Raw genomic sequence first — 228,510 nt, 5'->3', positions numbered from 1 at the left:
GCTCTCGGCGAACGACTTGATCACGAACCCGGAGGCCAGCGTTTGCCACACCCTGACCTTGCGGAGCATGAAGTGCCCGACGCCCTTAAGGGATACGTACTGCATGCTTGCCGCCTCCGCGGTGGCGCGGCGGGAAAACGCCAGTGACTGCTTGGGGCTGGTCATGTGGTCAGTGGTTCCGTGCACGATCAGCACCTTCCTTCCGGCCACCGGGGCGGACGGGGTTTCCGGGCTCAGCCACGGCGCAAGGGCCACCACGGCCTCCACCTGGGGGTGGTCGGCGGCGCAGACGGCGGTCAGGCCGCCCATCGAGTGGCCCAGCAGGAAGATCGGGACGCCGGGGTGGCGTTCTTCGATCTGCCGGAGCGCCCACCGTGCGTCCTGCAGCGGGGTCATGTCAGGGCCGTTCCAGCCGCGGACGCTGTTGCGCAGCGACCAGACTGCCAGCCCGTGCTTCCTGCCGGCACGGTGCAGGTTACGGGCGAACGGGACCATCCTGGCCGGGCTCAGGTGCCGGGCCTCCACCGGGTCGCGGCTGTGGGCCCTGCCCCCGTGCAGGACCAGGACAACGCCCTTGGTGGCGCCGGATGCCTCAAGGATGCTCAGTGCTGGCTGGTGCAGGGAAGCTGCACGAGCCTGTCCGGCCTGTTCTCCGCCGCTGTTCCCCGTCCCGCGGGTATCGGTTCCATGTGTCCCACCGTTATCCATGCTGGTTCCTCCCCATCCGATGGTCCATTTATAAACCCTATGGCGCCGCACGTAGAGTACAAGCCATGAGGTTGTACTGCTGATGGGCGCCGGTCACTCCCACACTTCCGGGAGCCATTCGGAGCCGAACCCCCAAGCGATGGCTGCCCGCAGCAAGGCGAACCGCATCCTGGCGGCGGTCCTCATCCCGTTGGCGCTGCTCACCCTGGCCGGGATGGCCGCGCTGTGGCCCTCCGGCAGCAAGGAAGGAATCACGCTCGCCAACCCGTACTCCACCGCTCCCGGCGTGACATTCGATACGGGAACCATCCAAAGCGTGGTCACCGGGAACTGCATGCAGGGGACAAGCCCGCAGGGCAGCGGACAGCAAGGAACCGGCCAGCAAACCCCACCCGGCCAGCAAGCCGGCCAGCAGGGAACGGGCCAGGATTCCGGCGGGCAGGCTCCCCGGCAGGGCTCGGACTGCACATTCGCCTTCACGGAGCCGGACAAGGGCGGAAGCCCGGTCAAGGTGGTCATCAACCCGGATGTGGCCTCCTCGCACGGGGTCAAGCCAGGGGACCAGATCCGGTACCTGAACCTCTCAAGCGCCCAGGGGGCCGCCGGGGCACAGGGCTCGCCGGCCTACATCTTCGTGGACTTCGTCCGCACCCTGCCGATTGTCCTGCTCGCCGTGCTCTACGCCGCAGTGGTCATCGCCGTCGCCCGGTGGCGCGGGCTGCGCGCCCTGATCGGACTCGTCGGTGCCTACTTCGTCCTGGCCAATTTCCTCCTCCCGGGCCTGGTGGAGGGCAAACCACCCCTGCTGCTGACCCTCGTGGGCTCCACCGTGATCATGATCGGGGTCCTCTATTTCGCCCACGGATTCTCGGCGAGGACGTCCACGGCATTGTTGGGCACCATCTTCGGCCTGGGCATCACGTCGCTCTTGGCCGCCTGGGCCACCGACGCCGCCAACCTCGCCGGCGTCGGCAGCCACGACGCCGCCACCCTGGTGAACACCTCGGCAAACATCTCCATCTCCGGCGTGATCCTGTGCGGGCTCATCATTTCGGGCCTGGGCGTCCTGAACGACGTCACCATCACCCAGTCCTCGGCCGTGTGGGAGCTCTACGAGCTGGCACCGGCCAGCAGCGCCAGGAAGCTGTTCACCTCCGCCATGCGGATCGGCCGCGACCACATCGCCTCCACCGTCTACACCATCGCCTTCGCCTACGCGGGGGCCGCGCTTCCCATCCTGATCATCGTGATGCTTTACGACCGGCCCCTGATGGATACGCTCACCAGTTCGGAACTGTCCGAAGAAGTCATCCGCACGCTGGTGGGCTCCATCGGCCTGGTCCTGGCCATCCCGGTCACTACCCTGATCGCCGTGCTCGTGGTCAAGGCCACCGGCATCAAGGCAGCGGACGGCCGCGCCGGGGGCGTACAGCACGACGACGGCCACGTCCACGCCGAGGACGTGGCGGACACCGGGGCGCTCGCCGCAGCCGCGCTGGGGGAACGCAGCCGGCGAGCCGGCGTCGAACCCGTGCCCGAACCCACCACCCGCCGGGGCCGGCGGGCAGAGCGCGGCTGACCGGAACCCCGGCAACCCGGCAAACCGCCCCGTAGGGCGCGGGACCCCCCTCAAACCTCCCTCCGGCACGGCCGGAAACCCCCGATTTGCCCGGCTTTGCAACAATGGACAGGTGACTGTTGCAGCAACCCCTCCTGCCCCCAAGCTGGAACTCCCGCCCCTGAAGCTGGGACCCATCACCGTTGACACCCCGGTGATCCTGGCGCCCATGGCCGGCATCACCAACTCCGCCTTCCGCAGGCTCTGCCGTGAATACGGCGGCGGCATGTACGTGGCGGAGATGGTCACGTCCCGCGCGCTGGTGGAGCGGACCCCTGAATCGCTGCGCATCATTTCGCACGACGACGACGAGAAGGTCCGTTCGGTCCAGCTGTACGGCGTGGATCCGGGCACGGTCGGCGCCGCCGTGCGGATGCTGGTGGAGGAAGACCGGGCGGACCACATCGACCTCAACTTCGGCTGCCCGGTCCCCAAGGTCACCCGCCGCGGCGGCGGGTCCGCCCTGCCGTGGAAGACCGACCTCTTCACCGCGATCGTGCAGACCGCCGTCAAAGAAGCCTCCAAAGGCAACATCCCGTTGACCATCAAGATGCGCAAGGGCATCGATGATGACCACCTGACGTACCTCGACGCCGGCCGCATCGCCCGCGACTCCGGCGTGGCCGCCGTCGCGCTGCACGGCCGCACGGCCGCCCAGTTCTACTCCGGCAAGGCGGACTGGTCCGCCATCGCCCGGCTCCGCGAAGCCCTGCCGGACATCCCGGTGCTGGGCAACGGCGATATCTGGTCAGCAGAGGACGCCGTCCGGATGGTCCGCGAAACCGGCGTGGACGGCGTGGTGGTGGGCCGCGGCTGCCAGGGGCGCCCGTGGCTTTTCGGGGACCTGCAGGCAGCGTTCGAAGGCAGCGACGTCCGGCACCGGCCCAACCTGCGCCAGGTGGCGGAGGGCGTCTACCGGCACGCGGAACTGATGGTGGAGACCTTCGGTGACGAAGGCAAGGCGCTCCGTGAAATCCGCAAGCACATCGCCTGGTACTTCAAGGGCTACGTGGTGGGGGGCGAGCTGCGCACCCGGCTGGCCCTGGTGACCAGCCTGGAGGTGCTGCGGGACACCCTCGCGGAGCTTGACCTGGACTCGCCGTACCCCGGGGTGGATGCAGAGGGCCCGCGCGGCCGCGCCGGCTCCCCGAAACGGCCTGCCTTGCCCAAGGACTGGCTCGAGTCCCGCGCCCTGAACGAGCACCAGTCCCGGGACATCGCCGCTGCCGAACTGGATGTTTCCGGTGGCTGAGGCCCCCTTGAGTACCCCGGTCGCCGAAACCCCGGCGCCCGGCACCCCCACCGCGGCCCTCGCGTTGCCCGGCTACGACCTGCACGATTCCGCCCGCTGGGTGGAGGAGCCGCCCAAGAACACGTACCGTTCCGACTTCGAGCGGGACCGCGCCCGGGTGCTGCACTCCTCGGCGCTGCGCCGGCTGGGCGCCAAAACCCAGGTGGTGGCCCCGGATACGGACGACTTCGTCCGCACCCGGCTCACGCACAGCCTGGAGGTGGCGCAGGTGGGCCGCGAGCTGGGCAGGGCCCTTGGCTGCGACCCCGATGTGGTGGACACGGCCTGCCTGAGCCACGACCTCGGCCACCCGCCGTTCGGACACAACGGCGAATCGGCCCTGAACGAGGTGGCGCACGCGATCGGCGGGTTCGAGGGCAACGCCCAGACGCTCCGCCTGCTCACCCGGCTCGAGCCGAAGGTGCTCACGGCTGACGGCCATCCGGCCGGACTGAACCTCACCCGCGCGAGCCTCGACGCGGCGTCGAAATACCCGTGGTCTGCCTTGGACGCCCCGGTGATCCACGGCCAACGGACCAGTAAGTTCGGCGCCTACGAGGACGATCTGCCCATCTTCAGCTGGATCCGCGAAGGTGCCCCGGAGCGACGGTCGTGCCTGGAAGCCCAGGTAATGGACCTTGCGGACGACATCTCCTACTCGGTGCACGACGTGGAGGACGCGATCGTTGCCGGCCATTTCCAGCTGCGCTGGCTGGACAACCCGGACCACCGCGCCCGTGTAGTGGGGTACGCCAAGCAGTGGTACCTGCCGCACAACGATCCCGCCGCGATCGACGCCGCCCTGGCCCGGCTTGAGGCCACGGACGTGTGGGTGCGCGAGGCGGACGGCAGCCGCAAGTCGATGGGGGCCCTGAAGAACATGACCAGCCAGTTGATCGGCAGGTTCTGCCAGAGCGCCCTGGAAACCACCCGCGCCGTCTACGGGCCGGAAAACCTGACCCGATACAGCGCCGAACTCATGGTGCCGGATGAGACGGTCATGGAGATCGCGGTCATGAAGGGCCTCGCCACCACGTTCGTGATGACCACCGAACACCGGCAGCCCATCTACGAACGCCAGCGCGAAGTGCTCCACGCCCTGGTCACAGCCCTCAGCGCCACGGGGGACCGGCACCTGGAACCGATGTTCGCCGCGGACTGGCGGGATGCGGCCGACGACGGGGCACGGCTCAGGGTGGTCATCGACCAGGTGGCGTCCCTCACGGACGGCTCGGCGCTGGCCATGTACGAGCGCCTGGTGGGGAGCCTGCCTTCGCTCTGGTAGCCGTGACGGCCTTGGTGGACCCTGGGAACTCCCGCCCGATCAACAGCTTGCTCAAAGAGTTTCCACAGGAATGAGGGGCAAGATAGGGGAAAAGGCAGGCCGTTAAGAGCACCGGGAGCAGGTCATGAGTACTCGCAGCAGGGGCAAGCGCCTCGCCACCGGGATTACCGTGGCGGTGGGCGTGGGCAGCGTCGCAGTTGCCGGCGTCAGCGCGGCCGCCGTGTACGCCGCCACGCCTTCCGTGATCGCCAGGACCACACCCGCAACCAGCACCGGCACCCAGGGCAGTACGCCGAAATCGGGCGGGTCCACCAGTTCCGGCAGCGACGGCTCCGGAAGCCGGCAGGACGGCACGCGCCGTTCCAAGAGCTACGGCAGCACCACGCCGGTCCAACCCGGCAACGGCAGCAAGGTCCACGGCAGGTCCTCGGGGTCCTGACATGAACGCTCCTGACACGCTCGGTTCCGGCATGAACGGTTCCGGCATGGCCGGCAGCTCGACGGCGGAACGCGGGACGGCGGCGCAATCCAGCTGGACGGTCTGGGAGCTTGAGGCTTTCGTCACCGTCACCGACGCCGGTTTCCTGGCGGACGCGGAAGAGATCGTCCGCTACGTGGTGGCCGCCGTCGACGCCGCCTGCAGCCGTTTCCGCAGCGACTCGGAACTCATGAGCCTCCAGCCCTGGATGGCGCAGGGCGTCATGGTCAGCCCGATGTTCCGGCTGCTCCTGCAGCGGGCCCTGGACGCCGCGGCGATGACCGGCGGCGACGTCGACCCCACCCTCGGAGCGGACCTCGCCGCCCTGGGCCACGGCCCGAAGGGGAACGGCACGGCAGGGCTCCGCAGCGTGCCGGTGCAGGCACTGGCGAACGCACCGGTGCGAACTCCCGCACCGCCGTCGGCTGCAACCCCGGAAAATCCGGTGCCGCGGGCACCCGGCTGGACCAGGCTGGGCCTGGACTCCATGACCTTGACCGTGCCGGCCGAACTCCGGCTGGACCTGGGCGCCACAGCCAAGGCGGTGGCGGCGGACCTCGCTGCCGCCGAAGTGCACCAGCGGCTGGGCTGCGGGGTCCTGGTGGGGCTGGGGGGAGACCTGGCCAGCGCAGGACAGGCGCCGCAGGTGGACGGCAAACCCGGCCAGTGGCAGATCCTGGTGCAGGACCTTCCCGCCGACCCCGCCCAACACATCTCCCTGGCGCCCGGATACGCCCTGGCCACGTCCAGCACCCAAAAGCGCCGCTGGAAGCACCAGGGAGCCGACGTCCACCACATCCTTGACCCGCGCTTCGGGCTCCCGGCCGAGCCCGTCTGGCGTTCTGTGACAGTTGCCGCGCCAACGTGCCTGGAAGCCAACGCCTACAGCACGGCCGCCATTGTCCGCGGTCACGCAGCCGTGGACTGGTTCCGCGCAGAAGACACCGCGGCCCGGCTCGTGGACAGCCGCGGCCGGATTGTCACCACCGGCGGCTGGCCGGCTGAAAGCCCCGGCCCCGCCGGCAGCGGTTCCACCCCAGCGGACGCGCACAACCAGGCAGCCGGCCCCGGCGCCGCAGGGGGTGCCCGCCATGGATGAGGCAATGTGGGCCTTCGGCCGGGTCAGCGGCTTCATCTCCTTGGCGCTGTTCACCGCTTCCGTGCTGCTGGGAATCCTCAACAGGTCCGGCCGCCCGTTGATGGTGGTGCCGCGGTTCTCCATCAGCCTCCTGCACCGGAACATCGCCCTGCTCGCTGCCGTCTTCCTGGGGCTCCACGTGGGCTCCCTGCTGCTGGACTCCTTTGCCAAGCTGAACCCGGTGGATATCGTGGTGCCGTTCCTGGGCTCCTTCCAACCGTTCTGGCAGGGCCTTGGGACGGTGGCCCTGGACCTGGTCCTGGCCGTGGTGGTGACGGGGTTGCTGCGGCACAGGATCGGGCAGCGGGCCTTCAAGGCAGTCCATTGGCTCAGCTATGGCGTCTGGCCGGTGGCCATGGCGCACGCCCTCGGAAACGGCACCGATGCCTCCAGCGGCTGGTTCCTGCTGCTTGCCGCGGCATCCGCAGTGGCCGTGGCCGCAGCGATGCTGTGGCGGCTGTCCCCGACATTTCTTGAAACCTCGACTGCCAGGCAAGGAAACCTCCCGTGAGCCAAGCCCGAGACACCTGCCAGCCGGCGCCTCCGGCCGCGGCACGGCAGGAACCGCGCCTCCTCGCGGCCGGCCCGGACGCCGGCTGGGACCAGCACCTGGACACTTTCGGGCCCCTGGACGCGGACGTCGCCGCACCAGGGTTGCTTGACGCACTTGCAGCGTCGGGGCTGACCGGCCGGGGCGGGGCCGCGTTCGAAACGTGGCGCAAGGTGACCGCGACGGCGGAGTCGGGCCGGAAGGGGCTGTTTCCGTCCCGTCCGGTGCTGATCGCCAACGGCGCCGAGGGCGAACCACTGAGCTTCAAGGACCGGACCCTCCTCACCCATGCACCGCACCTGGTCATCGACGGGCTGCTAACCCTGGCATCAGCCCTGGGCGGGGCAAGCATGTACGTGTACGCGCCGGCAGCCGGACTTCCCCGCGTCCGGCAGGCCCTCGCCGGGCGTCCCGGCACCAAACGGGTCCGCGTCGTGGAAGCACCCGAAACGTTCATCTCCGGCGAGTCGAGCGCCGTCGTCAACATGATTGCCACCGGAACGGCGGTGCCCCTTGACCAACGCCGGCGTCTCAGCGAGTCCGGCCTGAATGGCCGCCCCACGCTGGTGGTGAACGTCGAAACCCTGGCGCAGGTTGCCCTGATCGCCCGCTACGGGGCGCACTGGTTCCGCGAAGCGGGGACAGCGGCGGATCCGGGGACGCGGCTGGTGTCCGTCTCCGGGCCCGCCCCGGTCAGGGACGTGGTGCTGGAGGTGCCGGGCGGGGTGGAGCTGTCCGCAGTCCTCAAGGAAGCGGGGATGGATCCGGCTCCCTTGTCCGCCGTCCTGGTGGGCGGCTATCACGGCCGCTGGGTACGGCCCGCTGCCCATGTGCTCTCACCGGTGGGGCCGGTGGCCGGGACGGCGCGGCCCGGGGCAGGCGTGATCCATGCGCTTGATCCGAACTCCTGCGGCATCCAGGCGACCGCCCGGATCCTCACCTACCTCGCCAACGAATCCGCCAGGCAATGCGGACCCTGCATGTTCGGCCTGCCGGCCATGGCGTCCGTCCTCAACCGGATCGCGGGAGGGGAACGCAATCCCCGCCTCGCCTCCGAACTTGACCGCCTGGGGAGGCTGGTCTCCGGACGCGGGGCGTGCCGCCATCCGGAGGGCACCACCGGGCTGGTCAGCAGCGCCCTTGAGGTCTTCGCGGCGGACTTCCGTGCCCACCTCGCCGGCTACTGCGCGGCCCCGGGAGGGGTGGCGGCATGACCACCATCCTTCACATCGACTGGACCAGCTGTGACGGCCGCGGCCTCTGTACGGAACTGCTTCCCGGCGTGCTGGACCGGGATGACTGGGGCTACCCGGTGGCGCGCGGGAAGGCGGGCCGCGACCGGACGGATGTTCCGCTGCGGGACGCGGACCGGGAAGCCGCGCAGGAGGCTGTGTTCCTCTGCCCCAAGCTGGCCCTGAGCCTCCAGGAACGGACGGGGCCCGCACGCGAAAGCCGGAAGCCTGGCCGGTGACACTAAGATTGCTGTGTGGCTGGGCTGATTAAACGTGAAGATATCGACGAAGTACGCCAGCGCACGGACATCAAGGAAGTTGTTGACGGCTACGTCACGCTCAAAGGCGCCGGGCTGGGAACCTTCAAGGGTCTGTGCCCCTTCCACGACGAGCGCTCGCCGTCCTTCACCGTCCGCCCCCAGGTAGGCCGGTACCACTGCTTTGGCTGCGGCGAGGACGGAGACGTCATCGCCTTCGTCCAAAAGCAGGACCACAGCTCCTTCCACGAAGCGGTGGAAAAGCTTGCCGCCCGGATCGGCTACGAGCTGCGCTACGAGGACGGTGGAACCGGGCCCAACCGGGAAGAAGTGGGGCGGCGGCAGCGGCTGCTGGACGCCCACAAGATCGCCGACGAGTTCTTCCGCGCCCAGCTGCTCACGCCCGGTGCCGCCGAGGCCCGGAACTTCCTGCACGGCAGGGGCTTCGACCGGGCCGCAGCCGAACACTTCGGCTGCGGATACGCCCCCCAGGGCTGGGACGCGCTCCTGAAGCACCTCCGGGGCCGCGGCTTCACCGACGCCGAGCTGAAGCTCACCGGCATGTTCTCAGAGGGCAACCGCGGAATCTACGACCGCTTCCGGGGCCGCCTCATCTGGCCCATCAAGGACATCGCCGGCGACACCATCGGCTTCGGGGCCCGCAAGCTCTACGAGGACGACCAAGGCCCCAAATACCTCAACACCCCCGAAACCACGCTCTACAAGAAGTCCCAGGTCCTGTACGGAATCGACCTCGCCAAGCGCAGCATCGCCAAGGACCGCCAACTGGTGGTGGTGGAGGGCTACACCGACGTGATGGCCTGCCACTTGGCCGGAATAACGACGGCGGTGGCCACCTGTGGCACGGCGTTCGGCACCGAGCACATCAAGATCGCCCGCCGGCTGTTGTCCGACGACGGCACCGGGGGAGAAGTGGTGTTCACCTTCGACGGGGACGCCGCCGGTCAGAAAGCGGCCCTGCGGGCCTTCGAGGAAGACCAGCGCTTCACGGCCCAGACCTACGTGGCCGTGGAACCCACCGGGGCCGATCCCTGCGACCTGCGCCTGAGCCGCGGCGACGAAGCCGTGCACGCCCTCATCCAGTCCCGCCGGCCGCTGTTTGAATTCGCCATCCGCACCACGTTGAAGCAGTTCAACCTGGACACCGTGGAGGGCCGGGTACAGGGCCTGAAAGCCTCCGTGCCCGTGGTGGCCGCCATCCGGGACGCCTCCACCCGGACGGGCTACTGCCAGGCGCTGACCGGCTGGCTGGGCATGCCGGACCCCAACGAGGTGCTTCGCCTGGTTACGGCGGCCGTGAAACGGGGGGACACGGCACGTCCGGCCGCCCCGGGCCAGCAGCAGGCCGGCAACCCCGCCCAGCCGGGTGCCGCCCGGCCCGGCGGCCCCGGCGTTGCTGCCGGGCCGTCGTCGGGCGCTGTCCCTTCTTTCCACCGACCGGACCCGCGGGATCCCGTGGCCTCGATGGAACGCCAGGCCCTGGAGGTGGCGCTCCAGCAGCCGGCGTTGCTGGCCGGCGCCGTCTGGGACCGCTTCGCTGCCGCCCGGTTCGCCACGCCCGCCTTCCAGGCCGTCCACGACGCCATGCGCGCCAGCGGCCCGGGGCAGGCGGCCGGTGATCCGGTGCGCTGGGTGGAACACGTGATGCATGAAGTTCCGGAACCCCTCCGGCCGCTGGTCTCGGAGCTGGCCGTGGTGCCGCTGCCAGCCCATACGGAGGAAGCCGTGCTGAAGTACTGCCGCGACATCCTGTCCCGCCTGTTCGAACTGCAGATCACCCGGGTCAAGGCAGAGAAGATGGGGCAGCTGCAGCGGCTCGATCCCGCTGCGGATCCGGAAACCTACCAGCGGCTCAACCGCGAACTGATGATGCTGGAAATGGAACGCCGGGCCCTGCGCGCCGAGGCGTAGCGGCACTCAGGCGGGTGGCCGGGCCGGGCAGCGTCCCGATTTCGTTTCCGCCGCAGGTGTTTGCTAGGCTAATACCCGCTTCATTCCTCCTTAGCTCAATTGGCAGAGCATTCGACTGTTAATCGAAGGGTTGCTGGTTCAAGTCCAGCAGGAGGAGCGCCCAGTCCCCGTTCCGGCCTCCGGAACGGGGACTTTTCTTTGCCGGAGGGGCTGTTTGGGCCCGGAAAACCGCCGATTTCCCTTGGGCCGGAATCCTTTGCTAATGTCATACCTGCTTCATTCCTCCTTAGCTCAATTGGCAGAGCATTCGACTGTTAATCGAAGGGTTGCTGGTTCAAGTCCAGCAGGAGGAGCGCAACGGAAAATCCCTGTTCCTCCAGCTGGAGGAACAGGGATTTTTTCTTTCCGCGGGCACAGGTTTAACGCAGTCACAGGTTTAGACGAAGTCCATTTCCACCTGCAGGAATCTTTCGGCCTCCGCGATCGCCGCGTTGAAGGCCTCGTTTTCCGTAGGCGACCTCCGGGGCTGGCGCGGGTTCCATTCGTGCGGTGCCGAGTGGATGCGGACAAAGCCGGCATCCGGCGGGGCGTAGAAAATCCCGAACCGCTGCACCGGCCACTCCGGCGAGGTCTCAGGAGCCACCAGCAGGGCCGCGTTGAAGGCGGGATTGAACCACTGGGCGATGGGACGGCGGCGGTCCTCGGTGAACAGCCCCGCGGCGTAGAGCGCCGCTGACTGCTGCCCGGCCTGGGCACACAGACGCTCCCACCACAGTGGCAGGATCCGGGCGTCGCACCGTTGCCATGTGGCCGGAAGTGGCGGTTGGTTCTGCCAGTTGGGCACGGCAACATTTTATCGCGCGAAGGCGCAGTAAGGCAGGGAGCCGCGGCCCCCGCCAGGCCCGCCAGTCAGCGCCGTTTCCGGGAACCCGGGTTGATCCGGTACAGCAGCGCGGCGCCGGCCAGCGTCCCCAGGATGATGCCCCAGGCCGGGTTGCCCAGGGCCCGGCCGGCAAAATAGCCGACGACGGCGCCAAGCACGGCTCCCAGGAAGAGTCCCCGTCCGTTGCGGTGCGGTTTCCGGCTCATCGGGCGCCTTTACTGGTCGACTTTTAGTGGATCGACGGGACCGTGCGCGGGCGGACAACCAGCCACAGGGCCGCGATAGCCAGCAGGATGCACGCGGCCTGGACCGAACCCATGGGTGCCGCGCTGGTAATGCCGAGCCAGCCCACCACGGGGGAGATCAGTCCGGCCATGAGGAACGTGGCCGCACCCAGCAGTGACGCCGCCGTCCCCGCCTGGGCCGCATGGCCGGCAAGTGCCAGCACCTGGACGCAGGGGAACATGAAACCCGTACCCATGATGTAGAACCACAGCGGGATCATCACCCCCCAAAGCCCCAGGCCCACGCGGTCGAACACGACAATCAGCAGGGCCATCAGGAACATCCAGGCCGTGGCGCAGGCCAGGATCCACTGCGGCGGGACAATCCGGATCAGGCGCGAACTGGTTTGCACGCCGGCCACGATGCCCAGGGAGTTGATGCCAAAGAGCAGCCCGTACTGCTGGGCGGAGAACCCGAACACGTCCTGGAACAGGAAGGGCGACGCCGACAAGTAGGTGAAGAGGCCGCCAAAATTGAACCCGGCCACCATGAGCAGTCCCACGAAGATCCGGTCGCTGAAGAGTGCTTTGTACCGCTGCCGGGCCGTCATGCCGCTTTGGCCCCGTTTCTCCGGCGGAAGCGTCTCGCGCACCAGGAGCAGCGCGGCAACGATGACCAGGGTTCCGTAACTGGCCAGGAACACGAAGATCCCGGGCCAGGGCATCACCAGCAGCAGCTGGGAGCCGATCACGGGTGCCAGGATGGGCGCCAGGCCGTTGACCAGGGCCATCCGGGAGAACATCCGCACCATGGCGTACCCGGAGAAAAGGTCACGCACCATGGCCATGGCCACCACGCCGCCTCCGGCGGCGCCGACCCCCATCAGCACCCGGAAAATCCCCAGTGTGGTGATGTCCGCGGACAGGGCCGCACCCACGGATGCGGCGATATGCAGGGCGGTGGCAAGGATCAGGGGAATCCTGCGGCCAAACTTGTCGCTGAAGGGCCCCACCACCAGCTGCCCGAACGCAAAGCCCACGGTGGTTCCGGCCAGGGTCAGCTGCACCTGTGCTTCTGTCACGCCGAGGCTTGCCTCCAGCGCCGGAAAGGCCGGCAGGTAAAGGTCGATCGTAAATGGACCCAAGGCAGTCAGGGCGCCCAGGAGGAGGATGTACAGCAGCTTCCGGCGGCGGGTCAGCAGGTCGCCTGGATTGGGGGCATTGGTCACGGTCACCAATCCTAGGCCCGGCCGGTTAGGATTTGCAGCGTTGTAGGCCGCGCCGCCCGGCAAGCCCCGGAGTTCGCCCTGAACCTGAATGATAGTTTGGGTGGCGTGGACTGTGCGGCTGCACATTTCCACAGCACAACGGATGCATTATCGACCCAGACGACCAGTAAGGCGGAACCGATGAGTGGACGTCACAGCGGGCGCACCAGTCCCGGATTGCGCATCACCGCGCTGCCCGGGACGGCAAGACTCCTTTTCCGGTTGGCCCCCCGCCAGCTCAACGACGAGATCGCCTTCGCCAAGATCGAACTCAAGCGCAAGGGCATCCAGGTGGGGGTGGCGGCAGCCTTCTTCGCCATCGCCCTGGTCTTCGTGGCGTTCCTGGTGGTGGGCCTGATTGTCGCCGCCATCATGGGCCTGGCCACCATCATGCCCGCCTGGCTGGCAGCGCTCCTGGTGTCCGCCGCCTTCCTGGTCATCGCCCTGGTTGGCGGCCTGGTGGGCCTTGCCAGGTTCAAGAAAGCCATGCCGCTGATGCCGGAAGAAACTATCCGCGGCATCAAGTACGATCTCGGCGTCGCCCGCGAAGGATCCGCCTTCAACCCCGCCGTCCTGGATCCGGACAGCCCGGAAGCAAAGGCCGCGAAGGCTGCCAAGGCCGAGGCCGCCGCCAAGGCGAAGGCTGGGAAGGAAGCCAAGGCCGCCCAGCACGACCAGGAGTTCCCGCACGCTTCCGAACCGGAGCTGGTGCGCCGGCTCAGCCAGCGCCGCCACCACCTCACCGAGGTCCGGGATGAACTCGGCACGGAGTTGGACTTCAAGACGCAGGCCCGGTACCTGCTGGCCGCCGCCCGGGTCAAAGCCCGGGAGGGCCAGGTGCTCGCCGCCCGCGGCGCGGACGCGGCAGGACAGCGGTTTGCGGAAGTGGCAGAATCCGCGGACCTGGCCCGGCGCTGGAGGCCGCTGGCCGCCCTCGCAGCTGCCGGCGCCGTCCTGGTGGTCCTGCTCCGGAGGCTTCTCCGCTCCAACCAGGCCTGAACAGGCCTGTAACGCACAACCGAAAGACCGCGCTGCGGCGCACCAGCAAGGAGAGGGGGACGGGTGAGGTTCATTGGTGCAGGCGCCCGCCCCGGCCACCCCCTGGTGGACCACGACCGCATGTTCACCATCCCCAACCTGCTCACTGTGGTGCGGTTCATGGGCGTTCCGCTCTTCATCTGGCTTGTCCTGGCCCAAAGGGAGTACGGAGCCGGGGTGATCGTCCTGGTGGTCATGGCCGGAACGGACTGGATTGACGGGTACATTGCCCGCCGTTTTGACCAAGCCTCCAAGCTCGGCCGAGTCCTCGATCCCATTGCGGACCGGCTGGCACTGCTTGCCGTGGCTGTCACCCTGGTGATCGCCGGCGTCGTGCACTGGCTCTACCTCGCCGCACTGGTGGTCCCGGACGCGATCCTGCTGGTCCTGACGCTTTTCCTCTTCCACGGCCATCCCGACCTCCCGGTCAGCGTCGTGGGCAAGGTCAGGACCGGGCTCCTCCTCCTGGGAACGCCGCTGCTGCTCCTGTCCCGCCTGGACACCGGTTTCGCCGGTCAACTCCTGGCCGCCGCCTGGGTGGTGCTGGGCCTGGGCCTGGTGGGCCACTGGATTGCCGCCTACAACTATTTTTGGGCCATGCTGCGCAAAGGCCGTGAAGTGGAGCAACACAACGGCGGTAACGGCTGATGGTGTGGATCGCCGTCGCCCTGGCGGTCCTTGGCGCCTTCTGCCTGGCCCTCGGTGCCCAACGGCAGGGGAGCGCCGTCAAGGCCGATACCGGCGGCCTCGCGCTGAGCTCCAACGGTTTCCTCCGCCTGCTGCGCAACCCCCGCTGGGTGTTCGGGCTCCTGTTGTTGTGCCTGGGCATGGCCATGAACGCCGTCGCCCTGGTGTCAGCCCCGCTGACCGTGGTGCAGCCCATTGGCGCCATTGCCCTGGTGATCACCACGGTGGTCAATGCCCGGGACCAGGACCTCACCATCAACCGTGCCACGGCGGTTTCCATAGCGGCCTGCGTCACGGGATCGGCGCTCTTTGTCCTCCTTGCGGTCAACGTCACCCAGGAAAGCCACCACGTCAGCCTCGCAGACGAGCTGACCATCGTGCTGCTGCTTGCCCTCGCGGTGGGCTTGTTCGGCACGCTGGCGGTAACGTTCAAGCACCGCATGAACGCCTTCGTCTACATCCTTGGCGCCGGTATCCTGTTCGGCTTCGTGGCGGTCCTGACCCGGATCATCGGCAAGCACCTGCTGGACCCCAACGGGCTGTTCCTGCTGAACGTGCAGTGGTACTCGGTGGTGGCCATCATCGCTGCCGGCGGCCTGGGCTCCTGGTTTGTCCAGAGCGCGTACTCCACCGGCCCTCCGGACCTGGTGATTGCCGGACTTACGGTGGTCGACCCCATGGTTGGCATAGCCATCGGCATCATCATCCTGGGCGAACTCCGCCCCGACGTCCACGCGGTCATGGCCATCGCGATGGGAACGGCGGCGTGCCTTGCTATCGTTGGGGTTATCGCCCTCTCCCGGCACCACCCGGAGGTCACCAAGCGCAAGAAGGACGCGCGGAAGGCCGCCGGCAAAACGACCCAATAGCCCATTCCCGCACATCCCAAGCAATCCCGCGAGGCCGTGAGCCAACTGCGCCGGCGGCCAACCGTGCAGTCAGTTCCACGCTGCCCGCACCGTGACCATCAGGAGTACTCCACATGACCACGCCAGCCGACCAGCGCCCCCTGACCATCCTGATCGCGGCGGACACCTATCCGCCGGACGTCAACGGCGCGGCCCAGTTCGGATACCGGCTGGCCAAGGGAATGACTGCCCGGGGACACAACGTCCATGTCCTGGCCTCCCGCGACAGCAAGGGAAAGAGCTTCACCGAATTCCACGGCGAAGCAACCGTGCACCGGCTCCGCTCGCACAAGGCGTTCACCCACGAGACCTTCCGCCTCTGCTTCCCCTGGGAAATCAAGGGGGAAATCAGCATGCTCTTCGACCGGGTCAAGCCGGACGTGGTGCACATCCAAAGCCACTACATGATCGGCGAGCACGTCCTCTATGAGGCCGTGAAACGCGGCATCCGGGTAGTGGCCACCAACCACTTCATGCCGGAGAACCTCAACCCGTTCCTGCCGTTCCCGCAGTGGCTGAAGGACATCATCGGGCGTGTCTCCTGGAAAGACATGGGCAAGGTCATGGGCCAGGCGGACGTCGTCACCACGCCCACGCCGCTGGCCGCCAAGGCCATGCACGAGCACGCGTTCCTGCGGAAGGTCCTGCCGCTGTCCAATGGCATCGACTCCGCCGCCTACGAGCTGCAGCCCGGTGAACACATCGAACCGCATGCCAACCCCACTGTGCTCTTTGCCGGGCGCCTCGCCGAGGAAAAACACGTTGACGTGCTCATCGAAGCAATCGGCAAGACGCCGGCGGAACTGAATGTCCACCTGGAGATCGTGGGCGGCGGCGAAGTGCGGACCGCCCTCGAGGACCTGGTGCGGCGGCTGGGCCTTGGCGGCAGAGTGAAGTTCCTGGGGCTTGCCAGCGACGACGAACTCCGCAGGGCCTACATCGCGGCCGACCTCTTCTGCATGCCCGGAACCGCCGAACTGCAGTCGCTGGTGACCCTCGAGGCGATGTCCGCCTCCACACCTGTGGTCCTGGCCGACGCCATGGCCCTGCCGCACCTGGTGCGCGATGGCGAGAACGGCTACCTCTTCACGCCCAACGACAGTGACGACCTCGCCAAGAAGATCACCCAGGTCCTGGAACTGCCCGAGGACGAACGGCGCGCCATGGGCCGGGCCAGCCGGCAGATGGTGGAGCCCCACAGCATCCAGGGCACGCTGCAGACCTTCGAGGACCTCTACCGCGGCGCCACGTACGAGGACAAAGTGGTCTGAACCCTTTCCCGGGTTTGCTAGAGTGTTTTTGCCCTGCCGGAGCGTCGCGTTTGCGCCCGCTCCCAGGGGCCGCTGGGGGCTATAGCTCAGCTGGTTAGAGCGCGGGACTCATAATCCTAAGGTCCTCGGTTCAAGTCCGAGTAGCCCTACCGCCGTGGAAAAGCCGCGGCCGACAATCCTTGTCGGCCGCGGCCTTCTTGGTTAACGGGGCACCCTCAGGTATGTTACTGACCAGTAACATACCTGCCGGCCACCGCGGCCTGGCTGCCACTGATCACCAAAGAAGGTACTGATGCCCACCTCGGCAGTTGATCCCCACGAGCTTCCCTACGCCGACGGCGACTTCTTCGCCTTCGAGCAACTCCTCTCCGACAAGGAACGGGACCGGCTGGCCGAAGTCCGGGACTTCCTGGCACGCGAGGTCCGTCCGATCGCCGTGGACTGCTGGAACCGCGGGGAGTTTCCGATGGACCTGGTGCCCAAGCTCGCCACCGTGGACCTGGTCAGCCCCGTCCGGCGGCAGGGCTACTCCAACCTGTTCGCCGGCTTGCTGCACGCCGAAGCCACGCGGGCCGACGCCTCCATCGCCACGTTCCTGGGCGTGCATGACGGGCTGTTCACCGGTTCCATCGAATTGCTGGCATCCCGGGAGCAGCAGGACGAGTGGCTGCCCGACATTTACGCACTGAAGAAGATCGGGGCCTTCGGCCTGACTGAACCGCTGGGCGGCAGCGACGTCGCCGGCGGGACGCGCACCACGGCACGCAAGGACGGCGGCCACTGGATCCTCAATGGCGCCAAGCGGTGGATCGGCAACGCCACCTTCTCTGACTGGGTGGTGGTGTACGCCCGCGACGAGGCGGACAACCAGGTCAAGGGCTTCATGGTGGACACCGCGCTGGCTGGCTTCAGTGCGACAAAAATCGAGAACAAGATATCCCTCCGAACTGTCCAGAACGCCGACATCGTCCTGGATAACGTGGCGGTACCGGAGCACTTCAAACTCGCGAACGCCAACAGCTTTCGCGACGTCAACAAAGTCCTGAAGGTTACCCGCCTGGCCGTCGCCTGGCAGGCCGTGGGACTCCAGCTGGCGGCGTTCGACGTGGCCCGCCGCTATGCGGTGGAGCGTCAGCAGTTCGGCCGTCCGCTGGCCTCCTTCCAGCTCATCCAGGACCAGCTGGTGCGGATCCTCGGCAACGCGGTCAGCTCCATGGGCATGATGGTCCGCTTGTCGCAGCTGGAGGACGCCGGCGTGGCGAAGGATGAGCAATCCGCGCTGGCCAAGGCCTTCACCACGGCCCGCATGCGGGACAGCGTGGCCCTGGGCCGCGGAATCCTTGGCGGCAACGGGATCGTGACCGACTTCGAGATGGCCAAGATCTTCGCCGACGCCGAGGCCATCTACTCCTACGAGGGCACGGCCGAGATCAACAGCTTGGTGACGGGCCGCGCTGTCACGGGTATCTCAGCCATCGTGTGATCCGCTGCCTGCTAGGGTCCTCCGGCCGGCGGGAGCAGGATGGACGGGCGCAGGTCCAGGACGAACTGCAGCGGATTGACGTACTCTTCCCCGTCCCTGACGCCCCAGTGCAGGCATTGTGAAGCAGGGCAATGTCCAGGCAGCGCCGTGCCGATCACCTCGCCGGCGCCCACCGCAGCCCCCACTGCCAGTGTGCTTTCCACCGGTTCGAAACTGCTCCGCAGGCCGTCCCCGTGGTCGATGGTGATTACGGGCCGGTCCACCACGACGCCCACGAAACTTACCGTTCCCGGCGCGGGGGAGAGGACTCCGGTGCCGCCCGCCGTGAACCCCAGGTCCACGCCGCGGTGCCCGCTGAGCCAGGGTTTTGGCGGCGGATCGAAGCTCCGGAGCACGGGCGGCCGGGGAGCCAGCGGCCAGCGCCAGGAAGGCCTGGCACCTGCCTCGGCAGCCGTCGTCGTGCTTCCCTGTTGGTGTACTCCCGGGATGCCGGCGTCTGAGGCGACGGCCGGAACGGACCTGCCCGGCGGAGGCTGCCCGGCCGAAGCCAGGGACGCCGGCAGGAGCAGGAGGGCGGCCAGCAGGACTGGTGGTTTCATGCGACCAGCATGCCCGGGGGTAAGACATGCCGGCAGGGCACGAAACGGCTATGTGGATAAGCTGCCCGGGGTGCCTGGACTGTCCGGCGCGCAGGGGCGCCTGTAGTACACTTGATGGAGCAGTTTGCTGCGCCCTCAACGCTTCCCGTCCCAGTGGTTCACCTCCGCGGTGTATGCCCCTGTCCGGGTTGTGTCGGCACATCTCATTCAGGAGTGTGGGGGAGCAGCGGCTGACTACGCGCATCCAGCCCTCCGGGAGCCAACGCCACGGCGTTGCCCATGGAGGTCCGGGGTTCCTGCGGTCAGGGCTTTGGCCCTGATGGGAAAACCGGAGGATGCCAGGAGCACGGCCCGTCCGGGCCACGCTGACCAACCGTCAACTATTGGCAGGGTAAGAAACCCCAGGGGTTTCTCATGAATGACCTGCCGGAAAATAAGGAGCGTCGGAATGCCCGTCGTAACCATGCGCCAGCTGCTTGACAGCGGCGTCCACTTTGGACACCAGACCCGCCGTTGGAACCCGAAGATGAAGCGATTCATCTTCACCGAGCGCAACGGCATCTACATCATCGACCTGCAGCAGTCGCTGTCCTACATCGACCGCGCTTACGAGTTCGTCAAGGCCACTGTTGCCCACGGCGGCACCGTGCTGTTCGTCGGCACCAAGAAGCAGGCCCAGGAAGCGATCGCAGAGCAGGCAACCCGCGTGGGCCAGCCCTACGTGAACCAGCGGTGGCTCGGCGGTATGCTGACCAACTTCCAGACCGTCGCCAAGCGCATCCAGCGCATGAAGGAACTCGAAGAGATCGACTTCGACGACGTCGCCGGTTCCGCATACACCAAGAAGGAGCTGCTGCTCCTCAAGCGTGAACTGACCAAGCTCGAGTCCAACCTCGGCGGTATCCGCAACCTGACCAAGGCTCCGTCCGTGCTCTGGGTTGTCGACACTAAGAAGGAACACCTCGCCGTTGACGAGGCCAAGAAGCTGAACATCCCGGTTGTTGCCATCCTGGACACCAACTGCGATCCCGACGAAGTCGACTTCCCGATCCCGGGCAACGACGACGCCATCCGCTCCGTGAACCTCCTGACCCGCGTTGTCGCCGACGCCGTCGCCGAGGGCCTCATCGCCCGCAACAACCGCGGCACCGGCACCACCGAAGCTCCGGAAGAGCCCCTGGCCGAATGGGAGCGCGAGCTCCTCGAAGGCAACAAGGCAGAAGCCGCTGCTGCTCCGGCCGAGAACGCCGAGGCTCCGGCCGCAGAAGCACCCGCTGCTGAGGCTCCGGCCGAAGAAGCTCCCGCTGCTGCTGAGGCTCCCGCTGCTGAGGCTCCCGCCGAAGACGCCAAGTAAGACACGTCAACCCGGATTCTCCGCGCTGTCAGCAGCCGGAGCTGCTGACAGGATGGCAGCCCACACCCGTGGGCTGCCGTCCTGTCGGTCCGTACACCACCAAACATTTCTAGACAGAGGGGTTCACATGGCGAACTACACTGCCGCGGACATCAAGGCCCTGCGCGAGCGCACCGGCGCCGGCATGATGGACGTCAAGAAGGCTCTTGACGAAGCCAACGGTGACGCCGAGAAGGCCATCGAGATCATCCGCATCAAGGGCCTGAAGGGCGCTACCAAGCGTGAAGGCCGCTCCACCGCCGAGGGCCTGGTGGCCGCAAAGGTCAGCAACGGCGTCGGCGTCATGATCGAGGTCAACTGCGAGACCGACTTCGTTGCCAAGGCTGACAAGTTCATCCAGCTGGCCGACAAGGTCCTGGCCGTCGCTGTCGAGTCCGGCGCTGCCGACCTCGAAACCCTGCTCGCCACCGACGTCGACGGCAAGCCGCTGTCCGAGGTCGTCGTCGAAGAGGGCGCCATCCTGGGCGAGAAGGTCGTGGTCCGCCGCATCTCCCGCATCGAGGGTGCAACGGTCGACGCTTACCTGCACAAGACCTCCAAGGACCTCCCGGCCCAGGTCGGCGTGCTGTTCGCCGTTGACGGTGAAGGCGAAGCCGCAGCCACCGCTGCCCACGACGTCGCCGTCCACATCGCAGCAATGGCTCCGAACTACCTCACCCGTGAGGACGTTCCCGCCGATCTCGTTGAGTCCGAGCGCCGCATCGCCGAGGAGACCGCCAAGGCTGAAGGCAAGCCCGAGGCAGCCCTCACCAAGATCGTCGAAGGCCGCGTGACGGGCTTCTACAAGGGCGAGGTCCTGGTAGACCAGGCATTCGCCAAGGACGCCAAGAAGTCCGTGGCACAGATCCTCGAAGAGGCCGGTGTCAAGGGAACTGCGTTCACGCGTTTCCGCGTCGGCTCCTAGTCGAAACTGCAAGGGGTGGCCACTTCGGTGGCCGCCCCTTTTGCATGCGCCCAATCCGCTGGAATCGCAGCGGCAAGCGCGGCCGGTTCCGAGCAGTGGACCCGGCAGGATACCCTTTTTTCAGAATCACCAACGGGAAGGCATCATGGAAGCCGTCAACACTGACATGCATTCAGAGAAGAGCAAGCGGCGGGTCCTCCTGAAGCTCTCCGGCGAGGTCTTCGGCGGCGGGAAACTGGGTGTCGACCCCGAGACCGTCCGCGACGTCGCCAAGCAGATCGCAGCGGCCGTTCCGCAGGTTGAAGTGGCCATCGTGGTGGGTGGCGGCAACTTCTTCCGCGGCGCCGAACTGTCCCAGAGCGGCATGGACCGCTCGCGCGCCGACTACATGGGCATGCTGGGAACCGTCATGAACTGCCTCGCCCTGCAGGACTTCCTGGAGCAGGCAGGAGTGGAAACCCGCGTCCAGAGCGCCATCACCATGGGCCAGGTGGCCGAGGCCTACATTCCGCGCCGCGCCATCCGCCACATGGAAAAGGGGCGTGTGGTCATCTTCGGAGCCGGCGCCGGCCTGCCCTACTTCTCCACGGACACCGTGGCCGCCCAACGCGCCCTGGAAGTCCACGCCGACGTCGTCCTGATGGCCAAGAGCGGGGTTGACGCCGTCTACACGGCAGACCCCAAGAAGGACCCCACCGCCGAGCGCCTGGAAACCCTCAGCTACGACGATGCGCTGCGCCGCGACATCCGGGTCATGGACCAGACAGCCATGACCATGTGCAAGGACAACGATCTGTCGATGGTGGTCTTCGGCATGGAGGGTGAAGGCAACGTCACCCGCGCCATCCTTGGCGAAAAGCTGGGCACGCTGGTCAGCGCCTAGCTCCGGCTAGGATGATTTCAGGACAGTTCCGTCCCCGCCCGCGACGGCGGGGATGGAAACAGCAACAAAGAACCACGTGAGTGCAACCGGCGCCACCGGACTGCACCAGAACCGTCAGGAGAGACCGTGATCGAAGAAACCTTGCTCGAAGCCGAAGAAAAGATGGACAAGGCCGTAGAGGTAGCCAAGGAAGACTTCGCTTCCATCCGCACCGGCCGCGCCAACCCCGGCCTCTACAACAAGGTCCTGGTGGAGTACTACGGCTCGCCCACACCGCTGCAGCAGCTGGCCTCGTTCGCCATCCCGGACGCCCGCACCATCCTGATCACCCCGTTCGACAAGACCGCCCTGCGGGACATCGAACGCGCCTTGAGCGACTCCGAGGTTGGCGCCAATCCGTCCAATGACGGCAACGTCATCCGGATCACCATTCCTGAACTGACCAAGGAACGCCGCAAGGAATACGTCAAGATCGTCAAGACCAAGGGCGAGGACGCGAAGGTCTCCATCCGCAACATCCGCCGCAAGGCCAAGGAAACCCTGGACCGCCTGGTCAAGGACGGCGAAGCCGGCGAGGACGAAGGCAGCCGGGCCGAGAAGGAACTGGACGGCCTCACCAAGGCCCACGTGGACGGCATTGACGAGCTGCTCAAGCGCAAGGAAGCAGAGCTGCTCGAAGTCTGATGGGCCAGGCAGATCAGGCCCCCGCTTCACGGGCCCGCACACGGGGGAAGCAGCCCAGGAGCAACCCGACGCCGAAGGCCGGGCGGAACCTGCCCGCCGCCGTCATGGTGGGCCTGGCCATGTTGCTGGGCGTCCTGGGCGGCCTGCTGTTCCTCCCGCTGGCATTCGTAGCCATCGTGACGGCCTTCGCCGTCTTCGGTGTCTGGGAAATCTACCGGGCGCTGGAGGCCAACGGGACCAGGATGCCCATCGTGCCGGTGATGACCGGCACCGTGGCTCTTCCGTTCGCGGCTTACTTCGGTGGCATTGAGAGCCAACTGTTCGCCCTGCTGCTCAGCGCCGTGGCCGTCCTGCTGTGGCGTTCGATCGAAAGCGCCGCGGGATCGGCCAACAGCATTTTCGCCGGCGTTTTCACGTTGGGCTGGGTTCCGTTCTTCATCAGCTTCGCGACACTGCCGCTGCACGCTGCCGGGACCATACCGCTGGGGCTGTGGCCAGGCGGCCTTGCGCCCATCGGCGCCTGGGAGATTGCGGTCATGCTGCTGCTGGTGGTCTCCAACGACACCTTCGGCTACCTGGTGGGAGCCTCCATCGGGAAGCACCCCATGGCGCCGAAGATAAGCCCCAAGAAGTCCTGGGAGGGCTTTGCCGGGTCGGCGGCCGGCGCCATGCTGATCGGCGTCCTGGCTGCCATCTTCGTACTGGACAAGCCGTGGTGGGTAGGTGTGGTCCTCGCGGTGGGAACCGTGGCCGCCTCCACCGCCGGGGACCTGGCCGAGTCCATGGTCAAGCGTGAACTCGGGGTCAAGGACATGAGCAGCATCCTGCCCGGCCACGGCGGAGTGATGGACAGGCTGGACTCCATCGTTTTCGCCTCACCCGTGGCCTTCATCCTGTACGGACTCGTGGCCGGCGCCTGAGCGAAGCCCGTGGCACGGGGCCGCGAAGGAACCGCCCCCGCCCGTGCCCACATGACACACAACAGGTCCGGACGGTTTCACCCTCTCCGGCACCTTAAACTGGTGCGGAAGCACTCCGGCTGAAGAAGCATTGAAGGAATCGAAGTGGCATTGGACATTCATCGGCAGATCCCTGCGTCCTTTGAGCGCGTGCAGCGCAGTGAGTACGGCTACAACGCCAAGCAGGTGGACCAGTTCCTGCAGCGGGCGCGGGTCTCGCTGGAAACCCCCGAAACCGCCGGGGACCCCGTCAACAGCTCCGACGTCAGGTCCGTGTCCTTCGACCCCGTCAAGGGCGGCTACTCCGCCGCTGTGGTGGACGCCGCACTGGACCGGCTTGAGGACGCTTTCGCCCGCCGCGAGCGGGATGAGCTGATTGCGGCCCGCGGCGAGGAAGCCTGGCTGCGCGAAATCGGAAGCCTCTCCGGCATCCTCAGGGGACGGCTGCACCGGCCGGACGGTGAGCGGTTCCGCCGGCCAACCAAGAAGAAGGCCCGCAGCTACAACACGGCCGACGTCGACCGGTTGTGCCGCGAACTCGTCGCCTACCTGGAGCAGGACAAACCCCTGAGCGTGGACAGCGTCCGGCGCGCGGTTTTCCGTCCGGCCGTGGGCCACGACGGTTACGAGGAATCCCAGGTGGACGCCTTCCTGGACCGCGTGGTCGAGCTGATGGCGGCCATCGACTGAACCGTCAGGTGCAGCGGGCCGGTCAATCCCCTTCCGGCGGGGTGGGGGAGAGCGGCCTGAACCGCCGCCACGCCGTCGTCATGAAAATCATGCTGCTCCCGGCCACGTGGCTGAAGGTGCCCCGGTTGCCGAAGAAATAGTACGTCTGGACGGACCCGGCCTCGTCGTCGTGGCAGGACGCCAACAAGTACGGGGCCACGCCGGGGTCAAGGTCAACGTACGCGGCCCGCAGCCGGTTCATGGCTGTGACGTACATGAGGTCCTCATGGGCCACGTTCATGACCCGCAGTTGGGTCAGCAGGCCAATCGCGGTATCGATGAACAGGACCACCACGGCCAGCAGCACAAAGGCGTCCGAGAACCCCGTCGCCTGGCCCACCAGGGCAACACTGACCACGCTCGCGGAGGTGAAGGTCAGGAACATGCTGATCCGCGTCAGCACCTCGCTTTGGGCAGTGCTCCGCGACGCCAGCAGGCCCCAGTGCTCGGTGGCCAGCAGTTGCGCCCGCACGGACGCGGGGACTGCGCCTTGCCGGCGGGCCGGGCCGCCGTCCTCGATGGACATGGCGTTATTGTCCTCCCGATCACCGTCCGGTTGCCAGCGGCCGTTCCGGGGTGTGGAGGCGCGTCATGGTCCGCGGCATCGTGGCGGGAACACGGTTGGCCGTGGCCCGGGAAACCAGGACCATGACGGCGAAGGCCGTGGGCACGCTCCAGGCCGCAGGCTGGGCGAGCCACGCCGGCGTCTGCCCCGAACCGGCCAGCGCCAGCGAGCCGGCGATCATCGCCCCGCCACACAGCACCCCGCCCGTCACCATGCCCGCGATGGCTCCGGTGTCCGTCAGCCCCCGCCACCAGATGCCCAGCAGCAGCACGGGGCAGACCGTCGAGGCGGTGAACGCGAACACCAGTCCCACGCTTCCGGCCAGGGCAAGGGAATCGGTCATGAAGGCAAAGCCCAGCGGAACGACGGCGGACACGACGGCGGCGAGCCGGAACCCCCGCACGCTTCCACCCAGGACGTCCTGGCTGATGACGCCGGCCAGGGAGACCACCAGGCCGGAGGTTGTGGAGAGGAACGCAGCGAAGGCCCCGGCCACCACCAGGGCGGAGAGCAGGCTGCCGGCCGTACCGCCAACGAATTCGCCGGGCAGCCGCAGGACCATGGCGTCCGGCTGGCCCGAACGGGCCAGGTCCGGGGCGAACATCCGCGCCACCAGGCCATACGCGGTGGGGAACAGGTAGAACACCGACAACAGCCCCAGGACGATCAGCGTGGTACGCCTGGCCGTGTGCCCGTCCGGATTGGTGTAGAAACGCACCAGCACATGCGGCAGTCCCAGCGTGCCGAAGAGCAATGCCACCAGCAGGGAAATGTTTTGGTACGGGCCGGCGGGGGGCGCCCCCGTGGGGTTGGCGGCGGCCGGGGCCAGCGGTTCCGTCCCGTGCCCGGCCAGCACGAAGACGATGAACAGGAAGGGCACGGCAAGGGCCGTCAGCTTGAGCCAGTACTGGAACGCCTGGACGAACGTGATGGACCGCATGCCGCCGGCCACCACGGTGAGGCATACCACCACCACGACAGCCACCGAGCCCACCCAGGACGGCAGGCCCGTGGTGATGCGGATAGTCAGCGCCGCGCCATGGAGCTGGGGCACGATGTACAGCCAGCCGACCATCACCACCACCAGGCTGGTGACCCTGCGGACGGTCCGTGACGCCAGCCTGGACTCGGTGAAGTCCGGGATGGTGTAGGCCCCGGACCGGCGCAGCGGCGCGGCGACAAAGAGCAGCAGCATCAGGTAACCGGCGGTATAGCCCACCGGGAACCATAAGGCGTCCGTCCCGGACAGCAGGATGAGTCCGGCCACGCCAAGGAAGCTGGCGGCGGACAGGTATTCGCCGCCGATCGCCGACGCGTTCCACCAGGGCCGGACCGTCCGGGAGGCGACGTAGAAATCTCCGGTGGTGCGCGAGATCCGCAGCCCGTAGAACCCGATGATGGCCGTGGCGAGGGACACCACCGTGACCGCTGCGATGGCGACGCCGGCGTTCACTGCTGCCCCACCCGGCCGTCCTGTGCAGCCGTGCTCACTGTTCGCCGGCCAGGTCGCGGTAGCGCGCTTCGTTGCGGGCCGCCGTCCTGACGTACAGCCAGGCGCTCAACCCGATCACCGGGTAGATCCCAATGCCCAGCAGGAGCCAGTCGAAGGGGATGCCGGCGATCCGGGTGTCGGCCAGGCCGGGAACTGCAACGAGGACCAGCGGAAACGCGGCCAGGATCAGCAGGAAACCGCCGGCCACCACCAAGGCCAGCCGCAGCTGCGACCTGATCAGCGACCGGACGAAAACCTGGCCCACTTCGGAATCCTGGGCGGCTTCGCGTGATTCCAGCGGCCGGGGTCCGCCCCGCCCCGGGTTGCCGGGGGAAGCGTGCGGGGCAGTGACCCGGACCCTGGTCATGCGTGCGGCCTGATCCGGGTGGCTTCGAGCTTCTCGCGCACGAGCGGCAGGTGGCGCCGGCTGATGGGCAGCCCCGCCCCGGCGACGGTCACCCGGGGAGCGTCGGCAGCCAGCTTCATCGAGGACACGTGCTTCAGCGCCACCAGGTAGGAACGGTGTGTCCGGATGAAACCGGCCTCCGCCCACTGCTGTTCAAGGTCGGCCAGCGGAACCCGGATGAGGTAGCTGGCGTCGGCGGTGTGCAGGCGGGCATAGTCGCCCTGCGCCTGCACGTACGTGACGTCGTCGCGCCGGATCATCCTGGTGGTCCCGCCCTGGTCCACCGTGATCATCTCCGGCGCGCTGCCGCCGTCGCGCAGTTCGCTGATCCGCCCTACGGAGCGGGCCAGGCGCTCGGTGCGGACGGGTTTGAGCAGGTAGTCGACGGCGGCCAGTTCAAACGCGGCCAGGGCGTGGTCCTCGTCGGCGGTGACGAAGACAACTGCCGGCGGATTGCTGCTCCGGGCAATGAAACCGGCGATGTCCAGGCCGGACACGGCGGGCATGTGGATGTCCAGAAAGACGGCATCGATGCCGCCGCCGGCCAGGGCTGCCAGGGCTTCCGCGCCGGACGTTGCCCGCAGCACCTTGCCGATGCGCTCATCCCTGCCGAGCAGGAAGGCCAGTTCCTCAACGGCGGGCAACTCATCGTCAACGACGAGGACGTTAATCATGCTCCTAGGGTACTTCCAGCGGCGGGAGCCGCCTCACGCATCGTGGCCGGGCTGGGACTTCGGCACCCGCATGGTGATCAGTGTTCCCTCACCGGGCGCCGTTTCCACCACCAGCCCGTGGTCGTTGCCATACACCTGCCGGAGCCGGGCGTCCACGTTCCGCAGCCCCACATGGTCCCCGTCGGTATGGCCCGCCAGTACGGACTTGAGCTGTTCGGGATCCATCCCCACGCCGTCGTCTTCGATGGTGACCTCGGCGAAGGCCCCGGCGTCCTCGGCAGTGATGCTGATGTGTCCGGGTCCCTCCTTGGCCTCAAGCCCGTGCCGGACGGCATTTTCCACCAGCGGCTGGAGGCTCAGGAAGGGGATGACTGTGCTGAGGACCTCGGGAGCAATGCGCAGGCTGACCTGGACACGTTCGCCGAACCGGGCCCGCTCCAGCAGCAGGTATCGGTCGATGCAGCGGAGCTCCTCGGCAAGGGTGGTGAAGTCGCCGTGCCGGCGGAAGGAGTACCGGGTAAAGTCCGCGAACTCCACCACCAGCTCCCTGGCCCGCTCCGGGTCCGTGTTGATGAACGATGCGATGGCGTTGAGCGAGTTGTAGATGAAGTGCGGGCTGATCTGGGCGCGCAGTGCCCGCACTTCCGCCTCCATCAGCAACGTGCGGGACGCGTCCAGTTCCGCCAGTTCCACCTGTACCGCCACCCAGTCGGCCACTTCCCCGGTGGCCCGGACCAGGCCCGCGCCGGCCGCCGGCGCGAACGCCGCCACCGCACCCACCACCCGGGTGCCGGCCCGCACCGGGGCGATGACGCCGGCAAGGTGGCCGCCGGTTCCCTCCGCGCCTGGCGGGAGCACGGCGGCCCGGCCTGATTCCAGTACCCCTGCGGCGAGGTCCATCAGCCGCGGCCTGATGTCCTCGGCTCCGCCGTCCCATGCCAGGACGCCTGATGTGTCGGTGATGGCCAGGGCGTCGCAGCCCAGCAGGGAGCGGAGCTGGCGGCTGGCTTTCGCCGCGCCTGCCGGGTTCAGCCCACGGCGCAGATGCTGGCCGGCCTGGGAGGCGGCGTGCAGCGTCTGGTAGGTGGCGCGCTCGGCGTCGGTGCCCAGCTCCCGGAAGGAACGGAGCACCTTCAGGCCCACGCCGACGACGACGGCAATGGCCATGGCGATCACCGCCACCGCCGCGGCGGTCAGGAGGGGGGAGTCCGGCATGGTGCCCAGCGTAGCGGCGGGTGCCGTTTGCCGCAGCATCGCAGCCGTTGAGCGACCCCGCGCGGTGAAGTTCTGGAATGGGGGCCGGACAGGCCGCAGAGTGATTGCAGTCACATCCGCGGTTTCCCTGGCAGGGTCCACGGCAGTCTTCCTGCCGCAGGCCCTGCCGCCCGGTGTGTACCGCACGACTCAATGAGGAGGAACGATGGGTTACGAGGCCCACACTCCGGACGCAGCGGCGTCCGTGGACTTTGAAGAAGTCCAGTCGACCGGGCAGTTCCAGGAACTGCGCAAGCGTCACCGCAGCTTTGTCTTCCCCATGGCAGTGGCGTTCCTGCTGTGGTACTTCGCCTACGTCCTGCTAGCCGACTACGCGGTGGACTTCATGTCCACCAAGCTCTGGGGCAACATCAACGTCGGCCTGGTCCTCGGCCTGCTCCAGTTCGTCTCCACCTTCGCCATCACCGGCTGGTACGTGCACTACTCCAACCGGAAGCTGGACCCGATCGCCACCGAAATCAGGAACGAGATCGAGGGGCACGAATTCGACAAGGACGGACACCGAGTGGGCGGAGCCAACAAATGATCGCGATCCCAGCTGCGGTGGACGTTGCCGCCCTCAAGGACACCACCCTCTTGAACATGGGCATCTTCGGCCTGTTCGTGGCCGTGACCATGGTGATCGTGTTCCGGGCCAGCCGCAACAACAAGACCGCCGCCGACTACTACGCCGCGGGCCGGTCGTTCACCGGCTCGCAAAACGGCACCGCCATCGCGGGCGACTACCTGTCCGCTGCATCCTTCCTGGGGATCACCGGCGCCATCGCCATCAACGGCTATGACGGATTCATGTACTCCATCGGCTTCCTGGTGGCGTGGCTCGTGGCGCTGCTCCTGGTGGCCGAACTGCTGCGCAATACCGGCAAATTCACCATGGCGGACGTCCTGTCCTTCCGGCTGAAACAGCGCCCGGTCCGGATCGCCGCGGCCATCTCCACGCTTGCCGTCTGCTTCTTCTACCTGCTGGCCCAAATGGCCGGTGCGGGAAGCCTGATTTCCCTCCTGCTGGGCATCAGCGACTGGGGCGGACAGGCGCTGGTGATTATCGTCGTCGGTGCCCTCATGATCATGTACGTCCTGATCGGCGGCATGAAAGGCACCACCTGGGTCCAGATCATCAAGGCCATGCTGTTGATCGCCGGCGCCGCAGTCATGACGCTGTGGGTCCTGGCCATCTACGGCTTCAACCTCTCCGCCCTCCTGGGCGGCGCAGTGGAGACCGCCAACAACCCTGCCGTCCTGAACCCCGGCCTGCAGTACGGCAAGACGGAAACCTCCAAGCTGGACTTCATGTCCCTGGGCCTGGCTTTGGTCCTGGGCACGGCAGCCCTGCCGCACGTGCTGATGCGCTTCTACACCGTGCCCACGGCCAAGGAAGCACGGAAATCCGTGGTCTGGTCCATTTGGCTGATCGGGCTGTTCTACCTCTTCACCCTGGTGCTCGGCTACGGTGCCGCAGCCCTGGTGGGCGCGGACACCATCAAGAGCGCCCCGGGCGGCGTCAACGCGGCCGCCCCGCTGCTGGCGTTCCACCTGGGCGGCCCGTTGCTCCTCGGCTTCATCTCCGCGGTCGCGTTCGCCACCATCCTGGCCGTGGTTGCCGGGTTGACCATCACGGCCGCCGCTTCCTTTGCGCACGACATCTACGCCAATGTCATCGCCAAGGGCAAGGCCGACGCCGCCACGGAAGTCCGGGTGGCCCGGCGCACCGTGGTGGTGATCGGCATCCTCGCCATCCTGGGCGGTATCTTCGCCAATGGCCAGAACGTGGCCTTCCTGGTGGCGCTGGCCTTCGCCGTCGCCGCCTCGGCCAACCTCCCCACCATCATCTACTCGCTGTTCTGGCGAAAGTTCACCACCCAGGGCGCCGTGTGGAGCATGTACGGCGGCCTGGCCTCGGCGATCCTGCTCATTGTCTTCTCCCCGGTGGTTTCCGGTGCCAAGACCTCGATGATCCCGGGCGCCAACTTCGCCCTCTTCCCGCTCAGCAACCCGGGCATTGTCTCCATCCCGCTGGCGTTCCTGCTGGGCTGGCTGGGCACCACGCTGGACAAGCGGCGGGAGGACCCGGCCAAGCAGGCCGAAATGGAAGTCCGCTCGCTGACGGGCATCGGGGCCGAGAAAGCAGTGGACCACTAACCGCCGCGCCGACCGGAAACCGGACGAGCCTCCATGCCGCTGGGTGCGGTGTGGAGGCTCGTCGGGTTGTCGGATTGTTGGTCGAACGGCCGCGGTTGGCGTTCCCATCGGGGCTTCAGCGTTGGTGGTGGCCGCCGGGGGCCAGGTTCCCGTGCTCACCGTGGGGGACGGCGTACTGGCCGGCCGTCGACGCGGCGAGTCCCGGCGTCGCTATTCCTGCCACCAGGAGGGCCCCGGCGAAGGCTCCCAGCAGCAGCTGCCCGGGCCGGACTGATGCTGCCGTGACGCGGCCTCCCTGCCGGCCACTTTCCCTGCGTGACTCGGCCCGCCGGAGCCAGCCGAACGACGCAAGGATCATCAGCGTGAGCAGCAAAGCCGAGAGTTGCGTCAGGTTGAGGCTGGATGTCCGCGGGACGGCGAATGCCACGGCGGCCAGGTGGACCGCGGCGGCGCCGGCCAGGGCACATCCTGCCCACCGGCCGCCGGCCGGCCGGTCCTTGGCCAGGAACACGATGGCTCCAGCCAGCAGCGCGGTGCCCCAGAGCCCGGCCGCAGCGCCGGCGAGGAGCTCAACCGGTTGCGGGGGCCGGGTTGCTGCCGCGAAGATGCTGGATGCAATGGCCAGGTTGACCGATCCTGCACCGAATCCCGCAAATCCGGCAACAAGCCGCACCGTAGGAATCGCGTGGGACGCCGGCCCGTCGGCAGCGGGCGCGGGACCCGTCATGCCGGATGCCGCCATGACTATGCCCGGGCTGCGGCCGGTGACTTGTCCAGGGACAGGCCCACGCCCAGGAGCAGGACGGCGCTGGCGAGGTGCAGGACGTTGTCGGCACCGTTCAGGGCGATGATGTTCAGCGCGGAGTCCAGCAGGAACAGTCCCACGATGCCCACCAGGAGATAGACGGCGCCCACGGTGGCGTTGAGCGTACGCGCAGTGTCCGTCCCCCGCAGTCCGGCGAACAGCAGCGCGGCGCCAATGGCCAGGTGGATGACGTTATGCAGGGGGTTGACCTCGAAGATGATCAGGTTCGCACCCTCGGTGGCGACGAATCCTACGCCGGACGTGACGGCGAAGCCCAGGAGGCCCACCAGCAGGTAGACGGCTCCGAAAATGGTGGCGACGAGGCGGTTGGGTGAGTTGCGCATGGTCCGATTCCTTCCTGAAGTGCGGGGACTGTTCCCCGAACGCAGGGTCCCCGGGCGGGACCCTCGGAAGCAGTTCGCATCATCCCGGGAGAAGGATGGGTGAAAAGATCAGCACCCTTTTCATTTTCCGGCCCTCCACGGGGCCGCGCGGGCCGGCGGGTCAGGCAGCGGGCCGCAGCTTGATGTTGGTCATTTTGAGGTCGTTGGCTCCCTCGAAGCGGTAGGCGAGGTCGACCTTCTTGCCGGAACAGCTGATCTGGCCCGCCACATCGGCTGATTTCATGCCGTTCTCGGTGGCCACCTTGAGTTCGGTGTAGGCGGGCGTGCACGAGTCATCCAGTTCCAGGCTTTTCACGCCGGAGATGAACGCCTCCTTGGAAAGCTGCTCCTTGAGCAAGGGGTCAAGGTAGTCGTCGTACGCGGTGGATACTTCCCCGGCGATCACCTTCTTGGTGAAGTCGTCGGCGAGGCCCCTGGCCTGGTTGGTGGCGCTGTTCACCACGTTCACCAGGATCACGACGCCGAGGATCACCAGCAGCAGCACCCCGCCGATGCTGCCAAGGACGATCCCCGGCTTCCGCCGGCTCTGCACCCGCGGTCGTTCTCCGGGCAGGCCGAACGGGGCCGGCTGCCCAGGCATCGGGGGCAGCTCCTGCGGCGCCGGGTCCGCGTGGCCGTGCCGGTACGAATCCTGGGGACTGCTCAAGGGGGGAGCCTTTCGGGGACGGGCGTGGTGGCACCGGCGGACTGCCCGGGCCTTCCCGGCCCGGCACATAACTGGAACCAGCCTATAACCCTGCCCGCCGGCGTCGTGCCTCCCGTGGCGCTGTTACCCGCCCTCCGAGCCCCGTTCCAGCAGCGGTTGCACCCGGAAAGGGATCAGTTCGCCCATGGCCAGTGCCGTGTCTGCCCGCTCCACGCCGTCGCACGCCAGGATCTTTCCGTTGATCCGGAACAGGTCCTCGGCGTCCCTGGCCACCACGCGCAGCAGCAGGTCCGCCGATCCCGTGAGCCCGTACCCCTCCAATATCTCGGGGATTGCCGCCATCTCATCGGCCAGCCGCCCGAGTTTCTGCTGCTGGACGTGCACGGAGATGAAGGCCATCAGCGGATACCCCAGCGCCACCGGATTGATGCGCCGTTCAAAGGACAGGAAGACGTGCTTCTTCTCGAGCTGGGCCATCCGCGCCTGGACGGTGTTCCGGGACAGGCCGAGCTTTTGCGCCAGTGCCACCACGGTGCGGCGCGGGTCCTGCGACAGTGCCGACAGCAGGCGGGTGTCAGTGCCATCCAAAGCTTGCATAATGCGCAACGCTAGCACGGTGTAAGCGCGCCAGACAGGGCATTATGCTCAGAAACTGCCGTGGTGGTTGTACCCCCTGAGCATTGTGAGTAGGGTCACAGTATCTGGGGCAATGGCGCCCGGAAGGCCGGTGGTGGCTGGTGCCAAAAGCCCGAAAACCACAGGTCAACGACGTACGAAGGTTGCGGCAATCGTGTCTACAGACGAAACGGGCCATGGCGGTGCAATAACCCCCGAAAACGCAGGGGCCTCCACCGCGGCCGGGCAGGAATTTCTCCAGTTGATCACCCCGGCGGGCGAGCGCATCAGCCACCCGGAGTTCGATTCTTGGGTCAGGGACATCACTGACGAGCAGTTGTGTTCCCTGTTCGAGGACATGACCGTCATCCGCCGGATCGACGTGGAGGCCACCGCCCTGCAAAGGCAGGGGGAACTGGCGCTCTGGCCGCCGCTGCTGGGGCAGGAAGCGGCCCAGATCGGTTCGGGACGGGCCATGCGGGCGGACGACTTTGTCTTCTCCAGTTACCGCGAGAACGGTGTGGCGTACTGCCGCGGCGTGGACCTGACGGACCTTCTCCGGGTCTGGCGCGGCAACGCCTCCGGCGGTTGGGACCCGTACGGCATCAACATGGCCACGCCGCAGATCATCATTGGCGCCCAAACCCTCCATGCCACCGGATATGCCATGGGGATCCAGAACGACGGCGCCGATGCCGTGGCCGTTACCTACTTCGGCGACGGCGCCACCAGCGAAGGCGACGTCAACGAGGCCATGGTGTTCGCCGCCAGTTTCCAGGCCCCTGTGGTGTTCTTCTGCACGAACAACCATTGGGCCATCTCGGAGCCCGTAGGGCTCCAGTCGCACATCCACCTCGCGGAGCGGGCCACCGGCTTCGGCATCCCCAGCCTGCGGGTGGACGGAAACGACGTCCTGGCCGTCATGGCCGCCACCCGGCTCGCGTTGGACCGGGCCCGGCGCGGCGGCGGCCCCACGTTCATTGAGGCCGTCACCTACCGGATGGGACCGCACACCACCGCCGATGATCCCACCCGTTACCGGGACGCCAACGAACTGGAGGACTGGGCCGCGAAGGACCCCATCTCCAGGCTGGCATCGCTCCTGGACCGGAAGGGACTCCTGACCGCGGAGTTGCAGCAGCAGGTCCAGGACAAGGCCGATTCCGTTGCGGCGGAAATGCGCCGGGGCTGCACCACCATGCCGGACCCCGAGCCGATGGACGTCTTCAAGCACGTCTACAGCACTCCCAACTCCTGGCTGGAACGCCAGCAGGACCACTACGCCCGCTACCTGGCTTCATTCGGCGACCCCGCAGGAGCAGTTTCAGAGGAAGGTGCACGCTGATGACCCAGTTGACCTTTGCCCGCGCCATCAACGCCGGCCTGCGGAAGTCGCTGGAAAACGACTCCAAGGTGGTCCTCCTCGGCGAGGACATCGGCGCCCTCGGCGGGGTGTTCCGGGTAACGGACGGCCTGCAGAAAGACTTCGGCACGCACCGGGTGGTGGACACGCCGCTGGCGGAATCCGCCATCGTGGGGACCGCCGTCGGCCTGGCCTACCGCGGCTACCGCCCGGTGCTGGAGATCCAGTTCGACGGATTCATCTATCCGGCGTTCGACCAGATCGTCAGCCAGGTGGCGAAGCTGCATTACCGCACCCGCGGCGCCGTGAAGATGCCCATCACCATCAGGGTCCCCTTCGGTGGCGGGATCGGCTCGCCGGAGCACCACTCCGAGTCCCCGGAAGCGTACTTCACGCACACCTCCGGGCTGCGCGTGGTGGCGGTTTCCAACCCCCAGGACGCCTACACCGTGATCCAGCAGGCCATTTCCTGCGACGATCCCGTCCTGTATTTCGAACCCAAGCGCCGCTACCACGACAAAGGCGAGGTGGATGAGTCGGCTGCCCTTGCGTCCGCCCTGCCCATGGACAAGGCCCGCGTGCTGACCGAGGGCACCGATGCCACCCTGGTGGCCTACGGCCCCTTGGTCAAGACCGCGCTGGATGCCGCCGCGGCCGCAGCGGACGAGGGAATCTCCCTCGAAGTCATCGACCTGCGCTCGCTGGCCCCGGTGGACTACGACGCCGTGGTGGCCTCCGTGCGGAAGACCGGGCGCCTGGTGGTCACGCACGAGGCCGGACAATCCGGCGGCCTGGGAGCGGAGGTGGCGGCCAGCATCACCGAGCGGTGCTTTTACCACCTCGAGGCTGCTCCGGTCCGGGTCACCGGGTTCGACATTCCGTACCCGTACTCCAAGCTGGAAATGCACCACCTGCCCGGCCTGGACCGTATCCTCGACGGCGTGGACCGTGCCCTGGGCCGCCCGAATTCCCTGAGCGGGCTGGAAGGATGAGCGCCACCATGATCAAGGAATTCCGTCTCCCGGACCTGGGTGAAGGGCTCACAGAGTCCGAAATCCTCAGCTGGAAAGTGGAGGTGGGGGACACCGTCAGCCTGAACCAGGTCATTGCCGAGGTAGAGACAGCCAAAGCCGTGGTGGAGCTTCCCTCCCCGTTTGCCGGGGTCATCAAGGAGCTCCACGAGCAGCCCGGGTCAGTGGTTGAGGTGGGGAAGCCCATCGTCTCGTTTGAGGTGCCGGACGACGCCGGGGCGGAACCTTCGGGCCCGGCCGGCGCGTTGCCGGCGGGGCCGGGGGAGCGCGGGGTGGAAACGCAGAAACGGGAACCGAACCTGGTGGGCTACGGCGCCGTCGTCGAAGGGTCCGGCCGGCCAACGCGCCGGCCACGGAACTTCGCCGCCCCGGTGGTTGAGCCGGTCGAAACCAGGCCTGCAGAAACCAGAACCCCGGTGGTTGAGCCCGTCGAAACCAGGCCTGTCGAAATCAGGCCTGTTGAATCAGCGCCTGCCGAGTCCGCGCCTGCAGGGCGGCCACGTTCAACGCCGCCGGTCCGCAAGTTGGCCAAGGATCTCAGCCTGGACCTCACCCAGGTACCGGGGAGCGGCCCCGGCGGGCTGATTACGCGCGAGGACGTGCTCGGATTTGCCCGGCACCACGACGAACCGGCCGCGGCGAAGCATGGAGCGCCGGCGGTGTCCGGAACGCGGCAGGGGGAGCGGGAGACCAGGACTCCCATCAAGGGTGTCCGCAAATACACCGCAGCCGCGATGGTGCAGAGTGCCTTCACCGCGCCGCACGCCACCGAATTCCTCACCGTGGATGTCACGCCAAGCCTTGAACTGCTGGCAAGGCTCAAGAACAGCAGGGAGTTCGCCGGGCTCAAGCTCACCCCGCTGACGCTCGCAGCCAAGGCAGTGCTCGTCGCCCTGCGCAGGAACCCGGCGCTGAACTCCCACTGGGATGAGGAACACCAGGAAATCGTCACCTACAACTACGTGAACCTGGGCATCGCGGCGGCCACGCCCCGTGGCCTCACCGTTCCCAACATCAAAGATGCGGACACCATGCCGCTTCCGCAACTGGCCCAGGCTTTAACTGCGCTCGCCGAAACTGCGCGCGCCGGCAAGACCACCCCTGCCGAGCTGTCCGGCGGCACCATTTCGATCACCAACATCGGCGTTTTCGGCATTGACGCCGGTACCCCCATCCTCAACCCGGGCGAGGCGGCCATCCTGGGGCTGGGCGCAGTCCGGACCCTGCCGTGGGAGTACCGGGGTGAGGTGGCCTTGCGCCAGGTGATCACGCTGAGCCTGTCCTTCGACCACCGCCTGGTGGACGGCGAGCAAGGCTCCCGGTTCCTTGCCGACGTCGGCGCCATCCTGGCCGAGCCGGGAATGGTGTTGACCATGGTCTAACCGGGGGACTGGACGCCCCCTGTGCTGTCCACCAGCAGGGCAGCCAATGCCATGCGCTCCAGCAGGGGGCGGGCGACGCCCGCCCCGATCCGCCTGCCGTGGCTGCGGACGGAGTGCGGCGTGGAGTTGATGAGGCCAAAGGTCGCGTGGGCCCGCATCCGGAGTTCAGCGGACTCTGTGCCGGGATGGACCTTGGCGAGGACGTCCACCCATAACTCCACGTAGCTGCGCTGCAGGGTGCGTACTGCGGACTGGTCCTGTTCGGAGAGGTTGCTGAGGTCCCGGTCCTGGACGCGGATCACGTCGGGCTTGCCGAGCGCAAAGTCCACCTGGAATTCCACCAACTGCTGCAGTGCGGCTGCCGGATCGGCGGTGCTTTCCACCACCTGGCGTCCACCGTCCAGCAGCTCCTGGCTCACGGTCACCAGGAGGTCGGCGAGGACTGCCTGCTTGCCCGGGAAGTGGCGGTAAACCGCGGGGCCGCTCACACCCGCAGCCGCGCCCAGGTCTTCGAGCGATACCCGGTTGAACCCGTTAAGCGCGAAGAGTGACGCCGCCGCTGTCAGCAGTGCCTGCCGCCGGTTCTCCTTGGCCTTGCCTCGCTGGGTGGTGGGAGCCGGCTGCGGCATGGCTGGCTGCGTTGCATTGTTGGGGTGTGTTCCCGTGCTGGGCACTTTTCCTCCTCGGACCGACGCAGATTCTACCAAGACCGCCATGTGTTGGACATCACAGTTAATCGAGACTAACCTGAATTTCAGTTATTAGTCACTAACCGAGTTGGCATGCAGCCGCCCGGTCCAGACAGGAACGGATCGTCAATGGAGACCCTGGCCAGCCGGCTCGACCCCGCAAGCGAGTCCTTCCGCGCCAACCGGGAAGCGCAACTGGCGCTCGCCGGAGACCTGCGGAAAAGGCTGGCAGATGCCGCGCTGGGCGGACCGCAGAAATCGCGGGACCGGCACGTGGCCCGGGGGAAACTCCTGCCGCGGGACAGGATTGACCAGTTGCTCGATGACGGCAGCCCGTTCCTGGAGATCGCGCCCCTGGCCGCCAACGGGATGTACGGCGACGAAGCGCCAGGCGCCGGCGTCATTGCCGGGATCGGGCTGGTGCACGGACGGCAGGTCCTGGTGATTTCCAACGACGCCACCGTCAAGGGCGGCACCTACTACCCCATGACGGTGAAGAAGCACCTGCGCGCCCAGGAGATTGCGCTGGAAAACCGGCTGCCCTGCATCTACCTGGTGGATTCGGGCGGGGCATTCCTCCCCAAGCAGGATGAGGTCTTCCCGGACAAGGACCACTTCGGCCGCATCTTCTACAACCAGGCCCGGCTCTCCGCCGCCAAAATCCCGCAGATCGCGGCCGTCATGGGGTCCTGCACCGCCGGCGGCGCCTACGTCCCCGCCATGAGCGACGAAACGGTGATCGTCCGGAACCAGGGCACCATATTCCTGGGCGGCCCCCCTCTGGTGAAGGCCGCGATCGGGGAGATCGTGACCGCCGAGGAACTCGGCGGCGGTGAGGTTCACGCCCGGATTTCCGGGGTGACCGACCACCTGGCCGAAAACGATGAGCATGCACTGCAGATCATCAGGGACATAGTTGCCACGCTGCCGCCGCCGGCCGCGCCGGCCTGGCAGGTGGAACCCGTCGTCGAACCTGCCGCCGACCCGGACGGGCTCTACGGTGCCGTGCCCACGGACGTCAACGCCCCCTACGACGTCCACGAGGTGATCGCCCGGCTGGTGGACGGCAGCAGGTTCCACGAGTTCAAAAGGGAGTACGGCACCACCCTCGTCACGGGATTCGCCCGGATCTGCGGACACCCTGTCGGAATCGTGGCCAACGACGGCGTGCTGTTCAGCGAATCATCGCTCAAGGGCGCCCATTTCATTGAGCTCTGCGACCAGCGCGGCATCCCGTTGCTGTTCCTGCAGAACATCTCCGGCTTCATGGTGGGCAAGGACGCCGAACAAGGCGGCATCGCCAAGAACGGCGCCAAGATGGTGACCGCCGTCGCCACCGCCCGCGTTCCCAAGCTGACCGTGGTGATCGGCGGCTCCTTCGGTGCCGGCAACTATTCGATGTGCGGCCGCGCCTACTCGCCGCGGTTCCTGTGGATGTGGCCTGCGGCGCGGATCTCGGTCATGGGCGGCAACCAGGCCGCCAGCGTCCTGGCCACCGTGAAGCGCGACCAGTACGAGGCGGCCGGCGAACAATGGCCGGCCGACGACGAAGAGGCTTTCAAGGCACCCATCCGCCGCCAGTACGAGGACCAGGGCAGCCCTTACTACTCCACGGCCAGGCTCTGGGATGACGCCGTGATCGACCCCGCAGACACCCGCACCGTCCTGGGACTGGCGCTCGACGTCGTCTCCCGCACCCCCTTGCCGGAGACCTCCTTCGGCCTCTTCCGGATGTGAGCCAGCAATGAGTATGCAAACCCGAACAGAACCAGCCCCCGGCGGCACCTCCACTCCGCGCCTGTTCGGCACGGTCCTGGTGGCCAACCGCGGTGAAATCGCCTGCCGCATCATCCGCAGCCTGCGCCACCTGGGAATCCGGTCGGTGGCCGTCTACAGCGATGCCGACGCCGGTGCCCGCCACGTGCGCGAAGCTGACGCGGCCGTGCGCATCGGCCCGGCACCCGCCGTCGAAAGCTACCTGAGCGCGGACGCGATCATCGATGCGTGCCGGCAGTCCGGGGCCGAAGCGGTCCACCCCGGCTACGGTTTCCTGAGCGAGAACGTGGACTTCGCCAGGGCCCTGGAAAAAGCCGGCATCACCTTCATCGGCCCCGGCGTGGAGGCGCTGAACGTCATGGGGGACAAGATCCGGGCCAAGAACCATGTGGCCGGCTACGGCGTGCCCGTGGTGCCCGGCATTGCCAGGCCCGGCATGACGGACAGTGAACTGGTGGAGGCCGCCGGCGGGGTCGGCTTTCCGCTCCTGATCAAGCCCTCCGCCGGCGGTGGCGGCAAGGGGATGCAGGCCGTGGAAAGGCCGGAGGACCTTCCCGCTGCCCTGGCAACGGCGCGGCGCGTAGCCGCGGCAGCGTTCGGTGACGACACCCTGTTCCTGGAACGCCTGGTGACCACGCCGCGGCACATCGAAGTGCAGGTGCTGGCCGACGGCCACGGCAACGTCATCCACCTCGGCGAGCGCGAATGCTCGCTGCAGCGGCGGCACCAGAAAGTCATCGAGGAAGCACCGTCGCCCCTGCTGGAAGGCCTTCCGGACGGGGCGGCCATCCGCGCACGGATCGGGGAAGCCGCCTGCAACGCCGCCCGCAGCGTTAACTACCAGGGTGCAGGAACGGTGGAATTCCTGGTGTCCGACGACGCGCCTGACGAGTTCTTCTTCATGGAGATGAACACTCGGCTGCAGGTGGAGCACCCGGTGACGGAGATGGTCACCGGCACAGACCTGGTGGAATGGCAGGTACGGATCGCCGCCGGTGCCGAACTGACGCTCCGGCAGGCCGACGTCGAACTCTCCGGCCACGCCGTGGAGGCACGCGTCTACGCCGAGGTGCCGGAGAAGAACTTCCTCCCGTCCACCGGAACCGTGCTGGTGCTGGATGAACTGCCGTCACCAACCGAAGGCCGGGTCCGGGTGGATTCCTCCCTGCTGGAGGGGCTGGAGCTCCCGGCCCACTACGACCCCATGATTTCCAAGGTGATTGCCTGGGGCGCGGACCGTGCGGCCGCGCTGGAAACCCTGGACGGTGCCCTGGCCGGCTACACCGCATTGGGAATCGACACGAACGTGGAGTACCTCCGGCTCCTCCTGAACGACCCCGACGTCCGGGCGGGGCACCTCGATACCGGCCTGATCGAACGCAAGCTGCCGGGCATGGAATTCCGGAAGGTCGGGGACGCGGACCTGGTGGCCGCTGCGCTGTACGCCGCCACCGTCGAGGACCGGGACAGCCCCGGACCGGTGGGCGGCCCGTGGAACAGCAGGAGCGGCTGGCGGCTTGGAACCCCGGCGCCGCGTCGGATCAGCCTCGGAACGGCCGACGACGGCGTGGCATCCGTGGCGGTAACCGGCAGGCCCGCAGGGGGCGCCGCCGTCACGGCAGCCGTTGACGGGGGCCCGCAGCGCAGTGCCGGCCTGTCCCTCCAGAACTCGCGGCGCGCCGTCATCAGGCTCGGCGACGAAACCCGCAGCTACGCCGTGGGCGTGGCCCCCGGCCAGCGCACCCGGATCTTCCTGGGCAGTGATGGCTGGTCCTGCCGGTTTGAGGTCCTCACCCGCGAGGCAAGGCTGGACCGGGTGCTGGCCGCCATGGAGCGCGAGGAAGGCTCAGCCGACCCCGAGGTGCGCTCACCGATGCCCGGAACCGTGGTTGCCGTCCCGGTCTCTGACGGGGACACCGTAAAGGCCGGGGAGGTCCTGGTGTCCGTGGAAGCCATGAAGATGGAACACCACCTCGTTGCCCCGCTGGCCGGGACCGTGCACCTCGGTGCCCGCACCGGTGACCTGGTGAAGGCAGACCAGGTCCTGGCCACCATCCACCCCCACCCTGCGGACGCAGAACCAGCGTCCGCAGAATCAGACACAGCCACCATCCAAGGCGAAGGAGCCTGACCATGACCGGATTCGAACTCAGCGACGAATACCAGGACCTCAGCGACACCGTCCGCGACTTCGCGGACAACGTGGTGGCCCCGGTCTCCGCCAAACACGATGAAGAACACAGCTTCCCGTATGAAGTGGTGAAGCAGATGGCCGAAATGGGCCTGTTCGGCCTGCCGTTCCCGGAGGAATTCGGCGGCATGGGCGGGGACTACTTCGCGCTCGCCCTGGCCCTGGAACAGCTCGGCCGGGTGGACCAGTCGGTGGCCATCACGCTGGAGGCCGGCGTTTCCCTGGGCGCCATGCCGGTGTACCGCTTCGGAACCGATGCCCAGAAGCAGGAGTGGCTGCCCATGCTGGCGTCCGGCCAGGCGCTCGCGGGCTTTGGACTCACCGAACCCGAAGCCGGCTCCGATGCCGGCGGCACCAAGACCTCCGCCCGGCGCGAGGATGGCCACTGGGTGATCAACGGCAATAAAGAGTTCATCACCAACTCCGGAACCGACATCACCCGGCTGGTCACCGTCACCGCCGTCACCGGCCGGAAGGAAGCCGCGGACGGCAGCGTCCGGAAGGAGATCTCCACCATCCTGGTGCCCACCGACACGCCGGGCTTCAAGGCCGAAAAGCCGTACAACAAGGTGGGCTGGAACGCCTCGGACACCCACCCGCTGACCCTCAAGGACGTCCGCGTCCCGGAGGAAAACCTCCTCGGCGCGGAGGGGCGCGGGTACGCGAATTTCCTGTCCATCCTGGACGAAGGCCGGATCGCCATCGCCGCGCTGGCTACCGGTGCCGCCCAGGGCTGCGTGGACCTGTCGGTCAAGTATGCCCAAGAACGCAGGGCGTTCGGGAGCGAAATCGGCAAGTACCAGGCCATCTCCTTCAAGATCGCACGGATGGAAGCCCGGGCCCATACTGCCCGCCTGGCCTACTACGATGCGGCCGCCAGGATGCTTGCCGGCAAGCCGTTCAAGACCCAGGCGGCCATCGCTAAGATGGTCGCAGGCGAGGCGGCCATGGACAACGCGCGGGATGCCACCCAGGTATTCGGCGGCTATGGCTTCATCAACGAGTTCACCGTGGCGCGCCACTACCGCGACTCCAAGATCCTTGAAGTGGGGGAGGGCACCACGGAAGTCCAGCTGATGCTGATCGCCCGCGAACTGGGACTGTAAGCGCCTGCGCCAGCAGCACCGAACGCAGCCGGCCTGAGAGGATCACTGATGATTGACAAGGTTGTAGCCAGCGCCGACGCCGCCGTGGCCGACATCCCGGACGGGGCGTCCCTGGCGGTGGGCGGGTTCGGGCTCTGCGGGATCCCGGTGGCCCTGATCGACGCCCTGCACCGCGCCGGCACCTCCGGCCTGGAAACGGTCAGCAATAACTGCGGCGTGGATGATTGGGGCCTGGGCATCCTGCTCCGCGACGGCCGCATCCGCCGCACCATCAGCTCCTACGTGGGGGAAAACAAGGAGTTCGCCCGCCAGTACCTTGCTGGTGAGCTGGAGGTGGTGCTGACCCCGCAGGGCACCCTGGCCGAGAAGCTGCGGGCCGGGGGCGCCGGCATCCCGGCCTTCTATACCAAGGCGGGGGTGGGGACGCAGGTGTCCGACGGCGGCCTGCCGCAGAAGTACGACGCCAACGGCGGCATCGCTATCGCGTCCGCGGCCAAGGAAGTGCGCTCCTTTGGGGGAGTGGACTATGTCCTGGAAGAGTCCCTCACTCCTGACTTCGGGCTGGTGCACGCCTGGAAGGGCGACCGGCATGGCAACCTGGTCTTCCATGCCACGGCCATGAACTTCAACCCGCTGTGCGCCATGGCCGGACGCATCACCATCGCCGAGGTGGAGGAACTCGTCGAACCTGGCGAACTGGACCCCGAACACATCCACACCCCCGGGATTTTCGTCCAGCGGGTGGTCCTGGCGGCCGGCGGGGAAAAGCGCATCGAAAAGCGGACGGTGGCCCTGGCGGCGCCGCCGGCGGGCGGAAGAACACTTGGCAGCGACCAGCAGGCAGGAGCATGACCATGGATCCCAACAGCCCTGAGGCGCCCCGCCCGGAAGCCGTCCGGCCGGAATACCGGCGTGCCGGGGAGCACCAGCCCGGTCGCGGCGATTTGGCCGCCGCTGCAGGAAGCAAAGGCTGGACGCGGAACGAACTGGCCGCCCGGGTGGCCCGGGAGCTCCGCAACGGCCAGTACGTCAACCTGGGTATCGGGATGCCCACCCTGATTCCCAACTACATCCCGGCCGGGGTGGAAGTGGTGCTGCACTCTGAAAACGGGATATTGGGTGTTGGCCCCTACCCGGCAGAGGACGCGGTGGATCCGGACCTGATCAACGCGGGCAAGGAGACCGTGACAGTCAACAGGGGAGCGGCGTTCTTCGACTCGGCAACATCCTTCGGCATGATCCGCGGCGGCCACGTGGACCTCGCCGTCCTGGGCGCGATGGAGGTCGCCGCCAACGGAGACCTCGCCAACTGGATGGTCCCGGGAAAGATGGTCAAGGGAATGGGCGGCGCCATGGACCTGGTGTTTGGCGCCAAACGGGTGATTGTGATGATGGAGCACGTGGACCGCAACGGCAATCCCAAGATCGTCCGGGAGTGCTCGCTCCCGTTGACCGGCAAGGGATGCGTGGACCGGATCATCACCGACCTCGCCGTGATCGACGTCGTCCGGGACGGCGGCCCGTCCCGGCTGGTCCTGCGCGAACTGGCCCCCAACGTCTCCGTAGAGGACGTGGTGGCCGCCACTGGCGCGGAGCTGTACGAGGAAGACCAGGAACTCACCGTATGACCGGCAACAACCCCACGGACACGGTCCCGGCAGGCTCAACGGCAGGAGGTGGCGACGGCGGCCGGCGAGTCATCGAGCAGCGCGGGCTCTACTTCGACGAACTGGAGGAAGGCGTGCTGTATGCCCACCGGCCCGGACGCACCGTGACGGAAACCGACAACGTCCTCTTCACCACCCTCACCATGAACACGCAGGCGCTGCACCTGGATGCGGCCTGGAGCGCGGGGCAGCCCTTTGGCCAGCGGCTGATGAACTCCATGTTCACCCTCGCCACCATGGTGGGCCAGTCCGTCACCCAGTTGACCCAAGGGACCATCATCGCCCAGCTCGGCCTGACCGACGTCACCTTCCCGCACCCGCTCTACCACGGGGACACGCTCTACACCGAGACGGTGATCACCGGCAAGCGGCTTTCGGCCTCACGGCCGGGGCAGGGCATCGTTACCATGGAGCACACCGGACGCAACCAGGACGGAGACGTAGTGGCACGAGCCACGAGGAGCTGCCTGATGTGGACCCGGGACGCACACCAGGACCAGCCCGGCGCACAGGGGAGAATGCCCGTATGACATTTTCGATGGGCCCCTCCCTGCTCTTTTGCCCCGCCGACCGCCCGGAGCGTTACCTGAAAGCAGCAGCGCGGGCAGATGCCGTGATCCTGGACCTTGAGGACGCCGTGGCGCCGCCGGACAAGCAACGGGCGCGCGGTGCAATCCTTGCCCAGGTGGGCGCAGCCGGCGACGACCCCGAACTGGACCCCAGCCGGACCATCGTCAGGGTCAACCCGGTCACCACGGAGGACTTCGCAAAGGACCTGCACTGCCTGGCGCACACGCCATACCGCACCGTCATGCTGGCCAAGGCGGAATCGGCTGAACAGCTCAAGGCGCTGGAGGGCTACCAGGTCATCGCGCTGTGCGAAACAGCCCTGGGCGTGCTGAACGCCCCCGCCATCGCCGCCGCCCCCAACGTGGTAGCCCTGATGTGGGGGGCCGAGGACCTCCTGGCCACGTTGGGCGGCACCTCCAGCAGGAAGGACGACGGCGGCTACCGGGCCGTGGCGCTGCACGCCCGCTCCTCGGTGCTCCTGGCCGCCAGGGCATTCGGCAAGGAAGCCATCGACGCCGTCTACACCAACATCCCCGACCTCGACGGGCTGGCCGACGAAACCGCGGACGCCGTGGCCTCCGGTTTCGGCTCCAAGGCGTGCATCCATCCCGGCCAGGCCGCCGTCGTCCGCAAGGCCTACGCGCCCTCCGAGGAGGAGGTGGCCGCGGCGCACGAGCTGCTGGACGCCGCCACGGCGGCCGGCAGCGGGGTTTTCCAGCACCACGGAAAGATGATTGACGGGCCAATCCTCAAGCACGCCCAAGGCATCCTGCGCCGTGCGGGCAGGGACGCCTAGCTGCCCTTCCGCCCCGACGGCCGGCGCAGCGACGTGGGCGGGATGGGCTCGTAGAGCAGGGTCCGCACCCAGCGGTTCCCGGTCTCCCGGAACTCTTTCCGGCTGGCGAAGCGGTAGTGGAAACTGCGCACGCGCACCAGCCGCGGAGCGGCGCCGTCGAACGGGTCATGCCGCAGCAGCCTCAGCACCTGCCGGTCCGCCGAGAGCAGCTTGCCCAGGAAGGCGTAGAACCATTCCTCGTGCACGCTCCGCAGCGGCAGGAACCACATGAGCCAGTCCAGCCGCAGATGGTAGGGGGCCCACTGCCGTGGAATCCGCCGAATATCCCCGGGTTTGCCCTTAAAGCCGTACTCGCGCCAGTCGGAGGCGTCACCGGGGTTCCCGTCCAGGGTGCCTTCCACCACGATCTCGACGCGTTGCCTGGTGACCGTACCGAATGCGCCATAGGCGTTGACCAGCTGCCACCGGTTGAAGCTGGCATTCATCAGCTGCCGGCGGGAGAAGAGATTCCGCAGCGGCCAGTAGCTCAGGACCAGCAGCAGGAGGGACGCCGCCAGCGTTATGGCCAGCCACCACAGGGGAGTGTCCCGTGCGGCACCCGCGTGCCAGTCCGCCGGGACGGCCGGTATCACGGCATGGGCCACGGGATCGCTGACCGCGGCAAACGCCAGCACGATCGCCATCCAGTTCAGCCACGCAAAGTTGCCGCTCGCCACCAGCCACAGCTGGGTGGCGACAACGACGGCCGCCGCCACCCCAGCCACCGGCTGCGGCGCGAACAGCAGGAACGGCACCACCAGCTGGGCGATGTGATTACCCACCACCTCGATCCGGTGCAGCGGCTTCGGCAACAGGTGTGCCTGCCGGCTGAGCGGCCCGGGCATGGGCTGTGTCTCGTGGTGGTAGTACAACGCAGTCAGGTCCCGCCACTCGCGGCCGCCGCGGATCTTGATCATCCCGGCCCCGAATTCCAACCGGAACACCAGCCACACCACCAGGATGAGGATGATGCGTGGCGGCTCCGTCTGGTCCGACCCCAGGAAAGCCACGGTGAAACCGGCTTCCAGCAGCAGCATCTCCCAGCCGAACCCGTAGAACGTCTGCCCCACGTTCACGATTGACATGTACAGCAGCCACAGGGCAAGGAACGCCAGCAACGGAACCCATGGCGGGCCCGCCTGCGGGACCCCGGCCGCGAGCAGCGCCGACACCGCCAGGCCCACGGCACAAACACCCCGCAGCAGCCGGTCCGAGTACCGCCAACGGAACAGGGTGGGCCGGGACAACCGGGAAAACGCGGCCAGGAAATCCGGCACCGGAAGGAGTCCGCGCTCGCCGAGCAACGCCGGAAACTGGTTCAGCGTGGACAGGAACGCAACGAAATATAGTGCTGCGACGCCCCGTTGCAGCACCTGCCGCGCAAATTCATACTCCGGCGCGTCGAACCAGGTGAGCCACTCCACGGATTCCACGTTACGCCCGGCCGTCCGGCGGTCAAGGCGCAGCAGGGCAGGCGGCGTGCGGGATACTTAACGGATGCAGCCACGCAGAATCGTCCTCCTCGGATCCACCGGTTCCATCGGCACCCAGGCGATCGACGTCGTCGACGGCGCCCCGCACCTGTTCGAAGTGGTGGCGCTCAGTGCCGGCGGCGGCAACCTGGAACTGTTGGCCCGCCAGGCGGTCCATACCGGCGCTGCAGCGGTGGGCATCGCCACCGGGGACCCCGGCCGGCTGGAATCGCTGATCCGGGAAGCAGCCGCCGCCGCGGGCCGCCCCGGGTACCGTCCGGAGATCGTGGCCGGACCTGACGCCTCAGCCCGGATCGCCGCCGTGGAGGCGGACGTGGTGCTGAACGGCATCACCGGTTCCATTGGCCTGGCGCCAACGCTTGCGGCACTTCGCTCCGGGGCCACCCTGGCCCTGGCCAACAAGGAATCACTGATCGTTGGCGGCAGCCTGGTCAAGGCGGCGGCCAGGGACGGCCAGATTGTGCCCGTGGACTCGGAACACTCGGCGATTGCCCAGTGCCTGCGCTCAGGTACGGCAGCGGAGGTGGACCGGCTCATCCTGACCGCCTCCGGGGGTCCGTTCCGCGGCAAGAGCCGGGAGCAACTGCACTCCGTCACGCCCCGGCAGGCACTGGCGCACCCCACATGGGACATGGGGGTCATGGTCACCACCAACTCGGCCACGCTGGTCAACAAGGGCCTGGAAGTCATCGAGGCCCACCTGTTGTTCGACATTCCGCTGGACCGGATCGACGTGGTAGTGCACCCGCAATCCATCGTCCACTCCATGGTCCAGTTCGTTGACGGCTCCACCATCGCCCAAGCCTCCCCGCCGGACATGCGGCTTCCCATTGCCCTGGGCCTTGGCTGGCCAGCCCGGGTGCCCAAGGCCGCGCCGGCCTGCGACTGGACCCAGGCCGCCACATGGACCTTTGAACCCCTGGACGTGGGTGCCTTCCCGGCCGTGGCCCTCGCCAAGGACGCCGCCAAGCAGGGCGGCACCTTCCCTGCCGTCTTCAACGCGGCCAATGAAGAGGCCGTCACGGCGTTCCACGCGGGCCGGATCCGGTTCACCGACATCGTCGATACCGTGGACAGGGTGCTCAGCGAACATTCAGGTTCCTCCGGGCTGACGGTGGAGTCGGTGCTGGATGCTGAAAGCTGGGCACGCGCCCGCGCCCACGAACGTTTAGCAGTCAGCAGTCTCTAGGAAGCAGCAGCACCTCCATGACCCCTGTCCTACTTTTCATCCTCGGCGTCGTCTTCGTGGCCGTCGGCATCGCCGTGTCCATTGCCCTCCACGAGGTGGGCCACCTGGTGCCGGCCAAGCTCTTCAAAGTGCGTGTCACCAAGTACATGATCGGCTTCGGCCCCACCCTCTGGTCACGCCGCAAGGGTGAAACCGAATATGGCGTGAAGGCCGTTCCGCTGGGCGGCTACGTCTCGATGATCGGCATGTACCCACCCAACAAGGAGGACGGCTCGGTCCGGCCCTCCAGTACCGGCATGTTCCAGACGCTGGCTACGGAAGCCCGGTCCATGGCCCACGAAGAGGTAGGCCCCGCCGACCACAACCGGGTCTTCTACCGGCTGCCGGTCTGGAAAAAAGTGATCGTGATGCTGGGCGGGCCGGCCATGAACATGATCCTCGGGGTGCTGCTGACGGCCGTTCTGCTGATGGGATTTGGTGTTGCCACCGCCACCACCACCATCTCCGACGTCTCCAAATGCCAGGTGGCCGCGGGGCAAACCGTCGACCCGGACTCTGCCGACTGCCAGCTGACCCCCGCCGCCGCGGCGGGGCTGAAACCCAATGACACCATCACCTCCTTCGACGGCAAGGCCGTCACCAGCTGGGACCAGCTGACGGAGTGGATCCGCGCCTCGGCCGGCAAGGAAGTGGCCATCACGGTGCAGCGGGACGGCACTGCCGTGTCCACCACAGTCACGCCGGTCCTGTCATCCCGGCCGGTGATCGGCGCCGACGGACGCCAGGCCACCGATGCCGCCGGCACCCTCCGGTACCAGGACGTCGGATTCCTTGGCATCGGCGCGCAAACGGCGCTGGTGCCCCAGCCGGCGTCGTCCGTCCTGCCCATGGCCGGAGAGAACATCCGGCAGGTGGCCGGCGTCGTGTTCAACCTCCCCGCCCGTGTGGTGGGCGTGGCCAAGGCCGCCTTCAGCGAAGAACCGCGGGACCCCAACGGCCCCATCAGCGTGGTGGGCGTGGGCAGGGTGGCCGGCGAGGTGGCCGCCATGGAAGCTGTTCCGCTGCAGTCCCGCCTTGCCACCCTTGTCGGCCTGCTGGCGGGCCTGAACTTCGCCCTGGCGGTGTTCAACCTCATCCCGCTGCTGCCCCTTGACGGCGGCCACGTGGCCGGAGCCCTGTACGAAGGCGCACGCCGCACCGTCGCCAGGCTGCGCGGACGGCCGGACCCGGGAGCCTTCGACATCGCCAAACTGCTGCCCGTGACCTACGTGGTGGCGGCTTTGTTGATGGGCATGAGCGCCCTGTTGATCTACGCGGACATCGTGAAACCCGTCAACCTCTTCTGATAATCAGCCGCTTTAGGCTGACTTCAATAAATCAGTCAGATTTGATTGATTATCATGAATCAACCATCTATGGTTGAGCTATGTTTGTGATGACCATCGACCAGCGCGGCAGCACCGGCGACCTGGACCGGGTCCCGGGGTTCATTGAGCAGATCGCGCGCCTCGAACCTGCGGGGGCTGACAGGCCGGTCTTTGAGCGCTCGGTCGGCGACGAAGTCCAGGGGGTGGTTCGGGGCGCTGACGCCGTGGTGGACATCGCCCTGTTCGCGCTGCGCGAAGGGCGCTGGTACGTCGGCATCGGCGTCGGAACCGTGTCCCTGCCGGCAGGCGCCAGCCCGCGGGAAGGCGCCGGATCCGCGTTTGTTGCCGCCCGCAAGGCCGTTGAACGTGCCAAGGCTGCCGGTTCCCAGGTGCCGTTGTCAGTGGTGGCCGGCATCATGGCAGGGGAGGCAGGCGGGAGTGTCCCTGCCGGGGAAGGGGAGCGGACATGCGCCAACGCGGAAGCGGTGCTGAGGCTGCTGGGCCGCCTGGTCCAGGAGCGGACGGACGCCCAGTGGCGGGTGATTGATGCACTGCGGCACCTTGATGCCGGCGCGGACGGGGCAGGGCGGCACGGTCCGGCCCGGCACGGCAGCCAGAAACAGGTGGCCAGGGAACTCGGAATTTCGGAGCAGTCCGTGAGCCGCACCGTGCTTCGCTCCGGGTGGCAGGAAGAATGGGCAGCACGGCCGGCTGCGTCCATGCTGCTTGATGTCGCCCAGGCGCGGGTGGTTCCGGCCGAAGAAACAGTCATCGGCAATGGAGGAGACAAGTGACCGCACTGTGGGTGGCCGTTGCCCTGGTGGTGGCAGGCTTCGCGGGATGGCCGGTCACGGCCCTGGTCTTCAAGCTTGCCAGGACCATTGATGACAAAGCCGACGCCGCCAGAACGGCAGGGGAAGCCCGTCCCGCTGCCCAGGACCCGTCCGCAGACGTCACCGTGGACGAGCCATCCCCGTCTCTCGGCGGCCAGGACGCCGCCCCGGACGCGGACGCGCTCCGTGGAGCGGCGGGAACGGCGGGAGGCCAGGCAGTTGACGGTGAGTTGACGGCGCATACCGGCCCGCCGTCGTCGGACGGCACTGCCGCCGAAGCCTCAGCACCCAGCCAGCGCATCCTGCGCGGCGGCGCCATCATTGGCGTGCTGGAACGGCTGGGGGTGTGCCTTGCCATCCTGGCCGGCCAGCCGGTCGCGATCGCCTACATCGTCGCCATCAAGGGCCTTGGCAGGTTCGCCGAACTCAAAGAAACCCCGGTGGCCGCGGAGCGCTTCATCATCGGAACCCTCACCTCCATGCTTTGGGCGGCCGGGACCGCCGCCGCCGTCAAGGTCCTCTTCCTGCAGTAAACGGGCATCGGGCTCCGTGCCGGGATGGTCCGGATGGGTGCGAAGGCAGGCATGGCGATAGGGTAGCCGTATGACAGTTTTTGCCGTTGAGTACGTTTACGCCGCCAACTCCACCGAAACCCGCAACGAGGTCCGGCCCGCGCACCGGGAATGGACCGGCGGCCTGGCAGAGGACGGCGTCATCGTCGCCAGCGGCCCCTACGGCGACGGTGCCGGCGCCCTCTTGATCGTCACGGCCGCAGACGAAGCAGCCCTGAACTCGATCCTCAAGCAGGACCCGTTTGCCGCAGCCGGCGTCGTCGCCGGAACCCGTATCACCGAATGGTCACCGGTCACCGGCATGCTCGCCGGGCTCGCCGCGTAGCCGCCTCCCTACCCTTTCAACTCAAGGAGTCCACGTGACCTCGGTCAGCCTGGGAATGCCGTCAGCACCGCCGCCCGTCCTTGCGCCCCGCCGCAAGACGCGCCAGATCAAAGTCGGCTCGGTAGGCGTAGGATCTGATTTCCCCATCAGCGTGCAGTCCATGACCACCACGCCCACCACGGACATCAATGCCACCCTCCAGCAGATTGCCGAACTGACGGCGTCCGGCTGCGACATCGTGCGCGTCGCCTGCCCGTCCGCCGACGATGCCGAGGCGCTGCCCATCATCGCCCGCAAGTCCCAGATCCCGGTGATCGCGGACATCCACTTCCAGCCCAAGTACGTGTTCGCGGCCATTGAAGCCGGGTGCGCGGCAGTTCGCGTGAATCCCGGCAACATCCGGAAGTTTGATGACCAGATCAAGGAAATCGCGGCCGCGGCGAAGGACCACGGCACCTCGATCCGCATCGGCGTCAACGCCGGCTCCCTGGAACCGGGCATCCTCAAGAAGTACGGCAAGGCCACTCCCGAAGCCCTGGTCGAGTCCGCTGTCTGGGAAGCGTCCCTCTTCGAGGAGCACGGCTTCCACGACTTCAAAATCTCGGTCAAGCACAACGACCCCGTGGTCATGGTGGCCGCCTACGAAATGCTCGCCGAAAAGGGTGACTGGCCGCTGCACCTCGGCGTCACCGAGGCCGGCCCCGCATTCCAGGGAACCATCAAGTCCGCCACCGCGTTCGGGGCGCTCCTGTCCCGCGGGATCGGTGACACCATCCGCGTGTCCCTCTCTGCCCCGCCGGTGGAGGAGATCAAGGTAGGCAACCAGATCCTCCAGTCCCTGAACCTTCGCCCCCGCAAGCTGGAAATCGTCTCCTGCCCCTCCTGCGGCCGGGCCCAGGTGGACGTCTACACCCTGGCCGAACAGGTCACCGCAGGGTTGGAAGGAATGGAGATCCCGCTGCGTGTCGCCGTCATGGGCTGCGTCGTGAACGGTCCGGGCGAGGCCCGCGAGGCCGATCTCGGCGTTGCCTCCGGAAACGGCAAGGGCCAGATCTTTGTGAAGGGCGAGGTCATCAAGACTGTCCCTGAGAGCGCAATTGTTGAGACACTGATCGAAGAGGCCATGCGTATCGCGGAAGAGATGGGGGAGGCCGATGGCGAAGATGCTGTCAAGGGTAGCGCCCGTGGTTAGCGTCTCGTAGGGACGTTCCAGACCCTGCGGGTATTTCCGTCCGTACGCTTGACGGCCAGGACACCGCCTCGCTGAGCCTTCTGGCGCAGCAGGATCCCGTGACCAACGTGTTCATCCTGGCGCATTTGCGCGCCACGGGCACCGCGGCCCCCACCGCCGGCGGGGCCGGCGTTATCGGCGTCTTCGACAACGGCGTCCTGACCGGCGCCTGCTGGGCCGGGGCCAACCTGGTCCCGGTCCAGCTGGACCCCGCACTGGCGCCCCTCGTGGCAGAGGCCGCGAACAGCTCCGGCCGCCGGTATGCGTCGGCCTTCGGCCCCGCCGAGGCCGTCCTTGCACTCAATACAGAACTCGCCCAGCGGGGGCACCGTGCCCATGAAGTCCGGGCAGACCAGCCGCTGATGGTCATCCAGGATCCGCCCCGCGTCCAACCCCACCCCGGCCTGGCCCAGGGCAACCTCGCCGACTTTGACCGCATCCTTCCCGCCTGCGCCGCCATGTTCGAGGAAGAGGTGGGGTACTCGCCCTACCTGGGCGGCAGGGAGTTCTACAGCCGCAGGGTGGAAGGCCTCATCCGGCAGGGCCACTCCCTGGTCCACCTCAACGAGGCCCACGAAGTGGTATTCAAGGCCGAGTTGGGGGCCGTGACCGCGGACGTCACCCAGGTCCAAGGTGTGTGGATGAATCCCCGGTACCGCGGCCGGGGCCTGAGCTCCGGCTACATGTCGGCAGTGGTGGAAAAAGCGCAGAAGATCGCGCCGGTGACAAGCCTGTACGTCAACGGTTTCAACACCAAGGCCAGGTCCACCTACGAACGTGTCGGCTTCCGGCAGGTGGGCACGTTCGCTACAGTTCTTTTCTAGCGGCGTCCGCCGGAGGTGAACTGAAAATTGGGGGAAAAATGAAGAAGTCCGTGCTGGGAATATTCGGGGCTTCTGCCCTTCTGGCCATTGCGGTATCCGGATGCGGCGGACCGGCATCCCCGCAGGCAGCAGATTCCTCCACGGCAGCGCCCGCGGCGTCCCAAACGACGGCGCCCCCGACCCCCACGGCAACGCCCACACCCACGGCCAAGGCCTATACAGCCGAACAGCTGGCAGCCATCGTGGCACAGGTCAGGGATGCGGCGGACCGGAGGCTGACCGTCCTGCCCACAGGCGACATCGCCACCACGCTGGAGCAAACCAAAACCATGCTCGCCTCCATCGATGTCAAGCCTGCTGAGTGCAAGGAACTCGCTGCCGCCAGCACCGTGCCGTCCGTTGACGGCGCCGCCATGGCGATAGGCATGAGCACCGATACCGGCACCGGGGCAGCCACGGCACTGTCACTGATAGCGGGCCTGGACCAGAGCTTCCTCGCCAAGGTCGCGGACTCGTCGGAGCAGCTGGCGAAGTGCTCGTCCATGACCATGACTGCCTCGGGAATGGAGATTGCGGTCACCGTGAAAGCCGTGCCGGGGGTCAGTTCGGTTCCCGGCGCCGTCGCGTACCGCACGGACAGCTCGCTGCCGGACGGCCGCACGCAGTCCACGGTCACGGCCCAGGTGGTCCACCAGGGCGTGGTGCTCACCTCGGTCGCGTCCGGCGGCGCGAGCGAGGCCGACGCCGTCCAGCGGGCGGGTGCGCTCCTCGACGCGGCTGCCGCCCTGGTCAAATAGGGCCGGTCAGGTAGCGCTGCACGGTCGGCGCGACCAGCCGCACAACGTCCTCCGGTGGCGCTGACGCCAGCGGTTCCAGCCGCACCACATAGCGGACCATCATCAAACCCACGATCTGGGTTGCCACGAGGTTTCCGCGCAGCGCCACCTCCTCGGGCGGCCCGGGAACCGACGCCGTGATCCTGCTGATCACCCGGCGTGCCACCGCCTCCCGCAGCAGCGACGTTTTGGCTGTGGATCCGATGGTTCCCCGCAGGAAGGCCAGGAGGCCGGCCTGGGCAGGGCTTTCCCAGAGCCGGAGCACTGTCCGGACGATCAATTCCGCCCGCTGGTCAGGGTTTGATTCCGCCATGCCGGCCAGGACCTGCTCCGGATCGGCAGGCAGTTCCACGCTAAGCGCGAAAAGTTCGTCCTTGCCGTTGAAGAAGTGGTGGATCATTGCCGGATCCACTCCCGCGGTGCGGGCCACCTGGCGAAGGCTGGTCCCGTCGAAGCCGTGCTCGGCGAAGAGCCTCCGGGCGGCCTCGAGGATGTGGTCCCGGGACGCGGTGGCACCGCCACGGCGTCCGCGGCGGCCGGCGGACCCCACCGGGCGGGCTGCAGGAGTCCCCGGTCCGGGGAGGGTCACGCCGTCCGCCGGCGGAGGGTGAGCGCGGCGAGCACCAGGACGCCGAGCGCGATGGCGGCCATGGCCGCGGCGTCCTGCCACAACCGGTCGGTGGCGTCCGCATGGGCAGCAACCTCCTGGAGGGCGTCCACGGAATAGGTCAGGGGAAGCACGTTGGAGATTGCCTCCAGGACATCATTCATCCGGTCGCGGGCAACGAAAAGGCCGCACAGCAGGATCTGCGGCACCACCACCACCGGCATGAACTGGACTGCCTGGAATTCGGTCCTGGCGAATGCCGAACAGAACAAGCCGAGCGCTACGCCCAGGACGGCGTTGATCACCGCGATCAACACCACGAAGCCCGGAGCACCGGCGATGTCCAGGCCAAAAATCCAATAGGCCACCGCCGTGGCCACCAGCGACTGCAGGGCTGCCATCAGGGAGAAGGCCACGCCGTACCCGAACAGCAGGTCGGCCTTGTGTACCGGCGTGGTGAGCAGCCGTTCCAGCGTCCCGGACGTCCGTTCCCGCAGCATGGTGATGGAGGTGACCAGGAACATCACCACGAACGGAAAGATGGCCAGCATCATCAGTCCCACGCGGTCGAACGTCCGGGGAGCACCTGGCGGCAGCGTCTCGTTCTCGTAGAGGAAGTACACCGCCGTGAGCAGCAGCGCCGGCACCACCAGGATCATGGCGATGCTGCGGTGGTCGTGGCGGAGCTGGCTGAGCACCCGGCGGGTGGTGGCAAGCATCATCAGGGCGTCCATCAGAGCACCCTCCCGTCCGGCCCGGCGGCTTCCACGCCGGCAGGGTCAACCCCTGTCCCGGCGTGGTCGGCGTCCCGGATGATGGCCAGGAAGGCCTGTTCCAGGTTGCTGCTGTGCCCCCTCCTGCTGAGCTCGCCGGGCGTGAGCTGCGCGAGGAGCCGGCCCTCCCGCAACAGCAGCAGCGTGTCGCAGCGGCTGGCCTCCTCCATGACGTGGCTGGAGACCAGGAGCGTCGTTCCGGCCCGTGCCATCGCCCGGAATCGTTCCCAAAGATCGGCCCGGAGGACAGGATCCAGGCCGACCGTGGGCTCGTCCAACACCAACAGGCGGGGGTGCGCCACCAGGGCGCAGGCCAGGGAAACGCGGTTGACCTGGCCGCCGGACAGGTCGGCGGTTTTGCGGCGTGCCAATGCTTCGAGGCCGACGGCGGCAATTGCCTCGGCCACGTCGGCTTTCCGTTTCCGGTGCATGGCACCGAAGTAGCGGACGTTCGCCTCGACGGTCAGGTCCGGGTAGACACTGGGGGACTGGGTGACGTAACCAACCTGCCGCCGCAGCGCGGAACTTCCAGCGGGCATGCCCAGGACCTCGACCGTCCCGCCGGCGATGCGCTGAACCCCCACGATGGTGCGCATCAGGGTGGTCTTGCCGCTTCCGGAGGGTCCCAGCAGGCCGGTGATGCGTCCGGTGGGAATGCTGAAGTCCACTCCAAGCAGTACGGGACGCCGGCCCAGTTTCACGGTCAGTGCTGAGGCCACGATGGCCGCGGCGTCCTGGCCGCGGGCCGGTGCCAATGGTGCTGCCGAGTGGGACATGCCGCCTCCATCGCTGCCTCAGGCCTGGCCGGGCGGGTCAGCCCGGAGAATTCATCACCTGGTGAATTAAATGTAGGCCTGGGCGGAAGAACGGACAAGGGCATCCCGCGATGTGAAAACACTTGTCAAACGTGTGCACCATCACATAGGTTCAATCTAGCTGCGCTGGAAGTGGGGTGGGCGGTCTCACCAGTCCTCACCAGTACTAAGGCGATAACGGCGTTGGGCCACGCCCGGATGCGATGACCAGCCTCACTGGGGGGCCAGGGGCTTTGTATTTTCCGGGCGTGGCCCTACTGTTTCCGGCGCGGCGGGATGCCGTGCCCGGCCGCCGTGCCCGGCCAGTCCGTACTGCAGGTTGTGTGCCGGTAGATTAGTATCCAGACGAATTGTCCGGCACTGCTGACCCAGCACCTCCCCAGAAACGGATACCACCCGTGGTCCTACGACTCTCCCAGCTTTTCCTGCGCACGCTGCGCGAAGACCCCGTCGACGCCGAGGTTGCCAGCCACAAACTGTTGGTCCGCGCCGGCTACATCCGCCGCGCGGCTCCCGGAATCTACACGTGGCTTCCGCTGGGGCTGAGCGTCCTGCGTAAGGTCGAGGAGATCATCCGCCAGGAAATGGCTGCCATCGGCGCCCAGGAAGTGCACTTCCCGGCACTGCTCCCGCGCGAGCCGTACGAGGCCACCAACCGGTGGACCGAATACGGTGAGGGCCTGTTCCGGCTCCAGGACCGCAAGGGTGCCGATTACCTGCTGGCCCCCACGCACGAGGAAATGTTCACGCTCCTGGTCAAGGACCTGTACTCCTCCTACAAGGACCTGCCGCTCAGCCTGTACCAGATCCAGAACAAGTACCGTGACGAGGCACGCCCGCGGGCAGGCCTCCTGCGCGGCCGCGAGTTCATCATGAAGGACTCCTACTCTTTCGACGTCGACGACGCCGGCCTGGATGCCAGCTACGCGGCCCACCGCGGTGCCTACCTGAAGATCTTTGAACGCCTGGGGCTGGAGGTCGTTCCGGTGGCAGCCACCGCCGGGGCCATGGGCGGCTCCAAGAGCGAGGAATTCCTGTTCCCGACAGAGATCGGCGAGGATACCTTCGTCCGCTCCGCCGGCGGCTATGCAGCCAACGTTGAGGCCGTCACCACCGTGGTCCCCGACGAGATCGACTTCAGCAACGCCCCGGCCGCCAAGGTCCTGGACACCCCGGATACTCCCACCATCGAGACCCTGGTTGCCGCTTCGAACCAGATTGCCCCGCGGTCAGAGGCCGACGGGGGCGCCTGGACCGCCGCCGACACGCTCAAGAACGTCGTCCTCGCCGTCACCCTGCCCACCGGTGAGCGGCAGCTGGTGGTCATCGGAGTTCCCGGCGACCGCGCCGTGGACCTCAAGCGCGTGGAAGCCAACATCGGCGCGTTCCTGCCGATCGCCGGCGAAATCGGCCTTGAGCAGGCCGGTGAGGAAGATCTCAAGAAACAGCCGCTGATCGTCAAGGGCTACCTGGGCCCCGGCCTTTCCCTGGACCAGCCGCTCCTTGGCGCCGGGAGCGCAACGAAGATGCTCTACCTGGTGGACCCGCGGGTGGTAAGCGGAACGGCGTGGATCACCGGCGCCAACCAGGCAGGCAAGCACGTCTTCGGCCTGGTGGCCGGCCGCGATTTCACCTGGGACGGCGTCATCGAGTGCACCGAAGTCCGCGCCGGCGACCCCTCACCTGACGGTTCCGGCCCCTTGGAGACCGCCCGCGGCATCGAGATGGGCCACATCTTCCAGCTCGGCCGCAAGTACGCCGAAGCCCTGGACCTCAAGGTCCTGGACCAGAACGGCAAGCAGGTGGTGGTCACCATGGGCTCCTACGGCGTCGGCGTGACGCGGGCCGTTGCCGCGCTGGCCGAAGCCAACCACGATGACCGCGGCCTGGTCTGGCCCCGCACGGTGGCTCCGGCCGACGTCCACGTCGTGGCTGTGGGCCGCGGGGACGAGATCTTCCAGGCAGCGGAAAAGCTCTCTGCTGAACTCGAAGAGGCCGGCTTGTCCGTCATCTACGATGACCGCCCCAAGGTCTCTCCCGGCGTGAAGTTCGGCGACGCCGAGCTCGTGGGCGTACCCACCATCCTGGCCGTGGGCCGCGGACTGGTGGACGGCGTGGTGGAGATCAAGGACCGCCGCAGCGGCGAAGCCGAGAACGTTGCAGTGGACAAGGCCGTCGACTACGTGGTCAACGCCGTCCGCAACCAGTGATCTCCGGCTTCGAATCGATCCAGCTCACCACCATCATCCTGATCGTGGTGGCTGGGTTCGCAGCCGGCTGGGTCGACGCGGTTGTGGGCGGGGGAGGCCTCATCCAGCTTCCTGCGCTCCTCCTGGTTCCCGGCATCGCGCCCGTGCAGGCCCTGGCTACCAACAAGATGGGCTCCATCTTCGGAACCGCCACCAGTGCCGCCACGTACTACCGGCGGGTGGGGCCGGACCTCCGGACCGCCGTCCCCATGGCCGTCATAGCCCTGGCAGGCAGTTTCGGCGGCGCCAGCCTGGCCGCCTCCCTGCCGGCGGGGGTCTTCAAGCCGATCATCGTGGTGGCGCTGGTCGCCGTCGCGCTCTTCACCGCGCTGAAGCCCAATGTGGGTGAGCTGACGGCGCTGCGGCATGACGGCCGCAAGCACTACGTCGTCGCCTGCCTCATCGGTGCCGTGATCGGCTTCTACGACGGACTCATCGGCCCCGGGACAGGATCCTTCCTGGTGATCGCCCTGGTGTCCGCCATGGGCTACGCCTTCCTCGAAGCCAGCGCCAAAGCCAAGATCGTGAACATGGCCACCAACGCCGGTGCACTGCTGTTCTTCCTGCCGCACGGGTCCATCCTGTGGGGCATTGGCCTGCTGCTCGGGGCAGCCAACATGGCCGGCGGCTACCTGGGCGCCCGCACCGCCGTGAACCAGGGAAGCAAGTTCGTCCGTGTGGTCTTCCTGGTGGTTGTTGGCGCGCTGATCGTCAAGCTCGGCTACGACGTCTGGCAGGACAACTTCGGCTGATCCCTCCCCGGAACGGGCCCTCGTCGCCTGGACCCGCCGGGCGTAGCATGCACGTATGGCACCCGGCGACGACGAGTATGCACCGGCACTGGCGGCGGCGGCGAGGCATTCGCAGGCCTGGCTGGCCAGCCTTCTCGACCGCCCGGTGGGACCCAGCCTGCACGCGTCCGAGCTCGCGGCAGCGTTTGGCGGCCCGCTGCCGGCAGCGGGCATGCCTGCCGCAGACGTCATCGACCTGCTTGCCACCGCGGCCGAACCCGGGCTCATGGCCATGCCCGCCGGCCGGTTCTTCGGCTGGGTGATCGGCGGTACCCTTCCCGCTGCCCTTGCCTCGGACTGGCTGGTCAGCGCTTGGGACCAGAATGCAGGCCTGCGCTACGCCACCCCGGCAACGGCTGCCATTGAGGAAGCCGCCGGCGCCTGGCTGCTGGACTTGCTGGGGTTGCCGGCCGCCGCCGACGTCGGGTTCGTCACCGGCGCCACCATGGCAAACTTCACCGGAATGGCTGCCGCGCGCTGGCGGTTGCTTTCCGACGAGGGCTGGGATCTGGACCGGGACGGCCTGTCCGGTGCGCCCCGGATCCGTTGCTTTGTGGGCAGGGAGCGGCACGACACCGTGGACCTTGGCCTGCGGTACCTCGGGCTGGGACAGCCGACGGCGGTCGACGCCGACGGGCAGGGCCGTCTGGTTCCCGCCGCGCTGGATGCCGCCCTCGCCGCCGGCACCGGACCCGCCCTGGTGTGCCTGCAAGCGGGCAACCTGCACTCCGGCGCCTTTGACCCCTTCGCCGAGGCCATCGCCGTCGCACGCAGGCGCGGGGCCTGGGTACACGTCGACGGCGCGTTCGGATTATGGGCGGCCGCCGCGCCGGAACTGCGGCACCTCACTGCAGGCTTCGAAGAAGCAGACTCGTGGGGCACCGACGCCCACAAGACCCTGAACGTGCCCTACGACTGCGGCATCGCGATCGTCCGGGACGCCGCGGCGCTCCGGTCCGCCATGGGCCTGCACGCCAGCTATCTCGTGCACGATGCCGAAGGGCCGGGGGACCCGTTCGAGAAAGTTCCCGAACTGTCGCGGCGCGCACGCGGAGTCCCGGTCTGGGCGGCGCTGAAAAGCCTGGGCCGCGACGGTGTGGCAGCCCAGGTGGCCGGGCTCGCGGCTGCCGCCGCCGCGATTGCCGGAGGCCTGGCTGCGCTGGATGGCGTGGAGGTCCTCAACGACGTCGGCTACACCCAGGTGTGCATTGCGTTCGGCGACGACGACACCACCCGTGCGGTGACCGCCCGCATCATCGAGGACGGAAAAGTATGGATGTCCGGTTCGCACTGGCAGGACCGCGAGATCCTCCGGGTCTCCGTGAGCAACTGGCATACCGCCGGAGCCGACGTCGCCACCGCCGTGGAAGCTGTCCGCTCAGCCCTGGCCGCCGTGCGGAATTCCTGAGCGTTCACGGCCCGCCTGAGCCTGCCTGACTGCCCGCACCTATCCACTCTGGCCGGGCTCCGGCAGGTCATGGGGATGCGGCAGGCCGTCCAGCGTGGTGCCGGCCAGGGTGCTGGCCACCCACAGCGACCGGGCCAGGTCACCGTGGTGCCCATGCGCGGCATACCACAATGCGTTCTCCACTTCCCTGGCGATACCCCATTGCCTGGCAACGTCAGGGTCGAGGCTGGCGGCCCTGCTGAAGTCGTGGCAGCGCCGCAGCAGGCCGCCACCGGCGTCGTTCGCCGGCAGGTCCGTCAGGCGGTTCCACAGCAAGGGGGCGACGGCGAACTCGGGCTCGCCGATCATTGGCTGCGGATCGATGGCTGCGTATCCATCCAGCGGGTGTGGTCCGTCCGGCGTCGCGGTCCCCGGACGGGCCAGGACATTGAGGAAATGCAGGTCCGTGTGGACCAGCAGGTCCCGGGCGGACCGGCGGCCCACTGCGCCGCGGGTCTGGCACACCTCAAGGGCTGCCTCCAGCAGCCAGCGGGGAAAAGGCCGGCCCAGTTGCTCCCAGTCCGCGGGAAAGTCGTCGCTCCACTGCTCGGCACGCGCAGCGATGTGGCCGAACTCCTGCCACTCGGCGCGTGGGTCCGGGGAAAGTCCCAACTGCCGGACCAGGCCGCCCCACACCGGGACGGCGTCGTCCATTGACAGGGCAGCCAACGACCTGCCGGCGTCTAGGCGTTCCAGGAGCATGGCACATGACCCGGCATCCGAGGCCAGCAGGGCCACGGCCCCCTGGCCGCCCCACAGGGCCAGCGCATGGCGCTCAACCCTGGCCTCGTCGTGGGGGAAGGCGATCTTGAGGGCCGCCGGGGACCCGTCGTCCTGCAGCACCGGGACTACCACACCGCCGTGCCCGTTCCAGGGGAGACTGCCTGGTGCCAGGTCAACGTCGAGCCGCCACTGCTCCAGGCGTTCCTGCAGCAAACGCGGTAAGCCGGCAATCCAGGCCCGGCCTGCACTGGTGCGTGCGTAGCGCGCCGCAAGGTCCGGAGGAATGGGTACTGCCGCTGCCTTGACCACCGGATCAGACAACCCCCGAGGCGCCGAGCAGGTTGCCAATCAGGAAGGTTGCCGCCAGTGCCAGTGCACCGCCCACCACTACCCTGACGGCCGCCTTGGTTCTTGAGCCGCCACCAATCCAGGCACCCAAGGCTCCCGTCAACGCCAAGGCCACCAAGACCGACACGAAGGTCAGCGGGATACGGATCTCCGGCGGCGGCAGGAGGATGGCCAGCATGGGCAGGATGGCGCCGATCGTAAAGGCGAGCGCCGATGCGAACGCCGCGTGCCAGGGACTGACGATGTCCGTTTCGTCGATGTTCAGTTCGGCGGACAAGTGCGCGGCCAGGACGTCATGCGCCGTGAGTTCCTCGGCCACCTTGGCCGCTGTTTCCGGGGCCAGGCCCTTGGCCTGGTAAATGGCGGTCAACTCCGCCAGTTCCGCGTCCGGTTCTTCCGCCAGTTCCCGGCGTTCCTTCTCGATGAGGGCCCGCTGGCTGTCGCTTTGGCTGCTGACGGAAACGTACTCGCCCAACGCCATCGACACCGCACCGCCCACCACTCCGGCGACGCCCGCCGTGAGGATGGGGCCCGATTCGGCGGTGGCCCCGGCCACGCCCACCACGATCGCCGCCACGGAGACGATGCCATCGTTGGCCCCCAGCACGCCGGCACGCAGCCAGTTCAGCCGGTGGGCAATATCGTTGCCGTGGGGTTCAGTTTCAAGATGGCGGTGCAGTTCCGGGGTTTCCGGATTGATTCCCGGGGAATCGGCAGGTTCGTCCGCGTTCATGCCTTCAGCAAACCACCCCGGATGCTCCGGTGCCACCCTTCCACCACGGTTCATTGCGGGCCTGTGCCCTGGAATTCAAAGGGGGGTGGGGCGGTTGGCGTTCAGGACGCTGCGGGCGACGCCGTGACAGCGCCGCCGGCACGAAGCGCCGGCAGTTGCCCCACGTCCAGGTTGAGGCCTGGAACAGGTCCCGGGTCCACGCCCCACCGCGCGGCCCGGGCGGCCGCGGACTGCAGTGCTGACAGCGCCCATGCCCGGTCCTGGCCCTGGGATAATGCCACGACATCGCCGTAGGGCGCCAGGGTTGATGCTTCGATCCGGCCCAACCCCGCCGCCGGTGCGGCCAGGAAGCCGCCATCAAGGATGTACCCCGGCTGTTGCGGCACGGACGCGCCGCAGGCAACCCGAAGGCGCGCTTCCGCGGACGCGGTGAGGCCCTTGTGCTGACCCAGGAAATCCGACGCCGGGCCCGCCTCCGCCGGAACGAGGCGGGGGAGGGCCGCCTGGTAGGCGTAGACGGCCTGCTGCTCAGCGGCAGTTACCGCGGCCAGTGCCTGGCGGATGTCTGCAGGAGCGCCGGGCTCGGTGGCCTCCGGCGCGGCCGCCACGGCCGACGGCGCCACGCAAGGGGACGCGCTGGAGTCAGCCCCGGACACGTCCCCGTCAGGTCCTGCTGCCGTGCCTTGCGGCGCCGGCACCCCGGCGGCCGCAGCGAGCCTCCCGGCGGCGAGCAGTTGTGCGATGCCGGTGCCGGCGAGAAGCCGTGCCATGCCGCCGTCGGCCGCTTCTGCGTCCTTGACGCGGGCAACTCCGCTGGCAGCGAGCGCCTGGACCAACTCTGCCGCGCCCCTGGCAGGCCTCGTCGGTGCCGGCGACGGGGAAGCTGACCCCTGCGCAGCAGGTGCGGGGGCGGGGGACTGGAGTGCCTTGGCCTGGATGGTCAGCAACGTCACAACACCATCCACCGTGGTGGAATCCACTGCACCGTTGACGGCCAGGCCCTGTCCCGCAGCCCGCAGGTCCAGGGCGTCACTGAAGGCCGCCGACCTGGCCCGCTCCGAAAAGGATGGCGGGGACGGGGCGGGTTTATCCGCGGGAATCAGGGCGAAACCGAGGCTCAGGACAACCAGCGCCGCCAGCGCGAAGACGGCATAACGGAGCGGGCGCAGGCGCGGGCGGCTGTCGTGGCGGCGGTCTTTCACAACAGACCATGGTGTCACGCTGCGGGGGAACCCCGGTGCACCGCTGGGCCGGTAAAATAGCTACGCTAGTAAACACCACATCATCTATAGGGAGGGCGGCCGGCATCGTGAGCAATGCAGAAGCCACGGCTTCACCAGACCACGCGGGTACGGGAAGCGGATCCGCACCGGCCCACAACCCCGAAGCCGCCCGGCTCCGGGCTCTCTTGGAGCCCGCCATCCAGGCCAACCGGCTCTACCTTGAGGACGTGGTCATCAACATCGCCGGTTCGCACCGGGTGGTCAACGTCGTGGTGGACCTGCCGCAGGAGGAGACGGGCGGCGTCAGCCTGGACGTCATTGCCGATATCTCCAAGGTGCTCTCCGATGTCCTGGACAGCGACCCCAACGCAGATACCCGCCCGTATGACCTTGAGGTGTCCTCGCCCGGGGTCGGGCGTCCACTGACCGAACCCCGTCACTGGCACCGCGCCCGCGGCCGGATGGTCAAGGTCAACGTGCTCCAGGGTGAGAACGTCACCGGGCGCATCCAGTCGGTGGACGACGGCGGAGTGACCCTCGTGCCCGAGGTCGCCGTCAAGAAGGGCATGAAGCCCCGGCAGGGCGACCCCGTAAAGCTTCCTTTCGACAGGATCCGCAATGGAAAAGTCGAGATCGAATTCAGCCACCTCCCCGAGGATGGTCTGGAACCTGAACACAATGGACCTTCCGAGGAGGCCTGATGGATATTGACATGAGCGCACTGAGACTTTTGGAGCGTGAGCGTGAAATCCCGCTGGACCTCCTGATCCCCACCATCGAGCAAGCGCTCCTGGTGGCCTACCACAAGTCGCCCGGCGCCTTCGAAAAAGCGCGTGCCGAGCTGGACCGCAAGAGCGGCCACGTGACCATCTGGGCTGTCGAGATTGACGACGACGGCGCTCCAATCGGCGAATTCGAGCACACCCCCGAAGGGTTTGGCCGCATCGCTGCCAGCACCGCGCGCCAGATCATCCTCCAGCGGCTCCGCGACGTCGAGGATGACAACGTCCTGGGCGAATTCAAGGGCCGCGAAGGCGAACTGGTGTCCGGCACCATCCAGCAGGGCAACAACCCGCACATGATCCAGGTCAACCTCGGATCGCTGGAGGCGCTGCTGCCGCCGCCCGAGCAGGTTCCCGGGGAAAAGTACATCCACGGCAACCGCCTGCGCGCCCTGGTCATCGATGTCCACCGCGGCAACAAGGGGCCCTCGGTTACGCTGTCCCGCTCGCACCCGGGCCTCGTCCGGAAGCTCTTCGAACTCGAAGTGCCTGAAATTGCCGATCACTCCGTGGAAATCGTCGCACTGGCACGCGAAGCCGGACACCGCACCAAGATCGCCGTGAAGGCGAACACTCCCGGGATCAACGCAAAGGGCGCCTGCATCGGGGAAATGGGCTCGCGGGTCCGTGCGGTCATGACCGAGCTCAACGACGAAAAGATCGACATCGTCGATTTCAGCGAGAACCCGGCGACCTTCATCGCCAGCGCCCTCTCGCCGTCGCGTGTGAATTCGGTCACTATCACCGATGAAGCAACCCGGTCCGCCCGGGTGGTGGTTCCCGACTACCAGCTGTCCCTGGCCATCGGCAAGGAAGGCCAGAACGCCCGCCTGGCGGCGAAGCTGACCGGCTGGCGCATCGACATCGTCTCCGACGCCGCGGCGCCCCGCGATAAATGAGGTTCAGGGCCGGGTGGTTGCCGTACCCGGGCAGCCGCCCGGTTTCGGGCAGAACGGCCCAAAGGGGCTAGAATAGATAAGACCGCGCCTAACGGCCGGCAGCCGTGTGCCCTGTGTATGCCAATTTTCCGGACTCCGGAGGTGGTTATGCCAGGGCCAGCAGAATGAACGTCAGGACGATGACCGTGGCAGAAGTGCTTTCCACCGGGAGTCAGCCCGAACGTACCTGCATCGGATGCCGGAAGAAGGGCTTGCGGTCGCAGTTGCTCCGGCTCGTCGCCGAAGGCAGCGGATCATCCGCTGTCCTGGTGGATGAACGACGCCGGATGGCTGGCCGGGGTGCTTGGCTGCACCCCAGCCAATCGTGCCTGGCTCTGGCGATCAAACGGCGAGCATTCGGACGCGCCCTTCCGGGCGCAACCGGTACCGCCGCAGTTGAACACCGGATCACGTCAGGTCCGAACGTTGACGTCGCCGCGGCGGCTGCAACACCAACCGTCCAACCTGAAAGCGGGTCAGAAAACTGATGGAAACCCGATGAGTTCCCAGCGATGAGTGCGTAACGATGACAACTTTGTTGCGCTCTGCAATGGGCCTTTCAGCTGCGTTCGCGGCGGAGGCCCGCAGTAAGAAGTAGACGGTTCGTGCCTGGCTCGGTGCGGACCGAGACAGGAGAAATGTGGCCAAGGTCCGCGTACATGAGCTCGCCAAAGAGCTCGGTATAACTTCCAAAGATGCAGTGACAAAACTGCAGGAACTGGGCGAATTCGTTCGCTCCGCCTCATCCACCATTGAGGCCCCCGTTGTGCGCAAACTGCGCAACGCCTTCCCCGACGCCGCCGCCAAGTCAGCGGCCCCTGCCGCGACGACCGCTGCCGCCCCCAAGGCCGCCGCGCCCGCAGCAGGATCACGTCCTTCAGCACCACCTCCGGGCCCGGCTGCGCCCAAGGCTCCGGCCCCTGCGGCACAAGCACCGGCTGCACCTGCCCAGGCCGCCCCGGCGGCTCCCGCAGCTGCAACTCCGGCGCCTGCCGCTCCCGCGGCTCCGTCCTCGGGTGCCAAGCCCGGCGCCCGCCCTGCCCCCAAGGCAGAGACCCCGGCTCCTTCCGCCCGTCCGGGCGGTTCCACGCCGGGTGGGTCCGGTCCCCGTCCCGGCGGTCCCCGTCCGGGCAACAACCCCTTCGCCACCTCACAGGGCATGCCCCGTGGCCGTGGCGGAGACGGTGAGCGTCCTCCGCGTCCGGGCAACAACCCGTTCGCCACGTCCCAGGGGATGCCCCGTCCCGGCGGCGGCCGCGACGGCGACCGTCCCGGTGGTCCCCGTCCCGCAGCCGGCGCTGGTGGACCCCGTCCCGGTGGGCCGCGTCCCGCAGCCGGCGCCGGTGGACCCCGTCCCGCGGCAGGCGCAGGCGGACCCCGTCCGGGCGCACCCCGCCCCGGCGGTCCCCGCCCCACTCCCGGAATGATGCCCAACCGCACCGAACGTCCCGCACCCGCTGGTGCAGGCCGTCCGGGTGGCGGCGGCCGCGGTCCGGGCCGTCCGGGTGGCGCTCCAGGCACCGGTGGTCCCGGCGCAGGTGGCGGCGCCCCGGCCGGCGGTGGCTTCGGCAAGGGTGGCCGCGGTCGCGGTGGCACCCAGGGTGCCTTCGGCAAGGGCGGTGCAGGCCGAGGCAAGCAGCGCAAGTCGAAGCGTGCCAAGCGCCAGGAACTCGAGCAGATGAGTGCCCCGTCGCTGGGTGGCGTGAGCGTACCCCGCGGCGACGGCAACACTGTGATCCGGCTCCGCCGCGGCTCGTCCATCACGGACTTTGCCGACAAGATCGAGGCAAACCCCGCGGCACTGGTGACCGTCCTCTTCCACCTTGGCGAAATGGCTACCGCCACGCAGTCGCTGGATGAAGAGACGTTCGCACTGCTGGGTGAGGAGCTTGGCTACAAGCTCCAGGTCGTCTCCCCGGAGGACGAAGAGCGCGAGCTGCTCTCCACCTTCGACATCGACTTCGACGCCGAGCTGGAAGCCGAAGGCGACGAGGAACTCGAGGCACGTCCTCCGGTTGTCACCGTCATGGGTCACGTTGACCACGGTAAGACGCGGCTGCTCGATGCCATCCGCAAGTCCGACGTCATGGCGGGCGAGCACGGCGGCATCACGCAGCACATCGGTGCATACCAGGTCACGCACAACCACGAAGGCGAAGACCGGAAGATCACCTTCATCGATACTCCGGGCCACGAGGCGTTCACCGCCATGCGTGCCCGTGGTGCGAAGGTCACCGACATTGCCATCCTGGTGGTCGCAGCGGACGACGGCGTGATGCCGCAGACCGTTGAAGCCCTCAACCACGCCCAGGCGGCCAACGTGCCGATCGTCGTGGCAGTGAACAAGATCGACAAGGAAGGCGCCAACCCGGAAAAGGTCCGCGGCCAGCTGACCGAGTACGGCCTGGTTCCCGAAGAATACGGTGGCGACACCATGTTCGTGGAAGTTTCTGCCCGCCAGAACCTCCACATCGACGAGCTGCTTGAGGCGGTCCTGCTGACCGCGGACGCTGCCCTGGACATGCGCGCCAACCCGAACAAGGACGCCCGCGGTATCGCAATCGAAGCCAACCTGGACAAGGGCCGCGGTGCGGTTGCCACCGTCCTGGTCCAGTCCGGCACCCTGCGCGTCGGCGACACTATCGTGGCAGGTACGGCCCACGGCCGCGTCCGTGCGATGTTCGACGACGACGGCAGCGCCCTGACCGAGGCCGGCCCGTCCCGCCCCGTGCAGGTGCTGGGTCTGTCCAACGTGCCGCGCGCCGGCGACACCTTCTTCGTGACCGCTGACGAGCGCACTGCCCGCCAGATCGCCGAGAAGCGTGAAGCCGCCGACCGCAACGCCGCCCTGGCCAAGCGCCGCAAGCGCATCAGCCTGGAAGACTTCGACCAGGCCGTCGCCGAAGGCAAGATCGACACCCTTAACCTCATCCTCAAGGGTGACGTATCCGGTGCCGTGGAAGCCCTCGAAGACGCATTGCTCAAGATCGACGTCGGCGAAGGCGTGCAGCTGCGCGTCATCCACCGCGGTGTGGGTGCCATCACCCAGAACGACGTCAACCTGGCAACGGTCGACTCCGCCGTCATCATCGGCTTCAACGTCAAGCCCGCCGAGCGTGTTGCCGAACTGGCAGACCGCGAAGGCGTGGACATGCGCTTCTACTCCGTCATCTACGCAGCAATTGATGACATCGAAGCAGCCCTCAAGGGCATGCTCAAGCCGGAGTACGAGGAAGTCCAGCTTGGCACCGCCGAGGTCCGCGAAGTGTTCCGTTCCTCCAAGTTCGGAAACATCGCCGGCTCGATCGTCCGCTCCGGTGTTATCCGGCGCAACGCCAAAGCACGCGTCTCCCGCGACGGCAAGATCATCGGTGACAACCTCACCGTTGAGACGCTCAAGCGCTTCAAGGACGATGCAACCGAGGTCCGCACGGACTTCGAGTGTGGTATCGGTCTTGGCTCGTACAACGACATCACCGAAGGCGACATCATCGAGACCTTCGAGATGCGCGAGAAGCCGCGCGTCTAGTCTGGTTCCGAACCAGTGGCGGGGAGCCTCCGAGTTTTGGGGGCGCCCCGCCCCTACGCTGGGCGGCAAAGGATCTTGCGATCCTTTGCCGCCCAGCTCCGGTAGGCCCGATGCCACTCCCGGGCGCCCCCAAAACTCTCCGGCATCGTCGTTGGCCCGCCTTTAGTGCGCGGCAGATAACTAAACGTGCGCTGGCAGCCTTCGCGTCGCCGTCGTACCCCTCTTTTTCTTTCTTCGTATAGGAGTTGTTCATGGCTGATCCGGCACGTGCTGCTAAGTTGGCGCAGCGGATTAAGGTTGTTGTTGCTGAGGCTCTGGGCCGGAAGGCCAAGGATCCCCGGCTTGAGGGCATTACTGTTACCGATGCCCGGGTGACCAATGATCTGCAGCACGCCACCGTTTACTACACCGTCTTCGGCGACGAGACTGTCCAGGCTGATGCCGCCAAAGGGCTCGAAAAGGCCAAGGGTGTTCTTCGGCAGGAAGTTGGCCGGAACATCACCGTCCGCCTGACCCCCACCCTTGAGTTCGTGGCCGACCAGATTCCGGTGAACGCTTCCAACCTCGAGGAACTGCTGCGGGAGGCCCGCAAGCGTGACGCCGAGGTGGCAGCACTTGCTGCCAACGCCCGGCACGCCGGCGACGCCGACCCCTACAAGTCAGACGCGTCCGACGACGTCGATATCGACGAAGACGACTTCGACGAAGAGGACACCGACCTCAGCGACGACGGAGACGTCGAGGAGGACAGCAACAAGTAGAACGCACACAGGGCCCGGGAGTTGATCCCGGGCCCTGCTGTTTTAACCCAGCAGTGCTGCATCCCCTAGTGCAAGTCAGCCTTGATGACCTTTCCGGACGGCGGCTGCGAGGGATCCCCGAGCGCGTCCGTCGTGGCGTAGAGCGTATGGCCGCTGATGTCGACGTCGGCTGGCATGTTCACCGCCAGGAACCGGGAACGGCTGCCCTCACACGTGAACTTCAGGATCTCGCCGCCGAACAGCGAGGCGACAAACACGTCACCGTTGCCGGCCACTGCGAGGCCCGTGGGACTGAGAATGTGGTCCGCCCAGAGGTCGGTGTCACCGTTCCACGGGTTGATTTTGAAAACCGCACCGCGGGCACCCAGTTCGGGACCTTCCGGTCCGCCGGGCAGGGACGTCACGTACAGCATCCCGTCCGGGCCGATCCCCACGTCAGTAGGCACGGGCTCGAACGCGTACTTATGCCCCACCACGCAGTCCGGAACCGTCTTGGTGGTCCCCTGCATGTCCACCGGGACCGTCAAGCCCGCCGGAATGGTGGCCGGACGTGGCGGCAGGACAGCGATCGTATCGATGTCACCATTCTTCAGATTGACCTTGAGGACGGCGTTCATGCCGGCGTCGGCCACATAGGCGGCGTCATCCTTCACCGCCAGGGCGTAAGGGTGGGAGTCCACAAGGCCCTTGTACCTGGCCGGCGGGAAAGCAGGCCAACCGGCAAGGCACTGATCGCTGACGTCTTTGCCAAACCCGTAGTGCTGGGACCCGTCCGGGTTGTGGCGCCGCTCGTAGTCGGCAAAGTCGGCGATGGTGTCCACGTCGCCCCTGGAGTCGATGGACTTGAGGTATCCGTGCAGTGCAGCGGGGTCTCCCTGGCCGGCGCCCACACTTTCCAGGTAATAGGTGGTGCTGCCGCGGGTGTCGGCGCCGGCCACCTCCCAGCCTTTGGGCGTCTGCGTGGCCAGGTCCTCGGTGGAGCCGTCCCGGTTGATGCGGGTGAGTTTTCCGGCAAAGTCCTGGGACACCAGGACCGATTTACCGGTCCCCGCCGAGACGTGCAGCGGTGAGACGAGTCCATCCGCAAGGACATCGTAGTCCGGTGTGCGTGAGGATGCGGAGGCGGGGGCAGCGGACGCCACGGCAGCGGCGGTGGCCGCGATACAGGCTAAGAATGCGAGTCGTTTCTTCATTGGGTTCTCCGGGTGCGATGCCCTTGACGGGCTGGATAGGAAAGCCTCGGCAGAGGCAAATTGTTTCCCCCGCGCGCAAGCGTAGGCTCCTACCAGCGGGTAGTCGCTGGGGGAATCTCCCCTTCTTTGCCCCCTTTTCATCCCCCTGCCGGGCCCCGGTGGCTAGGATCGTGCTATGACCTCTGCAGACCACGAAACCAGCCTCTCCACATACCTCCAGCAGGCAGTGGACCTGGCCACGCAGAACGTCGCACTTGGCGGCGGGCCGTTCGCAGCTGTGGTGGTCACCGCTGACGGGCACGTCCACGCCGGTGTCAACCGCGTCACCCGGGACAACGATCCCACTGCCCACGCGGAGGTGGTGGCCATCCGCGCAGCGGCCTCAGCAACGGCCAACTTCGACCTCACCGGAGCGGTACTCTACGCAAGCTGCGAGCCGTGCCCCATGTGCCTGGCCTCAGCTTTATGGGCCAGGATCGGCCACGTGTACTTTGCCGCGGACCGGCACGGGGCTGCGGCTGCAGGCTTCGATGATGCCCTCTTCTACGAGTACTTCAACGGCGCCAGGCCGGACCTGATGCCGGTCACCCGGGGTGACGTCCCGACGTCGGACCTCCCCTTCCAGGCGTGGGGCGCCTTTGCCGGCAGGAAGGACTACTAGCCATGGAACCTGCGCTCATCGCCTGCCCCGCCTGCGGAAAGACCAACCGGGTGCCCGCCCGGGCATCCGGGCATCCGCGCTGCGGCAACTGCAAAGCGGACCTTCCGTGGATCGTGTCCGCGGGCGACGGAGATTTCGCCGCCGTCGCCGAGCAATCGGCCGTTCCGGTGCTGGTGGACTTCTGGGCCGCATGGTGCGGCCCCTGCCGGATGGTCAGCCCGGTCCTGGACAAGCTGGCCCGGGAACGGCCCGGAAAGATCAAACTGGTCAAGGTGGATGTGGACACGTCGCCCGGCTTGTCGCGGCGTTTCGACATCCAGGCCATTCCCACGCTGATGGTGATCGTTGACGGCAAGATCGCGGCGCGCCAGGCCGGAGCGGCGCCGGCGGACGCCCTGCGTTCCTGGCTGGACCGGGCACTCGCCGGCGCCGGCAACTGATCTCCGCCGCCAGGTCCTGCGCCCGCAGCTACCGCAAACGCCCGCAGCTACCGCAAGGCGGAGGGAAGCCGCGACACCCCGTCAACGAGCTCCTGTTTCCGGCCGCACAACGCGATCCGCACCCAGCCTTCACCAATGGAGCCGAAGGCCGTCCCCGGAGCCAGCGCCACCCCGGAGTCCGCCAGGAAACCGTGCACCCAGGCACGCACATCGCCGCCGGTCACGTGGGACATGTCAGCCCACAGGTAGAACGCACCCTGCGCCGGGAGGAACCGGATCCCCTTGGCTGCCAGGACCGCCGAGGCGGCGTCCCGGTTCTCCCGGTAGTGCTGGTGGGCGTGCCGGACGTAGTCCTGCGGCCCGGTCAGGGCTGCGAGCGCCGTGTACTGCGGGGCTGAAGCCACGCAGGAAACGATCGACTCCATGACGTTGTCCATTTTCTGTTTGAGGCCCGGCGGGCAGATGAGTGCGCCAATCCTCAGCCCCGTGAGGCCGTACGTCTTGGACAGTGTCAGGGAGGTGAACACGCGCGCCCCTCCCGGGGCGCCGTCGTCGAACCGTGCCGGGCTCACGTGCGGCACATCGTACGTGAACGCCTCGTAGCACTCGTCGGAGATGACCCAGAGGTCGTGCCGGCGGGCCAGGTCCATCAGGTCCCGCACCAGGTCTTCGCCCAGCACGGCGCCCAGCGGGTTGGAAGGGGAGTTCAGCACCAGCACCCGGGTGCGGCTGGTGATGAGTGCCTCGACGTCGGCCACCCGCGGCTGGAAGTCATGGTCCGGGTGCAGCGGGTACTCCACGGGCACGGCATTGAGCAGCCGGCTGGTCATGGCGAAGGTGGGGTAGCCCGGGTTGGGGATCAGGATTTCGTCGCCGGGGGAGAGCAGCAGGCTCATGGCGAAGTGCAGGCCCTGCTGCGCGCCGGCCACCACATAGACGCGGTCCGCTCCGACGTCCACTCCCTGCTCCTGGCGGAACCTGGCAGCGAACGCCTCACGCAGGGCCGGGATCCCGGCGTTCGGCGTGTAGTTGGTCTCGTCCCTGTCCAAGCAGGCAATGCCGGCGTCCAGGACGTGGCGGGGGAGCGGAAAGCCTGGCTCTCCGATGCTTAGCACCAGGGCGCCCGGGGTGCGCCAGGCGGCCTCGGTGATCTCGCGGATCTGGTTGACGGGCACGTCGCGGACATGGGCGGCAAGCTCGGGCATGCCAGCCATCCTAGCCTCCCGGCCGGCTGCCGCTTGGCGTGCGGCAGCCCCAACCTGCGCCGATATACTGGGAGGCGTGCTTTCTGGACTGGTGATAGTGGACAAGCCGCAGGGATGGACCAGCCATGATGTGGTTGGCCGGATGCGGCGCCTCGCAGGTACCCGGAAAGTGGGGCACGCAGGAACCCTGGATCCCATGGCCACCGGCGTGCTGGTCCTTGGCATCAACAAAGCCACCCGGCTGCTGACCTACATCGTGGGCACCTCCAAGACCTACACGGCCACCATCCGCTTGGGGCAGTCGACCGTAACGGACGACGCCGAGGGCGAGGTCACCGCCACGGCCGGCACGTCCGGCGTGGGTGAGCAGGCAATTTACGAGGGCGTCGCAGCCCTCACCGGCGGGATCGAGCAGGTGCCCAGCAGCGTCAGCGCGATCAAGGTCAACGGCGAACGCGCCTACGCACGGGTGCGCTCCGGCGAGGACGTCAAGCTCGCGGCGCGGCCCGTCACCATCCACCGGTTCGAGGTCCATGCGCTCCGGCGGGATCCGGAGGCGGATGTGATTGACCTCGATGTCACCGTTGAATGCTCCTCCGGCACGTACATCCGGGCCCTCGCCCGGGACCTCGGCAACGCCCTCGGCGTCGGCGGGCACCTCACCGCCCTCCGCAGGACCCAGGTGGGCCCCTACACCCTTGACCAGGCGCGCACCCTCGAAGAACTCGCCGAAGAACTCAACATCCTGGAAATGTCGCAGGCCGCCCGGGCCCTCATGCCCAACCGTGAGCTGAGCCCTGAGGAAACCACAGAGATTTCCTTCGGCCGGCGCATCGCGGCCGGGGCGGCCCCCGGCAGTCCCGGCACCGCCACGGTGGAGCACCCGGCCGCTGCCTTCGCCCCCGACGGCTCCCTGGTGGCTTTGCTCGCCGACGCCGGCAGCTACGCTAAACCGGTGCTGGTCTTTGCGCCCGGTAACGGCACCGCCGCGGAGGCATAAGCGTGGACGCATATTTTTGGATCATCCTGGTCGTCGGCCTGGTGTCCACGGTGGCCTGCCTGGGTGCGGGAATCCTCAAGAAGGCGCCGAACGACGTCACCATTCTTTCCGTTGCCGCCGTTGAAGTGGCCCTCGTGGTCTACCTGGTGGGCTCAATCGTGCGGGTCATCGCCGGCGAACACATCGCGGGCGAAGGCTGGGAATTCTGGGGCTACATGGCCACCGCCATGCTCCTGCCCCCGGCAGCGGTTTACTGGTCCATCCTGGAACGGACCCGATGGAGCAACTTTGTCCTGGCCGCCGTCGGCGTCACCGCATTGGTGATGGCCGCACGAATGAACCAGATCTGGTACTGAAGTGGAAGAAGCATCAAAATGAAAGACCAGCAGGCCAGTCCGGCCGCCAACGCACCCGCCCGCAACACCCGCAACACCGGGCCCGGCAGGTTGCTGATCGCGGTCTACGGGGTTTTCGCCATCTCCGCCACCGCACGCGCCGGCTACCAGATCCTCACCAAATTCTCTGAGGCCCCGCTGGCATACCTGCTCTCGGCCTTCGCTGCCCTGGTGTACGTGGTGGCCACGGTTTCCCTGGCCAAGGCAGGCACCACCTGGTTCAGGGTCTCCGTCGCGGCGGTACTGGTGGAACTGGCCGGTGTCCTGGTGGTGGGGACCTTGAGTGTCCTGGACTCCGTGCAGTTCCCGCATGAGACCGTCTGGTCCCTGTTTGGACGGGGCTACGGCTTCATCCCCCTGCTGCTGCCCATCCTTGGTCTGGTGTGGCTGTACCGCCGCCGCCCGTCGCAGGCCAAAGCGGCGCAGTGAATCCGGGTAACCTTGAAGAGTTCCGCGGCCGGCATGGCTCCGGAACACCGATTTTGCAGGCAGCTTAAGGCGAGGGTGATGGTCTACATCTGGAACGATCCGTCCGATGTCCCGGCGGACTTCGGCCCATCCGTTGTCACTTTCGGCAACTTCGATGGCGTTCACCGCGGCCACCAGCAGGTGCTGTCCCAGCTGATCCGCTCGGCCCGCCTCGCGCACGCCAAGGCTGTGGCCGTCACCTTCGATCCCCACCCGGCGCTGATCCACCGCCCCGAAACCGCGCCGGAGCTGATCATGGGCCTGGAGGACAAGCTGGAGGCCCTGGGCGAGCTCGGCCTTGACGCCGTCCTGGTGGTCAAATACTCACTGGACCTTGCCAGCCTGACCGCCGAGGAGTTCGTGGAGCAGTACCTGGTGGACTGCCTGCACGCCAGCCACGTGGTGATCGGCCACGACGCCCGCTTCGGCCGGGGCAACTCCGGAGACCTGGACACCATGAAGGCGCTGGGCGAAAAGTTCGGCTTCGACGTCCAGGTGATCAGCGAATTCGGCTCCGAGGGCTACCCCCTGCATGACGATGCCGCCACCGACCGGCGCTGCTCGTCCACCTGGGTGCGCGAGGCCTTGCAGGAGGGCGACGTCGCCACCGCCGCCGCCGTGCTGGGCCGGCCCCACCGGATGCGTGGCGAAGTGGTCCACGGTGCCGCCCGTGGCAGGGCGCTCGGCTTTCCCACCGCAAACCTCGCTCCCAATGCCACTGGACTGATCCCGGCCGACGGCATCTACGCAGGCTGGCTGGTTGACCAGGCCGGAACGCGGTGGCCGGCCGCGATCTCGGTGGGCTCCAATCCCACGTTCGACGGCGTCAGCCGGCAAGTCGAGGCGCACGTCATCGACAGGCCCAAGGAAGCCGTGGAGGACTTCGATCTGTACGGCCAGACAGTGATCGTGGAATTCGTCGAACGGCTGCGGGGCATGGTGGCCTATCGTGGCCCTGAGGCACTGGTGGACCAGATGCGGCTTGATGTGGCCCAGGCCCACCAGCTCCTGGGCGGCCGCTGACAGCACTGCCCGGGCCACAACAACGAAAGGCAGTGCGTGTCCGTCCAAAAGAACACCCGCAAGCTCGACGAAGGGATCGTCCGCGACTTCAGCTCGCGGATGAGCTACGCCTCCTACCTGCAGCTGCCCACGCTGCTCAGTGCCCAGAAGCCTGTCAGCGAGCCCGAACACCACGATGAGCTGCTGTTCATCATCCAGCACCAGACCACGGAGCTGTGGCTGAAGCTGGTCCTGCACGAGTTGCGAAGCGCTGCCGCGTGGCTCCGGACAGACGACCTTGGGTCGGCACTGAAGGGCATTGCCCGGGTCAAGCACATCCAGAAGACCCTCACCGAACAATGGTCCGTGCTGGCCACCCTGACACCCACCGAGTATTCGCAGTTCCGCGGCTTCCTGGGCAACTCGTCGGGCTTCCAGTCCGCCCAGTACCGGGCCGTCGAGTTCGTGCTGGGAAACAAGAACCGCAAGATGCTGCCGGTCTTCGAATCCGATCCCGAGGCACACGCCATGCTGGCGGACCTGCTCGCCGCACCCAGCATCTACGACGAATTCCTGGCTTACCTCTCCCGACACGGATTCGACGTGCCCGCCGCGGTCCTGGACCGGGACGTAACCCGGGCCCACGAGTTCACCCCGGGCCTGGTGCCGCTCTTCAAGCACATCTACGAGAACGCCGCGGAGAACTGGGCGGCCTACGAGGCATGCGAGGAACTGGTCGACCTGGAGGACAACTTCCAGCTCTGGCGCTTCAGGCACCTGCGCACCGTCCAGCGGACCATCGGCATGAAGACAGGCACTGGCGGCTCCAGCGGGGTCACCTTCCTGCAGAAGGCGCTGGAGCTGACGTTCTTCCCGGAACTATTCGCTGTCAGGACGGAGATCGGACAATGAGCACCCACCAGGAAAACCCCACCGGCGTTCCCCTGCAAGCGCTCCGCGAGCGGGCCGGGGAGCTGGACCGCCAGGACCCGCTGGCGGGGTACCGGGACCACTTCATCGGAACGGACACCCCGCTGTCCTACCTTGACGGCAACTCCTTGGGCAGGCCCCTGAAGAGGACCGCCGACGACGTCGCCGCCTTCGTCCGGAACGAGTGGGGCGGGCGGCTCATCCGCGGCTGGGACGAACAGTGGCTGACTATGCCGGAGGCCATTGGGGACCAGCTGGGCCGCGCGGTCCTGGGAGCCGCTCCGGGACAAACGATCATCGCCGATTCCACCACCGTGGTGCTCTACAAGCTGCTCCGCGCCGCCCTCGCGGCCGTGCAGGACCCGGACCGCAACGAGCTCGTGCTGGATACCGGGAACTTTCCCACGGACCGCTACCTGGTGGAGGGAATCGCCCTCGAAGAAGGCTTGACCCTCCGCTGGATCGATCCCGACCCGGCCGCCGGCGTGACCCTTGACCAGGTGCGCCAAGCCACCGGGCCGCGCACCGCCGTCGTCCTCCTCAGCCAGATCGCCTACCGCTCAGGACACCTGGCGGACCTGCCGGGGATCACCGCGGCAGTGCACGACGCCGGTGCGCTGGTGGTGTGGGATCTTTGCCATTCCGCCGGGTCGGTGGAGATCGGCCTGGACGCCGCGGGCGTGGACTTCGCCGCCGGCTGCACCTACAAGTACCTCAACGGCGGACCCGGCTCACCCGCCTTCGCGTACGTCAATGCCCGGCACCTGCCGGCGCTCAACCAGCCCATCTGGGGCTGGATGGGCCGCAAGGACGCCTTCGAGATGGCCGCCGGATATGAACCGGCCGCAGGCATCCGCGGCTTCCTTAGCGGCACCCCCGCCATCTTCGGCATGATCGCCATGCAGGGCACCCTCGACCTCATCGAGGAAGCCTCGATGGCCGCGATCCGGGAAAAGTCCGTCGCCCTGACGGCCTTCGCCATCGACGTTTTCGACGCCTGGCTGGCCCCGCTGGGTGCCGAACTTGCCTCGCCCAGGGATCCGGGGGAGCGGGGCGGCCACATCACCGTGGACCATCCGGCCTTCAGTAAAGCCACAGTGGAAGCTCTCTGGGGTGGTGATGTCATCCCGGACTTCCGCTCACCGCATGGCATCCGGGTAGGCCTGTCGCCGCTGAGTACCAGCTTCGCCGAAGTGCTTCAGGGCATGGCGGCGATCCGGGACCGGCTGCAGGGCTGACGCCGGCACCGGACCGGGCGGCGGCTCCGCCCGCACTGTTTCGACAAGGTTAGGCCCGGGCCGGTAAACTGGACGATGGATCCGGCTGCAGTCCGTGGCGGCTGGGTCCTGACGTTGCGGCTTTCCCCGGTTTCCGGAGCAGGACGTGCACGGCAGACCCGGCAGTGAACTTCTGACCTGGGCCCTCACGGCACATTCCCAAGGAGTTATTGTGGCACTTGACGCCGCTGTAAAGCAGTCCATCATCAAGGAATACGCAACCGGCGAAGGCGACACGGGTTCGCCCGAGGTCCAGGTTGCGGTCCTGACCCAGCGGATCAAGGATCTGACTGAGCACATGAAGGAGCACAAGCACGATTACCACACCCAGCGCGGTCTGCTGGCCATGGTTGGTCGTCGCAAGCGCATGCTGAGCTACCTCAAGAAGACTGACATCGCCCGCTACCGTTCGCTCATCGAGCGCCTCGGCCTGCGCCGCTAGTCTGGCTTTGGGGCGGCCCTTTCCCTCCGGAACGGGCCGCTCTCTTCAAATGAAAAACTAAACAGGAGGATCAACCGCATCACGCATTCGCGGTCCTCGGTAGTGATCCCCGGGAACGGCTTCGTTGACTGAAGCCGGCGGCCCGTGGGTCTCGATCGATGACCGGGTGCAAGGGCCAGTAGACAGATGCTGGGCTGGGTTGATGCGGCTGGATCTCCGTGAAACAGAAACGGAGGTGACTCTCTTGGAGGGTCCCGAAATCCAGTTCTCAGAGGCAGTCATTGACAATGGCCGCTTCGGCAAGCGTGTAATCCGCTTCGAAACCGGCCGCCTCGCCAAGCAGGCCGCCGGCGCAGCCATGGTGTACATCGACGATGACACCGCGCTGCTGTCCGCCACCACCGCCGGCAAGCACCCGCGCGAAGGCTTCGACTTCTTCCCGCTCACGGTCGATGTCGAAGAGCGCATGTACGCTGCCGGCCGCATCCCGGGCTCGTTCTTCCGCCGCGAAGGCCGCCCGTCCACCGAAGCCATCCTGGCTTGCCGCCTGATGGACCGCCCGCTGCGCCCCGCCTTCATCAAGGGCCTGCGCAACGAGGTCCAGATCGTGGTGACCGTCCTGGCCATCAACCCCGACGAGCTTTACGACGTCGTGGCCATCAACGCCTCTTCGATGTCCACCCAGCTGTCCGGCCTCCCGTTCTCCGGCCCCATCGGCGGCGTCCGCGTTGCCCTGGTGAACGACGAAAACGGCTCCCAGTGGGTCGCGTTCCCCAAGCACTCCCAGCTGGAGAACTCGGTCTTCAACATGGTGGTCGCCGGCCGCGTTGCCGGTGACGACGTCGCCATCATGATGGTTGAAGCCGAAGCCACCGACAACTCCTGGAACCTCATCAAGGAACAGGGCGCCACCGCCCCCACCGAAGAGGTTGTAGCCGAGGGCCTCGAGGCCGCCAAGCCGTTCATCAAGGCTCTCTGCGATGCGCAGGCCGATCTCGCCGCCCGCGCTGCGAAGCCCACCGTCGAGTTCCCGGTCTTCCTGGACTACGAAGATGACGCGTACGCCGCCGTCGAATCCGCTGCAGCAGACAAGCTTGCAGCCGTCTTCCAGATCGCCGACAAGCAGGAACGCGACAACGCTTCCGACGCACTCAAGGACGAGGTCATCGCTGGCCTGTCCGGCCAGTTCGAAGGCCGCGAAAAGGAACTGTCCGCTGCGTTCCGCTCCGTCACCAAGCACGTGGTCCGCCAGCGCATCCTCAAGGACCAGATCCGCATCGACGGCCGCGGCCTGACGGACATCCGCCAGCTCACCGCCGAGGTCGAGGTCCTGCCCCGCGTTCACGGTTCCGCCATCTTCGAGCGCGGCGAGACCCAGATCATGGGTGTCACCACGCTGAACATGCTCAAGATGGAGCAGCAGATCGATTCGCTGTCGCCGGTGACGCGCAAGCGCTACATGCACAACTACAACTTCCCGCCGTACTCCACAGGCGAGACCGGCCGTGTTGGTTCGCCCAAGCGCCGCGAAATCGGCCACGGTGCCCTTGCAGAGCGCGCCATTGTTCCGGTACTGCCGTCCCGCGAGGAGTTCCCGTACGCCATCCGCCAGGTGTCTGAGGCTCTCAGCTCCAACGGTTCGACGTCGATGGGTTCCGTTTGCGCCTCAACCCTGTCCCTGCTGAACGCCGGTGTGCCGCTGAAGGCGGCAGTTGCCGGTATCGCCATGGGCCTGGTCTCCGACCAGGTGGACGGCCAGACCCGCTACGCAGCCCTCACTGACATCCTCGGTGCCGAAGACGCCTTTGGTGACATGGACTTCAAGGTTGCCGGTACTTCCGAGTTCGTCACGGCGATCCAGCTGGACACCAAGCTCGACGGCATCCCCGCCTCGGTGCTGGCGGCAGCGCTGAAGCAGGCCCGTGAAGCACGCCTGCACATCCTCGAGGTCATCAACTCGGCCATTGACACCCCGGACGAGCTCTCAGAGTTCGCACCGCGCGTCATCGCCGTCAAGATTCCCGTGGACAAGATCGGCGAGGTCATCGGCCCCAAGGGCAAGATGATCAACCAGATCCAGGAAGACACCGGCGCCGACATCTCCATCGAGGACGACGGCACCGTCTACATTGGCGCCACCAACGGTCCGTCTGCAGACGCAGCACGCTCCGCCATCAACGCCATCGCCAACCCGCAGGTCCCGGAAATCGGCGAGCGCTACCTGGGTACGGTCGTCAAGACCACCACCTTCGGTGCCTTCGTATCGCTGACCCCGGGCAAGGACGGCCTCCTGCACATCTCCGAGCTCCGCAAGCTGGCCAACGGCAAGCGCGTTGACAATGTGGAAGATGTCGTCTCCGTGGGCCAGAAGGTCCAGGTGGAAATCACCAAGATCGATGACCGCGGCAAGCTGTCGCTCGCCCCGGTGGTCGCCGAGGAAGAGGCTCCGGCCGACACCGAGCGCGCCCACGCTTCGGAGCCCGCTGAAGGCGCTGACGTCTAACAGCCCTCGCTGGGCACAAGCATGAAGCGGCGGGACCGGTGGATGATCCACCGGTCCCGCCGCTGTTACGATGGCAGCCAGATCCGGCTGCCCGTCCTGAAAGGCTTCAATGACTGTTGTACCCCTGCCGCTTGAGCAGAACCACGCCGGCGACACCCTGGTCCATGGCTCCGACGGCGGGTCCGAGGTCCGCCGTTCCGTGCTGCCGGGGGGAGTGCGGGTACTGACCGAAGCGATGCCGGGCCAGCGGTCGGCCACGATCGGGTTCTGGGTGGGCGTCGGGTCCCGTGACGAGGCGCCCGGCCAGCACGGGTCCACGCACTTCCTTGAGCACCTGCTGTTCAAGGGCACCAGGCGGCGCACCGCCCTGGAGATCGCTTCGGCGTTCGACGAGGTGGGCGGCGAATCGAACGCAGCCACCGCCAAGGAAAGCACCTGCTACTTTGCCCGTGTCCTGGATTCGGACCTGCCCATGGCGATCGACGTCATCGCGGACATGATCACCGGCGCAGTCCTGGACCCGGATGAGATGGAGCAGGAACGCGACGTCATCCTCGAGGAAATCGCCATGGACAGCGATGACCCCACCGATGTTGCGCACGAACACTTTGTTGCCGCTGTGCTGGGCAGCCACCCGCTGGGCCGGCCGATCGGCGGTACCCCCGCGGCGATCAAGGCCGTGGCCCGCGACTCGGTGTGGGACCACTACCGCAGGTACTACAAGCCCGAGGAACTGGTGATCACGGCCGCGGGCGGCCTGGACCACGCGGTTGTCTGCGGACTTGTGGTGGACGCCCTTGAGTCTGCCGGTTGGTCGCTTGAACCGGATGCGGCCCCGGTCAGCCGGCGTCCCACGGACCGCGCCCTGATCACCGGAACGGCAGGCCTGCATGTGGTCAAGCGCGCGGTGGAACAGGCCAACATCATCATGGGGTGCCCCACCATCGTTGCCACGGATGAACGCCGCTACGTGATGAGTGTCCTGAACGCAGTCTTGGGCGGCGGCATGTCCTCCCGGCTGTTCCAGGAGATCCGCGAGAAGCGCGGCCTGGTCTATTCCACTTACTCCTTCGCATCGTCCTACGCCGACGCCGGCTACTTCGGGATGTATGCGGGCTGTACGCCATCGAAGGTCCGGCAGGTGCTGGAACTGCTGGCCGTGGAGCTGGACAAACTCGCAGAGCACGGCATTTCGGAGGACGAACTCCGCAAGGCCGTAGGGCAGCTCGGGGGCGGGATAGTCCTGGCACTGGAGGACACCGGGTCCCGGATGTCCCGGTTGGGCCGTGCCGAACTGGTCTCCGGCGAATACCAGGACATCGACGAAACCCTGCGCCAAATCAAAGCCGTCACCGCAGTGCAGGTCCAGGAATTGGCCGCCGAACTCGCCGCAGCGCCGCGCACCGTCACCGTTGTGGGCCCGTTCGACGAAGACGAGACGTTCGGGCTGTAAGCAGCTGGCTGGGAAGCGGCACTGGCGTCATGGTGCGGCAAGGTCCATCCTGAGTTACAGGATGCCAATGGCAGGTGGCCATGAGCAGCTTGTCGTTGGGCAGGAGGCGGCGCGATGGTGCAGGGTCCGGGACTCCAACGCGGACATGCGGCGTTGTCCGCGCTGTTGGGCCACTGGCGCGGCAGCACGCTTGTGGCTGCCGGTCCCTGGGGCCCGGAGCGCAGCTTGGATGCCGAAGTGACGTACAGCCAAGTGGCCGGGGGCCAGGGGGTGGTCCAGAGCTACCGGCACGTCGAACCCGACGGCAGCCATTTCGAAGGCCACGGCATCTTCACCGTCGACCCCGTCCATAACGACGTGCTCTGGTACTACATCGACAGTTCCGGGGTTCCGCCGGGTACCGCGGCACGCTGTACCTGGCACGATCCCGTCCTCCGTGTTGAACGCCGCGGCGCCGGAGGCTGGACACGCCACTCCATCCGCGTGGACGGCGACGTCCTGACTCACGTCACAGAACTCAAATCCCTGGCCAAAGACGACGCCGGCGACGCGCCGGAAGCAAGAACGGACGGAAGAGGTTCTGCCTACAAGCCGTTCATGCGCTCGGTCTTTCGCCGCGACTGATTGAGCGTTCAGGACGTCGCTTCGATGATGCGGGTCGTTGGTGCTCCGGCAAGAGCCGGGGCGTTGGCGGGGGACTGCCAGACATGTTCCCGCAGGTTGGCCAGCAATTGCTCCGCCTTGTCCAAATCGGCAAAGTCCAACTCAACCACGATGTAGTGGGGGTCGCCGACCGGGCGGCCTATTCTGTGCGCCAGTACCCCGGACGCGATTCTGTCTACCGGGTCGCGGTCAAAGGCCGACCTCCAAGTGCTGAAATCGGTAATGCTGTGTTCGATTTGCAGGGTGTACATTCCTGTCTCTCCTTACTCTCCCCGCCACTCGCGGCTGCGTGTGGTGGCTGGATATGTTGCCAAAGCTAGATGGTCCGGTGGGCAGGCGGTATCCCAGAAATCTGGGTGGGCAACGGTGTGCCGGCTGCGAAGCAGACGGGAGCATACTGGGGACATGACCAGGGGCCGGGCTGAGAGTCGGAGCCAAGAGCGTATTCGGCATCTTGTTGTCGACTCCCGACTGGACCACCAGGCCCTCCGCAGGGCGGTGCTGGCAGAGGTGGCCCGGACGGTGCCCTTTGATGCTTATGTTTGGCCTCTCTGTGATCCCCGTTCTACGGTGGCAATGGCCCCGCAGGCCAGGATTCCCTGCCCGCAGGAGCTGCCGCGGCTCGTCCGCCTCAAGTACCTCTCCAGGCCTGCGCGATGGACGGTGCTGATGGGCGCGCCTTCTCCGGCCGTAACCCTGCTGCAGGCAACAGAAGGGGAGTTGGCCCGCAGCCCGGTGTGGAACGGTGTGATGCAACGCTATGGCGTTCGGGACGTACTTTCCACGGTCTTTTCCGACAAGTACGGGTGCTGGGCTTGGCTCGATCTGTGGCGGACGGGTGACTCCCGCGCATTCAGCGACCAGGAGGCTTCCTATCTGGCTGCGCTTGCAGAAGTAGTAGCTGCAGGCCTGCGGAGGGCCGTGGCCGGGGAGTTCCGGGCGAACGCGGCGCCAGGGACTGCTTCTTTCGGCAACGGCTCCGTCCGTAACGGCGAGCATCCGTTGCCGGCGCAGGCAGTCCTGACGTTGGACGACGACCTGCGCATAGCAGGACAGACTGCGTCGGTCGACGACTGGCTGCGGTTGTTGCAGCCAGGACCGTCCCCGCACCATCACGTTCCTGCTGAGGTGTTGAATGTTGCAGCCCAGCTTCTTGCCAGGGAGGCGGGCGTGGATAGCCACGAAGCGGAGGGCAGGGTGAACATTGGTGCGGGGCGTTGGGCCACCCTGCGGGCCACCCGAATGGCGTCAGGAGCGCCTGATTCGGCAGGTCCGCCGCTGGCGGTGACGATCCAGGGCTGTTCCGCTTCGTCCCGGCTGGATATGTTCGCCCGGGCCTTTGGCCTGACACCCCGGCAAGGTGAGCTGTTGCGTTTGGCTTCAACGGGGGCGGATACGGGAACCATGGCTGAGGCCCAGGGAGTGAGTCAGTACACCGTTCAGGATCAGTTCAAGCACGTCTTCCAGACCTGTGGAGTCCACAGCCGTCCTTCACTCCTGGCCATGGCTCTTGGGAACGGGATTTAGGGCATAGCCCCTCGGGCCCGACGACTTGCAAACGCCTGCTTGAGAAGAAGGGCCAGGATTGTCCACCTCCCTCTAAATCGCCTATGACGGAAGGAGGTCCCAGTCCTTCGCTGCGTCCAGCGGCGCGAGGAACGGTGCAGCGCGGAAGTCGTCCCACAGGGGATCCGTCACCGGGAGCTCATCCGGATCCAGGAGGTGGTTGCCTTGTGGTTCCTCGGGTGGCGGGTCCGGCCATGCGGGCATCCCGGCGATGAGTTGCTGGAACTGCAGTTCCTCCAGCTGCCATTCCGGGTCCGGCAGTGCTGAAGTGTTCGGCGTGGCCGTCACCTCCGGTGAAGTTGTGGGGCTCGGCGGGGCGCCCATCTCAGCACGCTGCGCGTCAACTTTCACCGGCAGGGTTGTTGGTGGCCAGTGGGTTGGTTCGGGGTCTGGGTGTTCGGGTTTGTAGTGGCGGCCGGTGGGTGAGGTCCAGCCGGGTGGCTGGTTGGTTGTTGCGGGGGTTGGTATCCAGGGGCGGGCGTGTTTGAGCCGGTGGTGCTTGGGGCAGAGCTGGCCCAGGTTCCGGACATCCGTTTGGCCGCCGTTTTCCCAGGCGGTGAGGTGGTCGGTGTCGTTGTCCGCGGTGCGGTTGTTGCAGCCGGGGAAGGTGCATTTACAGTCGCGCATCCGGATCCATTTCTTGATGGTCTCCGGCAGCCGGTAACGGGTCCGGCCGATTTCCATGGGCGCCCCGTCCCTCGGGTCGACCAGGACCCGGTAGAACGATTCCGCCCCGTCCGCGACCAGCCTGCGTGCCATTGACGCCGGGATCGGCCCAAACCCGTCCAGCACGGCGGGTTCATCGGTGAGGCCAAGCAGCGAAAACACCGGCACCATGACCAGGACATCCGCCCGAGGAACGGGAACCTTGCCAATGCCCCCAGCGGTCCCGGCACCCTCGGTCCCAGTACCTTCGGTGCTGGCCATACCGGTGGCATGCACCGGATCCGTGTCGCGGCCGGCCCCAGTTGCAGCTGCGCTGGCGTGTTCGGTGCCACCGGTGGAGGTGGTGCCGGACCCGAGGGCCGGGTTGGGGTGGTCGGTGTGGTTGGTGCTCGCAGCAGCCGCAGTGCTGATCCCGGCGCCGAGGAGGAGGGATGCGGCGACGTCGGCGCGGAGCTGGGTGAGGGTCCGCTCTTCCGTGGGGCCTTGGAGGCCGCGGGCGGTGGCGGTGCTGCGGTTCCAGATGGCGCACGCGGTGTCCCCGGGCAGGTGGAGCGAGATCCAGCCCATGCCGTCGCGGTCCGGGGTGTAGTCCATCCGCCGGTCCGCCACCCCCTTGGCGTGGCGTTTCTCCAGGGTTTCGGGGTGGCGGCGTTCCCGCCAGGCGCGGACCTTGGCCCGGAACCGGGAGGGCACGAGTTCACCGGGCGCGGCGCCTCTGGCGGGGTTGGGCGCTTCGGGGTCGAAGAAGTGCGCCACCAACCCGGCAGCACCCGCGGGGGTAAGGCCCTCAGTCTCATCAATAATGACCTTCGCGTGCTGCCAAGACACTGCACCTGCGGCCAGAGAGTCCATCAGCGGCGGCAGCGAACACACCCGCCGTGCCTGCCCCACCAAGGCCCCCGCGGCCCCGGAACTGATGGTCAGGACCCCGGCGATCTCCTCCACCGCCGACATCTCCGCATAAGTGCGCTCGCCCACCGGGGCCTCGGGAGGGGTTATGGCCTGCTGCAACCCGACGCACTCCACGGCGTCCTGTGCCTTCACCGCCGCGAGCTGCGCCTCCAACCGGGCCACAACATCCAAGCGTTCCAGGCACAGCTCATACCGCCGCGCCAACACATCAACACCAGTACCGGCTTCAAAACCAACACCAACACCAGCACCAGCGCCGGGCCCAGCACCAGCCCCAGTACCAGCCCCGGCAGGGTGAAGCGCGGCACCCTCCAGCGCCGCACCCTCAAGGGCAGCATCCTCCCGAACCAGCACATCCAGCGCAGCAACAGAGGCGCGAACACCCTCCATCACCACCGCCAAATCCGTACCAATTCCCATAAAAACATCATCCAACCAGGCACTGACATTTTAGGTAGCCGGGCATCCAGCGCAGCAACAAAGGCACCAAGGGCCGCTGGCTTGGCGGCAACGTAAGGGCTGGCCGCTGCCGGCCGAAAGTGGAGGCCCGGCCCTACCCGCCGGCGAACGGCGGCAGCACGTCAATCACGTCATCGGGGCCGAGAACGGTGGCATGGTCCCGCACGGCCACCTCGTTGAGCAGGAAGCTGCTGCGGGACAGGAGCCGCGGAAGCGGCGGGGTCCCTGCAGGGGGTTCGGCACGGGGCACCGCCAGCACCGCCTCCAGCAGGTCCGCAATGGTGGAGCCTGCGGGCAGGTCAAACTTCTCTTCCTCAAACCCGGACGCAGCGCGTGCGGCAGCGAAGTAACGTACAAGCATTCTGTCAGCCCCCGATGGCGCTCATGCTGCGGTCCGGCTGGACGAAGTCCGGAGCGTCCAGTCCCACGTGGTCCATGCCGTGGGCCTTTGGCTTGAGCCACATGGCATCCTGCCACCGCTGCGCCAGTTCATCGTCAGTCGCGCCCGAACGCAGCAACCCGAGCAAATCGAACTCCTCGCGCGAGAACAGGCAGCTCATGATTTTGCCCTCAGCAGTGATCCGGGTGCGCCTGCAATCCGCGCAGAACGGCTCCGTGACGGAGGCGATGATCCCCACTGTTCCCAGTACCGGACCGTCCGCCTCCAGCGAACCGGCCGCCCGTCGTCGTACGTCAAAGCGCTCGGCCGGGGCACCGTCACGGGACCGTGAATCCGGACTGAGGACAAAATCCCTGGAGAGCAGCTGGCGGATCTCGGCTGCGGTAATCATGTTGCGGCGGGTCCAGCCATGGTCGGCGTCGAGCGGCATCTGCTCGATAAACCGCAGTTCGTACCCCCGCTCCAGGGCCCAGGCCAGCAGCTGCGGCGACTCCAGATCGTTGATGCCGCGCATGAGGACAGCGTTCAGTTTCACCGGGCCCAGGCCTGCGTCCCAGGCGGCGTCCACTCCGGCCAGGACCTGGCCCAGGAACGGCCGCCGGGTCAGTTTGGCGAAGGTTTCCTCGTGCAGGGAATCCAGCGAGACGTTGATGCGGGTCAGCCCGGCTGCCTTGAGCGCCGCCGCCTTCTTGGCGAGGCCTACGCCGTTGGTGGTCATCGAGATCGGCAGGTCCGGATGGTTGGTCCGCAGCGCCGAGATGATCTCAACGAGGTCGTGCCGGACAAGGGGCTCGCCGCCCGTCAGCCGCAGTTCCCGGACACCCAGCTGTTCAACGCCCACGCGGACGATCCGGACGATTTCCGCGGCCGACATGACGGCCTGCTTGGCGAGCCATTCAAGGCCCTCCGCCGGCATGCAGTACGTGCAGCGGAGGTTGCACTTGTCCGTCAGGGACAGCCTCATGTCCGTGGCGCGGCGGCCATACCGGTCCACCAGCCCGGCCGGTGCGTCCGCGGGGCGGGGTGCGGGGACGCCCGGCAGCGCCGATGCTGCTTCCTCCCGCGGCTGCGGCATGCCTAGCTGGACACTCATGAATTCAGGCTACGCCACGTTGAGCCGCGCATCACACCCGTGACGGGCCCAGGCGCAACTAAAGGTCCAGACAAGTCGTCCGGCCCGGTGCCGGCGGGCGGTGGCAAATCTATGCTGGAGGTGTGAAGAGTTCCCGGAACCAGAAGGCCGCGGACGACGACGCCGCGCGCCTTGGGGAGCGGCAGGAACGTCCCGTCCCGCAAGAGGCAGCCCCGCGCGCCAAGGGCAGGTGGGCGGCCGCCGCAGGGGTAGCTGCCGTTGGCGGCGGCGTGGCCGTGGGGGAGTTGCTCGCAGGGTTTCTCAGTCCTTCCCTCTCGCCACTGACGGCTGTTGGCGGTGCCGTCATCGACGCCGTCCCGCCGGGTGTCAAGGACTGGGCGGTCTCCGTCTTCGGTACGGCAGACAAAGCTGCGCTCCTGGCGGGCATGGCGCTGGTCATTGCCATCCTGGCCGCAGTGGCAGGGGTGCTGGAGTTCCGCCGCCGCTTCAGGGGTGCGGCCATGGTGGGCATCTTCGGGGCCGTCGGAGCCGCCGCCATCCTCACACGGGCCCAAATGACCCCTGTAGCCCTGGCGTTGCCGGTTGTTGCTGCGGTGGTGGCGGTGGTCCTCCTGCGCTTCCTCGCCGGCAAGCTGCAGGAGTGGGACGCAGGCGGCCCTGGAACGGCTGCGTCCGGCGGCTCCCGGCGAAGCTTCCTCCAGGCCCTTGCCGGCACCGCGGCGGTGTCTGCCGTGTTCGGCGTGCTGGCCGGCGCCTGGCGCGGGGCGACAAGCGCCGTCAGCGACGCCAGGGCACGCATCGCCTTGCCCGTCCCGGCGTCACCCGCGCCGCCGGTTCCGGCCGCCGCGGACCTCGGCGTGGCGGGAATGACGCCCCTGGTCACGCCAAACCGCGAGTTCTATCGGATCGACACCGCGCTGTCCGTCCCGGCGGTCAACCCGGACAACTGGGTCCTCAAAGTCACCGGCATGGTTGACCGGGAGGTCCAGCTCTCCTACGCGGACCTCCTGGCAAAACCGCTGACCGAACGCCACATCACCATCGCCTGCGTCTCCAACGGCGTGGGCGGCGACCTGATCGGGAACGCCCGCTGGCTGGGCTGGCCGGTCCGCGAATTGCTCGCACAGGCCGGGCCCCACCCCGGAGCGGACATGGTGCTCTCCAGGAGCTCCGACGGTTGGACGGCCGGGACACCCCTGGAGGTCCTCACCGACACCAGGGACGCGCTGCTGGCTGTCGGCATGAACGGAGAGCCGCTGCCGCTGGAGCATGGCTTTCCCGTCCGGATGATCGTCCCGGGCCTCTACGGCTACGTGTCCGCCACCAAATGGGTCACCGAACTGAAGGTCACCACATTTGCGCAGGACGCCGGGTACTGGACCCCGCGGGGCTGGTCCGCGCGCGGGCCCATCAAGACGTCCTCCCGCATCGATGTGCCCCGCAGCGGACACCCGGTCAGCGCAGGGTCCGTGGTCTTCGCGGGCGTCGCCTGGGCCCAGCACACCGGAATCCAAAAGGTGGAACTGAGGTTCAACCGGGGACCCTGGCGGGAAGCCGACCTCGCAACGGGCCTGTCCGCGGACACCTGGTACCAGTGGAAACTGGCCGCGGACCTCACCCCCGGGCAGTATGAGGTCCAGGTCCGCGCCACCGACCTCACGGGCCGACCCCAGGAGGAAACCGAGCGGCCACCGGCGCCGGACGGGGCCACCGGATTCCACACGGTTAGAGTGGACGTGAAATCCTGAAGTCCGCGACCGAAGGCGTACCCATGACCAGCCACCCCCCGCACGGCCACCCTCCGGACATCCACGCCCGGCACGGACGGGAACCCGCACGCTCCGTCGCTGACCATGCCGCCGCCGTCGCAGCACTCCTCCAGGGGCTCCGCACGGCAGGACGCACCGAAATGCTGCCACTCGGCCAAGCACTGGGCCGGGGGCTGGCGGCGGACGTGGCCGCACCGGTCAGCCTTCCTCCGTTCGCCAATTCCCAAATGGACGGTTACGCCGTCCGTTCCAGTGACATTCCGGGCGACGGCGCCGACCTGGGAGTCGTGACCCCGGTACCCGCCGGATCCACCCCGCCGGCGCTCGAGCCGGGTACCGCGGCGCCCATCATGACAGGTGCGGTGATCCCGGCGGGGGCTGACGCCGTCGTCCCCATCGAACGGGCCGTGCCGGACCACTTCCTGGAACCCGGCCAGGGCGGCACCGTGACCCTGCCCGCCACCGGGCCCGGAACGTACGTGCGGTACGCCGGCAGCGACATCGCCGCAGGGGAGCGGGCCTTGGCCGCCGGGACCTGCCTGGGACCGGCGCAACTGGGGCTGCTCGCCGCGCTGGGCATGGCGGAGGTGCCGGTTTACCAGGCCCCCACTGTCCTGCTGGTCACCACCGGGGACGAAGTGGTGGAACCCGGCCGGCCGCTCCCGCCCGGCAAGATCTACGATTCCAACGGGACCCTCCTCGAAGCCGCCATGAAGCAGGCAGGCCTCACCGTCCGGCGGGCCGGTATTTCCACCGACAATCCGGATGAACTGCGGACGCTGCTGCGCGCCCAGGGTCCGGGTGCCGACCTCATCGTCACCACCGGCGGGGTCAGCAAAGGCGCTTACGAAGTGGTGCGGCAGGCCATGGCCGGACAGCCCGTCGATTTCCTGCACGTGGCCATGCAGCCCGGCGGCCCCCAGGGCCTGGGAACGTTCGACGACGTCCCCTTCCTTGGGTTCCCCGGCAATCCGGTCAGCTGCCTGGTGTCCTTCGAGATGTTCCTCCGCCCGGCCCTGTCCGGACTCCTGGGCGCACCGGCGGCCAGGCTGCCGCTGCGGGCACGCCTGGCCCACGCGCTCACGTCCCCCGGGCCCAAGCACCAGGTCCGGCGCGGCAGCCTGCAACCGGGGGGCACCGTCCGGCTGGAGGGCGGCGAGAGCTCCCACCTGATGCATGCGCTCGCGGGCTCGAACGTCCTGGTCCACGTTCCGGCCGGCGTAACGGAGCTCGCCGCCGGCGACGAGGTGGAAGTATGGATGCTGTGAACGCAGAACAGACCCCCGCACTGACGCACCTGCGCCAGGACGGCAGCGCCCAGATGGTGGACGTCTCCGCCAAAGCCGAGACCACCCGGGAAGCCACGGCCACCGCCACGGTCCGGACCACCACCGGGGTGATGGAACTCCTGGGCACCGGCGGACTCCCCAAGGGAGACGCCCTGGCCGTTGCCCGCGTGGCCGGCATCATGGCCGCCAAGAAGACCCCCGACCTCATCCCGCTCTGCCATCCGTTGCCCCTGTCCAAGGTCACGGTTGATTTTGACCTTGGACCTGATGCTGTCACCATCAGTTCCACCGTGAAGACCCGGGGCGTCACCGGAGTGGAAATGGAAGCACTGACGGCCGCATCCGTTGCTGCCCTGAGCGTGTACGACATGATCAAGGCCGTGGACAAGCACGCTGTCCTGACGGACATCAAGGTGCTGGCCAAAAGCGGCGGCAAGAGCGGAGACTGGGCGCTGTGACCACCGCCAACACGCTCGGAGCACCCGAGCCACACCGGCACGGCGACGTGCAGGGACGGAAGGCCGGGGTGGTGATCGCCTCCACCCGCGCCGCCGCCGGGATCTACGACGACGAGGCAGGCCCGGTGATCACCGACTGGCTCACCGAGCACGGCTTCGACGTGTTCCCGGCCATGGTGGTCCCGGACGGCGAGCCCGTCGGTGCCGCCATCAGGGCACTCCTGACCCAGCACCCCGCCGTCGTCATCACCAGCGGCGGGACCGGCCTGAGCCCGGACGACCGGACACCGGACGTCACCCTGCCCCTGCTGGACCGGGAAATCCCGGGCATCATGGAGGCCATCAGGCGGGCCGGCGCGGCCAAGACCCCGCTGGCCGCCCTGAGCAGGGGCCACGCAGGCGCCGCCGGTGAAACCTTTATTGTGAACCTGCCCGGTTCACCGAAGGGTGTCATGGACGGGCTCACCGTCCTGGACCCGGTGATCGGGCATCTCTGCGACCAGCTGGAAGGCGGACATGGGCACTGACGCGGCATTCGAGGTGGTCCGGGCGGTCCTCAGCGCGGACCCCATTTCCGTTGACCAGGCGATTGCCGCGGTGGAAAGCGACACCGCAGGCGCCGTGGTCAGTTTCAGCGGCGTGGTGCGCAACCATGACGCCGGCAAGTCAGTCGAGCGGCTCAGCTACAGTGCGCACCCCACGGCACACCAGGTGATGGCCGACGTCGTTGCCCGCCTGGTTGCCGAACAGGACGCTTCGGCGGACACGGGCGGCGACGCCGTCCGGCAGCCTGTCCGGATCTGGGCGGCGCACCGGATCGGCATGCTGGAAATCGGCGATCCCGCCCTGGTGTGCGCGGTATCCGCGGCACACCGCGGGCAGGCCTTCGCCGTCTGCTCCGAACTCGTGGACCGGATCAAGGAACAGGTTCCTATCTGGAAGGAACAGTTCTTTTCCGACGGCACCGTCGAATGGGTCGGCGCGGACGGCTGATGCCCGCGGCGTCCGTGAGCCAGGGGACTGCGCAGGCGAGCCGAGGCCGCGCTCGGCTGCGAGGTACCGCACAGGACCGGTTCCTGCAGCAACCGGTCCCGCCGGTAGGCTTGATGGCATGACCGAACAACACTCCGCTCCCAAACTGGTAGCCGTCCTGGGCGCCAATGGACGCATGGGCGCCGAGGCCGTAAAGGCCATTGACGCCGCGCCTGACATGAAGCTCATCGCAGCCCTGGGGCGGGGTGACTCGCTGGAGCAGTTGACCTCCTCCGGCGCCCAGTACGTGGTGGACCTCACAGTTCCCGAAAGCACTGAAGAGAACGTCCGCTTCGCCGTCGAGCACGGCATGCACGCTGTAGTGGGAACCACCGGCTGGGACGCCGGCCGCCTGTCCGCGCTCGAATCCCTTCTGGCCGGGCACCCGGACACCGGCGTGCTCATCGCCCCGAACTTTGCCCTGGGGTCCGTGCTGGCCTCAGCTTTCGCGGCGAAGGCCGCCCAGTATTTCGAGTCCGTGGAAATCATCGAGCTGCACCACCCGGACAAGGTGGACGCCCCGTCCGGCACCGCTGTCCGGACCGCGCAGCTCATCGCAGACTCGCGCAACGCGGCGCAGGTGCCGCCCAGCCCGGATGCCACCACCAGCGAACGTGCCGGCGCCCGCGGCTGTGAGGTGGAGGGCGTGCGGGTCCACAGCGTCCGGCTCCGCGGCCTGGTGGCGCATCAGGAGGTCCTGCTGGGTGGTCCCGGCGAGCAGCTGACCATCCGCCACGACTCCTTCGACCGGGCCTCGTTCATGCCCGGAGTCCTCCTGGGTATCCGGAAGGTCGCAGCGCATCCCGGCCTGACCGTTGGTCTGGACGGTTACCTGGACCTGGGGCTCTGACCATGAACGGGCTTGTTGCCGGCTTCCGGAAAAACCGCACCAAGATCTGGGTCGGAGCGGTGACGCTGCTGCTGGTCTTCTACCTGGTGGTGTCCTTCCAGCGGTCCCTCCTGCTTCTGGCGGACAGCAACCTGACGGCGAAGGCCATCGGTGCCGCCTACCTGGTGCTGCCCGTCGTGGGTGCATGGGCGCTGATCCGCGAGCTCATGTTCGGTGCCCGCACCGAGCAGATGGCCAAGGTCCTGGAAGCCGAAGGCGGCCTGCCGGTGGATGAACTGCCTCGCACGCCCGGCGGCAGGATCGTCCGGGCAGCGGCAGATGCCGAGTTCGAAAAATACCGTGCCGAAGCCGAGTCCGCTCCCGAGGACTGGCGTTCCTGGTTCCGGTTGAGCTGCGCTTACGACGCCGCCGGGGACCGCAAGCGGGCCAGGGCCTCCATGCGCGACGCCGTAAGGCTCTTCACCGCGGCGTCCTAGCGTCGGCTGTTCCAGCGGCCGGCGCACGCCGCTGATTTCCTGCGATGGGCATTTCTGCCCATCGCAGTTCCATGCCGCCCGCGGTATGTTCATTTGGCAATAATTTCCGGCTTGGGGGGCGGAGATGGGGTTGGCGGGTTCTCCGCCACGGTCGTCCCTTGAACCCCGCTTGCCCGCACCCATCCCGCACGAAGGACGATCAATGAGCCAGCCGCAGTACCCCCAACCGCCCCACAGTGGACCGTCAGCGCCCCCGGTCCCGCCGGCGCCGTCCCCGTTTGGAGGACCGTACCCAACAGGCCCTCAGGGCGACTACCAACCGGGTGCCTACCCCCATGTCCCGTACTCCGACGGCCCGCCCAAGTCCTTCGTGACCACCTGGATCCTGTCCCTGCTCCTGGGCACCTTCGGCGCGGACCGCTTCTACCTTGGCAAGATCGGTTCCGGGGTGGCCAAGTTGCTGACAGCCGGCGGCCTGGGTATCTGGGCCATCGTGGACCTGGTCATGACATTGACCGGGAACACCAGGGACATCCATGGCCGTCCGCTGGCGGGCTACCCGGAGAACAGGAAGAAGGCCTGGATCATCACCGTCGTCGTCTGGCTTGTCGGCGTCATTACGGGGATCGTGCTGACCATCGCCTCCATCGCGATGGTTGCTGCTGCAGTTGACGGCTTCAACGTCCCGGCCCAGGCGCCACTCCCGTCAGCCTCCCAGGCCGCGCCGGCGCCGTCATCAGGCACGTCCACGGGAACGTCCCCTGGCGCGAACTCCCTCGTGGTCACCATGTCCGAGGGCAACACCGTCAGGGTGGGTGTGCTGGATTCCATCTACACCGCCGAGATTCCCGGCATGTCCTACCTGGAGCCGAAGAACGGCGGCTTCCTTGCGGTACAGGTTTCCTGGGAGACGGTGACTGGTACCAGCTTTGCCACCCCATCGAACTTCAGCGTCTATGACGCGGACGGCAAGGAGGGGGAGCTGGTCTACCTGGACCAGGAAGTGGGGGGCCTGCAGACCGAAGAAGTCGGCGCCGGCGATTCACGCCAGGGGGTCATCGCCTTCGACGTCAAGAAGGGCCCGGTCAAGGTGGTGGTCAACGATGACTATGGTGACCAGGCGTCCAGCTTCACCGTGACCCCCCAGTAGCAGGCCACGGGAGCACGCCGCGGCCCAGCTGGGCCGCGGCGTGGCCCAGCCATTCCAGCGGACCGCGCCAAGCCAGCCGCGCAAACACGACGCCAACGGCGATGGCAGCTGCGGCGTGGGCGAAGTACATTCCGTCCTCCGTCCAGCCTGCCGGCAGGGGCTTCAGGTAGAAGTTCGAGAGCACCCAGACGTGGACCGTATACAGGGTCAGCGTCATCGCTCCCGCTCCGCGCAGCGGCAGCAGCAGGTCCAGGTCCACCCATTCGGCGAGCCGCTCCAACAGGAGGCATGCGCCGATAACTGCTGCTGCCACAGCCGAGGTGTGCAGCAGGTCAAGGGGGGTTCCCGAGTGGGGCGCCGCCGACGCCAGCCACCAGCACGAGCCCTCCTGGGGGAGGCCCGCAAGGTTTACCTGCAACACGCTGCCCAGCGGGTACCCGGGGGAGTTGAGCACTTTCTCCAGGGCAGCCAGGCCGCCCCAGTCCGCCATCGCAGCAACCCCGATGGTCTTGGCGGCGACGGCCGCCACCGTTCCACCCACCAGCAGCAGGGCAGGAACCACTGCTTTGGTAAGGACCAGGCGGCCGATGGCCAGCCCCACCAGCAGGTAGGACAGCCACTGCACCACCGGGTAGTAGCCGGTCAGGAAGACGTCGCCCAGCAGCCGGGCCGGCGTGCCCAGATCCTCCCACCGCGGGTTGTGGCCCAGCCTCAGCGGCGGCTCCGCGGCAAGGAGCCAAGGGCGGAGCAGGTATGCCAGCACCGGGGACGCCAGGATCCACGCCGCCGCCCAGGCGCACAGGCGCTTAACACCGAGGCCCAGGAACGGCAGCACGCACACGAACAGCACTGCGTAATGGACCAGGATGACGGCCACGTTCACTTCCAGGCCACCCAGGGTAAGTCCGACGGCGGCAATCACCAAGGCGCGCAGCGCCACGCCACGCCGGGCCTTGGCGAGTTCGGGGCCGGCAAAAGGCTGGTGCTTCCCGGTGGACAGGGCAAGTCCCACACCCGCCAGCACCGCGAAGAGGGCGGCGGCCCGTCCGGAAAACGTGAGGCCGATCCAGGTAGGGGTGAGGTTGGCGTTCGATTCAAAAGTTGGCAGCAGGTGCGTGGCCATCATGCCCAGCAGCGCGAGGCCGCGGGCAGCATCGATGCCGCGGAGACGGCCCGGTTGGGCCCGCCCGGGGGTCTTTCGGGACCGGGTGGCCGGGGTGCGGGACGTCATGACCCGATCGTCTCACATGCCCGCGCAGGCATGCCGTCAGACCAGGGCGCACGGTGCCCGCCAACCGTTGGCCGTGCCGGCCTGACTGAAGCACACCCTTGTATTCGAATATATGTTCGAATAATATGGCGGAATGGACACGCCATCATCCGGAGCCCCCGCCGGGCGGGAAAGCCTGCAGCCCGAAAGTACCCAGTCAACGAACCTGCCCCTGAAGGCAATGAGCCCGGGTGTGGTGGACTACCTGTTCCGCCAGTTGGTGTCCGGGCGGCCGGCAGAAGACGTCCAGTGGGAGCGCGAGGGCATCACCCTCGCTGCCCAGCCTGAGGGAGCCGAACTCGCGCGGCGGCTGTCGGAAACCGATATCGACGCCCTGACGCCCACGGAGCTGTTCCATTACGTGCGGGCGGCGCAGCGGCTCGCCGCCTGGGCGGAGGACTTGCGGCAGGCCGCCGTCGGCCGCTATTGCCACGCCGGAACCGGCGCACCGCGGCCCGGCCGCCAAGCTATTTGACGCTCGTCACGCCCGTGGCATTGTCCTAACCAGCCGGGGACAGGGTAACGTTTTTTCCATGGCTGACTCTTCCGCGCACATCCCTGCCCTCGGTACACTCCTGACCGCCATGGTCACGCCGTTCACCAAGGACGGCGCAGTGGATTACGACCAGGCGGCAGCGCTGGCCAGCAAGCTGGTCGACGACGGCTGTGACGGGCTTGTAGTCACCGGCACCACCGGTGAAACCTCCACGCTGACGGACGAAGAGAACCTCGGGATGTTCCGCGCTGTCAAGGACGCCGTCGGCGGCCGGGCGGCCATCATCGCAGGCACCGGCACCAACGACACCGCGCACTCGGTCCACCTCTCCCAGCAGGCAGCTGCCCTCGGCGTCGACGGCCTCCTGCTGGTGACGCCCTACTACAACAAGCCCAGCCAGGCCGGGGTCCGCGCACACTTCGAGACCATCGCCTCCGCCGTCGACGTACCCGTCATGCTGTACGACATCCCCGGCCGGTCCTCCATCCCCATCGAACCGGACACCATGATCCGGCTGGCGCAGCACCCCAACATCGTCGCCGTCAAGGATGCCAAGGCGGACTTCACGGCCGCCACACGCGTCATGGCGGAGACTGACCTCCTCTTCTACTCGGGCGACGACGGACTGACCCTTCCCTGGATGGCGTTGGGCGCCGTCGGCCTGGTTGGCGTCACCACCCACGTAGCCACCCGCCGCTTCCGCGAACTCATCGACGCCATCAATGCCAATGACCTGGGCACCGCCCGCAAAATCAACTTCGAGCTGCAGCCCGTGGTCCGCGCAACCATGACCCGTGTCCAAGGCGCCGTCGCGGCCAAACAGATTCTTAAATGGCAGGGAGTCCTGCCCAACTCGATTGTCCGTTTGCCCCTCGTGGAGCCGGACGAAACCGAGATCGAAACCATCCGCGGGGATTTGGCGGAAGCGGGGCTGGTCTTCTCCTGAGGCTAAGACCGGCACCCTTCCTCCTGGAAAGAAGTGCATTATGACCCAAACTGCCCTTACCGGCCTCGTTACCCCTCCGCGCCTGCCCCAGGGCACACTCCGGATCGTTCCGCTCGGCGGGCTGGGGGAGATCGGCCGGAACATGGCCGTGTTCGAAATCGATGGCAAGCTGCTGATCGTGGACTGTGGCGTCCTCTTCCCCGAGGAAACGCAGCCCGGCGTTGACCTGATCCTTCCGGATTTCTCCTACATTGAGGACCGGCTGGACGACGTCGCGGCAGTGATCCTCACCCATGGCCACGAGGACCACATCGGCGCCGTGCCGTACCTGTTGAAGCGGCGCAGCGACATACCCCTGGTGGGATCGCAGCTGACCCTTGCCCTGATCGAGGCAAAACTGCAGGAACACCGCATCCGGCCCTACACGCTGACCGTCGAAGAAGGCCAGGTGGAGAAGTTCGGGCCGTTCGAATGCGAGTTCGTGGCCGTCAACCACTCCATCCCGGACGCCCTGGCCGTGTTCATCCGCACCGCGGGCGGCACGGTCCTGCACACCGGTGACTTCAAAATGGACCAGCTGCCCCTGGACGGACGCATCACCGACCTGCGGCACTTCGCCAAGCTCGGTGAAGAGGGCGTGGATCTCTTCATGTCCGACTCCACCAACGCCGACGTTCCCGGTTTCACCACGGCCGAGAAGGAAATCGGCCCCACCCTGGAGCGCCTCTTCGGCCAGGCCACCAAACGCATCATCGTGGCCTCCTTCTCCTCCCACGTCCACCGCGTGCAGCAGGTCCTCGATGCCGCCGCCAAGCACAACCGCAAGGTGGCCTTCGTGGGCCGCTCCATGGTCCGCAATATGGCCATCGCGGAAAAGCTGGGCTACCTTGACGTCCCCGCCGGGCTGATCGTGGACATCAAGAACATCGACAACCTGCCGGACAACCGCGTGGTGCTCATGTCCACCGGGTCCCAGGGCGAACCAATGGCGGCGCTGTCGCGGATGGCAAACGGCGACCACCGGGTGGTGGTGGGCGACGGCGACACCGTCATCCTGGCCTCCAGCCTTATCCCGGGCAACGAGAATGCAGTGTTCCGGATCATCAACGGCCTCCTCAAGCTCGGCGCCGACGTGATCCACAAGGGCAACGCCAAGGTCCACGTCTCCGGCCACGCCGCCGCCGGTGAGCTGCTCTACTGCTACAACATCCTTGAGCCCCTGAACGCCATGCCCGTCCACGGTGAGACCCGGCACCTGATCGCCAACGGCAAGATCGCCATCGAGTCCGGCGTGCCCGAGGCCAGCGTCATCCTTGCGGACAACGGCACGGTCATCGACCTCCGGGACCACCAGGCAGACATTGTGGGCCAGGTTGAAGTGGGCTTCGTCTACGTTGACGGCTCCAGCGTGGGCGAGATCACCGACGCCGACCTCAAGGACCGCCGCATCCTGGGCGATGAAGGTTTCATTTCCATCATCACGGTCGTCCACCGCGCCACCGGCAAGGTGGTGTCCGGGCCAGAGATCCATGCCCGCGGCGTCGCCGAGGACGATTCGGTCTTCGACGACATCATCCCCAAGATCAACGCGGCACTGGAGGAAGCAGTCCAGAACCACGCAGACCACACCAGCCACCAGCTCCAGCAGGTGGTCCGCCGGGTCGTGGGCACCTGGGTCAACCGCAAGCTGCGCCGCAAACCGATGATCATCCCGGTGGTACTCGAGGCCTGAGAGCACCCGCGCGGCCAGCCCGCGAAGACCTGACCTGCGCGGACCTCCATTGGCGGCCTGTTGCGGCAGATCCGAAAGGCCCGGTTCCTGGTGGACCGGGCCTTTTCGCGCCCCCGCCCAGGGGTGTCCGGGCATCCCGCAGGGCGGCCCGGCGGCCCCGATATCCCCGGAATCACGGCATGCTTCGGGTAGCGTGGCTACTATGGCCACACGTACTACTTCCGCGCCCAAAGGTACCGGCAGGGGCAGCTCCGGCAGCAAAGCCGGAAGCTCCACAGGCCGCGGAACCGGCTCCACCGCCGGCAAGGCGGCGCGCGGCGGCTCCTCCAGCACCGCACGCACCCGCCAGCTTCCCGCCGTCGAACACCACCAGCCCTGGCTGCTGCGTGTGGTGGGCGGGGCGTGGCTCGGAGTGGGCCACCTGGTGGGCGGGGGAGTGCGCCGGATTGGCCATGACGTCAGCGACCTGCCCGCGGAGGAACGCCGCGACGGTGCCGCGCTGTTCAACCTGGCCCTCGGCGTCTTCATTGCCACTTTCGCCTGGTGGGGCCTGACGGGCTGGTTCCCGGACGCCGTCTACGCCGTGGTCAACGGCACCTTCGGCTGGCTCTCCCTGCTGCTCCCGCTCATGCTCTTTGTCTGCGCATTCCGGCTGTTCAGGCGCCCCTCGGACGGCCGCGGCAACAACCGGGTGGGCATCGGCTTCCTGATCATGACCTTCGCCGGGTGCGGGCTGGCCCACATCCTCGGCGGCCAGCCCACCGTCGCCGATGGCTTCGACGGCCTCCGCAAAGCCGGCGGCATGCTCGGATTCCTGGCCGCAACCCCATTGGCAGCCATCCATCCAGCCGTGCCGGTGGCACTGTACGGGCTGCTGGCCTTCGTTTCGCTGCTGATCATCACGGCCACCCCGTTCACAGCCATCCCGCGGCGGCTCCGCGGCGCCTACGAACACCTCATGGGCATCGACCTGATGGACCAGGAACCCGGCGACGCGCACGACCGCAGCTACCTCGAACGCCCGGCACCCGCAGCGCCCAAGAAGAGGAAGCGCAAGCTGTTCGGCAAGGACCACGCGTCCGACGCCGGCCTGGAGGGCTACGTGGGCGACGAAGCCTTCGAGCATGCCGTCATCGACGACGACGAGCCGGAGCCTGCCCGGCCCGCGCCGGGCGTACGGAGGCCCACCCAGGCGGAGATCGCCGTCGAGAAGATCAAGGCAGCCCAAGGACTGGGAACCAGTGCGGCGCCCCCCGCGGAGAACGCCACGGAGGCAATCCCGCTGGTTATCCCCGCCGCCGCGGCGCCCGGTGCTGCCGGCTCCGCCGCCCCCACCGTGCCCGCCAACCCGGTGGCACCGGCCCCGCCGCCCATTCCCATCCCGCAGCGGACCGAGCAACTCTCCCTCGCCGGGGACGTGACCTACACGCTTCCTGCCTCGGACTACCTGACCCCCGGGTCCATCCCGAAGGAACGCACCGAAGCCAACGACGCCGTCGTCGCCGCCCTGACCGACACCCTGACGCAGTTCAACGTCGACGCCACCGTCACCGGCTTCAGCCGTGGCCCCACCGTGACGCGGTACGAAATCGAACTGGCGCCGGGAACCAAGGTGGAACGCGTCACGGCGCTGTCCAAGAACATTTCCTACGCCGTGGCTTCCAGTGATGTCCGCATCCTCAGCCCGATTCCAGGCAAGTCGGCCATCGGCATCGAGATCCCCAACACCGACCGCGAAACGGTTTCCCTGGGCGATGTGCTGCGCAGCCAGAATGCCAGGCGCACGGACCACCCGATGGTCATGGGCGTGGGCAAGGACGTTGAGGGCGGCTACGTGGTGGCCAACCTCGCCAAGATGCCGCACCTCCTGGTGGCCGGTGCCACCGGCGCCGGTAAGTCATCCTTCGTGAACTCGATGATCACCTCCATCCTGATGCGCGCCACCCCTGACGAAGTCCGCATGGTCATGGTGGACCCCAAGCGCGTTGAACTGACGGCCTATGAGGGCGTCCCGCACCTCATCACGCCGATCATCACCAACCCCAAGAAGGCCGCCGAGGCACTGCAGTGGGTAGTCCGCGAGATGGACGCCCGCTACGACGACCTCGCGAACTACGGCTTCAAGCACATCGACGACTTCAACAAAGCGGTGCGCGCCGGCAAGGTCCATCCGCCGGTCGATTCCAAGCGCGTCATCCGCCCGTATCCGTACCTGCTGGTGATCGTGGACGAGCTCGCCGACCTCATGATGGTGGCACCCCGTGACGTCGAAGACTCGATCGTGCGGATCACCCAGCTTGCCCGTGCCGCCGGCATCCACCTGGTGCTGGCCACCCAGCGTCCGTCCGTGGACGTGGTCACCGGCCTCATCAAGGCCAACGTGCCCTCCCGCATGGCCTTCGCCACGTCCTCCGTCACCGACTCCCGCGTGGTCCTGGACCAGCCGGGCGCCGAAAAGCTCATTGGCCAGGGTGACGCGCTCTTCCTGCCCATGGGCGCCTCCAAGGCCATGCGCGTCCAGGGCGCCTGGGTCACCGAGTCCGAGATCCACAAAGTTGTGGAACACGTCAAGGGCCAGCTCCAGGCCGTGTACCGTGACGACGTAGCCCCCGAAGCCCAGAAGAAGCAGATCGATGATGACATCGGGGACGACCTCGAGGTGCTGCTGCAGGCCACCGAACTCGTGGTCACCACGCAGTTCGGCTCCACCTCGATGCTGCAGCGCAAGCTCCGCGTCGGGTTCGCCAAGGCCGGCCGGCTCATGGACCTGCTCGAATCCAGGGGAGTGGTGGGCCCCTCCGAGGGTTCCAAGGCCCGCGACGTGCTGGTCAAGCCGGATGACCTCGCCGCCGTCCTGGCCGCGATGAAGGGCCAGGAGGTGCCGGCTGCTGCCGATTCCCAAACCGCCGCCCTGAGCGAGAACGCCAACGCCAACATCGCCCAGGGTGGTTACGCCGAGGACCTGGTGGCCGCCGACCTGGACAAGCGCAAGCAGAACGTCGAATATTACGACGGCTCCGATTCCGCGCCCGGCGGGTATGGCGAGGACGACGACGGCTCCGAGGACGCCTGGTCGCTCACCGGACGGTAGGGCCGGGCCTGCGTTGCGGCAGCCCCGGGAAGGTAGCCTAGGAATGTGACTAGCACCGATGCCACCGCCGCCGGCCCGCGCCGTGCCGGGGTCTGGAACCTTCCCAATGTCCTGACCATGATCCGCATCGCGCTGGTCCCGTTCTTCGTATGGTTCCTCGTGGCGGACGCCCCCGGCCTGCACAGCGAGGCCGGGCCGTGGCGCTGGGCCGCGGTGGCGGCTTTCGCCGTCGCCATCTACACGGACAAACTCGACGGCGATATCGCCAGGAGCCGGAACCTCGTCACGGACTTCGGCAAGATCGCCGACCCCATCGCCGACAAGCTGCTCACCGGATCCGCCCTGGTCATGTTGTCCCTGCTGGGTGAACTGCCGTGGTGGGCAACGTTGGTGATCCTGGTCCGGGAATGGGGGATCACGGCTCTGCGATTCTTCGTCATCCGCTATGGAGTCATTCCCGCCTCCCGCGGCGGCAAGCTCAAGACAGTGGTGCAGACCGCGGCGATCTTCCTCTATCTCCTGCCTTTTGGTGCCTTCGCGCCGTGGCTGGTGTGGGTGGCGTTCGCCGTCATGATGGCGGCGGTGGCCATCACGGTGTGGACTGGCGTCGAATATGTCATCGAGGCACTGCGCCTTCGCGCAAAGGGCCGGCAGGCAGGAACGGCGAAAGGGCAGGAATCGTGAGCAACCTCCACCATCTGGCCGGACAGGCCGTGCGGCAGGCGCTGGACGCCGGACTGACCGTTGCCACCGCAGAGTCCTTAACCGCCGGCATGGTCTCCGCTGTGCTTGCCGATACCCCCGGGGCCTCCGGCATGCTCCAGGGCGGAGTCGTGGCCTACCAGAACTCGGTCAAGGAAGGGGTGCTGCGTGTCCCCGCCGGGCTACTGGCGCGTGCCGGCTCCGTTGATCCGGACGTCGCCCGGGCCATGGCAGCAGGAGCGCGCGACGTCCTCGGCGCCCATATCGGGCTTTCAACCACGGGGGTGGCCGGTCCGGAGGCGCACGACGGCAAACCGGTAGGGCGGGTTTATGTGGGAATCGCCACCGCGGCCGGGACAGCAGCTTTTGAATATTCCTTCACCGGCAGCAGGCCCGACATCCGTGCCGAGGCGTGTGCGGCAGCCCTGGAAAGGCTCCTCGAGGCACTCTCCGCCTGACGCTTGCCCGCCCAAGTTACCGCACGTAAAGTTGCCGGGAACAAAAGCCGGTACCGATTAGTTATTACATTGTGTCGCTTCCGGAGAGCGGAGGCGCCTAGGATGAAACGACCAGACGGTCCCCTTTCGGCGGACCTGACCAATGAGGGAGCAAGGCGATACAGATGGTAAAGCAGCCCGTATCCGTAAACGGCGTTGTCCGCTGGAAGGATGTGGGCCTCGCCGAACAGGCTAAGAGCGAACAGAAGGAGCGCAAGATGGTGGTACTTCGTCACGAAATCGGTGATGTGCTGCGCGATGTCCGCCAGCGTCAGGGGCGTACGCTCCGTGAAGTTTCGCACAGCGCCCGTGTTTCCCTGGGATATCTCAGCGAAGTGGAGCGCGGCCAGAAGGAAGCCTCATCAGAGCTCCTGTCCTCCATTTGCTCGGCGTTGGACGTTCCGCTGTCCAGCATGCTTCGGGAGGTCAGCGACCGGGTGGCGGTAGCCGAGGGCGTAGCAGTTCCTGACACCGTACCGCAGGAATTCTCCCAGCGTTACGGCCGTGACCTGGAACGCGACCTCAACGCTGAACTGAACGACGAACTCTCCACAGGCCTTCTCTCCGGCGCCCGTTAAGGGCAGCCCCCACCATTTGGTGGGCCGTGGAAAAAGGAAGCCCCCGGCACTGCCGGGGGCTTCCTTGTGCCCAGGCGGTTAGTTCTCCTGTGCAGGAGATGCGCCCGGTGCTTCCTTGGGAAACCCGTCAGGCTCGTAGGTGGAGTTCAGCTTGGCCATGTAGCGGGCCAGCTCCTGCAGGTCCTCTACCGGCCATTCCCGGAGCCGTTCCTGGAAGACCTGGCGCCGGGCGTCCTGGACCTGGTGCATCTTTTCCTCCCCCTTGGGCGTGAGCCGAATGGACTGCGCCCGCCGGTCCAGCGGATCGGCTTCCTTCGAAACCAGTCCCAGGCCTTCAAGGAACGCGATCTGGCGGCTGACGGAGGGCTTTCCCACCCCGATGTTCATTGCCAGTTCGGTCAGCCGGATGGGCCCCTCCCGGCGGATCACCGTCAGCAGCCCGTACGCGGCAGGCTCCATGTCCGGGTGCACCTCCCGGGAGAGCTGGTTCGAGATGGCCCGGGCCCGCCGCCAAAAAAGACTGATCTGGTGCTCGACGTTCTGCAGGGCTGTGTCGGCGGCAGCCTCAACTGCGGCATCTGGTGGCGTGCCATCGGGGGAGTTGCTCATGGCAACAATTCTAGGGTCCCCAATCATGAGAGGATTTACCGATGCGAATCAGCGACTACTGGCGGCTCATGGATGATGAGTTCGGTGCGGGCTACTCCCGAGTGCTGAGCAGTACCCTGGTCCTTGCCGGGGTTGGCGGCCGCACCGCCGACCAGGCATTGGCTGCCGGGGTGGAGCCGCGCAAGGTCTGGCTTGCAGTCTGCGACCTCCAGGACGTGCCGGCGGAGCGCCGCCTCGGCCGGGACATAGCCCCCCGCCGCGACTGACTCTTCCGCAGGGCCGGCTCTTCGGCCGGGTTGCGGGGGCCGTCCCGACGATCCCTTGCCTGACACGCCGCGACACCTTCCTCTTCGAATACCTGTTCGGATAACGCTATGCTTTTTCTATTGGGTTTATCCACATAGCCGATGTCCTGAGGCCGGAATGTCAGTGGGTCCCCTTAGCGTCAGAGATGACCAACAAGACGGCCGCAGAGGCCACCATCGAGAAAGCATTAGAGGTGTCAACCATGGCGGCAGCCCCGGATCGTGCAAAAGCGCTGGAAGCAGCACTTGCCCAGATTGACAAGCAGTTCGGCAAGGGCTCGGTGATGCGCCTGGGCGACGAAGTCCGTGCCCCCATCGAAGTCATTCCCACCGGGTCCATCGCACTGGACGTCGCACTCGGCATTGGCGGGTTGCCCCGTGGTCGTGTGGTGGAGATCTACGGGCCGGAATCATCCGGTAAGACCACCGTGGCACTGCACGCGGTGGCCAACGCCCAGCGGCTGGGCGGCATCGCGGCCTTCATCGACGCCGAGCACGCCCTGGATCCGGACTACGCCGCGAAGCTCGGCGTGGACACCGACGCCCTCCTGGTCTCGCAGCCGGATACCGGTGAGCAGGCCCTGGAAATCATGGACATGCTGGTGGGTTCCGGCTCGCTGGACATCGTCGTCATCGACTCCGTCGCCGCACTGGTTCCGCGGGCTGAAATCGAGGGCGACATGGGCGACAGCCACGTCGGCCTCCAGGCACGGCTCATGAGCCAGGCGCTGCGTAAAATTACCGGCCGCCTGAGCCAGACCAAGACCACCGCCATCTTCATCAACCAGCTTCGTGAAAAAATCGGTGTGTTCTTCGGTTCCCCTGAAACCACCACCGGTGGTAAGGCGCTGAAGTTCTACGCATCGGTCCGCATCGACGTCCGGCGCATCCAGACCCTGAAGGAAGGCGCCGACTCGGTCGGCAACCGGACCAAGGCCAAGATCGTCAAAAACAAGATGGCCCCGCCCTTCAAGGTCGCCGAGTTCGACATAATCTACGGCCAGGGGATCTCCCGTGAAGGCGGAATCATCGACATGGGCGTCGAGCACGGCATCATCAAGAAGTCCGGCTCCTGGTTCACGTACGACGGCGACCAGCTGGGCCAGGGCATGGAGAACTCGCGCCGGTTCCTCCGCGACAACCCCGAGCTCGCCGCCGAACTGGAGCGCCTCATCAAGGAGAAGCTCGGCGTGGGCGTGAAGCCGGCTGAGGACGAGTCCAAGGACACGCCGAAGCTGAAAGCCGTCGACGGGTTCTAGCCCTTGACCTGGTCTCCCGAGGCATACCCTCCTGAAGCTCGGTCACCCAAAGCCGGTTCCCGGCGGCGCCGCTCCACCAACACTGTCCCCGGGGCAGCGGAGCGGGCCGCCGTCCCGGGCGACCCCCAGGCCGAGGATGCCGAGCCGGATCCCGCCGGCGTGGCCACGGCCATCGTCTATCGGCAACTGACAGCCTCGCCCAAGAGCAGGCTGCAACTTGCCCGGAAACTGGCCGAACGGAACATCCCGGAACACGTCGCCGAGGCGGTGCTGGACAAATTCCAGGAAGTCCGCCTGATTGATGACGCCGAATTCGCCGACATGTGGGTCAGGAGCCGCTCCCAGTCCCGCAAGCTCGCCAAGGGTGCCCTCCGCCGCGAGCTGTCGGAGAAGGGCATCGACCCCGAAACCGCAGCTGCGGCATTGGAGCAATTGACGGACGCCGACGAGGAAGCGGCCGCCAGGACCCTGGTGGAGCGCAAGCTTCGCCCCGGATCAAACCTGTCGGACCCGGCGGAACGGGATAAAGCAGTCCGCCGGCTGGCGTCCATGCTGGCCCGGAAGGGCTACCAGCCCTCCCAAGCGTTCCGGATCGTCAATGAGGTGCTCAGCTCCATCCAGGATTCCGACGGTGGCCCGCCCCAGAGCCGGTACCCTTAACGGGTGAGCTTGACCATTCCTTCCCCCCATTCCGGTGCCACCCCTTCCGTCGAACCCGGGACGGCTCCGCAGCCCGGAACCCAGCCGCGGACCTACCAGGTACGGACTTTCGGTTGCCAGATGAACGTCCACGACTCGGAGCGGATGGCGGGACTCCTTGAGGACGCCGGCTACGTTCCCGCGGAAGGCGAGCAAGCCGACGTCGTGGTGTTCAACACCTGCGCCGTGCGGGAGAACGCGGACAACAAGTTGTACGGCAACCTCGGTATCCTGGCTCCGGTCAAGGCGGCGAACCCCGGGATGCAGATCGCCGTGGGCGGATGCCTGGCCCAGAAGGACCGGGAAACCATCCTCAAGAAGGCGCCGTGGGTTGATGCCGTCTTCGGCACCCACAACGTTGGTGCGCTCCCGGCCCTGCTTGACCGGGCCCGGCACAACAACGAGGCACAGCTGGAGATCCTGGAATCCCTGGACGTGTTTCCGTCCACGCTCCCCACCAAGCGCGACTCCGTGTACTCCGGCTGGGTGTCCATCTCCGTTGGCTGCAACAACACCTGCACGTTCTGCATCGTGCCTGCGCTGCGGGGCAAGGAAAAGGACCGCCGCCCGGGCGAGATCCTCGCTGAAATCCAGGCCCTCGTGGACGACGGCGCCATCGAAGTCACGCTGCTCGGCCAGAACGTCAACTCCTACGGGGTGGAATTCGGCGACCGTCAGGCCTTCTCCAAACTCCTCCGCGCCTGCGGCGAAATCGAAGGACTCGAACGGGTCCGTTTCACCAGCCCCCACCCGGCGGCGTTTACCGACGACGTCATCGAGGCCATGGCCGAAACGCCCAATGTCATGCCCCAGCTGCACATGCCGCTGCAGTCGGGCTCGGACAGCATCCTGAAGGCCATGAAGCGGTCCTACCGGTCCACCAAGTTCCTCGGCATCCTGGACAAGGTCCGGGACAAGATCCCGGACGCCGCCATCTCCACCGACATCATCGTCGGCTTCCCCGGCGAGACCGAAGCGGATTTCCAGGCCACGCTCGACGTTGTGGAGAAGTCGCGCTTTGCCACCGCCTTCACCTTCCAGTACTCCAAGCGGCCCGGGACCCCTGCCGCGGACCTGCCGGACCAACTGCCCAAGGCAGTGGTCCAGGAAAGGTTCGAACGGCTCACCGCGCTGCAGGACAGGATCGCTGCCGAGGAAAACCGGAAGCAGCTCGGCCGCCGTCTGGAAGTCATGGTCACCGCCCAGTCGGGCCGCAAGTCGGAGGAAACGCACCGGCTGTCCGGCCGGTCCCGGGACCAGAGGCTGGTGCATTTCTCGGTTCCGGAAGGCGCACCAGCCCCCAGGCCCGGCGACCTCGTAACCGTCACCATCACCGAAGCCGCTGCCTTCCACCTGGTGGCCGACCCCACGCCCCAGGACTACAGCCTGCGCAGGTCGCGCGCCGGTGACGCCTGGGACCGGTCGCAGGCCGACTCCTGCGGAGCGCCGGTGCCCGGGAGCGGAGCGGGCCCAAAGGGTGTCTCCCTGGGCATGCCCTCGCTGCCGCTGCGTACCCGCTGACCGGTGGTTGCCCGGCCCGTCATCGCCGTCGTCGGTCCCACCGGCTCCGGCAAGTCCGATCTTGCCGTCAACCTTGCCCTGGAACTGAACGGAGAGGTCATCAACGCAGATGCCATGCAGTTCTACCGGGGCATGGACATCGGCACGGCAAAGATCTCCGTCGCCGAGCGCAGGGGCATACCGCACCACCTCCTGGACATCATGGACGTCACCCAGGAAGCGAGTGTCTCCGAGTTCCAGGAGCAGGCCCGGGGCGTTATCGCTGATATCCACGCCCGCGGCAAGAGGGCCGTCCTGGCCGGCGGCTCGGGGCTGTACGTACGGGCTGCACTGGACGTGCTGGAGTTCCCCGGCACGGACCCCTCGTTGCGCGCACGGCTTGAGGCGGAACACGCGGAACGTGGCACGGCAGAACTCCTGGCAAGGCTCCGGGCCGTGGATCCGGTGTCCGCGGAGCGGCTCTCCGACGCCCGGCGGATCATCCGCGCCCTGGAAGTCCATGAACTCACCGGACGGCCTTTCAGCTCCTTCATGCCCCGCCGGGAGTACCACCAGCCGGCCGTCCAGGTGGGCCTCAGCGTGGACCGTGACGTCCTGCGGGAGCGCCTGGCAGCCCGGGTGCACCGGATGGTCGACGCCGGCCTGCTGGCAGAAGTCAGGAGGCTCGACGCCCAGGGCCTGCGGAGCGGGAAGACAGCCTCCCGCGCCCTTGGCTATGCGCAATTCCTGCGGGTCGTCGACGGTGCCTCAACCGTGGCGGACGCTGCGGAGGAAACCATCGTGGCCACCCGGCAGTTTGCCCGCCGCCAGCTCACGTGGTTCCGCGCCGACCCCCGCATCACATGGCTGGACTGGCAGGATCCGGAACTTCCCGGCAAGGCTGCGCGGCTCTGCAGGTAACCGCGGTTTCAGTGGCAGTGGCATCCGCCGCTACGCTTGGGACCATGAATGCGACCCCCGCCGAAACGTCCGGATCCGCCCTTCGTGCCATGGGCGGCCTCTCCTTTTCCAAGGGGCACGGCACGGGCAACGACTTCGTCCTGGTGGCCGATCCCGACGGCACCCACAGCTTTGACGCCGACCAGGCTGCGGCCCTGTGCGACCGGCACCAGGGAATCGGCGCCGACGGCCTGATCCGGGCCGTACCCTCCCGCTTCCTGCCCGAGGGCCGCGAACTGCTCGTGGACACCCCCGCCGCGGAATGGTTCATGGATTACCGCAACGCGGACGGTTCGCTGTCCGAAATGTGCGGGAACGGTGTCCGGGTCTTCGTCCACTTCCTGCGCACCGAGGGACTGATCGACCTGCCCGACGGCGGGTCACTGGCCATTGGCACGCGCGGCGGGGTCAAGACCGTGGTCTGGACCGGAAACGACTACGCGGTGGACATGGGCCCCTGGGAGTTCATTTTCCCCGGCGAAGCCAGTGCCAAGGCCATGGATTCCCTGGTCGCTGCCGACGGGTTGGAAGTTCCCCGTCCGGCCTTGTCCGTGAGCATGGGAAACCCCCACACCGTGGTGGCCCTCGCCGAGCTCGCCGAACTTGCCGGCACCCGTCTTTTCACCGCGCCGAAAGTCGACCCCGTCCCGGCCAACGGAACCAACGTGGAATTCGTGGTTCCGGCGGAGCCCCTTGTGCACGACGGCGTCGGATCGGTGACCATGCGGGTGCATGAGCGCGGGGTGGGGGAGACGCAGTCCTGCGGCACGGGCGCCTGCGCGGCCGCCGTCGCCATCCGGCACTGGGCCGGTGCCGAAGCTCCCGACGTCTGGCGCGTCCACGTTCCCGGCGGGGTTGTCGGCGTCAAGTTCTTCGCCGGACCAGGCGGCCACGAGCATGTGGAGCTCAGCGGCCCCGCGGTCATTGTGGCAAGCGGGACGCTTTCCTGACCTTCAGGATCCGGAAGGACTTGGAGGTCGATTCACGCGTTACGGTGAACGAACTGTCCAGCTCGGCCGCCAACCAGCGCTGCAGGGAGTCAGAGCCCAGGTTCTTTTGCACCACCAGCCATGCCGTCCCGCCCTCAGCCAGGCGCGGGAGCCACAGCTTCAGCAGGGCATGCAGTTCTTCCTTGCCGATCCTGATGGGCGGGTTCGACCAAATAGTGTCGAAACGCACGTCGGCATCCACGGCCTCAGGCGTGCTGGCGACGACGTTGGACAGGCCCAGCGCCTCGGCATTCTCATTGGTCAGGGTGATGCACCGCTCATTGACATCCACCGCGTGGACGCTTGACTGGGGCGCCAGCAGCGCCATGGTGAGGGCTACCGGTCCCCAGCCGCAACCGATGTCCAGCAGGTTGCCGTGGGGGTGCGGGGCAGGCACCTCCGCCAGGAGTACCGCCGTGCCCTTGTCGATGCCGTCCGGGCTGAAAATGCCGGTGGAGGTCTGGAGCCTGCGCGTCTCACCGGCCAATTCCACGGTGAGGGGCTTGCGGGTAAACGGCCCGGCGGGGGACGTGCTGAAATAGTGAGCGGACTCCATAACTGGCCAGAGTAGTTCCCCCTGCAGCGTAATGGGAAACTGTGCGCATACCCCTCTGTTAGGCTGGTTGGCATGTTCCTGATCTTCGAGTAGCCGGTGCGGGCCCCGCCCGTGCCCGCACGCTGCCCCGCAGAGGCAGCCAGTCCCACAGCGACGCAGGTTTCCATTCCCTTCCGCTTGTGCACCGGACCGGACGCTTCCGTCCCGGCCCGGCCGCCGGACAATACTCGAACGTCAGCCTTCGGCTGCGCTTCCCGCCATTCTCCGGCCTCCGCCAGCACAGCCGCCCGTTACCACGCGGCTTCCCGGCCCCGGCAACGCAGCCGGCGGCCCCACCACCAGGAGGACTGCATGACCGCAGGCCGTCAGCCCAGCGCGAATACTTCCCACCTTCCAGCCAATCGGCACTATTCTGGAAATGCCGAATCTTCAAAGGAGACCATGACCAGCCAGCCAAATACCGGGTCCGATCCAGCCGCCCAGGACATGAGTCCCGAGGAAATCCAGGCTGTCATCGACCGGATCCTCGCCAAGGACGTACCGGCCCGGAATGTCAGCACGCCCCGCGGCGAAGGCAGCGGCAACGGAAAAGCGGTGCTTGGCAAGGCCCAGGCCATTTCCCGCCTTGACGAAGAACATTCAACGTACGACGGCGACCAGCAGGACCTCGAGGAACGCCGGGCCCTGCGCCGCAGGGCAGGATTGTCCACCGAGCTCGAAGACGTCACCGAAGTCGAATACCGCCAGCTCCGCCTGGAACGCGTGGTCCTTGCCGGGCTCTGGTCCGACGGAACACTCGCCGACGCCGAAAACTCGCTTCGTGAGCTTGCCGCCCTCGCCGAGACAGCCGGCTCGGAGGTTCTCGACGGGCTGGTGCAGCGGAGGGCCAAGCCGGACCCCGGAACGTTCCTGGGCTCGGGCAAGGCGCTCGAACTGAAGGACATCGTCATGTCCACCGGTGCGGACACCGTGGTGGTGGACGCCGAGCTTGCACCCTCGCAGCGTCGTGGCCTTGAAGACATCGTCAAGGTCAAGGTGATCGACCGTACGGCCCTGATCCTGGACATCTTCGCCCAGCACGCAAAGAGCCGAGAGGGCAAGGCCCAGGTAGAGCTGGCGCAGCTGGAATACCTGCTTCCCCGCCTGCGCGGCTGGGGCGAGTCAATGTCCCGCCAGGCAGGTGGCCAGGTGGGTGGCGCAGCTGCCGGCATGGGCTCGCGCGGCCCCGGTGAAACCAAGATCGAACTGGACCGCCGGCGGATCCGTACCCGCATGGCCAAGCTGCGGCGCGAGATCGCCGCGATGAAGCCTGCGCGCGAGACCAAGCGGGCCAACCGCCGTCGTAATGAGGTACCGTCGGTGGCCATCGCCGGGTACACCAACGCCGGGAAGTCATCCCTGCTCAACCGGCTCACCGACGCCGGCGTCCTGGTGGAGAACGCCTTGTTCGCCACCCTGGATCCCACCGTCCGCAAGGCGGAAACCGCTGACGGCCTGGGCTACACCTTGGCCGACACCGTGGGGTTCGTCCGCTCGCTGCCCACCCAACTGGTGGAGGCCTTCCGCTCCACGCTTGAAGAGGTGGCCGACTCGGACTTGATCCTGCACGTGGTGGACGCCTCGCACCCGGATCCCGAGGGCCAAATCGCCGCGGTCCGGAAGGTCTTCAGCGAAGTTGACGCCCGCAAGGTGCCCGAGATCATCGTGCTGAACAAGGCCGATGCCGCTGATCCCTTTGTGATTGAGCGGCTGAAGCAGCGCGAACCACGCCACGTGGTGGTCTCTGCCAGGACCGGGGAGGGCATTGCCGAGCTGCTGAAGGCCATAAGCGACGCCATCCCAAGGCCCGGCGTCAAGCTTGAACTGCTCATCCCGTACGACCGGGGTGACCTGCTCAGCAAGCTGCACGAATCCGACGCCGAAATCATCAATCTTGAGCACGTTGAGGACGGTACCAGGGCTGTGGTGATGGTCCGGGAGGGCCTGGCATCCGAGCTGGAACCATTCGCCCTCAATGACTGACCGCGCGGCCGGGGAAGCCGCACCGATGGCCGGCGAGCAGTTCGTCATTGAACTGCTCGACCGCGCCGTCGCCGGCATGGGCGGACAAAGCCGCACCGGACAACACGAGATGGCCCGCCAGGTTGCCCGGGCCATCAGTACGGGCAACCACCTCCTGGTCCAGGCCGGCACGGGCACCGGCAAGTCATTGGCCTACCTGGTACCGCTCATTGCCCATGCCCTGGAGAGCAACAAGCCCGCACTGGTGTCCACGGCCACGCTTGCGCTGCAGACCCAGATCGTGGGCAGGGACCTGCCCCGACTCCTGAAAAACATCACCCCGGCCCTGGACCGGCCCGTCAAAGTGGCTTTGGTCAAGGGGCGGTCCAACTACGTCTGCCGCCACAAGATGGAGGGCGGGTTCCCCTCCGAGGAGCCTTCCGAGGGCCAGCTGTTTTCCCTGGGCGAGGACACCAGTGTTCCGCACTTCGCCGCCTCCGTGGGCGGCCCGGCCTCCCAGCTCGGCAAGGAAGTGGTGCGGCTCCGGGAGTGGGCCGAAAAGACGGCCACCGGCGACCGTGACGAACTCCTGCCCGGCGTGACCGACCGTGCGTGGCGGCAGGTTTCGGTGACATCCATGGAATGCCTGGGGGCCCAGAAGTGTCCCATGGCCGCAGAGTGCTTCAGTGAACTGGCCCGGCAGGACGCGGCCGAGGCAGACGTCGTGGTGACCAACCACGCCATGCTGGCCGTGAGCGCCTTCGAAGGGCTCGCCGTCCTGCCCGAGTACGACGTCGTGGTGGTGGACGAGGCGCATGAACTCCAGGACCGCGTCACCGGGGCCGTGTCCGGGCAGCTGTCCGTAGCCATGGTGCACGCGGCCGCATCAGGTGCCCGCAAACACACCGCCATCACCGTTGACGCCCTCAACGCAGCAGCCGCCAACCTTGAGCTGGCCCTTGCCGGGGCGCCGAACGGCCTGCTTCCCAACGGGCTGAACGATGAACAGCTGGACTGCGTGGACCAGCTGCGCGAGGCTTGCCGCGCGGCGCTGTCCGATTCCAAGGGGGACAGCAACACCACGGCCGACGGCGGGCGGCAGCTCGCCCGGTCCCGGCTCATGCTCATCCTGGAACTGTGCGAACGGCTGCTGGCGGCCCGGGAGAACCGCGAAGTGGTCTGGTTCTCGCGGGCCAGCACCTTCGATCCCGGCCAGGGCTACTCCCAGTCTGACGAGAATGCGCCGGTCCTGGTCAACATCGCGCCGCTCTCTGTTGCCGGGAGGCTGAGGGAAGGTCTCTTTGCCGGCCACACCGTCGTGCTGACCTCAGCCACCCTGGCCATCGGGTCCGCGTTCGAACCGGCAGCTGGAGGACTGGGACTGACAGGCGACGGAGCTCCCAGCTGGACTGGCGTGGACGTCGGCTCACCCTTCGATTACCCCAAACAAGGCATCCTCTACGTGGCGGGCCACTTGCCCAAACCCGGCCGTGGCGTGTCTCCGGAAGCGCTGGAGGAGCTCGAGGCGCTCGTCAAAGCATCCGGTGGCGGTGCACTGTGCCTCTTTTCCTCGCGGCGCGCTGCGGAGGAGGCCGCCGACGCCCTGCGGCCCAAGCTCGGTGTGACGGTGCTCTGCCAGGGCGAGTCCACCATGACCGCCCTGGTCAAGCAGTTCGCCGACGAGCCGGACACCTGCCTCTTCGGGACCATGTCCCTGTGGCAGGGGGTGGACGTTCCGGGTGGATCCTGCCGGCTCGTGGTGATCGACCGCATTCCGTTCCCCAGGCCGGACGATCCCCTCATGACAGCACGGTCGCGGGCCGTTGCCCAGGCCGGCGGCAACGGTTTCATGTCCGTTTCGGCCACCCACGCGGCTATCCGGCTGGCCCAGGGCGCCGGCCGGCTCATCCGGTCAACCGGCGACAAGGGCGTAGTGGCCGTGCTGGACTCGCGGCTGGCAACCGAGCGTTACGCCGGATTCCTGCGGGGCGCGCTGCCGCCGTTCTGGTCCACCACGGACCGCAGCAAGGCACTGGCGGCACTTACCCGGCTCGGCGCGGAGGCCGCAGGATAGGGACCTGCCGCAGCCGGAGGAAGTGTCAGAGGGACCGCAGCACCGAAACCACTTTGCCCATGATGGTGGCGTGGTCACCGAGGATGGGTTCGTATTGGGTGTTCTGCGGGAGCAGCCAGGTGTGGCCGTCACGCTGGCGGAAGGTCTTGACGGTGGCTTCGTCATCAAGCAGGGCAGCGACGATGTCCCCGTTGACGGCATCCGCCTGGCGGCGCACCACCACCCAGTCTCCGTCGCAGATGGCGGCGTCCACCATGGAGTCGCCGGCCACCTTGAGCATGAACAGCTCACCCTGGCCCACAAGTTGGCGGGGGAGCGGCATGACATCTTCAACGAGTTGCTCGGCGAGGATGGGACCGCCGGCGGCAATCCGTCCAACCAGCGGAACCATCGCGGTGTCCAGCGCGGTGGGCAGTTCCGTCACGGTGCCGCCGGGCGTCTGCGGCGCTGACGCGGCGATGGCCTTCCCGGCGCCGCCATCAAGGGTGAGGGGCATGAGCACCTCCATGGCCCGCGGCCGCTTCGGGTCGCGCCGGAGGTAGCCCAACTTCTCCAGCTGGGACAGCTGATGGGTCACGCTGGACAGGCTGGCCAAGCCCACCGTATCGCCGATCTCGCGCATCGAGGGCGGGTAGCCGTTGTCATTGACGGACCGCTGGATGGTCTCCAGGATCTTCTTCTGCCGTGGGGTAAGCCCCTTGGAAGTCTTCTTCGGTTGCGGGGCCGTCCTGCCCCCGGCGGCTGCTGCTGCCATGTTCGCCAATGCCTTTCGCTTGCCGCCGGATCTTCCGCTCCGCGCCGTCCCCGGCGCCGAGTGAAGGGTTGCCGCTGTCATTGTCAGACCCTGCTGTTCAACTTCAGTGGTGGTTGTTCTTGGTTTCCAAGCTAGGCCAGCCACATTGCTTTTTCAAACATTTGTTCTAGCGAGTCTCGACATTGTTCGTTGATAGGTGCTAAAACTTAGTAAGCAAAGTTCGAATATGTGTTCTAACCAGTGCATGGCTTGTTCGAAGACCTGGCCGGAAGAGTAGGCATTCCGGCAGGACGGGGCAGGGCGGCGCGGGGACGGACACCCGGGCAGCACGGCAGGTCCAGGAGGGCTCAGTTCATGTCAGCTTTAACTCTTACCCACGTTTCGCGGCCGCAGTTCCTCAGCGGGGAACACCACATGTCCGGCAGCCGGCGGACCAGCGCCGGCCGCGCGTCGTCCCACGCGCCACTGCGGCTGACCCGGCGCGGCCGGATCGTCCTGGTGGGAGTGCCGCTCATTCTCCTCGCGGTGCTGCTGCTCTCACTGGCGGGGCTCTTCCACTCCCCGGCCAAGGCTTCCGACTCCGCCGCAGACCTCGCCGTGACGCCCACGGTGACGGTAACCGTCCAGCCCGGCCAGTCCCTGTGGTCCATCGCCGGTGCCGTAGCTCCGGACCGCGATGCACGCGACGTGATGGCGGACATTGTCCAGCTCAACAATCTGTCCGCCGGTGCCGTACTGCCGGGGCAGCAACTCTTCGTCCCCAGCCACTGACCCGCCGCTGAGTGGTCGCCGCAACGTGGCCGCGGCCCTGCCCTGCCCTGCCCTGCCACCGACGCTGGACCCCCGCGCCGGCTTCCTTCGGCTCCTCCTGCGGGCCGCGCCGGAAGCCTGCCAAAGGTGTCACATTTTCCGGTAGTTGCCACGGCAACTAAACTGGTCAGGTGAACGACCAGCTAGAACGCCTCAACCGGCTACCCCTCCGCAGTAACCTTCGCGGGCTGACGCCCTACGGGGCACCCCAACTGGACGTCCCCATTCTGTTGAACGTCAACGAGAACACCCATGGCGTACCCGCGGATGTACGCGCCGCCATCAGCGCCGCCGTGACGGAGGCCGCCGCAGGCCTCAACCGCTACCCGGACCGGGAGTTCACCGATCTCCGCAAGGCCCTGGCGGAATACCTTGGCCATGGCCTCGACGAAACCAACCTGTGGGCCGCCAACGGCTCCAACGAGGTCCTGCAGCAGATTCTTCAGGCTTTCGGCGGCCCCGGCCGCACCGCGCTGGGCTTCCCGCCCCACGTACTCCATGTACCCCCTGCTGGCGAGCGGCACCGACACCGAATACATCACCGGTGTCCGGGCGGAAGGCTACGACCTCAGCGCAGAATCCGCTGCCCGCCAGGTCCGGGAACTGCAGCCGAACATCGTGTTCCTCTGCTCACCGAACAATCCCACCGGCACCGGGCTGGGACTGGACGTCGTGGAGGCTGTCTACGAGGCCGGTACCGCAAGCCAGACCATCGTCATTGTGGATGAGGCCTACCACGAGTTCGCCCACGACGGCACCCCCAGCGCACTGACCCTGCTGCCCGGCAGGGAGCGGCTGATCGTATCCCGCACCATGAGCAAGGCGTTCGCCCTCGCTGGTGCCCGGCTCGGCTACATGGCCGCGGCCCCGGAGGTCACCGATGCCCTGCGCCTGGTACGCCTGCCCTACCACCTGTCCGCCATCACGCAGGCCACGGCGCTGGCAGCCCTGGAACACCGGGAAGCGCTGATGGCCGATGTGCGGGACATCAAGCAGCAGCGCGACCGTATTGTGGCGGAGTTGACCAGGATGGGGCTGAAACCGGCCGCATCCGACTCCAATTATGTGTTCTTCGGCGGCCTGGACAACCCGCACCAGGTCTGGCAGGAACTGCTGGATGCGGGCGTGCTGATCCGCGACGTGGGAATTCCCGGCCACCTGCGGGTCACGGCCGGCACTGAGGCCGAAACCACAGCCTTCCTCACGTCCCTGGAACGCATTCTTGCCGGCCGCGCCGCGCTTCCCGCCTAGACTTGATACTGCGGCGCTGGACGCCCTGAACCACTCCTTCTCCCACTAAGGATCCTTCACCATGAGTTCAACCGGATCGAACACGGCTGCGGCCCGGACCGCCCGCATGGAGCGCGCCACCAGCGAGTCCTCCGTCCTCGTGGAGATCAACCTCGACGGAACGGGCGTGTCCGATATCGACACCTCGGTGCCGTTCTACGACCACATGCTGACCGCACTGTGCAAGCACTCGCTGATCGACATGACCGTCAAGGCCACCGGCGACACCCACATCGACGTCCACCACACCGTGGAGGACGTGGCCATCACGTTTGGCGAAGTCCTGCGGACCGCCTTGGGGAACAAGGCCGGGATCCGCAGGTTCGGCGAGGCCACCGTGCCGCTGGACGAAGCCCTCGCCAACGCGGTGGTGGACGTGTCCGGCCGCCCCTACCTGGTCCACGGCGGTGAGCCCGCGGGCCAGGAGTACCACCTGATAGGGGGCCACTTCACCGGCTCCCTGACCCGCCACGTCTTTGAAGCCATCACGCTGCACGCCGGCATCTGCCTGCACATGAACGTCCTGGCCGGCCGGGACCCGCACCACATCGTGGAGGCGCAGTTCAAGGCCTTCGCTCGCGCCCTGCGCGCCGCCGTCGAACCCGATCCCCGCGTCGAGGGCATCCCGTCCACCAAGGGTGCGCTGTGAGCGGCCAGGTCCTCAAGGACGGGGCGATCATCGATCCCGCCGCGTCGCGGAAGCTCCCGTCGCCCGAGGGGAAGCCCACGGTGACGGTACTCGACTACGGGTCCGGGAACGTCCGCTCCGCCGTGCGCGCCCTGGAGCGCGCCGGTGCGGAGGTGATCCTCAGCGCCAAACCGGAAGACGTGCTCAACGCCGACGGCCTGGTGGTGCCCGGCGTCGGCGCATTCGAAACCGTGATGCGCGAACTCAAGGCCGTGGACGGCATCCGGCTCATCGGCAGGCGGGTGGCGGGCGGCCGCCCCGTGCTGGGCATCTGCGTGGGTTTGCAGGTCCTCTTCGAAGCCGGCGTGGAACACGGCACCGAAGCCGAAGGTATCGGTGAATGGCCCGGCAAGGTGGAGGCGCTGCGCGCCGAGGTTGTTCCGCACATGGGCTGGAACACCGTCAAGGTGCCCGAAGGCTCCAAGCTGTTCGCCGGCGTCGAAAACGAACGGTTCTACTTCGTGCACTCCTACGGTGTGCAGGAGTGGAACTTCGACGTGATCCAGCCACGGATGGCGCCGCCCCTGGTCACCTGGTCCGAGCACGGCGGCCCGTTCATCGCCGCCGTCGAGAACGGGCCGCTCTGCGCAACCCAGTTCCACCCCGAAAAGTCCGGCGACGCCGGCGCCCGGCTCCTGCGCAACTGGGTGGAAAACCTCCGCAAGCCCGCCACCGGAGAAACCGGCCACGGCGCCGCCCAGGCCGAAGCCGGCAGCGGCGCCTAGATGTGGTCCGTACTCCTGATGGGCCTCGCCGGCATCCTGATTGGCGGCGGCATCTCGTTCCGGCAGCAGCACAAGCCACTGTGGACCCAGGTATCGTTCTACGTCCTGGCCGCCATGTCGCTGCTGGCCGCCTACCTGCTCACGCTGCCCGCCAGCTGACCCCGCCGGCCGGCGCCGTTCCAGCCGGCCGGATCGCCCTTGCCCCTGCCCCGAAGCACCAACACTGAGGATGAGTATGACCACCGCACATGACCTGCCGGTCCTTGAACTGCTGCCAGCCGTCGACGTCGTCAACGGCCAGGCCGTCCGGCTGGTCCAGGGCGAGGCCGGCAGCGAGACCAGCTACGGGACGCCCCTTGACGCGGCGCTGAATTGGCAGCAGCAAGGCGCCGAATGGGTACACCTGGTGGACCTGGATGCAGCCTTCGGGCGTGGCTCCAACTCGGACCTGCTCCGCGACGTCGTAGGCCGGCTGGACATCAAGGTGGAGCTCTCCGGCGGACTTCGCGACGACGAGACCCTCGAAGCGGCCCTGGACCTGGGCGTTGCCCGGGTCAACCTGGGCACCGCTGCGCTGGAAAATCCGGAGTGGACCCGCCGGGCCATCGAGCGTTTTGGCGACAAAATCGCCGTCGGACTGGACGTCCGTGGAACCACGCTGGCCGGCCGCGGCTGGACCAAGGAAGGCGGGGACCTCTGGGAGGTGCTGGGGCGCCTCGAGGAGGCCGGCTGCTCCCGCTACGTGGTGACCGACGTGACCAAGGACGGCACCCTGCAGGGACCCAACGTTGAACTCCTGCGCCAGATGGTGGAGAAGACCGGCAAGCCCGTGGTCGCCTCCGGCGGCATCTCCAGCCTCGATGACCTGAAAGTCCTCCGCTCCCTGGTGCCGCTGGGCGTGGAAGGTGCCATCGTGGGCAAAGCCCTGTACGCCGGAGCATTCACGCTGCCCGAAGCCCTCGACGTCGCCGGCCGTCGCTAGGCCCGGAAGATCCATTCAATGTCCAACGCCGAGGAGCAGGGACGTCCCGCAGCCCGTCAACTGCCAGGTCATATCGCCGCAGCCCTCGCAGGGGCAGGCGGGGCCGGGGATTCCGCGGGCCAGCCTTGGGCCGGGCGCAGCCTTGCCGGTGAGGACGCCAAAATCCACAACTTCGAGGACGACGACGGCACAGCCGACGCCGGCTACCTCGCCGCCGTTGCCGCGCTCCGGCAGGGGAGCGGCGGCGAAGCCGGCGTGGTATCCGCCCTGGCGACGGCCCGGGTGTTCATCCCCATCGTGGCGCAGTTGGCCGAAGAGGCGGAAACGGAGCACGGGCTGCACGCCGACAAGCAGGCGGACATGGCCCTGGTCACGCTGAAGGCCGCCGACGGCCGGACCGCGCTCCCGGCGTTCACCTCGGCAGCCGCGCTGTCAGCCTGGCACCCCGAGGCCCGGCCGGTTGCGGTGTACGCGGCCCGGGCCGCGCTCTCTGCCGTCGCGGAGGGCGCCGAACTCCTGGTGCTGGACCCCGGGGCCGACCTCACATTCGTGGTCCGCCGCCCGGCCGTCTGGGCCCTGGCCAAGCAGCATGACTGGATCCCCTCCTACGAGGACCGTGAGCTGGCCGGCGAACTGGGCCGTGCCGCCTCCGGGTTCCCCGCGGTCCGCGGCATCGAACTCCTGCCCGGCAGCGGAGTGGCCGCCGGCGCTGCCGACGGCACGGTGGTTCCCGGCGGCGGCGCCGGACCCGAACTCCAGGTGGTGCTCTACCTTGAGGACGGCCTGGACGCGGCAGGGGTCCAGGAACTGGTGGCCGGCCTGCAGGCGGAGTGGTCCCGGAATGTATTGTTTGGGGAGCGCGTCGATTCCCTGGAAATTAAACTCAGGCGCGCTCCCGACTAACTGCCAGCCGGATGGGTGACCCCCGCCCGCGCCAGGGCAGACCCTGAAGGATCGCGTCGTGAATTTCGCTCTCTACCGGGAGTTGCTTGCCGTCCGGCCAATCCGCCGGCTGCTGCTGGTGGGCATGGTCGCCCGTATCCCGCACTCGGCCGCCGGAGTCCTGCTCACGCTTCACATCGTCCTGACGCTGGGCCAGGGCTACGCCGCGGCCGGCGCTGCCGCGGCGGTGATGACTATTGGCATTGCCCTTGGCGCGCCCTGGCGTGGCCGGCGCGTTGACACCGTGGGCCTGCGGACGGCACTGATTCCGTCCGTGATCTCGGAATCAATCATCTGGTCCGTCGTGCCGCACGTCTCCTACCAGTGGCTGCTTCCGCTGGTCTTCGTCGGTGGCCTGCTCACGCTGCCCATCTTCAGCGTCGTCCGGCAATCCCTGGGCGTCCTGGCAGACGGTGACCAGCGCCGCACGGCCTTTGCCCTGGACGCCATCACCACTGAGATGGTGTTCATGATCGGCCCGGCGGCGGGCGCCGTCGTGGCCACCAGCGGGTTCACCACCGCGGGCCTGACCGTGGTGGGCATAGCGACGTCGTTGGCCGGATTGTTCCTCATGTGGTTCAACCCGCCCACCCGAAGCCAGGCCCAAACCGTTGAGTGCGTGGAAGATGTGCAGCGTGCTGCGGAAGCGGCCGTACTGTCCACAGCCCCGGCCCATGTCCAGGAAGCCGCAGCGGAACTGGCGCCCGCGGGCGCGGCTGCGCCGCAGGAGAGCCTGGGCGGGAGGCCGGCGGGCGGCTTCTCCTGGTTCACCGCCACCGTGGCGGCACTCTTTGCCGTCGCCGCGGGCGCCGGAATGGTCCTCAGCGGCACGGACGTTGGCATCGTCGCCGTCCTCGAGCGCGGCGGACACCAGAGTGAAATCGGCATCGTCTTCGTCTTCTGGTGCGCGGCCTCCGTGGTGGGCGGTGTCATCTACGGCGCCATGCACCGGCCCGTCCCGCCCGTCATCCTGCTGCTGGGCATGGCGGCCCTGACGCTGCCCATGGCCCTCGCCCACGACACCTGGATGCTGGCTTTCGTCTCCCTCCTGCCCGGCCTGCTGTGCGCTCCCGTGCTCTCGGCGGCCTCCGAAAAGGTGGCGGACCTTGTCCCGGAGGAGCGGCGCGGGGAGGCGATGGGCTGGTACGGCTCGGCCCTCACGGCCGGTGTTGCCCTCGGTTCGCCGCTCGCGGGTATCTTCATCGACCTGATGGGCCCCTCCGGCGGCTTCGTGTCCGTCGGCACCGCGGGCGTTGTGCTGTGCCTGGTGGGCCTGGCCCTCCAGCGGCGCCGGCGCGGGATGGCCGCCCGTACCACTGCTCCGTAGTCGTCGTTCCGGCGCTCCGAAGCGCCGGAGTAAAGGCAGCACCGCCTGAGGAGCCGCCTTTACGGGGATACGACGACGGCGGGACGACCTCGGATGGTCGTCCCGCCGTCGGGCGCTGCGTGGGGGAGCCCGGCGCTAGTTCACGGCCCCGGTGTACTTTTCGCCCGGGCCCTTGCCCGGAGCATCCGGAATCAGCGACTCCTCACGGAAGGCAAGCTGGAGGGACCGGAGGCCATTGCGCAACGGTCCGGCGTGCTGCGAGCCGATTTCCGGGGCGGCCGCGGTAACCAGGCCTGCAAGGGCGGTGATCAGTTTCCGGGCCTCGTCCAGGTCCTTGAGTTCGGCGGCGTTGTCTTCCGCCGCGAGGCCCAGCTTCACGGCGGCGGCGCTCATGAGGTGCACGGCGGCCGTGGTGATGACCTCGATGGCGGGGACCTCCGAGATGTCGCGGATCTGCTGTGAAACGTCCGTGCCTGCGTCAGCGGGCTCGAAAACGTACGAATTACTGTCTGAGGTGCTCATACTGGTAAGCTTGACACAGACCGACTGGATGTCGTTATTTCAGAGATCGTTCCAAGCGATGGGGTCCCCAGCAGCGCTTCGAAGCGTTGGCGGGACTTTTTTCTGTAGAATGGCATGCAGTTTGCAAGCGGAGTTCTCTCCCACCCGCGTCAGCCGCTGTTTCCCAGGTTCCTTGTGAACCGCCGGGGGACGAAAGGTTGCCGGGTACCTGGTTGGGCATGGAACCGGCATAAGCCGGAGCCGTGCTCGTGCAGCCCTTTTGGGGCAGCTTCGCCAACCTATCTGAGGCCTTCGATTGCTCCGGCAATTGGGGGCCTTCTCTATTTGCCGGACACAACAACAAACACAGGAGCTTTAACATTAGCGAGCCAAGAATCAATGAGCGTATCCGCGTCCCCGAGGTGCGGCTGGTCGGCCCTGCAGGTGAACAGGTAGGAATCGTCCGTATTGAGGATGCCCTGCGCCTGGCTGCCGAGTCCGACCTTGATCTCGTTGAAGTTGCACCTCAGGCGAAGCCTCCGGTGTGCAAGCTGATGGACTTCGGCAAGTACAAGTACGAGGCCGCGGTCAAGGCGCGTGAGGCCCGGAAGAACCAGACGAACACCGTTCTGAAGGAAATCCGCTTCCGCCTCAAGATCGACACCCACGACTACGAGACCAAGCGGGGCCACGCCCTTCGCTTCCTCGGCGCCGGGGACAAGGTCAAGGCCATGATCCAGTTCCGTGGCCGTGAGCAGCAGCGCCCGGAGATGGGCATCCGACTGCTCCAGCGCTTCGCGGACGACGTCGCCGAAGTTGGCGTGGTGGAGTCCAGCCCCCGCATCGATGGCCGGAACATGGTCATGGTTGTAGGTCCGCTGAAGAACAAGGCCGAGGCCAAGGCTGAAGCCCGCCGCGCCACCCAGCGCGCCGAGGCGAAGGCACAGAACGACGCCAAGGCGGCCGGCCGCGTGGACACATCCGGCACGGACCAGGCGCCCATGACCCAGTCACTGGCCGACCTCCTCCCGGAAGGGTTCACCGTTTCCACGGAACCGGACACGGCTCCGGAGGAAACTGCCGCCGTCGAGGCGCCTGCCGCACCGGCTCCCGAGCAGGAAGCTGCCAAGGAGGAAGCACCCAAGGCTGCCCCGGCTCCCAAGCAGGAGGCGCCCAAGGCTGCCGCCCCCAAGCAGGAAGCTCCCAAGCAGGAAGCTCCGAAGCAGGAGGCTCCGAAGCAGGAGGCTCCGAAGCAGGAGGCTCCGAAGGCTGCTGCTGCAGCGCCCAAGCCCGCAACTGCCGCCAAGCCGGCGGCAGCGGCGCCGAAGCCCGCTGCCGTGCCTGCACCGCCGAAGCCGGTGGCCAGGCCTGCTGCACCGAAGCCTGCCGCCCGCCCTGCCTCCAAGGCAGTGCCCAAGCCGGCGGGTAAGAAGACCAACTAGTTCACAGCTGCCGGAGGTTACGCCCTCCGGCAGTCAACAACCAGCATGCTGCCCGCAGGGGCGGCTGCGCGATAGAACTGCCGGCCCCAGGGCCCGCAGAAACGTAAGGAGATCGGTTCCCATGCCGAAGATGAAGACCCACAGTGGTGCTAAGAAGCGCTTCAAGCTGACCGGCAGCGGCAAGCTGCGCCGCCAGCAGGCCAACCGCCGCCACTACCTGGAGCACAAGTCCAGCCGCCTGACCCGCCGCCTCGCCGGCGACAAGATCGTCTTCAAGGGCGACGCCAAGGTCATCCGGAAGATGCTCGGCATCTAGTTTCCAAGTTTATTGATGGGCCGCCCCCTGGCGGTTCGTCTTCTGCCAAACAGCCTTCTCAGGCCGCCGGATTTCCGGCAACAGATGCTTGGGATCAGATTTTCGAAGGAGTACGCACGTGGCACGTGTGAAGAGGGCGGTCAACGCCCACAAGAAGCGCCGGGTTGTCCTTGAGCGGGCAAAGGGTTACCGCGGACAGCGTTCGCGCCTGTACCGCAAGGCCAAAGAGCAGCTGCTGCACTCGTTTGTGTACAGCTACGGTGACCGCAAGAAGAAGAAGGGCGACTTCCGCCGCCTGTGGATCCAGCGCATCAACGCTGCGTCCCGCGCCAACGGTCTCACCTACAACCGCCTGATCCAGGGCCTGAAGGCCGCTGAGGTCGAGGTTGACCGCCGCATGCTGGCCGAGCTCGCCGTATCGGACGCCAATGCGTTCGCCGCACTGGTCCAGGTGGCCAAGGACTCACTGCCGGCCGACACCTCCGCCAAGAAGGTCGCCGCAGCCTAGCAGCCGCGCACTGCTCCTCGCCTGAGGGGCCGGTCAGGAACAGGTGGCAGCAGCTACTACAGTTCTTGTATGAACGAAACCGGGCGCCCGCAAGATTTTCCACTCTCCAATCCCCGAGCCGATCGGGTCAGGGACGTGGCAAAGCTTGCAGGGCGCCCGGCCCGTTTAAAACGGGGCCAGTTCCTTGCAGAGGGGCCACAGGCGGTGCGCGAGGCACTCAAGCTGCACCAGCAGCGCCTTGCGGCCGGAGCCCCGGGCATCGTCACGGAAGTCTTTGCCAGCGAAAGCTGCCTGGACCGGTTTCCAGAGTTCGAGGAGCTTGCCGAAGGGACCAGCGCGCGGCTGGCCACCGATGAAGTCCTGGCGGCCATGGCGGACACGGTCAATCCGCAGGGAATCGTCGCCGTCTGCCGGTTCGTGGACGTCTCCCTGGCGGACGTGATCGACGCCGGCCCGCGCCTGGTTGCCGTGCTCTGCCAGGTCCGGGACCCCGGGAACGCTGGAACGGTATTGCGCGCAGCAGATTCCGCCGGCGCGGACGCCGTCGTTTTCACCACGTCCAGCGTTGATATCTACAACCCCAAGGCAGTCCGTTCCACCGCGGGTTCCCTGTTCCACCTGCCCGTTGTCCTGGCCGTGGACCCGGCGGAACTTGCAGCGGCCTGCAAATCCCGCGGCATCGGCATCCTGGCCGCGGATGGTTACGGACAACTGGACCTGGACGTGCTCCAGGATGAGAGCGCCCGCCGCAGGCTGACCGGGCAAGGCCCGGATTCCGTGTTCGACCTGGCGGAGCCAACCGCCTGGCTTTTCGGCAACGAGGCACAGGGATTGTCGGAGGAAGAACTGGGCCTGGCTGACCACCGGGTGGCTGTCCCGGTCTACGGCGATGCCGAGAGCCTGAACCTGGGGACCGCCGCCACCGTCTGCCTGTACGCCAGCGCCAGGTCCCAGCGCCGGCACGGGACAGCCGCGGAACCAGTCCCCGCAGGCTAAGGGACGGGCGACGGCGGGGTGGCACCAGTGCCGCCGGGCACAAAGAAAGGCCCCGGAGATCCGGGGCCCGTTGGTTATGTGGTTACAGAGTGGTCAGGGCGCGCGGGTTGCTTTTCCGCGGCCGGTGACGAATCCGTAGATGCCGGCGACAAGGAGGCCACCGACGATAGCGAGAATCCACGTGCCGAGGTCGAAGAAGCCCATATCGCCCTTGGCGAAAAGGAGGCTGCCGATCCAGCCGCCAACAATGGCACCAACAACACCAAGGATGAGGCTGGTGACCCAGCCGCCGCCAACCCGTCCGGGCATAACGGCCTTAACGATGGCCCCGACAATCAGGCCCAAAATAATCCAAGCAAGAAAACCCATGTCTCCTCCTTATTGTGACCGGGATTAATAGTCCCGATGTGCCTCAAGCTAACATAAGCACCCTGCAAAGTCAGTAGCCGGGCCGGCGCCGTTGCTGCATCGTTAGGGGGCCGCCCGGGTCCGGTATTGACGGGATGGGGCCACGGCGGGATCCTGCACCATCCAACAGCGAAGAACCGGCGAAGAGGTGAAGCCCCCGTGGCTGCAAATGGTGGTACCAAGGCGATAGTTGCGGCTCTGGCCGCCAACCTGGCCATCGCCGTCATGAAGTTCCTGGCGTACCTGCTGACGTTCTCCTCGTCGATGCTCGCCGAGGCGATCCACAGCGTGGCCGACTCCGGAAACCAGTTGCTGCTGCTCCTTGGCGGCAAGAAGTCACAGCGTGCCGCCAGCCCGGAGCACCCCTTCGGCTATGGCCGGGAGCGCTACATCTACGCCTTCATCGTCTCTATCGTGTTGTTCAGCGTCGGCGGCCTTTTTGCCCTCTACGAGGCCTGGCAGAAGTTTCAGCATCCGCACGGCATCGAAGGCGATTTCTGGTGGGTTCCGCTGGCGGTCCTGGTGGGTGCCATCATCGCCGAGTCTTATTCCTTCCGGACCGCCATCAAGGAGTCGAACCACACGCGCGGCAACCAATCCTGGGTCAAGTTTGTGCGCAGCGCCAAGCAGCCCGAACTGCCGGTGATCCTGCTCGAGGACTTCGGTGCCCTCCTCGGCCTCCTCTTCGCGCTGACAGGCGTCAGCCTGACCCTGCTGACCGGCAACGGAGTGTGGGACGCCGCCGGCACGGGCATGATCGGCCTCCTGCTGGTGGCCATCGCCGTGGTGCTGGCCCTTGAAACGAAGTCCCTGCTGCTGGGCGAATCTGCCACGAAAGAAGACGTGGAACGGATCCGGGCTGCCATCGAATCGGACGGGGGCCGCATCATCCACCTCAAGACGCTGCACTTGGGCCCGGAAGAACTTCTGGTAGCGGCCAAGATCGCGGTCAGCCGCTCCGCCACCGGCGAGCAGATCGCCACGGCCATCGATGACTGCGAGGCGAGGATCCGGGCCGCAGTGCCCATTGCACGCGTGATTTACCTGGAGCCGGACCTGCACCGCACGGCCGACAGCGGAAAGGAACCGTCCGCAACGGTTCCGGGCGCCTGAGGGCGGGATCAGGCTGCCAGCGGCCGCTTGCGTTCCAGCAGGCCGCTCAGCAGCGCGACGCCGAAGCCGAGGACGGCGAGTACGGCGCCTACCAGCGCCGGGGCCACGAAGCCCCAGCCGAGGGCGATGACGAGGCCGCCGAGGAATGCTCCGAGGGCATTGGCGACATTGAGGGCGGCATGGTTGAGCGAGGACGCAAGCGACGGCGCATCCGGTGAGGCATCCAGCAGTCGGGTCTGCAGGGCGGGGATCAGCATGGAACCGGATGCCCCCACCACGAACACCATGACCAGGGCGCTCCATGCCCAGTGTGCTGCCACAGCATAGAGCACCAGGGCAATGGCTATGGCGGGCAGGACCCGGTAGAGGGTGCCCATCACCGATTTGTCGGCCAGCCTGCCGCCGATGATGTTCCCGGCCACCATGCCCAGGCCGTAGAGCGCCACCACCACCGGGATCAGGGACGAGGGAATTCCTGCCACATTGGTCATGGTGTGGGCGATGTACGTGTAGGTGGCGAAGAAGCCGCCAAACCCCACGATCCCCACCAGGAGCGCAAGCCATACCTGGAGCCGTTTCAGCGCACCGAGTTCGCGCCGGATGCTTGCATCCGGGTGTGCCTTCTGGAAGGGCACGAAAATCCAGACCAGCACCAGGGCCAGCAGTCCGATGCATCCCACCAGGATGAACAGCAGGCGCCAGCCGAAGGCCTGCCCCAGCCAGGTGGCGAAGGGCACTCCAACGACGTTGGAAATGCTGAGGCCGGCCATCACCATGGAGATGGCCCAGCCCCGCCGCGTCGGCGGCACCAGGGAAGCGGCAATCACGGCGGCTACCCCAAAGAACGCTCCGTGCGGCAGCCCTGCGGCGAACCTTGAGACGAGCATGGACCCGTAGTCCGGGGCTATGAACGAGCTCAGGTTGGCAACGGTAAAGAACAGCAGGAGCCCCAGCGCAAGGTACTTGCGGGGCAGTTTGGCCCCGACGACGGCGAGCAGGGGAGCGCCGACCACCACGCCCAGGGCGTAGGCGGAGATCAGGTAGCCGGCTTGGGGGGTGGTGACCGCCAGGCCCTGCTCCACCTCCCTCAGCAGGCCCATCATGGTGAACTCGGTGACGCCGATGCCTACCCCGCCCATGGCCAGCGCAAAGATGGCCATGCCAAGATTCGGGGTCTTGGCGGGGGCTGCCGTGGACTGGGACAGAACGCTGCTCATAAGCCTGCTTCTTGAGGGTATGGGTGATAGGACCGGATGCCACGGCAGTGGGGCAGGAACGTCCGGACAGAGTCGCAAACCCCTGGCGGGCAGCACCTATTCCCTCAGGCGGGAACGCTGTTCCGGGACATTCCATTGTGGACCATAGAATGGGCCGGTGACTGGACTGATTCAGGTTGTGGGCGGAGCCATCGTAGACAAGCTGGCGGATCCGGCGGCCCTGCTGGTGGCCAGGCGGAGTGCGCCGGAGCACCTGGCCGGGCTGTGGGAGTTCCCGGGCGGCAAGGTTGAGCCCGGCGAGGAACCCGAGGCCGCGCTGATGCGGGAACTGTCAGAGGAACTCGGGATCGGTGTCCGGCTCGGACCCGAACTGCCGGCGGAGGCTTCCGATGGCTGGCCGTTGAACGAGCGGGCAAGCATGCGGGTCTGGTTCGCGGAGGTCAGCGTCGGCGAACCGCGGCCCCTTGAAGACCATGACGAACTGCTGTGGGTGGACCTCCGGGACCGGGAAGCGGTCCTGGGCCTGCCATGGATCCCGGCGGATTTTCCGATCGTCAGGGCTTTGCTGGACTCGGTGGCATCGCCGCTTGGCAGGACCCGCTAAAAGAGGATCCGTAAAAACAGGACCCGCTGGAAACAGGACCCGCTAGAAGAGCGCGTCCTGTTGAGAGGGCCGGGAAGCGGAAACGTCAGGGGCGCTGTCCTTGGCGGGGGCGGGAATGCTGCCGGCCGGATATTGGGCTTCCTCGGCACGGGGATCGTCCAGGTCGCGGCTGTCCAGGTCCCGGTGGCTGAAGCCGGAGGAATGGGAGAAACCGTGGCGTGCCTTGAAGTACCGGACTTTGGCGGCAAGCCAGGTGCGGTATTCCTTGGAGGCGTAGGACCCTGTCCCGTAAAGCCGCCGGTAGCGTCCCGCCAGTTCGGGGTGGTTGGCCGCTATCCACTTCATGAACCACTCCCTGGTTCCGGGTTTCAGGTACAGCGCACCCGCAGTGACTCCCGTTGCGCCGGCGGCCGCCAGGGAGCTGAAGAGCGAATCCAGGGCTTCGTCACTGTCGGAAAGCCACGGCAGGATGGGCATGGCCATCACACCGCACGGCAGTCCGGCCTCGCGCAGCCGGGACACCAGTCTCAGCCGCGCCCTGGGCCCGGGGGTGCCCGGTTCGATGGCCTCCGAGAGGGCTTCATCGGTCATGGCCAGCGAGATTCCCAGCCCCACCGGCACCTGCGTGGCGGCACTCTTCAGCAGGGGGATATCCCGCGACAGCAAGGTGCCCTTGGTGAGGATGGACAGGGGAGTGCCGGAATCGGCCAGGGCGGAGATGATTCCCGGCATGAGACGGTACCGTCCCTCGGCCCGCTGGTAGGGGTCGGTGTTGGTGCCAAGCGCCACCTGCTGGCGCGTCCAGGACGCCTTGTTCACTTCCTTCCGAAGGATCTCCGCTGCGTTGACCTTGACCACCACCTGGCTGTCGAAGTCCATGCCGGCGTCGAAATCCAGGTACGTGTGGGACTTCCTGGCGAAGCAGTACACGCAGGCGTGGCTGCAGCCGCGATAGGGATTCACCGTCCACTCGAAAGGCATCTTCGACCCCGCCGGGACCCTGTTGAGCACCGATTTTGCGGTGACCTCGTGGAACGTGATGCCGGCGAATTCGGGAGTGGTGACGGAGCGGACCAAGCCGGCCAGCGGCAGCAATGCCGGAGCGGCCCCGCTTGTGGCGTCCTGCGCGGGCACCAGTGTTTGCGCTTCCCATCTCATGGTCTCCATTCGAAAACATGTTCGAATGGAAGTCAAGGGCGGCGCGCGGTGGAAGGGATCCGGCAGGCGGCGCCAGCTAGTGCAGCAGCTCCCAGGTGACCGTCACGCCGGCCTCCACCCTGTTCGTGCCGGATTCGATGGCCGGCCCTTCCACCGTGGATGCCCGCTGCAAGCCGGCAACCGGTACCGGGCCCGGAGCACCCCGTTGGTGCGTCACGGACAGCACACGGCCCAGGCCGGCTGAAGCGAGCGAGGCGAACTGGGCGGCCGCGCGGAACGCGTCCTGCCAAGCGGCCTCCCTGGCCTGAGCGCGGGCGGCGGGGTCATCGGAAAGGACCAGTTGCAGGCTGTCGAGCCGGACGTCGTCTCCGCCTGACTCAATGGCCCTGGAGATGGCGGCCGGGGCGCTCCCGACGTCCCTCAGCCTGACGGCGAGGCTGCCGCCTGCAACGTAGCCCACGAGTTTTTGGCCTTCGCCGTCCCGCCACGCGAGGTCGGCCCGTACCGACAGCCCGTTCGTCCGGAGGTCGGCCGGGCCAATGCCGTGGTCCCGGAGCGCCGCGGCCACTGTGGAAAGGCTCTGTCCGGCCGCCGCATACGCTTCCTCCACCGACTGCGCGCGGCACTCCACCGCCACGGAAACCGTCACCAGATCAGGCGGCGCCTCTGCCCACCCGGTCCCTGTAACGGTGACTGTGCCGGTATCCCCGGGGGCCTGGTCCGGCCGGCTCATTGGACCGCACTCCCCGCCGGAGCAGGGTAGCCGCCGGCGGCCAGCCCGGCCCTGCGTTCGAAGATATTCGCCGTGCCCGGATTTCCGGTCCGCAGGACGGACCAGCCGGCCGCAGCCAGGTAGAGGGGGAGGAAGGGGAAGCCAAGGCACCAGGCGTACTGGCTGCAGTGCCGTTCCTCATGACCCAGCAGAGCCGGCCGGGACAACAGGTCAGCAGCCGAACCGCGGTACAACACCACGTTGCCCAGCGTGAAGGCTCGGGCGGCCGGAAGCCGCCAGCGGTACCCGGCCGCAATGACAATGCCGCGCGGTCCTCGGCTCATCCGCGTCCGTGCGGCGAGGGCGACGGCGAGCCCGGCCAGGGTGCTCCCGTTAAGGAGGTTCGCTGCCCGCCTGAGCCGCTGGGCCGTCGTCGGGCCGTGTTGGATACCCGCGCGCTGCCGCAAAGTCATGAGGCCATGGTAGCCGGAGGGTTCAACTAGACTGGAGGGCAGTGGCCGCCGGTCCTGCCGGCGAGCCCTGACCTGGTCATTGAATGAACTGACGTTCAGCGCATTCATCCATGACCTGCCAGCGACGGACGCGCCGAGCGGGAAACCGCGTACGGCTGCCCCGCCCGCCGGCAGCCACGACTCGTAGCTAAGAACAGTAGATGACTGAAACTTTGCCGGGCGCCGCCATTCCGAACCCCACGGATGAGGCCGCCATCAACGCCGCTGTAGACCAGGCCATCACCGCCATTGCCGGTGCGGCCACCCTTGACGAGCTGAAGTTGGTGCGGCTTGCCCACAGCGGCGAGAAGTCCCCGCTGAGCCTTGCCAACCGTGAGATCGGCCGGTTGCCCAAGGACCAGAAGGCGCTCGCCGGAAAGCTGTTGGGTGCCGCCCGCGGCCGGGTCAACAAGGTGCTCGCCGACCGGACCGCCGTCCTGGAAGCCGAGAACGATGCCCGGATCCTGGTCGAGGAGACCGTGGATGTCACCGCCGCCCCCCGCCGCCGGCGTGCCGGCGCCCGCCATCCGCTGTCCACCCTCCAGGACCGCGTGGCGGACATCTTCGTCGGCATGGGCTGGGAAATCGCCGAGGGCCCCGAGGTCGAATCGGAGTGGTTCAACTTCGATGCCCTGAACTTCAAGCCGGACCACCCGGCCCGCGAAATGCAGGACACCTTCTTCGTGGAGCCGCCCGAAGCCCACCTGCTGATGCGCACGCACACCTCCCCGGTGCAGGTCCGCTCCATGCTGGAGCGCGAGGTCCCCATCTACGTGCTCTGCCCCGGCAAGGTGTTCCGCACCGACGAACTCGATGCCACCCACACCCCGGTGTTCCACCAGTTCGAGGGACTCGCCATCGACAAGGGCCTGTCCATGGCAGACCTGCTGGGCACCCTGGAGCACTTCACCCGCCAGATGTTCGGCGAGGAAGCAAAGGTCCGGCTGCGGCCCAACTACTTCCCGTTCACCGAGCCCTCGGCCGAACTGGACATCTTCCACCCCGGCGCCAAGGGCGGCCCGCGCTGGATCGAGTGGGGCGGCTGCGGCATGGTCAACCCCAACGTCCTGCGCGCCGCAGGTATCGACCCGGACGTCTATTCAGGTTTTGCCTTCGGCATGGGCATCGAGCGTGCCCTGATGTTCCGCAACGAAGTAGGAGACATGCGGGAAATGATCGAAGGCGATGTACGGTTCAGCGAGCAATTCGGGATGGAGATCTAGGCGTGCGTATCCCACTTTCCTGGCTGCGTGAATTCGCGGCAGTACCGGCCGGTGCAACGGCCGAAGACGTCATGGCAGAGCTGGTCAAGGTCGGTTTCGAAGAGGAAGCGGTCCACCGCCCCACGGACACCCTCCGGGGGCCCATCGTGGTGGGCCAGGTCCTGAGCCTCGTCAAGGAACCCCAGACCAACGGCAAAACCATCAACTGGTGCCAGGTCCGCGTTGTCCCCGAGGGGCAGGAGCAGGCCCTCACCGGAGACGGCATTGATCCCTCCGGTGTCCAAGGCATCATCTGCGGCGCCCATAACTTCGTTGAGGGCGACAAAGTGGTGGTCACCCTGCCGGGAGCCGTGCTGCCCGGAGACTTCCACATTTCCGCCCGCAAGACCTACGGACACCTCTCCGCCGGCATGATCGCATCCGTCCGCGAACTGGGCATCGGCGACGACCACGACGGCATCCTGGTGCTCTCCCGCATCGGTCTGGACCCGGAAGTGGGCACGGACGCCATGGAGCTGCTGGGCCTGTACGACGAGGCTGCGGAAATCAACGTCACCCCGGACCGCGGCTATGCGTTCTCCATCCGTGGTGTGGCCCGTGAGTACGCCCACGCCACCGGTACCGCCTTCACGGACCCCGCAGAGAAGGTCAACGCCCCGGCCGAGCTGTCCGGCGGCTACGGCGTCAAGCTCAACGACGACGCCCCCATCTACGGCAAGCCCGGCTGCGACCGCTTCGTGGCCCGGACTGTCCGCGGCGTGGACGCCACCAAGCCCGCCCCGCTGTGGATGGTGTCCCGGCTCCGGCTCGCGGGCATCCGCTCCATCTCGCTGCCGGTGGATATCTCCAACTACGTCATGCTCGAACTGGGCCAGCCCACGCACTGCTACGACCTGGACAAACTCTCCGGTGACATCGTGGTGCGGCGCGCGGCGGCAGCGGAGAAGATCACCACCCTGGACGGCAAGGAGCGCACCCTTGACGTTGAGGACCTCCTGATCACCGATGACTCCGGCGCCATCGGCATCGCGGGCGTCATGGGCGGGGCCGCCACCGAGGTGAGCAGTTCGACGTCGAACGTCCTGGTCGAAGCGGCACACTTCGACGACGTATCCATCGGACGTTCGCGGCGCCGGCACAAGCTGCCGTCCGAGGCGTCCAAGCGCTTCGAGCGCGGCGTCGACTGGCAGGTTGCGGGCATCGCTGCGCAGCGCGTGGTGGACCTCCTGGTGGAACTGGCCGGAGGAACCGCTGATGAGGCGGGAACCGACGTCGGCACCGCCCCGGAAACCGTCACCATTGAGCTGCCGGCCGGCTTCGCCGCCGCCCGCATCGGGGTCGATTTCACCGAAGCGCAGATCGTCACCTCGCTTGAGGACCTGGGCGCCATCGTGGTGAAGAACGACGCCGGCTGGACCGTTACGCCGCCCAGCTGGCGCAGCGACCTGGAAACCAAGGAAGACCTGACCGAGGAAATCGCCCGGCTGGTGGGATACGACAAGATCCCCGCCACGCTGCCCGTTGCCCCTCCCGGCCGCGGCCTCACCCGCGTCCAGCAGCAGCGCCGGCGCCTGATCCAGGCCATGGCGGATGCCGGCCTCACCGAGGTCCTGTCCTACCCCTTCGTGTCCAAGGCGGCCAACGACACCTTCGGTACTGCCGACGAAGGCGCACCCCGGAGCGCCGTCAAGCTGGCCAACCCGATCAGTGAGGAGCAGGGCTACCTGCGGACCTCGATCCTTCCCGGCCTGATCGAGGTGGCCAAGCGGAACCACTCCCGCGGGTTCCGCGACCTTGCCCTCTTCGAATCGGGCCTGGTGTTCCTGCCGGGCGAAACCATGGGCACCGCGTCCATCCCGCCGCTGGGCGCCAAGCCTGCCGATGAGGTGCTCGATGCACTGTACGACGGCGTCCCGGACCAGCCCTTCCACGTCGCCGCGGTCCTCACTGGCCATGACTCTCCGGCTGCTGCTGCCCATACCCCTCGGGTGTGGGATTGGGCGGATGCGCTGGATGTTGCCCGCCTTGCGGGGGACATCCTTGGCGTTGACCTGGTGGTCAGCCAGGGCAGCCACCAGGCGTTTCATCCGGGCCGCACGGCCCGGCTCGCGCTGCGCACCGGGGAAGTGGTGGGCTACGCCGGTGAGCTGCACCCCAAGCTGCTGGCAGCCTCGGACATGCCGGCCCGTTCAGTGGCGCTGGAACTCAATGCCGACGCCCTGTTCGAAGCCGCACCGGACGTGATCGTGGCCCGCCACATTTCCACCTTCCCGGTGGCCACCCAGGACGTGGCGCTCGTGGTCCCGGCCGACGTCCCGGCGGACGAGGTCCTCGCCGCCCTGCGTGAAGGTGCCGGCGAGCTGCTGGAGGACGTCGCCCTGTTCGACGTCTACGCCGGCAAGGGTATTGAGGACGGCAAGAAGTCGCTGGCCTTCGGGCTCCGGTTCCGTGCCGCGGACCGCACCTTGACCGCGGACGAAGCCTCGGCCGCGCGCGAAAGCGCCGTGGCCCTGGCCGCGGAACGCTTCGGAGCCGTGCAGCGCTAGTCATTGTTCGCAGTCTCCGGAAGGGCGGGTCATGACGCAACAAGAAATGCGTGCAGTCCCGCCCTTCGTGCTGCCTGGGGAAGCCGCCGCGGTGCGAAGCGACGCGGAACGCCTCCTGGACGGCGTCGAGCTGGCGCGGGCCAAGGCTATGGAGCCTGCCGCCGGGACAGTCTTCCTGGCCGGGCGGGTGGCCCAACGGGTCTTCGCAGCCGAACTGATGTCGGTGTCCGCAGCGGACCTCGCCGCGGCCTACGGCTGCCCGCGCTGCGGTGCCGGGCCCGGAGCTGGGCCACGGCCGGCCGGGATACACCTATCGGGGCGCTCCCTTGCCGATGGCCCTGAGCCTGTCCCGGGCCGGCGGCTGGACGCTGCTGGCTGCTGTGGTGGACGCGGCCCCGGAAACCCGTCTCGGAATTGACATCGAGGACCCTTCCCGCACCGGTTTCGACGGGTTCGACGCCCTGGCGCTGGCACCCGCGGAGCGGCTGGCCCTCCGGGACCTCACGGCGGATCTCCTGCCCGCCGCAAGGGCCAGGCTCTGGGCCCGTAAGGAAGCCTGGCTGAAGATGACCGGTGAGGGACTCAGGACCGCGCCGTCTTCCGTGGACGTCCTGGAATGTGCCGGCCTGCGCGACCTTGGCCCCGCGGAAACCGGGCTGCCCGCCCACCTTGCTGCCGCCGTCGCGCTTTCCGGGCCTGGTCAGGACGCGGGCAGCGGCGGCAGCGGCTCCTCGTAGAGCCAAGGGTGCAGCAGGGATTCGGCATCAACGGCTGTTGTCCGGCTGACCGCCATGATGAAGTCCTGCGTGGTGACCGAGCCATGCCGGTGGCTGGCGGTCCAGTCCTGCAGGACGGCGAAGAAGGCGAGGTCGCCCACGGCCATCCGGACGGCATGGACAGCCAGCGCGCCCCGTTTGTAGACGCGGTCATCGAACATGCGTTCGGGGCCGGGGTCTCCCACCAGGATGTCCTGTTCTTCGGCGGCCAGCCGGCGCCAGGCAGCCTCGGCCCGCTCCGCCACGGTCATGACGCCGGCTTCCTCGGACCAGATCCATTCGGCGTAGCAGGCGAAGCCCTCGTGCAACCAGATGTCCTGCCAGCTGGCCGCCGTCAGGGCATTGCCAAACCACTGGTGTGAGAGCTCATGGGCGATCAGGCGCTGGGACTCCCAGTCCAGGCCCAGGTGGTTGGGGCCAAAGATGGACATGGCCTGCGCCTCAAGCGGGATTTCCAGTTCGTCCTCGGTGACCACCACGATGTACCCCGGAAAAGGGTAGGGGCCAAAGCAACTGCTGAACGTGCGCATCATTGCCGGCTGGAGTGCCAGGCCGGAACGTGCCCGGTCCGTGAGTGCGTGGGGGACGGCCACGGTCTGCGGAACGGGGGTGCCGTGCCGTCCGCTGTCCAGTTCCAGGAGCGCGTAACGGCCGATCTGCACGGTGGCCAGGTAGGCGGGCATGGGATCGGCCTGTTCGTAAACCCAGGTTTCGCGGCTGGAACGGGCAGTATGCGATTGCAGCACGCCGTTGCATACCACGCGGTAGTTCGCGTCGGTGGTCACCGTGAACCGGTAGCTGGCTTTGTCCCGGAGGTGGTCGTTGCACGGGAACCATGAGGGCGCCCCGTTGGGCTGCCCGGCCACCAGGACGCCGTCCGTCAGTTCCTCCCAGCCCACTTCACCCCACAGGCCGCGGCGAGGCCGCGGATTGCCTTCGTAGCGCACTTCCAGGGTGAATGCCTGCCGGGCCTCGAAGGTGTTATGCGCCGAAACCACAAGTTGTCCTGCCCGCTGGCTGAACCGCAACGGCTTGCGGCCGTCAAGCAGCACTTTCGTGGCGCGCAGCCCGGCAAGGTCCAGCACAATGGCCGACGCCGGGACGCACGTGACGCCGTGCAGCACCGCCCTGCCGCTGAGCCGGTTGCTGGCCACCCGGTAATCCAGGTCCAGTTCGTACCGCTCCACCCGGAAGGCGTCGGTCCCGGCGCCGGGCAGGTACGGATCAGGGGCAGCGCCACCGGCCTCGTAGACGCTGCCGCGGGCGGCTGATGCTGAAGAACTCATGGGGACCTTCGGTTAGCAGGCGGCGATCCGGGGCCGCTCCACGGACTGACGGGGTTGCCCATCCAGTACGTCGCGGCGGGAACTGCTTCGCCGCGCATCACCAGGGAAGCCGGCCCCACTGTTCCGCCGGCGCCGATGCTGGCCTGGGGAAGGATGACCCCGTGCGGGCCCATGGTGGCCCCGTCCTCGAGCGTAACAGCGTCGATGCTCATCACGCGGTCGTGGAACAGGTGCGTCTGCACCACGCAGCCCCGATTCACGGTGGAGTTCCGGCCGAGCGTCACGAGGTCGGCCTCGGGCAGCCAGTAGCTTTCGCACCATGTGCCGCTGCCGATCTTCGCTCCGAGCGCACGCAGCCACCAGACCAGCGCCGGTGTTCCCGAAGCCGCCCGCGCAAACCACGGTGCGGAGACCAGTTCGATGAAGCTGTCCACCACTTCGTTGCGCCAGATGAACGAGCTCCAGAGCGGGTGCTCGCCGGGGCGGATCCGGCCCACCAGGATCCATTTGGCGACGACGGACGCGGCTGCGGCCACCAGCCCCGCCAGCAGCATCACGACGCCGGTGAGCAGGGCCGCGGCGGCGTAGCCCAGGGTCGCTGCGATCCAGTCGAAGGCCAGCATGGTGCCGGCCGCAATGGCGACCGTGAGCATCACCGGCAGGAACCGGCACAGCTCCCACAGGGTACGTGCCACCTTCAGCCGTTTCGGGGGCTGGAAGGTGCGGGAACCGTCGGATGCAATCGCGGTCCGCCGCAGCCGGACCGGCGGGCTCCCCAGCCAGGAGGTGCCCGCCTTGGCTTTTGCCGGCGTCGCGGACAGGACGGCCACCAGGGAGTTCTTGGGGACGTTGCGGCCGGCGGCAGTCATCCCGGAATTGCCGAGGAAGGACCGCTTGCCGATCTTTGCCGGTGCCACCCGCAACCAGCCGCCGTCGAGCTCGTAAGAGGCCACCATGGTGTCATCGGCGAGGAAGGCGCCCTCGCCCACGGTGGTCATCTTCGGTATCAGCAGCACGGTGGAGGCCTCGACGTTCTTTCCGACCTTCGCGCCCAGCAGTCGGAGCCACACGGGTGTGAACAAGCTCGCGTAAATGGGGAAAAGCAGGTCCCTGGCCAGGTCCAGCACCCGCTCGGTGGCCCAGATCTGCCACCCCACCCGGCTGCGGATCCGGTAGTAGCCCTCCGCGATCCCGACGGAGAGCAGGCGCGTGGCGGCCAGCACCAGGACGGCGTTCGTGGCAAACCACACCAGCGATGCCGGGGCAAGGGCCGGCAACAGCCGGGGGAGAGCTTCGGTCAGCGACGTACTGCCCTGGATGAAGGCGAACGCGACCCATAGAGCGGCAGCCGCAGACAGGTACGGGATGATGGACAGGCACGCCGAAGCCAGCGCAAAGCCGACGAACCAGGCCCGTGCGGCAAACCTGCCCTGGGCCGGGGCATCAGGCACGCTGTGCCTGGCCTTGCCCTGCCGGCGGGCCGGTGACCCTGCCGCCAGCTGGCCTGCCTTGACCTTCCCCAGGACCGCCGAGCCGGCTTCCACCTGCGCCCCGGCCCCGATCGAGGCGCCGGGCATCAGTGTGCTGCGGGCACCCACGCTGGCGCCGCGGCCAATGCGGATGGCCCCAATGTGGACGTCGTCGCCGTCGATCCACCAGCCCGAAAGGTCCACTTCGGGTTCAACGTTGGCTCCGCTGCCCAGCGTCAGCATCCCTGTGACGGGTGGCAGCGAATGCAGCTGGACGTCCCTTCCGATCTTTGCCCCCAGCGCCCGGGCGTAATACGGCACCCAGGGCGCACTGGCGAGGCTGATGGCACCGGCGAGGTCCTGGATCTGTTCCGCGAGCCACAACCGCAGGTGGACGCGCCCGGACCGGGGATAGATGCCCGGTTCCACCCCGCGGAGCAGGAACCGGGCGGCCGCGATGGCCAGCAGCATCCGCCCGGCCGGGCTGACGAACACCAGCCAGGACGCCGCCACCCACCACCACGAGACGGTGGGCGCGGCAGTGAAACCGGCAATCCCGGCCAACAGGTTGTTCAGGGCCATGAGGTAGGTCAGCCACCGCATGCCCACCAGGATGTGCAGCGGCACACCCATCAGGGTCTGGAAGACCTGCGACTTCCTGGCCGTGGGTCGCACGGTGCGCTCCGGTGCCGGGCCGGCGGAGCCGCTGGGACTGGACTGGCGTGCCACTTCCACCAGGGCGCCAATGCGCGGCGTGGCGTAGATGTCGGCCACGGTGATGGTGGGGTAGCGCACCCGCAGGGCCGAGACCAGCTGCGCGGCCGAGAGTGAACCGCCGCCGTACGCGAAGAAATCGGCGTCCAGCGATGTGACGGGGCTGCCCAGTACGTTGCTCCATTGCTCCACGATCCAGGCGGCGTCGTCCGGGATGTTCAGGGGTGCGGCATTTGCCTCCGCGGCGCCTGAACCGGCCAGGGGCCACGGGAGGTCGTGCCGGTTTACTTTGCCGCTGGTCTTGGTCGGCAGGGAATCCACCACGGTGAGCATGGGAACCAAGGGGGCCGGGAGGCTCGCCGTCAGCTGCTCACGGGCAACCGAAAGGTCGAGGGCCACCCCGGCGGCGGGCGCCAGGTAGCCCACCAGGACCTGGTTTCCGGCGGCTGTGGTCTGGACCGCGGCGGCACCACCGGCCACGCCGGGAAGGGACTGGAGGGCCGCGTCGATCTCGCCCAGCTCAATCCTGCGGCCGCCGAGCTTTACCTGTTCGTCTGCCCGGCCCTGGAAGATCAGGCCGGCCTGCTCGAAGCGCACCAGGTCACCGGAACGGTACGCCCGGTCCCACCCCAGGCTGGGCATGGGGGCGTACTTCTCCGCGTCCTTGGCGGGATCGAGGTAGCGGGCCAGGCCAACGCCGCCGATGATGAGTTCGCCCACTCCGCCTTCGGCTACCGGTACCGCGTTCCCGTCAACGATGGCCAGGTCCCAGCCGTCCAGCGGCAGCCCGATCCGTACGGGGCCGGGTGCACCCAGGGGTGCTGCGCAGGCCACGACCGTTGCCTCCGTTGGGCCATAGGTATTCCAGACTTCACGGCCTTCCACCGCCAGGCGCTCGGCGAGTTCGGGCGGGCAGGCCTCGCCGCCGAAAATCAGCAGCCGGACGTTCTCCAGCGACTCCGCGGGCCACAGTGCGGCGAGCGTGGGCACGGTGGAAACGGCGGTGATGCCGTGGTTGATCAGCCATGGCCCGAGGTCCATGCCGGTCCGGACCAGGGCGCGCGGTGCCGGCACCAGGCAGGCACCGTGCCGCCAGGCGAGCCACATTTCCTCACAGGAAGCGTCGAAGGCGACCGAAAGCCCGGCCAGGACCCGGTCCTGCGGGCCGAGGGGATCGTCCTGGAGGAAAATCCTGGCCTCCGCATCCACGAAAGCTGCCGCGGACCGGTGCCGGACGGCCACGCCCTTGGGTGTTCCGGTGGAACCGGAGGTGAAGATGATCCAGGCGTCGTCGCCACGTTCGGGGGGCCGCGCGCCCTTGAACGGTCCGCTGCAGCCCCGCCCGGCCGGCCCCTGTTCGATCGAACCGCCCGCCCCCAGGACGGCTGCCACGTTGGCCTCGCCGAACACCAGCCGCGCACGTTCCTCGGGATCATCGGCGTCCACGGGGACATACGCGGCTCCCACCAGGAGCACGGCGAGGATGGAAACGTACAGTTCGTTGGTGCCGGAGGGGATCCGGATGCCAATCCTGTCCCCGGCGCCCAACCCGGCCTGGTGCAGGCGGCGGCCGGTGGCACGGACAGCATCCAGCAGCTGGGCGTAGCTGAGCGAAGTACGGCCGTCGTCCAGGGCCGAGGCGTCGGGAAAACGGGCCGCAGTGTCCCGCAGGACATCGATCAGCGTCCGGGCCGGGGGCGCAGCCGCGGCCCCGGGCAGCTGGGGCGCGTAGACGCCAAGGCCGTGGACGGGGTCTTCTGCCGGCGGGTCGCCTGCGGAGGCCGCAGGCTCCTGGCGGACGGTGCTGGCCGGCGCTGCACCGGGATGGTCATCCCCGAAGGGGACCTGCTGCTGGGTCACCCGAGCATTTTCCCGGGAGAAGATGAACAAAAGGTGTCCGCCGCGCCCGGACGCGCGATTTGCGGCCGTCCGGGCGTTTGCCCGATGTTCACGTTGCCCGCGGCTACGGAACCAGGACCACTTTTCCGGTGGTCTTCCTGCCCTCAAGGTCGCGGTGCGCGAGTGCTGCCTGCGACAACGGGTAGCGGGCGCCGATCCGGACCTTCAAGCTGCCATCCGCTGCCGCGGCGAATACCTCGTCCGAGCGCCAGCGCCGCTCCGAGGCGTCCCGGAGGTAGTGGCCCATGGTGGGGCGGGTCAGGAACAAGGAGCCTGCGGCGTTGAGGCGCTGCGGGTCGAACGGCGGGACGGGGCCCGATGCGGCACCGAACAACACCAGCATGCCCCTGACGCGCAAGGCGGCGAGGGAACCGTCGAAGGTGTCCTTGCCCACGCCGTCGTACACCACGTCCACGCCGGTGCCGCTCGTGATGTCCCGGACGCGTTCCGCGAACCCGTCGTACCGCAGCACGTGGTCTGCGCCGGCATTGCGCGCCAATTCTTCCTTCCCGTCCGTGGACACCGTGGTGAACACCTCCGCACCCCGGGCCTTGAGCAGCTGGATCAGCAGCAGTCCAACACCCCCGGCGCCGGCGTGGAGCAGGACCTTGTGGCCGGCTTCCACCTTGAAGGTGGAGTTCATCAGGTAATGGGCCGTGATGCCCTGCAGGGGAAGCGCCGCGGCGGTAAAGACATCCAGGCCCCGCGGTACCGGCAGGGCGGCGTCTTCATCCACCAGCGCGTAATCCGCGTAGCAGTTGATGCCTTCGGCCGTGGCAATCCGGTCGCCGGCCGCGAATCCGGTGACCCCTTCACCCACCGCCTCCACCGTGCCCGCCGCCTCAGATCCCGGGGTGAAGGGATACTGCACCTTGTAGACGCCGCTTCGCTTGTAGGTATCGATGAAATTAACGCCGGCTGCGCCCACTTTGAACAGCAGCTGCCCCGGGCCGGGTGTGGGAGGCTCAACCCCGGCATATTCAAGGACTTCCGGTCCGCCTGCCTGCCGTGCGACGATTGCGTGCGTCATGGCGCTCCTTTCCCGGGTCCCGGTACCTCCGGCCCCGGCTGCCGAAGTCCATCCTAGGGACACCCCGTGCCGGCAGGACAAGTACGCGGAACAACCAACCCCGATGGAGCATGCATAAATATCGGTACCAATGCATAACTATTGCTGTATAGTCGAAGCATGACTATTTCTGTTGCGGTTTCGGGAGCCAGCGGCTACGCCGGGGGAGAGGTCCTACGCCTCCTCGCCGGACACCCCGGTGTGACCATCGGCGCGATCACAGCACACAGCAACGCGGGTTCGCGGCTGGGCGAACTGCAGCCGCACCTGCATGGACTGGCGAGCCGGATCCTGGAGGACACCACCGTGGAGAACCTCTCCGGCCACGACGTCGTCTTCCTCGCGCTCCCGCACGGGGCCTCGGCTGAGATCGCGGCCCAGTTGCCGGAAGGCACGGTGGTCATCGACGCCGGAGCCGATCACCGCCTCGAAGACCCGGCGGCGTGGGAGAAGTTCTACGGCTCGGCCCACGCCGGGACCTGGCCCTACGGACTTCCGGAGTTGCCGGGCCAGCGCGAGGCCCTGAAGGGCGCCAAGCGCATCGCGGTCCCCGGCTGCTATCCCACCTCCGCCCTGCTGGCGCTCACTCCCGGGTTCGCCGCCCACCTGCTGGAGCCCGACGACGTCGTCATCGTTTCCGCCTCCGGCACCTCGGGCGCGGGCAAGGCTGCCAAGGTCAACCTCATCGGCTCCGAAGTCATGGGGTCCATGAGCCCCTACGGCGTGGGCGGCGGACACCGGCACACGCCGGAAATCGAGCAGGGACTGTCCAACGCGGCGGGGGAGCGGGTCACCGTGTCCTTCACCCCCACGCTCGCTCCGATGAGCCGCGGCATCCTCACCACCGCCACCGCCAAGGTCAAGGCCGGCACTACGTCGGCCCAGTTGCGGCAGGCCTGGACGGAGGCGTACGACGACGAGCCGTTCGTCCACCTGCTGCCCGAGGGCCAGTGGCCTGCCACAAAATCCGTCCAGGGCTCCAACCACGCGGCCATGCAGCTCGTCTTCGACGCCCACACCGGACGCGTGATCGTGACCTGCGTGATCGACAACCTCACCAAGGGCACCGCCGGCGGCGCCGTCCAATCCATGAACATCGCACTCGGCCTGCCGGAAACCGACGGCCTCAACCTGCAGGGAGTAGCCCCGTGACCATCACCGCACCCCAGGGATTCCGGGCCGCCGGCGTCACCGCAGGCCTCAAGGCCTCCGGCAACCCGGACCTGGCCCTCGTGGTCAATGACGGCCCGGCCAAGGCCGCTGCAGCCGTGTTCACCAGCAACCGGGTGGCAGCCGCCCCCGTCCACTGGTCCCGCCAGGTGGTCTCCGACGGCCGCGTGGACGCAGTCATCCTGAACTCCGGCGGAGCCAACGCCTGCACCGGCCCCACCGGCTTCCAGAACACCCACAGCACCGCGGAGAAAGTGGCAGAGGTCCTGGGGATCTCGGCCACCGATGTCTTTGTCTGCTCCACCGGACTGATCGGTGAGCAGCTGCCGATGGACAAGATCCTGCCGGGGGTCGAGGCGGCGGCGGCAGCCTTGAGCGCCGACGGCGGTCCGGCGGCAGGCACCGCGATCATGACCACCGACAGCGTGCCCAAGTCGGCGCTGTTCATCGGCACCGACGCCGACGGCCAGGAGTTCAGCATCGGCGGCATCGCCAAGGGAGCCGGCATGCTGGCTCCCGGCCTGGCCACCATGCTGGTGGTCCTCACCACCGACGCCGCCGTTGATTCCGACATGCTCGACGTCGTCCTGCGTGACGCCACGGGCGTCACCTTCGACCGTGCCGACTCCGACGGCTGCATGTCCACCAACGACACCGTGGTCCTGTTGGCCTCCGGTGCGTCCGGGGCCGTGCCTTCCGCGGCGGACTTCGGGGCCGCCCTCACCCAGGTCTGCGCGGAACTGGCACGCAAGCTGATCGCCGACGCCGAGGGCGCCAGCCACGACATCGCCATCCGCACCTTCAACGCCGCCAGCGAAGCCGACGCCGAAACGGTCAGCCGCTCCGTGGCCCGCTCCAACCTGTTCAAGGCCGCCATCTTCGGCAAGGACCCCAACTGGGGCCGCGTGCTCTCCGCCGTCGGCACCACGGACGCCGCCTTCGAGCCGGATAAGCTCAACGTGGCCATGAACGGCATCCAGATCTGCCGCAACGGCAGCATCGGTGACGACCGGTCCCTGGTTGACCTGGAACCGCGCGAGGTCCTGGTGGAGATCGACCTGCAGGCAGGCGACGCCGAAGCCACCATCTGGACCAACGACCTCACCCACGACTACGTCCACGAGAACAGCGCCTACTCCAGCTAGGAGCCCGCGCTCCCGGCAGGAACCGCTGCGGAAAGTGAGAGCATGAACACCCAGACGCGTGAAACCACCAGCATGTCCGCTGCCCAGGACAAGGCCGCCACCCTGATCGAGGCCCTGCCCTGGATCCAGCGGTTCGCCGGCACCACCATGGTGATCAAATACGGCGGCAACGCCATGGTCAACGACGATCTCCGCCGCGCCTTCGCCGAAGACATCGTCTTCCTCCACCATGTGGGCATCCACCCAGTAGTGGTCCACGGCGGCGGCCCGCAGATCAACTCCATGCTGGGGCGGCTGGGCATCGAATCCGAGTTCAAGGGCGGCCTGCGCGTCACTACCCCCGAAGCCATGGACGTGGTCCGCATGGTCCTCACCGGCCAGGTGGGACGTGAACTGGTGGGCCTTATCAACTCCCACGGACCCTACGCCGTCGGCATGTCCGGCGAAGACGGCGGGCTGCTGCGCGCCGTCCGCACCGGCACCGTGGTGGACGGCGAAGACGTCGACCTCGGGCTGGTGGGCGAAGTGGTCGGCGTTGACCCCGCCGGCATCGTTGACATCCTCGCGGCGGGCCGCATCCCGGTGATTTCCACCGTCGCCCCGGAAATTGTCGACGGCGGAGACAGCGTGGCGGGGACCGCGCGGTTCCAGCCCACAGGGCAGGTCCTGAACGTCAATGCGGACACCGCAGCGGCCGCCGTTGCCTCGGCGCTGGGCGCCTCCAAGCTGGTCATCCTCACCGACGTTGAAGGCCTCTACGCCAACTGGCCGGACAAGTCCTCGCTGATTTCCTCCCTCACAGTGTCGGAGCTGCGGGATATGCTGCCCAGGCTCGAATCGGGGATGATCCCCAAGATGGCCGCCTGCCTCAAGGCCGTTGACGAGGGCGTTGAACAGGCACACATCGTGGACGGGCGCCTGGCCCACTCCATGCTTCTTGAAACATTTACGACGGCGGGCATCGGCACCCAGGTAGTCCCGGACGAGGAGACCAACGCATGAATCAGCACACCCCGGAGGTTGAGCTTGTCGAAACCCCGGTGACCGAGCTTGTCGAAACGCAGGGCCACGCCGGCTCCGAGTGGCTCTCCCGCTACTCCAGCTCGCTGATGAACGTGTTCGGCACGCCCCAGCGCGTCCTGGTCCGCGGTGCCGGTTGCCTGGTGTGGGACGCCGACGGCAAGGAGTACCTGGACCTGCTGGGCGGCATTGCCGTCAACGCGCTGGGCCACGCCCACCCCTTCGTGACGTCAGTCATCGCCAGCCAGCTGGCAACCCTTGGCCACGTCTCCAACTTCTTCACAAGCCCCACCCAGGTGGCCCTGGCCGAGAAACTCCTGGAGCTGACCCACGCCCCTGCCGGGTCCAAGGTGTTCTTCAGCAACTCCGGCACGGAAGCGAACGAGGCCGCCTTCAAGCTTGCCCGCCGCAACACGGGCGACGGCGCGATTAAGCGGACCAAGATCATCGCCCTCGAGGGCGCCTTCCACGGCCGGACCATGGGAGCGCTGGCGCTCACGGCCAAGGAAGCCTACCGGGCGCCCTTCGAGCCGCTGCCGGGCGGAGTGGTCCATATCCCGTTCGGGGACGTTGCCGCACTGGAGTCTGCGGTGGATGAAACCGTTGCCGCCGTCTTCCTGGAGCCCATCCAGGGCGAGGCCGGCGTCCGGCCGCTGCCCCCGGGCTACTTGAAGGCCGCGCGCGAGGCCACCAGCAAGGTCGGCGCCCTGCTGATCCTGGACGAGGTCCAGACCGGCATCGGACGTACCGGAAAGTGGCTCGCCAGCGAGGATGCCGGGATCGTCCCCGACGCCGTGACCTTGGCCAAGGGCCTGGGCGGCGGCTTCCCCATCGGTGCCCTCATCACCTTTGGCGGGCAGACGTCGTCGTTGTTGTCCGCCGGCCAGCACGGCACCACGTTCGGCGGCAACCCGGTGGCCACCGCGGCCGCCCTGGCCACCCTCCACGCGCTGGAAAGCCAGAACGTCCTGGCTAATGCCACCGCGGTGGGGGAGCACCTGCGGTCCGCGCTGGCGGCAATCCCCGGCGTCACGGAAGTCCGCGGCGAAGGTTTGCTGATCGGTTTCGACCTCGACGCCGACGTCGCCCCCGCCGTCGTGCAGGCCGGCCTCGACGCAGGCTTCATCGTCAACAGCCCCGGCCCGCGCACCATCCGCCTGGCACCGCCGCTGATCCTCACCACGGCCCAGGCGGACACCTTCCTCGCCGCTTTCCCGGCAATCCTCCAGACAGCTAAGGACGCCCAGTGACCACCGCAACCCGGCACTTCCTCAAGGACACCGACCTCAGTCCCGCCGAGCAGGCAGAGGTCCTGGAGCTCGCCGCCCGCATGAAGGCAGCCCCGTACAGCGTGCAGCCGTTCGCCGCTGAGCGCAGCGGCCGCAAGACAGTGGCCGTCATCTTTGACAAGACCTCCACCCGGACCCGGGTCTCCTTCGCCACCGGCATCGCCGACATGGGCGGCAATGCCTTGATCATCAACCCGGGTGAAGCGCAGATCGGGCACAAGGAATCTGTAGAGGACACCGCCAAGGTGCTCGAACGCATGGTCTCCACCATCGTGTGGCGCACCGGGGCGCATGCCGGCCTCGTGGCCATGGCGGAGAACTCCAAGGTGCCCGTCATCAACGCCCTGTGCGACGACTACCACCCGTGCCAGCTGCTGGCCGACCTGTTGGCTGTGAAGGAGCACAAGGGCCAGCTCAAGGGGCTCACCATGAGCTACCTGGGCGATGCCGCCAACAACATGGCCAATTCCTACCTCCTGGCCGGGGTGACCGCCGGAATGCACGTCCGCATCGCCGGACCCGAGGGCTACCTGCCGCCCGCCGAAATTGTGGCTGCTGCCAAGGAACGCGCGGTGGAAACCGGCGGCTCGGTGCTGATCACCACCGACGCCAAGGAAGCACTGCAGGGGGCCGACGTGGTGGCCACCGACACCTGGGTCTCCATGGGGCAGGAGGCGGAAAAGGAGGCCCGGATGCAGTTGTTCCGGGACTACTCCGTGGACTCCGACGCCATGGCACTGGCTGCGGATGACGCCGTCGTGCTGCACTGCCTGCCCGCCTACCGCGGCTACGAAATCTCCGCGGACGTCATCGACGGCCCGCAGTCCATCGTCTGGGACGAAGCGGAAAACCGCCTCCACGCCCAGAAGGCGCTGATGGCCTGGCTGATGCACCGTTCCGGCCTGGCGTTCGTGGACGGCCTTTCCCCCGTCGAGGGCACTGGGGAGAGCACGTTCTAGTGTCCGCCCAGCCGTCGTCCCCGGGCACCAGCCCGGCCACCAAGACAGCCCGGCAGGCGCGCATCACCGCGATCCTCACGGGGCAGTCCGTGCGTTCCCAGGCGGAACTTGCGGCGCTGCTGGCGGACGACGGCGTGCAGGTCACCCAGGCCACGCTGTCCCGCGACCTCGTGGAGCTGGGAGCCGTCCGCGTCCGCGGGAAGGAAGGTGTCCTGGTGTACGCCGTGCCCGGCGAGGGCGGCGAACGGGGTGCCAAGAGCGGCGTCACCCAGGAGATCCTGGATGCCCGGCTCGCCCGGCTGTGCAGTGAACTGCTGGTCACTGCCGAAGCCTCCGCCAACATCGCAGTCCTCCGGACACCGCCGGGGGCGGCGAACTTCCTGGCCCTGGCCATCGACCACTCGGTGATGCCGTCCATCCTGGGCACCATCGCCGGCGACGACACCGTCCTGCTGGTCTCCCGTGACCCGCTGGGTGGCCCGGACCTCGCCGCCCGCTTCCTGCAACTGGCTGAGGAAGCCGGGCAATAAGCTTGAAGACAACGAATCAACGAACCCCCAACAAGGAGCATCTAAAGTGACTGAACGCATTGTGCTGGCCTACTCCGGCGGCCTGGACACGTCCGTCGCCATCGGCTGGATCGGTGAAGCCACCGGTGCCGAGGTCATCGCCGTGGCGGTCGACGTCGGACAGGGCGGCGAATCGCTGGAAACCATCCGCCAGCGCGCCTTGGGCTGCGGCGCCGTCGAAGCCTACGTCGCCGACGCATCGGACGAGTTCGCCAACGAATACTGCGTCCCAACCCTGAAGGCCAACGCCCTCTACCAGGGCCACTACCCCCTCGTGTCCGCCATCTCCCGCCCGGTCATCGTCAAGCACCTGGTGAAGGCTGCCCGCGAATTCGGCGCCACCACCGTGGCCCACGGCTGCACCGGCAAGGGCAACGACCAAGTCCGCTTCGAAGTGGGGATCCAGACCCTGGGCCCGGACCTGAAGTGCATCGCACCGGTCCGTGACCTCGCCCTCACCCGCGACAAGGCCATCGCCTTCGCCGAGGAAAAGGGACTGCCCATCGAGACCACCAAGAAGAACCCGTACTCGATCGACCAGAACGTCTGGGGCCGCGCCGTGGAAACCGGCTACCTCGAGGACATCTGGAACGCCCCCACCAAGGACATCTACGACTACACCGCCACCCCGGAGTTCCCGCCGGCACCGGATGAGGTCACCATCTCCTTCGAAGCCGGCGTGCCCGTCGCGATCGATGGTGTCAAGGTCTCCCCGCTGCAGGCCATCAAGGAACTCAACCGCCGCGCCGGCGCCCAGGGCGTGGGCCGCATCGACGTCGTCGAAGACCGCCTGGTGGGCATCAAGTCCCGCGAAATCTACGAAGCCCCGGGTGCCATGGCGCTGATCACCGCGCACAAGCACCTTGAGGACATCACCATCGAGCGCGAGCAGGCCCGCTTCAAGGCCACTGTCGGCCAGCGCTGGGCCGAACTGGTCTACGACGGCCAATGGTTCTCCCCGCTCAAGCGCTCCCTGGACGCCTTCATCGAGGACACCCAGAAGTACGTCTCCGGTGACATCCGCATGACCTTGCACGGTGGCCAGGCGATCGTTAACGGCCGCCGCTCGGAGACCTCGCTGTACGACTTCTCGCTGGCCACCTACGACACCGGTGACACCTTCGACCAGTCCCAGGCCAAGGGCTTCATCGAGCTGTGGGGCATGTCCGCCAAGGTTGCTTCCGGCCGCGACATCCGCGTCGCAGGGAAGTAAGTTTCGGTGGTTGAGCCTGTCGAAACCCAAAAAACCGAAGCTACGAACACAGGCGCACTGTGGGGCGGCCGGTTCGCCGGCGGCCCCGCGGATGCCCTCGCGGCGCTGAGCAAGTCCACGCACTTTGACTGGCGGCTGGCGCGGTATGACATCGCCGGGTCCAAGGCGCACGCCCGCGTGCTGCACAAGGCAGGCCTGCTGGACGACGCGGAGCTGGAAGGCATGCTCGCTGCCCTCACGCAGCTGGATGAGGACGTTGCCTCCGGCGCGTACCTTCCGGCCGAGTCGGACGAGGACGTACACGGTTCGCTGGAGCGCGGCCTGATCGAACGGGCCGGTGCCCAGCTTGGGGGCAAGCTCCGCGCGGGCCGCTCCCGCAACGACCAGGTGGCCACCCTGGGCCGGATGTTCCTGCGCGACCACGCCCGCATCATTGCCCGCGGTGTCCTGGCCACCGTGGACGCATTGGTGGAGCAAGCCAAGGCACACCACGGCGTGGCGATGCCGGGCCGCACCCACCTGCAGCACGCCCAGCCGGTCCTGCTCAGCCACCACCTGCTGGCCCACGCCTGGGCCCTGCTGCGCGACGTGCAGCGGCTCCAGGACTGGGACAAGCGCGCAGGCGTTTCACCCTATGGGTCAGGCGCGCTGGCCGGTTCCTCGTTGGGCCTGGACCCGGAAGCAGTGGCTGCGGACCTTGGTTTCTTCTCCGCGACCCACAACTCGATCGACGGCACCGCGTCCCGCGATGTCTTCGCAGAGTTCGCCTGGGTCTGCTCAATGATCGGCGTGGACCTGTCCCGGATTTCCGAGGAAGTCATCTTCTGGGCCACTAAGGAGTTCTCCTTCGTCACGCTGCATGATTCGTACTCCACGGGGTCCTCGATCATGCCGCAGAAGAAGAACCCGGACGTGGCCGAGCTGGCCCGCGGCAAGGCAGGGCGCCTGATCGGCAACCTGACCGGCCTGCTGGCAACACTCAAGGGCCTGCCGCTGGCGTACAACCGCGACCTGCAGGAGGACAAGGAACCGGTGTTCGACGCCGCCGACACCCTGGAGCTGCTGCTTCCAGCGGTGTCCGGCATGATCGCCACCTTGAAGTTCAACACGGAGCGGATGGAATCGCTGGCACCGCAGGGGTTCGCGCTGGCCACCGACATCGCCGAATGGCTGGTCCGCCAAGGTGTGCCGTTCCGTGAAGCGCATGAGCTCTCCGGTGCCGCGGTCAAGCAGGCGGAGTCGCGCGGCGTCGAACTGTGGGACCTGACGGACGAAGAGTATGCAGCGATCTCCGAGCACCTCACGCCCGAGGTCCGCACGGTCCTCTCCACCGAGGGCTCGCTCAACAGCCGCAACTCCCAAGGCGGCACGGCACCGGCCGCCGTCGAACGCCAGCTTGTTGCGCTGGAAGGTGAACTGGCCGGCGTGCGGGCGTACGCAGGCTAAGACAACGCCCGCTCACTTCCGGCACCATTCTGGCCAACGCCCGCTCACTTTCCCTAAGAAAGTGAGCGGGCGTTGGGAATTTCACTGCAATATCTGAGCGGGCGTTGGGGGGCGTTGGGGGTGGGCGCCGTTGGTTGAGCTTGTCGAAACCCCCATATGGCTAGTGTGGAACCATGAGCGAAACGTTCCGCAAGTTCCTTCGCACCCTGCCCGACTTCCCGGCGGACCTGCCCACGTTCGATCCCGGCAGTGCCCCGCAGGACCCGGCACTGCTGTTCAAACAGTGGCTGGACGAGGCGCTGGATGCGGGGGAGCAGCAGCCGCACGCGTTCAGCCTGGCCACGGTGGACGCCGCGGCCGCTGACGGGCCGAAGCCGTCTTCCCGGATGCTGATCCTGAAGAACATCGACGACGACGGCTGGCACTTCGGCACGTCCCGAACCTCCCGCAAGGGCCGGGAACTCGCAGCGGCGCCCCGGGCCGCCATGAACTTTTACTGGCCCGGCCTGGGCCGGCAGGTCCGGCTCGCAGGGACAGTGGCCGAGCTCTCCGCCGACGCCTCCAGCATCGACTGGCACGAACGGCCCCGTGCGGACGGCAGCGACAACCCGAATTGGCAGCTCTACGCCCTCCAGCCCGTCGAGATTGAGTTCTGGCAGGCCGCCAACGACGGCCGGCATGTCCGCCACCGCGTTGGGCGGGACGGAACTCCGCTGGAATAGGCGCCGGGCGCGCCGGGTGCTCCGCTAGGCTGGCCGCATGACCTCACCCACCCCTGTTGCGCTCCTTGCTGAACTGCACAAGGCAGCCGACGCGCTGGCGGCCGCCCTGGACCGCATTCCGGACGGCGGCGAAAAGGCGCCATCAACCCTTCCCGGCTGGAGCCGCGGCCACCTGCTGGCCCACATCGCCGGCATCTGCGACGCCCTCGCCCGGCAGGTGGAGTGCGGCCGCCGGGGCGAAACGGTGCAGCTGTACGACGGCGGCGTGGAGGGACGCAACCGTGCCATCGATCTCGCGGCCGGGCACAGCCTCGGCCAGCACCGGAGCGACGTCACTGCCGCCCTGCACCGGTCGCTGGCCGCCTTCGATGCTCTCACCGGGCCTGAGTGGCAGACGCCCATCGCCTTCCGCGACGGAGTCATTTTCGACGCCGGCCTGGCGCTCTGGCGCGAACTCGTGATCCACACCGCCGACCTGGACGCCGGCACGGGACCGGAAGTCTGGAACAAGGACTTTTGTTCCCACCTCTTCGACTTCCTGGCCGCCCGCGTCCCTGGCGGCAACAAGCTGGTCCTGCAGCCGGTGGCCCTCCCGCCGCTGAGCCTCGGCGCCGGCGGCAGCACCGTCGTCGTCAGCGGCATGGTGACCGATATTGCCGCGTGGCTCGCGGGACGGCAGCCATCGCTGGACAGCCTGCGCGCCACCGCCGCCGGGGACGGCACGGACCTTCCGGATCTGCTGCCCTGGCCTTCGGCGATGCCGGACCCCAAGAAGTAACTAGGCGGCCTCGCGGGCCAGCAGGCTTTCCTTGATGCGCAGGCCCCAGCGGAAGCCGCCCAGCGAGCCGTCAGTGCGGATCACCCGGTGGCACGGGACAAAGAGGGCCGCCGCATTGAAGGCGCATGCGCTCGCCGCTGCCCGCACTGCCTTGGGGTTCCCTGCCAGGGCCGCGTACTCGCTGTAGGTGACGGGAAAGCCGGGTTTGACCTCCCGCAGCACATCCCAGGCGTGGGCACGGAACGGGCCGGAGCGCTGCAGGACCGGAACAGCCATTGCCGGTGCCGGGTCGCCATCATAAAAGGCCTCGACGGCGGCCGAGATTCCCGCAAGGCCGGCCACCTCCTCCACGGACTCGGGGCGCAGCACGGGATGGACCTGCCCGATCAAGTCCGGCAGGCCGGCCGTCCAGCCCGAGGCCAGGACCGTGCCGTCACTGGCAAGGATGGTGAACGGACCGTCCGGGGTGGACAGCTGCAGCAGTTGGGCTTTCATGGCATCCCTTTCGCGGGAGTGGTGGGTGGAATGGCAGGCCGCGCCGCAGCGCGCCACAGGTGCATGGTGGCGTAGGAACGCCATGGGCTGGCCTCCCGGAAGTCCGGTGTGAGGGTGTGCTCCCCGGAATCGAGGGCGCGGATGCCGTTCCGCACGGCGGCGTCGTTGGCGAGGAAGATGTCCGGGGCACCCAGAACGCGCATGGCCACGTACCCCACCGTCCATGGTCCCACCCCTGGCAGCGGAAGCAGGGCCGCTGTCAGGCTGGGCAGGTCGTCACCGTACCCGAACTCGAGCTGCCCGCGGGCCATCGCGTCCGCAGCGTGCAGCAGCGATTTAATCCTCCGCCGCGGCCCACGCAGCAAATGACCCGCTGCGGCGATTTCCGCGGGGGTGGGAAACAGCCGCTCCAGGCCCTCCCCGGGCGCGCTGCTGGGAGTGCCCGCGGCTGACAGTTGGGTCAACGCCGTGCGGGCGGCCGCCACCGTAATCTGCTGCCCCACCATGGCCCGTACCAGGAGTTCCTGCGGGTCCAGCGCCCCGGGCAGCCGCATCCCGGGTGCGGCGGCAACGCTGCCTGCCAGCCGGGGGTCGGCGGCGAGGGTGCCGTCAATCGCTTCCGGATCCGCATCGAGGTCGAACAGCCGCCGGACGCGGCTGAGAAGCGCCGGGAGGTCGCGCAGGTCCACCGCACCGACGGTGAGGGTCAGGGGCCGCCCCCGCGCGCCGTCGTCGTACTCCACCCGGAAGCGGGCGTCGCCGTGCGGGAGGCGAAGGGTCCGGGCGTAGGAGGTGGGCGTGCCCTCCTCGATTCCAGGGATGGCACGCACGGCCAGGAAGGAGAATATGCCGGTATCGAAGGGCGCGCGGTAAGGCAGGCTCAGCGTCAGGGCGGTAGCGCCCCCGGCCACTGCCGGATGCCGGGCGGTCCGACGCAGCGCCGTGGGGGTCATGTCGAACACTTCGGCGATGGTGTCGTTGAATTGCCGGATGCTGCTGAACCCGGCGGCGAAGGCGACGTCGGCAAATTTCATGGATGTGGACACCAGCAGGGCGCGTGCCGTCTGGGCCCGTGCGGCGCGGGCCAGCGACAAAGGACCTGCACCGAGTTCCTGGCCGAGGATGCGGTTGAGCTGGCGGGCGGAGTAGCCCAGCCGGGCCGCAAGACCCGCCACGCCGTCCCGGTTGATGACGCCGTCGTTGATCAGGCGCATGGCCCTGCCCGCGACATCCTGGCGTACATTCCAGGCCGGCGTCCCGGGCACCGCCTCCGGGAGGCAGCGTTTGCAGGCCCGGTACCCTGCCTCATGCGCGGCGGCGGACGTCTCGTAGAACGTCACGTTCGATGCCTTCGGCGTCCGGGCCGGGCATGAGGGCCGGCAGTAGATCCCGGTGGTGCGGACGGCCGTGAAGAACTGGCCATCGAACCGGGGATCGCGGGCATCGATTGCCCGGTAGCGCTGCCAGAAGTCCATTCCTCCATCCTGCCAGCCGCACGCTACAGCTACTAGCGGGAATCGGACACGGCCGTGGCTGATGCCGGATTGTCGTTTCCTCCCGTGGGAACACCGGATTTCTGGGTACAGTCGAGCAATGGATGAGAGCCCTTCAAGCGCCGGGCCGCTTCGGCAGTTCCTCTCCGGGGATGCCCGTGAACTCGCCCCGCAGCTGCTCGGCGCCGTGCTGACCCACCAATCCCGGGACGGCACCGTGTCCGTCCGGCTGACCGAGGTGGAGGCATACCTGGGGCCGGAGGACTCCCTGCATCCAGACCCCGGCTCGCACACGTACCGCGGCCCAACGCCCCGCAACGCGCCCATGTTCGGTCCTGCCGGGCACCTCTACGTCTACTTCACCTACGGCATGCATCACTGCACCAACATTGTGTGCGGGCCCGAGGGCGTTGCATCCGCCCTGTTGCTGCGGGCCGGGGAAATCGTCGACGGGCTGGACGTGGCGCAACGGCGGCGCCCGACGTCGAAAACCCCCGCCGACCTCGCCAGCGGGCCGGCCCGCCTGGCCAAGGCCCTGGGAATGACGACGGCGGACAGCGGCCGGGACGCGCTGGCTCCGCCTTTCGGGCTGCAGCTTCCCTCCGGTCCGGGCGGTCCCGTGAGTTCCGGTCCGAGGGTGGGCGTGGCCGGCGCCGGGGGATCGGACCGCTACGCGTGGCGGTTCTGGCTCACCGGCGACCCCACGGTCTCCAAATACAAGGCCGCGAAACCCCGGGCCCGGAAGCCGGCAGCCGGTGGGCCGCCCCGGGGCCACCACGTTTCGCCTCCGTTAATCGAAATGGTTGTAGAATGGACGGTCTGTCTTTCGCGATAGGGGAACGTTGATGCTCGATGCCGAATTGGCCCACGAACGGGACTATGTTGCGGGCCTGTATGCCCGGCTGGAGGAGCTCCGCGAGGAAAAGCGCCGCCAACTGGCGCAGGTCCGCCGTGCCGGAGCCGTGGGCACCATGCAAAACGTTTCCGAACGTGATGCGTTCGCGGCCCTTTACGAGGACCGGCTGGCCCAGTTGGACGCCGTGGACGACCGGCTGGTGTTCGGCCGCCTGGACCTGGACTCCGGCGAAGCCCAGTACATTGGCCGGATCGGCCTCAGTACAGAGGACCTGCAGCGCCTGATGGTGGACTGGCGGGCTCCTGAAGCCGGCCACTTCTACCAAGCCACGGCTTTTGACCGGCAGGGCGTGCGCCGCCGCCGGCACCTGATCCTGCAGGGCCGCGAAGTCAAGGCCATCGAGGATGACGTCCTGGATGCGGGGATGCTGACGGACAGTGAATCGCTGCAGGGCGAAGGGGCCCTGCTCGCAGCGCTGAACTCCAAGCGGACCGGGCGCATGTCGGACATCGTCAGCACCATCCAGTCGGAACAGGACCGGATCATCCGGTCCTCCATCTCCGGCGCCGTCGTGGTCCAGGGCGGGCCTGGCACCGGCAAGACTGCTGTGGCGCTGCACCGCGCCGCCTACCTGCTCTACACCCACCGTGACCGCCTCAAGAGCGCGGGCGTGCTGCTGGTGGGGCCGTCGTCGTCGTTCATGAAATACATCGAACGGGTGCTGCCCTCACTCGGTGAGACCGGCGTTGTCATGGCCAGCGTTGGCCGCCTGATGCCGGGCATCCACGCCGTGCCGGAAGCCAACCCGGACGTGGCCGCCATTAAGGGGCGCCTGGACATGGCTGCCATCGTGGCCAACGCCGTATCCAACCGGATGCGGGTCCCCGCCCGGAACCGGATCCTGGAGGTGGACGGGCGCAAGCTGACCTTGACGCCCAGGCAGGTCCGGCGTGCCCGGGAACGGGCGCGCGCCACCGGGAAGCCGTACAACGAGGCACGCGTGACGTTCGTCAAGATCCTACTGCGCGAGCTCACCGAGCAGATGACCGAACTCGTCGAGGCCGGGAACATCGGGAACAACGCGGACCGCTCGTACCTTACCGAGGACGTGCGCACTGCCCGGGACGTGCGGATCACACTGAATCTGTGCTGGATGCCCATGACGCCGGAGAAGCTGATCGCGGATCTCTTCAGCAAGCCGGAAATCCTGGAATTCTGTACGCCCAACATGACCCCGGACGAGCGGGCGTTGCTGCTGCGCCCTGCCGACGCGCCGTGGACCGAATCGGACGTGCCGCTGCTGGACGAGGCCGCCGAGCTGCTGGGCGAACTGGACCCGGCGGCCGGGCGGGGTCTGGCGCAGCAGGAACACGACCGGGCCCGGGACCTGGCCAACGCAAAACAGACCCTGGTCAACATGGAGGCCGCCGGCGTGGATCCGTTGATGTCCGCGGAGGACCTTGCCGAGCAGAACCGGGAGCAGGAAGCCCGGCAGACCGCCGCCGAGCGTGCCACGAGCGACCGGACCTGGGCATTCGGGCACATCGTGGTGGACGAGGCGCAGGAATTGTCGCCCATGCAGTGGCGGTTGCTGGTCCGGCGCTGCCCGCTGAAGTCCTTCACGATCGTGGGGGACATCGCCCAGACCAGTTCCGTGGCCGGCGCCAACTCGTGGCACAGCGCGCTGGCGCCCATGTTCGGTGACCGGTGGCAGCTGGAGGAGCTGACGGTGAATTACCGCACGCCCTCCCAGATCGCTGAGGCCGCCGTCAGGATGGCCAACGCGGCCGGCCTGGTGGTATCCGCCCCCAAGGCCGTGCGCGAGGGACGCTGGTCACCGATCATCGACGAGGTTTCTGCCGGAAGTGTGGTGGACAGGCTCCTCGAGGTCCTCCCGGAGGAGTTGGGAGCGCTCGACGGCGGCCTGCTCGCCGTCATCGCCGACGGTGACCTCCTGCCCCAGGCAACGTCCGCCCTGCGAGCGGCATATGGCCGGCGGATCGGCACCGGTGCCGGCAGCTACGAACAGGACATCGTGGTGATCAGCCCACGCGAGGCGAAGGGCCTGGAGTTCGACGGCGTCGTGGTCCTTGAACCGTCCGTGATGCTCAACCACGAGCACGGCAAAGTGGGAGACCTCTATGTCGCCATGACCCGCGCCACGCAGCGGCTCCGGTTGATTGCCGCCGAACCCGTACCGGCCGGGATTGCCGGCTGACCGCGGTCCCGACTGCTAACTTAGGAAGCGTGCCAGAACTGAACAACCTCGAACCGCAGCGCAACGACCCCACTTTCGCCAACATTTGGCAGGAACTGAAGTGGCGTGGGCTGGTCCATGTCTCCACTGACGAAGCAGAGCTGGAGAAGCTCCTCGCCAACGGGCCGGTCACGTACTATTGCGGCTTCGACCCCACCGCGCCGAGCCTGCACCTGGGCAACCTGGTCCAGCTGCTGGTCATGCGGCGGCTCCAGCTGGCCGGGCACAAGCCGCTCGGGCTGGTGGGCGGTTCTACCGGCATGATTGGCGATCCACGTCCGACGGCGGAGCGCACCTTGAACACCAAGGACACGGTGGCGGAGTGGGTTGGCTACCTCCAGGCCCAGGTCATGCGCTTCCTCAGCTTCGACGGGGACAACGCCGCCAGGATGGTGAACAACCTGGACTGGACAGCGCCGCTGAGCGCCATCGACTTCCTGCGCGAAGTGGGCAAGCACTTCCGGGTGGGCACCATGTTGCGGAAGGACGCCGTGGCGTCCCGGCTGAACTCGGATGAGGGCATCAGCTACACCGAATTCAGCTACCAGATCCTGCAGGGCATGGACTACCTCCAGCTCTACCGCGATTACGGCTGCGTGCTGCAGACCGGGGGCTCGGACCAGTGGGGCAACCTCACCAGCGGTACGGAGCTGATCCGCAAGGTGGAGGGCAAGAGCGTGCACGCCCTCGGCACCCCGCTGATCACCAACTCCGACGGAACCAAGTTTGGCAAGAGCGAGGGCAATGCCATTTGGCTGGATGCCGGCATGTGCAGCCCGTACGCCTTCTACCAGTTCTGGCTCAACACGGCCGATGCCGACGTTGTGGACCGGCTCAAGGTCTTCACGTTCCTGACCCGCGCCGAGATCGAAGACATTGCGGCGTCGGTGGCAGAACGGCCCTTCGCCCGGGAAGGCCAGCGCAAACTCGCCTTTGAAGTGACCTCCCTGGTCCACGGCGTCGACGCCACCGAGAAGGTCATTGCCGCTTCGGCGGCGCTCTTCGGCAACGGCGATCTGGCTGCCCTGGACGAGGCAACCCTGCGGGCGGCAACCTCCGAACTTCCCAGCACCACCGTGCAGGTGGATGCGATGGGAATTGTCGATCTCCTGGTGGCATCCGGACTTTCCGAAAGCAAGTCGGCTGCCCGTCGGACCGTGGGGGAGGGCGGCGCCTACGTCAACAACGAGAAAGTCTCGGATCCTGAGGCCGTGATTTCCGAGTCTGAACTCCTGCATGGCCAGTACCTGCTCCTGCGCAGGGGCAAGAAGAACTTGGCCACCGTAGAGGTGCTGGTTCCTTAGCACCCTCGGATCCTTCATGCACGCCTCTCGACGGCCGATTTGCGCGGCCGCCGGTGGGCGTGTATTGTTTTCTGAGTCGCCGCCGCCGAGTGGCGACAAACCCCCAACTGATGAGAAGCAATTCTTGCCGCGCACAGCGTGGAACTGGAGAAATTGCTTCTTATTCTGCTGGGCGGATTCATTCCACCGAGTGGATTCCGGGAAAATAACCGGATTTGCGAAAGTGAATATGAATGAAATAAGATGGAAACATCGCAGCGAAGAAATACGGAATAGAAATTCATTTGTTTGAGTTATTCCGGGAATATTCGAATGTGTCTGTTGTTTGAGAACTCAATAGTGTGCCAAGTTTGTTGATACCAATTGTTTTATTGATTGGTTGTTTTGGCTGTGTCGCCACCCCGTGGTGGCATGGTTTTTACAGCTGGTTTCAAATTTTGTGCAGTCGTGGTTGCCGTTATTTCCGGTGGTCGTGGTTGTGTCTGTTTTACTTCAACGGAGAGTTTGATCCTGGCTCAGGATGAACGCTGGCGGCGTGCTTAACACATGCAAGTCGAACGATGAACTGGTGCTTGCACTGGGGATTAGTGGCGAACGGGTGAGTAACACGTGAGTAACCTGCCCTTGACTCTGGGATAAGCCTGGGAAACTGGGTCTAATACCGGATATGACCTTCCATCGCATGGTGGTTGGTGGAAAGCTTTTGTGGTTTTGGATGGACTCGCGGCCTATCAGCTTGTTGGTGGGGTAATGGCCTACCAAGGCGACGACGGGTAGCCGGCCTGAGAGGGTGACCGGCCACACTGGGACTGAGACACGGCCCAGACTCCTACGGGAGGCAGCAGTGGGGAATATTGCACAATGGGCGCAAGCCTGATGCAGCGACGCCGCGTGAGGGATGACGGCCTTCGGGTTGTAAACCTCTTTCAGTAGGGAAGAAGCGAAAGTGACGGTACCTGCAGAAGAAGCGCCGGCTAACTACGTGCCAGCAGCCGCGGTAATACGTAGGGCGCAAGCGTTATCCGGAATTATTGGGCGTAAAGAGCTCGTAGGCGGTTTGTCGCGTCTGCCGTGAAAGTCCGGGGCTCAACTCCGGATCTGCGGTGGGTACGGGCAGACTAGAGTGATGTAGGGGAGACTGGAATTCCTGGTGTAGCGGTGAAATGCGCAGATATCAGGAGGAACACCGATGGCGAAGGCAGGTCTCTGGGCATTAACTGACGCTGAGGAGCGAAAGCATGGGGAGCGAACAGGATTAGATACCCTGGTAGTCCATGCCGTAAACGTTGGGCACTAGGTGTGGGGGACATTCCACGTTTTCCGCGCCGTAGCTAACGCATTAAGTGCCCCGCCTGGGGAGTACGGCCGCAAGGCTAAAACTCAAAGGAATTGACGGGGGCCCGCACAAGCGGCGGAGCATGCGGATTAATTCGATGCAACGCGAAGAACCTTACCAAGGCTTGACATGAACCGGAAACGCCTGGAAACAGGTGCCCCGCTTGCGGTCGGTTTACAGGTGGTGCATGGTTGTCGTCAGCTCGTGTCGTGAGATGTTGGGTTAAGTCCCGCAACGAGCGCAACCCTCGTTCTATGTTGCCAGCACGTGATGGTGGGGACTCATAGGAGACTGCCGGGGTCAACTCGGAGGAAGGTGGGGACGACGTCAAATCATCATGCCCCTTATGTCTTGGGCTTCACGCATGCTACAATGGCCGGTACAAAGGGTTGCGATACTGTGAGGTGGAGCTAATCCCAAAAAGCCGGTCTCAGTTCGGATTGGGGTCTGCAACTCGACCCCATGAAGTCGGAGTCGCTAGTAATCGCAGATCAGCAACGCTGCGGTGAATACGTTCCCGGGCCTTGTACACACCGCCCGTCAAGTCACGAAAGTTGGTAACACCCGAAGCCGGTGGCCTAACCCCTTGTGGGAGGGAGCTGTCGAAGGTGGGACTGGCGATTGGGACTAAGTCGTAACAAGGTAGCCGTACCGGAAGGTGCGGCTGGATCACCTCCTTTCTAAGGAGCACCTACAATGTTCTGCTGCTGACGCATGTTGGTGGTGGGGGTTGTCAGGAGTAAAGGCCCGTTTCACGGACGAGTGTTTCGTGGCGGGTGCTCAAGGGTGGAATATCAATGAATAGCGGCCGTGGTGTTTTCTTCTTCTCTAGTACGGGCCAGTGATGGTTCTGGAACGGTGGGTGGGGGATGGCGCGGTTTAGTGTTTGGCACACTGTTGGGTCCTGAGGCAACAGGACTGTTGGCGGCCTCCTTTGGTGGGGGTTGTTGGTGGGACTTTGTTTCTGGTTTCCTGGCTGCACCGATCATGCATGGTGGCTCCTTTGTTGTGGGCTTGTGTGTGGGGTGTGTGGTTTGGGGTTGTTGTTTGAGAACTACATAGTGGACGCGAGCATCTTGTATAAGAAGCAATTTCCAAGAATATGAACCTGGATCTGGCCGCATCTTTGGGTGTGGACGGTTTTCATGGTTCTCTCGAGAAATTTTTTTTGATCTTTGTGGTCAAGTTTTTAAGAGCACACGGTGGATGCCTTGGCATTAGGAGCCGAAGAAGGACGTAGGAATCTGCGATAAGCCTGGGGGAGTCGATAACCGGACTGTGATCCCAGGGTGTCCGAATGGGGAAACCCCGCCAAGCGCGCGAGTGACTTGGTGACCCGTACCTGAACACATAGGGTGCGTGGGGGGAACGCGGGGAAGTGAAACATCTCAGTACCCGCAGGAAGAGAAAACAATAGTGATTCCGTTAGTAGTGGCGAGCGAACGCGGATCAGGCTAAACCGTTCCATGTGTGATAGCCGGCGGGCGTTGCATGGTCGGGGTTGTGGGACTTTCCATACCAGTTCTGCCGGGCTGGTGGGGTGTGATGTGCGCGCATAGGTGAACGGTTTTGAAAGGCCGGCCAGAGAGGGTGTTAGTCCCGTAACCGTAATGTGTTTGTGCCGCCTGTGAGAGTATCCCAAGTAGTACGGGGCCCGAGAAATCCCGTGCGAATCTGTCAGGACCACCTGATAAGCCTAAATACTCCCTAATGACCGATAGCGGACCAGTACCGTGAGGGAAAGGTGAAAAGTACCCCGGGAGGGGAGTGAAACAGTACCTGAAACCGTGTGCTTACAATCCGTCGGAGCCAGTCTGATTCTGGTGACGGCGTGCCTTTTGAAGAATGAGCCTGCGAGTTAGTGTTACGTCGCGAGGTTAACCCGTGTGGGGCAGCCGTAGCGAAAGCGAGTCTGAATAGGGCGTTGCAGTGGCGTGATCTAGACCCGAAGCGAAGTGATCTACCCATGGCCAGGTTGAAGCGACGGTAAGACGTCGTGGAGGACCGAACCCACTTCAGTTGAAAATGGAGGGGATGAGCTGTGGGTAGGGGTGAAAGGCCAATCAAACTTCGTGATAGCTGGTTCTCCCCGAAATGCATTTAGGTGCAGCGTTGCGTGTTTCTTGCTGGAGGTAGAGCTACTGGATGGCTAATGGGCCCTACAAGGTTACTGACGTCAGCCAAACTCCGAATGCCGGTAAGTGAGAGCGCAGCAGTGAGACTGTGGGGGATAAGCTTCATAGTCGAGAGGGAAACAGCCCAGACCACCAACTAAGGCCCCTAAGCGTGTGCTAAGTGGGAAAGGATGTGGAGTTGCGAAGACAACCAGGAGGTTGGCTTAGAAGCAGCCACCCTTAAAAGAGTGCGTAATAGCTCACTGGTCAAGTGATTCCGCGCCGACAATGTAGCGGGGCTCAAGTACACCGCCGAAGTTGTGGCATTCAGACATGTACTAAGCCTTCGTGGTTCAGGTGTTTGGATGGGTAGGGGAGCGTCGTGTGGGCGGTGAAGTCGCGGTGTAAACCAGTGGTGGAGCCTACACGAGTGAGAATGCAGGCATGAGTAGCGAAAGACGGGTGAGAAACCCGTCCGCCGAATGATCAAGGGTTCCAGGGTCAAGCTAATCTGCCCTGGGTAAGTCGGGACCTAAGGCGAGGCCGACAGGCGTAGTCGATGGACAACGGGTTGATATTCCCGTACCGGCGAAAAACCGTCCATGTTGAACAGGGGATACTAACCGCCCGAGACCTGCCTGACACCCCTTGTGGGTGGAGGGTTTTGGTGGAGCGCGGGACCTGATCCTGGGAGGCAAGCGTATTAACAGGTGTGACGCAGGAAGGTAGCCGAGCCGGGCGATGGTTGTCCCGGTCTAAGGATGTAGGGCGAGTGGTAGGCAAATCCGCCACTCATGGTGCCTGAGATCTGATGGGACCCCCGTTTGGGGGGATTTGGTGATCCTATGCTGCCGAGAAAAGCATCGACGCGAGGTTTTAGCCGCCCGTACCCCAAACCGACACAGGTGATCAGGTAGAGAATACTAAGGCGATCGAGAGAATTATGGTTAAGGAACTCGGCAAAATGCCCCCGTAACTTCGGGAGAAGGGGGGCCCCAACCTTGAACGGTACTAGCGACCGGGAGGGGATCGGGGCCGCAGAGACCAGGGGGAAGCGACTGTTTACTAAAAACACAGGTCCGTGCGAAGTCGCAAGACGATGTATACGGACTGACTCCTGCCCGGTGCTGGAAGGTTAAGAGGACCGGTTAGCCGCAAGGCGAAGCTGAGAATTTAAGCCCCAGTAAACGGCGGTGGTAACTATAACCATCCTAAGGTAGCGAAATTCCTTGTCGGGTAAGTTCCGACCTGCACGAATGGAGTAACGACTTCCCCGCTGTCTCAACCATAAACTCGGCGAAATTGCAGTACGAGTAAAGATGCTCGTTACGCGCAGCAGGACGGAAAGACCCCGAGACCTTTACTATAGTTTGGTATTGGTGTTCGGAGTGGCTTGTGTAGGATAGGTGGGAGACGTTGAAGCCCGGACGCCAGTTCGGGTGGAGTCATCGTTGAAATACCACTCTGGTCACTTTGGACATCTAACTTCGGCCCGTAATCCGGGTCAGGGACAGTGCCTGATGGGTAGTTTAACTGGGGCGGTTGCCTCCTAAAAAGTAACGGAGGCGCCCAAAGGTTCCCTCAGCCTGGTTGGCAATCAGGTGTCGAGTGTAAGTGCACAAGGGAGCTTGACTGTGAGAGAGACATCTCGAGCAGGGACGAAAGTCGGGACTAGTGATCCGGCGGTACATTGTGGAATGGCCGTCGCTCAACGGATAAAAGGTACCTCGGGGATAACAGGCTGATCTTGCCCAAGAGTCCATATCGACGGCATGGTTTGGCACCTCGATGTCGGCTCGTCGCATCCTGGGGCTGGAGTAGGTCCCAAGGGTTGGGCTGTTCGCCCATTAAAGCGGTACGCGAGCTGGGTTTAGAACGTCGTGAGACAGTTCGGTCCCTATCCGCTGCGCGCGCAGGAAATTTGAGAAGGGCTGTCCTTAGTACGAGAGGACCGGGACGGACGAACCTCTGGTGTGTCAGTTGTACTGCCAAGTGCACCGCTGATTAGCTACGTTCGGATGGGATAACCGCTGAAAGCATCTAAGCGGGAAGCTCGCTTCGAGATGAGATTTCCATACACCCTCGGGTGTGAGAGGCCCCCAGCCAGACCACTGGGTTGATAGGCCGGATGTGGAAGCGAGGACTAACGACTCGTGAAGCTGACCGGTACTAATAGGCCAACAACTTACACCACACAGAAAAACATTCTGCTTGCGTCCACTATGTGGTTCCCAACCAACAACCCCCACCCGGGGTTTCATGGTCCAGGAACCAAACACAACTGAATAACAACACCACAATGTTGTAACCACAGTTTTCCCACACCACCCCAGGGGTTGGTGACGGGTACAAGGGTTACGGCGGTCATAGCGTGGGGGAAACGCCCGGTCCCATTCCGAACCCGGAAGCTAAGACCCACAGCGCCGATGGTACTGCACCCGGGAGGGTGTGGGAGAGTAGGACACCGCCGGACACACATTGGTCGAGGCCCCAACCACACGGTTGGGGCCTCCCACATTTAAAACAACCAAAGTCCACGCCCGTTCACTTCTGGCAGGCGATCCAGTAACGCCCGCTCACGTTTGGCTGGCGATCCAGTAACGCGGGGTCACTTCTGGCTGGCGATCCAATAACGCCCGCTCACTTTTGGCTGGCGATCCAGTAACGCCCGCTCACTTTTGGCTGGCGGCTCAGCACTCCCGGTTCACTTCTGACAGAAATGTCAGGCGACCCCGCTTCCTTGACCCCCGCCAAAAGGACCCGTCAAAACTGAGCGGCATCGGCGTAGAAGTTGCAGGATGTGAGCGGGGGTTACCGGCACGGAGGCAGACAGGGGATGGACAGAGCCGGATGGACCCAGCCGTAGTTGTGAAGATGGCCACGATCCGGCCGCCAAGGCTCCCTCTGTCCCGGGGGATTTTGCGTCTCCACTAGAATTGATGAAGATACACGGACTTCGAAGCGCTTGATTTCGGGTTGCGTATGAAACGAAACGAGCGGCTGCAGTTGCGCCAGTGGTCGGCTCACAACAGGAGGAATCCATATGGCCGAGCACAACGGTGGCAACCGCGGCAATGACCGGGGGGCCTTCCGAGGCAACAACAATTCCGGCGGGGACCCCCGTGGCTTCCGCTCCAGGTCGGACCGTGATCCCCGCGGCGGCTCTACAGGCGGCGGTGATCGTGACCGGAAGCCGTTTGGTGATCGTCCGCGTCGTGATGGTGAGGGTGACCGTCGCGGGTTCAGTGGTGGTGCCGGTGGCGATCGCGACCGTAAGCCCTTCGGCGACCGTGACCGGAAGCCGTTTGGTGACCGTCCGCGTCGTGACGGCGAGGGTGACCGCCGCGGTTTCAGTGGTGCCGGTAGTGACCGTGACCGTAAGCCCTTCGGCGACCGTGACCGGAAGCCGTTTGGTGACCGTCCGCGTCGTGACGGCGAGGGTGACCGCCGCGGTTTCAGTGGTGCCGGTAGTGACCGTGACCGGAAGCCCTTCGGCGACCGTGACCGGAAGCCCTTTGGCGACCGTCCTCGTCGTGACGGCGAGGGTGACCGCCGCGGTTTCAGTGGTGCCGGTAGTGACCGTGACCGGAAGCCCTTCGGCGACCGTGACCGTAAGCCCTTTGGCGACCGTCCTCGTCGTGACGGCGAGGGTGACCGCCGCGGTTTCAGTGGTGCCGGTAGTGACCGTGACCGGAAGCCGTTCGGTGATCGTGACCGTAAGCCCTTTGGCGACCGTCCTCGTCGTGACGGCGAGGGTGACCGCCGCGGTTTCAGCGGCGGCGAGAACCGCAAGCCTTTCGGAGACCGGCAGGACCGGGCGCCACGCAGCTTCGATCGCGGTGACTCCCGTGCCGAATCCGGTCGTGGCGGCTCCGGCCCCCGCGGTTTTGGCCGCGACCGCCAGGACGAGCGACCCGCCCGCGTGCCCAACGCTGCAGACCTTCGCAGCGCCAACAGGCCCGACCGCGAACGTTCGCCCGAGATCGATGAGGACGTCACAGGCAAGGAACTGGACCGTGCCACGCATCACCAGATCAAGACCCTCGAGCCGAAGAGCGCGGAGTGGGTGGCCCGCCACCTGGTGATGGCCGGCCGGCTGATTGACGACGAACCCGAGCTCGCATTCCAGCATGCCCTGGCCGCCAGCCGGCGCGGTGGACGGCTCGCAGCTGTCCGTGAAGCGGTGGGGCTGACTGCCTACGCGGCCGGGCATTACGGCGAGGCGCTCCGCGAGTTCCGTACGTTCCGCCGGATCAGCGGCTCCAACGTGCACCTCCCCGTCATGGCCGACTGCGAACGTGGCCTGGGGCGTCCGGACAGGGCGCTGGACGTCGCCCGTTCGGAGGAAGCCCAGGACCTTGACGCACCCGGCAAAGTGGAACTGGCCATCGTGGCTGCCGGCGCCCGTACGGACCTTGGTCAGCTGGATGCGGCCGTAGCCGAACTCGAGATCCCGCAGCTGGACATCAACCGCGCGTTCTCCTACAGTCCACGGCTGTTCCGTGCCTACGCAGACGCCCTCGTCGCAGTTGGCCGTGAAGCGGAGTCGGAGAAGTGGAGCAGGCAGGCCGTCGTTGCCGAAAACGCCCTCGGCCAGGGCGTGGACGAAGAACCCGAAATCATCGACCTCGGCTGGGATGAAGAGGAAGAAGCCCGGGAAGAGGCCGTACGCCGCAGGATGCTGGACAGTGCGTCCAAGTCCTCGGAAGCGCAAGCCCCTGACGCCGAAGGCTCTGCAACGGCGGGAAGCGCTCCCGCTGAAAGCACCACTGAGGCCGGGACTGTCCAGGACAGCAACCTCGACGACCAGGAATCGGACTACTTCGTCTCCGACGACGCCGAATCTGACCAGGACTCGGTGGAACAGGACGAGCTCGATTCCGCCGCCGTGGAAGAGGACCAAGAAGAAGACGGGGGCGCCGACAACGCCCCGAACACTGACGAACGCCGGGAGGACTGACAACGGATGAGTGACGTTTCCCTGGTTTCACGCTTCGACGCGCTCCTCGCAGACCTGGATGGCGTGGTCTATGCCGGTCCGCACGCGATTCCGGGAGCCGTGGATGCGCTGAAGCAGCTCTCCGGGCTGGGCATTGGGCTGGGCTACGTAACGAACAATGCCTCGCGCTCACCGGCGGACGTCGCCGCGCACCTTCGTGAACTCGGTGCCCCTGCAGAGGACAGCCAGGTGGTCAGCTCCTCCCAAGCGGCAGCGGAACTGCTGGCCTCGCTGCTTGCACCCGGATCACGGGTCCTGATCACCGGAAGTTCCGCACTGGCCCGCGAGATAGAGCTGGTGGGCCTGGTGCCCGTCGGCAGCCAGGACGAGGAACCGGTGGCCGTGGTCCAGGGCTTCAGCCCGTCCATTGGCTGGAAGGACCTGGCGGAGGCAGCGTATGTGGTGTCCGCCGGTGCACTCTGGGTGGCAACGAACACCGACATGTCCATTCCGCAGGCTCGCGGGATCGCACCGGGGAACGGCACCCTGGTGGCCGCCGTGGCAGCCGCTACCGGCCAGCAACCCAAAGTTGCCGGAAAACCCGAGGCACCGCTGTTCCACTCGGCCGCCAAACGCCTCGGGGCCGAGCGCCCCCTGGTCGTGGGGGACCGCCTGGATACCGACATCCTGGGCGGCAACAACGCAGACTTTGCCACCGTCGCCGTCCTGACCGGCGTCGATACCCGCGAAAGCATCCTCGCCGCACGGTCCGCGGAACGGCCCGACTACATCATTGAGAACCTGGCTGGGCTGCACCGTCCGTACCCGGATGTGACGCACGACGACGGCACCTACGCGTGCGGCCACGCGACGGCACGCGTGGCCAACGGCGCGGTGGGCATCATTGGCGGCAAGGACAACCTAGATTCCTGGCGCGCAGCATGTGCCGCCTGGTGGGCCGCGACCCCGGACGCATCGGCCCCGCAGGCGCCCAAGCTGGTGTGGATGGATCATTAGGATGGTTTCATGACTGAGCTGACTAAACCGGACAACGTGCCAGCCCAGCCTGCTCCTGAGTGGCCGCAGGCCCCCGGACAGGACATCACTGATCCACACGTGGCGCAGGCCGTGGCCAGGTTGCAGGAGATACCCCGGCTTCCAACTGCCGACCACGAAGACCGGTACAGCCGGCTTCACGATGAGCTGCTGGCCGCGCTCAACAGCGACCCCAACAACACCGACCCCAGTGACGGCACACCTGCCGTCGGTGATGCCACCGGTGGCAACGCCTGATGCCAGTACGCCTCGACCAGGCACTGGTGGCGCGCGGGCTGGCACGGTCGCGGACGCACGCAGCCTCGCTCATCTCGGAGGGCAAGGTCAGCTCCGGCGGCCAGGTCCTTGCCAAAGCGTCCCTCCAGATCGACGACGGCCGTGACCTCGCCGTCGAGCACGATGCCCAGGACGTTTACGCCAGCCGCGCCGGGCACAAGCTGGCGGGTGCCCTCGATGCCTTCCCGGCCATCACCGTCCAGGGCAAAAGGTGCCTCGACGCCGGCGCCTCCACCGGCGGCTTCACCGATGTCCTGCTCCGCCGCGGGGCCGCACACGTGGTGGCGGTCGACGTCGGGCACGGCCAATTGGTGCCGCACCTCCGCAACGACCCGCGCGTGGCAGTCCACGAGGGAATGAATGTCCGGTACATGGCACCGGAGCACATCGGGGGGACGTGCGCCCTGACTGTCGCCGACCTCTCCTTTATTTCCCTCACCCTGGTGGTGCGGCCGCTGGCGGATTGCACCGAGCCCGGCGGTGACCTGGTGCTCATGGTGAAGCCGCAGTTCGAGATCGGCAAGGACCGCCTGGGCAGGACCGGCGTGGTCACATCGGAGCGCGAACGCCGGCTGGCCGTGGAGAAAGTCGCCACGGCAGCGCTGGACGCCGGGCTGGACCTGTGTGGGCTGGCGGTCAGCCCGCTTCCGGGACAGGATGGCAACGTCGAATACTTCCTGTGGATAAGACGCAGGAACACCCAAGACTTGCCTAAGATCGAAGAGCGAGAGGCAGCAGCCGCTGCGTTGCTCGGACAAATCTGGCCGAACCACTAGAGAGCGGAACCTGATGAGCAGGCGTGTATTGGTCCTTGCCCACACTGGCCGCGAGGAATCACTGAAGGCTGCCTGGGAAGCCTGCGCCCTGCTGCACGCTTCGGGCATCGTCCCCGTGATGCAGGAGTCCGAGCTGGGGGACATGGAACGGTTCTTCGGCCACCTCGCCCAGCCGGTGGAGGTGCTCCACGACCATGTCCAGCTGCCCGACGTCGAGCTCGTGATGGTCCTCGGCGGCGACGGAACCATCCTGCGCGCCGCCGAACTGGTCCGCGAGGTGGACGTGCCCCTGCTGGGGGTCAACCTGGGGCACGTGGGCTTCCTGGCCGAAAGCGAACGCGCGGACCTGGCCCAGACCGTTGAATGGATTGCCAGCCGCGAGTACACGGTTGAAGAGCGGATGACCATCGATGTCCAGGTGTGGGTCCGCGGACAAAAGATTTGGCACACCTGGGCCTTAAACGAGGCCGCCATCGAGAAGGCCAACCGCGAACGGATGCTCGAAGTCGTCACCGAAGTGGATGAGCGCCCGCTGACGTCCTTCGGTTCCGACGGCATCGTGCTGGCCACCCCCACCGGCTCCACGGCCTACGCGTTCTCGGCGGGCGGACCGGTGGTCTGGCCGGAGGTGGAAGCCCTGGTGATCGTGCCCATCAGTGCGCACGCGCTGTTCGCAAAGCCCCTGGTCGTCTCGCCCCGGTCCAAGCTCGCCGTCGAGGTGCTCGGCCGGACCGACGCGCAGGGCGTCCTGTGGTGTGATGGCCGGCGCTCGGTGGACCTGCCGCCCGGTGCCCGCGTCGAGGTGACCAAATCCGCCATCCCGGTACGGCTGGCCCGCACCCACCAGACCCCCTTCTCCGCCCGCCTGGTCCGAAAGTTTGAACTGCCCATCCACGGCTGGCGGGGCCCCGTGCCCAAGGCCGATGCGGTGCACACGGGACCCATCCCGCTGGTACGTACGCCACGGCCCATGCCGCCGCTGCAGGTCCCGGAGCCGGACGGCGCGGGCGGCGACCCCGATTCGTCGACAGCAAAGTGAATCCATGATTGAAGAACTGAGAATCCGCGATCTGGGCGTCATCACCGACGCAACGCTTCCTCTCGGTCCGGGGCTGAGCGTGGTGACCGGCGAAACCGGCGCCGGCAAGACCATGGTGGTCACCGCCGTCGGCCTCCTGCTGGGGGCCCGGTCGGATGCCGGGGCCGTCCGCAGCGGCGCAAAGAGCGCCACGGCCGAGGCAGTCCTGAAGCTTGAGGCCGGGCACCCCGCCATCGCCCGCGCCCTTGATGCCGGCGCGGAAGCAGAAGAGTTCGACGACGGCGCCGAGCTGATCCTGGCGCGTCGCCTGGGTGCCGATGGCCGAAGCCGGGCGTTCCTGGGCGGCCGGGCCGCTCCGGTGGGCGTGCTGGCCGAGATCGGCGAGTCGCTGGTGGTGGTGCACGGCCAGTCGGACCAGATCCGCCTCAAGAGCGCCACAGCCCAGCGCGAGGCGCTGGACAAATTCGCCGGCGATACCCTGGCCGGCCCTTTGGCCGCCTACCAGCATCTTTACGGCCGGTGGAAGGCCAGCCAGGCTGAGCTGGACAGCCTGCGCAGCGCCGCCCGGGACCGGCTCCGGGAAGCGGAGTCGCTGGAGGCCGCCCTCGCCGAGATCGACGGCGTGGACCCGCAGCCGGGCGAGGACGAGCTTCTTAAGGCGGAGGCCGTAAAGCTAGCCAACGTCGAAGAACTGCGGATTGCCGCCAGCACCGCGCACCAGGCGCTTATCGCCGAGGACTTTGGTGAAGCCGGGGATGCCACCACCTTGGTGGATGCGGCCAAGCGAACCCTGGAACATGTGGCAGAGCACGATGCCGAGCTCGGTTCCGCCGCAGCCCGCCTGGCCGAAGTCGGCTTCCTGCTCAACGACATCGCCACGGAACTTGCCAGCTACCAGGCTGGACTGGACTCGGAGGGGCCGGAACGGCTGGCCGAGATCGAGGACCGCAGGGCAGCCCTGGCCAAGCTGGTCCGCAAATACGCGCCCACCATCGACGAAGTGCTGGTGTGGGCTGAAACCGCGCGGGTCCGGTATGACGAACTGCAGGACGATTCCTCGCGCATCGAAGCGCTGGACGCCGAGGTGGTCCGGGCTGAAGCGGAGCTGAAGAAGCAGTCTGCGGCCATCAGCAAGATCCGGTCCAAGGCCGCCAAGGACCTCTCGGCCCGCGTCAGCGCCGAATTGAAGGCACTGGCCATGGCGGACGCCACGCTGGTGATCAACCTTGAATCTGCCGGACAGCTGGGGCCGCACGGCGCGGACGAGATCAGCTTCCTGCTCCAGCCCCACTCCGGCGCCCCGGCCCGGCCGCTGGGCAAGGGCGCATCCGGCGGTGAATTGTCCCGCGTCATGCTGGCGATCGAGGTAGTGCTCGCCGCCGTGGACCCGGTCCCGACGTTCGTCTTCGACGAGGTGGACGCCGGCGTGGGCGGACGGGCCGCGGTCGAGATTGGCCGGCGGCTGGCAATGCTGGCACGCCACGTGCAGGTGCTGGTGGTCACCCACCTTCCCCAGGTGGCCGCTTTCGCTGACCAGCACATCACAGTGACCAAAACCTCCGTCAGGGGAGCGGACGGCAAAACCGCCACCGGCTTCACATCAAGTGATGTCCGCCTCCTCGACGGTCCCGGACGGGTCCGTGAACTGGCCCGCATGCTGGCAGGCCAGGAGGACTCCGAGTCGGCGCAGGCCCACGCCCGGGAACTGCTGGGCGACGCCAAGCTGCTGCCCCAGCGGGCCTGACAGGCGCAACAACGGGAAGGCTGAATTGATGATAGGCTCGAATTCCGTGGTGCAGCGATCAAATTCCCGTGTAAATTCCCGGTTCCCGGGCTCCTCCAAGACGACGAAGCACATTTTCGTCACCGGCGGTGTGGCGTCCTCGCTCGGTAAGGGACTGACGGCCTCAAGCCTCGGTCACCTGCTCCGGGCCCGCGGCCTGTCCGTGACGATGCAGAAGCTCGATCCCTACCTGAACGTGGATCCGGGCACAATGAACCCCTTCCAGCACGGCGAGGTCTTCGTCACCGACGACGGCGCCGAGACGGACCTCGACATCGGGCACTACGAGCGCTTCCTCGATGAGAACCTTGAAGGTTCCGCGAACGTGACCACCGGCCAGGTGTACTCCACCGTGATTGCCAAGGAACGCCGCGGCGAATACCTTGGTGACACGGTCCAGGTCATCCCGCACATCACGGATGAAATCAAACGCCGCATGCGCCTGCCCGCTGAGGGCAAGAACGCCCCGGATGTCATCATCACCGAAATTGGTGGCACCGTCGGCGATATCGAATCCCAGCCGTTCCTTGAATCTGCCCGCCAGGTCCGCCAGGATGTGGGCCGCGGCAACGTCTTCTTCGTCCACGTCTCGCTGGTTCCGTACATCGGACCGTCGCAGGAACTGAAGACCAAGCCCACGCAGCACTCCGTGGCAGCGCTGCGTTCCATCGGTATCCAGCCCGAGGCGATCGTGATCCGTTCGGACCGCGAAATTCCCGAAGCCATGCGCGCCAAGATCGGCCGCATGTGCGACGTCGACATCGAAGCCGTCATCGGCTGCCCGGACGCTCCCAGCATTTACGACATTCCGAAGACCTTGCACTCGCAGGGCCTGGACTCCTACATCGTGCGTGCCCTGGACCTGCCTTTCAAGGATGTGGACTGGACCAGCTGGGACAAGCTGCTCGACGCAGTCCACAACCCGAAGCACCAGGTCGAAATTGCCCTGGTGGGCAAGTACATTGACCTCCCGGACGCCTACCTCTCGGTCACCGAAGCGCTGCGTGCCGGCGGCTTCGCCAACGAGGCCAAGGTCAAGATCCGCTGGGTCCCGTCCGACGAGTGCGAAACCCGCGAGGGTGCCATCAGGGCGCTCGATGGCGTCGACGCCATCTGCGTGCCGGGCGGGTTCGGCATCCGCGGGCTCGAAGGCAAGCTCGGCGCCCTGAAGTTCGCCCGCGAGACCAAGCTCCCCGTCCTGGGCCTGTGCCTGGGCCTGCAGTGCATGGTCATCGAGTACGCCCGGAACGTGGTGGGTCTGGAGGGCGCATCCTCCAGCGAATTCGAGCCGGAGTCCAAGTACCCCGTGATCGCCACCATGGAGGAACAGCTTGAGTACGTCGAGGGTGGCGGCGATCTCGGCGGCACCATGCGCCTGGGCCTTTACGAAGCCAAGCTTGACGAAGGCTCGGTCATCGCCGGAACGTACGGCAAGACCACCGTCAGCGAACGCCACCGGCACCGCTACGAGGTCAACAACAAGTACCGCCAGCAGATTGCCGACAAGGGCCTGATCTTCTCCGGCACGTCCCCGGACGGCAAGCTGGTGGAATTCGTTGAACTGCCTGCCGACGTCCACCCGTATTATGTGGCCACGCAAGCTCACCCCGAGCTGAGCTCGCGGCCCACCCGTCCGCACCCGCTGTTCACCGGCCTGGTGAAGGCGGCACTGGACCACCAGGGCGCAGGTTCGCAGGCTGTTGCCGACACGGCTGCGCCCGCAGCAGGGAAGCCCGTAGCATCCGGTACGGTTACCGCTAAGTAGTCAATAGAGCAGAAGAAGGACGGCGCGATGCCTGGTACACCTGAAACCACCCCTGCCAAACAGGTTTCGGATGCACCAAGCCCGCGCCGTCTTTTGTCTACCGAGAAGGTGTACCAGGGCAGGATCTGGGACGTCGTCAGCGACACCTTCCAGCTGTCTGAGTCCGGGGATGCCCTCACCCGTGACTACATCGATCATCCCGGGGCAGTAGCAGTACTACCCATGAACGCTGAGGGGCAGATCCTGCTTCTGAAGCAGTACCGGCACCCGGTGGGCATGGACCTCTGGGAAGTGCCGGCCGGCCTTCTCGACGTCGAAGGCGAAGACTTCGTGGTGGGGGCTGCCCGCGAACTTGCCGAGGAAGCCGACCTCGCCGCCGGCACCTGGAACGTCCTGGCCGACGTCTTCAATTCCCCTGGCTCATCCAGTGAGGCAATCCGCATCTACCTGGCCCGCGACCTGACCGGGATCCCGCACCTCGAACGCCACGAGCGCACGGACGAGGAAGCGGAGATCGAGTTCCACTGGATCAGCCTGGACGATGCCGTGGACTCGGTGCTGGCCGGGCGCCTGCACAACCCGTCCGCCGTCGTCGGGATCCTCGCCGCCGCGGCGGCCCGCGCCGGCAACTACCAGGAACTCCGGCCCGCCGACGCCCCCTGGCCCGCACACCCCAGCCAGCGCTGATGGTTCCCGGTCCTTCGGCTGAACCGGTGATTTCGGTGGAACCGGCACCGAAAACGGCCGCGACCGGGGAACCGGCGGCGGGACGCCTCGGGGCCATCGACCGGGCCATCACCGACTACCTGCAGCATGTAGGCGTGGAACGGGGATTGGCCGCCAACACACTGGCAGCCTACCGCCGGGACCTGGCCCGGTACGCCCGCTACCTCGCCGCTGCCGGCTGCAGCCGCCCCGAGGACATCACCCGGCACCACGTCACCGGCTACGTCCGTGCCCTCTCCGACGGTTCCGACGGCGGCTCCACCCTGGGCGTGCGGTCAGCGGCCCGAACGGTGGTGGCGGTGCGGGGACTGCACAAGTTCTGGGCGTTGGAAGGCTACACGCCGGCCGATCCTGCCAGCGAAGTCCATCCGCCGATGGCCGGCAAACGGCTGCCCAAGGCCATCAGCGTCGACGAGGTAACCCGCATCCTCGAGGCCGCGGGAACGGACACGGCCACGGGGCTTAGGGACCGTGCCCTGCTCGAATTCCTCTATTCCACCGGGGCACGGATCAGTGAGGCCGTGGGATTAGACGTGGATGACATCTCCCTCGCAGAGCCTGGCTCAGGACCTGCCATCGTACGGCTCTTCGGCAAGGGGTCGAAAGAACGGCTGGTACCGCTGGGCTCCTACGGAGCGCGCGCCCTCGATGCCTACCTGGTCCGCGGCCGGCCGCTGCTCGCCGCCAAAGGCAAAGGTACGCCGGCGCTTTTCCTCAACGCCCGCGGTGGAAGGATCAGCCGCCAGAGTGCCTGGACCATCCTGAAGGCGGCGGCAGAGAAAGCCAACATCACCAGGGACGTCTCACCCCATACGCTGCGCCACTCATTCGCCACCCACCTCCTCGAAGGCGGCGCTGACGTCCGCGTGGTTCAGGAACTGCTGGGCCACGCCTCCGTGACAACCACCCAGGTATACACCCTGGTCACGGCCGATACCCTGCGGGAGATCTACGCCGCGGCGCATCCGAGGGCGCTGGGCTGAGCACCGGGGTCCGGCCCCCGGCGCGTGCATCAAACCCCACAAAAAACTTCCTGCGACTGTAAGAATCAGCCAGGCCCGGGACACTTAGTCTTCAAGAGGAAGTCAATACGTGTCCGGGGGGAAATACTATGTTGGCAGCGGAAGAGCAGGCATTCATCGATCTGCATTCCCAGCATTCGGGGCGGGTCTATCGGTACATCGCCTGCCGCATCAGCGACACGTGCCGGGCCGAGGAGTTGGCGGCCGACGTGTTTCGGATTGCATGGGAAAAACAACTGCCGGAGCCGCCCGGCATCGGATGGTTGCTCGCCACGGCCCGGCACGTGCTCGGCAACGAGTACAGGGGCCGTCGCCGCCGCCAGGAACTTCTTGACCGGCTGGAGGGCGAAGCACGCGGCAACGTTCCGCAGGAAGATACCGGGGAACAGGCTGCGGTGGCGGACATACTTGGCCGCCTTCGGGAGCGGGACCGCGAGATCCTCATGCTCAGTTATTGGGATGACCTCACCATCCCCGAACTTGGCCAGGCCCTTGAATGTTCTCCCTCAACCGCTTCCGTACGGCTGCACCGTGCACGCCGGGCCTTCGCCAAGGCCGCACCGGCACATCTCATGACCGAACGGAAGGACTAGCCATGGATCGCATCGAGCAGTTGATGAAGGCCGCCAAACCCCGGCCTACGGCACCGGACACGGCGGCCGGAGGCAACGGCGCCCGGGCCTTGGCGCCCACGGAGGACACAGACGTCATCCGCTTGACGGCGAGGGCACCGGAACGAGGCAACCAGCGGGCACGGACAGCCGTCCGGACAACTGCTGCGACCTTGCTCGCGGCCGCAGCCGTGGCCGGCGCCGTGTTCGTGGGTGGAACCATGGCTCAGCGGCCCGCGGCTGGACCGGGGGCGACGCCCTCGGAATCAACCGGAAGCCCTCCGCCGGCCAGCCCGTCCGCCACACCGTTTGCCAGCGAACATCCTGCTGCCACCGCTTCACCCTCGGCAGCCCAGTCGGTGAACCCTGCCGCCGGTGGCTTGAGCACCGGCGGCGTGCCCTGCACCATGGACAACGTGGACCTGCAGCGAAGCGACCAGCAGCGCGTCGTCTTTCCGATCCCCGCCGACCAGCAACATCTCTACACCGTCCTGGGCTGTGCCGAGGGCTGGCTCGCCTTTTCCATCTCGGACGAGGGAGCCAAAGCCCTCCAACTCGACGGTGGCAACGCGTGGTACCAGCTTGCCAAGTTAAAGGACGGGCGGTTCCTTTGCGACTTCCAGCAGGTGTATTCCAGCGTCTTCAACTGGGAATTCCAGGCAATGAACAACCAGGGCCTGACGCCACAACAGGCAATGGACAAGGAATTCGAGCAGAAGGGGCTTCCGGTGGAATACCGTTCGGAACTTGTTGGCGCGGGACCGGCCGCTGGATAACGAAGGCCCTCACCAGCTGGCATAGGGTTGAGCACATGCAATTCACCGCCGTGACTCTTTGCTTCCTGCTCCGTGACGGGGCCGACGGGACCGAGGTCCTTCTGGGGCTGAAGCAGACAGGTTTCGGCAGGGGCAAGATCGTGGGCATCGGCGGCCACGTTGAACCGGGGGAGACCGACGAGCAGGCGGTGGTCCGGGAAGTCCTGGAAGAAACCGGGGTGGTGCTGCAGGTGGAAGACTTGGCGGATGCGGGATCGGTCCACTTCGTCTTTCCGGCCCGGCCGGAATGGAACATGCAGACCAGGCTCTTCACCGCCCGGCTGTGGCACGGCGAGCCGGCCCCCAGCGACGAAATCCTGCCCGAATGGTTCCCTGTGAACTCCCTACCCGTGGAGCGGATGTGGCAGGACGCGGACCACTGGCTCCCCGTGGTGCTCGAAGGCGGAAAGGCGAATGTCGTCGTCACCATGGGCACCGATAACGAATCCGTTGCCTCGTCCGAGAGCCTGTTGGGCTGAACTGCCGGCAGCCGGCGCTTGCACAACCACAATGCTTAACGCCCGACGGCGGGTGGGCACCATGGTGCCCACCCGCCGTCGGGCGTCCTGAACATGCTAGGGAAGGTGCCGTTCCTCCGGGCCGATGTACTCGCTCAGCGGCCTGATCAGGGAGTTGGCGTCCAGCTGCTCCATGATGTGCGCCGTCCAACCCGTGATCCGGCTGGCTACGAACAGGGGAGTGAAGGTCGCGGTGTCGAAGCCCATGAGATGGTACGTCGGTCCGGCCGGGTAGTCGAGGTTCGGCTTGATGGCCTTCGCCTCGTCCATCGCGCTCTCCAGGCCGTTGTACAGCCCCAGCAGTTCCGGGCGGCCGTAGTGGGCAATCATCTTGTCCAGTGCGGCCTTCATGGTGGGCACCCGGGAATCGCCATGCTTGTACACGCGGTGGCCGAAGCCCATGACTTTCTTCTTCTGTGCCAGGGCATCTTCCATCCATGCCTTGGCCCGGGCCGCCGCCTCGTCGAGGGACTCCTCCTGCCGGATGCCGATCTCATCGAAGGTGTGCATGACGGCTTCGTTCGCGCCGCCGTGCAGCGGACCCTTGAGCGCCCCGATGGCTCCGGTCACGGCGGAGTGCAGGTCCGAGAGCGTCGAGGTGATCACGCGGGCGGTGAACGTGGAGGCGTTGAAGGAGTGCTCGGCGTAAAGGATCATCGAGACGTTGAAGGCGTCCACCACCTCCGGGACCTGTTCCTCGCCGAAGGCCATCCACAGGAAATTCGCCGAGTAGCCCAGGTCAGCGCGCGGCTCCACGACATCCTGGCCATGGCGGCGGCGCTGGTCGTAGGCCACCACGGCGGGCATGGCGGCAAACAGGTCAAGGGCTTTGGCCATGTTGGCCTCGCGGGAGGAGTCTTCAGCCTGCGGGTGCCGGGCGCCCATTACCGACGCGGCGGTCCGGCATACGTCCATCGGATGCGCCGTGGTCGGCAACGCGTCGATGACTGTCTTGACCACCGGATCAAGGGCGCGTCCGGCGCGCTCCTTGGCCGTGAACTCCGCTAGCTGCTCCTGGCTGGGCAGTTCGCCGTTCCACAGCAGGTACGCCACTTCCTCGAAGCTGCACCGGGCGGCCAGCTCCTGGACGGGGTATCCCCGGTACAGCAGGGAGTTCGTGTCCGGGTTGACCTTCGAGACCGCGGTGTAGTCCACCACGACGCCGGCAAGGCCCTTCTTGATCTCATTTTCAGCCATGCTGAAACTCCTTTGTTCCTAGAGCCAGTGTTTCTGAAGCCAGTGTTCCTAAAGCCAGTGTCCGGCTGCTGCCGGCATTCCGGTGGTGCCAGGGCCGACTGTCAGGTTCCGGGGATGCGGAAGTTGAATACCCCGGTGTCGAAGTGGTTGTAGGCCTCGTAGTCGACGAGGTCGTAGAGCCGGGCACGGGTCAGCATGCTTGGAACCTGTGCCTCCTGGGTGCCGTCGGATCTGATCGATTCCAGAGTACGCTCAGCAGCGCCCATGGCACTACGGAGCAGCGTCACCGGGTAGATGACCATGTTGACGCCGACGCCGGCCAGCTCGTTCACCGTGAAGAGGTCGCTTTTGCCGAATTCGGTCATGTTGGCCAGGATTGGGACGTCGACTGCGTCGCGGATGGCCTGGAATTCGCTGAGGTCGCGCATGGCTTCGGGGAAGATCGCGTCCGCGCCGGCGTCGACGAGGGCTTTGGCACGGTCCTGTGCCGCTGACAGTCCGTCGGTGGCGCGGATGTCGGTGCGGGCCATGATCAGGAAGTTCGGGTCGCGCCGGGCGTCGGCCGCGGCGCGGATGCGTTTGGTGGCGGTCTCCAGGTCCACGACGTTCTTGCCGTCGAGGTGGCCACAGCGTTTCGGGTTGAACTGGTCCTCGATGTGCAGTCCGGCCAGGCCCGCGTTCTCGAGTTCCTGCACGGTGCGGGCCACGTTCATGGGTTCGCCGAAGCCGGTGTCGGCGTCGACGATCGAGGGCAGGTCCGTCATGCGGGCGATCTGCCCGGCGCGGGTGGCCACCTCGGTGAGTGTGGTCAGGCCGATGTCCGGCAGGCCGAGGTCGTTGGCCAGGACGGCGCCGGAGATGTAGACCCCGGCGAAAGCCCTTTTCTTCGATCAGCCGGGCCGAGAGCGGGTTGAAGGCGCCGGGGAACTGGGCGATTGTCCCGGAGGCGAGGAGTTCGCGGAAGCGGATCCGCTTCTGCTCGGGAGTGGTCTTAGAGTACAGCATCTAGAACAGTCCCTTGGGTGCGGCGTTCAGGTCGATGACGCCGGGGGCGGCGGTGATGTTCAGCTGGTCCAGCTCGCCCGCGGCCAGGTGGGGGAGGCGTTCGACGGCGGCCAGGAACCGTTCGATCTCGGCCTCCTCCACGAGCCCGGCGGCGAGGGTGCGGAACTTGTTGATGTACTGTTCCCGGGCGAACGGGCGGGCGCCGAGAGGGTGGGCGTCGGCGACGGCGATCTGGTCGGTGATGACGGTGCCGTCCTTGAGCGTGATCTCCACGGAGCCGCCGAAGGCCTTCTCGGCGATGTCCAGGGAGTGGTAGCGGCGGGTCCATTCCGGATCCTCCACCGTGGTCACCTTGTGCCACAACTCCACCGTGTCGGGCCTTGCTGCGCGGTCGGGGGCGTAGGAGTCCACGTGGTGCCAGGCGCCGTCCTGCAGGGCCACGGTGAAGATGTACGGGATGGAGTGGTCCAGGGTTTCGCGGGACGCGGTGGGAGAGTACTTCTGCGGGTCGTTGGCGCCGGAGCCGATCACGTAGTGCGTGTGGTGGCTGGTCTTGATCAGCACGGACTCGACGTTGGCCGGGTCAGTGACCTCGGGGTGCTCTTTGTGGAGTTTGCGGGCCAGGTCGATCCAGGCCTGCGCCTGGTACTCGGCGGAGTGTTCCTTGGTGTAGGTGTCCAGGATGGCGCGCTTGGCTTCACCCGGGGTGGGGAGCGGAACCATGTAGGACGCGTCCGGGCCGTCCAGCAGCCAGGCGATGACACCGTCTTCGCCTTCGTAGATCGGCACGGGCGAGGTCTGGCCGCGCATGGCCCGGTCCGCGGACTCGACCGCCATCTTGCCGGCGAAGGCAGGGGCGTGGGCCTTCCAGGTGGAGATCTCGCCCTTGCGGGACTGCCGGGTGGCGGTGGTGGTGTGCAGTCCCTGGCCGACGGACTGGAAGATGGTTTCGACGTCCAGGCCCAGCAGGGTGCCAATGCCGGCCGCGGCGGAGGGGCCCAGATGGGCCACGTGGTCGATCTTGTGCTTGTGCAGGCAGATCGCCTTGACCAGGTTGACCTGGATCTCGTACCCGGTGGCGATGCCGCGGATCAGGTCGTGGCCGCTGGACCCTACGTGCTGGGCGACGGCGAGGATCGGGGGGATGTTGTCGCCCGGGTGGGAGTAGTCCGCGGCGAGGAAGGTGTCGTGGTAGTCGAGTTCCCGGACGGCTACGCCGTTGGCCCAGGCAGCCCACTCGGGGGAGACGCGTTCGCCGATGCCGAAGACCTTGGAGCCCTTGCCCCCGGTGCTGGGGCCGTGGGTGAGTGCCTGGGCGCGGGCGGCGACGATGGGGGCCCGGTTCAGGGAGGCGATGGCAACCGAGGCGTTGTCGATGATCCGGTTGATCACCATGTCGGTGACCTCGTCGGAGACGGCGACCGGGTCAGCCGCCACTTGGGCGATCTTGAAGGCGAGCTGCTCCTCGCGGGGCAGGTTTTCCTCGCTCTTATAGACGCGGACGTGGTGTTCCTTAACCATGGTGCTCCTTGTGCTGGGATGCGTGGGTTGCTTTGACGTGGGAGAGGCTGCGGTGCAGGTGCACAATCGTGGCCGCTTCGGCGAGCTTCGGATTGCCTTCGGCGATTGCTTCGGCGATCGCTGCGTGCTCGGCGGCCGCGGCAGTGAGGCGGGCGGCGTCGTCGGCGGCCAGCCTGCGGATCCGGACCAGGTGAACGCGCAGGCTTCGCATGGCCTGGGCCAGGTAGGAGTTGGAAATGGCGGCGTCGATGGCGGTATCCAGCCGTCCCACCAGTTCGTAGTAGTCATGGCGGGCGGGATCGTCGCCGTTGATCATGTCCGGGGCCCGGACCAGCTCGCGCTGCAGTTGCTCGAAGGTGGCGGTATCGCCGCGGCTGGCCGCCAGGGCCGCGGCCCTGCCCTCAAGGGTTTCGCGCAGTTCGAACAGTTCGTCGATGTCCTCAAGGGAGATATCGGTGACGACGACGCCGCGGCCGCCCGCCGTCGTCAGGCCTTCCGCGGTGAGCCGGCTGAGGGCTTCGCGCAGCGGGGTACGCGAGACGCCGAGCCGCTCGGATTGCTCCACCTCCGCAAGGACGGTCCCCGGGGCCAGCCGCCACTCGACGATGTCGTCGCGGAGGGCCGCGTAGGCCTTCTCGCTGGCACGCATGCAGTCTCCTTCCTCGGTTGACGTTCTCCAGTGTATACACAGAGTGTTGGTAAGCCAAGCATTTTTGAGAATATACGCTGCAAATCCTTTTCTATGTATACATGGACCGTCAATACCTGCTGCAACCCACGTGGCGGCAGGCCGCGGAGCTGGCCACGGCCCGGCTCGGCGCGATCCATTCGGCGGCTTGGCGCCGAGGGAACTTACCGCCCGCATCCGGGGCGTGCTGAAGGGGACTGAAGCGCAGTAGGACGTCTGGCCCGGGACCTCAGCGGGCCGTCCACCGGTATTCGTTCTCCGGCCTGCCGGGGGTGCCGTAACGGGCCGTGCGGGAGACGGTGCCGGCGTCGGCAAGGTATTCCAGGTACCTCCGGGCTGTCACGCGGGACATGCCCAGGGCATCCATGACCTCCGTGGCAGATACTGCCTCGGGTTGTTGGCGGAGGAACTCCTGGACCGAACCGAGCGTCGAAGTGGAGAGCCCCTTGGGCAACGGCAATTCGGAGGGAGCCCGCAAGCTGGCGAAGGCTTGGTCCACCTCACTTTGCGAGGCGCTCCCCCTGCCGGCTCCGGCGCCGGAGCCGGCCAACTGCTGCCGGAACTGGCGGTAGCTTTCCAGCTTGTCGGAGAACGTGGCGAACGTGAAGGGCTTGATCAGGTACTGCACCACGCCGATAGCGACCGCGCTGCGGACGATGGCCAGTTCGCGGACGGCTGTAATGGCGATGATGTCGGCGAGGATCCCGGCCGAGCGCATCCGCCGGGCAATATCCAGGCCGTGCAGGTCCGGCAGGTTCATGTCCAGCAGGACCAGTTCCACTGGCTCTCCGGCGGCCACGAATTCGTTCAGCAGCCGCAGGGCCGACTGGCCGTCGGGGGCGGTCCCGGCGAGCTCGAATCCGGGCAGCCGTCCTACGTAGGCGGCGTGGGCTGCGGAGGCGACCGCTTCATCCTCCACGACGAGGACCCGGATGTTGCTCACTGTCTGTGCTCCTTCTCCGGGGGCACCGCCGCGGGCAGGAATACTTCGAACTTGGCGCCGTTCCGTCCATTGATGGCCAGCGTACCGCCCAAACGCCGCACTGCCTGGCGGACCAGCGCCAGTCCCACCCCCCGGCCTCCGGGGCCGGCCGGCTTGGTGCTGAATCCGTGCCGGAAGATCAGTTCGGCATCGGCCGGGGCGATGGGGGTCCCGGAATCGTTGACCGCGATGTCCAGTCCTTCCTCGTCGGCCTCCAGGGTCAGCTGCACCCGCCGCGGCGCGGGAGCATCGGCTGCCGCGTCAATGGCATTGTCCAGCAGGTTGCCCATGATCGTCACCAGGTCCTGGACGGCGACACCCGGCGTCGAGCCGGAGCCCACAGTGGACACATCCAGCTGGACCCCGCGCTCGTGGGCCTCGGCCACCTTGCCCATGACCAGGGCACCCACCACCGGCTCATCGATGGAGCTCACCATGTCATCGGTCAGCTGCTGGCTCAACGCCAGGTCCTTTGTGGCAAAGTCCAGGGCCTCCCCGGTCCGGCCCAGCTCCAGGAGCGACACCATGGTGTGCAGCCGGTTGGCGTGTTCATGGGTCTGCGCCCGCAACGCATCGGACAGGGTCCGCATGGTCTGCAACTCGTTGCCCAGGGCCTCGATCTCCGTCCGGTCCCGGAGCGTCGCCACCGTTCCATACACCGGTACCTTCCCGCGCGCACCGGGAGACTCCGGACCCCGGGCAGGGCCTTGGTTGACCACCAGCACGCGGGAACCTGTCAGTACCATCTCGTCCTTGGCGGTACGTCCGGAATCGAACAGGCTGAGAAGCTCGCTGTCCAGCGGGAGATCGGCCAGCGACGGCGGCTTGGTGGGGTCATTGCTGCCGGTCTCAGCCAGGCCCAGCAGCTCGGCGGCCTGGTCGTTGTACATCACCACCCGCTTCCTGGCATCGATAAGGATCAGCCCTTCGCGGACTGAGTGAAGTACTGACTCGTAGTAGGCGAACAGCTGGGCCAATTGTTCAGGTCCCCAGCCGCGGGTCACCCGGCGCAGGTACCGGCCCAGCAGCCACGAGGCCAGGGAACCGCCTACCAACAGGGCAATGCCAAGGGCCAGCAGCACGGGGAGCCGGGCAGCGAAGGCAACATCGACGTTGCGGACCGTAACACCCACGGCCACCAGCGCCTTGATTGTTCCCGCCGAATCCTTGACCGGAACGATGGTCCGGACGGAAGGTCCCAGGGTTCCCGCCGTGACTTCCGTAAACGTCCGGCCCTGCAAGGCGGCGTCGATGGACCCGATGTAGGGCCGGCCCAGCTCCTCATCCCGGGGATGCGTCCAGCGGGTCCGGTCGGGGGCCATGATGGTGATGAAATCTACCCCGGCCGCGGCGGTGACATTTTTGGCATAGGGCTGCAGGAGCACTGAGGGGTCCGGCGTGGCAGCGGCCTGCAGTACCAGGGGATTGGCGGCGATGGACGCGGCCACCCCCTCCATCCGGCGGCCGGCTTCGTCATAGGTCCGGTCCCGCGCGTCAACGTAGGCCGCGGTTCCCACGATGGCAATGAAGCACACGACAATCAGCAGGTTTGCCACGAAGAGCCGGCGGGCGATACTCCAGCGGTGGATCATGCGTATCTCCTTCTGGCCCTGCACGTGCCGCGACCAATATGAACGCAACGGTGAGCTGGATCACGGGGTGCCCAATGATGGATATCACATTGCACGGACGTTTGAGCCCAGAGATTGCGCCGCAGCGTCTATCAGAATATCCACAAGGAGACACATCATGGCCTCTCAACGAGGAGAGTCGCTCGAAACCGCGACGCCGCGACGCAAAGGGCTCGACAAGACCCATTATCTCTACATCGCCGTCATAGCCGCCGTCGTCCTCGGCGCGGTGGTCGGCCTGCTGTTCCCGGAGGTCGCCAAGAACCTCAAGCCCCTGGGCGACGGCTTCATCAAGCTCATCAAGATGATGATCGCGCCGGTCATCTTCTGCACCATCGTCCTGGGCATCGGTTCAATTGCCAAAGCCGCCACCGTCGGAAAAGTCGGCGGACTGGCCCTTGGCTACTTTGTCATCATGTCAACCTTCGCGCTGGCCATCGGCCTGGTGGTGGGCAACATCGTCCACCCCGGCGAAGGCCTGAAGCTCTCGCCGTACGATCCCAACAAGAAGGCAGCGACAGACAGCACCGTCGACTTCCTGCTGGGCATCATCCCCAGTGACATCCCGGTCCTGCCCACCCTGCTGGCCGCCATCCTGGTTGGCTTCGCACTGCAGAAGATGGGCCCGCAGGGCGCTCCGATCCTCAAAGCCATCGGCCACGGCCAGGCCCTCGTGTTCCGCGTCCTCATCATGATCATGTGGCTCGCTCCGGTAGGTGCCTTCGGTGCCATTGCCGCCGTCGTGGGTGCCACCGGCATCCAGGCCATCGTGAGCATGTTCACCCTGATGGTGGCGTTCTACATCACCTGCGCGCTGTTCATTGTCGTTATCCTCGGCGGACTCCTCCAGGTGGTGGCCGGCGTCAGCATCTTCAAGCTGATGAAGTACCTGGCCCGCGAATACCTCCTGATCTTCTCCACGTCCTCCTCCGAGGCCGCACTGCCGCGGCTGATCGCCAAGATGGAACACCTTGGAGTCTCCAAGCCCGTCGTCGGCGTGACCGTGCCCACCGGATACTCCTTCAACCTGGACGGAACGGCCATCTACCTGACCATGGCATCGCTCTTCGTGGCCAACGCCATGGGTACCCCGCTGGACCTGGGCGCCCAGATCTCCCTGCTGATCTTCATGATCATCGCGTCCAAGGGCGCCGCAGGTGTGTCGGGTGCCGGACTGGCCACCCTGGCGGCCGGCCTCCAGGCACATGCCCCCCAGTTGCTGGGCGGCGTCGGCATGATCGTCGGCATCGACCGCTTCATGTCCGAGGCCCGCGCGCTGACCAACTTCACCGGCAATGCCGTCGCCACCGTCTTGATCGGCACCTGGGTCAAGGAGATCGACGGCGGCCAGGTCACCCGCGTCCTCTCCGGCGAGGCCCCGTTCGATGAGCAGACCATGATCCCCGGCCACGGCGAGATGGCACCCAAGGAAGAGGGTGCCCTGGAAGCTGCCAAGGCCTGATCTTCACCGGCGTTACTTCATGAATCCGCCCCTGCAGCCCCTGCTGCAGGGGCGGATTTATTGCGTCCAAGCCTCAACCTTCGACCTCAACTAGAGGGTCAAGGCTCAACATTCGCGGAAAGTCAAGTTCCGTCGAATGCCGTGTCGGGCGCTGTAACCTAGGGATCAGAACGAACGCCGCCGGCGAGCCAGCGGCAGGAAATCACCGTCATCGAAAGTGTGGACAGATACGTGAGCAGCGAACAGGGTTCGGCAACTCTGGAGGGCACGGAATTCGACCTGGAAAACGCGGTGATGGGCCCCACCGGGCGCCCATACCGGGAGTTCCCGGAACCCGCGCCGCTGTCCTCCCACGGCCCGGCCCGCGTCATTGCCATGGTCAACCAGAAGGGTGGCGTCGGAAAGACGACCTCCACCATCAACCTCGCCGCGGCGCTCGCGGAATACGGCCGCCGCGTCCTGTTGGTGGACTTCGATCCCCAGGGTGCCCTCTCGGCGGGCCTTGGAGTCAATCCGCACGAGCTCGACCTCACCGTCTACAACGTCCTGATGGACCGCAAGGTGGACATCCGCGACGCCATCCACCAGACCGGCGTCGACAACGTCGACCTGCTGCCGGCCAACATCGACCTCTCCGCCGCGGAAGTGCAACTGGTCAACGAAGTAGCGCGCGAACAGGTCCTCGACCGTGCGCTGAAGAAGGTCGAAGACGATTACGACGTCGTCCTCATCGACTGCCAGCCGTCCCTCGGCCTCCTGACCGTCAACGCCCTCACCGCAGCACACGGCGTCATCATCCCGCTGATCTGCGAGTTCTTCGCGCTCCGCGCGGTGGCGCTCCTGGTCGAAACCATCGACAAAGTCCAGGACCGGCTGAACCCGCGCCTGCAGGTGGACGGCGTGCTGGCCACCATGTACGACGCCCGCACTCTGCACAGCCGGGAAGTCATCACCCGCCTCGTGGAGGCCTTCGGGGACAAAGTCTTCGAGACCGTCATTAAACGCTCCATCAAGTTCGCCGATGCCACCGTCGCCGCGGAACCCATCACCAGCTACGCAGGGAACCACGTGGGGGCTGACGCCTATCGCCGGCTGGCCAAGGAACTGATCGCCCGCGGCGGCGCACCGTAACCAACACCGTGGCCGAATCAAAGCCCGGCTTCGAGGTGCGGCTGGCCAACTTCACCGGCCCCTTCGACCTCCTCCTGGGGCTGATTGCCAAGCACCAGCTGGACATCACCGAGGTGGCCATCGCCACCGTGACGGATGAGTTCATCAAGTACATCCGGAAACTGCAGGAACTCGGCGAAGAATGGGCCCTGGACGAGGCCAGCGAATTCCTGGTGATCGCAGCGACGCTGCTCGACCTCAAGGCGGCACGGCTCCTTCCCGCCGGTGAGGTTGAGGACGACGAGGACATTGCGCTGCTGGAGGCGAGGGACCTGCTTTTCGCCCGGCTGCTCCAGTACAAGGCCTTCAAGCATGTGGCAGGAATCCTCGGCGAGACCCTGCACCAGGAGGGCCGGCGGTTTCCACGGCAGGTTGCGCTGGAAGAGCAGTTCGCGGCAATGCTGCCCGAACTCGTTTTGGAGGCACACCCCTGAACAATTCGCTGCGCTGGCCGAGGCCGCCTTGCGGCCCAAGGCACCTGCGCAGCCGCCCCAGGTGGCGCTTGGCCACCTCCACGGCGGCAACGTCAGCGTCAAGGAGCAGGCCGAGATGCTGGGGCTGCGCCTGCAACGGGAGTCTCCGCTGACCTTCCGCTCACTGATCGCGGACGCCGAATCAACCTTGGTGGTGGTGGCCCGGTTCCTGGCCCTGCTGGAGCTGTTCCGGGACAAGGCGGTCTCATTCGACCAGCTGTCCCCGCTGGCGGAGCTGGCCATCCACTGGACAGCCGATGGCCAGGACTGGTCGGCGGAGCATCTCAGCGAAGAATACGAGGAACAACTGTGAACCCGGAACCGCACACGATGGAGCCAGCGGAGGACCTCGAGGACGGACACGGCGCCGCCGGTCTTCCCGGTGGCGCCAAGGCCGCCCTTGAGGCCGTCCTGATGGTCCTGGATGAGCCGGCCACGGAGGAGGAGCTCGCCGCGGGGATCGGCCTCACGGTCACCACGGTGCGCTCCCTGCTGGCAGAACTGCAACGCGAGTATGACGGCTATACTGTTAACGCCCCGGATATGGAGAATGCCAGCGCTGCTGGCCTGGGCTCCAGCCCCCGGGGTTTTGAATTGCGGAACATCGCCGGTGGCTGGCGGATCTACTCCCGCGCCGAGTTTGCCGACATCGTGGGCAAGTACGTGCTCGAGGGGCAGACCACCAGGCTTACCCAGGCGGCATTGGAAACACTGGCAGTCATCGCGTACCGCCAACCCGTTTCACGGGCCAGGGTGTCTGCAATTCGCGGAGTCAATGTTGATTCTGTCGTACGGACACTCGCCCAGCGCGGGCTGATCGAGGACGCGGGAACCGATCCCGAGTCCGGCGCAATCCTTTACCGGACCACCTCCTATTTCCTTGAACGGATGGGAATCGGTTCAGTGGGGGAGTTGCCCCAACTGTCGCCGCACCTACCAGGGCTCGACGGGATCGCGGAGTTCTACGACGCCGACAGGATGTAGGCAGGGCACGCCCTGTCCGCGTCAATTCAATTACCAGGGCAGACGAAGTCTGCATGGCTGGCTAGGGTTGTCCTTGGACATCTCTGCGGGCCAAAACATCGAAGGACGGGTCATGACACAGGCGGGACGCCAGGGTTCACCACGTAACGGATCAGGACGCGGAGGGAACGACCGCAACGCGTCACAGCGCGGGAATTCACCCCAGCGCGGCAACCAGGGCGGAGGCTCCCGGGGCGGAGCAGCAAAGCGCGCGTCCGCCTTCGGCGGCGACCGCCCGCAGCGGGCACCCAAGCCGCGCGAGGAACGCTTCATCGACCCCGACCTGGCGGGGGACCAGCAGGGGCGCGCAGCCGGTGGCTCCAAGCCGGCCACGCCGTCGTCGCGCAAGCCCGCTGCCCGCAAGCCGGGGGCCAAGAAGGCGCCCGGAACTCCCGGCGCACCCAAGCCCAAGCCCCGCACCGGCGCGCCCGGCGCGGCAGCCTCCCGCGCCTTCGGCAGCGAACGCTTCGGCCAGAACCTCGGCCCGGTCCGCAAACCTGCCCGCAGGAAAGGCCCCCGCGGAAACGTTCCCCAGTCCGAACTCCACGATGCCGACGGCGTCCGCCTCCAGAAAGTGATGGCGTCAGCAGGGGTCGCCTCCCGGCGCGTCTGCGAAGAGATGATTGCGGAAGGCCGGGTGGAAGTGGACGGCCAGGTGGTCACCGAGCTCGGTGTCCGCATCGACCCCAAGACCGCCGTCATCCACGTTGACGGCCTGCGGATCCAGCTGGACGAGAACCTGGTCTACATGGTGTTCAACAAGCCCAAGGGCGTGGTGTCCACCATGGAGGACCCGGAGGGCCGCCCCTGCATCAGCGACTTCCTGAAGAACAACAAGAACACCGGCGAACGTCTCTTCCACGTGGGCCGGCTGGACGTCGCCACCGAGGGACTGCTGCTGCTGACGAACGACGGCGAACTCGCCAACCGGCTAACCCACCCCTCCTACGAGGTACCCAAGACGTACCTGGTCCAGGTGCGCGGGCCGTTCCCGCAGGGTGTTGGTGCCCAGTTGAAGGCCGGCGTCGAGCTCGAGGACGGTTTCGCTTCCGTCGATTCCTTCCGGCTGGTGGACTCCACACCCGGCCATGTGCTGATCGAGGTGGTGCTCCACTCGGGCAAGAACCGGATTGTCCGCCGCCTCTTCGACGCCGTCGGGTTCCCGGTCCAGCGTCTGGTCCGCGTTAAGGTGGGCCCCATCGGACTCGGAGACCAGCGCCAGGGCAGCATCCGCAACCTGGGCAAGCAGGAAGTCGGCCACCTGCTGGCATCCGTAGGGCTCTGATCCATGTCCGCGTTCAAAAGCCACGGCCGCGGCCACCTGGACGGGCCTGTGGTGGTCATCGGCGCCGGACTGCTGGGCGCAAGCATCGGGCTGGGCCTGCGGGGGCGCGGCGTACCGGTGTTCCTGTCCGATCCCTCACCCACCAACCAGGCGGTGGCGGTGGACATCGGGGCCGGCCGCCCGCTGTCGGAGCTCGGCAGTGGCAAAGCCCAACTCGTGGTGGTTGCCGCTCCGCCCGACGTTACCGCCGACGTCGTGTACCGGGCGCTCTCTGACTACCCTGACGCCGTCGTGGTGGACATCGCCAGCGTCAAGGCGGACATCCTTGCCCGGCTCCGGAGCCTTGGCGCCGATCTGTCCCGGTACGTGGGCACACACCCCATGGCCGGCCGGGAAAAGTCCGGTCCGGTAGCTGCCCGCGGCGAGTTGTTCACCTCCATGCCCTGGGTGTTGTGCCCGTCAGAGGAGACGTCAGGCCATGCCCTGCAGGTGGCCCGTTCGCTTGCTTCAGACTTGGGAGCTGTCGTCTCGCAGTTCACGGCGGATGAGCACGATGAAGCAGTCGCCTTGGTGTCGCACCTGCCGCAGGTCATGTCCTCCCTGCTGGCCAGCCGCCTGCAGGGGACTCCGCTGCATGCACTCTCGCTTGCGGGTAACGGCCTGCGCGACGTCACCAGGATCGCCGCCAGTGATCCCACCCTGTGGGTCCAGATCCTGGGCGGCAACGCGGCCAAAGTCGTGGAGATCCTTTACGGTGTCCGCGAGGACCTGAACAGGCTCATCGGAACCCTGGAGCAGCCCAGTGCGCCAGGCGCCCGCCTGGACCTGGCCCAGCTCATCAGTGAGGGCAATGCCGGCCAGGCCCGGATTCCTGGCAAGCACGGCGGGCCGCCGCAGGCGTATTCCTGGCTGACCGTCCTGGTGGATGACAAGCCGGGCCAGATCGCGCAGCTGCTCACCGAGATCGGTGAAATCGGCGTGAATGTTGAAGATCTCCGGCTGGATCATTCATCCGGACAAAACGTTGGCATGGTGGAATTGTCTGTGTTGCCGAACAAGCACGACCACCTGATCGAAGCCCTCAACGACCGCGGATGGCGGGTACTTCAGTAATGACACAGGAACTTCTGGAATCCATGCGCGCGCTGCGCATCGGCCGGCCCCTGGTGGTCGCCATTGACGGACCGTCCGGCTCCGGCAAATCCAGCGTGAGCAAGGAAGTCGCCCGCCGCCTCCGGCTTGCCTACCTGGACACGGGGGCCATGTACCGTGCCCTGACCTGGTACTGCCTGAGCCAGGGGATCGACCTGGAGGACACCCCGGCCGTGGAGCAGGCGTCCCGGGACTTTGCGCTGGAACTGAGCACCAGTCCGCAGGAAGAATACGTGCGGGTTGGCGGCGTGGATGTCACTGACGCCATCCGTGAGCCTGCGATTTCCTCAGCGGTCAGCGCCGTTGCCACCACGCTGGGCGCCCGGACCGAACTGATCCGCCGGCAGCGGGACCTGATCGAAAAGCACCACCGCCGCATGGTGGTGGAGGGCAGGGACATCACCACCGTCGTCGCGCCCGGCGCGGAAGTGCGCATGCTCCTCACGGCCAGCGCGGAAGCCCGGCTGCGCCGGCGCGGCATCCAACTGGGCGGCACGCAGAACGCCGAACAGCTGGCCGCCCAGGTGACGCACCGGGACGCCAAGGACTCAACCGTCGTCAATTTCACGCAGGCGGCGGATGGCGTGGTCACCCTGGACTCCTCGGAACTGGATTTTGAGCAGACCGTGAGCGCCGCGCTTGTGATCGTGACCAAGGTGCTCAACCGTGACTGACACCGGAGCCGGCCTGCCATCCGGTTTGACCACGGTGTGGAGCAGGCCGGTGGGCTGGGTGCTGGACCACGTGGTCTACCGGACCTCCGTGACCGGCAGGAGCAACGTCCCCACCGGCGGCCCTGTCATCTTCGCGGCCAACCACATCAGCTTCCTGGACGGGCCGGTAATGTTCGGCGCGGCCCCGCGGCCCATGCACATCCTGGTGAAGCAGGAAATGTTCAAGGGCTTCCTGGGCCGCGTCCTCACCGCCTCCGGACAGCTCCCCGTGGACCGCCGCGGGGACCGGGCTGCGCTGCAGCGCTGCAAAGCCGTGCTCGACGCCGGACGCTGCGTCGGGATTCTCCCCGAGGGAACGCGCGGGAGCGGGGCAGCGGAAGACATCAACGGCGGCGTGGCCTGGCTGGCGCTGAACGCCGGCGCGCCGGTGGTCCCGGTGGCCATCCTCGGGACCCGCCAAGGGGCCGAGCACCTGGATTCCGTTCCACGGCCCGGGCGGCGCTTCCACGTGAGTTTCGGAACAGCCCTTACGTTGGCCCGCCGGGCCGGCGAAAGCGGGCGTGCTTCAATGGACAGGGCGGCGCAGGAAATCCGCGCGGCCCTGGCGGGGCATGTCCAGGACACCATCGACCTCAGCGGGCAGCCCTTGCCCTTCGCTGATCACCAAGACCTGACAGCAGTAGCCGGGGACGCCGGCAGATGACCACTAAGGACAGTGCAATGAGCGACACCACCCAGACTTCCGGGCATTCCGGTGCCGGCGACGACGAATACGTACCCTCCGGCGGCGACCAGGTCGCCGAACGGCTGGCGGCAATAGACGACGACGAAGCGGAACTCCGTGCCGCGTCCCTCCGGGCCGGCCTCGAGGACTACGACCTCGATGATGACGATGCCGCCCTGCTCAGCGGGCATTACGGCGACGAAGACCTTGAGGGTCCGCTCAAGCTGGATCCGGTCCTGGCCATCATCGGCCGCCCGAACGTGGGCAAGTCCACGCTGGTGAACCGGATCCTGGGCCGCAGGGAAGCCGTGGTGGAGGACACCCCCGGCGTCACCCGCGACCGCGTCATGTACTCGGCCAACTGGAACGGCCGCAACTTCACCCTGGTGGACACCGGCGGATGGGAGCACGACGCCCGCGGCATCCACGCCCGCGTGGCCGAGCAGGCTGAGATGGCCGTGGAACTTGCCGACGCCGTCCTCTTCGTGGTGGACTCCGCTGTCGGGGCCACCGCCACCGACGAGGGCGTCATGAAGATGCTGCGCCGCAGCAAGAAGCCGGTCATCATGGTGGCCAACAAGGTGGACGACTTCGCCCAGGAAGCGGAGAGCGCCGCACTGTGGGGCCTCGGCTTCGGCGAACCGTACCCGGTATCCGCACTGCACGGGCGCGGGGTGGCCGACCTCCTGGACCACGTCATGGACGTCCTCCCGGAATTCTCCACCGTCGAGGGCGTGGAGCGCTCCGGCGGTCCCCGCCGCATCGCCCTGATCGGCCGCCCCAACGTGGGCAAGTCCTCCCTGCTGAACAAGCTCGCCGGCTCCGAACGCGTGGTGGTGGACAATACTGCCGGCACCACCCGTGACCCCGTGGACGAATTCATCGAACTCGGCGGCCGCACGTGGCGATTCGTGGACACCGCCGGCATCCGCCGCCGCCAGCACATGGCGCAGGGGGCGGACTACTACGCCTCCCTGCGGACGCAGGCCGCGCTCGAGAAGGCAGAGGTCGCCGTCGTCCTCCTCGCAGTGGACGAGGTCCTCAGCGAACAGGACGTCCGCATCCTGCAGCTCGCCATCGAGTCCGGACGAGCACTGGTGCTGGCATTCAACAAGTGGGACCTGCTCGACGACGAACGCCGCCGCTACCTGGAACGGGAAATCGAGCAGGACCTTGCCCACGTCGAGTGGGCTCCGCGGGTCAACATCTCCGCCAAGACCGGCTGGCACAAGGACCGCCTGGTTCCGGCCCTGGACCTGGCACTGGAGAACTGGGACCGGCGCATCCCCACCGGACGCCTGAATGCCTTCCTCGGCGAACTCGTGGCCGCGCACCCGCACCCGGTCCGGGGCGGCAAGCAGCCACGCATCCTTTTCGGTACCCAGGCCTCCAGCCGGCCGCCGAAGTTCGTGCTGTTCACCACCGGTTTCCTGGACCCCGGCTACCGCCGGTTCATTACCCGTCGGCTGCGCGAAACTTTCGGATTCGAAGGCACTCCCATCGAGGTCAGCATGCGCGTGCGCGAGAAGCGCGGCCGGAAGCGTTAATTGCGACACACGTAGGGGCTGATCACCGGAAAGTGTCACTGGCACCCCTCCGGATCGTGTAAGCTCTTCTAGGTGGTTCGGCCGGACTGCTGATGGAAATCCTCGGAGGAATCCTTGGAGGGAGTCAGCGGAGAACGGCGGAACCAGCGGGCTGTAGCGCAGCTTGGTAGCGCACTTGACTGGGGGTCAAGGGGTCGCAGGTTCAAATCCTGTCAGCCCGACCAAAAAGCGGAAAGCGCCGGAGATCATCTCCGGCGCTTTCTGCTTTTTTTGGCAACCCGGGCCACACCGGGCACCGCGTTCCGGCCAGTCCTACTTCAGGAACTTCGACGTCCTCCGGTCCGCCAGGATCTTGCCCTTGGTCTGGCAGGTGGGGCAGTACTGCAGCGCCGTGTCCGCAAAGGAGACTTCACGGACGGTGTCGCCGCAGACGGGGCAGGGCTGGCCGGCGCGGGCGTGCACCCGCATGTGGCTTCGTTTGACGTCCTTGAGGTCTTTGGGCGGCTTGCCGCGCGCTTCCGCCATGGCCTCACCCAGCACGCTGTGGATGGCGTCATAGAGCACCCGCACCGTCTCCCGGTCCAGGGACTTGGCAATGGCGAACGGGGAGATCCGGGCGGCGTGCAGGATTTCGTCACTGTAAGCATTCCCGATGCCGGCAATGACGCTTTGGCTTCGCAGGAGTCCCTTGATCTGCTGCGAACTGCCCTGCAGGATCTCCGCCAGCATGCCGGCGTCGAATGCCTCCGTGAAGGGATCGGGACCCAGGGCCGCAATGCCCGGAACATCCTGCGGATCGCGGACCACGTAGACCGCCAGGCTCTTCTTCGTCCCCGCTTCGGTCAGGTCCAGGCCACGCGGTCCGTCCGGGCCGGAGAAGATGCACCGGACCGCTATCAGTCCCTTGCCCATCCTGAGCTGGCTGTCTGCGGGGGAGTCGGTGAAGCGCACCCAGCCCGCGCGCGCCAGGTGGAACACCAGCGACACGCCCGCGGTATCGATGCTGATGAATTTTCCGAACCGGCGGACCCCGGAAACAGCCTGGCCCTCGAGGGCGGTGAAAGGCGGGTCGGCGGTCTTGAGCACGGCGAAGGAGACGATCTGCAGCCTGGAGATCGTGCACCCCCGCAGTTGTTCGTCCAGGAACGTGGCCAGGCCGGCTACTTCGGGCAGTTCCGGCATGGCTTACCTGCCCCGCCGCAGGGATGCTGCACCAGTGCTTGCACTCATGGGTCCCATCTTGTCAGAAACGCCGGTGCCCGCCCCGGCACTTATGCCTATACTTTCAGCGGCGGCCCGATTTCCGGGCCCCTTGTGACCTTGGCGCGCACCCCGATGAAAGGCCCCCCATGAGCAACATTCCCGAAGACCTGTCCTACACCGCCGAACATGAGTGGGTTACTGCCCCCAATGCTGACGGCGTTGTCCGCGTGGGAATCACCGATTTTGCCCAGGACGCGCTCGGCGATGTCGTCTACGCCCAGATGCCCGAAGCCGGCACGAAGATTACGGCAAACGAAGTGGTGGGCGAGGTCGAATCCACCAAGAGCGTGAGCGACATCTACGCACCCGTTTCCGGCGAGGTCGTGGCGCGCAACGATTCGCTGGACACCGATTCGGCCTTGATCAACACCGATCCGTACGGCGACGGCTGGCTCATCGAGGTCAAACTGGCCGAACCTGACGCCGTTGAGTCGCTGCTCAGTGCATCGGAGTACGAACAACAGGTAGGCTAAAGCTAACCGGTTATTCCGGTCCGGCCCCGCGTCGCAGGCAGGACGTCTTCGCACGTCAGTGGCCGGATCGGGAGCCGGTGCCGGACCTGCCGGGCAGGGCCGGAGAGCAATCGTTGGTTGCGGGCAACGCCCTGCACGTCAAAGAGGAGGAATCCATGGCTGGCCACAGACACAACCCTGCCGATGGGGATTACGGCACGGGTGCGGCTAAGGCGTCGGAGACCACCTCAATCCATCTCACCCCCGTCACCGATGAACCCACCATCGCCCCGAGGCTTTCCTCGGACGAGCGCAACTCCGTGGAGGCCCTGCCTGCCGGTTCCGCGCTGCTGGTGGCCCACAGCGGCCCGAACGCCGGTGCCCGGTTCCTGCTGGATTCGGACGTGACCACAGCCGGCCGCCATCCGGATGCGGATATCTTCCTGGACGACGTCACGGTCTCGCGCCGGCACGTCGAATTCCGGCGCACCGCGCGCAGTTTCGAAGTCGTGGACAAGAACAGCCTCAACGGCACCTACGTCAACCACGACCGGGTGGACAGCGTTGAGCTCAAGTCCGGCAGCGAAGTCCAGATCGGCAAGTTCCGCCTCACCTTCTACCTGAGCCCTGCCACGGCTGCAGGCCGCAGCTGAACCGGGGACCACTGCCTGTGGCAATGGCACAACCGGAACGCCGGGGCCCCCAGGTCCTGAACATCGGCGAAGTCCTCGCCCAGCTCAGCGCCGACTTCCCGGGTATGACGGCGTCGAAGATCCGGTTCCTTGAGGAAAAGGGGCTGATCAATCCACGCCGCACGCCGGCCGCGCTACCGCCAGTATTCCGACGGCGATGTCGAGCGGCTGCGCTTCGTGCTGGCCCTGCAGCGCGACCAGTACCTGCCCCTGAAAGTCATCAAGGACTACCTTGACGCGATCGACAGGGGAGAGCGGCCGGAGAACCTGCCGCCCGGCGTCGTGGTGTCCCCGCGCATCGTCTCGGACGAACTTGCGGCCGAACTGCAGAACCGCGGCCGGAAACTGAGCGAGGAACAGCTCCGGACCGAATCCGGAGCCAGCGTCCCCCTGTTGCAGTCGCTCCTGAGCTTCGGCCTCATCAGCCACAGCAACGGCCAGTTCGATGAGCATGCCCTCCATGTTGCCCGCGCGTGCGTGCAGCTGGAAAGCCATGGGCTGGAGCCCCGCCACCTGCGTCCTTTCCAGGCGGCGGCGGAGAGGGAGTTTGGCCTGGTGGAAAGGGCTGTCGCGCCGCTTGCCTCGCGCAAGGACCCGGCATCGCAGGCACGGGCCGCCGAAGCGGCCCGCGAAATCAGCGATCTTTGCCTCACCCTGCACCGGGCCCTGGTGCAAGACCATATCTCACGCATGGACATCTGATGATTGAAGTAGAGATCGTAGGCGTTCGCATCGAACTGCCGTCCAACCAGCCGCTGGTCCTGCTCAAGGAGATGCACGGCGAACGCCACGTCCCCATCTGGATCGGCACGCCTGAGGCCAGTGCCATTGCCCTTGCCCAGCAGGGCGTCGTCCCGCCCCGGCCCATGACCCACGACCTCCTCGTGGATGTAGTGGAGTCGCTGGGGCACTCCGTGGTCAGCGTCAACATCGTGGCCGTGGAGGACAACATTTTCTACGGCCAACTGCAGTTCGAGAACGGAACCACCGTCAGCTCCCGGGCTTCCGACGCCCTGGCCATCGCGCTCCGTGCCAAGTGCCGGATCTGGTGCGCCGATTCGGTCATGGACGAGGCAGGTGTCCGCATCACCGAGCACGACGAGGGGGAGGACACCGAGCCCGGGCCCACGGTCGATGAAGAGCGCGAAATGCGCCGCTTCCGTGAGTTCCTTGACGACGTGGAGCCTGAGGATTTCGACGGCTAAGGTCACGTTAAGGTTAAAGTTGAGGCTGAAAGTTTCGACACGCCTCTTCCAACCCCTCAACGTCTTTGACCTCGGGACCTGCCGGGCCTAACGTCGAAGTATCAAGTTCCCTTGCTTACGGCAGCCGCGCAAGTCACACTGGAAAGTGCGCCCCGCGACAATTACACGCATGGTCTTCATGCCGAAGCTGCCTTAAAGAGTTCCTGGGAGCGTACGACAAGGAGGATCCAGGTGAGTCCCAAAGGCGAAGCAGGCGGGCTGAAACAGCCCACGGCCGGTGTTGCTGTGCCCGTGAGCGGTGCCCAGGGCCTCCTGTTCACCGAGGACCTTCCGGTACTGGACGAGGACGCTGGCTACCGCGGCCCCACGGCCTGCAAGGCCGCAGGCATCACCTACCGGCAGCTCGACTACTGGGCACGGACCGCGGTTGGTGGAGCCCGCCGTCCGCGGCGCCGCCGGTTCCGGTTCGCAGCGGCTGTACGGCTTCCGCGACATCCTGGTCCTCAAGGTCGTCAAGCGGCTCCTGGACACCGGGGTGTCCCTCCAACAGATTCGGACCGCCGTCGAACACCTCCGGGAACGCGGCGTGGAGGACCTGGCCCAGATTACGCTCATGAGCGACGGCGCCAGCGTTTACGAGTGCACGTCCGCGGATGAGGTCATCGACCTCGTCCAGGGCGGCCAAGGCGTCTTCGGCATCGCCGTGGGCCGTGTCTGGCGGGAAGTGGAAGGCAGCCTCGCCTCGCTGCCCAGCGAACATGCTGCCGAACAATCGTTTCCCGACGACGAACTGAGCAAGCGGCGTGCAGCGCGGAAGATCAGCTGACACAAGTTCCAACGAGTAAGGGCCACCCTCCGGACGGAGGGTGGCCCTTACTCGTTGGAACGGGTTCCTAGCGGGTGCGGCTGCGCAGGCTGCTGCCGGCGGCCATAAGGTTGGCCAGGAGGTCGTCAAACAACCCGGCTGCGTACTTGGCCGAATCACCGGGCCAGTGGTGGACGGGGTGGGCCGCGCCCTGGATCTGCTGCCAGTTGGCCTGTTCCGGGATCCGCGGGCTCAGCAGGAGCTCACCGAACATGGACTCCATCTCCGCCAGCCGGTAAGTGTGCTCGGAGGAGCCCGTGCGGACCCGGTTGGCCACGATGCCTGCAGGCGAAAGGTTGGGTGCGAACTCCTGCCGGAACAGCTGGATGGCCCGCATGGTGCGCTCGGTGCCGGCCACCGAGAACAGGCCCGGCTCGGCGACGAGGGCAACCTTGTCGCTGGCTGCCCACGCGATCCGTGTCAGGCCGTTGAGGGACGGTGGGCAATCGATCAGGACCAGCTGGTAGTCCTCGGCGCCGGCGAGTACAGCGGAAAGCCTGCGGAGGTCGCGGCGGCCAAGGTCCGGTCGGTCGTAGATACCGCTGTAGGCGGAGCCGACGGCGACGTCCAGGACAGCGGGCCCGGAACCATTGGCGGGCGTACGGTCCGCCCAACTGCTTCGCACCACATTCTCGGCCAGTTTCGCCCGGCGGGGGCTCTTCAGCATCCGGCCGATATCAAGCTGGTCTGCGGGCTGGACACCCAAAGCGGTGGTGGCGTCGGCGTGCGGATCCAGGTCCACCACCAGCGTGCGCACTCCGGCGGCAAGCGCCGCAGACGCCAATCCTGTGGTGACGGAAGTCTTGCCGACTCCACCCTTAAGGCTGCTGATGCTGACTACTTGCACTTGAGAGACCAAAACCTAACGCCGGATGCCGTGTTGGGGGTAATGTTTGCCTCGGCAGAGCCGAAGCCGGACGGTCCTGCCGCCCTACTCATCATATGTTGATGCGTCGGCGAATCCTGCTTTATCGGGCGTCGGCATGGCACCGACTATGCTGCCGGGGCGGTTTCCGCCAGCCAGGCTGAAAGCGTTCGGGACATGACGGGGAAATCTGTGATGGTGGCCACAAAGATTTGTGTTTGTCCTTGTAGGTCCTAGACACTGTGACCACTCATCGATCCACCCCGCAATGATGCAGGAGAAGTATGTTTTCCAAAGTTCTGGTGGCCAACCGCGGTGAAATCGCGATCAGGGCCTTCCGCGCCGGCTACGAGCTGGGCGCCAAGACCGTTGCCGTTTTTCCGCAGGAGGATCGAAATTCGATCCACCGCCAGAAAGCGGACGAGGCCTACCTGATCGGCGAGGAAGGGCACCCGGTCCGGGCGTACCTGGACGTGGCAGAGGTGGTCCGGGTTGCGAAGGAATCCGGCGCTGACGCCATCTACCCGGGCTACGGCTTCCTTTCCGAAAACCCTGAGCTTGCCCGTGCGGCGAAGGAAGCCGGCATCACCTTTGTCGGTCCGCCCGCGGAAGTGCTGGAGCTGGCCGGCAACAAGGTGGCCGCCCTGAAGGCTGCCCGCCAGGCCGGTGTGCCCGTGCTCAAATCCAGCGAGCCTTCCAAGGACCTGGACGAGCTGCTGGCCGCCGCAGACGAGATTGGCTTTCCCATCTTCGCCAAGGCTGTGGCGGGCGGCGGCGGGCGCGGAATGCGCCGGGTGGATACCCGCGAAGCCCTGCCCGATGCCCTGAAGTCCGCCATGCGCGAGGCAGATGCGGCGTTCGGTGACCCCACCATGTTCCTGGAGCAGGCCGTCCTGCGCCCGCGCCACATCGAAGTGCAGATCCTCGCCGACGCCGAGGGCAACGTCATGCACCTTTTCGAGCGTGACTGCTCCATCCAGCGGCGGCACCAGAAGGTCATCGAGATCGCTCCCGCCCCCAACCTCGATGAGGGAATCCGGCAGGCCCTGTACCGGGACGCAGTGAAGTTCGCCAAGGCCCTGAACTACGTCAACGCCGGCACGGTCGAATTCCTCGTGGATACCGAGGGCGAGCGGGCAGGCCAGCACGTCTTCATCGAAATGAACCCGCGCATCCAGGTGGAGCACACCGTCACCGAGGAAGTCACGGACGTGGACCTGGTCCAGGCCCAGATGCGGATTGCCTCCGGTGAGACCTTGGCCGACCTTGGGCTTTCCCAGGACACCGTCAAGCTGCGCGGCGCAGCTTTGCAGAGCCGCATCACCACCGAGGATCCCGCCAACGGGTTCCGGCCCGACGTCGGCAAGATCACCGGCTACCGCTCGGCCGGCGGCGCCGGGGTTCGGCTCGACGGCGGCACGGTCTACTCCGGTGCCGAGATCAGCCCGCACTTTGACTCCATGCTGGTCAAGCTCACCTGCCGCGGCCGCGACTACCCGGCAGCAGTGGCCCGTGCCCGCCGTGCCCTGGCCGAGTTCCGCATCCGCGGTGTTTCCACAAACATCCCCTTCCTCCAGGCTGTCCTGGATGACCCGGATTTCATTGCAGGCGATGTCGCCACCAACTTCATCGACCAGCGCCCCGAGCTGCTCAAGGCCCGTGTTTCGGCCGACCGCGGCACCAAGCTCCTCACCTCTGGCTGGCCGACGTCACTGTCAACAAGCCCAACGGTGAGCTGACCGTGCACTCCAATCCCGCCGACAAGCTGCCGGACGTCAAGGGCAAGGAGACGGGACCGGGGTCGCGCCAGAAGCTCCTGGAGCTGGGCCCGGAGGGCTTCGCCAAGGCACTGCGCGAGCAGACCGCCGTCGCCGTCACGGACACCACGTTCCGCGACGCGCACCAGTCACTGCTGGCCACCCGTGTCCGCACCCGCGACCTGGTCGCCGCCGGGCCGGCCGTCACAGCGCTTCTCCCGCAGCTGTTGTCCGTCGAGGCCTGGGGCGGGGCAACCTACGACGTCGCCCTCCGCTTCCTGGGCGAGGACCCCTGGGACCGGCTGGCGGCACTGCGCAAGGCGATGCCGAACGTGTGCATCCAGATGCTCCTGCGGGGCCGTAACACCGTTGGCTACACGCCCTACCCCGAAGAAGTGACGGAGGCTTTCGTCAACGAGGCCGCCGCCACCGGCATCGACATCTTCCGTATCTTTGACGCCCTGAACGATGTCAGCCAGATGGCCCCGGCCATCCGGGCGGTCCGCGCCACGGGCACCGCCGTGGCCGAGGTGGCGCTTTGCTACACCGGCGACATGCTGGACCCGGAAGAGAAGCTCTACACCCTGGATTACTACCTGGAGCTGGCGCGCAAGATCGTCGACGCCGGAGCCCACATCCTGGCCATCAAGGACATGGCGGGCCTGCTGCGCCCCGCGGCGGCGGCAAAACTCGTTGCCGCCCTCCGGGAACGCTTCGACCTGCCCGTCCACCTGCACACGCACGACACCGCAGGTGGCCAGCTGGCCACCCTGCTCGCCGCAGTCGACGCCGGAGTTGACGCCGTGGACGTCGCTGCGGCATCGCTGGCCGGCACCACCAGCCAGCCCTCGGCGTCGGCCCTTGTCGCAGCCCTGGCCCACACGCCGCGTGACACCGGCATCAGCCTGGACGCCGTCAGCTCGCTGGAACCGTACTGGGAAGCGGTCCGGCGCGTCTACGCGCCGTTCGAGTCCGGCCTGCCCGGCCCCACCGGCCGGGTGTACAAGCACGAAATCCCGGGCGGCCAGTTGTCCAACCTCCGGCAGCAGGCCATGGCCCTGGGCTTGGGGGAGCGGTTCGAAGCGATCGAGGACATGTACACGGCCGCAGACCGGATCCTTGGCCACCTGGTGAAGGTGACGCCGTCGTCCAAGGTGGTGGGCGATCTCGCCCTGCACCTGGTAGGCCTCAACGCCGATCCCGCGGACTTCGAAGCAAACCCGCAGAACTACGACATCCCCGACTCCGTCATCGGCTTCCTGTCCGGCGAGCTCGGTGATCCTCCCGGAGGCTGGCCTGAGCCCTTCCGCACCAAGGCCCTGCAGGGCAGGAGCGTTAAGGTCCGCGACGCCGAGCTCAGCGCCGAGGACAGCTCAGCCCTGAAGTCCGATTCGAAGACCCGCCAGCACACGCTGAACCGGCTGCTCTTCGACGGACCCACCAAGGACTACCTGAAGAGCGTGGACACCTACGGCAACATCTCCGTGCTGGATACCCGTGACTACCTCTACGGGCTCCAGCAGGGTACCGAGCACGAAATCCAGCTGGAACGCGGTGTCCGGCTCATCGCCTCCCTGGAAGCCGTCTCGGAGCCGGACGAGAAGGGCATGCGCACCGTCATGTGCACCCTCAACGGCCAGTCCCGGCCCGTCGTGGTCCGCGACCGTTCAGTGGTGAGCAACGTCAAGGCCGCAGAAAAAGCCGATCCCGCCCAGCCGGGCCACGTGGCCGCACCCTTCGCGGGCGCCGTCACCGTCACGGTCAAGCCGGGCGAGACGGTCAACGCCGGAGACACCGTGGCAACCATCGAGGCCATGAAGATGGAAGCGTCCATTACGACGCCGGTGGGCGGCAAGGTTTCCCGCCTCGCCATCTCGGCCGTGGAGCAGGTCCAGGGCGGAGACCTGCTGCTGGTCATAGAGCAGTAACAGCCTCCACGACAACGAAAGGGTCCTTCACCTCGGTGAAGGACCCTTTCGCCGTTCTGGAAATTCAGGAACGCGGCGCCGAGTACATCTCTTCGATGACGGTTTCGAAGTCCTTCATCACCTGCGCCCGCTTCACCTTCATGGAGGGGGTCAGGTGCCCGGATGCCTCGGTGAAGTCTGCCGGGACGATGCGGAAGGACTTGATGGCCTCGGCCTGGGAAACCGACGTGTTTGCTGCGGTGATCAGGTCCTGGACGGCCGCTTTGACCACTGGGTTCCCGGCTGCCTGCTCCAGGGTGGTGCCTGCCGGCAGTCCGTGGCGCTGCAGCCAACCCGGCAGGGCCTCCTGATCGAGCGTCACGAGGGCCCCGATGAAGGGCCTGTTGTCGCCCACCACCAGGACCTGCGACACCAGGGCGTCTGCCCGGATCTGGTCTTCAAGCAGCGCCGGGATGACGTTCTTGCCCCCGGCGGTGACGATGATCTCCTTCTTCCGGCCCGTAATCCAGACGAAGCCTTCCTCGTCCAGCCGGCCGATGTCTCCGGTGTGGAACCAGCCATCCGTGAACGCCTCGGCGGTGAGGTCGTCCCGCCGGTAGTAGCCCCGCATGACGCAGACCCCCTTGGCCAGGATCTCGCCGTCGTCGGCGATCTTGACCGCGTTGCCCGGCAGCGGCTTGCCCACCGATCCGATCTTGATCCGGGACGGCGTGTTGACCGTGATGGGAGCAGTGGTCTCCGTGAGGCCGTATCCCTCGAGCACCTGCAGTCCGATGCCTTGGAAGAAGTGCCCCAGCCGTTCGCCCAGGGGGCCGCCGCCGGACACGGCGTGCGCAACGTGTCCGCCCATCGCCGCCCGCAACTTGCCATAGACCAGTTTGTCGAACACCGCGTGGCGCAGCTTCAGGCCCAGCCCCACCCGGCCGTCCTGGCGGGCTTTGGAAAATGCGATGGCGGTTTCTGCCGCCCGGTGGAAGATGGCGCCCTTTCCGCCGTCCTCGGCCTTGGTCAGTGCAGAGTTGTAGACCTTCTCGAAGACCCTCGGCACCGCCAGGATGAAGGTGGGCTCGTAGCTCTGCAGGTCACCGAGGAGGTTTTTGATGTCGGGGGTGTGGGCCACGGTGGTACCTGCGGCCATCGCCAGCACCGAGATGAACCGGGCGAACACGTGGGCCATCGGCAGGAACATGATGGTCTTGGCGTTCTCATGGACGATGTCGCCGATGATGGCCAGGGCGTTGTCCGAGAGCTCCACGAAGTTTCCGTGCGTCAGCTCGCAGCCCTTGGGCCGTCCCGTGGTTCCGGAGGTGTAGATGATGGTGGCGACGTCGCCAAGGTTCGCTGCGCTGCGGCGCGCTTCGAGTTCTTCATCGCTGACGTCCCGGCCGGCGTCCCGGAGCGCGTCCAGTCCGTGGCCCTCGAGCTGCCAGACGTGCTGCACGTCGGTGAGCCCCTCGGCCGTGACGGCCTGGCGGATGATGTTCTCGTGGTGCGCGGATTCGCCGAAAGCGGCCACTGCACCAGAATCGCCGAGGTTCCAGGCGACCTGGGACGGGGAGGATGTTTCATAGATGGGGACCGAAACCGCCCCGGCGAACCAGATGGAGAAGTCGACCAGGGCCCACTCGTAGCGGGTGCGGGACATGATGCCCACGCGCTCGCCTGCAGCGACGCCGCTGGCGATCAGGCCCTTGGCCAGTGCCCTGACATCTGCCAGGAACTCGGTGGCGGCCACGTTCTGCCAGGCGCCTGCGGCATCGAGGCGTGAAAACAGTGCCGGGTTGCTGGCCTTGCCTGCCTGCCGCAACACCAGGTCGGTGATGTTGGATTCGGGTGGGACAACAACCAGGGGCGGAACACTGAATTCGCGCACTGTAGCTCCTTTGATATCTGAAGTCCCGCGCAGGGGTTTGCCTAAAGACTAATACCCCTGGCGGGACCGTGCAGTACACAAACCTACTGGCGAGTAACTTAGTCGTCAATCGACCCCGCGCGCGGCGGTGTATGTCAAGACAATTCCCCTGGCCGCCTAGAATGGTGGACTATGTACGGACCGTTGCCCGGCGACCAGGCCGGCCCCCTTGGACGACCGGCTCCCTGGCGCCGCCGTCCCGTCACCCACCGCGCCGGACAGCTGCAAGGCGGCGGAGTCCGCGGGCACCTCCGCCTCGGCCGCAAGGGATTGGCCATTGGGATCGACATCGGGGGAACCAAGGTCGCCGCAGGCGTTGTGGACTCCGAAGGCCGGATCCTCAGCGAGGCACGCCGGTCCACGCCGGGAACGGACCCGCGGGCGGTGGAGCAGGTCATCGTGGAACTCGTCGAGGAATTGGGCCGGGGCCACCGCATCTGGTCGGTGGGCATCGGTGCCGCCGGCTGGATGGACCTGGCAGGCGGAACCGTCCTCTTCAGCCCGCATCTGGCCTGGCGCAACGAGCCTCTCCGCGAGAACCTGCAGCGGCTTCTTCGCCGCCCGGTGCTCCTGACCAACGACGCCGATGCTGCGGCCTGGGCGGAATGGCGCTTCGGCGCCGGCCAGGGGGAGGACCGCCTGGTATGCATCACGCTGGGCACCGGAATCGGCGGGGCGATGGTGATGGACGGCAGGGTGGAACGCGGCCGCTTCGGAGTCGCCGGCGAATTCGGCCACCAGATCATCATGCCCGGCGGCCACCGGTGCGAGTGCGGCAACCGCGGATGCTGGGAACAGTACGCATCGGGCAACGCCCTGGGCCGGGAGGCACGGCTCCTCGCCCGGGCAAATTCACCGGTAGCCCAGGACCTTCTCGCGGCGGTGGGCGGCCGCCCTGAAGCCATCACCGGTGCAATCGTCACGGAACTGGCCCTGGCAGGCGACCGTGCGTCGCGCGAGCTGATCGAGGAAGTGGGCGAATGGCTCGGCCTGGGACTGGCCAACCTGGCCGCGGCCCTGGATCCAGGCCTGTTCGTGATCGGCGGGGGCTTGTGCTCTGCGGGTGACCTGCTGGTGGAGCCGGCCCGCAAGGCGTTCGCACGGAACCTCACCGGCCGTGGCTTCCGGCCGGAAGCGGGCATCGAGCTGGCCGCCCTCGGCCCCAACGCGGGCCTGATCGGTGCTGCGGACCTCTCCCGGGTCAGCAGCCGCGTCCGCAGCTGACCGGCCCGGCGTGCTTGCTAGACCCTCGCGCCGTCGTCGTCCCCGTTCTTTTCCTGGGGCAGCTTCATAATCAGGTACACGGTCGCGAGCACGAAGACGGCAACAATTCCGACGATGGCCAGCAGTGGCGCTGACCGCCAGAACATTGCCGACAACAGCAACGCCACCGGTGCGCCCACGGCCCCCAGCCACGCCAGCATGGTCAGGGGATCGGTACCGGCCAGGCTGGGCGGCTCCTCGGGCACGAACTCACCGCCGTCGTCGTCGTCGTCCACCTCATAATCCCGGGGGCCATCGGAGGGCCCGGCAGGCTCTGCGGCCGTCCCGCCGGCGGCTGCCGCCTGGCGCTCCGCCGCCGACAACTCGGCAGGCGGCATCCCGGCCAGGCCCAGGGGATCAAAGTCCCGGAACGAGGGCGGCTGGTGGGTTTCCGGGGTTCCGGGTGCTGTCCCGGATGGTGGCAGCTGGCCGCCTGCCGGGGTATCAGGGCGCGTTGCCACGGTGTCCGATTCGAGCCGTGCCACCAGGTCCAGCCAGACGGCGTCGTCCTGGCTGGCCCCCGGGTCCGGCTGGCCCGGATCATGCCTGTTCATTGCGGCCCTCCTGCCCTGCCGTGGCGGGACTGGCCGGTGGCGCGGCGTTCAGGACCCGCCGGATGAAGTCCACCGAGCCCTCGAAGATGAGCTCCGCGTCGTTGTCCAGGGTGGCGACGTGGTAACTGTTCTCCAGCCGGACCACGTCCAGTGGCGCATTCGTCAGCCCGCGCCGCAGGACGGCCATGCTGGCATCGGACACCACATGGTCCACGGTTGAGCGGTAGACCTGGACGGGGGCGGTGATCCGGGGGAGGAGCCGGACGGTGTCCTTGAACATCTTGTTGAGTTCGTGGGCGGCTGCCACCGGGGTGCGTGCGTAGGCGCCCTCCTCCACACCTGCCTTGAGGATGTCGTTGCCAATCGACGGGGTGCTCTTCACGACCAGCTTCAGGATGCCCGCCAGCGGCGCGCGGGGGTCATCGACCACCAGGCCGGGATTCACCAGGACCACTCCCGCAACCGGCCTGGTCGCGGCAATCCGCAGGGCCAGGGCCCCGCCCATGCTCAGGCCGGCAGCGAAAACCCTGTCGCACTGGGCGTCCAGCTCGAGGAAAGCTTCATCCAAGGCAGCGTGCCATTGCTGCCAGCGGGTCCGGGAGAGGTCCTGCCACGACGTCCCGTGGCCCGGAAGCAACGGCATCCGGACGGCGAAACCGGCCGCGGCGAACGCCGTGGCCCACGCCCGCAAACCATGCGGGCTTCCCGTGAAGCCATGGGACAGGACGATTCCGGTGCGGGGACCTTCGCCGCTGAAGGCGCTCGAGAAGGGGCTGTGGTCAGGGCCGGAGGTCATGGCGTCTCCAAGGTACTGGTGCGGCGGGCGTGGGCGGCGACGAATGCTTCCGATTTTTCGAAGATCGCGGGCGCGTCCACGTCCAGAGTAGCCACATGTCCACTGCTGGCAAGGTCCACGACCTCGGCAAGATTTCCCCGCAGCCCCTTTTCCAGCAGGGCCAGGGATGTTGGCGGGACCACTGCGTCCGTTCGCGATTTGAAAACCTGGACCGGGGCGTCCACCTTCGGCAGCCCGCGCGTGGCAGCGCCAAAGAGCTTCTTGAGCTCATGCACGGCAGCCAGCGGGGTCCGCGAATAGTCGCCGTCGTCCGTGGCTGGTGCCCCGGTCTGGTCCTCCTGGAGGGGAATCGTGGTCCGCTGGAAGTACTTGAGGACGCCGATCACGCGCACCCGGCGGTCATAGAAACTCAGCCCCGGATTGACGATGGTGACCCCCGAAACGTGGTGGCGGGAGGCCGCGAGCAGGGCGATCGCACCGCCCATGGACAGGCCGGCGGTAAACGTCATGTCCGTCCGCGCGGAAAGGTCCAGGAAAGCTTCCTCGTAGCTGCGGTACCAGTCCTGCCACGCCGTCCGGGCGAGCTGGCGCCAATCCGTTCCATGCCCGGGCAGCAAGGGAACGGACACCGCGTAGCCCTGGTCCGCCAGGTGCAGTGCCCACGGCATCACGCTCAAGGGGCTGCCGGTGAACCCGTGGCAGATGGCGATGCCAATCCGCGCATTGGGGCCGTGGCCTGGATAGCTGAAAGCGGCCGGACGGGGCGGGATGCTGCTTTCAGTCATGACTCCATCGTGTCACTGTTCCTGCCAAATCTCACTAGAGTAGGGTTGCATTGAATCGCTGGCCAGGCCCGACGCAGGGGCTGGAAGCCGCCTTCCGGAGAGGTTCGCCACGTGTTCTATTGGGTCATGAAAAGGATCTTCCTCGGTCCGGTGATCAAGCTGCTTTTCCGGCCGTGGGTCAAGGGCCTGGACAACATCCCGGTGCAGGGGGCCGCCATTATCGCCTCCAACCACCTGTCGTTCTCGGATTCGATCTTCATGCCGCTCATGGTCCGCCGTCCGGTGGTGTTCCTGGCCAAATCGGAATACTTCACGGGAACCGGGATCAAGGGCAGGCTGACCGCGGCGTTCTTCCGCCTGACCAACCAGCTGCCCATGGACCGGTCCGGTGGCGCGGCCTCGGCGGCGTCCCTGAATGCGGGGATGGACGTACTCAGCTCCGGCGGCCTGCTGGGCATCTACCCCGAGGGCACGCGCAGCCCGGACGCCCGGTTATACCGCGGGAAAGTGGGCGTGGCCCGGCTGGCGCTGCAGGCGGGCGTTCCGGTTATTCCTGTTGCCATGATCGGCACCGACAAAGTCCAGCCCATCGGCAAGCGGCTGCCCAACATCCGCAGGATCGGCATGATCTTCGGCGAACCGCTGGACTTCAGCCAGTACCGTGACCAGGCGGAAGACCGCACCGTGCAGCGGCTTATCACGGACGAGATCATGACCAACCTGATGCGGCTGTCCGGCCAGGAGTATGTGGACGAGTACGCCGCCGTCGTCAAGCTCCGGCTTGCCGGCAAGCCTGCAGAACCGAGGGCGGCAGCGGAGCCATTGGCCGCACCGGCCGCCGGCGAAGGCGAATTCGTCCACGGCAGCGGTACCGGCCCCGAGGCACCGGCGGAAGGCAGGACTGCACCGGAGGACGACGCCGGGACATCCGCCGCCAGGTAACGGCACCGGGGTTTCCGGTGCCGTTGTGACGCCGGGGCCGGGCTGAGTGACGGCGCTGTGCCCTGCCGGTCCCGCCCTGCCGCTAGTCTTAGATGGTGACTGAGCTATCTGCAAAACCTGCCTTTTCGCTGTCCAGTACCGCCCAGAGCGGGGCGGCCAACTATCCCGGACTCGACAACTGGCGGGACCTTCCCATCTCGCAGCAGCCCAGCTGGCAGGACCGCGGCGTTTTCGAGGCCTCGGTAAAGGAACTTTCCGTCCTTCCGCCACTGGTGTTCGCCGGTGAAGTGGACGTGCTGCGCGAGCGGCTCGCCGCTGCCGCCCAGGGCAAGGCCTTCCTGCTGCAGGGCGGCGACTGCGCCGAAACGTTCGAGGCGGCCACGGCGGACAAGATCAGTGCCCGCGTCAAGACCATTCTCCAGATGGCAGTGGTGCTCACGTACGGGGCGGCCATGCCGGTCATCAAGATGGGCCGGATGGCGGGCCAGTTCGCCAAGCCCCGTTCCTCAAACGATGAAACCCGCGACGGCGTCACCTTGCCCGCCTACCGTGGCGACATCGTCAACGGTTACGAGTTCACGCCCGAATCCCGCGGCCATGACGCCGCCAGGATGCTCCGCGCCTACCACACCTCCGCTTCCACGCTGAACCTCATCCGGGCCTTCACACAGGGCGGCTTTGCCGACCTCCGCTCGGTACACCAGTGGAACAAGGGGTTCACCGAAAACCCGGCCCACGCCCGCTACGAGTCGCTGGCCCGGGATATCGACCGCGCCATCAAGTTCATGGATTCCTGCGGCGCCGACTTCGAAGCCCTCAAGCGCGTGGAGTTCTTCGCCAGCCACGAGGCACTGCTGCTGGACTACGAGCGCGCCCTGACGCGCATCGACTCCCGCACCGGCTTCCCCTATGACACCTCGGCCCACTTCCTGTGGATCGGGGAGCGCACCCGGGAACTGGACCACGCCCATGTCGACTTCCTCTCGCGGGTGCGCAACCCCATCGGGGTCAAGCTCGGCCCGTCCACCACCGGTGATGACGCGCTGCGCCTGATCGACAAGCTGGACCCTGACCGCGAGCCAGGGCGCCTGACCTTCATTACCCGCATGGGTGCCGGCAACATCCGCGAGAAGCTGCCTGCCGTCGTCGAGAAGGTCACCGCTTCCGGCGCCCAGGTGCTGTGGGTCACCGACCCCATGCACGGCAACACCGTCACGTCGCCCAACGGCTACAAGACGCGCAATTTCGACGACGTCATCGACGAAGTGCGCGGCTTCTTCGAAGTGCACCACGGGCTGGGGACGGTCCCTGGCGGGCTGCACGTGGAGATGACCGGCGACGACGTGGCCGAGTGTCTCGGTGGCGCGGACCCGATCGACCAGGACGCCTTCCTGGACCGCTACGAGTCTGTGTGCGATCCCCGCCTGAACCACATGCAGTCGCTGGAGATGGCCTTCCTCGTAGCCGGCGCACTCGCCAAGAACTAGGTCAGGTGGCGGGCCGGCGCGGCCGGCCTGCCACCACCTACACCACCGTGATCGTGATGACGGAACCCTCGGGTACCTTGCGGTTCACCGGTTCCTGATCCCGGACGGTACCGAAGAAGCCGCCGAGGATGTTGTTGACCCGGACCTGGAAGCCCAGCGCCTCCAGGGCCTTGCGTGCTTCTGTAGCCTGCTTGCCGATGAAGCTGGGTACATCCACCATCTTTGGCCCCTTGGAAATGGTCAAGGTGACCGTGCCGCCGCGGGTCAGCGTCCCGGTGGCCGGAGACTGGCTGACCACGGCGCCCTCGGGAACGGACTTGTCAAACACCGCATCCGGTGACGTGTCGGCAGTGAGCCCCGCGGCTTTGATCGCGGCTGCGGCGTCGTCCTTGGCCTTTCCCACCACGGAGGGAACGGGGATCGGCTGCGGTCCCTTGGAAACCACCATCTCCACGGGCGTGCCGTGCCGGGCGGGCGTGCCGGCAGCGGGATTTTGCGATAACACCGTGCCGGCTGCGGCCTGGTCGTCGAATTGTTCGCTGACCGGGCCCAACGCCATTTCAGCCGCATTGAGTGCGTTCTTCGCGTCCGTCAGGGTTCCGCCGGTGAGTTTCGGCAGGGGAAAGAGCTGCGGGCCCTTCGAGACCAACAGCGAGACGGGCTGGAATTTGCGGATCTCGGTACCGGCGGACGGCTCGCTGCCCACCACCAGGCCGCTGGGCACCTGGTCATCAAAGACATCGCTGGTGGTGGAATGGAAACCCACCCCGTTGAGCACTTGCTGGGCCTGCGCCACCGTCTTGTTGGCCACGGCCGGCACCGCTGCCGCAGCGCCCGGACCCATGCCGAAAAACCATCCGGCGCCGGTAGCCAGCAGGGCGGCAATAATGAGGACAACAATCCACAGGATGCCCCGACGGCGCGGATTGCCTTCCCGGAGCGTGCGCGCGGGAGTGGCGGCCGCCCGCGCGCGGACTTTTTCGTCTTCCCGGTCCGCTCGGCGCTGCGCCCGCTTGCTGAGCCGGGGCGGTGGGGGAGCCCAGGCGTCCTCCGCATCGTCGTCGGGCAGTGCGAGGTCCGCCCGCCGGGAGTGGGACATTATGGCTTCCGCCGCAGGCCCGGCGGCTGTGCGCTCCTGCGGCATCGGCTGCCGTCCGGGAGGATAGCCAGGGGCGGCCGGCCGTGCGGGGGGCATAAGCGTCGTTGGATTGCTGGCGCGGGCCAGAACCTCGGTCTGGTGCTGGGCAGTCGCGGCGGCAGCCGCGGGGGGCTGCAGGTCAAGTTCGGCATCCGTCAGGTTGGTCCGGATGTGGCGCAGCTCCTGGAGCAGGGCATTGCCGTCGACCGGCCGGTTTTCGGGATCATTGGCGGTGCACCATTGCACCAGCTCATCCACTTCCCCGGCGAGGCCGGGCACCAGGGCTGACGGCGGACCGACCGTTCCGTTGACGTGCTGGTAGGCGACCTGGATGGGCACGTCACCTTCGAACGGTTGCCGGCCCGTCAGCATTTCGTACAACATGATGCCCACGGAGTAGACATCGCTGCGCTCGTCCGCCGGTTGGCCCAGGACCAGTTCGGGGGAGATATAGGCAACGGTGCCGATCAGCGCACCGGTACTGGTGGAACTGGTGACGGCACGGGCCAGGCCGAAATCGCCAATCTTGATCCTGCCGTCATCGGCGATCAGGACATTTTCCGGCTTGACGTCCCGGTGGATAAAGCCCGCTGCGTGCGCGGCTCCCAGACCCTCCACTACGGGATCGATCAGTGCCAGTGCCAGCCGCGGCGGCAGGGCGCCCCGCTCCTTGAGAACGTCCCTGAGCGTATGGCCCTTGATGTACTCCATGACGAGGTAGGCGGTATTGCCGTCGTTGCCCTGGTCCAGTACACCCACCACGTGCGGGTGGGAGAGGCGCGCGGCGGCCTTTGCTTCGCGGCCCAGCCTGCCCAGGAAGCTTTCGTCGGCGGCGAGGTGCGGGTGGAGCACCTTGAGCGCCACTTCGCGGTCCAGCCTTTGGTCGACGGCCAGGTAGACAGTGGACATTCCGCCGCGGGCGAGCCTGGAGGCCACTGCATAGCGGTTGTCCACCAGTGTCCCTGCAAGGGGGTCTGTCACGTGTTCCTGCACCTTACGATCCTAATCCCGTGGCAAAAGGCATCCGAAACGGAAACGGGTCCGAACCGGTAACGGTTCGGACCCGCGGTGTTTCATCCGGAGCCGGTGGTGCCCAGGGGCTCAGCTGTAGTTCTTCTGGTTCGCCTTGATGGCGGCCACGTAGGCCTTGGTGTCGTCGTACATTCCGTACTTGCTTACCGAGTACTGGCCCTGGTAGTAGCCGGCGATGGCCGTGTCCTGGTCCTTGCTGGTGGCCAGCAGCTGGCGGAGGATGGCGATGCCTGCTGTTGCGTTGTCGTAGGGGTCGAGCAGGTTCAGCTTGCGTCCCACCAGGTCTGATGCCCACTGCCCAGAGCTGGGAATGACCTGCATGGTCCCGATCGCGTTCGCCGGTGATACGGCCCGCTGGTTGAAGCCTGACTCCTGGTACGCAAAGGCCAGGGCAAGGGACGTATCCACGCCCATCCGGCGGGCGGTGTCTGCCACGATGTTCTTCATTTCATCCCTCGAGGGGACGGGGGAGGCGTTGAGCAGGGCCTTGTTTTCGTTCGCCGAGCTCACTACCGCCGCCGGATAGCTGAAGCCGAGGAAGGTGCTGGGAACCAGGGGTGCGGCGGCCGGCTGGGGGGCTGCGGGGGCAGGCTGCGGGTTCGCCTGTCCGGAGCCGCCGGGGATCACCAGTTTGCTGCCAGGGTAGATGACGGTGGTCATGCCCAGCTGGTTCGCCGAGAGCAGGTCCGACAACTTAACCCCGTGCCGGGATGCAATGGCCGAGAGCGTGTCACCGGCCTTGATGGTGTAGGAGCCGGTGGCCGGGGCGGACGTGACGGCCAAGGCAGGTGCAGGAGCGGCCGGAGCCGCCGGTGCCGGCGCGGCAGGGGCGGGAGCGGCGTCTCCGGCGCTGACCTTGATCTTCTGGCCGGGGTAGATGATGGAGCGCATCGAAAGGTTGTTCCAGGCAAAGACGTCAGAGAGGCCCACGTTGTGCCGCGCGGCAATGGCACCGAGGGTATCCCCGGGCTTCACCGTATAGGTTGCCCCGCCCGGGGCGGCCGGTGCTGAAGGGGCCTGCGCTGCGGGCGCCGGGGCCGGGGCTGCCGGTGCTGCTGATCCGGAGAGCTTGATCTTCTGGCCGGGGTAAATGATGGTGTTCGGCTGGAGGTTGTTGAGCCTGAGGATTTCCCCTGTGTCCAATCCGAAGCGGCCGGCGATCGCGCTCACGGTATCGCCCCGGACGATGGTGTATTCCGCGGGAGGCGCCGGCTGTGCGGGCTGGAGGGTCGAGGGAACGGTGGTGGAGACGGAAGAGGCGGGGATGACCGTGCCGGTGGCCTGCGCAGCTGCCTGGGCCTTCATTGCCGCGGCCAGGCTGCTGGGAATGGTCCGTGCAGGCTGCGCTGCCGTTGCGGGCTGGGCAAGGGCCAAGGATGACAGGACGACGGCTGGGAGTGCCGCAGTGGTGGCGGCAATCATCGGCAGGCTCGGCTTGGGGGGCTGCTTGGGCGAGCGGGACATCGACATGGAAAGAATCCTCTTCTCAACTGCGGGCGCGGACGCGGGCGGGGATGCCGCTGTCAATCTTGATACTACTGTGACTTAAGTTATTCGTGTTACAACTGTGATGAAAGTGAATCTCTCACGAATTTGCGAATAGCACAACAACCAGGGGAATGGCTGGAATGGCCACTTTCATGGAGTGTCTCCGGATGGGGAGGCAAATGAATGGCCCCGACTAGGCGACGGGGTGCGCAGCGTGGCAACCTTGGTCCGTGAGTAATGTAGAAAACCTGGTGGGCGAGTGGTTGCCGCTGCCCGACGTGGCCCGTTTGTTGGATGTTTCAGTTACCAAGGTCCATGGCCTGATTGATGACCATGCCTTGGCAGCAGTGCGCGTTGGCGAGCGGAAGATTCGTTCAGTTCCCGCTGAATTCATCCAGGACGGCCAGGTAGTGGACAGCTTAAAAGGCACCATTGTGGTCCTCTCCGACGCAGGCTACTCGGATGAAGACCTCATTGTGTGGCTCTTTACCGCCGACGAATCACTGCGCGGCCGCCCTATCGATGCGTTGCGGGAAGGCCGCAAGACAGAAATAAGGCGCAGGGCCCAAACCCTCGCCTGGTAATTAACCGCTTTAGGAGGCTCGGCTGACGGTTGCTTCAGCCAGCCTCCGCAGGGCTGTCTTGGGCAGATCCTCCAATGGGAGCTCATCAAGGGCATCAAATGCCGCTGCACCGAATTCCCCGATCAGGACTTCCGTGGCCTGCAAGGCTCCGGAGTCTTCGATGATCCGCCTGATTTCCAGGATGTCCGCCTCCGAAAGGTCGGGGCTGCCGAGCCTTGCGTCGATAAACGCCGATTCAGCGGGAGATGCCTGGTCCAAGGCCAGCGCCACCAGGACGGTGCGCTTTCCCTCCCTCAGATCATCGCCCGCCGGCTTGCCCGTGGTCAGCGGATCGCCGAAAACGCCCAGCACGTCGTCGCGGAGCTGGAATGCTTCGCCGAGCGGCAGGGCGAAGGCCGAATAGCCGCGGAGCAGCTCGTTGGAAGCTCCAGCCAGGGCCCCGCCAAGCGCAAGCGGATGCTCGGTGGAGTACTTGGCGCTCTTAAACCGGATGATCGACTGGGCCCTGCCGACAGCGCCGGCACGGTCGCGGACCGGACCCGCCACTTCTTCCAGGATATCCAGGTACTGTCCGGCCATCACCTCGGCGCGCATGAGGTTGAAGATCAGCCTTGCCCTGCTGCCGGAGGCTGCCCGCTCTCCGATGTCGGTGAACGCTTCCTCGCTGAAGGACAGGCAAAGGTCGCCGGCAAGAATGGCTGCTGCCTGGCCAAACCGTTCGCTGTCCAGTGCCCAGCCCTGCGCGGTGTGCAGCTGGCTGAAGCGCCGGTGCACACTGGGACCGCCCCGCCGGGTGTCCGAACGGTCGATAATGTCGTCGTGGATCAGGGCCGCAGCCTGGAACAGCTCAAGTGCGGCACCGGCCGTCACAACCTGGCCGGCTCCGGCTTCGCCGCCTGCGCCGCGCCAGCCCCAATAGCACATGAGTGCGCGGAGGCGCTTGCCGCCGGTGACCAAGTTGGAGATGGAGCCCATGATGGGCTCGATGTCAGGCGAGATGCCCGACATGATGGACTGGCGCTCGGTCAGGAAGCCGGTCAGCTCGCCGGCAACGCCCGCCACGAAGTCCGCCTGCTCATTCCTCAGCTGCTCCGCGGCCGTCACTTGGCCGACTCAGCTGCGACGTTCGCACCGATGGTGAACGTGGAGACGCCGGAGGCCTCCACTACCGAGAGGTTCACGGTTTCATTGTCGCCGCGGACGAAGTCCTTGGAAGCAACACCACCGACAACATCGCCCGGCACCGCCTTGAACCCCTGGCCTTCGAGGGCCTTGGTATAGAAGTCGATGACGGCGCTGGTCGGTGCCGATACTGTCCCCACGAGCGCGGCCGTTGCCGGGGTGGAGGCCTTGTCAAAACTGCTGGAGACCACAGTGGCCCCGGTCATCAGGGGAAGAAGCTGCCGCGGAAACCCTTCCACGACGGCGCCGACCGTTGCCGATGTGTTGGGGGATGCCGATGGGCTGGGCGAGGCCGTGAGAGTGGACTGCGTGGCGGCAATGGAAGCGGCCTGGGAAGGCTGTGCCTGACCTGATGGGGCCTGGCTGCATGCAGCAAGGGCAAGCATCCCAATGGCGGCAAGCGCGGCAAGGCCAGCTGGCTTGAAGTTTCCAATAGCCGTCACAGAGACTTTCCTCCTGGTGTTGTTGGCGGAATCAGCCTCCAGTTTAGCCAGCCTCCGGAAGGGTCATTACAAACCGATAGGATTGCAGCCGTGGGGCCCGCAGGTATGAACCAGCCAGCCGCCGCCCGCCTCCCGGGCCGCCGGCGTACGTGCATCATGCACGTGGACATGGATGCCTTCTTCGTCTCGGTGGAGCTCCGGACACGTCCCGAACTTCGCGGCAAGCCCGTTATTGTCGGGTTCCCGGGCGAGCGTTCGGTGGTCCTGTCAGGGTCCTATGAAGCCCGGACTTTTGGCGTCAAGTCCGCGATGCCCATGGCCGTGGCGATGCGGATGTGCCCGCAAGCCGTGGTGATTGAACCCCGGCACAAGCTCTACTACGAGGTGTCCGGGGAGCTGATGGCGATTTTCGAATCGATCACCGGGCTCGTGGAGCCGCTGAGTGTCGACGAGGCTTTCCTTGACGTCACCGGCGCCCTGCGGCGGCTGGGCCCGCCCAGGGGGATAGGGGAGCTCATCCGGCGCAGGGTGGCTGCGGAACTGGGCATCACCGCCTCGGTCGGGATTGCGGAAACCAAATTCGTGGCCAAGATTGCCTCCACCCGGTGCAAGCCTGACGGGCTCCTGATGATTGGGCCTGACGAAACCGTTCCATACCTCCACAGCCTCCCGGTTGGCGCGCTTTGGGGCGTCGGCGCCAAGACGGGTGAGGCCTTGGCGAACATGGGAATCAGGACCGTGGCAGACGTCGCGGCAACCCCCGTGTCTTCGTTGAAGAAGGTCCTTGGCGCCTCCGGAGAACACGTGCACCAGCTTGCCTGGGGCATTGACCCTCGTCCGGTGACCCCGGTACGGCTGGAAAAGAGCATCGGAGCGGAGGAGACGTTTGCCGTGGATACGGCCGACGACGGGCTCCTGCGGCGGGAACTGCTGCGGCTGTCCCACCGAACCGCGACGCGGCTTCGCAGCTCGGGGATGGTGGCGCGGACCGTGGCCCTGAAGCTCCGCTTCGCAGACTTCTCAACCATCACCCGCAGCAGGACGGTCCAGACTCCGGTGGACAGCGCCCAGCTGATCTACGCGGTTGCACTCCAGCTTTTGGAGTCCCTCGGAACCAGGGCCATGACCGTGCGGCTCGTGGGGGTCCGGGCTGAACAGCTCGAGGAAGCAGCCCGGACCTCGCTTCAGCTGAGTATTGACCGCAGGGATGAGAACTGGCGGGCTGCCGAGCAGGCACTGGACGAAGTAACGCGCAGGTTCGGCAGCAAGTCCGTACTGCCAGCGCGCCTGATGGAGCCGGACAGCCCGTCCGGCGAAAGGACACAAGGGCCGGCCTGAGGGTCCGCCGAAGTCATTGCCGTCTTTCAGATCAGGCCTCAACAATCTATCCTTAGATATACATAGTTTTCGAGTGAATGGACTTACTGCCGGACCCTCTTGGACATGCTCCCGCCCCCGCGACTGCATGTAAGGTTCCTGTCCTGGCCGCCGCCGGCCGGGTGGGAACTTTCCAGCTACAGCAAACGTTCTAGGGGTCAGAAGTAGTGGCTGGGATCAGCCCGGACGTTGGCCTACAAAAGGAGGTCGTGATGCCGCTGTCGGAGCACGAACAGAAGCTGCTTGAGCAGCTTGAGAAGCAGCTTCACGAGGACGATCCGAAGTTCGCGAACTCAATGGGTTCGGACCCCGGGCGTTCATGGTCCACGAGGCACGTGGTCATCGGAGTCCTGTGCGCGCTTGCCGGCGTCTTCCTCTTGCTGGTTGGCGTCACCCTCCAGAACATCTTCGTCGGCGTCCTGGGCTTTGTGGTCATGGGCGGCGGAGTCTATTTCGCCACCATGCGCAGTTCCCGCGGCAGGCCTGGCTCCAAGGCCGGCGCCGGCAAGGGCGGCAAGCCTCGGAGTTCCTTCATGAGCAGCCTCGAGGAACGTTGGGACGAGCGCCGCCGGGGAGAGTCCTGAACGGCATCTCCGGAAAGCCGCCCCGCTTCTCCATTTCGCTCCCCTGACGGCAGGGGAACGCACCTAAAGGCCCGCTTCGGCGGGCCTTTTCCTGTTTAACCGGGCGAGTGCCGGATTCATGGTCCTGTGGAAACCGGACTTTCGTTAAAGTCCTCCACTTTCCACCATCGGGGCATTTTCCGCGCCAATTCAAGGGTCCTATCCCATAAATGGAGGGCCCAAACGGCCGTTCTGCGTTGACTGTGGTGGAAAGTGGAGTAATGTGGAGGACATAAGAGGGTGGTTGCAACACAGGGGATGTGCAGTTCCTGACGGCGGACAGGCGGTGGGCCAGTGTTTCTGGGCACTCACTCGCCGCGTCTGGATGAAAAGGGACGGATCATTCTCCCCGCAAAGTTCCGCGAGGAGCTTGCCAGCGGGCTGGTGCTCACAAGGGGCCAGGAACGTTGCATCTACGTCTTCAGCGAGAAGGAATTTGCACGGGTCCACGAGCAGATGCGGGAGGCGCCAATCTCCTCCAAGCAGGCACGTGACTACATCCGTGTATTTCTCTCTGGAGCCTCGGACGAGGTACCTGACAAGCAGGGGCGCGTGACCATACCACCAGCGCTCCGGGAGTATGCAGGACTCGGAAGGGAACTTGCCGTCATCGGCGCCGGTACCCGCGCCGAGATCTGGGACGCCCAGGCTTGGAACGAATACCTCGCGGAGAAGGAAACCGCCTTCTCCGAAACTGACGACCCCATTCCGGGCATTCTCTGAATCCGGAACGGGCAGCGGGTGGCTTCTTGGACGAGATCTCCAGCCGGCCCATCGGCTGCCAACCTGGCTCAACTTCCCCTGAGCCAGGCGGGCAGGACGGTAGGCGCGGATGGGGATCTGGTCCCAGAAGCAGCAGGTGACAACGACGGCGGGAAAGGACCAGGCATGAACGATGAACCGAAGCCTACGTCCGAACGCCATGTGCCGGTCCTGCGGGACCGGTGCATCAATTTGTTGGCACCGGGATTTGAGGCTGCGAGACGGCGGGGCCGGACTCCCGTAGCCGTTGACGCAACACTGGGCATGGGCGGCCACTCAGAGGCAATGCTTCAGCGGTTTCCCGACCTTCACCTCATCGGGATCGACCGCGATGAAGAAGCCCTGGCCCTCGCAGGGGAGCGGCTGGCGCCTTTTGCGGCACGGACCGACCTCGTCCACGCCGTCTATGACGAAATCCAGGACGTCCTGGCGGACCTCGGTGTAGCCGAGGTGCATGGGATCCTCATGGACCTCGGCGTCTCCTCCCTGCAGCTGGATGAGCGTGAGCGCGGATTCGCCTACTCCTTCGATGCACCCCTGGACATGCGGATGGACACCAGCCGCGGCCAAACGGCAGCGGATGTGGTCAACAACTACAGCGAAGCGGACCTGGTCCGGATCATCCGCAAATGGGGCGAGGAAAAGTTCGCAGGACGCATAGCCAACCGGATCGTCGCGGCCCGCGCAGTCAAGGAGTTCACCACCACCGGCGAACTCGTGGAACAAATCCGTTCGGTTGTCCCTGCCTCGGCCGCAAAGTCCGGCGGACATCCCGCCAAACGGACTTTCCAGGCCCTGAGGATCGAGGTTAACGAAGAACTCGATGTCCTGGAACGGGCCGTCCCGGCCGCCGTCGACTCCCTGGCTCTGGGCGGCCGAATCGTGGTCATGTCCTACCACTCGCTGGAAGACAAGATCGTCAAGGGCGTGTTCCAGGCCCGGTCCAAGTCTTCGGCTCCCCTCGGCTTCCCGGTGGAGCTGGAGGAGCACAAGCCCGAACTGAAAACCCTGACCAAGGGCACTGAGGTGCCCACCGCCGTCGAAATCGCCGAAAACCCGCGCGCTGCCTCCGCCAGGCTTCGTGCTGCAGAACGAATCAGAGCCAGGAGAGCTGCATGAGCACCGCCGCCGTCAAGAACTTTCCCGTCGTTTCCGGCAGCTCGGCGGCCGATGGCAGGCCCGCGGGCCGTCCTGGCGAAGGACGCAAGGGACGGACGCCGCTCTCGGTCGTCCGCACGGCTCCGCGGAAGCGCCGTGCCCCCTTCGTCGTGCTGTGTTTCGCCATGCTCGCCGTCGCGCTGGTTGCGGTGCTCGTCCTCAACATCTCGGTGTCAACGGCGCAGTACCAGCTCGTTGAGCTTCGGGCCAAGCAGAGCACCCTGACCAAGGCCAACCAGGACCTCACGCAGCAGGTGCAGAACTTCGAGGCACCCCAGAACCTGGCCGCCAAGGCCACGGAACTTGGCATGGTGGCGTCAACGGTGAAGGGACAAATCGACCTGTCCACGCTGTCCGTGACCGGAAAGGCGACACCTGCGGTCAAGGGGGCACCGGCGGGCGCAGTCATTCCGTCGCCGGCCGTGGCGGGCCAGCTCGTCGTGCCGTCGGCAGCGAAGGACGCAGCCGCGGACAAAGTGACGCCGTCGGATGCCGGCAGGACGTCCTCAGCCCCTGCGGCGGAGGCGGCCCAGGCGGCAGCACAGGCACAGGCCGCCGCGCAGGCACAGGCCGCCGCAAAGGCTGCAGCCGCAGCGGCAGTTCCGGCACCTGAATTGCACGGCGGCTCCGTCCCGGCGCCGCAGCAGAAGGTCCCCGGACAGTAAGTCGCCAGGCAAGACAGGCAGCAGGTCGAACAGCAAGGAATATCACGGTGGCGCAAACGACCGGCAAAGCAGGAAAAAGCAAGGCACCCAACGCCACGAAGCGCTTGCGCCTGGGGCTGGGCATCATGCTTACGCTCCTGCTGGTGGTGGGCGGGAAGCTGTTCCTGGTACAGGGGCTCGACGTCGGCGGCATGGCTGAAGCGGCACTGAACAGCCGGATGACCTCGGCGATCCTGCCTGCGGAACGCGGCAGCATCCTGGACTCCCGCGGCACCGTACTCGCCAACAGCGTGATCCGCTACAACATCGTGGTGGACCAGCGCGTCAACACCAAGACCGACTCCTACAAGCGCTATGAGCCGCAGGCTGATGGCCACGACAAGCTTGTGGACGTCAGCCGCGACCAGGCAATCTCAGAACTCGCCGCAGCGCTCGGGATGGACTCCGGCGCTGTGCGGGATGCGGTAACCGGTCAGCAGCCCTATTACATCGTGGCCAAGGACGTGAAGCCCGACGTCGAAGACCGCATCTCCAAGCTCCAGGTCCCTGGCATCGTTGCCGAGGGTGTCAGCAAGCGCGTCTACCCCAACGGCGCGGTTGCAGGAGGCGTGGTGGGCTTCCTCCAGGACGGCACCACCGGCCAGGCCGGCATCGAGCAGACGCAGGACGACAAGCTGAAGGGAACGGACGGCAAGCGCCTGTTCGAGATCGGCGCGGACGGACTGCGCATCCCCGTGGGCCTCGACGAGCTGACCCCGCCCCAGAACGGCAAGGACGTCAAGCTCACCCTCAACTCGGACCTCCAGTATTTCGCCCAGCAGGCCATCCAGAGCCAAACTGACAAGCTCAGCGCCGAATGGGGCGTCATCATCGTGATGGATGCCAAGACCGGTAACCTCCTTGCCCTGGCGGACACTAACGCCCCTGATCCCAACAACCCGGGGCTGGTGGCCGCGAAGGACCGCGGCACGCGCTCCGTGACCGCGGCTTACGAGCCCGGATCGGTGGAAAAGATGATCACTGCCGCGGCGGTCATCGATGAAGGCCTGGCCAGCCCGCTGGACAAGTTCACGATTCCGCCCACCTACACCGTCGACGGCCAGACCTTCAGTGACGCCTTCACCCACGGGACCGAGGAACGGACACTTGCCGGCATCATCGGGTACTCCATGAACACCGGAACCGTGATGGCCGGCCAACGGCTCAGCAAGGAACAGCGTTACGACTGGCTGAAGAAATTCGGCATCGGCGAGGCGCCTGACATCGGGCTGCCGGCGACGGCGTCGGGCATCCTTTCGCCCTCCGACCAGTGGGACGGACGCCAGCAGTACACCGTCCTGTTCGGACAGGGTGTCTCCCAGTCGACCCTCCAGACCGTCCGCGCCTACCAGAGCATCGCCAACAATGGCGTCATGCTGCAGCCCCGGTTAATCGACTCGTACATTTCCGCCGACGGCACGGAAGAGAAAGTCCCGGCGCAACCCTCACGCCAGGTGGTTTCGGGCAGCACGGCGCAACAGGTCAAGGACATCCTGGAAAGCGCCGTCACCGAAGGTGAAATCAAGGACGCCGGCATCGACGGTTACAGGGTCGGCGCCAAGACAGGCACCTCCGAATCGCCGTGTGACGACGGCAAATCAGGCTACTGCGGCTACACCGCCTCCATCGTTGGAATGGCGCCGATGGATGATCCGCGGTTTATTGTGGAGGTGGTGCTCCAGCGGCCGAAGGGCAGCATCTACGGCATCACCAACGGTCCGGTCTTCCGGTCCGTCATGAGCCAGACGCTGCGGACCTACAACGTCCAGCCTTCAACCGGGGAGCCGGCCAGGTTGCCCCAATACGCGAAGTAGCCGCTGCGCCACGCTGTAAATACCGGCAGCATCCAGCGCATCACAGTGCCCGGCGCGAACCATGACGGGCACGCACTAGCACCATCGGAGATCCCCTTGTCAGAGTTCACCACGCCCGGCGGCGACGCTGCCCGGGACGAAAGTCCGGGCCGCTTCCGGCCGACTGCCGTAGCGGCTGTCCCGCTGGCCGCCGTCGGGAAGGCCATCGGAGTAGCTGTTCCCGCTCCGGCCGCCGAGGTGGAGGTGACGGGCATCTCCATCAACTCCCGCACCGTGGAGCCCGGCGATCTGTACGTGGCACTGCCCGGGGCCAGCCGGCATGGCGCGGACTTCGTCACGGATGCCATCGGAGCAGGCGCGGCAGCTGTGCTGACGGATGATGCGGGCGCACGGCTCCTTGCCCTCGCCGCGGAAACGTCCGTCCCGGTGCTGGTTGTGGACAGTCCACGCAACAAGGTGGGTCCCCTCTCTGCCCTGATCTACCGGAGCCAGTCCTCGGACGGCCGTCCGCTGCAGCTTCTCGGGGTTACCGGAACCAACGGGAAAACCACCACCACCTACTTCATCACCTCGCTGTTGCGGGCCCTGGGGCGGCAGGCAGGCCTGATCGGCACCATCGAAATCCAGGCCGGCGGTGAACCCATTCCCAGCCTCCTCACCACGCCGGAATCACCGGAGGTCCACGGATTGCTGGCGCTCATGCACGAGCGGGGGCTCGACGCCGCAGCCATGGAGGTGTCCTCCCACGCCATTTCCTACCAGCGGGTGGACGGGCTGCTTTTCGACGTCGCCGGATTCACGAACCTTACCCAGGACCACCTGGACCTTCACCACAGCATGGACGGCTACTTCGCCACGAAGGCAGAGCTCTTCACTCCGGGGCGCGCCCGCCGCGCCGTGGTGACGGTCGACGACGAGTGGGGCCGGCAACTGGCCGGCAACGCCCAGGTGCCGGTCACCACGCTTAGCACCGGCGGCCACACGCCCGCTGACTGGACCGTGACGGCCTCCTCGCCGCGCGGGCTCGGGACCGACTTCACGCTGACAGGGCCGGCGGGTGCCGTCCTGAACGTCCACACCGGACTGCCGGGCGGCTTCAACGTTGCCAACGCTGCCCTCGCGGCCCTGATGGTCCTCACCTCCGGAGTGGACGCCGCCGTCCTGCAGGACGCACTGGACCGTGCCGACCCCTTTACGGTGGCCGTGCCCGGCCGCATGCAGCTGATTTCCGACCGGCCCGCCGCCGTCGTGGACTTTGCCCACAACACTGATGCCCTGGCGCGGGCACTGGAAGCGGTCCGCTCGCCCGAACCCGACTCACGGCTGATCGTGGTGTTCGGTGCCACAGGGCAACGGGACCAGGGCAAACGCCCGGCCATGGGCGCCATCGCCGCACGCCTGGCGGACACCGTGATCATCACCGACGACGACCCCCACGACGAAGACGCCGCCGCCATCCGTGCGGACGTGCTCGCCGGGGCCCGGGAGGCCGTGCAGAAGGAATCCCTCGACGCCGAGTTGATGGAAGTCTTCCCGCGGGCCGAGGCCATCCGGCGCGCCGCGGAACTTGCGCGCCCGCAGGACACCATTCTTGTCGCCGGCCGCGGGCACGAGGTCTGGCAGGAGGTAAAAGGCGTCAACCTCGCCCTGGACGACAGGGTGGAACTGCGCAGCGCCTTGACAGCCAGGGGATTCAACGTTCTCCATGACCACCGGATAGAGTCCTAGACCGAGATGATTGCATTTACTGCGGCGGAAATCGCCGAAATCACCAACGGGCGCCTGGACGCCGATCCCGGAATTACGCCCCTTTCGGTGGTGACGGATTCACGCGAAGCCACGCAGGGTTCGCTCTACGTCGCGAAGCCGGGCGAGCAGGCCGACGGCCACGACTTCCTGGACGCCGCCTTTGCCGCCGGAGCCGTCCTGGCCCTCGTCGAGCGCCCCGTCGCCGCGCCGGACGGCACGGGCTACCCGACGGTCCTGGTTGCCGACGCCGTCCTCGCCATGGGCGCCCTGGCGGCTGAAGCTGTCCGCCGGATTCGTGCCGCACGGGCAGAAGCAGGTGACCAGCTGACGGTTGTTGGCATCACGGGTTCGGCCGGCAAGACCACCACCAAGGACCTGCTGGCGGGAGTACTCGCCACCCAGGGGGCGACCGTATCGCCCCAGGGGTCCTACAACGGTGAGGTGGGTGTCCCGCTGACGGTCTTCCGGGCCGGGACCGACACACGCTACCTGGTCATCGAAATGGGCGCCACGGGCGTCGGCCACATCCGTTACCTGGCGGAGATGGTCAAGCCCGACATCGGAGTTGTCCTCGCCGTCGGAACGGCGCACGCAGGCGAGTTCGGGGGAGTGGAGAACATCGCCCTGGCCAAGGGCGAGATGGTTGAAGGACTTGCCGCTGCAGGCACCGCGATCATCAACCTTGACGACGAACGCGTCGCGGCGATGCGCAGCCGGACCTCCGCGGCAGTCCTCGGGTTCTCCGCAGAAGGCCGCCCGGATGCCCAGGTGCAGGCACTGAATGCCGACACCAACGCTGAAGGCTGCCCGGAATTCGATCTCCAGTTGCCGGACGGCGAAGCGCCACGCCACGTCCGCAGCCGGCTCATCGGCGCCCATCACACAGGCAACCTGCTGGCAGCAGCGTCAGCCGCCTGGGCCGCAGGGGTGCCGGGGAACCATATCGCAGAATCACTGGGCAACCAGGCCGCCGCCAGCCGCTGGCGCATGGAGCGGACCGAACGGCCGGACGGCGTCACCATCATCAACGACGCCTACAACGCCAACCCGGAGTCAATGCGTGCAGCCCTGCGCACCCTTGCCGACCTTGGCCGGGGCCGCCGGACCTGGGCTGTCCTGGGGGCCATGCTCGAACTCGGTGAGGACTCCATCCGGGAGCACACCGCAGTGGGCACCCAGGTGGTACGCCTCAACATCTCCAGGCTGCTGGTGGTAGGC

At 66.7% G+C, this 228,510-nt stretch carries 204 protein-coding genes, 4 tRNA genes, 3 rRNA genes and 9 pseudogenes (2 of these 220 cut by a window edge); 160 read left to right on the top strand and 60 right to left on the bottom strand.

Going from position 1 to position 228,510, the window contains the following annotated elements; all coding sequences use genetic code 11:
- Window positions 1–708, bottom strand: the 5' portion of a protein-coding gene (locus QF050_RS17340) for an alpha/beta fold hydrolase (RefSeq protein WP_308931525.1). Its footprint begins 75 nt before the window's first position; only the first 708 of its 783 coding nucleotides appear in the window; the start codon lies at window positions 706–708; its stop codon lies beyond the left edge, outside the window.
- Window positions 709–847: 139 nt separating this feature from the next.
- On the opposite strand from QF050_RS17340, the gene QF050_RS17335 reads away from it, so the two are divergent.
- The 11 genes from QF050_RS17335 (at window position 848) to QF050_RS17285 (ending at window position 10,842) form a co-directional block, all read left to right on the top strand.
- Entirely contained in the window at window positions 848–2,287 is a 1,440-nt protein-coding gene (locus QF050_RS17335; protein ID WP_308931524.1) for a YibE/F family protein, read from the top strand.
- Between the two features lie 112 nt (window positions 2,288–2,399).
- A complete protein-coding gene (gene dusB, locus QF050_RS17330) occupies window positions 2,400–3,578 on the top strand; it encodes a tRNA dihydrouridine synthase DusB (RefSeq protein ID WP_308931523.1) in 1,179 nt (392 codons plus the stop codon).
- Window positions 3,562–4,902: a deoxyguanosinetriphosphate triphosphohydrolase gene (locus QF050_RS17325; protein WP_374121541.1), complete on the top strand. Its 1,341-nt coding sequence runs from the start codon at window positions 3,562–3,564 to the stop codon at window positions 4,900–4,902. Before dusB ends, QF050_RS17325 begins: the two co-directional genes overlap by 17 nt.
- A gap of 124 nt (window positions 4,903–5,026) precedes the next feature.
- On the top strand, window positions 5,027–5,341 hold the full coding sequence (locus QF050_RS17320; protein ID WP_308931522.1) for a hypothetical protein: 315 nt from the start codon (window positions 5,027–5,029) through the stop codon (window positions 5,339–5,341).
- Window position 5,342: 1 nt separating this feature from the next.
- Window positions 5,343–6,479, top strand: a complete 1,137-nt coding sequence (locus tag QF050_RS17315; RefSeq protein ID WP_308931521.1) for an FAD:protein FMN transferase — start codon at window positions 5,343–5,345, stop codon at window positions 6,477–6,479.
- The gene (locus QF050_RS17310) at window positions 6,472–7,029 is read left to right on the top strand and encodes a ferric reductase-like transmembrane domain-containing protein (RefSeq protein ID WP_308931520.1); all 558 of its coding nucleotides are present in this window, start codon (window positions 6,472–6,474) and stop codon (window positions 7,027–7,029) included. Before QF050_RS17315 ends, QF050_RS17310 begins: the two co-directional genes overlap by 8 nt.
- Window positions 7,026–8,282: an NADH-ubiquinone oxidoreductase-F iron-sulfur binding region domain-containing protein gene (locus QF050_RS17305; RefSeq protein WP_308931519.1), complete on the top strand. Its 1,257-nt coding sequence runs from the start codon at window positions 7,026–7,028 to the stop codon at window positions 8,280–8,282. The genes QF050_RS17310 and QF050_RS17305 overlap by 4 nt, the downstream gene beginning before the upstream one ends.
- A complete protein-coding gene (locus QF050_RS17300; protein WP_308931518.1) occupies window positions 8,279–8,539 on the top strand; it encodes a ferredoxin in 261 nt (86 codons plus the stop codon). The genes QF050_RS17305 and QF050_RS17300 overlap by 4 nt, the downstream gene beginning before the upstream one ends.
- A gap of 15 nt (window positions 8,540–8,554) precedes the next feature.
- Window positions 8,555–10,489 (top strand): DNA primase, encoded by a 1,935-nt coding sequence (dnaG, locus tag QF050_RS17295; RefSeq protein ID WP_308931517.1) that lies wholly within the window; start codon window positions 8,555–8,557, stop codon window positions 10,487–10,489.
- Between the two features lie 84 nt (window positions 10,490–10,573).
- Window positions 10,574–10,646: transfer RNA gene (locus QF050_RS17290), tRNA-Asn, on the top strand.
- Window positions 10,647–10,769: 123 nt separating this feature from the next.
- Window positions 10,770–10,842: transfer RNA gene (locus tag QF050_RS17285), tRNA-Asn, on the top strand.
- A gap of 83 nt (window positions 10,843–10,925) precedes the next feature.
- Here QF050_RS17285 and QF050_RS17280 read toward each other — a convergent pair.
- From QF050_RS17280 to QF050_RS17270, 3 genes are all read right to left on the bottom strand, one after another.
- The gene (locus QF050_RS17280; protein WP_308931516.1) at window positions 10,926–11,333 is read right to left on the bottom strand and encodes a hypothetical protein; all 408 of its coding nucleotides are present in this window, start codon (window positions 11,331–11,333) and stop codon (window positions 10,926–10,928) included.
- Between the two features lie 65 nt (window positions 11,334–11,398).
- The gene (locus QF050_RS17275; protein ID WP_308931515.1) at window positions 11,399–11,578 is read right to left on the bottom strand and encodes a glycine zipper 2TM domain-containing protein; all 180 of its coding nucleotides are present in this window, start codon (window positions 11,576–11,578) and stop codon (window positions 11,399–11,401) included.
- Between the two features lie 23 nt (window positions 11,579–11,601).
- The gene (locus QF050_RS17270) at window positions 11,602–12,825 is read right to left on the bottom strand and encodes a multidrug effflux MFS transporter (RefSeq protein ID WP_374121540.1); all 1,224 of its coding nucleotides are present in this window, start codon (window positions 12,823–12,825) and stop codon (window positions 11,602–11,604) included.
- Window positions 12,826–13,005: 180 nt separating this feature from the next.
- Between QF050_RS17270 and QF050_RS17265 the strand changes: the two genes are divergently transcribed.
- The 6 genes from QF050_RS17265 to QF050_RS17240 all read left to right on the top strand — a co-directional run bounded on the left by QF050_RS17265 (window position 13,006) and on the right by QF050_RS17240 (window position 18,251).
- Complete coding sequence (locus QF050_RS17265) at window positions 13,006–13,863, top strand: phage holin family protein (protein ID WP_308931513.1); 858 nt, start codon at window positions 13,006–13,008, stop codon at window positions 13,861–13,863.
- A 63-nt stretch (window positions 13,864–13,926) separates the two neighbouring features.
- Window positions 13,927–14,550: a CDP-alcohol phosphatidyltransferase family protein gene (locus QF050_RS17260; RefSeq protein ID WP_308931512.1), complete on the top strand. Its 624-nt coding sequence runs from the start codon at window positions 13,927–13,929 to the stop codon at window positions 14,548–14,550.
- On the top strand, window positions 14,550–15,458 hold the full coding sequence (locus QF050_RS17255) for a DMT family transporter (protein ID WP_308931511.1): 909 nt from the start codon (window positions 14,550–14,552) through the stop codon (window positions 15,456–15,458). Before QF050_RS17260 ends, QF050_RS17255 begins: the two co-directional genes overlap by 1 nt.
- A gap of 113 nt (window positions 15,459–15,571) precedes the next feature.
- The gene (locus tag QF050_RS17250; protein WP_308931510.1) at window positions 15,572–16,768 is read left to right on the top strand and encodes a glycosyltransferase; all 1,197 of its coding nucleotides are present in this window, start codon (window positions 15,572–15,574) and stop codon (window positions 16,766–16,768) included.
- A gap of 75 nt (window positions 16,769–16,843) precedes the next feature.
- Window positions 16,844–16,917: transfer RNA gene (locus tag QF050_RS17245), tRNA-Ile, on the top strand.
- Window positions 16,918–17,060: 143 nt separating this feature from the next.
- On the top strand, window positions 17,061–18,251 hold the full coding sequence (locus tag QF050_RS17240; RefSeq protein WP_308931509.1) for an acyl-CoA dehydrogenase family protein: 1,191 nt from the start codon (window positions 17,061–17,063) through the stop codon (window positions 18,249–18,251).
- A gap of 11 nt (window positions 18,252–18,262) precedes the next feature.
- Here the strand turns inward: QF050_RS17240 and QF050_RS17235 are convergent, their stop codons facing one another.
- Window positions 18,263–18,850, bottom strand: a complete 588-nt coding sequence (locus QF050_RS17235) for a peptidoglycan DD-metalloendopeptidase family protein (RefSeq protein ID WP_308931508.1) — start codon at window positions 18,848–18,850, stop codon at window positions 18,263–18,265.
- Window positions 18,851–19,298: 448 nt separating this feature from the next.
- Here QF050_RS17235 and rpsB point away from each other — a divergent pair, with 448 nt between their 5' ends.
- From rpsB to QF050_RS17205, 6 genes are all read left to right on the top strand, one after another.
- Window positions 19,299–20,204: a 30S ribosomal protein S2 gene (gene rpsB, locus QF050_RS17230; protein WP_308931507.1), complete on the top strand. Its 906-nt coding sequence runs from the start codon at window positions 19,299–19,301 to the stop codon at window positions 20,202–20,204.
- A 127-nt stretch (window positions 20,205–20,331) separates the two neighbouring features.
- Window positions 20,332–21,168: a translation elongation factor Ts gene (gene tsf / locus QF050_RS17225; RefSeq protein WP_018763429.1), complete on the top strand. Its 837-nt coding sequence runs from the start codon at window positions 20,332–20,334 to the stop codon at window positions 21,166–21,168.
- Window positions 21,169–21,313: 145 nt separating this feature from the next.
- The gene (pyrH, locus tag QF050_RS17220) at window positions 21,314–22,051 is read left to right on the top strand and encodes a UMP kinase (protein WP_308931506.1); all 738 of its coding nucleotides are present in this window, start codon (window positions 21,314–21,316) and stop codon (window positions 22,049–22,051) included.
- Window positions 22,052–22,177: 126 nt separating this feature from the next.
- On the top strand, window positions 22,178–22,735 hold the full coding sequence (frr, locus tag QF050_RS17215) for a ribosome recycling factor (protein ID WP_308931505.1): 558 nt from the start codon (window positions 22,178–22,180) through the stop codon (window positions 22,733–22,735).
- On the top strand, window positions 22,735–23,655 hold the full coding sequence (locus QF050_RS17210) for a phosphatidate cytidylyltransferase (protein ID WP_308931504.1): 921 nt from the start codon (window positions 22,735–22,737) through the stop codon (window positions 23,653–23,655). The genes frr and QF050_RS17210 overlap by 1 nt, the downstream gene beginning before the upstream one ends.
- Before the next feature lie 144 nt (window positions 23,656–23,799).
- Window positions 23,800–24,384 carry a DivIVA domain-containing protein gene (locus QF050_RS17205; RefSeq protein WP_308931503.1) on the top strand — a complete coding sequence of 195 codons (585 nt, stop codon included), beginning with the start codon at window positions 23,800–23,802 and terminating at the stop codon, window positions 24,382–24,384.
- A 22-nt stretch (window positions 24,385–24,406) separates the two neighbouring features.
- Here the strand turns inward: QF050_RS17205 and QF050_RS17200 are convergent, their stop codons facing one another.
- Genes QF050_RS17200 through QF050_RS17180 form a run of 5 tightly spaced genes read right to left on the bottom strand, consistent with a single transcriptional unit; the run spans window position 24,407 to window position 28,775 of the window.
- Window positions 24,407–24,949 (bottom strand): hypothetical protein, encoded by a 543-nt coding sequence (locus QF050_RS17200; RefSeq protein WP_308931502.1) that lies wholly within the window; start codon window positions 24,947–24,949, stop codon window positions 24,407–24,409.
- A 19-nt stretch (window positions 24,950–24,968) separates the two neighbouring features.
- The gene (locus tag QF050_RS17195; RefSeq protein ID WP_308931501.1) at window positions 24,969–26,441 is read right to left on the bottom strand and encodes a cation acetate symporter; all 1,473 of its coding nucleotides are present in this window, start codon (window positions 26,439–26,441) and stop codon (window positions 24,969–24,971) included.
- A gap of 34 nt (window positions 26,442–26,475) precedes the next feature.
- Window positions 26,476–26,847 (bottom strand): hypothetical protein, encoded by a 372-nt coding sequence (locus QF050_RS17190; RefSeq protein WP_308931500.1) that lies wholly within the window; start codon window positions 26,845–26,847, stop codon window positions 26,476–26,478.
- On the bottom strand, window positions 26,844–27,560 hold the full coding sequence (locus QF050_RS17185) for a LytTR family DNA-binding domain-containing protein (protein ID WP_308931499.1): 717 nt from the start codon (window positions 27,558–27,560) through the stop codon (window positions 26,844–26,846). Before QF050_RS17185 ends, QF050_RS17190 begins: the two co-directional genes overlap by 4 nt.
- Before the next feature lie 33 nt (window positions 27,561–27,593).
- Window positions 27,594–28,775: a histidine kinase gene (locus QF050_RS17180; protein ID WP_308931498.1), complete on the bottom strand. Its 1,182-nt coding sequence runs from the start codon at window positions 28,773–28,775 to the stop codon at window positions 27,594–27,596.
- A 205-nt stretch (window positions 28,776–28,980) separates the two neighbouring features.
- Here QF050_RS17180 and QF050_RS17175 point away from each other — a divergent pair, with 205 nt between their 5' ends.
- Together QF050_RS17175 and QF050_RS17170 are read left to right on the top strand one after the other, a co-directional pair.
- Window positions 28,981–29,361: a DUF485 domain-containing protein gene (locus QF050_RS17175; protein WP_308931497.1), complete on the top strand. Its 381-nt coding sequence runs from the start codon at window positions 28,981–28,983 to the stop codon at window positions 29,359–29,361.
- Window positions 29,358–30,974 carry a cation acetate symporter gene (locus QF050_RS17170; RefSeq protein ID WP_018763440.1) on the top strand — a complete coding sequence of 539 codons (1,617 nt, stop codon included), beginning with the start codon at window positions 29,358–29,360 and terminating at the stop codon, window positions 30,972–30,974. Before QF050_RS17175 ends, QF050_RS17170 begins: the two co-directional genes overlap by 4 nt.
- Window positions 30,975–31,089: 115 nt before the next feature.
- Here QF050_RS17170 and QF050_RS17165 read toward each other — a convergent pair whose 3' ends face one another.
- From QF050_RS17165 to QF050_RS17150, 4 genes are all read right to left on the bottom strand, one after another.
- Window positions 31,090–31,701: a hypothetical protein gene (locus QF050_RS17165; protein ID WP_308931496.1), complete on the bottom strand. Its 612-nt coding sequence runs from the start codon at window positions 31,699–31,701 to the stop codon at window positions 31,090–31,092.
- Window positions 31,702–31,718: 17 nt separating this feature from the next.
- Complete coding sequence (locus QF050_RS17160; protein ID WP_308931495.1) at window positions 31,719–32,123, bottom strand: DUF4383 domain-containing protein; 405 nt, start codon at window positions 32,121–32,123, stop codon at window positions 31,719–31,721.
- Window positions 32,124–32,283: 160 nt separating this feature from the next.
- Window positions 32,284–32,829 (bottom strand): hypothetical protein, encoded by a 546-nt coding sequence (locus QF050_RS17155; protein WP_308931494.1) that lies wholly within the window; start codon window positions 32,827–32,829, stop codon window positions 32,284–32,286.
- A gap of 123 nt (window positions 32,830–32,952) precedes the next feature.
- Entirely contained in the window at window positions 32,953–33,426 is a 474-nt protein-coding gene (locus QF050_RS17150; RefSeq protein ID WP_308931493.1) for an Lrp/AsnC family transcriptional regulator, read from the bottom strand.
- A gap of 193 nt (window positions 33,427–33,619) precedes the next feature.
- On the opposite strand from QF050_RS17150, the gene pdhA reads away from it, so the two are divergent.
- The 3 genes from pdhA to QF050_RS17135 are packed head-to-tail and all read left to right on the top strand — an operon-like array spanning window position 33,620 to window position 37,220.
- Window positions 33,620–34,789, top strand: coding sequence for a pyruvate dehydrogenase (acetyl-transferring) E1 component subunit alpha (gene pdhA / locus QF050_RS17145; RefSeq protein WP_308931492.1), 1,170 nt, complete (start codon window positions 33,620–33,622; stop codon window positions 34,787–34,789).
- Window positions 34,789–35,799 (top strand): alpha-ketoacid dehydrogenase subunit beta, encoded by a 1,011-nt coding sequence (locus tag QF050_RS17140; RefSeq protein ID WP_308931491.1) that lies wholly within the window; start codon window positions 34,789–34,791, stop codon window positions 35,797–35,799. The genes pdhA and QF050_RS17140 overlap by 1 nt, the downstream gene beginning before the upstream one ends.
- Window positions 35,796–37,220 (top strand): dihydrolipoamide acetyltransferase family protein, encoded by a 1,425-nt coding sequence (locus QF050_RS17135; protein WP_308931490.1) that lies wholly within the window; start codon window positions 35,796–35,798, stop codon window positions 37,218–37,220. The genes QF050_RS17140 and QF050_RS17135 overlap by 4 nt, the downstream gene beginning before the upstream one ends.
- On the opposite strand, the gene QF050_RS17130 is transcribed toward QF050_RS17135, so the two are convergent.
- Complete coding sequence (locus QF050_RS17130; RefSeq protein WP_308932205.1) at window positions 37,217–37,849, bottom strand: TetR/AcrR family transcriptional regulator; 633 nt, start codon at window positions 37,847–37,849, stop codon at window positions 37,217–37,219. The genes QF050_RS17135 and QF050_RS17130 overlap by 4 nt on opposite strands.
- 189 nt (window positions 37,850–38,038) lie before the next feature.
- Here QF050_RS17130 and QF050_RS17125 point away from each other — a divergent pair, with 189 nt between their 5' ends.
- Genes QF050_RS17125 through QF050_RS17095 form a run of 7 tightly spaced genes read left to right on the top strand, consistent with a single transcriptional unit; the run spans window position 38,039 to window position 46,015 of the window.
- A complete protein-coding gene (locus tag QF050_RS17125) occupies window positions 38,039–39,646 on the top strand; it encodes a carboxyl transferase domain-containing protein (protein WP_308931489.1) in 1,608 nt (535 codons plus the stop codon).
- 7 nt (window positions 39,647–39,653) lie between these two features.
- Window positions 39,654–41,816 carry a biotin carboxylase N-terminal domain-containing protein gene (locus tag QF050_RS17120; protein ID WP_308931488.1) on the top strand — a complete coding sequence of 721 codons (2,163 nt, stop codon included), beginning with the start codon at window positions 39,654–39,656 and terminating at the stop codon, window positions 41,814–41,816.
- A 2-nt stretch (window positions 41,817–41,818) separates the two neighbouring features.
- Window positions 41,819–42,982: an acyl-CoA dehydrogenase family protein gene (locus QF050_RS17115; protein WP_308931487.1), complete on the top strand. Its 1,164-nt coding sequence runs from the start codon at window positions 41,819–41,821 to the stop codon at window positions 42,980–42,982.
- Window positions 42,983–43,030: 48 nt separating this feature from the next.
- A complete protein-coding gene (locus QF050_RS17110) occupies window positions 43,031–43,834 on the top strand; it encodes a CoA transferase subunit A (RefSeq protein WP_308931486.1) in 804 nt (267 codons plus the stop codon).
- Window positions 43,831–44,610: a CoA transferase subunit B gene (locus QF050_RS17105; RefSeq protein WP_374121539.1), complete on the top strand. Its 780-nt coding sequence runs from the start codon at window positions 43,831–43,833 to the stop codon at window positions 44,608–44,610. Before QF050_RS17110 ends, QF050_RS17105 begins: the two co-directional genes overlap by 4 nt.
- The gene (locus QF050_RS17100) at window positions 44,607–45,179 is read left to right on the top strand and encodes a MaoC family dehydratase (RefSeq protein WP_308931484.1); all 573 of its coding nucleotides are present in this window, start codon (window positions 44,607–44,609) and stop codon (window positions 45,177–45,179) included. Before QF050_RS17105 ends, QF050_RS17100 begins: the two co-directional genes overlap by 4 nt.
- On the top strand, window positions 45,176–46,015 hold the full coding sequence (locus tag QF050_RS17095) for a CoA ester lyase (protein WP_308931483.1): 840 nt from the start codon (window positions 45,176–45,178) through the stop codon (window positions 46,013–46,015). Before QF050_RS17100 ends, QF050_RS17095 begins: the two co-directional genes overlap by 4 nt.
- Here the strand turns inward: QF050_RS17095 and QF050_RS17090 are convergent.
- A complete protein-coding gene (locus tag QF050_RS17090; protein WP_308931482.1) occupies window positions 46,012–47,478 on the bottom strand; it encodes a lipase maturation factor family protein in 1,467 nt (488 codons plus the stop codon). The genes QF050_RS17095 and QF050_RS17090 overlap by 4 nt on opposite strands.
- A gap of 73 nt (window positions 47,479–47,551) precedes the next feature.
- Between QF050_RS17090 and dxr the strand changes: the two genes are divergently transcribed.
- The 8 genes and pseudogenes from dxr (at window position 47,552) to QF050_RS17050 (ending at window position 54,685) form a co-directional block, all read left to right on the top strand.
- Complete coding sequence (dxr, locus tag QF050_RS17085) at window positions 47,552–48,736, top strand: 1-deoxy-D-xylulose-5-phosphate reductoisomerase (RefSeq protein WP_308931481.1); 1,185 nt, start codon at window positions 47,552–47,554, stop codon at window positions 48,734–48,736.
- Between the two features lie 17 nt (window positions 48,737–48,753).
- Window positions 48,754–50,082 (top strand): site-2 protease family protein, encoded by a 1,329-nt coding sequence (locus tag QF050_RS17080; RefSeq protein ID WP_308931480.1) that lies wholly within the window; start codon window positions 48,754–48,756, stop codon window positions 50,080–50,082.
- A 173-nt stretch (window positions 50,083–50,255) separates the two neighbouring features.
- Window positions 50,256–50,354, top strand: a pseudogene (locus QF050_RS20380) (MarR family transcriptional regulator); the annotation flags it as partial.
- Window positions 50,355–50,893: 539 nt separating this feature from the next.
- Entirely contained in the window at window positions 50,894–51,469 is a 576-nt protein-coding gene (locus tag QF050_RS17070; RefSeq protein ID WP_308931478.1) for a hypothetical protein, read from the top strand.
- Window positions 51,470–51,539: 70 nt separating this feature from the next.
- Complete coding sequence (locus QF050_RS17065) at window positions 51,540–51,833, top strand: YciI family protein (RefSeq protein ID WP_308931477.1); 294 nt, start codon at window positions 51,540–51,542, stop codon at window positions 51,831–51,833.
- 34 nt (window positions 51,834–51,867) lie between these two features.
- Window positions 51,868–53,035: pseudogene (ispG, locus tag QF050_RS17060) on the top strand (flavodoxin-dependent (E)-4-hydroxy-3-methylbut-2-enyl-diphosphate synthase).
- 88 nt (window positions 53,036–53,123) lie between these two features.
- Window positions 53,124–53,888 carry a GNAT family N-acetyltransferase gene (locus tag QF050_RS17055; RefSeq protein WP_308931476.1) on the top strand — a complete coding sequence of 255 codons (765 nt, stop codon included), beginning with the start codon at window positions 53,124–53,126 and terminating at the stop codon, window positions 53,886–53,888.
- Window positions 53,889–53,926: 38 nt separating this feature from the next.
- A complete protein-coding gene (locus QF050_RS17050) occupies window positions 53,927–54,685 on the top strand; it encodes a hypothetical protein (protein WP_308931475.1) in 759 nt (252 codons plus the stop codon).
- On the opposite strand, the gene QF050_RS17045 is transcribed toward QF050_RS17050, so the two are convergent.
- The 3 genes from QF050_RS17045 to QF050_RS17035 are packed head-to-tail and all read right to left on the bottom strand — an operon-like array spanning window position 54,678 to window position 56,880.
- On the bottom strand, window positions 54,678–55,313 hold the full coding sequence (locus tag QF050_RS17045; protein ID WP_308931474.1) for a TetR family transcriptional regulator: 636 nt from the start codon (window positions 55,311–55,313) through the stop codon (window positions 54,678–54,680). The genes QF050_RS17050 and QF050_RS17045 overlap by 8 nt on opposite strands.
- On the bottom strand, window positions 55,310–56,065 hold the full coding sequence (locus tag QF050_RS17040; RefSeq protein ID WP_374121538.1) for an ABC transporter permease: 756 nt from the start codon (window positions 56,063–56,065) through the stop codon (window positions 55,310–55,312). Before QF050_RS17040 ends, QF050_RS17045 begins: the two co-directional genes overlap by 4 nt.
- Window positions 56,065–56,880 carry an ABC transporter ATP-binding protein gene (locus QF050_RS17035; RefSeq protein WP_308931473.1) on the bottom strand — a complete coding sequence of 272 codons (816 nt, stop codon included), beginning with the start codon at window positions 56,878–56,880 and terminating at the stop codon, window positions 56,065–56,067. Before QF050_RS17035 ends, QF050_RS17040 begins: the two co-directional genes overlap by 1 nt.
- A gap of 437 nt (window positions 56,881–57,317) precedes the next feature.
- Here QF050_RS17035 and QF050_RS17030 point away from each other — a divergent pair, with 437 nt between their 5' ends.
- From QF050_RS17030 to QF050_RS17020, 3 genes are read left to right on the top strand one after another with little or no spacing between them, the layout of a single operon-like run.
- Window positions 57,318–59,129 carry a proline--tRNA ligase gene (locus tag QF050_RS17030; RefSeq protein ID WP_308931472.1) on the top strand — a complete coding sequence of 604 codons (1,812 nt, stop codon included), beginning with the start codon at window positions 57,318–57,320 and terminating at the stop codon, window positions 59,127–59,129.
- Window positions 59,126–59,920, top strand: coding sequence for a TSUP family transporter (locus QF050_RS17025; protein ID WP_308931471.1), 795 nt, complete (start codon window positions 59,126–59,128; stop codon window positions 59,918–59,920). Before QF050_RS17030 ends, QF050_RS17025 begins: the two co-directional genes overlap by 4 nt.
- Window positions 59,921–59,975: 55 nt before the next feature.
- Window positions 59,976–61,367, top strand: a complete 1,392-nt coding sequence (locus tag QF050_RS17020; RefSeq protein WP_308931470.1) for a pyridoxal-dependent decarboxylase — start codon at window positions 59,976–59,978, stop codon at window positions 61,365–61,367.
- A 39-nt stretch (window positions 61,368–61,406) separates the two neighbouring features.
- Here QF050_RS17020 and QF050_RS17015 read toward each other — a convergent pair whose 3' ends face one another.
- The 3 genes from QF050_RS17015 to QF050_RS17005 all read right to left on the bottom strand — a co-directional run bounded on the left by QF050_RS17015 (window position 61,407) and on the right by QF050_RS17005 (window position 64,412).
- Complete coding sequence (locus tag QF050_RS17015; protein WP_308932203.1) at window positions 61,407–62,438, bottom strand: aminoglycoside phosphotransferase family protein; 1,032 nt, start codon at window positions 62,436–62,438, stop codon at window positions 61,407–61,409.
- Window positions 62,439–62,442: 4 nt separating this feature from the next.
- Window positions 62,443–63,210 carry a VIT family protein gene (locus QF050_RS17010; RefSeq protein WP_308931469.1) on the bottom strand — a complete coding sequence of 256 codons (768 nt, stop codon included), beginning with the start codon at window positions 63,208–63,210 and terminating at the stop codon, window positions 62,443–62,445.
- Between the two features lie 101 nt (window positions 63,211–63,311).
- A complete protein-coding gene (locus QF050_RS17005) occupies window positions 63,312–64,412 on the bottom strand; it encodes a DUF4439 domain-containing protein (RefSeq protein ID WP_308931468.1) in 1,101 nt (366 codons plus the stop codon).
- Window positions 64,413–64,519: 107 nt separating this feature from the next.
- Between QF050_RS17005 and rimP the strand changes: the two genes are divergently transcribed.
- The 5 genes from rimP to rbfA all read left to right on the top strand — a co-directional run bounded on the left by rimP (window position 64,520) and on the right by rbfA (window position 70,443).
- A complete protein-coding gene (rimP, locus tag QF050_RS17000; protein ID WP_308931467.1) occupies window positions 64,520–65,134 on the top strand; it encodes a ribosome maturation factor RimP in 615 nt (204 codons plus the stop codon).
- Window positions 65,134–66,114: a transcription termination factor NusA gene (gene nusA, locus QF050_RS16995; protein WP_308931466.1), complete on the top strand. Its 981-nt coding sequence runs from the start codon at window positions 65,134–65,136 to the stop codon at window positions 66,112–66,114. Before rimP ends, nusA begins: the two co-directional genes overlap by 1 nt.
- 164 nt (window positions 66,115–66,278) lie before the next feature.
- Window positions 66,279–66,641 (top strand): YlxR family protein, encoded by a 363-nt coding sequence (locus tag QF050_RS16990; protein ID WP_308931465.1) that lies wholly within the window; start codon window positions 66,279–66,281, stop codon window positions 66,639–66,641.
- Window positions 66,642–66,793: 152 nt separating this feature from the next.
- A complete protein-coding gene (gene infB, locus QF050_RS16985) occupies window positions 66,794–69,682 on the top strand; it encodes a translation initiation factor IF-2 (protein ID WP_308931464.1) in 2,889 nt (962 codons plus the stop codon).
- Between the two features lie 251 nt (window positions 69,683–69,933).
- A complete protein-coding gene (rbfA, locus tag QF050_RS16980) occupies window positions 69,934–70,443 on the top strand; it encodes a 30S ribosome-binding factor RbfA (RefSeq protein WP_308931463.1) in 510 nt (169 codons plus the stop codon).
- 65 nt (window positions 70,444–70,508) lie between these two features.
- Here rbfA and QF050_RS16975 read toward each other — a convergent pair whose 3' ends face one another.
- Window positions 70,509–71,636, bottom strand: a complete 1,128-nt coding sequence (locus tag QF050_RS16975; RefSeq protein WP_308931462.1) for a ScyD/ScyE family protein — start codon at window positions 71,634–71,636, stop codon at window positions 70,509–70,511.
- Between the two features lie 175 nt (window positions 71,637–71,811).
- On the opposite strand from QF050_RS16975, the gene QF050_RS16970 reads away from it, so the two are divergent.
- Window positions 71,812–72,297 carry a nucleoside deaminase gene (locus QF050_RS16970; protein ID WP_308931461.1) on the top strand — a complete coding sequence of 162 codons (486 nt, stop codon included), beginning with the start codon at window positions 71,812–71,814 and terminating at the stop codon, window positions 72,295–72,297.
- Between the two features lie 2 nt (window positions 72,298–72,299).
- Window positions 72,300–72,737 (top strand): thioredoxin, encoded by a 438-nt coding sequence (gene trxA / locus QF050_RS16965; RefSeq protein WP_308931460.1) that lies wholly within the window; start codon window positions 72,300–72,302, stop codon window positions 72,735–72,737.
- 47 nt (window positions 72,738–72,784) lie between these two features.
- Here trxA and QF050_RS16960 read toward each other — a convergent pair whose 3' ends face one another.
- Window positions 72,785–73,942, bottom strand: a complete 1,158-nt coding sequence (locus tag QF050_RS16960; protein ID WP_308931459.1) for an aminotransferase class I/II-fold pyridoxal phosphate-dependent enzyme — start codon at window positions 73,940–73,942, stop codon at window positions 72,785–72,787.
- 76 nt (window positions 73,943–74,018) lie between these two features.
- Here QF050_RS16960 and truB point away from each other — a divergent pair, with 76 nt between their 5' ends.
- The 10 genes from truB (at window position 74,019) to QF050_RS16910 (ending at window position 84,036) form a co-directional block, all read left to right on the top strand.
- A complete protein-coding gene (truB, locus tag QF050_RS16955; protein ID WP_308931458.1) occupies window positions 74,019–74,942 on the top strand; it encodes a tRNA pseudouridine(55) synthase TruB in 924 nt (307 codons plus the stop codon).
- 2 nt (window positions 74,943–74,944) lie between these two features.
- Window positions 74,945–75,298 carry a hypothetical protein gene (locus tag QF050_RS16950; RefSeq protein ID WP_308931457.1) on the top strand — a complete coding sequence of 118 codons (354 nt, stop codon included), beginning with the start codon at window positions 74,945–74,947 and terminating at the stop codon, window positions 75,296–75,298.
- A gap of 18 nt (window positions 75,299–75,316) precedes the next feature.
- Window positions 75,317–75,766 (top strand): hypothetical protein, encoded by a 450-nt coding sequence (locus tag QF050_RS16945; RefSeq protein ID WP_308931456.1) that lies wholly within the window; start codon window positions 75,317–75,319, stop codon window positions 75,764–75,766.
- A 78-nt stretch (window positions 75,767–75,844) separates the two neighbouring features.
- Window positions 75,845–76,828 carry a bifunctional riboflavin kinase/FAD synthetase gene (locus QF050_RS16940; protein WP_308931455.1) on the top strand — a complete coding sequence of 328 codons (984 nt, stop codon included), beginning with the start codon at window positions 75,845–75,847 and terminating at the stop codon, window positions 76,826–76,828.
- 36 nt (window positions 76,829–76,864) lie between these two features.
- A complete protein-coding gene (kynA, locus tag QF050_RS16935; protein WP_308931454.1) occupies window positions 76,865–77,719 on the top strand; it encodes a tryptophan 2,3-dioxygenase in 855 nt (284 codons plus the stop codon).
- A complete protein-coding gene (locus QF050_RS16930; protein ID WP_308931453.1) occupies window positions 77,716–78,975 on the top strand; it encodes an aminotransferase class V-fold PLP-dependent enzyme in 1,260 nt (419 codons plus the stop codon). The genes kynA and QF050_RS16930 overlap by 4 nt, the downstream gene beginning before the upstream one ends.
- A gap of 211 nt (window positions 78,976–79,186) precedes the next feature.
- Complete coding sequence (gene rpsO / locus QF050_RS16925; protein WP_013600532.1) at window positions 79,187–79,456, top strand: 30S ribosomal protein S15; 270 nt, start codon at window positions 79,187–79,189, stop codon at window positions 79,454–79,456.
- 244 nt (window positions 79,457–79,700) lie between these two features.
- Window positions 79,701–81,959, top strand: coding sequence for a polyribonucleotide nucleotidyltransferase (locus tag QF050_RS16920; protein ID WP_308932202.1), 2,259 nt, complete (start codon window positions 79,701–79,703; stop codon window positions 81,957–81,959).
- Between the two features lie 109 nt (window positions 81,960–82,068).
- On the top strand, window positions 82,069–83,412 hold the full coding sequence (locus QF050_RS16915; RefSeq protein ID WP_308931452.1) for a pitrilysin family protein: 1,344 nt from the start codon (window positions 82,069–82,071) through the stop codon (window positions 83,410–83,412).
- A 114-nt stretch (window positions 83,413–83,526) separates the two neighbouring features.
- Window positions 83,527–84,036 (top strand): DUF1579 family protein, encoded by a 510-nt coding sequence (locus QF050_RS16910; protein ID WP_308931451.1) that lies wholly within the window; start codon window positions 83,527–83,529, stop codon window positions 84,034–84,036.
- A gap of 8 nt (window positions 84,037–84,044) precedes the next feature.
- Here the strand turns inward: QF050_RS16910 and QF050_RS16905 are convergent, their stop codons facing one another.
- A complete protein-coding gene (locus QF050_RS16905) occupies window positions 84,045–84,326 on the bottom strand; it encodes a hypothetical protein (RefSeq protein WP_308931450.1) in 282 nt (93 codons plus the stop codon).
- Between the two features lie 418 nt (window positions 84,327–84,744).
- On the opposite strand from QF050_RS16905, the gene QF050_RS16900 reads away from it, so the two are divergent.
- Window positions 84,745–85,602 carry a LuxR family transcriptional regulator gene (locus tag QF050_RS16900; protein WP_308931449.1) on the top strand — a complete coding sequence of 286 codons (858 nt, stop codon included), beginning with the start codon at window positions 84,745–84,747 and terminating at the stop codon, window positions 85,600–85,602.
- Between the two features lie 81 nt (window positions 85,603–85,683).
- Here QF050_RS16900 and QF050_RS16895 read toward each other — a convergent pair whose 3' ends face one another.
- From QF050_RS16895 to moaA, 3 genes are all read right to left on the bottom strand, one after another.
- On the bottom strand, window positions 85,684–87,639 hold the full coding sequence (locus QF050_RS16895; RefSeq protein WP_308931448.1) for a DUF222 domain-containing protein: 1,956 nt from the start codon (window positions 87,637–87,639) through the stop codon (window positions 85,684–85,686).
- A 133-nt stretch (window positions 87,640–87,772) separates the two neighbouring features.
- On the bottom strand, window positions 87,773–88,039 hold the full coding sequence (locus tag QF050_RS16890; protein WP_308931447.1) for a MoaD/ThiS family protein: 267 nt from the start codon (window positions 88,037–88,039) through the stop codon (window positions 87,773–87,775).
- Between the two features lie 4 nt (window positions 88,040–88,043).
- Window positions 88,044–89,171: a GTP 3',8-cyclase MoaA gene (moaA, locus tag QF050_RS16885; RefSeq protein WP_308931446.1), complete on the bottom strand. Its 1,128-nt coding sequence runs from the start codon at window positions 89,169–89,171 to the stop codon at window positions 88,044–88,046.
- A 269-nt stretch (window positions 89,172–89,440) separates the two neighbouring features.
- Here moaA and QF050_RS16880 point away from each other — a divergent pair, with 269 nt between their 5' ends.
- From QF050_RS16880 to QF050_RS16845, 8 genes are all read left to right on the top strand, one after another.
- A complete protein-coding gene (locus tag QF050_RS16880; protein WP_308932201.1) occupies window positions 89,441–90,919 on the top strand; it encodes a molybdopterin-dependent oxidoreductase in 1,479 nt (492 codons plus the stop codon).
- Between the two features lie 23 nt (window positions 90,920–90,942).
- Window positions 90,943–92,208: a gephyrin-like molybdotransferase Glp gene (gene glp, locus QF050_RS16875; protein ID WP_308931445.1), complete on the top strand. Its 1,266-nt coding sequence runs from the start codon at window positions 90,943–90,945 to the stop codon at window positions 92,206–92,208.
- A complete protein-coding gene (gene moaC, locus QF050_RS16870; RefSeq protein WP_308931444.1) occupies window positions 92,196–92,687 on the top strand; it encodes a cyclic pyranopterin monophosphate synthase MoaC in 492 nt (163 codons plus the stop codon). The genes glp and moaC overlap by 13 nt, the downstream gene beginning before the upstream one ends.
- Window positions 92,684–93,214 carry a MogA/MoaB family molybdenum cofactor biosynthesis protein gene (locus QF050_RS16865; RefSeq protein ID WP_308931443.1) on the top strand — a complete coding sequence of 177 codons (531 nt, stop codon included), beginning with the start codon at window positions 92,684–92,686 and terminating at the stop codon, window positions 93,212–93,214. The genes moaC and QF050_RS16865 overlap by 4 nt, the downstream gene beginning before the upstream one ends.
- On the top strand, window positions 93,204–93,680 hold the full coding sequence (locus QF050_RS16860) for a molybdenum cofactor biosynthesis protein MoaE (RefSeq protein ID WP_308931442.1): 477 nt from the start codon (window positions 93,204–93,206) through the stop codon (window positions 93,678–93,680). The genes QF050_RS16865 and QF050_RS16860 overlap by 11 nt, the downstream gene beginning before the upstream one ends.
- Before the next feature lie 118 nt (window positions 93,681–93,798).
- Window positions 93,799–94,569, top strand: a complete 771-nt coding sequence (gene dapB, locus QF050_RS16855; RefSeq protein ID WP_308931441.1) for a 4-hydroxy-tetrahydrodipicolinate reductase — start codon at window positions 93,799–93,801, stop codon at window positions 94,567–94,569.
- Window positions 94,570–94,571: 2 nt separating this feature from the next.
- Window positions 94,572–95,045, top strand: coding sequence for a hypothetical protein (locus tag QF050_RS16850; RefSeq protein WP_308931440.1), 474 nt, complete (start codon window positions 94,572–94,574; stop codon window positions 95,043–95,045).
- A 202-nt stretch (window positions 95,046–95,247) separates the two neighbouring features.
- Complete coding sequence (locus QF050_RS16845) at window positions 95,248–96,195, top strand: TM2 domain-containing protein (protein WP_308931439.1); 948 nt, start codon at window positions 95,248–95,250, stop codon at window positions 96,193–96,195.
- Here the strand turns inward: QF050_RS16845 and QF050_RS16840 are convergent.
- On the bottom strand, window positions 96,176–97,426 hold the full coding sequence (locus QF050_RS16840) for a heparan-alpha-glucosaminide N-acetyltransferase domain-containing protein (protein WP_308931438.1): 1,251 nt from the start codon (window positions 97,424–97,426) through the stop codon (window positions 96,176–96,178). The genes QF050_RS16845 and QF050_RS16840 overlap by 20 nt on opposite strands.
- 133 nt (window positions 97,427–97,559) lie before the next feature.
- Between QF050_RS16840 and QF050_RS16835 the strand changes: the two genes are divergently transcribed.
- From QF050_RS16835 to QF050_RS16805, 7 genes are all read left to right on the top strand, one after another.
- Window positions 97,560–97,940: a hypothetical protein gene (locus QF050_RS16835; RefSeq protein ID WP_308931437.1), complete on the top strand. Its 381-nt coding sequence runs from the start codon at window positions 97,560–97,562 to the stop codon at window positions 97,938–97,940.
- Between the two features lie 58 nt (window positions 97,941–97,998).
- Complete coding sequence (dapA, locus tag QF050_RS16830; RefSeq protein ID WP_308931436.1) at window positions 97,999–98,907, top strand: 4-hydroxy-tetrahydrodipicolinate synthase; 909 nt, start codon at window positions 97,999–98,001, stop codon at window positions 98,905–98,907.
- 40 nt (window positions 98,908–98,947) lie between these two features.
- A complete protein-coding gene (locus tag QF050_RS16825) occupies window positions 98,948–100,639 on the top strand; it encodes a ribonuclease J (protein ID WP_308931435.1) in 1,692 nt (563 codons plus the stop codon).
- Between the two features lie 202 nt (window positions 100,640–100,841).
- The gene (locus QF050_RS16820) at window positions 100,842–103,730 is read left to right on the top strand and encodes a DNA translocase FtsK (RefSeq protein WP_308931434.1); all 2,889 of its coding nucleotides are present in this window, start codon (window positions 100,842–100,844) and stop codon (window positions 103,728–103,730) included.
- A 45-nt stretch (window positions 103,731–103,775) separates the two neighbouring features.
- Entirely contained in the window at window positions 103,776–104,414 is a 639-nt protein-coding gene (gene pgsA, locus QF050_RS16815; RefSeq protein ID WP_308931433.1) for a CDP-diacylglycerol--glycerol-3-phosphate 3-phosphatidyltransferase, read from the top strand.
- Entirely contained in the window at window positions 104,411–104,890 is a 480-nt protein-coding gene (locus tag QF050_RS16810; RefSeq protein WP_308931432.1) for a CinA family protein, read from the top strand. The genes pgsA and QF050_RS16810 overlap by 4 nt, the downstream gene beginning before the upstream one ends.
- Window positions 104,891–105,054: 164 nt before the next feature.
- Entirely contained in the window at window positions 105,055–105,507 is a 453-nt protein-coding gene (locus QF050_RS16805; RefSeq protein WP_018763632.1) for a helix-turn-helix domain-containing protein, read from the top strand.
- A 78-nt stretch (window positions 105,508–105,585) separates the two neighbouring features.
- Here the strand turns inward: QF050_RS16805 and QF050_RS16800 are convergent, their stop codons facing one another.
- Window positions 105,586–106,116, bottom strand: coding sequence for a MarR family transcriptional regulator (locus tag QF050_RS16800; protein ID WP_308931431.1), 531 nt, complete (start codon window positions 106,114–106,116; stop codon window positions 105,586–105,588).
- 41 nt (window positions 106,117–106,157) lie between these two features.
- Between QF050_RS16800 and QF050_RS16795 the strand changes: the two genes are divergently transcribed.
- The 6 genes from QF050_RS16795 (at window position 106,158) to dapF (ending at window position 111,789) form a co-directional block, all read left to right on the top strand.
- Window positions 106,158–106,382 carry a DUF3046 domain-containing protein gene (locus QF050_RS16795; RefSeq protein WP_308931430.1) on the top strand — a complete coding sequence of 75 codons (225 nt, stop codon included), beginning with the start codon at window positions 106,158–106,160 and terminating at the stop codon, window positions 106,380–106,382.
- A gap of 242 nt (window positions 106,383–106,624) precedes the next feature.
- Window positions 106,625–107,680 (top strand): recombinase RecA, encoded by a 1,056-nt coding sequence (gene recA, locus QF050_RS16790; RefSeq protein WP_026265110.1) that lies wholly within the window; start codon window positions 106,625–106,627, stop codon window positions 107,678–107,680.
- A gap of 159 nt (window positions 107,681–107,839) precedes the next feature.
- Entirely contained in the window at window positions 107,840–108,340 is a 501-nt protein-coding gene (locus QF050_RS16785; protein ID WP_308932200.1) for a regulatory protein RecX, read from the top strand.
- Window positions 108,341–108,343: 3 nt separating this feature from the next.
- The gene (miaB, locus tag QF050_RS16780) at window positions 108,344–109,900 is read left to right on the top strand and encodes a tRNA (N6-isopentenyl adenosine(37)-C2)-methylthiotransferase MiaB (RefSeq protein ID WP_308931429.1); all 1,557 of its coding nucleotides are present in this window, start codon (window positions 108,344–108,346) and stop codon (window positions 109,898–109,900) included.
- Between the two features lie 3 nt (window positions 109,901–109,903).
- Entirely contained in the window at window positions 109,904–110,800 is an 897-nt protein-coding gene (miaA, locus tag QF050_RS16775; protein ID WP_308931428.1) for a tRNA (adenosine(37)-N6)-dimethylallyltransferase MiaA, read from the top strand.
- A gap of 44 nt (window positions 110,801–110,844) precedes the next feature.
- Window positions 110,845–111,789 (top strand): diaminopimelate epimerase, encoded by a 945-nt coding sequence (dapF, locus tag QF050_RS16770; protein WP_308931427.1) that lies wholly within the window; start codon window positions 110,845–110,847, stop codon window positions 111,787–111,789.
- On the opposite strand, the gene QF050_RS16765 is transcribed toward dapF, so the two are convergent.
- Window positions 111,761–112,384, bottom strand: a complete 624-nt coding sequence (locus QF050_RS16765) for a methyltransferase (protein ID WP_308931426.1) — start codon at window positions 112,382–112,384, stop codon at window positions 111,761–111,763. The genes dapF and QF050_RS16765 overlap by 29 nt on opposite strands.
- A 441-nt stretch (window positions 112,385–112,825) precedes the next feature.
- On the opposite strand from QF050_RS16765, the gene hflX reads away from it, so the two are divergent.
- On the top strand, window positions 112,826–114,406 hold the full coding sequence (gene hflX / locus QF050_RS16760; RefSeq protein ID WP_308931425.1) for a GTPase HflX: 1,581 nt from the start codon (window positions 112,826–112,828) through the stop codon (window positions 114,404–114,406).
- Window positions 114,399–116,459, top strand: a complete 2,061-nt coding sequence (locus QF050_RS16755; protein WP_308931424.1) for an ATP-dependent DNA helicase — start codon at window positions 114,399–114,401, stop codon at window positions 116,457–116,459. Before hflX ends, QF050_RS16755 begins: the two co-directional genes overlap by 8 nt.
- A gap of 25 nt (window positions 116,460–116,484) precedes the next feature.
- On the opposite strand, the gene lexA is transcribed toward QF050_RS16755, so the two are convergent.
- A complete protein-coding gene (gene lexA, locus QF050_RS16750; RefSeq protein ID WP_308931423.1) occupies window positions 116,485–117,213 on the bottom strand; it encodes a transcriptional repressor LexA in 729 nt (242 codons plus the stop codon).
- 414 nt (window positions 117,214–117,627) lie between these two features.
- Here lexA and QF050_RS16745 point away from each other — a divergent pair, with 414 nt between their 5' ends.
- From QF050_RS16745 to QF050_RS16710, 8 genes and pseudogenes are all read left to right on the top strand, one after another.
- Complete coding sequence (locus tag QF050_RS16745) at window positions 117,628–117,984, top strand: LysM peptidoglycan-binding domain-containing protein (protein ID WP_308932199.1); 357 nt, start codon at window positions 117,628–117,630, stop codon at window positions 117,982–117,984.
- Between the two features lie 170 nt (window positions 117,985–118,154).
- Window positions 118,155–119,274: pseudogene (locus tag QF050_RS16740) on the top strand (histidinol-phosphate transaminase).
- A gap of 61 nt (window positions 119,275–119,335) precedes the next feature.
- Window positions 119,336–119,962: an imidazoleglycerol-phosphate dehydratase HisB gene (gene hisB / locus QF050_RS16735; RefSeq protein ID WP_141160952.1), complete on the top strand. Its 627-nt coding sequence runs from the start codon at window positions 119,336–119,338 to the stop codon at window positions 119,960–119,962.
- The gene (hisH, locus tag QF050_RS16730) at window positions 119,959–120,726 is read left to right on the top strand and encodes an imidazole glycerol phosphate synthase subunit HisH (RefSeq protein WP_308931422.1); all 768 of its coding nucleotides are present in this window, start codon (window positions 119,959–119,961) and stop codon (window positions 120,724–120,726) included. The genes hisB and hisH overlap by 4 nt, the downstream gene beginning before the upstream one ends.
- Window positions 120,727–120,885 carry a hypothetical protein gene (locus QF050_RS16725; RefSeq protein WP_018763616.1) on the top strand — a complete coding sequence of 53 codons (159 nt, stop codon included), beginning with the start codon at window positions 120,727–120,729 and terminating at the stop codon, window positions 120,883–120,885. It abuts the gene before it with no gap.
- A 76-nt stretch (window positions 120,886–120,961) separates the two neighbouring features.
- Window positions 120,962–121,708 carry a bifunctional 1-(5-phosphoribosyl)-5-((5-phosphoribosylamino)methylideneamino)imidazole-4-carboxamide isomerase/phosphoribosylanthranilate isomerase PriA gene (priA, locus tag QF050_RS16720; protein WP_308931421.1) on the top strand — a complete coding sequence of 249 codons (747 nt, stop codon included), beginning with the start codon at window positions 120,962–120,964 and terminating at the stop codon, window positions 121,706–121,708.
- 18 nt (window positions 121,709–121,726) lie between these two features.
- Window positions 121,727–122,611: an SseB family protein gene (locus QF050_RS16715; RefSeq protein WP_308931420.1), complete on the top strand. Its 885-nt coding sequence runs from the start codon at window positions 121,727–121,729 to the stop codon at window positions 122,609–122,611.
- Between the two features lie 58 nt (window positions 122,612–122,669).
- On the top strand, window positions 122,670–123,977 hold the full coding sequence (locus QF050_RS16710; RefSeq protein WP_308931419.1) for an MFS transporter: 1,308 nt from the start codon (window positions 122,670–122,672) through the stop codon (window positions 123,975–123,977).
- A gap of 135 nt (window positions 123,978–124,112) precedes the next feature.
- Here the strand turns inward: QF050_RS16710 and QF050_RS16705 are convergent, their stop codons facing one another.
- Complete coding sequence (locus tag QF050_RS16705; protein WP_308931418.1) at window positions 124,113–124,499, bottom strand: DUF1844 domain-containing protein; 387 nt, start codon at window positions 124,497–124,499, stop codon at window positions 124,113–124,115.
- 401 nt (window positions 124,500–124,900) lie between these two features.
- On the opposite strand from QF050_RS16705, the gene infC reads away from it, so the two are divergent.
- The 4 genes from infC to QF050_RS16685 all read left to right on the top strand — a co-directional run bounded on the left by infC (window position 124,901) and on the right by QF050_RS16685 (window position 127,740).
- Window positions 124,901–125,920 carry a translation initiation factor IF-3 gene (gene infC, locus QF050_RS16700; RefSeq protein ID WP_374121537.1) on the top strand — a complete coding sequence of 340 codons (1,020 nt, stop codon included), beginning with the start codon at window positions 124,901–124,903 and terminating at the stop codon, window positions 125,918–125,920.
- 121 nt (window positions 125,921–126,041) lie between these two features.
- Window positions 126,042–126,236, top strand: coding sequence for a 50S ribosomal protein L35 (rpmI, locus tag QF050_RS16695; protein WP_009358635.1), 195 nt, complete (start codon window positions 126,042–126,044; stop codon window positions 126,234–126,236).
- A 118-nt stretch (window positions 126,237–126,354) separates the two neighbouring features.
- The gene (gene rplT, locus QF050_RS16690; RefSeq protein WP_018763610.1) at window positions 126,355–126,744 is read left to right on the top strand and encodes a 50S ribosomal protein L20; all 390 of its coding nucleotides are present in this window, start codon (window positions 126,355–126,357) and stop codon (window positions 126,742–126,744) included.
- 69 nt (window positions 126,745–126,813) lie between these two features.
- Window positions 126,814–127,740, top strand: coding sequence for an RNA methyltransferase (locus QF050_RS16685; protein ID WP_308931417.1), 927 nt, complete (start codon window positions 126,814–126,816; stop codon window positions 127,738–127,740).
- 93 nt (window positions 127,741–127,833) lie between these two features.
- Here the strand turns inward: QF050_RS16685 and QF050_RS16680 are convergent, their stop codons facing one another.
- Entirely contained in the window at window positions 127,834–128,109 is a 276-nt protein-coding gene (locus QF050_RS16680) for a GlsB/YeaQ/YmgE family stress response membrane protein (RefSeq protein ID WP_308931416.1), read from the bottom strand.
- A gap of 198 nt (window positions 128,110–128,307) precedes the next feature.
- Here QF050_RS16680 and QF050_RS16675 point away from each other — a divergent pair, with 198 nt between their 5' ends.
- Window positions 128,308–129,261, top strand: a complete 954-nt coding sequence (locus QF050_RS16675; protein WP_308931415.1) for a cation diffusion facilitator family transporter — start codon at window positions 128,308–128,310, stop codon at window positions 129,259–129,261.
- 8 nt (window positions 129,262–129,269) lie between these two features.
- Here QF050_RS16675 and QF050_RS16670 read toward each other — a convergent pair whose 3' ends face one another.
- Entirely contained in the window at window positions 129,270–130,478 is a 1,209-nt protein-coding gene (locus QF050_RS16670) for an MFS transporter (RefSeq protein WP_308931414.1), read from the bottom strand.
- Between the two features lie 157 nt (window positions 130,479–130,635).
- On the opposite strand from QF050_RS16670, the gene QF050_RS16665 reads away from it, so the two are divergent.
- Window positions 130,636–131,082: a (deoxy)nucleoside triphosphate pyrophosphohydrolase gene (locus tag QF050_RS16665; RefSeq protein ID WP_308931413.1), complete on the top strand. Its 447-nt coding sequence runs from the start codon at window positions 130,636–130,638 to the stop codon at window positions 131,080–131,082.
- A 42-nt stretch (window positions 131,083–131,124) separates the two neighbouring features.
- Here the strand turns inward: QF050_RS16665 and QF050_RS16660 are convergent, their stop codons facing one another.
- The 3 genes from QF050_RS16660 to QF050_RS16650 all read right to left on the bottom strand — a co-directional run bounded on the left by QF050_RS16660 (window position 131,125) and on the right by QF050_RS16650 (window position 133,425).
- Window positions 131,125–132,240 (bottom strand): Rv2578c family radical SAM protein, encoded by a 1,116-nt coding sequence (locus tag QF050_RS16660; protein ID WP_308932197.1) that lies wholly within the window; start codon window positions 132,238–132,240, stop codon window positions 131,125–131,127.
- A gap of 76 nt (window positions 132,241–132,316) precedes the next feature.
- Complete coding sequence (locus tag QF050_RS16655) at window positions 132,317–132,973, bottom strand: SIMPL domain-containing protein (RefSeq protein ID WP_308931412.1); 657 nt, start codon at window positions 132,971–132,973, stop codon at window positions 132,317–132,319.
- The gene (locus QF050_RS16650; protein WP_308931411.1) at window positions 132,970–133,425 is read right to left on the bottom strand and encodes a hypothetical protein; all 456 of its coding nucleotides are present in this window, start codon (window positions 133,423–133,425) and stop codon (window positions 132,970–132,972) included. Before QF050_RS16650 ends, QF050_RS16655 begins: the two co-directional genes overlap by 4 nt.
- Window positions 133,426–133,625: 200 nt before the next feature.
- Here QF050_RS16650 and pheS point away from each other — a divergent pair, with 200 nt between their 5' ends.
- From pheS to QF050_RS16635, 3 genes are all read left to right on the top strand, one after another.
- Window positions 133,626–134,687, top strand: coding sequence for a phenylalanine--tRNA ligase subunit alpha (gene pheS / locus QF050_RS16645; protein ID WP_308931410.1), 1,062 nt, complete (start codon window positions 133,626–133,628; stop codon window positions 134,685–134,687).
- A 2-nt stretch (window positions 134,688–134,689) separates the two neighbouring features.
- On the top strand, window positions 134,690–137,233 hold the full coding sequence (gene pheT / locus QF050_RS16640; RefSeq protein WP_308931409.1) for a phenylalanine--tRNA ligase subunit beta: 2,544 nt from the start codon (window positions 134,690–134,692) through the stop codon (window positions 137,231–137,233).
- Window positions 137,234–137,565: 332 nt separating this feature from the next.
- Window positions 137,566–137,970 (top strand): 4'-phosphopantetheinyl transferase superfamily protein, encoded by a 405-nt coding sequence (locus tag QF050_RS16635; protein WP_308932196.1) that lies wholly within the window; start codon window positions 137,566–137,568, stop codon window positions 137,968–137,970.
- On the opposite strand, the gene QF050_RS16630 is transcribed toward QF050_RS16635, so the two are convergent.
- The 3 genes from QF050_RS16630 to QF050_RS16620 all read right to left on the bottom strand — a co-directional run bounded on the left by QF050_RS16630 (window position 137,934) and on the right by QF050_RS16620 (window position 144,407).
- Entirely contained in the window at window positions 137,934–139,295 is a 1,362-nt protein-coding gene (locus QF050_RS16630) for a M1 family metallopeptidase (protein WP_308931408.1), read from the bottom strand. The two genes, QF050_RS16635 and QF050_RS16630, sit on opposite strands and share 37 nt — an antisense overlap.
- Window positions 139,292–143,197, bottom strand: coding sequence for a Pls/PosA family non-ribosomal peptide synthetase (locus QF050_RS16625; RefSeq protein WP_308932195.1), 3,906 nt, complete (start codon window positions 143,195–143,197; stop codon window positions 139,292–139,294). Before QF050_RS16625 ends, QF050_RS16630 begins: the two co-directional genes overlap by 4 nt.
- A 244-nt stretch (window positions 143,198–143,441) precedes the next feature.
- Window positions 143,442–144,407: a quinone oxidoreductase gene (locus QF050_RS16620; RefSeq protein WP_308931407.1), complete on the bottom strand. Its 966-nt coding sequence runs from the start codon at window positions 144,405–144,407 to the stop codon at window positions 143,442–143,444.
- Window positions 144,408–144,566: 159 nt separating this feature from the next.
- On the opposite strand from QF050_RS16620, the gene argC reads away from it, so the two are divergent.
- The 10 genes from argC (at window position 144,567) to QF050_RS16570 (ending at window position 154,757) form a co-directional block, all read left to right on the top strand.
- Window positions 144,567–145,598, top strand: coding sequence for an N-acetyl-gamma-glutamyl-phosphate reductase (gene argC, locus QF050_RS16615; protein ID WP_308931406.1), 1,032 nt, complete (start codon window positions 144,567–144,569; stop codon window positions 145,596–145,598).
- On the top strand, window positions 145,595–146,761 hold the full coding sequence (argJ, locus tag QF050_RS16610) for a bifunctional glutamate N-acetyltransferase/amino-acid acetyltransferase ArgJ (protein ID WP_308931405.1): 1,167 nt from the start codon (window positions 145,595–145,597) through the stop codon (window positions 146,759–146,761). The genes argC and argJ overlap by 4 nt, the downstream gene beginning before the upstream one ends.
- Window positions 146,762–146,803: 42 nt before the next feature.
- The gene (gene argB / locus QF050_RS16605) at window positions 146,804–147,763 is read left to right on the top strand and encodes an acetylglutamate kinase (protein WP_308931404.1); all 960 of its coding nucleotides are present in this window, start codon (window positions 146,804–146,806) and stop codon (window positions 147,761–147,763) included.
- Complete coding sequence (locus QF050_RS16600; protein ID WP_308931403.1) at window positions 147,760–149,031, top strand: acetylornithine transaminase; 1,272 nt, start codon at window positions 147,760–147,762, stop codon at window positions 149,029–149,031. The genes argB and QF050_RS16600 overlap by 4 nt, the downstream gene beginning before the upstream one ends.
- Window positions 149,028–150,029 carry an ornithine carbamoyltransferase gene (gene argF / locus QF050_RS16595; RefSeq protein WP_308931402.1) on the top strand — a complete coding sequence of 334 codons (1,002 nt, stop codon included), beginning with the start codon at window positions 149,028–149,030 and terminating at the stop codon, window positions 150,027–150,029. Before QF050_RS16600 ends, argF begins: the two co-directional genes overlap by 4 nt.
- Window positions 150,029–150,559: an arginine repressor gene (locus tag QF050_RS16590; RefSeq protein WP_159632296.1), complete on the top strand. Its 531-nt coding sequence runs from the start codon at window positions 150,029–150,031 to the stop codon at window positions 150,557–150,559. Before argF ends, QF050_RS16590 begins: the two co-directional genes overlap by 1 nt.
- A gap of 46 nt (window positions 150,560–150,605) precedes the next feature.
- A complete protein-coding gene (locus QF050_RS16585; protein ID WP_308931401.1) occupies window positions 150,606–151,811 on the top strand; it encodes an argininosuccinate synthase in 1,206 nt (401 codons plus the stop codon).
- A 6-nt stretch (window positions 151,812–151,817) separates the two neighbouring features.
- The gene (gene argH, locus QF050_RS16580) at window positions 151,818–153,257 is read left to right on the top strand and encodes an argininosuccinate lyase (protein WP_308931400.1); all 1,440 of its coding nucleotides are present in this window, start codon (window positions 151,818–151,820) and stop codon (window positions 153,255–153,257) included.
- Window positions 153,258–153,430: 173 nt separating this feature from the next.
- The gene (locus tag QF050_RS16575; protein ID WP_308931399.1) at window positions 153,431–153,979 is read left to right on the top strand and encodes a pyridoxamine 5'-phosphate oxidase family protein; all 549 of its coding nucleotides are present in this window, start codon (window positions 153,431–153,433) and stop codon (window positions 153,977–153,979) included.
- Between the two features lie 37 nt (window positions 153,980–154,016).
- A complete protein-coding gene (locus QF050_RS16570; RefSeq protein ID WP_308931398.1) occupies window positions 154,017–154,757 on the top strand; it encodes a maleylpyruvate isomerase family mycothiol-dependent enzyme in 741 nt (246 codons plus the stop codon).
- Here QF050_RS16570 and QF050_RS16565 read toward each other — a convergent pair whose 3' ends face one another.
- Together QF050_RS16565 and QF050_RS16560 are read right to left on the bottom strand one after the other, a co-directional pair.
- A complete protein-coding gene (locus tag QF050_RS16565) occupies window positions 154,758–155,252 on the bottom strand; it encodes a methylated-DNA--[protein]-cysteine S-methyltransferase (protein WP_308931397.1) in 495 nt (164 codons plus the stop codon).
- On the bottom strand, window positions 155,249–156,727 hold the full coding sequence (locus QF050_RS16560; RefSeq protein ID WP_308931396.1) for an AlkA N-terminal domain-containing protein: 1,479 nt from the start codon (window positions 156,725–156,727) through the stop codon (window positions 155,249–155,251). Before QF050_RS16560 ends, QF050_RS16565 begins: the two co-directional genes overlap by 4 nt.
- Before the next feature lie 118 nt (window positions 156,728–156,845).
- Between QF050_RS16560 and QF050_RS16555 the strand changes: the two genes are divergently transcribed.
- From QF050_RS16555 to rrf, 6 genes are all read left to right on the top strand, one after another.
- Window positions 156,846–157,580 carry a DNA-3-methyladenine glycosylase gene (locus tag QF050_RS16555; protein ID WP_308931395.1) on the top strand — a complete coding sequence of 245 codons (735 nt, stop codon included), beginning with the start codon at window positions 156,846–156,848 and terminating at the stop codon, window positions 157,578–157,580.
- A 10-nt stretch (window positions 157,581–157,590) separates the two neighbouring features.
- Window positions 157,591–159,819: an AAA family ATPase gene (locus QF050_RS16550; protein WP_308931394.1), complete on the top strand. Its 2,229-nt coding sequence runs from the start codon at window positions 157,591–157,593 to the stop codon at window positions 159,817–159,819.
- A gap of 29 nt (window positions 159,820–159,848) precedes the next feature.
- Window positions 159,849–161,162 (top strand): tyrosine--tRNA ligase, encoded by a 1,314-nt coding sequence (gene tyrS / locus QF050_RS16545; protein ID WP_308931393.1) that lies wholly within the window; start codon window positions 159,849–159,851, stop codon window positions 161,160–161,162.
- Window positions 161,163–161,654: 492 nt separating this feature from the next.
- Window positions 161,655–163,178, top strand: a 16S ribosomal RNA gene (locus tag QF050_RS16540).
- A 499-nt stretch (window positions 163,179–163,677) separates the two neighbouring features.
- Window positions 163,678–166,806: ribosomal RNA gene (locus QF050_RS16535) — 23S ribosomal RNA — on the top strand.
- Between the two features lie 162 nt (window positions 166,807–166,968).
- Window positions 166,969–167,085 (top strand): 5S ribosomal RNA (gene rrf, locus QF050_RS16530).
- Together the 16S, 23S and 5S rRNA genes form the textbook arrangement of a ribosomal RNA operon.
- 249 nt (window positions 167,086–167,334) lie before the next feature.
- Here the strand turns inward: rrf and QF050_RS16525 are convergent.
- Window positions 167,335–168,639, bottom strand: a complete 1,305-nt coding sequence (locus tag QF050_RS16525; RefSeq protein WP_308931392.1) for a hypothetical protein — start codon at window positions 168,637–168,639, stop codon at window positions 167,335–167,337.
- Here QF050_RS16525 and QF050_RS16520 point away from each other — a divergent pair.
- The 12 genes from QF050_RS16520 (at window position 168,535) to QF050_RS16465 (ending at window position 179,899) form a co-directional block, all read left to right on the top strand.
- Entirely contained in the window at window positions 168,535–169,572 is a 1,038-nt protein-coding gene (locus tag QF050_RS16520) for a hypothetical protein (RefSeq protein WP_308931391.1), read from the top strand. The two genes, QF050_RS16525 and QF050_RS16520, sit on opposite strands and share 105 nt — an antisense overlap.
- Window positions 169,573–169,578: 6 nt before the next feature.
- Window positions 169,579–170,568 (top strand): HAD-IIA family hydrolase, encoded by a 990-nt coding sequence (locus tag QF050_RS16515; RefSeq protein WP_308931390.1) that lies wholly within the window; start codon window positions 169,579–169,581, stop codon window positions 170,566–170,568.
- A gap of 9 nt (window positions 170,569–170,577) precedes the next feature.
- Window positions 170,578–170,844 carry a hypothetical protein gene (locus QF050_RS16510; protein ID WP_308931389.1) on the top strand — a complete coding sequence of 89 codons (267 nt, stop codon included), beginning with the start codon at window positions 170,578–170,580 and terminating at the stop codon, window positions 170,842–170,844.
- Complete coding sequence (locus QF050_RS16505) at window positions 170,844–171,659, top strand: TlyA family RNA methyltransferase (protein WP_308931388.1); 816 nt, start codon at window positions 170,844–170,846, stop codon at window positions 171,657–171,659. The genes QF050_RS16510 and QF050_RS16505 overlap by 1 nt, the downstream gene beginning before the upstream one ends.
- A 13-nt stretch (window positions 171,660–171,672) precedes the next feature.
- Complete coding sequence (locus QF050_RS16500) at window positions 171,673–172,698, top strand: NAD kinase (protein WP_308931387.1); 1,026 nt, start codon at window positions 171,673–171,675, stop codon at window positions 172,696–172,698.
- 4 nt (window positions 172,699–172,702) lie between these two features.
- Window positions 172,703–174,442 carry a DNA repair protein RecN gene (gene recN / locus QF050_RS16495; protein ID WP_308931386.1) on the top strand — a complete coding sequence of 580 codons (1,740 nt, stop codon included), beginning with the start codon at window positions 172,703–172,705 and terminating at the stop codon, window positions 174,440–174,442.
- Window positions 174,443–174,470: 28 nt separating this feature from the next.
- Window positions 174,471–176,246, top strand: a complete 1,776-nt coding sequence (locus tag QF050_RS16490) for a CTP synthase (RefSeq protein ID WP_308931385.1) — start codon at window positions 174,471–174,473, stop codon at window positions 176,244–176,246.
- Between the two features lie 27 nt (window positions 176,247–176,273).
- Complete coding sequence (locus QF050_RS16485; protein WP_308931384.1) at window positions 176,274–176,933, top strand: NUDIX hydrolase; 660 nt, start codon at window positions 176,274–176,276, stop codon at window positions 176,931–176,933.
- Window positions 176,933–177,955, top strand: coding sequence for a site-specific tyrosine recombinase XerD (xerD, locus tag QF050_RS16480; protein WP_308931383.1), 1,023 nt, complete (start codon window positions 176,933–176,935; stop codon window positions 177,953–177,955). The genes QF050_RS16485 and xerD overlap by 1 nt, the downstream gene beginning before the upstream one ends.
- A gap of 128 nt (window positions 177,956–178,083) precedes the next feature.
- The gene (locus QF050_RS16475; RefSeq protein ID WP_308931382.1) at window positions 178,084–178,587 is read left to right on the top strand and encodes a sigma-70 family RNA polymerase sigma factor; all 504 of its coding nucleotides are present in this window, start codon (window positions 178,084–178,086) and stop codon (window positions 178,585–178,587) included.
- Window positions 178,588–178,589: 2 nt separating this feature from the next.
- Window positions 178,590–179,381: a hypothetical protein gene (locus QF050_RS16470; protein ID WP_308931381.1), complete on the top strand. Its 792-nt coding sequence runs from the start codon at window positions 178,590–178,592 to the stop codon at window positions 179,379–179,381.
- Between the two features lie 35 nt (window positions 179,382–179,416).
- Window positions 179,417–179,899, top strand: a complete 483-nt coding sequence (locus tag QF050_RS16465) for an 8-oxo-dGTP diphosphatase (RefSeq protein WP_308931380.1) — start codon at window positions 179,417–179,419, stop codon at window positions 179,897–179,899.
- 96 nt (window positions 179,900–179,995) lie between these two features.
- On the opposite strand, the gene QF050_RS16460 is transcribed toward QF050_RS16465, so the two are convergent.
- The 6 genes and pseudogenes from QF050_RS16460 to QF050_RS16435 form a co-directional block, all read right to left on the bottom strand.
- Window positions 179,996–181,135: a bifunctional 2-methylcitrate synthase/citrate synthase gene (locus tag QF050_RS16460; RefSeq protein ID WP_308931379.1), complete on the bottom strand. Its 1,140-nt coding sequence runs from the start codon at window positions 181,133–181,135 to the stop codon at window positions 179,996–179,998.
- A gap of 101 nt (window positions 181,136–181,236) precedes the next feature.
- Window positions 181,237–182,140 (bottom strand): annotated as a pseudogene (gene prpB, locus QF050_RS16455) (methylisocitrate lyase).
- Window positions 182,141–183,661, bottom strand: a complete 1,521-nt coding sequence (locus tag QF050_RS16450) for an MmgE/PrpD family protein (RefSeq protein WP_308931378.1) — start codon at window positions 183,659–183,661, stop codon at window positions 182,141–182,143.
- Window positions 183,654–184,310, bottom strand: a complete 657-nt coding sequence (locus QF050_RS16445; protein ID WP_308931377.1) for a GntR family transcriptional regulator — start codon at window positions 184,308–184,310, stop codon at window positions 183,654–183,656. Before QF050_RS16445 ends, QF050_RS16450 begins: the two co-directional genes overlap by 8 nt.
- Window positions 184,311–184,578: 268 nt before the next feature.
- Window positions 184,579–185,292: a response regulator gene (locus QF050_RS16440; RefSeq protein WP_308931376.1), complete on the bottom strand. Its 714-nt coding sequence runs from the start codon at window positions 185,290–185,292 to the stop codon at window positions 184,579–184,581.
- Window positions 185,289–186,923 carry a sensor histidine kinase gene (locus QF050_RS16435; RefSeq protein ID WP_308931375.1) on the bottom strand — a complete coding sequence of 545 codons (1,635 nt, stop codon included), beginning with the start codon at window positions 186,921–186,923 and terminating at the stop codon, window positions 185,289–185,291. Before QF050_RS16435 ends, QF050_RS16440 begins: the two co-directional genes overlap by 4 nt.
- Window positions 186,924–187,080: 157 nt before the next feature.
- Between QF050_RS16435 and QF050_RS16430 the strand changes: the two genes are divergently transcribed.
- The 10 genes and pseudogenes from QF050_RS16430 (at window position 187,081) to QF050_RS16385 (ending at window position 196,696) form a co-directional block, all read left to right on the top strand.
- The gene (locus tag QF050_RS16430; protein WP_308931374.1) at window positions 187,081–188,424 is read left to right on the top strand and encodes a cation:dicarboxylate symporter family transporter; all 1,344 of its coding nucleotides are present in this window, start codon (window positions 187,081–187,083) and stop codon (window positions 188,422–188,424) included.
- Between the two features lie 231 nt (window positions 188,425–188,655).
- Window positions 188,656–189,555: an AAA family ATPase gene (locus QF050_RS16425; RefSeq protein ID WP_308931373.1), complete on the top strand. Its 900-nt coding sequence runs from the start codon at window positions 188,656–188,658 to the stop codon at window positions 189,553–189,555.
- 8 nt (window positions 189,556–189,563) lie between these two features.
- Window positions 189,564–190,380, top strand: a pseudogene (locus tag QF050_RS16420) (ScpA family protein).
- A 17-nt stretch (window positions 190,381–190,397) separates the two neighbouring features.
- The gene (locus QF050_RS16415) at window positions 190,398–191,051 is read left to right on the top strand and encodes an SMC-Scp complex subunit ScpB (protein ID WP_308932194.1); all 654 of its coding nucleotides are present in this window, start codon (window positions 190,398–190,400) and stop codon (window positions 191,049–191,051) included.
- Window positions 191,052–191,163: 112 nt separating this feature from the next.
- Window positions 191,164–192,375: a pseudouridine synthase gene (locus QF050_RS16410; protein ID WP_308931372.1), complete on the top strand. Its 1,212-nt coding sequence runs from the start codon at window positions 191,164–191,166 to the stop codon at window positions 192,373–192,375.
- Window positions 192,376–192,378: 3 nt separating this feature from the next.
- Window positions 192,379–193,488 carry a prephenate dehydrogenase gene (locus QF050_RS16405; RefSeq protein WP_308931371.1) on the top strand — a complete coding sequence of 370 codons (1,110 nt, stop codon included), beginning with the start codon at window positions 192,379–192,381 and terminating at the stop codon, window positions 193,486–193,488.
- The gene (gene cmk, locus QF050_RS16400) at window positions 193,488–194,201 is read left to right on the top strand and encodes a (d)CMP kinase (RefSeq protein ID WP_308931370.1); all 714 of its coding nucleotides are present in this window, start codon (window positions 193,488–193,490) and stop codon (window positions 194,199–194,201) included. Before QF050_RS16405 ends, cmk begins: the two co-directional genes overlap by 1 nt.
- Before the next feature lie 34 nt (window positions 194,202–194,235).
- Window positions 194,236–194,911 (top strand): annotated as a pseudogene (locus QF050_RS16395) (lysophospholipid acyltransferase family protein).
- A 10-nt stretch (window positions 194,912–194,921) separates the two neighbouring features.
- Window positions 194,922–196,472 (top strand): ribosome biogenesis GTPase Der, encoded by a 1,551-nt coding sequence (der, locus tag QF050_RS16390; RefSeq protein ID WP_308931369.1) that lies wholly within the window; start codon window positions 194,922–194,924, stop codon window positions 196,470–196,472.
- 147 nt (window positions 196,473–196,619) lie between these two features.
- Window positions 196,620–196,696, top strand: a tRNA-Pro gene (locus tag QF050_RS16385).
- An 88-nt stretch (window positions 196,697–196,784) separates the two neighbouring features.
- Here QF050_RS16385 and QF050_RS16380 read toward each other — a convergent pair.
- A complete protein-coding gene (locus QF050_RS16380) occupies window positions 196,785–197,654 on the bottom strand; it encodes a DNA-formamidopyrimidine glycosylase family protein (protein ID WP_308931368.1) in 870 nt (289 codons plus the stop codon).
- Between the two features lie 167 nt (window positions 197,655–197,821).
- Here QF050_RS16380 and gcvH point away from each other — a divergent pair, with 167 nt between their 5' ends.
- From gcvH to QF050_RS16355, 5 genes and pseudogenes are all read left to right on the top strand, one after another.
- Complete coding sequence (gene gcvH, locus QF050_RS16375) at window positions 197,822–198,208, top strand: glycine cleavage system protein GcvH (protein ID WP_308931367.1); 387 nt, start codon at window positions 197,822–197,824, stop codon at window positions 198,206–198,208.
- 155 nt (window positions 198,209–198,363) lie between these two features.
- Window positions 198,364–198,840, top strand: a complete 477-nt coding sequence (locus tag QF050_RS16370; RefSeq protein ID WP_308931366.1) for an FHA domain-containing protein — start codon at window positions 198,364–198,366, stop codon at window positions 198,838–198,840.
- Between the two features lie 23 nt (window positions 198,841–198,863).
- Window positions 198,864–199,581: pseudogene (locus QF050_RS16365) on the top strand (MerR family transcriptional regulator).
- On the top strand, window positions 199,581–200,084 hold the full coding sequence (locus QF050_RS16360; protein WP_018763527.1) for a bifunctional nuclease family protein: 504 nt from the start codon (window positions 199,581–199,583) through the stop codon (window positions 200,082–200,084). The pseudogene QF050_RS16365 and the gene QF050_RS16360 overlap by 1 nt, the downstream one beginning before the upstream one ends.
- 231 nt (window positions 200,085–200,315) lie before the next feature.
- Window positions 200,316–200,910: pseudogene (locus QF050_RS16355) on the top strand (MerR family transcriptional regulator).
- A gap of 67 nt (window positions 200,911–200,977) precedes the next feature.
- Here QF050_RS16355 and QF050_RS16350 read toward each other — a convergent pair.
- Window positions 200,978–201,796 (bottom strand): ParA family protein, encoded by an 819-nt coding sequence (locus tag QF050_RS16350; protein WP_308931365.1) that lies wholly within the window; start codon window positions 201,794–201,796, stop codon window positions 200,978–200,980.
- Between the two features lie 302 nt (window positions 201,797–202,098).
- Between QF050_RS16350 and QF050_RS16345 the strand changes: the two are divergent.
- Window positions 202,099–205,499: pseudogene (locus tag QF050_RS16345) on the top strand (pyruvate carboxylase).
- 64 nt (window positions 205,500–205,563) lie between these two features.
- Here QF050_RS16345 and QF050_RS16340 read toward each other — a convergent pair.
- Window positions 205,564–207,372: an AMP-dependent synthetase/ligase gene (locus tag QF050_RS16340; RefSeq protein WP_308931364.1), complete on the bottom strand. Its 1,809-nt coding sequence runs from the start codon at window positions 207,370–207,372 to the stop codon at window positions 205,564–205,566.
- A gap of 171 nt (window positions 207,373–207,543) precedes the next feature.
- On the opposite strand from QF050_RS16340, the gene QF050_RS16335 reads away from it, so the two are divergent.
- On the top strand, window positions 207,544–208,635 hold the full coding sequence (locus QF050_RS16335) for an ROK family glucokinase (RefSeq protein WP_308931363.1): 1,092 nt from the start codon (window positions 207,544–207,546) through the stop codon (window positions 208,633–208,635).
- A gap of 17 nt (window positions 208,636–208,652) precedes the next feature.
- On the opposite strand, the gene QF050_RS16330 is transcribed toward QF050_RS16335, so the two are convergent.
- Genes QF050_RS16330 through QF050_RS16320 form a run of 3 tightly spaced genes read right to left on the bottom strand, consistent with a single transcriptional unit; the run spans window position 208,653 to window position 210,809 of the window.
- Complete coding sequence (locus QF050_RS16330; protein WP_308931362.1) at window positions 208,653–209,228, bottom strand: hypothetical protein; 576 nt, start codon at window positions 209,226–209,228, stop codon at window positions 208,653–208,655.
- Window positions 209,215–210,024: an alpha/beta fold hydrolase gene (locus tag QF050_RS16325; RefSeq protein ID WP_308931361.1), complete on the bottom strand. Its 810-nt coding sequence runs from the start codon at window positions 210,022–210,024 to the stop codon at window positions 209,215–209,217. Before QF050_RS16325 ends, QF050_RS16330 begins: the two co-directional genes overlap by 14 nt.
- Window positions 210,021–210,809: an alpha/beta fold hydrolase gene (locus tag QF050_RS16320; RefSeq protein WP_308931360.1), complete on the bottom strand. Its 789-nt coding sequence runs from the start codon at window positions 210,807–210,809 to the stop codon at window positions 210,021–210,023. Before QF050_RS16320 ends, QF050_RS16325 begins: the two co-directional genes overlap by 4 nt.
- Window positions 210,810–210,920: 111 nt before the next feature.
- Here QF050_RS16320 and QF050_RS16315 point away from each other — a divergent pair, with 111 nt between their 5' ends.
- A complete protein-coding gene (locus QF050_RS16315; protein WP_308931359.1) occupies window positions 210,921–211,751 on the top strand; it encodes a lysophospholipid acyltransferase family protein in 831 nt (276 codons plus the stop codon).
- A gap of 92 nt (window positions 211,752–211,843) precedes the next feature.
- Window positions 211,844–213,238, top strand: coding sequence for a class II 3-deoxy-7-phosphoheptulonate synthase (locus QF050_RS16310; RefSeq protein ID WP_308931358.1), 1,395 nt, complete (start codon window positions 211,844–211,846; stop codon window positions 213,236–213,238).
- 37 nt (window positions 213,239–213,275) lie between these two features.
- Here QF050_RS16310 and pknB read toward each other — a convergent pair whose 3' ends face one another.
- Together pknB and QF050_RS16300 are read right to left on the bottom strand one after the other, a co-directional pair.
- Window positions 213,276–215,369 carry a Stk1 family PASTA domain-containing Ser/Thr kinase gene (gene pknB, locus QF050_RS16305; RefSeq protein ID WP_308931357.1) on the bottom strand — a complete coding sequence of 698 codons (2,094 nt, stop codon included), beginning with the start codon at window positions 215,367–215,369 and terminating at the stop codon, window positions 213,276–213,278.
- A gap of 108 nt (window positions 215,370–215,477) precedes the next feature.
- The gene (locus QF050_RS16300) at window positions 215,478–216,878 is read right to left on the bottom strand and encodes a LysM peptidoglycan-binding domain-containing protein (protein WP_308931356.1); all 1,401 of its coding nucleotides are present in this window, start codon (window positions 216,876–216,878) and stop codon (window positions 215,478–215,480) included.
- A 248-nt stretch (window positions 216,879–217,126) separates the two neighbouring features.
- Here QF050_RS16300 and QF050_RS16295 point away from each other — a divergent pair, with 248 nt between their 5' ends.
- Window positions 217,127–217,480, top strand: coding sequence for an Rv2175c family DNA-binding protein (locus tag QF050_RS16295; protein ID WP_026265088.1), 354 nt, complete (start codon window positions 217,127–217,129; stop codon window positions 217,478–217,480).
- A 9-nt stretch (window positions 217,481–217,489) separates the two neighbouring features.
- Here QF050_RS16295 and QF050_RS16290 read toward each other — a convergent pair whose 3' ends face one another.
- Both QF050_RS16290 and QF050_RS16285 read right to left on the bottom strand, forming a co-directional pair.
- Window positions 217,490–218,584: a polyprenyl synthetase family protein gene (locus QF050_RS16290; protein ID WP_308931355.1), complete on the bottom strand. Its 1,095-nt coding sequence runs from the start codon at window positions 218,582–218,584 to the stop codon at window positions 217,490–217,492.
- Window positions 218,581–219,105: a hypothetical protein gene (locus tag QF050_RS16285; RefSeq protein WP_308931354.1), complete on the bottom strand. Its 525-nt coding sequence runs from the start codon at window positions 219,103–219,105 to the stop codon at window positions 218,581–218,583. Before QF050_RS16285 ends, QF050_RS16290 begins: the two co-directional genes overlap by 4 nt.
- Window positions 219,106–219,210: 105 nt before the next feature.
- Between QF050_RS16285 and dinB the strand changes: the two genes are divergently transcribed.
- From dinB to murF, 8 genes are all read left to right on the top strand, one after another.
- Entirely contained in the window at window positions 219,211–220,443 is a 1,233-nt protein-coding gene (gene dinB / locus QF050_RS16280; RefSeq protein ID WP_308931353.1) for a DNA polymerase IV, read from the top strand.
- A 251-nt stretch (window positions 220,444–220,694) separates the two neighbouring features.
- Window positions 220,695–221,066 carry a DUF3040 domain-containing protein gene (locus tag QF050_RS16275; RefSeq protein ID WP_308931352.1) on the top strand — a complete coding sequence of 124 codons (372 nt, stop codon included), beginning with the start codon at window positions 220,695–220,697 and terminating at the stop codon, window positions 221,064–221,066.
- 333 nt (window positions 221,067–221,399) lie between these two features.
- Entirely contained in the window at window positions 221,400–221,828 is a 429-nt protein-coding gene (gene mraZ, locus QF050_RS16270) for a division/cell wall cluster transcriptional repressor MraZ (RefSeq protein WP_018763545.1), read from the top strand.
- A 165-nt stretch (window positions 221,829–221,993) separates the two neighbouring features.
- Complete coding sequence (gene rsmH / locus QF050_RS16265) at window positions 221,994–222,986, top strand: 16S rRNA (cytosine(1402)-N(4))-methyltransferase RsmH (protein ID WP_308931351.1); 993 nt, start codon at window positions 221,994–221,996, stop codon at window positions 222,984–222,986.
- The gene (locus tag QF050_RS16260; protein WP_308931350.1) at window positions 222,983–223,690 is read left to right on the top strand and encodes a hypothetical protein; all 708 of its coding nucleotides are present in this window, start codon (window positions 222,983–222,985) and stop codon (window positions 223,688–223,690) included. Before rsmH ends, QF050_RS16260 begins: the two co-directional genes overlap by 4 nt.
- A 47-nt stretch (window positions 223,691–223,737) precedes the next feature.
- Window positions 223,738–225,543 carry a penicillin-binding protein 2 gene (locus tag QF050_RS16255; protein ID WP_308931349.1) on the top strand — a complete coding sequence of 602 codons (1,806 nt, stop codon included), beginning with the start codon at window positions 223,738–223,740 and terminating at the stop codon, window positions 225,541–225,543.
- Between the two features lie 96 nt (window positions 225,544–225,639).
- Window positions 225,640–227,271 (top strand): UDP-N-acetylmuramoyl-L-alanyl-D-glutamate--2,6-diaminopimelate ligase, encoded by a 1,632-nt coding sequence (locus QF050_RS16250; RefSeq protein ID WP_308931348.1) that lies wholly within the window; start codon window positions 225,640–225,642, stop codon window positions 227,269–227,271.
- Between the two features lie 6 nt (window positions 227,272–227,277).
- Window positions 227,278–228,510: the 5' portion of a UDP-N-acetylmuramoyl-tripeptide--D-alanyl-D-alanine ligase gene (gene murF / locus QF050_RS16245; RefSeq protein ID WP_308931347.1), read on the top strand. 231 nt of this gene lie beyond the right edge of the window; the window shows 1,233 of its 1,464 coding nt (coding positions 1–1,233); the start codon lies at window positions 227,278–227,280; its stop codon lies beyond the right edge, outside the window.

The organism is Arthrobacter sp. SLBN-112 (assembly GCF_030944625.1).
GTDB lineage: Bacteria > Actinomycetota > Actinomycetes > Actinomycetales > Micrococcaceae > Arthrobacter.
The sequence above is the reverse complement of the archived record's forward strand: the minus strand, read 5'-3'. Positions and strand labels throughout refer to the sequence as shown.

Excerpts from the sequence above, each read along its gene's own strand:
- QF050_RS16575 (WP_308931399.1), top strand. The coding sequence starts at position 153,431 with ATGAGCGAAACGTTCCGCAAGTTCCTTCGCACCCTGCCCGACTTCCCG.
- QF050_RS16570 (WP_308931398.1), top strand. The coding sequence starts at position 154,017 with ATGACCTCACCCACCCCTGTTGCGCTCCTTGCTGAACTGCACAAGGCA.
- QF050_RS16745 (WP_308932199.1), top strand. The coding sequence starts at position 117,628 with ATGTCCGGCAGCCGGCGGACCAGCGCCGGCCGCGCGTCGTCCCACGCG.
- QF050_RS16550 (WP_308931394.1), top strand. The coding sequence starts at position 157,591 with ATGCTCGATGCCGAATTGGCCCACGAACGGGACTATGTTGCGGGCCTG.
- QF050_RS16940 (WP_308931455.1), top strand. The coding sequence starts at position 75,845 with ATGGTCTACATCTGGAACGATCCGTCCGATGTCCCGGCGGACTTCGGC.
- dapB (WP_308931441.1), top strand. The coding sequence starts at position 93,799 with ATGACCGAACAACACTCCGCTCCCAAACTGGTAGCCGTCCTGGGCGCC.
- QF050_RS16795 (WP_308931430.1), top strand. The coding sequence starts at position 106,158 with ATGCGAATCAGCGACTACTGGCGGCTCATGGATGATGAGTTCGGTGCG.
- argC (WP_308931406.1), top strand. The coding sequence starts at position 144,567 with ATGACTATTTCTGTTGCGGTTTCGGGAGCCAGCGGCTACGCCGGGGGA.
- QF050_RS16500 (WP_308931387.1), top strand. The coding sequence starts at position 171,673 with ATGAGCAGGCGTGTATTGGTCCTTGCCCACACTGGCCGCGAGGAATCA.
- QF050_RS16505 (WP_308931388.1), top strand. The coding sequence starts at position 170,844 with ATGCCAGTACGCCTCGACCAGGCACTGGTGGCGCGCGGGCTGGCACGG.
- QF050_RS16475 (WP_308931382.1), top strand. The coding sequence starts at position 178,084 with ATGTTGGCAGCGGAAGAGCAGGCATTCATCGATCTGCATTCCCAGCAT.
- QF050_RS17130 (WP_308932205.1), bottom strand. The coding sequence starts at position 37,849 with ATGCCGCAGCCGGCTCCCACCACCCAGCGAGGCAAGGCCAAGGAGAAC.
- tsf (WP_018763429.1), top strand. The coding sequence starts at position 20,332 with ATGGCGAACTACACTGCCGCGGACATCAAGGCCCTGCGCGAGCGCACC.
- QF050_RS16415 (WP_308932194.1), top strand. The coding sequence starts at position 190,398 with ATGGAGCCAGCGGAGGACCTCGAGGACGGACACGGCGCCGCCGGTCTT.
- QF050_RS16380 (WP_308931368.1), bottom strand. The coding sequence starts at position 197,654 with ATGCCGGAACTGCCCGAAGTAGCCGGCCTGGCCACGTTCCTGGACGAA.
- QF050_RS17300 (WP_308931518.1), top strand. The coding sequence starts at position 8,279 with ATGACCACCATCCTTCACATCGACTGGACCAGCTGTGACGGCCGCGGC.
- QF050_RS16975 (WP_308931462.1), bottom strand. The coding sequence starts at position 71,636 with ATGAAGAAACGACTCGCATTCTTAGCCTGTATCGCGGCCACCGCCGCT.
- QF050_RS16930 (WP_308931453.1), top strand. The coding sequence starts at position 77,716 with ATGAGCACCCACCAGGAAAACCCCACCGGCGTTCCCCTGCAAGCGCTC.
- QF050_RS17190 (WP_308931500.1), bottom strand. The coding sequence starts at position 26,847 with ATGACCAGGGTCCGGGTCACTGCCCCGCACGCTTCCCCCGGCAACCCG.
- dapF (WP_308931427.1), top strand. The coding sequence starts at position 110,845 with ATGAATGCGACCCCCGCCGAAACGTCCGGATCCGCCCTTCGTGCCATG.
- nusA (WP_308931466.1), top strand. The coding sequence starts at position 65,134 with ATGGATATTGACATGAGCGCACTGAGACTTTTGGAGCGTGAGCGTGAA.
- QF050_RS16705 (WP_308931418.1), bottom strand. The coding sequence starts at position 124,499 with ATGAGCACCTCAGACAGTAATTCGTACGTTTTCGAGCCCGCTGACGCA.
- QF050_RS16490 (WP_308931385.1), top strand. The coding sequence starts at position 174,471 with ATGATAGGCTCGAATTCCGTGGTGCAGCGATCAAATTCCCGTGTAAAT.
- QF050_RS16635 (WP_308932196.1), top strand. The coding sequence starts at position 137,566 with ATGGCCCTGAGCCTGTCCCGGGCCGGCGGCTGGACGCTGCTGGCTGCT.
- QF050_RS16970 (WP_308931461.1), top strand. The coding sequence starts at position 71,812 with ATGACCTCTGCAGACCACGAAACCAGCCTCTCCACATACCTCCAGCAG.
- QF050_RS16755 (WP_308931424.1), top strand. The coding sequence starts at position 114,399 with ATGACTGACCGCGCGGCCGGGGAAGCCGCACCGATGGCCGGCGAGCAG.
- hflX (WP_308931425.1), top strand. The coding sequence starts at position 112,826 with ATGACCAGCCAGCCAAATACCGGGTCCGATCCAGCCGCCCAGGACATG.
- cmk (WP_308931370.1), top strand. The coding sequence starts at position 193,488 with ATGACACAGGAACTTCTGGAATCCATGCGCGCGCTGCGCATCGGCCGG.
- QF050_RS17210 (WP_308931504.1), top strand. The coding sequence starts at position 22,735 with ATGGGCCAGGCAGATCAGGCCCCCGCTTCACGGGCCCGCACACGGGGG.
- QF050_RS16450 (WP_308931378.1), bottom strand. The coding sequence starts at position 183,661 with ATGGTTAAGGAACACCACGTCCGCGTCTATAAGAGCGAGGAAAACCTG.
- QF050_RS17160 (WP_308931495.1), bottom strand. The coding sequence starts at position 32,123 with ATGCGCAACTCACCCAACCGCCTCGTCGCCACCATTTTCGGAGCCGTC.
- QF050_RS16905 (WP_308931450.1), bottom strand. The coding sequence starts at position 84,326 with ATGTACACCCTGCAAATCGAACACAGCATTACCGATTTCAGCACTTGG.
- lexA (WP_308931423.1), bottom strand. The coding sequence starts at position 117,213 with ATGGCAGCAGCAGCCGCCGGGGGCAGGACGGCCCCGCAACCGAAGAAG.
- QF050_RS17010 (WP_308931469.1), bottom strand. The coding sequence starts at position 63,210 with ATGAACGCGGACGAACCTGCCGATTCCCCGGGAATCAATCCGGAAACC.
- QF050_RS16410 (WP_308931372.1), top strand. The coding sequence starts at position 191,164 with ATGACACAGGCGGGACGCCAGGGTTCACCACGTAACGGATCAGGACGC.
- QF050_RS16860 (WP_308931442.1), top strand. The coding sequence starts at position 93,204 with ATGGGCACTGACGCGGCATTCGAGGTGGTCCGGGCGGTCCTCAGCGCG.
- QF050_RS16310 (WP_308931358.1), top strand. The coding sequence starts at position 211,844 with ATGGTGACTGAGCTATCTGCAAAACCTGCCTTTTCGCTGTCCAGTACC.
- QF050_RS17255 (WP_308931511.1), top strand. The coding sequence starts at position 14,550 with ATGGTGTGGATCGCCGTCGCCCTGGCGGTCCTTGGCGCCTTCTGCCTG.
- QF050_RS17320 (WP_308931522.1), top strand. The coding sequence starts at position 5,027 with ATGAGTACTCGCAGCAGGGGCAAGCGCCTCGCCACCGGGATTACCGTG.
- QF050_RS17335 (WP_308931524.1), top strand. The coding sequence starts at position 848 with ATGGCTGCCCGCAGCAAGGCGAACCGCATCCTGGCGGCGGTCCTCATC.
- pheS (WP_308931410.1), top strand. The coding sequence starts at position 133,626 with ATGACTGAAACTTTGCCGGGCGCCGCCATTCCGAACCCCACGGATGAG.
- QF050_RS16335 (WP_308931363.1), top strand. The coding sequence starts at position 207,544 with ATGTACGGACCGTTGCCCGGCGACCAGGCCGGCCCCCTTGGACGACCG.
- QF050_RS16435 (WP_308931375.1), bottom strand. The coding sequence starts at position 186,923 with ATGATCCACCGCTGGAGTATCGCCCGCCGGCTCTTCGTGGCAAACCTG.
- QF050_RS16525 (WP_308931392.1), bottom strand. The coding sequence starts at position 168,639 with ATGCGTGGCACGGTCCAGTTCCTTGCCTGTGACGTCCTCATCGATCTC.
- QF050_RS17250 (WP_308931510.1), top strand. The coding sequence starts at position 15,572 with ATGACCACGCCAGCCGACCAGCGCCCCCTGACCATCCTGATCGCGGCG.
- QF050_RS17095 (WP_308931483.1), top strand. The coding sequence starts at position 45,176 with ATGACATTTTCGATGGGCCCCTCCCTGCTCTTTTGCCCCGCCGACCGC.
- QF050_RS17175 (WP_308931497.1), top strand. The coding sequence starts at position 28,981 with ATGGGTTACGAGGCCCACACTCCGGACGCAGCGGCGTCCGTGGACTTT.
- QF050_RS16600 (WP_308931403.1), top strand. The coding sequence starts at position 147,760 with ATGAATCAGCACACCCCGGAGGTTGAGCTTGTCGAAACCCCGGTGACC.
- moaC (WP_308931444.1), top strand. The coding sequence starts at position 92,196 with ATGGATGCTGTGAACGCAGAACAGACCCCCGCACTGACGCACCTGCGC.
- QF050_RS16890 (WP_308931447.1), bottom strand. The coding sequence starts at position 88,039 with ATGCTTGTACGTTACTTCGCTGCCGCACGCGCTGCGTCCGGGTTTGAG.
- QF050_RS16360 (WP_018763527.1), top strand. The coding sequence starts at position 199,581 with ATGATTGAAGTAGAGATCGTAGGCGTTCGCATCGAACTGCCGTCCAAC.
- QF050_RS16820 (WP_308931434.1), top strand. The coding sequence starts at position 100,842 with ATGGCCACACGTACTACTTCCGCGCCCAAAGGTACCGGCAGGGGCAGC.
- QF050_RS16555 (WP_308931395.1), top strand. The coding sequence starts at position 156,846 with ATGGATGAGAGCCCTTCAAGCGCCGGGCCGCTTCGGCAGTTCCTCTCC.
- QF050_RS17165 (WP_308931496.1), bottom strand. The coding sequence starts at position 31,701 with ATGACGGGTCCCGCGCCCGCTGCCGACGGGCCGGCGTCCCACGCGATT.
- QF050_RS17020 (WP_308931470.1), top strand. The coding sequence starts at position 59,976 with ATGGCACCCGGCGACGACGAGTATGCACCGGCACTGGCGGCGGCGGCG.
- glp (WP_308931445.1), top strand. The coding sequence starts at position 90,943 with ATGACCAGCCACCCCCCGCACGGCCACCCTCCGGACATCCACGCCCGG.
- QF050_RS16655 (WP_308931412.1), bottom strand. The coding sequence starts at position 132,973 with ATGAGCCGGCCGGACCAGGCCCCCGGGGATACCGGCACAGTCACCGTT.
- QF050_RS16680 (WP_308931416.1), bottom strand. The coding sequence starts at position 128,109 with ATGGGTTTTCTTGCTTGGATTATTTTGGGCCTGATTGTCGGGGCCATC.
- QF050_RS17170 (WP_018763440.1), top strand. The coding sequence starts at position 29,358 with ATGATCGCGATCCCAGCTGCGGTGGACGTTGCCGCCCTCAAGGACACC.
- hisB (WP_141160952.1), top strand. The coding sequence starts at position 119,336 with ATGAGTTCAACCGGATCGAACACGGCTGCGGCCCGGACCGCCCGCATG.
- QF050_RS17310 (WP_308931520.1), top strand. The coding sequence starts at position 6,472 with ATGGATGAGGCAATGTGGGCCTTCGGCCGGGTCAGCGGCTTCATCTCC.
- QF050_RS17035 (WP_308931473.1), bottom strand. The coding sequence starts at position 56,880 with ATGTCCCACTCGGCAGCACCATTGGCACCGGCCCGCGGCCAGGACGCC.
- recA (WP_026265110.1), top strand. The coding sequence starts at position 106,625 with ATGGCGGCAGCCCCGGATCGTGCAAAAGCGCTGGAAGCAGCACTTGCC.
- QF050_RS17275 (WP_308931515.1), bottom strand. The coding sequence starts at position 11,578 with ATGAGCCGGAAACCGCACCGCAACGGACGGGGACTCTTCCTGGGAGCC.
- QF050_RS16485 (WP_308931384.1), top strand. The coding sequence starts at position 176,274 with ATGCCTGGTACACCTGAAACCACCCCTGCCAAACAGGTTTCGGATGCA.
- QF050_RS16510 (WP_308931389.1), top strand. The coding sequence starts at position 170,578 with ATGACTGAGCTGACTAAACCGGACAACGTGCCAGCCCAGCCTGCTCCT.
- QF050_RS16370 (WP_308931366.1), top strand. The coding sequence starts at position 198,364 with ATGGCTGGCCACAGACACAACCCTGCCGATGGGGATTACGGCACGGGT.
- QF050_RS16685 (WP_308931417.1), top strand. The coding sequence starts at position 126,814 with ATGAACGAAACCGGGCGCCCGCAAGATTTTCCACTCTCCAATCCCCGA.
- rpmI (WP_009358635.1), top strand. The coding sequence starts at position 126,042 with ATGCCGAAGATGAAGACCCACAGTGGTGCTAAGAAGCGCTTCAAGCTG.
- QF050_RS16650 (WP_308931411.1), bottom strand. The coding sequence starts at position 133,425 with ATGACTTTGCGGCAGCGCGCGGGTATCCAACACGGCCCGACGACGGCC.
- QF050_RS17135 (WP_308931490.1), top strand. The coding sequence starts at position 35,796 with ATGAGCGCCACCATGATCAAGGAATTCCGTCTCCCGGACCTGGGTGAA.
- QF050_RS16445 (WP_308931377.1), bottom strand. The coding sequence starts at position 184,310 with ATGCGTGCCAGCGAGAAGGCCTACGCGGCCCTCCGCGACGACATCGTC.
- QF050_RS16465 (WP_308931380.1), top strand. The coding sequence starts at position 179,417 with ATGCAATTCACCGCCGTGACTCTTTGCTTCCTGCTCCGTGACGGGGCC.
- QF050_RS17115 (WP_308931487.1), top strand. The coding sequence starts at position 41,819 with ATGACCGGATTCGAACTCAGCGACGAATACCAGGACCTCAGCGACACC.
- gcvH (WP_308931367.1), top strand. The coding sequence starts at position 197,822 with ATGAGCAACATTCCCGAAGACCTGTCCTACACCGCCGAACATGAGTGG.
- dxr (WP_308931481.1), top strand. The coding sequence starts at position 47,552 with ATGCAGCCACGCAGAATCGTCCTCCTCGGATCCACCGGTTCCATCGGC.
- QF050_RS16900 (WP_308931449.1), top strand. The coding sequence starts at position 84,745 with ATGGGCGCGCCTTCTCCGGCCGTAACCCTGCTGCAGGCAACAGAAGGG.
- QF050_RS17325 (WP_374121541.1), top strand. The coding sequence starts at position 3,562 with ATGTTTCCGGTGGCTGAGGCCCCCTTGAGTACCCCGGTCGCCGAAACC.
- QF050_RS17110 (WP_308931486.1), top strand. The coding sequence starts at position 43,031 with ATGATTGACAAGGTTGTAGCCAGCGCCGACGCCGCCGTGGCCGACATC.
- QF050_RS16805 (WP_018763632.1), top strand. The coding sequence starts at position 105,055 with ATGGTAAAGCAGCCCGTATCCGTAAACGGCGTTGTCCGCTGGAAGGAT.
- dapA (WP_308931436.1), top strand. The coding sequence starts at position 97,999 with ATGGCTGACTCTTCCGCGCACATCCCTGCCCTCGGTACACTCCTGACC.
- QF050_RS16660 (WP_308932197.1), bottom strand. The coding sequence starts at position 132,240 with ATGAGATGGGAAGCGCAAACACTGGTGCCCGCGCAGGACGCCACAAGC.
- QF050_RS16470 (WP_308931381.1), top strand. The coding sequence starts at position 178,590 with ATGGATCGCATCGAGCAGTTGATGAAGGCCGCCAAACCCCGGCCTACG.
- QF050_RS16915 (WP_308931452.1), top strand. The coding sequence starts at position 82,069 with ATGACTGTTGTACCCCTGCCGCTTGAGCAGAACCACGCCGGCGACACC.
- QF050_RS17100 (WP_308931484.1), top strand. The coding sequence starts at position 44,607 with ATGACCGGCAACAACCCCACGGACACGGTCCCGGCAGGCTCAACGGCA.
- QF050_RS17200 (WP_308931502.1), bottom strand. The coding sequence starts at position 24,949 with ATGTCCATCGAGGACGGCGGCCCGGCCCGCCGGCAAGGCGCAGTCCCC.
- QF050_RS16560 (WP_308931396.1), bottom strand. The coding sequence starts at position 156,727 with ATGGACTTCTGGCAGCGCTACCGGGCAATCGATGCCCGCGATCCCCGG.
- trxA (WP_308931460.1), top strand. The coding sequence starts at position 72,300 with ATGGAACCTGCGCTCATCGCCTGCCCCGCCTGCGGAAAGACCAACCGG.
- QF050_RS16460 (WP_308931379.1), bottom strand. The coding sequence starts at position 181,135 with ATGGCTGAAAATGAGATCAAGAAGGGCCTTGCCGGCGTCGTGGTGGAC.
- QF050_RS17065 (WP_308931477.1), top strand. The coding sequence starts at position 51,540 with ATGACAGTTTTTGCCGTTGAGTACGTTTACGCCGCCAACTCCACCGAA.
- QF050_RS16945 (WP_308931456.1), top strand. The coding sequence starts at position 75,317 with ATGAAAGACCAGCAGGCCAGTCCGGCCGCCAACGCACCCGCCCGCAAC.
- QF050_RS16910 (WP_308931451.1), top strand. The coding sequence starts at position 83,527 with ATGGTGCAGGGTCCGGGACTCCAACGCGGACATGCGGCGTTGTCCGCG.
- QF050_RS16515 (WP_308931390.1), top strand. The coding sequence starts at position 169,579 with ATGAGTGACGTTTCCCTGGTTTCACGCTTCGACGCGCTCCTCGCAGAC.
- QF050_RS16275 (WP_308931352.1), top strand. The coding sequence starts at position 220,695 with ATGCCGCTGTCGGAGCACGAACAGAAGCTGCTTGAGCAGCTTGAGAAG.
- rpsB (WP_308931507.1), top strand. The coding sequence starts at position 19,299 with ATGCCCGTCGTAACCATGCGCCAGCTGCTTGACAGCGGCGTCCACTTT.
- QF050_RS16960 (WP_308931459.1), bottom strand. The coding sequence starts at position 73,942 with ATGCCCGAGCTTGCCGCCCATGTCCGCGACGTGCCCGTCAACCAGATC.
- QF050_RS16765 (WP_308931426.1), bottom strand. The coding sequence starts at position 112,384 with ATGGAGTCCGCTCACTATTTCAGCACGTCCCCCGCCGGGCCGTTTACC.
- QF050_RS16260 (WP_308931350.1), top strand. The coding sequence starts at position 222,983 with ATGAGCACCGCCGCCGTCAAGAACTTTCCCGTCGTTTCCGGCAGCTCG.
- der (WP_308931369.1), top strand. The coding sequence starts at position 194,922 with ATGAGCGACACCACCCAGACTTCCGGGCATTCCGGTGCCGGCGACGAC.
- QF050_RS17235 (WP_308931508.1), bottom strand. The coding sequence starts at position 18,850 with ATGAAACCACCAGTCCTGCTGGCCGCCCTCCTGCTCCTGCCGGCGTCC.
- QF050_RS16620 (WP_308931407.1), bottom strand. The coding sequence starts at position 144,407 with ATGACGCACGCAATCGTCGCACGGCAGGCAGGCGGACCGGAAGTCCTT.
- recN (WP_308931386.1), top strand. The coding sequence starts at position 172,703 with ATGATTGAAGAACTGAGAATCCGCGATCTGGGCGTCATCACCGACGCA.
- QF050_RS16725 (WP_018763616.1), top strand. The coding sequence starts at position 120,727 with ATGTGGTCCGTACTCCTGATGGGCCTCGCCGGCATCCTGATTGGCGGC.
- QF050_RS16670 (WP_308931414.1), bottom strand. The coding sequence starts at position 130,478 with ATGAGCAGCGTTCTGTCCCAGTCCACGGCAGCCCCCGCCAAGACCCCG.
- QF050_RS17105 (WP_374121539.1), top strand. The coding sequence starts at position 43,831 with ATGACCATGGATCCCAACAGCCCTGAGGCGCCCCGCCCGGAAGCCGTC.
- priA (WP_308931421.1), top strand. The coding sequence starts at position 120,962 with ATGACCACCGCACATGACCTGCCGGTCCTTGAACTGCTGCCAGCCGTC.
- QF050_RS16840 (WP_308931438.1), bottom strand. The coding sequence starts at position 97,426 with ATGACGTCCCGCACCCCGGCCACCCGGTCCCGAAAGACCCCCGGGCGG.
- QF050_RS16320 (WP_308931360.1), bottom strand. The coding sequence starts at position 210,809 with ATGACTGAAAGCAGCATCCCGCCCCGTCCGGCCGCTTTCAGCTATCCA.
- QF050_RS17315 (WP_308931521.1), top strand. The coding sequence starts at position 5,343 with ATGAACGCTCCTGACACGCTCGGTTCCGGCATGAACGGTTCCGGCATG.
- pyrH (WP_308931506.1), top strand. The coding sequence starts at position 21,314 with ATGGAAGCCGTCAACACTGACATGCATTCAGAGAAGAGCAAGCGGCGG.
- QF050_RS16630 (WP_308931408.1), bottom strand. The coding sequence starts at position 139,295 with ATGAGTTCTTCAGCATCAGCCGCCCGCGGCAGCGTCTACGAGGCCGGT.
- QF050_RS17050 (WP_308931475.1), top strand. The coding sequence starts at position 53,927 with ATGAAGAAGTCCGTGCTGGGAATATTCGGGGCTTCTGCCCTTCTGGCC.
- moaA (WP_308931446.1), bottom strand. The coding sequence starts at position 89,171 with ATGAGTGTCCAGCTAGGCATGCCGCAGCCGCGGGAGGAAGCAGCATCG.
- QF050_RS16850 (WP_308931440.1), top strand. The coding sequence starts at position 94,572 with ATGAACGGGCTTGTTGCCGGCTTCCGGAAAAACCGCACCAAGATCTGG.
- QF050_RS16405 (WP_308931371.1), top strand. The coding sequence starts at position 192,379 with ATGTCCGCGTTCAAAAGCCACGGCCGCGGCCACCTGGACGGGCCTGTG.
- QF050_RS16990 (WP_308931465.1), top strand. The coding sequence starts at position 66,279 with ATGAACGTCAGGACGATGACCGTGGCAGAAGTGCTTTCCACCGGGAGT.
- QF050_RS17040 (WP_374121538.1), bottom strand. The coding sequence starts at position 56,065 with ATGGACGCCCTGATGATGCTTGCCACCACCCGCCGGGTGCTCAGCCAG.
- QF050_RS16895 (WP_308931448.1), bottom strand. The coding sequence starts at position 87,639 with ATGGGAATTGGTACGGATTTGGCGGTGGTGATGGAGGGTGTTCGCGCC.
- rsmH (WP_308931351.1), top strand. The coding sequence starts at position 221,994 with ATGAACGATGAACCGAAGCCTACGTCCGAACGCCATGTGCCGGTCCTG.
- QF050_RS17180 (WP_308931498.1), bottom strand. The coding sequence starts at position 28,775 with ATGCCGGACTCCCCCCTCCTGACCGCCGCGGCGGTGGCGGTGATCGCC.
- QF050_RS17185 (WP_308931499.1), bottom strand. The coding sequence starts at position 27,560 with ATGATTAACGTCCTCGTCGTTGACGATGAGTTGCCCGCCGTTGAGGAA.
- QF050_RS17120 (WP_308931488.1), top strand. The coding sequence starts at position 39,654 with ATGAGTATGCAAACCCGAACAGAACCAGCCCCCGGCGGCACCTCCACT.
- QF050_RS16715 (WP_308931420.1), top strand. The coding sequence starts at position 121,727 with ATGTCCAACGCCGAGGAGCAGGGACGTCCCGCAGCCCGTCAACTGCCA.
- QF050_RS16565 (WP_308931397.1), bottom strand. The coding sequence starts at position 155,252 with ATGAAAGCCCAACTGCTGCAGCTGTCCACCCCGGACGGTCCGTTCACC.
- QF050_RS17080 (WP_308931480.1), top strand. The coding sequence starts at position 48,754 with ATGACCCCTGTCCTACTTTTCATCCTCGGCGTCGTCTTCGTGGCCGTC.
- QF050_RS17150 (WP_308931493.1), bottom strand. The coding sequence starts at position 33,426 with ATGCAAGCTTTGGATGGCACTGACACCCGCCTGCTGTCGGCACTGTCG.
- QF050_RS17240 (WP_308931509.1), top strand. The coding sequence starts at position 17,061 with ATGCCCACCTCGGCAGTTGATCCCCACGAGCTTCCCTACGCCGACGGC.
- QF050_RS16430 (WP_308931374.1), top strand. The coding sequence starts at position 187,081 with ATGGCCTCTCAACGAGGAGAGTCGCTCGAAACCGCGACGCCGCGACGC.
- QF050_RS16325 (WP_308931361.1), bottom strand. The coding sequence starts at position 210,024 with ATGACCTCCGGCCCTGACCACAGCCCCTTCTCGAGCGCCTTCAGCGGC.
- QF050_RS17140 (WP_308931491.1), top strand. The coding sequence starts at position 34,789 with ATGACCCAGTTGACCTTTGCCCGCGCCATCAACGCCGGCCTGCGGAAG.
- QF050_RS16845 (WP_308931439.1), top strand. The coding sequence starts at position 95,248 with ATGAGCCAGCCGCAGTACCCCCAACCGCCCCACAGTGGACCGTCAGCG.
- QF050_RS17125 (WP_308931489.1), top strand. The coding sequence starts at position 38,039 with ATGGAGACCCTGGCCAGCCGGCTCGACCCCGCAAGCGAGTCCTTCCGC.
- QF050_RS16825 (WP_308931435.1), top strand. The coding sequence starts at position 98,948 with ATGACCCAAACTGCCCTTACCGGCCTCGTTACCCCTCCGCGCCTGCCC.
- QF050_RS17265 (WP_308931513.1), top strand. The coding sequence starts at position 13,006 with ATGAGTGGACGTCACAGCGGGCGCACCAGTCCCGGATTGCGCATCACC.
- rbfA (WP_308931463.1), top strand. The coding sequence starts at position 69,934 with ATGGCTGATCCGGCACGTGCTGCTAAGTTGGCGCAGCGGATTAAGGTT.
- xerD (WP_308931383.1), top strand. The coding sequence starts at position 176,933 with ATGGTTCCCGGTCCTTCGGCTGAACCGGTGATTTCGGTGGAACCGGCA.
- QF050_RS16300 (WP_308931356.1), bottom strand. The coding sequence starts at position 216,878 with ATGTCGATGTCCCGCTCGCCCAAGCAGCCCCCCAAGCCGAGCCTGCCG.
- QF050_RS16800 (WP_308931431.1), bottom strand. The coding sequence starts at position 106,116 with ATGAGCAACTCCCCCGATGGCACGCCACCAGATGCCGCAGTTGAGGCT.
- dinB (WP_308931353.1), top strand. The coding sequence starts at position 219,211 with ATGAACCAGCCAGCCGCCGCCCGCCTCCCGGGCCGCCGGCGTACGTGC.
- QF050_RS16330 (WP_308931362.1), bottom strand. The coding sequence starts at position 209,228 with ATGAACAGGCATGATCCGGGCCAGCCGGACCCGGGGGCCAGCCAGGAC.
- QF050_RS16835 (WP_308931437.1), top strand. The coding sequence starts at position 97,560 with ATGGACACGCCATCATCCGGAGCCCCCGCCGGGCGGGAAAGCCTGCAG.
- argB (WP_308931404.1), top strand. The coding sequence starts at position 146,804 with ATGAACACCCAGACGCGTGAAACCACCAGCATGTCCGCTGCCCAGGAC.